The organism is Meishania litoralis (assembly GCF_042611095.1).
Lineage (GTDB): Bacteria > Bacteroidota > Bacteroidia > Flavobacteriales > Flavobacteriaceae > Meishania > Meishania litoralis.
The window spans coordinates 173015-403700 of sequence record NZ_JBHFPV010000001.1; the positions used below are offsets into that span (position 1 = coordinate 173015).

Genomic DNA, 230686 nt, shown 5'->3' on the forward strand with positions numbered 1-230686 from the left:
TCCAATTGCCCATCATTGTTCAAATCGGCCACTGCGCTGCCTTCAGAAATAAAATCCCTTGTAATGGTGGTTTTCTTGAAATGTTTAGAGGTACCCTGCTGTCCATTGGCCGACCACAGACCGATTAGCAAGACGAACAATGAGATAGGTACCGACGAAAACCGCAAATAGAATGTATCTTTCATTTCACACGATGTTTTTGAGCATCTTTCTTAATGGTTAGTATTCGAAAGTACACTATCTATTTGTACTCGATAGTATATGTTCTCGTTCGAATCTTCACCGTTCAATTTTCTTTTTAAATCTTCCAATAGACTTTTTGATTTTGAGGTATTCATTGATCCGATTTTTCGAATGGAATAATCCAATATTTTAGGTATTTCGGAAGTTTCGGCCAATTTCAGGGCACGCTCCATATCCAAATCGATCAAGGGTTCAAAAGCATACCATAACATCAAAGGCAGGTTATGATCGCCCGCATCTTCACTTCTATGCAAAAGCCCCTGAACGGTGTTCCATCGTTCTTTCGGCGGTAATCTCAACAAGCCGGAGACAAGATAAAGTCTTACCAAAGGCGAAGAATCTTTTTCAGCTATTTGGCCAAAACGCGCCATTGTTTGTTCGGAAACCATTTTATCTTCACTCATCAATTGTATGGCCCAACTTCTAAGGTACTCGTTCTTGTTTTCCAATAAATCGTTCAAATCGCTTTCAGAAAGGCCATTGGTTACATGAAGTGTCCATAAAGCGCGTAGCTTTCGGGTCACATCCGGGTTTTCATTCAATATTTTTTTCAGGGCCGAATGTACCTCCGGATTTCCACCTCTTTCCTGCAAGATCGTCCTGGCCTGCCTCACATACCATTCATTGGGATGGAGCTGATACTCTACCAGATCAAGGTCGGATGCCTTCGTCAGATCGACCTGCACCCACTTATCATCCTTATGTGTAATCTTAAAGATACGGCCCAACGTTTTATCGTGTACATCGGGGTTTGGACTATGACATTGGTTTTGGTCGTACCAATCGATAGCAAACACAGAACCGCTGGGGTCGTATTTGAAATTCAGCCATTGCGACCACGAATCGTTCATTACCAAAAAATCTTTGTTGTGGGAGGCCACATAGCCCGAGCCCGAACGCGTAAGTTGATCATTGTTCAATCGTGCGCCATTGATATTGTTCATAAAAATGGTATTGCGGTAGTGATCGGGCCAAGTATCGCCACCGAGATAGATCATCGCCCCGGCATGGGCATGCCCCCCGCCGGCGGCGGCAGACCTAAAGTTGCCGGCATGGGGGCCGCGATCGCCCAAATAATGGACGTGATCACCAATGGTCTTGATATCGTCATAGGTATAGGCATTAAAATGTTCGCCCCCTTGACGTTGATATCGAGCACCCTGAACGATATGGTACATGTGCGGAATCACGCAGACCGTTATGAACGCATGCCCATAATCATTGAAGTCGATACCCCAAGGGTTGCTGGTACCTTCTGAAAAAATCTCGAACTCATGTTTGGTCGGATGGTAACGCCAAACCGCCGCGTTTAATTTCGTACGTTCTTTATCAGAAGCTCCGGGCTTGCCCACATTGGAATGGGTAAAGACCCCATGTACGCCGTATAGCCAACCATCGGGTCCCCATCTTAGATTATTAAGTACCTCGTGGGTATCTTCAAGCCCCCAGCCATCGAGCAGAATTTGAGGTGGACCGGAAGGTTTATCATTGGCATCATCGACCGGAATAAACAGCAAATAGGGCGCGGCACCTACCCAGACACCACCCATGCCTACTTCGATTCCGCTGGCCAGATTCAGACCTTCGATAAAAACCTTTCGCTTGTCCAAGGTTCCGTCGCCATTGGTATCTTCAAAAATCAAGATTCGATCTCTTCCTTTTCCCTCGGCTGCCGGTACGGGGTAAGTATGCCCCTCGACTACCCAAAGCCTTCCACGGGCATCGATCGTAAAACTAATCGGCCTTACAACATCAGGTTCTGATGCCGCAAGGGTTATTTTGAAATCCTCGGGCAATGTCATGGCTTTCGCCGCCTCTTTTCCCGAAAGTCCAGAATTGATGATCGGATCCAACGGGGGAAGCACAATAATATCTTCTTGGTTCAATTCATTCGTAAAAGTCGGACGGCTAGGGTAAAAGCGGAAATCGTCAAAACTGATATGTGCCCATTTATCATCGCCGATATATGGAATGGGCGAAGTACCCGTTTCGTTATCGACAATTCGAATGAATATCTCTTTATTCAAATAATCGCCCAAATCGACCACCACAGGTTGCAAGGTAGCCCTGCCCTGCCCGGTCGATGTAAAAACCACTTCATCGGTACCTGCCAAGACCAACTCGACACGGGTATCTGCCAGTGCCCCACCTGAAACCTTGAATGCTGCAAAGGGATGCGTAATTTCAAAAGGAACGGAAGTCAGCGTTCCTTTTAGTTTATAGTTCATTGTGCCACCACTGCTCAAAAAATAATCCCCGTCAAGACCAATCTTTACATCCTTTTCATGTACTGTGGATGGATTATTGAACAACGGGGCTTCAAAGGCTTCCCCCTCGGATTTCCAATCGCTCAGATTGCCCCGTTCAAAACCTACGTTCAAGGGTTTGTCATTTTTTACGGGAACAATGCCGACAACGGTGGGTGCGACTATTTCGCCTTCGGTAATTTCAAATTTTCCGACCATCCCTGCAGCCCGATGACCGGGAACGGTGCAGTAATACGTATCGTCTGAGGTCGCAATAAAAACAATGCTTGTGCTCGACCCCTTCTCTAACAAGGTTTCGCTTTTTATACCTAGTTTTTCCATGGCCACATCATGGGTCATGACTTCACCATTGGTAATGGTAATACGAACCCGGTCGCCCTTGTTCGCCCTCAGAGTAGGGTTTCTCGTGCCGTCTTGTGCAAAATAACCCAACATGGTCGCCTCAAGGGCATAATCGCGATCGATTCGATCGTCATTTTCGACTTCCTGCGCCTCGGAAGTCTCTTTTTCCTTAGGTCGGCATGAGACAATTATACCTATAAGGACTATTGCGAGCATTGTTCGAAATGCCAATCGATTGCTATTCTTCATAATCTATAAAAGCCGTTATTTATCAACGACTATGATGCCATAATTACTCTTTCAGTTCTGTTATAAAAATATCCTTAATGGCCACCAACGCTTTCCCGCCCCCGTGTATTTGGATACCGATTACACCTTCTTGGGGAATATCGGCATCATCTTCATGATAATCCACCGTTTTATGTCCGTTGATGTAAAGGCGTATGTGTCGATCTTCGGCCCGAATCTCATAATCGTTCCAATCGTTTTTCTTGATCCATTGCAATATTTGTGCAGCATCGGGAGCCATCAAGGTCTTGTTCCTTCTCGATTCGTCATAGAGACTGGCCCAGTACCCTTCACCCCAATCCGCCTGATAGCCTTTCATTTCATGCGCAGGTTCTTTCATTCGCTCGCTCCGAAATTGAATTCCCGAATTTATGAACCCTTCGTCTCCGGTCAGTTTGATCTTCAAGGTCAAAACAAAGTCGGAATAGGATTTCTCCGTACACAGAAAATCGTTATGGGGCACTTCATGTTCCAACGAACCTCCTAGCAGTGTTCCGTTCTCAATACGCCACATGTTGGTCGTATCCCCCTCCCACCCTTTGAACGTCTTCCCGTCAAAGAGCGCCTTCTCACTTCCTTCAGCCTGACCATGCACCAAAAACATATTGATCGCCAAGGTCATGATCGCGACAACGGTTATTTTAACTTTCCTAGACACGTTATATACGCTTATCGATTATATTTTAAGATCCTTGACCTTTACCAAGTACGAGTATATTGCTGGGACATCTCTAAAAATAGCGATTTATTTCCGAAAAAGGACTGGTTTTTAAAAGGTTGCGGGGGCTGCGGTCCAGCTCACATTTTGAGTGCAAAAGCCCATGGGTTCAATTTCCTATTCGGAATATTTCGAAAACAGTTCCAGTGCCTTGTTGTAGGCCGCTTCGAAATCGAGCCAATTGACTCCCGAATCGATTTTTTCGGCCGTAAAATAGGAAAGCATTTTTTCGGTGGGCATATTTCCGGTCAATTCGTCCTTGGCCATGGGGCAACCGCCAAAACCTTGAATGGCCCCATCGAATCTTCTGCAACCCGATCTATATGCGGCATCAACTTTTTCTTTCCATTTGGAAGGAGTGGTATGCAAATGGGCCCCAAACTCTACCTGTGGATATTTGGGAATCAAGTTTGAGAAAAGGTAGTCGATGATATCGGGCGTAGAAGAACCGATTGTGTCGGACAAGGATAGGATTCGGGCACCCATGGCAGTAAGTTTCTCTGTCCACTCCCCTACGATTTCGACATTCCAAGGGTCACCGTACGGATTTCCGAATCCCATGGAAATATAAGTGACGACTTCCTTATTGGCCGCGTCGGCAATGTTGAATATTTCTTGCAAGGTAGCTACCGATTGCGCAATGGTCTTATGGGTATTGCGCATTTGAAAATTTTCCGAAATCGAAAATGGAAATCCCAAATAATCGATCTGTTCATGCTCGACAGCATCTTGGGCACCTCTTACATTGGCAACAATTACGGAAAACTTGCTGCTTGTTTCCGTGAAATCAAGTTGGTTCAAAACCTTTGCCGTATCGGCCATTTGCGGTATGGCTCTGGGTGACACGAAACTGCCAATATCAATCGTATCAAAACCGCACCCCAATAACGATTGCAGGTATTTGGCCTTGGCCTCGGTCGGGATGAAGGTCTTGATTCCTTGCATCGCATCACGGGGGCATTCGATTATTTTAACTTTTTCGGACATAGACCACCAATGGATTAATCAAAATTAGCACTATTTATCCGATATCAATATGTAGACAGCAATACCAACGAATACCAAAATTTGCAGCCATTTCAGATAGAACCCTACATTTGAGTTTTCTTTGATAAAATCGGAAATATAACCTGCCAGGATCGCGATTAGGGCAAAAACAATAAAGGACACCAACATGAACAAAAATCCGAGAACGAAGAATTGAACAACCGTATTTATCGTATCACTGAATAAAAATCCGGGGAAAAAGGCCAAGAAGAAAATAGCGACTTTAGGATTCAGGACGTTCATAATGAAACCTTGCCTGAACAACTGTAGAAGGCTTTTTTGGGGCACCCCATTATTCTGTAATCGAATATCGCCATTACTTTTGAAAACCCGATACGCCAAATAAATGAGATATATCGCCCCAAATAGTTTAATCGTAAAAAAAAGCGTATCGCTCCGTTTGATTACGGCCGAAACACCGAAGGCCAAGAACGAAGTATGTACCAGACAACCCGAAATAAGCCCCGCAACCGTGGCCAAACCATATTTTTTGCCATTGACCATGCTCTGCATGAGCACATAAATATTGTCCGGTCCGGGCGAAAATGCCAAAGCCGCCGTGGCCAACATAAAGCCTACTAAAACTTCAAAATCCATACTCAGATATTGAACCCATTAATTGACCGTAAAATACAAATTCAATGACATCTATTTTTTATATCTTTCGACTTAAATCAATATGAAATGAAAAATTACGGTTTTACCCTGCTATTGTTTCTAGGTATCTTGGCATGTGGATTTACATCAAAAAAGGAAGTAAAAGAAAACAAAAAGATAGCTATGGAAAAAACTCTGGTAGGCGATAGTGTTTTGAGGCACGTGGTTCTGTTCAAATTCAAGGATGGAACGTCTAAGGATGATATCAAAAAAGTCGAAGAGGCATTTTCTGCCCTACCCTCGAAAATACCCGAAATTGCCGGATACGAATGGGGGACGAACAATAGTCCCGAAGGCTTGAACAAAGGCCTTACCCATTGCTTCTTTTTAACTTTTAAATCAGAGGAAGATCGTGCCGTTTATCTACCCCACCCGGCGCATAAGGCTTTTGGCGAAGTATTGGGACCGCACCTTGACGATGTTACGGTTGTCGATTATTGGACGAAATAGTTGATGGTTGATGGTTGATGGTAAATATTTAATGTCCGAACAACCCACTACATATTTAAGATAGCTTTATTGATTCTTTTGACGAGGCTCGGCCCTTCGTAAATAAATCCGGTATAGAGCTGAACGAGATCGGCACCGGCATTTAGTTTGTCCAAAGCATCTTGGGGTGAATGTATGCCTCCTACCCCGATAATCGGAAAGGCCTTATTGCTATTTTCAGCTAAAAACCGAATAACTTCGGTACTTCGCTCCGTCAATGGTTTTCCGCTGAGCCCACCTTTTTCTTCGGCATCTACAAGGTCAGATTTCAAATCTTTGCGTTCGATCGTCGTATTTGTCGCGATAACGCCGTCTATTCCGGTCGTCTTTACGATCTCGATAATATCGATCAACTGGGCTTCGGTCAGGTCAGGTGCAATTTTTAACAGGATAGGCTTTTCTAGACCGTTCGAAGCTTTAGCCGCGTATTTTTCATTTTCCTTTTTGAGCTCTTTCAATAAGGCCGTCAAAGGCTCTTTATCTTGCAGTTCCCTAAGACCGGGGGTATTTGGCGAGCTCACATTGACAACGAAGTAATCCACATATTTGAAAAGTGCATCAAAACAGATTAGATAATCTTTAATGGCATTGTCGTTCGGGGTAACCTTGTTCTTTCCGATATTACCCCCTATCATCACATTTTTGTTCGTCTTTAGACGTTCAACCGCATCGAAAACCCCTTGATTGTTGAAACCCATACGGTTTATTATGGCCTTGTCTACCTTTAATCGAAATAGTCTTTTTTTTGGATTGCCTGCCTGGGCTTTGGGCGTCAAGGTACCGATTTCGATAAATCCGAACCCAAAATTTGAAAGCTCTTGGTACAATTTGGCATCCTTATCGAAGCCAGCCGCAAGACCAACGGGATTTTTGAACTTCAGACCAAAAACCTCACGCTCCAACCTTTTGTCCTCGATTACAAAAATCGACCTGAAAATTCGAGAAAATCCGATATTCGAAAACAATCGAATGAGTGAAAATGTAAGATGATGAACCCTTTCCGGATCAAGTAGAAAAAGTAAGGGCCGAACGATAATTTTGTACATAAAACGCGGGAGGATTTTGGTAAAAATACAAACAAAAGCCTTGTATTTTCCCTATACCAACCGTTTTTATCAACACCCGAAGGTTAACATCATTTTGGGTCCACGGCATCTCCCATTTGAACCGGATCCACGCGAATGGGGTCTAACAAAGCCTCGACACAAAGACTTAGATAGCGTTCATATTGCCTTTCGTTGAACATCACGAGCAACTTCTTATCGCTTTCATATGAGGCGTCGATCAATTTTTGTTGGAGCATTTTGTATTTTTCGGCCAAAGTGGTCAACTGCTCGGGTGAACTCTGTGGGTGCTGATCAAAAAGTTTTTGAATATCATCTTTTATGGCCTTGGACGTCACTTCAAGTTCAGCCCTTATTTCCTCCATTGCAGTTACTTGTTTTTCATTTAACTGAAAAACCTTTACAATAAGGTCGATGTTCTTTCCGCCGATGTCCAAAGTACAACTTTGGGCACTGGCCGAAAAAAACAAGAAGAAAGTTACCACTAATGTAAGAATGGCTTTGGAATACATACGGTTACAACTTGTATTTGCTCTAGTATAAACAGTATTTTTACTCAAAAATTATATAAATGCAGCACATAATCGACCGATTTATCGGGTACGCAACCATTGATACGCAAAGTGACCCAACCTCTGACAGCACCCCCAGTACTGAAAAGCAATGGGTCTTGGCACAAAAACTTGCCGAAGAACTGCAAGAAATAGGCATGAAAAATGTCTCTATCGACGACAATGCCTACATTATGGCAACTTTACCGGGCAATGTCGACAAAAAAATACCGACCATCGGATTTATCTCTCACTTCGATACATCGCCCGACTTTTCTGGAACTAACGTTAACCCGAGGATCATAGAAAATTACGATGGAGGTGATATCGTTCTGAATGCCGCAGATAATATCGTTCTCTCACCCGATTATTTCGAAGATTTGCTTTTCTACAAAGGGCAGACCCTGATAACCACAGACGGCACAACCCTTTTGGGCGCAGATGATAAAGCGGGTATCGCCGAAATCGTTACGGCGATGGAATATTTGATCCAACATCCCGAAATCGAACATGGCGAGATAAAAGTAGGTTTTACCCCTGACGAGGAAATCGGTCGTGGCGCACATCGTTTCGATGTTGAAAAATTTGGTGCCGATTGGGCCTATACCGTTGACGGCAGTCAAATCGGAGAGCTTGAATACGAGAATTTCAATGCCGCAAGTGCGAAAATCGTCATTAAGGGAAAAAGCGTACACCCCGGATATGCCAAAAACAAAATGATCAATGCCATAAGTCTTGCGCACGAGTTTATGAAAGCCTTACCCCATGAGGAAACACCTCAAAATACTAGCAAAAGAGAAGGTTTTTTTCATGTGCACCATATTCAAGGTGAAATTGAACATGCCGAGCTCGAACTTATAATTCGAGATCATGACAGGAACCAGTTCGAAAGAAGAAAGCGATTATTGCAAAAAACGGCGGAATCATTGAACGAAAAACATGGAAAACAAATTACCCTCGAACTAAAAGACCAGTACTACAATATGCGCGAAAAGGTCGAACCCGTTTTTCATATCGTTGAGATCGCCAAAGCTGCCATGGAAGCGGTTGGTGTCACACCGATAATAAAGCCGATACGTGGAGGAACTGACGGCTCGCAGTTGAGCTTTATGGGATTGCCTTGCCCGAATATTTTTGCAGGCGGACATAATTTTCATGGAAAGTATGAATATATACCGGTCGAAAGTATGCTTAAGGCCGTTGAGGTTATCGTCAAAATTTGCGAACTTACGGCAAGCAAAGAATAGCCGGTATGGATATTTTAGAAAAAGTGGAGGCGTATTATGAGACTGCCCATCATTTTAAGGAAGGGATAAATGTTTTGCGCGATTTGGCATTAAAGGCCAATGCAGAGGAAACTTTCAAATGGCAAGCCCCGGTATATGCAATCGATGGAAAAAATGTATTCTGGATAGCTAGGTTCAAAAATCATTTCGGAATCGGTTTTTTCAATGGAATGTTTTTAAAAGATCCGAAAAACGTACTCGTAAACGTGCAAAAAGGTAAGACCTTGACCATGAGACATTGGCATTTTACATCTTTGGATGAAATCGACGAAAAAGGGGTACTGTACTATATTCGGGAAGCCTTGGAAAATCAAAAGAAAGGTCTGGTTTTGGCCCCTGCCCAAAAGAAAAAAAGAAAAGCTGTCATCGTTCCACAACTATTGATGGATGCCTTGAAAAAAAATTCGGCCGAAGATATTTTCAAAAAGCTATCACCTTATAAACAGACCGAATATGCCGAGTACATCGCAGACGCCAAACAAGAAAAAACCAAAATAAAAAGGTTGGATAAGATTATTCCCATCATAAAAAAAGGCAAGGGCCTTAATGACAAGTATCGATAACCGTTCAAAGCATCGGTAGCTTCCAACCGTTGTGATAGGTCGCCTTTGTAAACTCGTTGGCGGCTTCTTCCTTGAATTTGTTGGCGGCCGCATCCCAATAGATGCGATTGCCCGTTTTGAAGGCTACATTGCCCATATGCGAGACCAAAGCGGCATCATAGCCCACTTTTATAGGTGCCGTAAGCTTTGAAGCGTCTCGATTTTTTACAGCTTCAATAAAATTTTTCGTATGAAGGTCCAATCCACTGACACCGCCGGTATCATGCGCTTGTGCTTCTATTTTCGGAATGCCCTCCTTTCCCCAACCTTGAAATTCTTTTTCGGGAATGATCTCCCATCCACTACGGTCCAGCACCAAGGTACCGAGATTTCCGATGAAGGCTATTCCGTGGTTTCGTCCATAGTTTCCGCCGTCTATTCCCGTTGCGTGTTCCCATAAAATGGAAAAATCGTCGTACTCAAAAACGGTCTGAAGGGTATCGGGCGTTTCGGAAGCATCATCCGGATAGGCGAATTTCCCACCAAGTGCCATCACCGATTTCGGTCTTCCGGCCTTCATGCCATATAGCGCATAATCAATTAAATGAACGCCCCAATCGGTCATTAATCCTCCGGCGTAATCCCAGAACCATCTAAAATTAAAGTGAAAGCGATTCTGGTTAAAGGGCCGCAGTGCTGCCGGTCCTAACCACATATTATAATCAACACCTTCCGGTACGGCCGAGTCTTCGATTATGGGCACAGGTTTCATCCAGCCTTGATAGGCCCAAGCCTTTGCCAACCTGATATTGCCAAGTTTACCGGAATGTACAAAGTCGATGGCATCGACAAAATGGGGCTGGCTTCGCTGCCATTGTCCAATTTGCACCATTCTATCACTGGCTCCGACATAATTGAGCATAATGTCGGCCTCTTGTATCGAATTGGCGATCGGCTTTTCACAATATACATCCTTACCAGCCTGCAAGGCGTCGGTCAACATTAAGCAGTGCCAATGGTCAGGGGTGCCGATTATCACGACATCGATATCTTTATTTTCGAGCAGTTTTCGATAGTCTTTGTACCATGTCGGCTTTTTTATTCCAGCCTTTTCGAGGTCTGCCGTACGTTTCTTCAATACGCTTTCATCGACATCGCAAAGGCCAATTATATCGACCTCGCTAATTTTGAGCATCGAACTTAAATCGGAAAAACCCATGCCATTGCAACCTATCAAACCTACGTTGATCCGATCGTTCGGCCCGACCTTTTTACGAATCTTGCCTAAAAGTTCTATCGGAAATAGAAAAGAAGCCGTTACTCCCGTCGCGGCAAGTGAGCTTTTTTTGATGAAATTTCGTCTATCGGTATACATGGTCGCAAATTTTAAGAACCGTTCAATATACTGATTTTGGAGCAAAAAAAAGCGGCGACCTTAAGATGGTCGCCGCTTTTTTTATTCATTATGACCTATTTATTTTTTTGCCGGAGCATTTAATTTTTTGCTCAGCTCCATAGAAATGGCCGTACGATCAAATTTCAACTTACCGGCCATTGTTTCGATGACGCATGAAAAATCGCTGTCATTCAATTCAAGAATCTTGCCATGAAGGCCGCTTTTGGTAATAATGCGATCTCCACGCTTCAACTCTGAGGCGAATTTTTTTTCATCTTTTTGCCGTTTCATTTGCGGGCGTATCATGAATAGATAGGCCACCACAAAAATCAATATCATCGGCAGAAACTGCCCCAATCCTTCCATACTGTGTTCTCGTTTGTTCTATTTTATTGTGCTACCGGACCTGTAGGTGTCGCACCCTTAGGGTTTACGAATGCCTTGATCCTCAATAGTTCTTGTCCCTTTTCGGTATTGGCCGTTACGGTAATAGTTTTGGTAACCTGATTTTGGCCCGAACCATTAAAACGCACCAAAAGCTCGCCTTTTTCACCTGGGGCGATAGGGGCCTCCGGTTTTTTAGGTACGGTACAACCACAGGTACTTTTGGCATCGGTAATGATCAAAGGTGCATTGCCCGTATTCGTAAAAGTGAATATGGTCTCTTGCGGAGTGCCTTGTTCTATGGTACCGAAATCATGTTCCGATTTTTCGAATTCCATTACAGGAAGTTGTTTCGCTGCCTCGTCACGCTCAGCGGCCACTGCCACGTTGCCCGTCTTGATCTTGCTGCTTGCGTTTTCTTTACAAGAAGTAAACGCCAAAAGGGATAAAACACCCAATGATAAAATTGCTCTTTTCATTTTAGAAATTTTTATTTGTTGCAAAACTAAAGAATTATTGGTTACTAACGTAAAAATTGAGCTTGTAGTCTATTTACAACCAATTTTCTGCCCATGTAGTTCATCGATCGCCCCTGATTCTGCTTATCTTTCAGGTCATTGCAAAGCCGTAGATCCATCAATTTGGTCACAAAAGACCCCTACCCATTTTTTTCAACTTTCCTTCTTTTCGATATTCCTTGACCAATTTATCGAGCACTCCGTTTATGAATATGCTGCTCTTCGGAGTGGAATATTCTTTGGCAATCTCAAGAAACTCATTAATAGTGACCTTTTCGGGTATCGAAGAAAAATTAAGAAGCTCGCATATTGCCATTTTCAGTAAAATGGAATCAATATCGGCAATTCGGTCCTTATCCCAGTTTGGTGTTTTTCCCTCTATTTCCTTTTCCAACATGGCATCGTGCAATAAGGTCTTGGTGAGCAGTTTTTTTGCAAAATCCATATCATCATCGTCCTTCAACAATCTTGGTAAAAAGAAGGCCTCATTTTGACTTTGCCTTACCTTTTTTAAAAGTTTGATGATATAGGTGTTCACAATGGGAATATCGTCTACCCAAGTCAGCTGGGTGTCTTCGAAATAATCGTATATTTTTTCGTTGGGCGCAATGACCTCCCTGTATAGATCAATGATAAGCATTCGATCTTCGTCATAAGAACTGCCGATTCGATGCATATAATCGAGATATAGATCGCTCTCGACTACCTCCTTGTAGATAAGTCGAACATACTCATCGTTGAGATACCAGTCTTTCAACTTTCTTCGTTCTAGCTCGGAATTCAATTTAATGTTGGTCGCCAACTGCTGTAGCAACGCATTGTTGACGAACTTTTCCTTATCGGGATAATCGTCCGAGGTGTTCTTTAGATATTTGTTCGACGAAAGTTGTATCTGTTCCTTGGCCAGTCTTTGCACTTCGATCAAAAGGCTCAAGAGCAATAAATATAGGGTATACATATTCTCGATGCTCGATCTCAAGAACCTTTCCTGGGTCTCCAAAGAACCTTCCTTTGACTGGGCCAAGGCGTATATGCATTGCATAACCTTTACACGAATATGCCTTCTGGTAAGCATGTTAAAGAACTTTTAGGTATGGCCATGTTTTTCAAGGCAAAAATAACAATCTATTTTCTAAACAGAACCAGAACCTATCATTTATGTTATATATTTTATAACATTTGCTTTTGCCCCAAACCATTATCTTTGGCATTTGCGAAAACGCTTCGAACCACATTGGCCAAATATAGGGTATGAAAGAACTAAAACACGTCAATAAGTATTTCAAAAAATATTGGTTCAAATTGTTGATGGGCATAGTAATAACCATCATCGCACGCGTTTTTACCCTTGTTATGCCCTCATACGTGAATAAATCGATAAGTGTTGTCGAAAATTTTATGGGCGGAAAAATCGCTGAATCCTTGGCGAGGGAACAACTACTTCAGTATATTTTGATAATAGTGGGGGCGGCTTTGCTGTCTGGTTTCTTCACCTTTCTTATGCGCCAGACCATAATCAATGTTTCGAGATATATCGAGTACGACCTCAAGAACGAGGTTTTCGATCATTATCAATTCTTGAGCCTTGATTTTTACAAGAAGAACAGAACGGGCGATTTGATGAACCGTATCAGCGAAGATGTCGGCCAAGTGCGCATGTATGCCGGCCCAGCATTAATGTACGGTATCAATACGATCACCCTATTTGCCTGTATCATCCCCATCATGTTCTTTACCGCGCCTAAGTTGGCCGCCTACGCCTTGATTCCATTGCCGATTCTTTCGGTACTAATCTATCAAATAAGCCGGATCATTCACCGGCGCAGTACAAAAGTGCAAGAATTTTTATCGACCCTTTCGACATTTACACAAGAGACCTTTTCAGGGGTTTCGGTAATCAAGGCCTATGCCTTGGAACCACGGATCAATTCTGAGGTCGGTGTGCTTGCCCTAGAAGGAAAGAACAGGAGTATGGATCTTGCCAAGGTAAACGCCTGGTTCTTTCCGCTGATGGTACTGATGATAGGGATCAGCAATATTTTTGTTATCTATATCGGGGGAAGACAGTATCTAAATGGCGAAATAGCCTCTGTCGGTGTCATTGCTGAATTTATACTCTATGTAAACATGTTGACATGGCCAGTGGCCATTGTCGGATGGCTCACATCGATAGTACAGCGGGCGGAAGCATCACAGAAAAGGATCAACGAATTTCTAAAGGAAAAACCTTCGATTACCAATAATGTTGCCGAAACGACTCCGATCAAGGGCAAGATCGAGTTCAAAAACGTGTCGTTCACATATAATGATACCAATATCACTGCACTGAAAAACATTTCCTTTGTCGTCAACGAGGGTGAAACCGTGGCCATTTTAGGTAAGACCGGAGCAGGAAAATCCACGATACTTGACTTGACGGCAAGGCTTTATGACGTCGATTCAGGAGAAATTCTAGTAGACGATGTGCCCATTAAAGAATTAAACCTTGAAAGTCTTCGGGGCAATATAGGTGCCGTACCGCAAGATGCCTTTCTGTTTTCCGATTCGATCAAGAACAACATTAAGTTCGGCAAAGAAAACGCCAGTGAATCTGAAGTAATTGAAGCCGCCAAAAACGCCGTGGTCCATGAAAATATTATGGGCTTTTCGAAACAGTACGATACGGTTTTGGGCGAAAGGGGAATCACCTTGAGCGGCGGACAAAAACAGCGGGTCTCGATCGCAAGGGCCTTGATAAAAGAGCCCCAGGTCTACCTATTCGATGATTGCCTTTCTGCGGTGGATACCGAGACCGAGGAAGAAATTTTGAACAATCTTAAAAAGGCCTCAAAAAATCGTACGACGCTTATCGTCAGCCATAGGGTCTCTTCGGCCAAAAATGCCGATAAGATCCTGATACTTGATGACGGAAAATTGCTTCAAGAGGGCACACATGAAGAACTGAACGATGTAGATGGTTATTACAGTGAACTTTATCGCAATCAGCTTTCGGAGAAAGAAAACTGAAAAATTGTTGCTCCATAAGCATTTTTTTTTCATTTTTGATAGAATAATTCCTCACCGTTAGGAACCATATACAACACAAAATGGGCGATAGAGATTTAATGGATCAAGAAGAGATTTATTCGAAAGTTTTAAGGGCGGGAAGAAGAACATATTTCTTCGACGTAAGAAGCACAAAGGCCGGTGATTATTATCTTACCATTACCGAAAGCAAAAAATTTACCCACGATGATGGTTCCTTTCACTATAAAAAGCATAAAATCTATCTCTATAAAGAGGATTTTAGTGCTTTTAGAGAGCATGTCGAAGAAATGATGGATTATATAATCGATGAAAAAGGAAGCGAAGTAATCTCCGAAATACATCAAAAAAATTTTAAAAAAGAAGATAGTATAGAGGCCCCTTTGGAAAATGGGGAAATGAAATCAACAGAAAACTTTACCGATGTCGACTTTGACGACATATAGGTAATGAACTTATCGATAAATAACTTACGGCCCTTTTGACAGGGTCGTTTTTTTTAGATTTAAAGACTTATGAAAAATTTTATCCTCCTTTTTGCCATTGGCTTCCTACAATCTAGCTTGGCCCAAGAAACTTTGGACCTCAATTATTATTTACCGCAGAACATAGCATATGACGAGTCGATTCCCACCCCTAAGGAAATTATCGGTCATGAAGTGGGCGAATGGCACGTAACACACGATAAGCTTATGTTCTATATGCAGACCTTGGCAAAAGCGAGCGATCGTATTTCCATTGAAAATCGCGGATCGACTTTCGAGGGAAGACCAATTCTTCTGTTGACCGTAACTTCCCCAAAAAACCATCAGAACATTGATAAAATAAGACAAGAACATATCGCCCTTACCGAAAGCGGAGCTGGCTCGCTTTCGGTCGAAGATATGCCCATAGTGGTCTATCAGGGTTTTTCGATCCACGGCAACGAGCCGAGCGGAGCCAATGCCGGACTCGCCTATGCCTATTATCTTGCGGCGGCACAAGGGCCCGAGATCGAATCGATGTTGAACGATCTGGTCATTTTGATGGATCCATCATTTAACCCCGACGGACTGCAGCGATTCGCCTATTGGGCAAATACCAACAAAAGTATCAATCTAAATTCTGACACGAACGAAAGAGAGTATCACGAGGTATGGCCCGGAGGGCGCACCAACCACTATTGGTTCGATATGAACCGAGATTGGTTGCCAGTGCAGCTTCCTGAAAGTCGTGCGCGTATTGAAACGTTTCACAAGTGGTTGCCCAACATTCTTACCGACCATCATGAAATGGGAACGAACTCCACCTTCTTTTTTCAACCGGGCGAACCCACACGGGTGCACCCATTGACCCCGAAAATAAACCAGGAGCTGACCGCCGAAATCGGCACCTACCACGCAAAGGCATTGGACAAAATAGGGTCGCTATATTATTCAGAAGAAAACTACGACGATTATTATTATGGAAAAGGTTCCACTTTTCCCGATGTCAACGGAAGCATAGGTATTCTATTCGAACAAGGAAGCTCACGAGGGCATATTCAAGAAAGTGAAAATGGCACCCTTACCTTTCCCTTTACGATAAGAAATCAGTTCACCACGGCCCTGTCGACCATCGAGGCCGCCCAAAATATGCGGGCAAAAATCCTATCGTACCAACGCGATTTTTATTCAGCAATGCGTTCCGAATCCACAAAAGCCAAAACCAAGGCCATCGTTTTTGGCGACAGTAAAGATGCCGCCAAGGCATGGCACCTCGCCGAGATTCTCAAACGCCATAAAATAAAGGTACATGAACTTTCCAATGATGCTTCGATTGGTGGCAAATCATATAAAAAAGGAAATGCCTATGTGGTGCCCATGGCCCAAAAGAACCCGAGGTTGATCAAGGCCATGTTCGAAAAGCGAACCACTTTTACCGACAGCCTTTTTTACGATATTTCGGCATGGACTTTTCCTTTGGCCTTCAATATGGATTATACCGAATTGGGCTCGTCATCGAATATGGGCTCAGAGATTCAAGAGCTGTCAGCCCTATCTGGCGATGTTGACAGACAAAGTAATTATGCTTATCTATTCGAGTGGAACGAGTATTATACGCCCAAGGCATTGAATAAAATCGTGAACAAAGGTATTCGCGCCAAGGTCGCCAAGTCTCCTTTTTCTTTAGAAGGCAATGATTATGGTTACGGCACCATAATGATTCCCGTTCAAAATCAGTTATTGGATGCTTCGCAACTTCATTCCTTTTTATCCGAAGTGGCAAAAGAGAGTCATCTAAAGATAACCGCCGTAGGCACAGGTTTGACCAAGGGCATCGATTTGGGCAGTAATGACTTCGACCCAATTAAAAAGCAAAAGGTCGCGATTTTGGTCGGTGGCGGGGTCCGTTCTTATGATGCGGGAGAAATCTGGCATTTGTTCGATACTCGATACGCTATGAAACTGACCAAATTGGATACCGAGTATTTCAGCGGTGTAGATCTAAGTTCGTACACCGATATTATACTACCTCGAACTTGGGGTTCGGCCCTGAGCAAGAAGAATGCCGACAAATTAAAGGAATGGGTCGAAGAAGGTGGCACTTTGATCGGATACACCAACGTGGCCGAATGGCTTGACAAGAACGAATTCTTAAGCCTCAAGTTCAAAAAAGATACGACTAGGGTAGCCAAAAATATTTCTTTCGACCAAAAGGGCGCATATAGTGGTGCACAGGTAACCGGCGGGGCTATTTTTGAGGCCAAATTGGATCTTTCCCACCCCATTAACTATGGGTATAAAAACGATAGGCTTGCCCTGTTCCGTAATTCCAACGTTTATATTGCCCCTGATAAGCAGAGTTACAACAACCCGATCCAATACACCTCTGATCCGTTAATGAGTGGTTATATCTCTGAAGAAAATGCCCAGCTCATCAAAAATTCGGTCCCATTCGTCGCCAAAAGGCTTGGTAAGGGCCGGGTAATCGTGTTTACCGACAATACCAATTTTCGTGCTTTTTGGTATGGCACGAACAAATTATTGATGAACGCGATTTTCTTTGGAGAAATGATGTAGGTAACATTTTTTAGCCTCTGGTCTATGGAGCGTTATCCGATTCTGGTATAAATCCAGTTGAAAAAAAACAGACTTGTTACTACAGCAAGGGCCAATACAGCATTTGATATGGCGGTCAGAAGAATGAACATGCCGATATAGTATATCGGATAGATGACCAAAGCAAATGCAAATCGTAAAGTACCCATAAACTCGGGTTCCCAAACTTTTGGCTTGACCAGAAGGCGCCAAGACAAAACCACGGGAAAATTGAAAAGTACAAAAACTCCCTTTAAAATATTGCGGACATACGTAGGTTTTGAACCATTTTTTGACCGTAAATCATTGCCGCCATACGTCGAGATAGTGCTATTGACTTCTTGGGGGTTCAAATAGTCGACCCCCTGGGCATCAAGCCAAGATATAATGTTTTCGTAGTCCGAATCATCTTCAATATGGGTCGTCAAACCTTTTAGGGCCGTGGTGACCGTATCCTTGATTTTTTGTGTCGACCCGGGAATATCGTTCTCAAGGAGTATATCTTGAAGTGCGATATTCTCCCCAAAATAAATTGCGACCCGATCGGAAAAAATCTCGGCGTTCCGGTAATTCAACCCGACCGGAACCAATCGAATATCCAAGTCGGGATGCTTCTCCAAAGCTGCGAATAAAATGCGGGTAAAGCCTTTGCTCAAAGGTCGCACCCTACGTCTTAGATTGTGGTTCGCTTCGGGAAACATAAGAATCGCCTCGCCCTGACCCAAAAGTTCTGCACACCTTTCAAAAATGACATTATTGTTCTTTAGCGAGTCGCGGCCATCGCGAATACGATATATCGGAATCATCTGAAAGAAATCGAAGACCGCGATCAAGACCTTGCTTTTGAATATATCGGAACGCGTCAAAAAATAGGGTTTTCTATTACAATCGACCGCTATCAAAAGTACATCCAGAAGGGCACTTTGATGATTGGGAAGAAAAAGTACGGGTCTGTCTTTCGGCACATGCCCCAACCCTGAAACTTTTATCTTTCCAAAGAAAAGATGAAGGCTAGTTCTTATCCATATCTTGACCAGATTGTATCCTAATTTCTTCAAACCAGTTTTTCTTTGGTTATCGGTCTATATCCCCAAAAGCCCGCCAAAATCAAGCCTGATACCAAATGCCAAATACCCCAAAAGGCAGCCAACAAGGCCATGCCACCCAAGCCATCAAAAAATGTAAAGATGAGCAAAAGTCCCAATCCCGAATTTTGAATACCTGTCTCTATGGTAATGGATCGAACATCAGTTTTCGGCAATTTCAAAAACGTTGCCAACGAGAAACCCGTAGTGAACGCTACAAGGTTGTGGGTCAAAACGATCCAAAAAACATAAAATACATACTCTGAAAAAATTTCACGATTGTTATATAGGGCCAAAAACACTAGAGAAATAAAGAACAGTATGGAAACCACCTTCAACACCCTTGCCATTTTTGAAGCCAGAATCGGCATAACATGATTTACCAGCATTCCTGATATTAGAGGTAGTCCCAACAATAAGAAAACCAATTTGATCATTTCGAAAGGCGAAATGTCGACCTCTTTTAATAGTAGGGCCGTCGGTTCGTACAATGACCCCCATAATTGTAGATTCAAGGGCGTCATAACCACAGCCAACAAGGTCGCTATCGCAGTAAGGCTGACCGAAAGCGCTGAATTGCCTCTGGCCGCATGGGCGATAAAGTTCGATACATTGCCTCCCGGACATGCGGCCACCATAAACATGCCCAATGCAATACTTGGCAAGGGATCAATAAGCCAGACCATAACAAAGGTGATCATTGGCAATAGAACGAATTGACTGCCCACACCCACAAAAATAGACTTAGGGTTTTCGAACAATCTTTTAAAGTCGGCTTTTGAAATTTCCAAGGCAACACCGAACATGACCAAGGCCAAGGCCGTGTTCATCAACCACAAAGATCCGGTGTCAAAATTAATACGAACGTTATCGAGAATGGTATCGGTCAAAAAGCAAAATGATTTCATGGTCGTTCATAGTGCGCATAAGTGAGATTTCATGGCGCCCCTATGAAGAACATCTGCAATATATAACAATCGAATATAAATAATTCGAAGCTTTTTGGTAAATCATGGCATTAGAAATTGGCGGCCTCACAAATTAATTTGACAAATACCTTAACTTTAAAGTCTTTTAAATCGATTTAAATGGCAAGAACGCCCAGTAACATGCTTCTCTTAGGAACGATCGCGCCCGATTTTAATCTATTGGATACAGTAACCGACGAGTTTAGTTCGCTTCAATCATTAAAGGGAAATAAGGGGACGGTTATCATGTTTATCTGCAATCATTGCCCCTTTGTAAAGCATGTGAACCCCGAGATTTCTCAAATGGCCCGCGAATACCGGTCCACAGGTATCAACTTTATTGCAATTTCGAGCAACGATATCATAAATTATCCTCAAGACGCACCTGATCTAATGAGACAAGTTGCCGAAAAGGAAAGTTATGGATTTCCCTATCTCTTCGATGCCGACCAAGAAATTGCAAAAAAATATGATGCGGCCTGTACGCCCGATTTTTATTTGTTCGATTCGCGGTTAAAACTTGTGTATCGAGGACAATTGGATGATTCAAGACCCGGAAACGGAATTCCTGTAACAGGAACCGATCTTCGAAATGCCATGGATGCACTACTTGCGGGAGATGAAATAGACCCGAATCAAAAACCAAGTATCGGTTGTAATATCAAATGGGCATAAAGAATCAGTAATGAAAATAGATAAAAAAGAGGCCTTGAAAAAGCTTGCTGGAGAAAGTTCACCATTTCTATCGGTTTTCGAACATGGAACACTTTCGGTAGAAGTATACAAACCAGAAAAAATCGACTTGCAGCAACCCCATACGCGCGATGAGGCCTATGTTATTATTTCAGGAAGCGGTGAGTTTTTAAACGGTGATGTCAGAACCCATTTTTCTCCTGGTGATTTTCTTTTTGTACCTGCGGGAGTTGAACATCGCTTTGAGAACTTTACCGATGACTTTTCAACTTGGGTGATTTTCTATGGCCCCGAAGGCGGCGAAAAGCCATAGTCCCATATCACGCCCAGCCCTTTGTTTTGAGAAGTGCCTCGATATGGGCACAATGATGTCGACTGTGCCAGGCATATTTTCCAATATTCTCCTCGACCGTCACCCTCGAACGGTCTTCAGGGTGTCTATACGATTTTTGCAGGTCATTGTTCGAGAGGCCCCTCAACAGAAAAACCATCTTGGCATGAAGTGCTTTTAGATAATCAAGCGAAAGTTCGATAGGCGCTGTTTTGGTATCGAACAAGTCGGCCCAATCTTTTTCTTGATATGCCTTTATCAACGGATTATCTTCGGTCAGTGACCATTTAAAACGCGTATAACTATGGTGATGGCTGTCTGCCATGTGATGCACGACTTGCCGAACCGTCCAACCGCCCGGACGATAAGGGGTATTCAATTGTTCTTCGGAAAGATTTTTCACCAAATTGTGCAACTTATTGGGTAAATCTTCCAAAACCTGTATCCATTCTTGGACCATTTCCCCCGTTATTGATCGAGGCGGCTCAAACCTTCCTATAGGATAGCGAAGCTTATCAAGTGCTATATTTTCCATGCCTTAAAAATAGAAAAGAAAAACAAGTCGAGACGTAAAATCAGGAATACTTCGAATACAGGCTCCCATTTTATATTGGCTATAATCAAAGGTAAAATTTAATACATTTTTAACGGTAAAAAAAAGACAGTCAATAATAATCTACTAAATTTGTAGGATATTAATTATTCATCACAAAAACTTTTAAAATGGCAACAATACGATTGGGTGACAAAGCCCCTGATTTTACGGCGAACAGTTCAATGGGGCCCATAAATTTTTATGACTATCTGGGCGATGGTTGGGGTATCTTATTTTCGCATCCTGCGGATTTCACCCCTGTCTGCACGACCGAATTGGGTACCGCGGCGAAATTCAAAGGCGAGTTTGACAAACGAAACGTTAAAATGCTTGCATTGAGCGTAGACGGTGCCGATTCGCATAACGAATGGATCAAAGATATTAATGAGGTGCAACAGACGACCGTGAACTTTCCTATTATTGCTGATGAGGACAAAAAGGTCTCCGACCTTTATGATATGATACACCCTAATGCGGACAATAACCTTACCGTACGTTCGGTGTTCATAATCGCACCCGATAAGACCGTCAAGCTAATACTTACCTACCCGGCGTCAACAGGGCGCAATTTCTATGAATTATTAAGGGTCATAGATTCGTTACAGCTAACAGCATATCATAAGGTCGCAACACCTGCAAATTGGGAAAACGGGGAAGATGTGGTCGTGAGCCCGGCCATTCCTACAGCCGAAGCCAAAAAGATATTTAAAAAAGGAGTTGAGGAAATAAAGCCTTATCTGCGCATGACACCGGATCCAACAGTTTAGGCCCGTGCAAAGATAAATTTATAAATGTCCTTTGGTTAAATTAAATAACTGTACCTTTGCGCTTTAATTAATTTTAATTTTTATTATTATGAGTAAAGGAACAGTTAAGTTCTTCAATGATTCCAAAGGATATGGGTTTATCACTGAAGACGGTTCAAACGAAGATCATTTTGTACACATTTCTGGCTTGATCGATGAAGTTCGAGAAGGTGATGTAGTGGAATTTGAACTACAACAAGGTAAAAAAGGATTGAACGCCGTTAATGTGAAGGTAGTTGACTAGGTAGGTATAAGCTTTTTTTATAAGATAGCCCTGACAAAATTGTCAGGGTTTTTTTATGGATTTTTGATCTAAACTTAGTTTTTACGATACCTTTTTGTAATTTTGAACCGTTTTAACGCAACCTTTTTCACTCCCCACTATCTTAAGTACAACGCTAAAAATGTTTTCCCCAGAAAACCATTATACTTTATGCTGACCTTTTTTGGAATTCTTTTCTCACTTCTCGTTATCAATATCATTCTTCTGGTGATAAGTCTGCAAGGCACTAAAAATTCGCGGTAAGAAAATTAAGGTATTTGATGTTTTCAGTAGGGTTTTGGACCTTAAGTTTGTTATTCGGTCGTAAATACCATGTTTTTAATCGGCAAATATTATGACCTCCTTTTTTACTATTTTGATTTTTCTAATCTTGCTTAACCTCATATTAATTTTATTAAGCGTTGATTTTCGAGACGATTATTAATTACATCCTTTCAAGAGATTCATGCGTCACGTCAAATTGCCGTATATGAAAGGCCGCGCCAGACGTTAATCGCAAAAAGTGATATAAAGCGTGCCATCGATTTCAAGCACCTTTTCGTTCTAGAATATTTATTTTGTAATTTTTTTCTTACACCAAATTACAATAATACATAATAATATGCGTTAAACACTATGTTAACACCTACTTGTAGACCCCAAAATCTTAGACATGATAACCTTTCTTATAATTTTTGCAATTCTGATAGCGCTCAATATTGCACTGATAAAGTACAGTTCTGTGGAATTTGATAATTTGGCAAGTTAATTCATTGGCATTAGGTCTGGCCTAGGCCTTAGAGAAATAAAAGATAAAGGGCCCGTGTGAAATTTTCGCACGGACCCTTTATCTTTTTTACGTGAGGTTTTATTGCGCTTTAAGCAACTCTACATCGAACAGCAAGGTTGCATTTGAAGGTATCACCCCTCCTGCACCAGCCTCCCCATAGCCCAAATCGGAGGGAATCACGAAACGAGCCTTGTCGCCCACATTTAGAAGAGCTATACCTTCATCCCAGCCCTGAATAACTTGGCCTACACCAAGTTGAAATTCGATAGGTTGCTTCCTTTTATACGATGAATCGAAAACCTGTCCGCTCAAAAGGGCTCCCTCATAATGCACGGATACCATTTGACCCTTTTGGGCTTTTGGACCACTTCCCTTTTGAACAATTTTGTACCTAAGCCCACTATTCGTCTTGTCAAAACCAGCGGCTACTTTTTCCAATTCGGCTTCCTGTTTGGCCTTTGCTTCGGCCACACGCTTTTCTTTTGAACTTTTGAAATCTTCAAAGGCTTTTTTGGCCTCCCAATTTCGAGCCTCGTCGCCTATTCTTACGATCTCAAGACTTTCTATACTATCACCTTGCTCTATGGCATCGACAACTTCTTGACCCCCTTCGACATGGCCGAATACGGTATGTTTGTTATCCAACCAGGGCGTGGCCACATGCGTAATGAAAAACTGGCTTCCATTGGTTCCGGGACCAGCGTTCGCCATCGACAAGACGCCTGGGCCTTCATGTCTAAGATCACCATGAAATTCATCGTCGAATTTATACCCTGGGTCACCCATACCCGTTCCTTGAGGACACCCCCCTTGAATCATAAAATCAGGTATGACCCTATGGAATTTCAACCCGTTATAATAGGGCTCACCTTTTGATTTGGCACTATTCTCCAGATTTCCTTCGGCGAGGGCAACAAAGTTTCCGACCGTTCCGGGCGTTTTGTCATAGGTAAGTTTGATAAGTATCTCTCCTTTTGTAGTATTGAATTTTGCGTAGATTCCGTCTTGCATTTTGCTTTTTTTAATGAAGCGGCAAAGATAGGGAATAAAGTTACATTTACCTTTTGGAAATAGGAGAAGCAGGCATCTAGCAGAATGGTTGAAAGGTATTGAAGTTCCAATGGAAAATGGATAATACGCACTTTTACCTATAGGAACACTATTCTATGACGATACCATACTTGTCAAAAAGATAAACAAGGCTTGCCATCGCCGCGGTGCCCAATTGCAATTCCCGTTTATTGACATGTTCGAAAGTATCGTTCTCGGCATGATGATGATCGAAATACCGTTGCGAATCGGGTCTCAAGCCCGCCAAAACGATCTCATCATTCTTCAGCGGACCGATATCGGCCCCGCTACCTCCTTTCTTGAATGAATGTACGCCGTACGGTTCAAAGAGCTTTGACCAACCCAAAATACGGTCAAAATTCGAGGAAGAACAGTCAAAAGAAAAACCACGGGGCGAAAAACCGCCAGCATCGCTTTCCAAGGCAAATACATGCCGCTCTTTGATACTCTTGGCTATGGCCGCATATTTGTTACCTCCCCGCATTCCGTTCTCTTCGTTCATGAACAAGACCACGCGTAAGGTTCTTTGAGGTCGATAGCCTGTAATTCTTAAGAGGTTCAGAACATCCATACTCTGAACGCAACCTGCACCATCGTCATGGGCACCATCGCCAAGGTCCCATGAATCGAGATGGCCACCGACGACCATGATTTCATCTGGAAAGCGACTTCCTTTGATCTCGCCAACAACATTATAAGATTCTACATCTTCCAACTGTTTGCAATTTTGTTTGAAATAGAACTTCATCCCCGGGTTCAACTTCAAGGTGGCACTCAGAAGATCGGCACCATTGGTGCTTATGGCAGCTGCGGGAATTCTTTCTGGCACGGGCAATTCCCCATAAGACATTGAACCCGTATGTGGGTAATCGTCGAGCCGAAGGTTCATCGAACGAACAATAACACCAATCGCTCCATATTTAGCTGCTTCAGCGGCCCCTGAATACCTTTGATCGACACAACCCGAATAGGCCTGAAAAGTATTGATCAAAGTGGGATCCATCTCGCGGTTATAAAACACTATTTTTCCTTCGATATTGGACCGACCTAATTCGGCTAACTGCCCAATTTTTTTGACTTCGACAACATTCGCCTTGATTCCCGCCGGTGGTGTGGCGACCGAGCCACCAAGGGCACAAATAGGCACGGTATTCGTCAGACCGGGAGAAGTCTCTATAAATGCATATTCTGGCGTGCCCCTAACCCATTTGGGCACTAGCACAGGTTGTAACCAAACCCGGTCCAAGCCAAGGGAATCCAATTGTACCTTTGTAAAGTCTACCGCTTGCTGGGCTTGCACCGAACCTGACAATCTCCCCCCGATCTGATTCGATAAGTGATTCAACCAATCATAAGCCTTTCCTTTGGTCAGGGCAGCATCGTAAATGGCTTTGATCTGAGATTCATCTTCAGATTGGCCGAAAGTCGATAGCGCGGCCAGAAGCAATAGTGTCAGTATTTTTTTCATTTTACCTCTTTTTCCAGCTGATTTCGATACATTTCGAGATTCTCTTTGACCTTATCATCGAGCTCAGGTTCTTGTATATCGGTATATTTTTTTAACTCTTCGAGCAATATGGAAGCAACGATGGCCCTGGCCGCCTTCTTGTTATCGGCAGGAACCACATACCAAGGCGCGTGCGGTCTAGAAGTTCTATTGATGGCATCTTCGTAACACTCTTGATACTTGTCCCAAAGTTCTCGTTCTTTTAAGTCGCCCGGCGAGAATTTCCAGTTTTTTCTTCGCAACGCCAATCTTCGCAGTAACCGTAGCCGCTGTTCTTCTTTTGAAAGGTGCAGAAAAAACTTGAAAACGATCGTACCATTTGCGGCAATATGCCTTTCAAAATTATTAATCTGTTCGAACCGTGCATCCCAAAACTGTTGGTCTATATCGGACACTTGCCGAATATTTGGGATATTTTCTCCCAATATATATTCCGGATGTACCCGCGTTACCAAAACATTTTCATAATGAGTACGGTTAAACACACCGAATTTGCCCCTTGCGGGCAGCGCAATGTAATGTCTCCAGATATAATCGTGCTTCAATTCTAGCTCTGTGGGCACCTTAAAACTATGAACAACAACGCCCCGCGCATTAAAATCTTTGAAAACTTCTCGAATCAAACTGTCTTTACCCGCCGTATCGGTACCTTGTAGGCACACCAAGACACTATATTTGCCATGCGCATACAAAGTGTCTTGAAATTTCCCCAGCATTTCGCGAGTCGTTTCCAAATACTTCTTTAGTTCTTTTTTTGTAGCCCCAAGGTCATCGCTCGTAGGGCAATCTGACAATTTTATGTCATTATGGACTTTGTACCCATTGATATTTGGCATTTTCATGCTCCGAATATAAAATAAATGATCGTTGAAATGCAGATAATGTTAAAAAAAAAGACCGTTCAACCGTGTTAAAAACCGCTTTATCCAATTTATAGGCATTGGTCTTCGTTCCATCGAAAAAATAGGGTCTAGATGTGTTTCTAGGCGTAATTTTACCGTGTAAGATTCCCAAATTTTACTTATGAAAACCTATGATCTTATGAAGAAATTATATTCGTGGGCCAGCCTTTTGGCACTTTGCCTTTTTTCTTCTTTCGCTCCGTACAGCGCCTGTGAATATGCCAGTTCGAACTTGGGATTTGCCAAGGCACAGACCGAAAAGGCCATTGCCGAGAACAACCTTAACAAGGTTCGTTTCTTTACTTACAAAGCCCTCAATGCCATTGAAAAAACAAAAAATGATCTTGACAAATGTGGATGCGTAGATGCCGATACCTTAATTTCTTATGGAAAAGAAGACCTCAAAAAGGCCGTTAGAACGTCAAGTCTTAGCAAAGCCAAAGAACATTTGCAAATTGCCCTAAAAAACACCTTCGGAAGTATTGAAGCGTTGGAGAACCATGGTCTTCACAAAAACAAATACCCAGACAATGTTCTTGCTATGAATACAGCTGACTCACCAAATTTGGCGGTACCCTCTAAAATAAGCGAAGAAGAGCTATTACACCACAAAATTGACGTTTCTTTGATGTACTATGAAATTTCATTGAATGAAATAGTAACAACGGTAAATTGCGAGGATGCCAGAGCCTATGCGACCCGGGTAATCGGTATCTGTGAAACCGAACTTTTGAAGCCAAATTTATCGGATGGCAAAAAATACTACAATCTTCGAACCAAGGAAATCACGGTCGCTGCGCTGCAAAAGTTAAAACGTTGCAATTAATGGGCCCATTATTTGCTTGCGAACAACTTAACATCTTCTTCTGAAACCTCTTTTCCTCCCAAAATGATCAGTCGTTCCACAACGTTTCGAAGTTCCCTGACATTTCCGGTCCAATCATTACTCTTTAACAAATCAATGGCCTTATCGGAAAACACTTTTGGGGCAATACCTTGTTCTGAAGCTATTTTTTGTGCAAAATGGTCGATCAACATCGGAATATCATCCCTTCGGTCGTTCAAGGCCGGAACCTTGATCAATATCACCGCCAAACGGTGATAAAGGTCTTCCCGAAACTTACCATCTTTTATTTCTTGCTGCAAGTTCTTGTTCGTCGCGGCAACCACCCTGACATCCACTTTAATATCCTTGTCGGTACCTACCCTTGAAATCTTGTTCTCTTGTAGCGCCCTTAGAACTTTGGCTTGGGCAGATAGGCTCATGTCTCCTATCTCATCCAAAAAGATCGTACCCTTGTTGGCCGCCTCGAACTTGCCCGCCCTATCACGCACCGCTGAGGTAAAAGCACCTTTTACATGGCCAAAAAGCTCACTCTCTATTAGTTCGGAAGGAATGGCGGCACAGTTCACTTCAATGAAGGGGGCTTTGTTGCGTTGGCTCTTCTGGTGGATCCAATGTGCGACCAGTTCTTTACCGGTTCCATTAGAACCTGTAATCAAAACACGGGCATCTGTCGGGGCCACTTTTTCGATCATTTCCTTAATATTGGCGATCGCTTTGCTGTCACCTACCATTTCGTAGTTCTTGCCAACTTTTTTCTTTAGAATCTTGTTCTCGACAATCAATTCTTTACGGTCGAGGGCATTGCGCACGGTAGTCAACAAACGATTAAGATCGGGGGGTTTCGATATATAATCAAAAGCACCCAAACGCATGGTATTGACCGCCGTATCAAGATCGCCATGGCCCGAAATCATTATAAATGGAACCTCTGGTTTTATTTTTCTACAGGCCTCCAATACTTCGACACCATCCATTTTTGGCATCTTGATATCGCACAATACAAGGTCGTAATCATTGTTTTTGACGGCCTCGAGACCTTTCAGGCCATCTTCGGCCTCTTCTACTTCGTAGGTATCGCTTTCTTCGGAAAGTATTTTCAGCAGCACCCTTCGTATTGCCGATTCATCTTCAATGACCAAAATTTTAGGCATAATCTTTCTATTTATAATCCAATTCTAAACCCGGTTCTGAAATAGAAGCTGGGTTTGTCGTTCAATGTAAAAATATCATTTCTATCGCTATCCCTCAAAACCCCACTTTGAAATAACGTATGGCCCAAAAAACCATAGAAAGACATGGTCTTGTTCAGATTGCGCGAATACCCCAATGTAACCAATGCCGCCGATGAGGAAATCGATGAGGCAAAACCGGCATCGGGCAAAACCGTACTGTTCTGTAAATTCACAAAATAACCGTCTAAAATAAACTCGGTCTGAATGATATTTTTCTCTTTAAAATGGAACTTTAATCCTGTTTTTGGAACCCCGACCACATAGGTCCAATTCGGGCGAAACCTTTTTTCATAGTAGACTATCGGCAAAGGAATCCTCAAGGCGACCGTAGAATTATAGGCAATACCCAATACCAATCGTTCAGGCTTGGGTATTTTTTGTCTATCTCTAAACGCACCTATGGTCGCGTTAATCGAAAAGTCTCCATTTTCCAAGGGATTTATCAAAGTCGATGCCAAACGTGGTGTCAATACCCCAACAAATCGCCAATCTTCATTGTATTTCATCACATAGGCCATATTAAGGTCTACTACGTGCAAGTAGCTCAAACCCTCTTCTCCCAACACAATATCATCTCTTTGCAAGTCGTACGCCAAACGATTATACTCCGCTCCGACAACGATATTATTGCTATCTCTCACTTTGATGGGTACGTTTGCGACCAACTTGATCCGTGATAATTTGGCGCCTGCATCATTGCGAGGCATGAGCATATACTCAAAACGGAAGACATCGGGAGTCTGAGAAAACCCATAACCCGCCATAAGACAATATGCCAATAAGCTTATGACGATCAATCGACTCCTAACCCCCATTCCTTGTCTGTATTTGCCACTGCACTATGTTGAAACGGATTTTTTTGGTAAATGTGTATATCTCGCTGAGGAAAAGGTATCGTGATATTGTTCTTTCTGAATTCTTCATCGATCCTGTAGCGAATATTACTTTTTATGCGCGGGTCGCCAAAACTGTCGTTGGTATAGAAATTAATCGAGAATATCAACGCGGAGTCACCAAAATCATCGAACAGCACAAAAGGTTTGGGATTTTTCAAAACTCCTTTTTGATTGTTCACTATTTCTTCCAATATCCTGGTCACTAATTTTACATCACTTCCATAGGCAACACCGACAACAACATTTTCTCGGGTCGTTTTATGGTTTTGGGTGTAATTGTATACGATATCGCTGATAAACTTGTGGTTGGGCACTATGACTACCTTATCATCTCTGGTAATTGCCCTGGTCGTTCGCAACTTAATATCGAAAACCTTACCTACTTTGCCGTCGACCTCGACGATGTCGCCAACATGGACCGATTTATCCAAGATTATAAAAATACCGCCGATAAGATCTTGAAAAAGTTCTTGTAACGCAAGGCCAAGACCGACAAATAAGGCGGCCGAAGCCGTGATCAACAACGTAATATCGATACCCGCCGCACTCATGGTAAAAAGTATCACTACCAAATAGACGACGTACTTAATGAACTTGAAGATGCTAATGAACTTTAGCTTGTCATCGGCCACCATCTTTCGCGTGAACAGTTGTCGTAGCCATTTTAGAAAAAAACTGGTGACAATAAAAGCTAGAGTAAGAAGTAGTAACAGGCCAATGGTTATGTCAATACGGTTGTCGCCCTCACCAATATGCAGGCCGATGTCCAAGAACTCCTTCACGGCACCCCAAATGTCTTCTTCTATGATCTCCCTTACCTTATTCGGTTCTTCTTGATTCATATTAATACTTCAGCCATTTGAACAATTCTTTGTAGCTCGCTTTTTTACCGTACATCAAAATACCAACCCTATATATTTTTGCGGCCAACCAAACGATACCAATAAAGGTAGCGATTAACAACAAAATTGACGTTATCAATTGCCAAACGGGAACACCTCCTTCACCGATCCCTCCGGGCAACCTCATGAGCATGACGATGGGTGAGGTAAGCGGAAACAGTGAAAAACCGACCGCAATAGGACCATGTGGATTATTGAAAACCGAGAAAAAACCGACATAAATTGCCAATATCAATGGTAAAATGATAGGAAATATGAATTGTTGCGTATCGGTCTCGTTATCAACAGCTGCACCGATCGCCGCATAGATAGAACTATATATCAAATACCCCAAAACAAAATAAACCACAAAAAAACAGATAAGCATTAGCCAAGGAATGTTGAAAATCTCTTGCGCATATAGATTCATCGTTTGACTGGCCGAGGGCAACGGCGCGGCCATTCCCATACCATTGGCCATATCGCCACCGGTTTTTAACGCAGCTGGATCAATATCAAAAATTACAAACGCTATGGATAACAGAAGACCAGCTGAAAGTATCCAAATGGCAAACTGTGTCAAACCAGCCAAAGAAGTACCGATAATCTTGCCCAACATGAGTTGAAAAGGCTTTACCGAAGATATAATCACCTCTATAATGCGGCTTGTCTTTTCTTCAATAACGCTTCGCATAACAAAACCACCATAGATAATTATGAACATCATGATCAAGTATCCAAATCCGCCACCTATCGCTGCTTTTATCTCGTTAATCCCCTTAAGGTTCTGTACCCCTTCAAATGTCGATGTCTTGATCTCGAAACTTTTGTCCATTCGCGCAAACTCCTCTGCGGAGACACCTAGTTGCTGTAATCGATGCTCTCTCAACCTCGCCCTAAAAGTGTTCTCAAGCCCGTCGATTAGCGAAGAGTTGGGCGTTGTACCCGTATAAAAAAAAGCATTACTGGCCACGCGCTCCAAATCTTCATCATGCGGTATGTACAATAGCCCCACATAGCCAGCTCGGGCCGTTGAATCTATGGCAGTCTCCAATGAAATATCATTGAATCTTACATACGCCGTGTGCTGGGTAGAATTGAAATCGTTTGAAAAATAATCACTCTCGTTCAATATCGAGATGACCTTCGTACCGTCATCATTGACTTTTGTCAGATAAGCGATCAGCACGATCATACCCACCATCAAAATAGGACTCAAGAATGTCATGATGACAAATGATTTATTGCGCACCTTGGCCAAATACTCCCTTTGGATGATCAATGATAGTTTATTCATATGCCCCTTTACTTTCTACCGTTCTTATGAAAATTTCGTTTGCCGATGGAATCGTCTCTACAAAATGGTTGACATTGCCATTTTCAGAAAGAAACCTCAGCATTGATTTACTGCTATCTGAAGGTAATTGCACCGTAAAATCGAGTTGTCTGTCTTCTGCAACGTAATTCGATGACTTTATTTCAAATTTGGTTTCCAGTTCTTTCAGAAACATATCGCCGTTCTCAACTTCAACCCCAACTTTAAAGATGTTTTTTTTATACGCCTTTTTTATATCCGATAATTTGCCGTCCAATATCTTCTCAGACCGATGCAACAATGCGATATATTCGCAAAGCTCTTCAACGGACTCCATTCGGTGTGTTGAAAAAATAATCGAGGTGCCATTTGCCTTGAGCTTTAGTATCTCATCTTTTATAATATTGGCGTTAATAGGGTCGAAACCACTGAAGGGCTCGTCAAAAATGAGCAGTTTAGGTTCATGCAGCACCGTAACGATAAACTGTATTTTCTGGGCCATACCCTTTGAGAGTTCGAGAATTTTTTTGTTCCACCAATCCCCTATTTCAAAACGGTCAAACCAAAACTTCAGTCGTTTTTTGGCCTCAGCTTTACCCAAACCTTTCAACTGGGCCAAATACAATGCCTGTTCGCCCACTTTCATGCTTTTATAAAGTCCGCGTTCTTCGGGAAGGTAACCGATCATGGTAATGTCATGGGGCTTTAACGGGGCGCCATCAAAGAGTACTTCACCACTATCGGGATAAGTAATCTGGTTGATAATACGTATGAGTGTGGTCTTTCCGGCCCCATTGGGACCTAAAAGGCCATAAATACTATTTTTAGGGATTTCTAGGGATACTTTATTGAGGGCAGTATATTTTCCAAACTGTTTGGTAACCTCATTAGTGACCAAAATTTTATCCATGAAAGCAATTTGTCCAAAGATAGCCAAATGGTTCAAAAAAAGCTGTAAAAAACAAAACCCACCCTCAATCAAGTCAAGGATGGGAAAAAAATTGCTATGAAAAAGAAAATTAATATCGGTTTCCCAATATTAAAATCAAATATACGGTTTTTATTTAAATACAAAGTGGTGAACCGTAAAATCTCGCCAAACTAACCGGGAAGCACGATTCAAAACCAAAAACTGCGTCTTATACCCATCGCAACAGACCCTGAAAACGAGTTTATTAAGAGAACATATCCTTTACTTTTTCAAAAAAAGATTTATCCGATTTTTCCGGTTTAGGTTCGAAATTGCCATCTCCGTTCATCCGTTCAAAAAATTCCCTTTGCTCTTTGTTCAACTCTTTGGGTGTCCAAACATTGACATGTACCAGTAAGTCACCGCTACCATAGCCGTTCAGACTAGTGATTCCCTTGCCCCGCAACCGTAAGATTTTACCGGATTGGATGCCCGGCTCCAATTTGATCCTTACTTTTCCTCCGACGGCGTCGATTTCTTTTGAAGTGCCTAAAACCGCTTCCGAAATACTGATGTAGAGGTCATAGTGCAGGTTATCACCTTCCCGCTTTAGGGTAGAATGATCCTTGGTCTCAATGGCGACCAGCAAATCACCCGCAATACCATTGCCGGGCGCCTCGTTCCCTTTTCCAGGAACTTTCAGTTGCATACCGCTCTCGACACCTGCCGGAATCTTAATGGATACGGTCTCTTCTGCCACGCGAAGACCCTGGGCATCGGCGTCGCTGGGCCTTTTGTCCAAGATCTGCCCACTACCGCTACAAGTACTGCATGTCGCCGCGGTCTGCATTCTTCCTAATATAGTATTGGTCACCTTGGTAACTTGGCCTTGGCCATTGCAGGTAGAACAGGTTTTATAGGTCACCCCATCGGCCTGGATCTTTCTTCTCACCTTGACCTTCTTTTCAACCCCGTTGGCCACTTCATCCAAGGTCAGATTGACCCTAATTCGCAGGTTACTGCCCTTGACCCTGCGCTGGCCGCCACCAAAACCGCCGAAGCCGCCAAAACCACCACCACCAAAGGCCCCTCCGAAAATATCACCGAACTGGCTAAAGATATCTTCCATGTTCATGCCTCCTCCACCGAATCCGCCACCGCCTTCGAAAGCGGCATGACCAAATTGATCATAGCGCGATTTCTTGTTGGGATCGCTGAGCACTTCATAGGCCTCGGCAGCTTTTTTGAACATTTCCTCGGCCTTGGCATCACCAGGGTTTTTGTCAGGGTGATACTCCAATGCCTTTTTGCGATAAGCCTTTTTTATTTCGGTAGCGGATGCATTCTTTCCAACACCCAGTATTTCATAATAATCTTCTTTCATACCCAGAGTTTAGTTGCCCACGACCACTTTTGGATGACGTATGATCTTATCACCCAGTTTATATCCTTTTTCGATTACATCGATAATCTTGCCCTTGAGCTTCTTTTTGGGCGCAGGTATCTGGGTAATGGCTTCATGTATTTCAGCATCAAAGGCATCACCCTGTTCTACACTTACCTCTTGAAGACCTTTCGTGTTCAGGGTTTCCCTGAATTTGCCCCGAATCAATTTAACTCCCTTTAAAAGTTCATCGTCATCAGACTTGTCCAATTCCTTCAAGGCGCGGTCAAAATCATCGAGAACCGGCAACAATGAAATCATGATCTCTTGTCCCGCGGTCTTGAACAGCTCCATTCTTTCTTTGGACGTTCTACGCTTGTAATTTTCAAACTCGGCGAACAATCGCAAAAATTTATCCTTTTCCTTGGCCAGTTCTTCACCAAGCGCTTCCTCGGCCGTTAAGGTTTCTGAAGCCTCCTCTTTTTCTTCGGATTGCTCCTGGCCTTCACTATTTTCAATTGGTTCCGAGATCAATTCATCCAATTCTTCGGCTTTATCTTTCTTGCTCATTGACTTCTTGTATTAGATTCAGTTTTTCAAGTGGCAAAAGTACTGCCATTTCTTTAAAAATGTCAAAATGTCACCAATGAAATCACAAATTACCCTACCACCCATCAAGCAGGGAAGCATCTGAATTATCGATAGTCTTTTTGAAAAGAGATTCTGGGGTAGAGCGTGCCTATGAAGATCTAGGTTCTCCATCACTTTTACAAGTGCTATGTAGGGCCATATCGATATTCGGAAAGTGAAAGACAAACCCTTCGTCCTCAATTTTTTTACTGCTCACCCTTTGACTCGCCAAAAGCAGGTATGACATTTCGCCAAGAATTGTCTTCAATACAAATTCAGGAACATTTGGCAATATCAATGGTCGATCCAACACTTTGGCGATTTCCCGTATCAATTTTTTGTTCGTAACGGCATTGGGGCCAACGCCATTATAAACTCCCTTCAACTCATGCTCTACAACAAAAAGAAAAATACGGGCCAAATCTTCGATATGTACCCACGATTGCCATTGTTCTCCACTGCCCAAAGCCGCACCGACACAGTTCTTTATCGGCCTTACCATCTGTGGCAACGCACCTCCCTCAGCTGATAATACCAGGCCTATACGTATTTTTAAAACATTGAGGTCAAATGTTTCGAAGCTATCCGCCTCCTTTTCCCAAGCGTTTACGACTTCACCCAAAAAACTATCATCGACCCGTTTTTCATCTTCGGTGTAATAAGAGCCTAAAGAATTTGGATAAATACCGATCGCGGAAGCCGATACGAACGAAGTAATCTTTTTTGAATCTACCTGTTCCAGTCCTTTATAGAGGGTCTTGAGGGAATTTATCCTACTGGCAAGGATTTCCTTTTTATAATGATCTGTCCATCGCTTCGAGATCGAGGCACCTGCCAAATTGATTATGGCCGAAACTTCAGAAAAGCATGCAAGATCTATTTCCCCTGAATCGGGATCCCAATAAAACCCTTGATATCTTCCTCTTGAAACTATTTTTTCTTTGGAAGTGGTCAGATAATTGACAGCAATATTTCGCTTATGGCACAATGCCACAATCTCCTTACCTATCAAACCCGTTGCCCCCGTTATCAAAAACCTCATAGCACAAAGGTAGGGTATACGCACCTCGAACGATCTAGTTTTAATCTCGATTTAACAAACGCGTTTGACCGCCCGAAGCATCTCACGTTTTCCTGGTGGGCCGGGCAGTCGCTCAACGTTAAACCCTACCTGTTGCATGGCACGGCGCACGCTGCCTTTGGCGGCATAGGTAACAAGAACACCATTATTTTTCAGCGCTTTGAACATTCGGGCAAATATGGTTTCCGTCCACAGTTCGGGCTGCACCCGTGCGCCGAAGGCATCGAAATAGATCAGGTCGAAGGTATCATCAAAATCGAGGTCACTAAAATCCTTCTGTATTTTGTGCAATTGAAAAGTATCGCATATCGAAACGTCTTTTTCCCAAGCACTGTCATGCATGCTTTGAAACCGTTCTTTGAATCTGCCCGCCTTAAGTTCATCAAGATAGTTGAGCACCTTTACCTCATCAGGTGTTACGGGATATTTCTCCACCCCGGTATAACGCACCTTTAATTCAATTTTTGGTGCTTCTAAACAAGTAATGAAGGCGTTCAAGCCGGTACCAAAACCGATTTCGAGAATCGAAATCTCACGGTTCTTGAAAAGTGAAAGTCCGTTTTTAATAAAAACGTGATAGGCTTCTTGAATCGCCCCGTGTTTCGAATGATAGTGTTCATCCCATTCAGAGAGATGAATGGTATGGGAACCATCGGCCGTTGTTATGATCTTACGCTCCAAATCACTCTTTGAGCAAGACCCCGTCAGCTTCAAAGCTATAGGTCTTCTTAGGTTCGGTGATCTTTGCGATCTGTGCCGCCGACTGGCCGCCATCCTTGGCGTAATGTTTTTGGTCTTCGATGCCCATCGCTTCGACAAAGGCCTTGCCGTTGACCACCACTTCCTTTCCTGAAATATCCATAGGAACGAAAAAACCATAATCTTTGAACCTGACCATGACCTCTTTATCGTTGAGTGCCAGTTTCATCCAACAACCTTTGGACTGACAGACATCGGTCACCGTTGCGGTAAATTTGGTGTTCAACGTATCATTTGCGCCGAGCATATCAAATTTTAGTGCCATTTCTTGGTCCGAAAGGCTTTCTGAAGCTGCTATTTTTTGTCCGAACGAACGATAGTGCGATGGCAAATCTGCCGTGTTTTCGCCTATCTCGGGCTTTTCTTGTGCATTACAGACGATAAAAAACAATAAAAACCCAACCAAAATGTTAATATTTTTCATATCCGTTAAAAATCTTGTTTGTACCACAAAGCTGGTCATTTTTGGACAAAAAAAGAAGTCTTGATAGCAATAATTTGGTTAATTTTAATCTTTAAACCTTTAACTAAATGAACAATACTGCGTTGAAAATTCAAGTTGAAAAAATAAAAGTTTCCAAAATCGACCAAGTTGATTTTGACAACCTTTCGTTCGGAAGCGTTTTCTCGGATCATATGTTGGTATGCGACTATAAAAATGGAAGTTGGGAAGCCCCCAAAATTGTACCATATCAACCTATCAGCTTGGATCCCTCGGCAAAGATTTTTCACTATGGGCAATCTATTTTTGAGGGAATGAAGGCCTATAAGGATGAAAACGACGAAATCTTTCTGTTTCGCCCTTTGGACAATTGCAGGCGATTGAACATCTCGGCAAAACGAATGGCCATGCCCGAATTGCCTGAAGAATTTTTTATGGAGGGCCTTACGGCTTTGTTGGAGTTGGACAAAGACTGGATACCCCGAAATGCGGGCAGTTCGTTATATATTCGTCCGTTTATGTTCGCCTCGGGCACCGGATTCCACGCCTCGCCTGCCAACCAATACAAATTTATTATTGCAACGGCTCCTTCAGGATCTTATTTCGCCGGAAAGGTCAAGGTCTTGATCGAGGAAAAATATTCACGCTCCGCGAATGGCGGGGTCGGGTATGCCAAGGCCGGCGGCAATTATGCGGGCCAGTTCTACCCTACGCAATTGGCCGTAGAAAAAGGGTACAACCAAGTCATTTGGACGGATGACAATACCCATGAAAATATTGAGGAGGCCGGGGCCATGAACATATTCGTACGTATCGGCGATACCTTGATCACCGGGCCGACCAGTGATCGTATCTTGGACGGTATCACGCGAAAAAGTATACTCGAAATCGCAAAAGACGAAGGCATTGCCACCGAGGTTCGAAAGATTACCGTCAGTGAACTGGTCGAGGCCGCCAAAAAGGGCACGTTAAAAGAAATGTTCGGGGCGGGTACCGCCGCGGTCGTTTCACCGATAGCCACTTTTGGGTATCGCGATACCGATTATGATTTACCTGAACTCGAAAACAGTTACGCGTCTCGCTTGAAAAAACGCATCACCGATATTCAATACAACCGTGCCGAAGATCCTTTTGGGTGGCGGTTTAAGGTTTAGGCAACATAACGTTATTTTTAGAAATACATCGTTTTACCATATTTTACGGTAGAACGATGTGTTTTTCTTTTATATAAGCAAGTTGTAAAACATTTAGAAAATTTGAAACGATTACTGTATTTAATTTTACCACTTCTAGTTTCCTGCTCGAGCTCATCTCAATTGCTAAGACCTGAAATACATTCAGAAATTTTATCTTCCAAATTAAATGCAAAAGGAATTGCAGCTATTAATCCCAACTATAAAAAATCATATTTTAGAATCTTACCTTACTTATTCTTTAATAAAAGCGGCACTTTTAATGAAATTCAAGGTGATTTTTATAACGTAAAGTTCAATGTCAATTCTAACTTGAATATAATGTCAGGATTTTGGAGTGATTATGGGAATTACCAAAATTCTTTAATAGTTCTAATAGCAATGAGTGAGACATCAACGTTACCAATTAAAGATATACCCATTTCTGTTGAATCAAGTAAACATGGAGTTTTTGAAAAGAAGAAATTGATTGGAAATAGTCAGATTAATAAATCACAACAAAGGGTTTTATTTGTGAAAAAGCTTGAATTGGAAAATAGATTTGATGTTTTAAATAAAATTAATGATGACGTAATAACTGTTAAAATTGGCGGGCAGGTTTATACATTCTTAAACCCTGAGATTGAACTGGATTAAAACGTTTTACAACACAACCTATAAACAATACGGGCTTAGGGTTTAAACGCCAAGGTTTGTGTACTTTTATGAGGTTGCGAAATCTCTGGGATTTCGCTTTTGAGAGAAAATAGAAAAAGTAAAACCACTAGATTTTGCTATGTGCATGGCGGAAAGCAAACGCCTATTTGTTCACGCACTGTTCATAGCTAAACCGTTACAAGCAATTCCCTACATAAAGAAACTCTATTAATTTCTTAAGCTAACGAGTCAAATTTTTTGTAGGAAAATTATACTAAATTTAACCGTTAGTCAGAATTTGAATAAAACATTGGATTCACCGGAAAAGCAAAGAAAAAGAAAGAAACTAGCTGATAGATTTGATAATGATTGGGAATTTGATTTTAAGAATGTACAAATCAAAAGGAAACACAAATCTTTTGTAGAAAAGTTAAAAGGAATTTTCAAATCTAAAAAGCATTCTGTTTTTGCAATGTATTGGTGGTTAAAATACCAATATATGAAAGATGATACGGCTAAAAAGTTCTACTTTCCTCTGAAACATGATAATATACCTGTTAAAGGTCTTCCCTTCAAATATGAAATGAAAGGGAAATGGACCATCCCATCAGCTGACCTGAAATATCTTTATGGCGGACCATTAATTAGCCAGGAATTGGAATTACTTGTGCCTCCAGAAGATACTTGGAAAAAAGTGATTCGGATTTCAAAAAATTTGGCAAAGGTGCTGACACCGATATTCGGATTTATTTTTTTTCTTTTTAGATATAAAGAGGAGATAAGGGAAATTTTTAATTGGATAAAAAACAGCTTGTAAACGGTGTATACTAAATTGCGGTCGGAATTTCCAGTTGGAAAAGTCCTCAACTAATCACACAGGCGCTTCTATACATAACGAATGAACCTAATTGACACATCTCACAAACCTCTTTTCTTTAAATCGAAGTTTGGAACACCATTAAGGATTTATACGACAACATTTTCCAAAGATTTATTCACGGTTTTCATATTTTCAATTATTGCACTCGTATTAGGGGTACTTTTTATTTACAACTCAACATTCGATAAAACCAGTGAAACTTGGATTCCACCATTGTTAATCACGTTTGGATTGTTAATTCCGATATATATTTATGTAGGAAACCGATTTCGATATATCGCACTATTTGAAAAAGGAGTTGTTATTAAAAAGAGGTTCCGAGTATATGAAATATTTTATAGGGATATTAAAAAAATTAAACTTGTAAATGCAGTTCCATATAAGAATCTGTTTAAATCTAATATTAATAAAGATTATGCATTTGATGTATTTCTCAGTAACAGTGATATAATAAGTTATGGAATAAGTGAAAGGTTATATAAATCAATTTCTTGGCCAAGGATTTATTATGGAGTAAGAGTTATCGAGATTCAAAATCTGGTAGATACTATTAATATAAAAATTAATAATACTTCAAATGATAATGCCCCCTATGAAAAGCCTTAGTCCTACCTTCTCCTATTTATCCAACACCCCCTGAATATCGGGCTTAAAATAGTTGGGGCCTTTTAACACTTTACCATCTTCACGGTAAATGGGTTTGCCATCACTGCCCAACTTACTCATATTACTGCGTTGAATTTCTTCAAAAACCTCTTCGATCTTGTATTGCATGCCGTGTTCGAGAATCGTACCGCAAAGAATATAGAGCATATCGCCAAGGGCATCGGCCACCTCGACCAGGTCATTGTTATTGGCCGCCTCAAGGTATTCTTTGTTCTCTTCGTCCATTAGATTAAAACGCAGGCGATTTTTTGACTCGCCAAGATCGGCCTTCATGGTCTTCGAGACCCCCAGTCCGAACGAATTGTGAAATTGTGCCACGGCACTTATTTTCTTTTGCATTGATTTTCGCTTAGATTTGCCCAAAAATAATCAAAACCGCATGTTCAGCACGGGACAAATCATTTTTGCCGCTTTTTTCGTGGTCGCATTTGCCTTTTTCATCGTGTTATCCTATAAAAAGGATAAAAAATTGCATTCCAAGAATTACCAAGGAGTCAAGTGGGTAGGAATAATCTTTATTATTTTCTTACTTATTCTCTTCGCGATTAAGTATTTCCTTAAAAATTAACTCAAAGATTGCATTGTTGACAAAAATGCAATTTCAAGCATCTTATCGATCTTTTTTGACCGTATAACATAACAAACGACATAATTTTGCGTTTGGTTAACAAAGGGGGCAAAACCATGATGACTTTTTTCAGTGTTTTTTTCATATTAATAGGTATCAACGCCATAATGATGTTCTTTAGTCTGACAGGTATCGACCAAAAGACAAAAAAGAGCGATTCAACAGCTTCAAAAGCATCAGAATCTCAGATCTACCCTATGGATTTGGCGTCGTCGGAGTATAAAAAAGCGGTATAGTTTTATACCTTTAGGGTATGAAGCAGCTAGTGCTCGTATTCTTGGGAGGTGGTATCGGAAGCATACTCCGTTATATCATATCAAAGTTTTTCAATCCGTATTTTCAACATTTTTTTCTTGGCACTTTTTTGGTCAATATAATCGGCTGCCTACTCATTGGCATTATCATTGGGCTTTCTTTCAAGAATAATTTTCTTACCGAAAACCAGACCCTTCTGTTGGCTACAGGCTTCTGCGGAGGGTTCACAACATTCTCGACCTTCGCCCTGGAAAAACACAGCTTACTTCGCGACGGTGAATTCCTGTATTTTTCCTTCTATACGTTATCAAGTATCACGATCGGCATTCTGGCCGTGGTCTTGGGACTTTGGTTGGCCCGAATACTCTAAGCCAAGTCTTTCAATTCGTTGAAAGGATCTATCATTATTTAGTGCCCCGCCCCATTAAGATTGCAAACCCTAGAAGCAATAATATGGACTATCGTTAAACGATATTTTCTTCACATGGTCCTTACAATTCTTTTAATCAAGCATTATTAATTCGTAATTTTTAATACTTTTTTAAATCATACCCTAAATTTTATAGGGTACAATTTACAATTAGAATAAAAATATTGTTTATACCCCTAAAAAATTAGGGGTTATTTTTTATTTAAGATAGATTTGACCTTTTAACAATTGAGCCAATGAAATTGATTATTTCCAAATTCCCAGAAAACCACAGGCCGATATTCACGGCTCGAACGCCAAGGGCCCAAAGAATGGAGGCCAATAATCTTTGTAAAGAAACAATTACAACTGACCAGTATGGACAATTAAATTTTAACAAATGAAACAGATCGAAGCAATTATCAGAAAATCCAAATTTGACGATGTCAAAGAGGCATTGCATGCAATCGAGGTAAACTTCTTCAGCTATTGGGACGTTACCGGTGTCGGAAATGAAAAACAAGGCCACGTTTACCGCGGTATATCGTATAGCACCACCGACATTCAAAGAAGATACCTGTCCATCGTCGTCTCCGATGAGTTTTTGGACAAAACGGTCAACGCGATCATAGAGGCCGCCCAAACAGGAAACGTAGGCGATGGCAAAATATTCGTTTCAGAAGTTTTACAGGCCTATCGCATACGTACGAGAGAAGACGGACACGCCGGAATCAACTAAATATAACTAACCCACAAAAAATTTAAATATATGGAAGCAGGATTATTTACAGCAAACAACGTATGGATGATGGTATGTACCGCACTGGTATTCTTCATGCACACGGGGTTCGGCTTTTTGGAAATAGGACTAACAAGACAAAAAAATACGATCAACATTTTATTCAAGAATATATTCATAATCACCGGAGGCCTTTTATTGTACTACGCCTTCGGCTTCAATTTAATGTACCCCGGTTTTGAAGAAGGTTCTTCGGGAATCTTGAAATTTGCCGGTTTTGGCATCGGCGCTCCCGAAAACGGTATGACCCCTGACTACGCCACCGGCGGGTACACCTGGTGGACCGACTTTTTATTTCAGGGCATGTTCGCCGCTACCGCGGCAACAATCGTTTCAGGTGCCGTGGCCGAGCGTATAAAGATAGGTTCCTTCATGATATTCGTAATCTTTTATGTAGGCCTTGTTTACCCGATTGTTGGAGCCTGGAAATGGGGCGGAGGATTTTTGGATTCATGGGGATTCTACGATTTCGCCGGCTCTACCTTGGTACACTCCGTTGGCGGTTGGGCCGCTCTGGTCGCCATTGCACTTTTAGGATCGAGAATCGGTAAGTTCGGATCCGATGGTAAACCTAAGGCCATTCCCGGACACAGCATACCCATGGCCACTGCCGGGGTGCTTATACTCTGGTTGGGGTGGTTCGGCTTTAACGGAGGCTCTGTATTGTCCGCAGATCCCGCATTGACCTCATTGGTATTGGTGACCACAAGTTTGGCCGCGGCGGCAGGTGGTTTTGGTGCATTCTTACTCTCTACGGTCTTATACAAAAATATGGACCTCACCATGTTCTTGAACGGCATCTTGGGCGGTCTGGTAGGTATCACCGCCGGCGCCGATTTAATGTCACCGAACGAAGCAGTTGTTATCGGCTTTATCGCCGGGCTGATCATAGTATTGGGGGTATCTTTTATAGATAAACTAAAACTTGACGATCCTGTCGGTGCCGTAACCGTTCACTTGATCTGTGGTATTTGGGGCACATTGGCTGTTGGGATCCTCGGTGACAAGGCAGGTTTTGACCAATTCTTGACCCAACTTTTTGGAGTATTGATCATTGGTGCCTTCTGTGTTATCAGTTCAGGAATTATACTAGGGGTACTCAAGGCCGTAATGGGGCTCAGGGTCTCAAAAAAAGAAGAATTGGAAGGTCTCGATATTCACGAACATGGCATGGATGCATATCCTGATTTTAGAACGAACGAGCACTAGCTAAACAAATAATAAGGAAACGGAGCGTTTGGCAGAACGCTCCGTTAAATAACCTTTTCAAAATTCAGATCTATCTATTATCAACATCCCATTAAAGGGACATCTAATCTTAAATTTATGAAAGCGATTACAAACACAAATTTCGTAAAAATTATAGTTTTTCCTGTAATCTTGTTTCTGGGCAGTTTCGCCTTTGCACAAGATGAAGAGGAAACCAAGCCCAAATTTTCTTTTAGTGGAACTGTAGATGCCTATTATAGGGCCAATCTGAATTCTGCAAACTCAGGTGAAAATTATTCGGCCCCCGGAAGCTCTTTTGCAAACCTTCCCGGTTTTGCCCTGGGCATGGCCAATGTCATTGGATCATACGAAGGCGAAAAAGTCGGATTTGTGGCCGATCTGGTCTTCGGGCCTCGGGGTACCGACGCGATTTTTGCTTCCCCGATGTATTCCCTCACCGGAAATATCGTGAACCAACTCTATGTTTATTGGAACGTGAGCGAGTCGGTGACCCTGACATTCGGTAATTTCAATACGTTTTTGGGGTACGAGGTAATTTCACCATCGGCGAACTTCAACTATAGCACGTCGTATCTGTTCTCTTATGGACCCTTTTCACATACCGGATTAAAGGCCGATTTCGATTTGGGCAATGATTGGTCGGCCATGTTATCGGTGATGAACCCGACCGACCTTACCGAATTCAATCCTTCCGGAACTTACGCTTTTGGGGCCCAATTGGGCTATAGTGGTCAATATCTCAATGCGCTTATCGATCATGGGGCATTCGAAATCGATTATACCGGAGGGTTCGATTTGTCCGATTCATTTTTCTTAGGAATCAACGCCGCCTATTTTGACAATGACGGTGAAGGTTTTTATGGGACGGCCCTTTATCCTCAACTGAAAACCTCTGATAATTTTACCATCGGATTGAGAGGGGAATATTTTGCGGAAACCGGTGAAGATGCCGAAGCTATAGTATTTGGTGACGAGACCAATGTTTTTGCGGTAACGCTCACAGGTAGCGCAACGATCGGAGATTTGATCATAAAACCTGAGTTAAGACTCGATAGTGTCTCCGAAGATGTGTTTCTAAACTCCGACGGAGAACCGATCGGAAGTCTTTCGTCATTTGTACTGGCAGCAATTTACCAGTTCTAAATGAATCAGTTAAGTTTAGGTTTGTAAGTTGGTCAGTTCAAAACCCGGTCAATTGGCCGGGTTTTTTAATCTGAAATAGGTTTGAAATCCTTCACTCCGGCCAGAATTGCAACATTCAGTGCGTTTACGCTTGGAACGATGGGACAGGAATATTTTTTATTATATGCGCAATATGGATTATACGCCTTGTTAAAGTTAAGTATGAGCGTATCTCCGCTAGGTATTGAAAGGTCTAAATATCTTCCGCCAGCGTAGGTTTCCTCACCATTGGTCTTATCGGTAAAGGGCAAAAAAAGATAATCACGATATTCTTCTTGTTGCATCAATTCCTCATTCTGGTACACTTCTAACCGATGCTCGACACCATTCAAGCTAAAATGGGCCATACCGTAAACAACCTCCCTTGATTTTCTATCGGTGGTGGTGGGCATCAGAAAGGGAATGGCATCGGGGGTACGCACAAATTTGGCCACAACTATGAATGATGTGTCGGGGTCAAAGAAATCCAACCCTTCGAAATTTTTTCTATGTCTATCGGGCAGCGGCGATGTTTCGGGATCTTTGAACTCTTTATTAAGTTCATTTTGAAACTCCAAGATATCCTTGACGGCATCAAGTTCTTGGGCGGCAATCTGTTCTTGAGCGACATCGTGGTATCTCTTATCCTGCTTGCACGACAGCATTATCACCAAAAAAACAAAGGGAACAAATCTCATTTTAGCTGCTTTAAGACAAAAATACAATTTATACTACTTCGATACAGATCCAAATTTCTGTACTTTGCCGCAAAACATATCAAATGCAAAAATCTATCCTTATCGCTTGCTTGGCCCTTACTGTCATATCCTGTGGGGAAACAAATAATAAACCCATTGACCATGGGAAGAACACAAGGGTATTGCCTGAGTTGGATACCACAAGGTACAATGTCGCTTTCTTGATCATGGATGGTACGTACAATACCGAATTCACGGCACCTTTCGATATTTTTCAACATACGAAATATAGAAAGGGAATCAAGGCCATGAATACCTTTACCGTCGCAAATACACTGAGCCCAATAACCACTTTCGAGGGCGTTCGGGTTCTACCTGATTATGATTATACTGTGGATGATCTACCCAAAATCGATATTCTTGTCGTGCCTAGCGCAGAACATCATCTTGACACTGACTTGAAAGACAACATTATGATAGATTTTGTAAAGAAAGTAGATTCCAGTGCGCTCTATATGACCAGCCATTGTGACGGAGCTTTTGTTCTTGCCCAGGCCGGGGTTTTAGACAACGTAGTTTCCACGACCTTTCCTAGTGATATCGAAAAATACAGGGCCATGTTCCCCCATTTGAGTATAAAGGACAGTGTACTCTTCGTGCATGACGCAAAATATATCACCTCGGCAGGTGGTGCCAAAAGTTTCGAAGCGGCACTTTATCTTTGTGAATTGTTATATGGCAAAGAAATTGCCGAAAGTATCGCCAAAGGCCTCGTTATCGATTGGCGGCTTGACCAAGTACCGCACCTTATCGTTCAATAATATCATAACGCGCCTCTTTGAGATATTTCTCGACCACTTTGTTATACTCGGGGGTAATACGTAATAGTGCCGTATTTTCAATTTCGTACAATGCGCTGCGATTGTCGTAGCCCGTTTTTAGCAATTCTTCCAAGTAGAAAAGAGCCGTGCCGTAATCTTCAATTTGCGCACTGATAGAAATTACCTTTAGATACCCCTCGGCATTTTTGGGGTCAATAATGGTCTTCAGCATGTACAGAAAATTAAGCGCATCTAGATCTAAGTTCGGTTCTACCTTTAAAAGGTCGATATTGTCGGCGACCAAAGCATTGATATAGCCCCTTAGGCGCACACCCATCTGGCGTTCAAAGACATTTTGACTTTTATCATATTTTTCAAGTTCCTCCATTTGGTATTTCCACCAGCCGAGGTTATTGAAATTATAGTGCATGATGTCTTCCTCCAAATAATAGTCATAGTCATCCTTTATCAGGCTTTCTTTAAAAAAGATGGAATTCTGACTGCGCGTGTGCGATCGGTAGAATTTGTTCTTCTTCAAGGTTTTCCTATTTTCTTTTAATGAATCGACGCTTATAAATGGACGATAGACGTCGATCATGTCCAAAATGGCCCTGTCGGCAAGAAGCGGCTTGTTTTTGGTTACGAACTGACCCGCCTCACCCAAATTCTTTTTGTAAGACCGGTGTATGAAAGTAGTGTCCCTGGCTACGATATTGTCTGCCATTGCGCCCAAGGTAAATAGTTCAAGGGCCTTGGAAAGTTGTTCTTTGGGCGGCCATTCATGACCTCCTTCGAAGACCAAAAGTTGATTTGGAAACTTCAATCTATCCAATGTCTCTTCCAACGAAATCAGGTCAGGATAACTATAATCAAGATTACCAACTATACCAATAAAATGAAAAGGATTCTTATCGCTCAAGACCTCGGTGGTAGAAATCGCGGACCCACAAGAAATTACGCCCTTGACGGTCTTAATAAAAGTAGGGATCAATGAAGAAAATCTACCCCCGCCCGAAAATCCGGCCACATAGGTTCTGTTCATTTGTGCCGGAAGCATATTATAAACGGAATTGAACATGCGGCTACTAACCAGCATATTATCGGTCAAGGACAACGAATCGGAAACATTGTTCGAACTCGCCAGAATATATCCCTGTTCTTCGGCCGCTTCCTTGAAAACGCCAAGTGCCTGCCTACCCCGACCTTTCATGTCAAAAACAAAAACGACCGGCCACTTTTTTGAAGTATCGAAATTGGTGGGCAGGTAAAGGGCAAAGCTTTCGGCAACGGTATCCAGAACAGAAACCGCATCGGTAATAACTCCTTTTTTAAGGGCGATCTGCTGTGCCGAGGCACAAATAAAAGACCCCAAGGCAAGTACGAATAAAATTCTTTTCATAGCAAAAGGTTAATCAAAAACCCGGCCAAAATTACCACTCAAAACAATATGGTAAATATGTGGCTCAAATATGCCTATTCCCCTATCTGACCTATTTCTATTCCCTCTGAATAGGCAACCTTTATGTCGTTCTCGCTGAAAGCCTTCTTGATGGCCCTGTTGGCCGCAAAGGTGACTTCCCAGTAATCATCGGGCAACACATAAGGCCGTACGATGAGCTGAACATTATGCGAATCAAAATTATGGATACCGATTTCAGGTAATGGCTCTTTTAGAATTTTTGGCACGCCCTGAAGTGATTCCGCGATAATTTTGTTTACCCTTGGAAAACTCTCAGAATAGGGCATGGTTACCTCCAATTCTAAACGGATCATTCCTTTTTCGGAGTAATTGGTCACGACGGAATCGGTAATCTTCGAATTGGGAATTATCAGAATCTTGTTCCCCGGCGTGAGCACATCTGTACTAAAAATTCCTATTTGCTCAACACTTCCAAATTTTTCCTCTACTTGAATCCAATCTCCGACCTTGTACGGTTTTAAGGTAAGGATAAGGATTCCGGATGCAAAATTTCCCAAACTCCCCTGAAGGGCCATTCCAACAGCAAATCCCGCTGCCGCAAGAATGGCTACCAATCCGGTCAAGTCGGCCCCCAAGACTGAAGCTATGACAAAAAGCACAGCGCCTTTGAGCAATATGCCGACCGTGGAAGATAGAAACGGTCTCAATGTTTCTGAAAAACCGGTTCTTTTGAGGGCAGCGTTAACGACCTGTACAATTTTCTTCGCAATCTTAAAGCCGATCCACAGAATGACCCCAGCCGCAATGATCCTTGGCAGATAGAAGATTGCCTTGTCGATGGCAATCTGCATGTATTCGTTCAATTTGTCCCATTCCATGTAATAAAATAAACGATTAAATCGCGTATGGACAAATATTAAATAATTTATATTCCCTACCCGATCGCTTTCATATATTTCACCAATTCTTCCTTGACCTTTGGCAAGAGTATGAACAAACCGATCATATTGGGCACCAACATAGCGAATATCATCGCATCTGAAAAATCCGTTACGGAATCAAGTCCGGCAGCGGCACCCACGACGACAAAAAGACAAAAAATAGATTTGTACAAATATTCCATTGACTTGCCCCTTCCAAACAGAAACGACCATGCCTGGTACCCGTAATAAGACCATGAGATCATTGAGGAAAAAGCAAACAATATGACCGCCAACGCCAATAAATAAGGAAACCACCAAACACCACTGGCCAGAGCATTAGCGGTCAGCACCACGCCTTGGGCATCTGATATTTCGGTCCCGACCTGAATCTGACCGGTAACGATCAGTACCAATGCGGTCATGGTGCACACGACCACGGTATCTATAAAAGGCTCCAATAATGCCACCAAACCCTCACTGGCCGCAAATTTTGTCTTGACAGCCGAATGGGCGATCGATGCGGAACCGATGCCCGCCTCGTTCGAGAAAGCCGCCCTTTTAAAACCTTGGATCATTACACCTATGACCCCTCCGGCAATGCCCTTTGGATCAAAAGCACCTTCAAGAATCGAACGAAAGGCTGCAGGAACAATTTCAAAATTGATGATCAAGATACCGACTACGGCCAAAACATACATTACGACCATAGCCGGGACAATCTTGTCGGTAACCTTGGCTATTTTCTTGATACCTCCGATAATAACGATAGCTACCAATACCGACATAAACAGGCCGAACAACCATCCCTTTCCATGTATAAAACTGGTGTCTCCCCCCGTTACGTGCTCGAACAACTGAAAAGCTTGGTTGATCTGGAACATATTTCCGCCACCAAAGGATCCGCCAATGCACATTATGGCGAAAACCATGGCCAAGATCTTTCCCAATTTGGCCAAACCCTTTTTTTTCAGGCCTGTTGAGAGATAATACATTGGGCCACCGTAAACCGTACCGTTTTCATCAATTTCACGATACACGACCCCAAGGGTACATTCGACAAACTTGGAGGCCATACCCAAGAAACCCACCAATACCATCCAAAAGGTCGCCCCCGGGCCACCAAGTGAAAGTGCAATGGCCACACCTGCAATATTTCCAAGTCCTACGGTTGCCGACAAAGCGGCCGTCAAGGCTTGAAAATGAGTCACTTCACCTTGATGGCCTTCGACACGTATGGTATCGGGCTGGTCTCCTTCGTCCGTAAAAACGGATTCAGAAACCTCAATTGGAAGTTTGTCCTCCAAATCATCGTAATCACCTTTGACAATTCTAAGGGCCGTTGCAAAACTACCAAAGTTGATCCCTTTAAAATAAACCGTGAAATAGCCCGCACCAAATAGAAGCACCATAAGCACCCAAGGAATTCCGACCGAATCGGTTATCGGAATTTCGGCAAAAATCGCATTGACGAACCAACCCGTCGCATCTTCGAATTTTCGGTTGATCAGTTCATCGGCACCTTGTAGAACAGTAGGGCTTAAAAGCAAAATGAGAGGTGAAAATAATTTAATGGGCATACCTTAAAAATTTTTAAGGTCAATATGGCCGAAACCTTTTGCATGCAAAAGGTTACGCAATGCTTAAAAAAGGCCCATCAATATTTAACCAGTCATCAAGTACGTTCGGAACTTTAATAAAGAATTTCTTGAAACCAACTTTTCTCAAGGCAGAGCCGTAGAGCTACCTACCGACAGAAAGGTTTTGCCGGTTCCATTTTGATCTGAAGGTTAAAAGTCGCAATGCCGTTATTTAGCTTCCCATTTTTACGGGAATAGCAGTTTATCGGAAACCCCGACGCGGAATATCTGGGAATTCTTTGCGATTAAAAACCGCCCTTTTTCAGTGTGGCATATTTCATTAGGTCATTCTCCTTGGCATATGAAATCAAGAGATTTTTGCCGTCTGCGCCGCTGATATTGAGCAACTTTTTAATTTGATGTATGTGTGCCTGAAAACCGTCGACACTGATATGCATGGCCTCTGCGATCTCGGTATACGATTTTTGGTCGCCCCAACATTCCAGGTTTGCCAGAACTTCTTTCTGTCGTACCGAAAGTTCGATCTTGGTGGTTTCCTTTAGCGTTTCCAGCTCTTTTTTTAGCCGGCCAATAGTATTCAAGTGGCTTTCATTGGCAACCTTCAATTGTAAATTAGTTTTTAGCAACTCTTCTTTTTCAAGCAGGAGCGATTCTAAACGAAATTGCTTTTCTTCCTTTTCGGAAAGGAATTTCCAACTGTAAAGTAAAATCGAAAATAATACGATAAACAGAAATTTAAAAGAAATGGCCGTGACCGTGCCCAATAGGGCCCAAGTATCTTCACGCATTGGTTTCACGAAACCACTAGGTACGATCCGGTGCGTTACGGCGATAACAATGAGAATGAAAAGCGCAAAGCTGGGCAAGTTCATGAACCGCATACTCCGTGTTTCAAAAGCCCGGTTCAACGCATGCAGAAGCGCAAAGGCAACGACCACTGAAATCGGAATGTCGATCAACCAAATGAGCGAATTGTCGATACCATTCCCTACAAACGACACCATTATGAATACAAAAGCCAACATACACATAACCCCAACATAAATCATAATAAATTCCCGTTCGGAAAATCGATCGACCATGCGGACGACTATATTTTGCCTTCCACTATATTTAATCGATGGCAAGGAAAGTAAAATAAACATCGAATTCAATAGCGATAAGAACACTCCGAGATAAATAACAGGTTTACTGGTAGGCAGCAGGCCCAGTACGGTCACCCCTATAAGATTGGCCAGGGCGCCCAAGCCCCAAATCAAGATGGCGAGCCCGAACCACATGATGCCATTTATTCCATCAGTTCCGACATCGGTTCGCCGCTCTTTTTTGTAGATACGCTGAATGACGACCGCGGTAATCAGACACACAATTGCCGTAACCGCATATTCCAAGATAATTAGCATACATATCGGTTGAATACCCTAAAATAATCAAAATCAATTTCTTGGCACTGGTTAAGCACTGTTTAACCAAACTAACCATCTGCCCTGCCGATAGGTGCATTGGTGATTACGTTCGATAATATAATATGGGTTCTTGTCTCACCGTACTGAATCAATTGATCGATAAATTTCTCCAAATGAAACTGATCTTTGAAAACCACTTCCATAACGATGTTCTCATTGCCCGTGATGCGATAACAGTTAATCACCTCATCGAAAGTACCCACTTTATCCAGAAACGGCCTTAGTTTACCCATGAACGCGCGCAGCGTGATGATCGCCTTTAATTGATGGCCGGCCTTCGCGTGCGAGACCATCGCCCTATATCCTAAAAGTATTCCGAGGTCCTCCATTTTTTTTACCCGCTCGGCCACCGCAGGGGGAGTGAGCCCCACTTTTCTACCAATATTGGCGAAAGTTTCGCGGGCATTGTTTTGAAGACATTCCAATATCTTCCAATTTAGGTCGTCTATCTTTGGATTCGAAGACATTTTTCTCTAATAATTAACTTTCAAAAGTAAATATACAACAATACTATTTTTTACAAAGACAGATATCTCGTTTCCTTCCTAACTTTATATTATAATTGCTTGAAAGGAAAAATGGCCCACAACCGTCTAAGTTCGATTCCGGTTTACCGGAAATCACTGGAACTCTGCTCGATGAGCAGGGCGATTGCTTCGTACGTTTCGTTCAATAAAGATTTGCTCAAACTCTACAAGTCACAAAGTCTTCGCGATATTATGGCCGACGCCATTTTGACCGATGCTATTTTGATTCCGCAACAAATTGCGAAGGCCGAATATTCAAGATCACGTTCAGAACGATTGAAAAGTGCGACTTTCATTAACATCATGATCCGCAATATCAATTCATATTGTCGTGGACTCGAACATGACGGAGTGCGCGAAAAAGAGTATTTGAATCTACTTCGCAACGAAGTCAAAAGTTTTCGAAAGTCATTTAAGGAATGGCGAAAATCGATTATCAACAGTCCTTTATAGGTAGCCCCGAACCTTTTATTTTGTCAATCCTTTTAATGTAGGTTTCAGGTGGCTCACATATTTCTACGATATTGGCCGCCTACCTCGAACAAAGCCCTTGTAATTTGACCAAGGGAACAGTTTTTGGTCACTTCCATAAGTTTTTCATAAACATTTCCGTTCTCAATGGCGGTTTTACGAAGCTCTTCCAACAGTTCTTCAGATTTCTTCTTGTTCGCCGTATGTAAATTTTCCAAGGTCGTGATCTGCGCCTTCTTTTCTTCCTCGGTGGCGCGAATAATCTCTTTGGGCAAAGTTGTCGGGGATCCCTTCGAACTTAAAAAAACGTTTACCCCGACTATCGGATATTCGCCCGTGTGCTTTAGGGTTTCATAGTGTAAGCTTTCTTCTTGAATTTTAGAACGTTGGTACATGGTCTCCATGGCACCGAGCACCCCTCCCCTCTCGGTTATTCTATCAAACTCGAGGAGTACGGCTTCCTCTACCAGATCGGTAAGTTCTTCGATAATAAACGAACCCTGCAATGGGTTTTCATTTTTAGCAAGGCCCAGTTCCCTATTTATTATCAATTGTATCGCCATTGCCCTTCGCACCGATTCTTCAGTAGGCGTCGTTATTGCCTCATCATAAGCGTTGGTATGCAATGAATTGCAATTATCGTAAATGGCATATAGGGCCTGCAAGGTCGTACGTATATCGTTAAAATCGATTTCTTGGGCATGCAGGCTGCGCCCTGAAGTCTGTATATGGTACTTTAACATCTGGGCCCTTGAATCGGCACCGTACCTATACTTCATCGCCTTGGCCCATATTTTTCTTGCGACCCTACCGATAACGGCATATTCAGGATCAATACCGTTCGAAAAGAAAAATGAAAGGTTCGGACCGAACTTATTGATATCCATACCCCGACTCAGGTAATACTCGACATAAGTGAATCCGTTGGAAAGTGTAAAAGCCAGTTGTGTTATCGGATTGGCCCCTGCTTCGGCTATATGATAGCCCGATATGGATACGGAATAAAAATTCCGGATCGCATTCTGAATAAAATATTCCTGCACATCGCCCATCAAACGTAAGGCGAACTCGGTCGAAAATATACAGGTATTCTGTGCCTGATCTTCTTTAAGGATATCGGCCTGGACCGTACCGCGCACTTGACCAAGGGTTTTCTTCTTGATCTCTTGATAAACTTCCTTGGGCAATACTGCATCGCCGGTCACGCCCAAAAGCATCAATCCCAAGCCGTTGTTGCCTTCGGGTAGTTGACCATTATAGTTTGGACGGATAGTTCCCTTTTTTTTATAGATCGATATTATTTTTCTTTCCACCTCATCTTCAAGTCCGTTCTCAACGATGTACTTTTCGCAACTTTGGTCGATCGCGGCATTCATAAAGAAACCAAGTAAAATAGGAGCCGGCCCGTTAATGGTCATGCTCACGGAGGTCATCGGGTCGCAAAGGTCGAAACCTGAATAGAGTTTTTTTGCATCGTCAAGACAACAAATTGATACTCCCGCATTTCCTATTTTGCCATAAATATCAGGTCGATGGTCGGGATCGCCACCGTAGAGTGTTACCGAATCAAAGGCTGTTGACAAGCGCTTTGAGTCCATGCCAAAACTCAAGTAATGAAACCTGCGATTCGTTCGTTCTGGTCCACCCTCACCCGCGAACATCCGTGTCGGATCCTCACTCTTTCTTTTAAAAGGATAAAGTCCAGCCGTATACGGAAATTCACCGGGCACATTCTCTTGTAGAGACCAATAAAGCAAATCGCCCCAGGCTTTGTACCTGGGCAGAACCACTTTGGGCAGTTGAATGTGCGCAAGCGATTCTACATGGGTTTCAATTCTAACATCCTTGCCCCTAACCTTAAACTTATATTCGCCATTGGCGTATAATTTTACTTTTTCCTTCCAATTTAGGATGATATCCCAATTACTGGGTTCCAGATCCAATTTTTGACGATCGAATTCCTTGATCAACAGTTCCTGCAATTCTCGTCTATTATCGGAATCAAGAGCATCGGAAGGCGGCGTATCAAGTCCGTTCTTGGTCAATTTCGGCCGCGCATTACTGAGGCTTTCCACAGTCTTATAGATACCGTATAAGCGTTGCGCAATCTCTGCCTGGGCTCTCGCTTTCTCATCATAAGCCCGATTACTCTCCACTATTTCAGCGAGGTAGCGTGTTCTTGCGGGCGGAATAATGAACGGCTTTTCCGTTTGGCCGGTATCCGCCTTTATGGTCGACTTAAGTCCGATTTTGGTCTTCTCGTTCAACTTGTCGATTAAGGCCATGTACAACCGATCCATACCTGGATCATTGAACTGAGAAGCTATGGTGCCAAAAATGGGCAAATCGTCTTGGCCCGTATTCCAAAGGCCATGGTTTCGGGCAAATTGTTTTCTAACGTCGCGCAATGCATCTTGCGCCCCCCTTTTATCAAACTTATTGATGGCCACCAAATCGGCAAAGTCGAGCATATCGATTTTTTCCAATTGCGTCGCCGCCCCAAATTCAGGGGTCATAACATATAGCGATACATCGCTATGTTCAATGATCTCGGTATCTGATTGTCCAATACCCGAAGTTTCCAAAATGATCAAATCAAATTCAGCGGCCTTTAGGATTTCAAGCGCCTGATCTACATGTTTTGATAACGCAAGATTCGCCTGCCTTGTGGCCAAAGACCGCATATAGACGCGATCATTGTTTATTGCATTCATGCGTATTCTATCCCCCAACAACGCCCCGCCCGTTTTTCTTTTGGATGGGTCAACGGAAACCAGACCGATCGTCTTGTCGGGAAAATCCTTTAGAAAACGGCGAACGAGCTCATCTATAAGACTTGACTTGCCGGCACCCCCTGTGCCCGTTATACCAATTACGGGAGCATTTTGCGTGGGCTTCTTTACAGAGGAAAAATACTTCTCAAAAGTTTCAGGGTTATTCTCGGCCAAGGTTATCATACGGGCAATGGTGCCTACTTCTTTCTGTTTGATTGATACCTCTAGATTTTTGTCTTTTGTAAGTTTTAAACTTGGCATGGCAAAATCGCTTTGAGCCACCAAATCATTGATCATACCCTGAAGTCCCATTTTACGACCATCATCAGGAGAATAAATCCTCGCAATGCCGTATGACATCAACGCGTCGATCTCTTTCGGAAGTATTACGCCACCTCCACCACCGAATATTTTGATATGTCCCGCTCCTCTTTCCTGTAAGAGATCGTGCATATATTTGAAATACTCCATATGTCCGCCTTGGTACGAGGTCATTGCAATGGCATTGACATCTTCCTGAATCGCACAATCGACCACTTCGACCACACTTCGGTCATGGCCAAGATGAATCACCTCGACGCCGGTGGCCTGTATTATACGACGCATGATATTGATTGCGGCATCATGGCCGTCAAAAAGCGAAGCGGCCGTCACGATTCTTACCTTGTGTTTCGGCACATAGGGCTTATTTTGTTTCATCTCTAAAAAAAGACCTTTAAAACCATGGCAATTTAAGGAAATCGCAAATAAAATCGTATTACGATTCAGATTTAACAAAAAATAACATCAGCAAAAGCTTCGCACTACTAATTGTCTAATTTTGATTTCAAAAACAGGCTCAGTTGAAAACGACCATTTTAATATACTGTCAGGATCAAGCCGGTATTATCAGCAACGTTACCGGGTTCATTCATTCAAAAGGCGGAAACATCATTTATCTCGACCAACATGTGGATAAAGAAGCCAATGTTTTCTTTATGCGCCTGCAAAGTGATTTCGAAAAAAATATTCTTGACATACCACAATTTAAAAAGGAGTTCGAAGATACGTTGGGCAATAAGTACAATATGGAATGGAGCCTGCATTTAGATACTACCATGCCTAAAATGTCCATCTTTGTTTCAAAATACAACCACTGTCTATACGATTTGTTAAGTCGGTACAAATCGGGCGAGCTTGAAGTTGATATTCCTTTCATAGTAAGCAATCATGATGATTTGAGCGATATTGCCGAACAGTTCGATGTGCCGTTCTACCATATTCCCGTAAGCACTGATAATAAGGCCGAGGCCGAAAACGAACATCTAAGACTCTTGAAGGAATACAATGTCGACTTTATCGTATTGGCCCGCTATATGCAAATCGTAAGCAAACGGTTAATAGATGTCTACCCGAACAAAATCATTAATATACACCATTCTTTTTTGCCTGCTTTCGCCGGGGCCAAACCCTATCATGCCGCTTTCGAAAGAGGTGTCAAGATTATTGGGGCCACCAGCCATTATGTCACCGAAGCCCTTGATGCCGGGCCTATCATAGAACAAGATGTGACCACCGTTTCGCATGCCCATACCATTAAAGATTTTATTGCAAAAGGCCGGGATCTAGAAAAAATCGTGCTTTCAAGGGCCGTTAAATTGCATGTGCAACGAAAAACAATGGTCTACAACAATAAAACGGTCATTTTCTCGTAAGTAAGTTACATGCAATAAGCATGTTAAACGAAATAGAAAATATGGTCAAAAAAATCATTCTCATTTCACTTGCCCTGCAATTGACATCGTGTGGCGAATTGCAACAAGTAGTGAATCAGTTGCCTCAAGGAACCCAGGGCCTTAGTAATTTTGAAATCGGAAACGGACTTCGGGAAGCACTTGACAAAGGTATCGATAGGCAAGTGAGCAAGCTCACCCAGACCGATGGCTTCTTCAAAAATGAGTTGGTCAAAATACTTTTGCCGGAAGAACTTCAAAAAGTCGACAAAACCCTGAGGGATATTGGACTAGGAAATCTTGCCGATGAAGGTCTCAGGGTACTGAACCGCGCCGCCGAAGATGCGGTGGGCGAAGCGACCCCTATTTTTGTCGATGCCGTCAAGGGCATAACTTTTGAAGATGCGCGCAACATATTATTGGGTAATGACGATGCCGCCACGCAATACCTGAGCAACGTTACAAGTAAGGCCTTATATCAGAAATTCCATCCCCAGATAGAAAAATCGTTCGATAAAGTCGGTGCGGCCGAAATTTGGAACAACCTAATCACGCGCTACAACAACATACCTTTAACAAAAAAAGTGAATCCAGATCTAACCGACTACGTGACACAGGAAGCACTTCGCGGTGTTTACACGATGATTGCGGTCGAGGAAAAGGAAATTCGCACCAATGTTTCGGCACGAACAACGGATTTGTTACGTAGGGTTTTTGGCCAACAGGATTGAAAATCAAAATATTCCATCACCCTTAGATACTAAATCAATACATCTTCCGTTAAAAAAATAGGTGGCGTCGTAAACCTTGACAAACACCTTTTTTAAGCGCATATCAAAGACCTTTTACTATATTTTTGAGTTAGTATTTTTTGAGTTAGTTAGTTAAAAAACCGGTGGGAGCACCGGTTTTTTTATTTATGATCCAAAATATATGGCTGATTTAAACTCCGATATGAATGCGGTCCTATGGACTCCTTAGCCAGTGTACGTACTGATTTTCAGTTGTTTTTAAAGGTAAATTATTATCGGGACTTACCTGTTTTGACATTTTTTTAAGATTTCATATGATTTAATTCTTTAATTTAAGCCTAGCTAATTCAGGCTTCATCAATCATCAATCAATCAATCTCAATGAGACAGCTAGTATTCTTTGTTTTACTGTCTATACCCCTAGTTCAGTTTGTCAATGGCCTTGAGCCACAGCGCGGTTCAATAGATATTTCTACAACAACCGATAGCCCTTCGAAGGAATTGCTAACAAAGGCCAACGAATCCTTTCAAAAGGAAGAATTTGAGCAAGCCATTGTCGATTATGAAAAAGTGCTTGCGCACAACGGCATTGAAAAGGCACCTATTTTAAAAAAGCTGGCCATTAGCCACGCCTCGTTGAACCACCCTGCCAAGACCGTGGATCTCATAGAAGATTATCTTTCCATAGAGTTTGATACCGGAATATTCACACAAGACGGTTTCTCTCAAGTCAAGAATTCGAGCGAATTCAAGTCCCTTCTCCAAAAATATACCCCAAAATTCACCATTTGGTCATTTCTGTATTTGTATGTAGCCCTGATAGGTTTTTATATCGCCTTGATCATAAACTTCAATAGAAAAATCGACCGTGTAGCTCGAATTTTGATCAGTGCCTTTATTTTTATACATTCGATTTTCATCTTCAATATCTGCATCAACATATCCAATTATCAGTACCAGTACCCCCATTCGTATTTAATGTCGACTTCGTTTTCATTCTTATACGGTCCCTTGCTCTATTTCTATTTTAAGAGAATAACGCAGCAGTACACTTTTAAAAAGACAGACCTATTGCATCTGTTGCCAACACTACTTTTTCTTATCTACATAATTCCCATATATGGGCTTTCAGGTCAGGAAAAGTTGCACATTATGTTAGAAAGTGCCGAATTGGGTCAAAATGCGGGAGATTCAAAGGATATGTTGGCCATCGTCGTATTAAAACTTGTGTCATTGGCCACCTATGGCTTTTTTATCAGAAAACTGTACCTGAAATCGAAACATATAAAAGAGGTTTCAAGCAACAATAAGACTTGGCAAAAGAATATTTATGGGCTCCATGTGTTATATATCGTCACCTATGCCCTTTACGGTATACTCATTGTAAACCATATTTTTTCAGGCATCATTTATCATACGCCCATCGTATTCATGGCCTTAATGGTAATGTATCTTGGGTATTCAGCCAATGTGCAACCCAGTGTTTTCGGCGGCCTATATTCAAGCGACAACCGATTGTTCTTCAAATACGAAAAGTCTGGGCTTACCCAAAGTCTCTCAAATGAATTGAGAGAACAGTTGCTACATCTTTTTGATGAAGTGAAAATATATAAGGAAAGCGACCTTAACCTTGGCATGTTGGCCGAGCGGCTGAATACAACACGTCACAATGCATCACAGGTCATAAATGAACATTTTGAAATCAGTTTTCACGAATTGGTCAACAAATATCGGATCGAAGAGGCAAAAACAATCTTGGACCACAACTATCAAAAGAACATGAATATTATTGATGTTGCCTACGAAGTAGGTTACAACAACAAGGTAACCTTTAACAAAGCTTTCAAAAAAGAAACCGACTTAACGCCCAGCGAGTATCAGAGGAAGGTTCTGGAAGCAGTATAAAGCATCATATCGAAGTAAATCTTCATCGGGAATTCAGTTCTTATCCTTTCCTAGCGCGATCAAGAATAATGCCAAATCTCAATGACGACCGTTTTTTGTCAAAATACCCTATTGTGACATTTGATAATGATTTTACCCGTCTATAGCCCCTAAATTTTCCCTTGAAAAAAACGTCGTAATCCACCTACAAAAACTTCTTCGCCATTCGATGCCATCGATTTGAAAATGTTGGTCGCCACCCTTGTTCTATATAGGTAATCTACTCGATCACCAGAGCTTCTGACGTCAATAACGGTAACCGATTATCAAATCATCATGGTATTCTAAAAATAACAAAAATCGATGATTTTGTTTTTGAGGGTAAAGTTCCGGTAAATCTTCATCGGCACGGTAAACGTTTATAGGTCTTTCCTTCTTTAATGTTAAGAGCCTGTTAATTTGATTCCTGAACTAAAGGTGTAAACAAGGTTTGAGACAAGGTTCGTATGTGAAAACGGCTCAAAGCAAGCGGCTTGGATAGCCCTTATAGCTTTTATAATGTACACATACAAGATGTTCTTGAACCGAAGGGCACAAAACTCAAATTAATTTAAAACATGAAGTATGCGAAAAAAGAGTAATTGGATGCTTTTGATATTCTCGCTATGTATATCATTGGCGTTTGCACAAGAAAAAACTGTTTCCGGGGCAATTTCGGATCAGGACGGTGTTCCATTACCGGGAGTTAATATTTTAATCAAGGGTACGACCACGGGAACACAGTCGGATTTTGATGGAAATTATGTGATCAACGCCAATGAAGGTGACGTTCTCACTTTTTCATATTTGGGTCTTAAAACACAAGAACAGACCGTAGGTGCTTCCGATACCATTAATATTTCGATGGAAGAAGACGCACAAGCTCTCGAAGAAGTCGTGGTTACCGCTCAAGGTATTAAAAGAGAATCAAGATCTTTAGGATACGCGGTTAGCAAGGTTGATGGCGACGATCTTGAACAAAATGCCCAAGCCGACCTAGGTCGGGTACTATCGGGCAAAGCGGCCGGGGTCAACATAACTGCCACCAATGGGGTCACAGGGTCGGGTACCAACATTGTAATTCGCGGTTACACCTCGATAAGTGGTAGCAACCAACCATTGTTTATCGTTGACGGTGTGCCCTTTGATGGCGGCACCAACAATCAGACCGATTATCTGGACAACGTTACCGAATCGAGCCGATTCTTAGATTTGGATCCCAACTCAATAGAAAGTGTCAACGTGCTTAAGGGGCTTAGTGCCACCGTATTATATGGTGAAGCTGGCCGTAACGGGGTAATCCTTATTAATACGAAAGGTGGTTCCGCTAGGGCTACGAACAAAAAATTCGAGGTATCGCTGACGCAATCAGCGTTTTTTTCATCGGCGATCATCCCGAAATATCAAGATAACTACGGCGGAGGGTTTCATCAAGATTACGGATTCTTTTTCAGTAACTGGGGACCTTCGTTTAAAGGTGATTTAAGTGCCAATCCTAATTTTCGTGGAATTGACGGAGACGGCACGACTTTGGTCAACGGGCCTTTGCTAGGAATCGCCGATCAGACATTGGTAGCAGGTTTTGAAGAACTCGCCAATGAACCTTACAGATACCAACCTTATGATAGCGTTGAAGATTTTTTCAGAACCGGTACGACGACCACAACATCTGTCGGTGTCAACGGTAGTTCTGAAAACGTGAATTACAGCTTGAACTATTCACATCTCGTTGACAACGGGGTCACCCCGGGAAATAAACTGATTCGAAACAACTTCGGTATTGGTGGTAATGCCCAGCTAAGCAATAAGCTGAAATTTACAAGTACTTTGAACTACGCGGTAACGGGTTACACGTCTCCTCCTGTAGCACCAAGTTTTGGTTCCGGGTCAGGTTTTGATGGTGGTTCCGCTTTCGGTGACTTGATGTATACACCAAGAAGTGTGAATTTGTTCGGCCTTCCTTTTGAAGCTGCAGATGGTCGAAGTGTATATTATCGCGCGGGTAATGACATTCAGAATCCGAGATGGACGGTAGCCAACTCCAAGGTAAAACAAGATATTAAAAGGGTCTTTGGCAGTGTCAGTGGTATCTATGAAATCAACAATTGGCTCACGGCAACTTATAGATTGGGTATTGACCAATACACCGAAACCAACTTTTATGGACAAAATCGAGGAGGTGTCGATGGGAATACCACAGGTATACTTAGAACATCAAATGTAGACAACACCATTTGGGACCATACCTTGCTGCTTACGGCAAATAAGGATGTTGGCGAAAATTGGAACTTTGGTGGTAACCTTGGAGCGACTTCGAGAAGGGAGCTTTTTAAAAGGGATGGCGTTGAAAGCACCCAGCAGTTGGCATTTGGCATTCTTGAACACTACAACTTTGTGAACCACTCTACGGTCAACAGTTTTTCAAATACCGACATTGCTTTTCAAAGTGAAAGGAATACGGTAGGTATCTATGCGGAAGCTGTCGCAGGTTACAAAGACTTTCTATATCTGAACGTGGCCGCACGTAATGACTGGACCTCTACACTAGAGACCGATAACTTTTCACTTTTCTATCCCGGGGCCAGTATTTCGTTTGTACCGACAACGGCTTTCGAAGGTTTAAGTTCAGATAAGGGTCTGAACTATCTAAAGGTTCGTTTTGGTTATGGGTCATCTGCTGGTTTCCCACCTACATATAGTACTCGAAATACATTGGCACTTACATCAAGGGCCTATGACCTTGGCGAAGGTGGGGTAATTTCAGGAAATTCCGTTTCCGGGCGACTTGGTAATCCTAATTTAAAGCCTGAACGCGTCGGAGAACTGGAGTTGGGTATGGATTCGCGATTGTTCGATAGAGTGAACTTAAACGTCAGTGTTTTCAAGAAAACCACCACCGACCTGATTACCGATCAGGGACTTGATGATGCCACAGGATTTACCGTGACACGTATCAATGCAGGTGAACTCGAAGTCAAGGGTCTTGAGGTGGACTATGACTTTGACATTATCAGAAAAGGAGGTAATTTCTCATGGAACATCGGTGGTAATTTCTACGCCGACGAATCAACGGTGACGGAGTTACCCGAAGGTGTTGACCAGATTCTTCTTACCCAGGCGGTGACCGGATATGCGGCCAATTATGCCGTTGAAGGTTCGCCTTATGGCATTTTATTGGGAAGTACCGTACAACTTGATGCCAGTGGCAATAGAGTCGTAGCCGGAGACGGCACCTATTTGACCGATGAAACACTTCGACCCATTGGTGACCCGAACCCAGATTGGACGACCGCTTTGAACAGTGGAATAAACTATAAAGGATGGTCTTTCAACATGGACTGGCAATACCGACATGGTGGAGATATATTCTCGACCTCGGTTGCCGCCTTCACTGGGCGTGGAGTTGTAGACTTGGACAACCCTGTTAATCGCGAGGCGACTTATTTGCTTCCTGGAGTCAAACAAGATGGCACACCCAACGATATTCAGATTACCGCAACTAACTTAGGGTTCGATGTCTATGGTATCGGGGGAGCGAACGAATTCTGGATATTCGATGGCTCAACAATTAGACTCAACGAAGTTTCCTTAGGCTACAGTCTGCCATCCAAATTTTTGGACAGAACGCCCTTTGGCAGTATATCATTCACCGTTTCAGGTTTCAATGTTTGGTATAAGGCCGTGAACTTTCCTGATGATATCCGATTTGACACCAACTCCTTAAGTACCGGGGTTGGAAATGGTCTAGGAATAGATTTCATTACAGGCCCTAGTGTGCGTCGGTACGGGTTTAGTTTAAAAGCCACATTCTAAAAATTAAAAAAAATAAAGATGAAAAGAATATTCGAACATATAATCAAGCATATCAAAAACGGTAAAGCTTTGTTAGGGGCCCTTTTCGTACTTGGTGCCTGCGAAAGTACCGAGCTTAAAATATTGGATAACCCCAACGCTTTAACACCAAATCAGGCCGATATTGATCTGTTTTTGAACAACATTCAATTGGGCACCGTATTTTTCTATGAATCGGACAACACCGATAATGAAAATGGTGCCAATGAACTTGGTGCAAAAGTAAGTCGTTTGCTTGCCATGACCGCCGGTAATCAATATTCCAATGCCTATACGGGCCAAAGTACAGACGAGATGTGGGAAGATGCCTATTCCGATGTTTTGATCGATGTGCGCACGATGATACCGCTTGCTGAAGAGTTGGAATTGTACACCCACGTAGGAATGGCACAGGTACTTGAATCATACATCGTGATGACCTTGGTGGATTATTTTGGCGACATACCTTATTTTTCGGCATTGCAAGGTTCCGAAAACCTTAATCCAGCGGTCGATTCAGGAGCCGATATTTATGCGGCAATTGACGAGTTGCTCACAACTGCAATCGACAATTTCAATAAAGAAGAGTTTGCAGCACCGGCCAGTGATGTTTTCTTTGGGGGCGATGAATCTAAATGGATCAAACTCGCCAATTCGCTCAAATTAAAACTTTACCTGCAAACACGTTTGGTAGATTCTGGGGCAGGTGGAAAAATCAACACGCTGATCGCCGATGGAAATCTGATGGATACCGGGGCCGATAGTTTTTACTTTCAATATTCGGCGGTCGACGCCAATCCTGATAGTAGGCACCCTATTTACTCAGATGCATTTGACGCCGGAAAAACCGATTATCAAAGCAATTGGTACATGAGCTTAATGGCTTTGGACAGGTCCATTCCCGACCCTAGGATTCGTTATTATTTTTATCGTCAAGAACTTGATTATTCTGCGGCGAACAACCAGACCAAAGAGTGTGTTATCGAGACCGCTCCCGCCCATTACGCTGCCGACGAGGTTTTCTGTACGGTAGACGGCGGGTATTGGGGCCGAGATCATGGCGATGACGATGGTATTCCACCCGATGATGCGTTGGTGGCCCTGCATGGCGTATATCCGGTCGGCGGACCATTTGACGACGATACCGCCGCACCTCAACTTAATCGAAACGTTGGTTTGAAAGGTGCCGGAATATCACCGATCATGATGTCTTCTTTTGTAGATTTTATGCTGGCCGAATCGGCGCTTACCTTGGGCACCACGGGTGATGCCAAGGTCTATCTTGAAAATGGTATGAGGGAGTCGATCGCCTTTGTAATGGACTTTGGTTCAGGGTTGGCTTCTGAAGCTGCCTCTTTCATTCCTACCGAAGGAGATATAGATACCTATGTGAATGAAGTATTGGCAGATTACGATGCCGCAGATGCTGACGGAAAATTGGAAATCGTAATCGAACAATATTTCATAGCCCTTTTTGGAAATGGAGTAGAGGCCTATAATACGTATAGACGGACAGGGTTGCCGAACATGCAGCCTACGATTCAGCCAAATCCTGGAGTATTCATGAGAACATTTCCATACCCTGATAACTTGGTGAACCAAAATTCAAGTGTAAGCCAAAAACCGATTTCTGTACAGGTTTTTTGGGATACGAATCCAGCTGATTTCATCGACTAATTCAAATAAATTCAATAAGATCATGAAAAAAAGATTAATAATAATTTCAAGCTTGTTCGTTTTAATGGGTACATTTTCCTGTCAAGACGATGAAAAAGACCCATGGATAATCCATGAAGATCGGGCAAATGATGGCGTTTTTCCGACTCTTACGGTGAACAATGGTGTAGTCGATACCAGCAATCCAGATTCGGCATATTCGATTACTATCGACTCTCCTAGGGGCAATATCGCGAGTTATGACCTTTCGGCGACAAGAGTATCGCAAGGTGTTACAACGGGCCCTGTGCCAATCGTGACCTTAACATCGTTCCCTTCCGATATTAACCTGAAACTAGCCGATTTAGCTGCCGCATTTGGAATCGAAACAAGTGAAATTCTTGCAGCGGACACCTTTAATTTTACGGCGACCGCTGTCGGCACCAATGGCAAAACCGCATCTTTTGCCAATCTTAATGGTGATTCGAGAGGCCCTGGCATGTTCAATGCCTTTAACTTTTCGCTTACGATAAAATGCGCCCCTATATCTGATGCCACCGTTGCCGGTACTTGGATAGTGGATATGGTGGATCTGTACGGAGATGGCTGGGACGGCGCTTTCCTAACTTTCGAAGTCGATGGTGTTTCAACAGTTTATACGGCTACGGGTGACGGCACGGTGCACACTATTGAAGTTCCTGCCGGAACCTCAAACCTAGTGATCACCTATACGAGCGGTGCCTTTGAAGAGGAGCATGTGTTTTCGATTACATCGCCGGATGGGGCTTATGGTGAATATGGACCAAATCCTGATCCATGTGTAAATTAAATCACTAACTGGTGTGATCGTGCCCAATAGCTTCAGGGCTATACGGGCAGCGTGTAGAGTAAAAAACTATGGCCGTTCCTTGCAAGGAACGGCCATAGTTTTTATATATTATTTTTTAAAATAAGCGGTTGGCCAAATCTAATCAGCGTGTGACGAGGAGAATCGTGAGAGGCCTATTTAAGCAGGAAGTTTATAAACGGTTTCTGTTCTTGTTCGATCATCAATAATGATGATCAGTCGTTCGGCGCAATCACTTTTTTAGGGTGTTTGCATAATAAAATAATGCCATCAAATCATTTTCGGCGTTAAGATTCAGTTTGTTCTTTCTAATGAACGCTTTTAGTTCGGCTCTATCACCGGCATCGAAAAGACCAAGAACCTGTCGTCTGCCAGCTACTATTTTTTGAAGCATCTCGGTTTCATTTTCTTTGCCAAAATAATAACCGGTTTCATCGATAAACTTGGAATCGACCGAGGCGGCCAGGGAATTCACGGAAGTTCTTCCTTCTTGAAACCTTTTTACCCTTCTAACGAACAAAAAATATTTTCCGCTGTTTACAAGATTTTTTAGATACCCCTTCTCTATCCCATCCGAACCATTAAAACTTCGGTATACGATCCGTTTGCTATCCATAATGCAATAGAGTTCATTGCTCTTCAGTAATGCCCCGTATTCTTCTTCAGAAAGCGACGTTTTTTTTATCTGTATTTCATCATTGTAAGCGTCGTACCTTAAATAGGGCGTTCCGATAAAATTGGCATTATAATAAACAGCCCCTTTTTTGAAGTCTTTGTCAAAGTAAGGAGAACCCTTGGCAATTTCGGAATAGGGATTGTTTTTTTCCTTTTCGGCATTTTTCTTCGATATGGTCCTATAGAGATCATCAAGCCATGGCACTCGGCCACTTTGCTTGCCCGCCGCCTGAGAAAGTGCTTGTGCATTACCTTGCGTTTGCCCTAAAACAAAAAGAAGGGTCAGAACCATAAAAAATCTATTTAATGTAATCATAATCAATCCAATTATTTACCGTTAATATGCCTAAAAACAAGCTTTTTATACAAAAATCAAGGTAGGAAAGAAATGGTTCAAAAGGGTAAAACAGGCGTAAATAATTGTCGGATGTGGAAAGGTTTATAAGTATTTCCTTGAATTATAGGATTAGTTGGTTTCTTTGGTTTATCAATTAAAAACAAAACTGTAAAGCAGCCCTGAGGATCTACTACTAAAAATATACTTCTGTCTCATTTTTAGGGTGATTATTTGAATTAGCTATCATTATAATCAGGGCTGCATTTTACATCAAGCTTTAAATTCATCAATCAAATCGTAATAATCAAGAAAAACGACCAGCAAAAAGCTGGTCGTTTTTCAATGTGTTCACCAACCTATTGTTAATTATTCCATTTTAGAATATAGGCCGTCAAAAGCAACGTTTACTACTTTATCATTTTCGAGCAACTCCCAAAGCTGGCGTACCGTTCCGTCATCGTTCAATGTCCAAGTTATTCTATTCACATATTCAGTACCATCGGAACGGGTAAATGTATCGGATGAAAGTATCATCTGGTTACCCGAACGATTGCCCTTTAGCTTAATAAGACTACCTGTATTATCTACCCAAAGCTGCTCCCACTGCTTTGTGCTCAAATTATAATAATTCATGCTGGTTCCCGTATTTCCGCTTGTGCCGACCCAATTCTCCAGCAAGAGGCAATTATCTTGTATCTTCTCGATAGTGTTTGAACCGGCCATGGACCCATTTGGGTTGACGACCCTCCATTTTCCAATCCAAAAATCAAAAGCTTTATGTGATTCTGAACAACAATTGCATACTTCCGATTGCGAATTCACCAAAATCGGAGCCAATAAAAACAAAGAAAAAAACAAAATATTCTTCATCCCAGCAGTACTTTGAAATAGTAAGGCTCTTAGTTTTCTTGGGAAAGGTAACCTATTACCATATCATTGAAGAGCTTTGGTTGCTCAACATTGACCACATGGCCGCAGTGCTCTACCAACAACAAACTGGATGTCTTACTTTTTTGAACCATTTTCTTTACCGAAGGCAGAAAAAGATAATCTTCACCACCCATCACGTATAAAGTAGGAATCTTTAGGTCAACAGATCTGAAGAAACGGAGCAAAGGGTTTATTTGCGAACCTAATCTATACCATCGATCAAACTCTTTTTGATACAATTTCTTGGCCTCTCGAACAAAAAGCAATCTTGATTCCTTATGATTGCTGTCGGGCATAATGGCAAACGTAAATAAACGATAAAGCCAAATATAGGGCACCAGCGACCTAAACAAACTACCGAAAGCCATTAGCATTCTAAATCGAAGGTCTAAACGCATGATCGCTCCGCCCATGACCATACTCGCCACACGATCTGGAAACTTTTCCGCCAAATTTCTGATCAGTACCGTACCCAAAGAAATACCTACAAAATGTGATTTTTCGATTTCAAGAAAATCAATGACCTCAACAATATCGTGGGTAATCTTATCGAAATCATATTTTTCGTCGAGCGCATCGCCCAAGGAAAGTTTAGATTTACCATGCCCCCTTAAATCCAAAAGAAGTACATTGAAGTGTTTTTTAAACTCCCGTACTTGCTTGTACCATATTGAAGAACTTCCTCCCGCACCATGTACGAAGGTCACCCAAGTCTGGGATCCTGAATGAAGATGTGTAATATAATTTAGCAAAGTGTTCTCGGTACTTATCTAAATTCTTAAGCTGTGCAATGTATTAAAACTTTTTATATGCCCGTAGCGGGCAAACATAATTTTTTAACAATTTAACCAGCATATTTAAAAAGACACCATGATGTAATTGTTAATAAATCATCAAAAGAACCGATTTTTAATGAAATATGTCGATTACCTACATCCAAAAGCTCTTTTCGCCCGTATATTTGAAAGAACAATGTATAATACTATGGAAAAGCAATATTGCAAAGTAGGTACCGTGACCCCGATCGCCGCTAACAGAAATTCGATACATCTTTTGGAGTATCAGTATCAGAGCTTTTTGGAGAAAGCCAGTAACATGGAGTACACCGACACCAAGTTGGTTGAATTTTTTGAGCAGAAGGCACAAAAAATAAAGAAAGTATTGGAAAAAATGATGGGCTAGGCCAAACCTATCAAAATCGCCTCCATTTCTTTCTGTATACGTTCGGCCTCATGGGCCGCCCCACTTGCAAAATCAGTATCGTTCGAAGCGTAGATTATACCACGGGATGAATTGACCAACAGTCCAACCTGTTTGTTCATTCCGTACCGGCAGACTTCTTTTAAACTCCCGCCCTGTGCACCAACACCGGGAACCAGCAAAAAACTATCAGGTACAATTTCCCTAATCTCTTTCAAATAGCTTGCCTTTGTGGCGCCAACAACGTACATAAGGTTTTCAGCGTTCTTGTAGCCCTTGGAAACCTGTAACACCTTTTTGTAAAGCTCTTGTCCGTCTATTTTTTCGGTCTGAAAATCATAGGCTCCCTCGTTCGAGGTCAAGGCCAGAAGAATCGTATGTTTATTATCAAAAGTCAAGAAAGGTTCTACCGAATCTCTGCCCATGTACGGCGCAATGGTCAACGAATCAAAATTAAGGTCTTCGAAAAAAGCCTTTGCATAACGGGTCGAAGTATTACCGATATCACCTCTTTTGGCATCGGCGATGGTAAATTGCTCGGGGTAATTGGCATTCAAATAACCAATGGTCTTTTCCAGTGCCTTCCAACCTTTAATTCCGTATGCCTCGTAAAATGCAATATTAGGCTTATAGGCCACACATAGGTGGTTTGTGGCATCTATTATCGCCTTGTTGAATGAAAATATCGGATCTTCTTCTTTTAATAAGTGGGGCGGTATTTTATCTAGATCCGTATCAAGGCCGATACAGAGAAAGGAGTTTTTTTTGCGTATTTGCCCCACAAGCTGCTTTGTTGTCATAAACTGAGGTCGTATTGAGGTCGCACGATACTTTGGGTCGCCATAAATTTATAATTAAACGCGATAGGGGAAATTTTCAAAGCCCTAGAATATTTCTGAAGCATCCCTCAATTTTTCTGTATTCTCAACGAGACTCAATTCGTCGATTATTTTTTGAATGTCTCCATCAATTATATTCTGCAGATCATATAGGGTCAAGCCGATTCTATGATCGGTCACCCTACCCTGCGGATAATTATATGTTCTGATCTTTGCCGAGCGATCGCCACTGCTGACCTGCGAGTTTCTTTTGGCGGCATCTTCTTCCTGCCTTTTGGCCAGTTCAAGGTCATAAAGCCTCGATCGCAATACCTTGAAAGCCTTTTCTTTGTTCTTATGCTGCGACTTCTGATCTTGGCATTGGGCCACCAAACCGGTCGGTAAGTGGGTCAAACGTACCGCAGAATATGTCGTGTTGACCGATTGCCCTCCTGGGCCCGAAGAACAGAAAAAATCAATTCTCACGTCCTTTGGGTCTATTTGTACATCAAAATCCTCCGCTTCGGGCAGCACCATCACCGTGGCCGCACTCGTATGAACCCTGCCCTGGGTCTCGGTCTGCGGCACGCGCTGAACACGATGCACGCCGGCCTCGAATTTCAGGGTTCCGTAAACATCCTCACCGGCAACCTCGAACTGAATCTCTTTGTAACCGCCACTGGTACCCTCGCTTAAATCGATGACATTGGTCTTCCAACCTTTTGATTCGCAATATTTTGTATACATTCGAAAAAGGTCTCCGGCAAAAATACTCGCCTCGTCACCACCGGTACCGGCCCTGATTTCGACGACAACGTCTTTTGCGTCTTCAGGATCTTTGGGTATGAGCATCAACTTGATCTCATCCTCCAATGCCGGCAGCTTCTGTTGGGCCTCTTCAAGCTGCATCCGAGCCATTTCGAGCATTTCAGGTTCGCTTCCATCAGCAATAATTTCCTCGGCTTCATGTATATTATTTATCAGGTCGATATACCTCGAACGCCGATCCATTAAATCCTTAAGGTCTTTATACTCTTTTGTCAATTGCACGTAGCGCTTTTGATCCGATATGATATCGGGTTGTATGATAAGATCCGATACCTCATCAAAACGCTGCTTTACAATATTCAATTTATCTACCATTGGCTTACTTCGCTTGAGGTGCGAATTTACGATAAATTTGTACATTTATAGATATCCGTACAATCTCCATGAGGATCTTTCTGAGTTGTAAAACGTACACACTGGCTTTCCATTTTTATAAAAAATTTATACTTTTTTCAACCTTGTTGACGCTCTTTATCAGGTTTCTCGAACCTCCATCGTTTTTCATAGTTATTGCACTCAAATTTTTATTCTTTGTCGCATTATATGTCTTTTATGTTGAGACAAAGTTGGGCCAGTCTTTAGTTTTTTATAGGAATTTTGGAATAGGAAAACCCCACCTTTTTCTAATTTCCTATTTAATGGACATATTGATTACGATACTAATTTTTCAGATTTTCGATATATTTTGATTCTCGAGGCCGATAACATAGAATTAAATTTTGAAGGCAGAAGAATTCTTAATGGAATCTACTTAAAGGCCGAGATAGGGAAAGTGACCGGTATTTTGGGCAGAAATGGTTCTGGCAAAACCTGTTTACTCCGTATTATTTTTGGGGACCTAATGGCAAAATACAAGAATATCAGGATAGATGGTCAATATCAAAGCGGTCATCTTTTTCGAACCCATACTACTTCATATCTGCCACAACATCAGCTTTTACCCGGCGACCTGCAAATTGAAAAGGCTTTTTCATGGTTCAACGTGAGTTGGCAAACATTTACCGCCTTATTTGAGACGTTCAAAACATATTCTAATACAAGGGTAAATGAACTTTCCAGCGGTGAAATTCGAATTATCGAAACTTATCTAATTCTTATGACGGATAAGAAAATAATTCTTTTGGACGAACCCTTTTCATTCATTGCACCCATTTATATTGAAAAGTTCAAGCAACTTATCAGTGCAATAAAAAAAAACGCGCTGATTATAATTACCGATCATTTCTATAGGGATATTCTAGAAGTCAGTGATAATGTCTACTTTTTAAAAAATGGAAATTCCAAACCAATAAGGTCGAAGAAGGATTTGGAAAGCGAGGGCTATTTGAATTCAAGTTCAGAGGAGCGATAAAATTTTGAAATAAAGTAGTCGGTCAATCTACTTAATCCTCCAACAATATCCCATTGCTCCTGTGCATTCTATTTTCGCTATCGACCACGATTACCTCGGTAAGGGCGAGCTGATTAATAAGTGACAACCCTTGATCTTTACCCATAATAAAGATAGCGGTCGCCAAAGCATCGCACAGTTCGGCACTTTTGGCGAACACATGTACGCTGTTGATACCTGTTGCGGGGTACCCTGTTCTCGGATCTATGATATGCGAATACTTTTTTCCTTTAAATTCAACATATCGGTCAAGGCTCTGCGAAGTGGCCACCGAGGACTCTAAAACAGGTAACCAGGTAAAAATCTTGCTCTTGTTCATGGGGTTTGCAATACCGATCAGCCATTTCTCGCCACTTGCTTTGGTTCCCCAGGTGGTCAGATCACCGGAAGCATTGATAACGCCCGCAACCACCCGTTTTGAGACCAACAACTCTTTGGCCTTATCAGCGGCATAGCCTTTACCTATGCCACCAAAAGAAATTTTCATGCCCGCCACTTTCAAAAAAACCGTGCGCTTCTCTTCATTCAAAACGATATTCTTATAACCAACTTTCGCGATCGACTTTTCAATTTCTGCCGGCGTCGGTTCATATTTCATACTTCCATCGAACTTCCATACTTGATCCGACGAAGCAAATGAGATATCAAAGGCACCATCGGTCATTTCAGAAATTTGAATGGACCGTTCTATAAGCTTGAACAATTCATGGCTGACCTTGACCGGTTTTATACCCGCATTTCTATTGATCATCGAAGTTTCCGATAACGGATCCCATGAAGATATCATTTTTTCGATTCGACTGATCTCGGCGGTGGCCTCATCGATATTGATAAAACCTATTTCTTCATTGGCGGCCACAACGGTAATACCAAAATCGGTACCCATCAATTTTACCGTTCTTTTGACCGTCACGTATTTACGTTCTTGCGCCAAAGTGGTGATCATACAAAAACCAAAAAAAAGGGGGATTAACGCTTTCACACTTTCAACTTGTTAAAAGTGATATTTGTAGGAAGATTAGATCTTTTTATATAACAGTCTCCATAGGCCTTAAATGAATTCGATGCCATAGCCGACCCTATTTTTCGTGAGAAAAGCATCAACCAGGTGTAGGCCAGACCCATGTAGGTTACATTTTAGTATTAAGGGTTCGAAGGTCAATTTACTCAAAAACCCGCAAGATATCTCCCGAAAGTTCTGTTTTAAAAGTTTTCAACTGGCGAGGCGTCTTACTATCAACTTGGTTCAAAGGTGTTCCGTCAAGTCCAAATTTAGAACCATGGGTGTCGCAGTAAAAAAAACCTTCATCATTATCGACATAAGTAACCGTGTCATATTGTTCATGGCTGCAAACTTGGCTCGCCGCAACAAAATTACCCTGAAGATCCCTGACCACCACGACCAGATTCTTTCGTATGAAGCCCCCATTGTTCGCCAATGGTTCGGCCTCTTCAGATTTCAAATCAATCGTAAAATCTATACCGGTAGGTTCAGGTACAATCTGTCCGTTAGCTTCATCTTTTGAACAGCCCTGCAAACAGGGAAACGTCAAAGCAAAAGCTGCACCGGCGCCCAAACTTCTTAAAAAATCCTTTCTTTCCATAGCAAGCCCGTTTACAATAGAAAACGCAGTAATAAGGCTTATCGTATAACTTTAGTAAATGAAGGTGCCATAGGTACTTTGAATGGTCAGTTTTTTGGTCGTATTCTCTTCGACCCTACCGATGATCTGGGCAGTAACTCCAAAGCTCTCCGAAGTTTTTATCAATTCATCGGCAATGGCTTCATTCGCATAAATCTCCAATCGATGGCCACAATTGAAAACCTGGTACATTTCCTTCCAGTCGGTGCCCGATTGCTCTTGTATCAGCCTGAACAAGGGCGGTACCGGAAAAAGATTATCCTTAACGACATGCAGGTTTTCAATAAAATGAAGGATTTTGGTTTGGGCGCCACCACTGCAATGAACCATTCCATGGATATCTTTGGAATCATACTTTTCCAATATTTTCTTTACGACCGGGGCATAAGTACGTGTAGGCGAAAGTACCAATTTACCTGCATCAAGAGGAGACCCCGAGACTTGGTCGGTCAATTTCGAACTACCCGAATAAACCAATTCCGAGGGAACGGAAGGATCATAACTTTCGGGGTATTTTTCGGCAAGATATTTGGAAAACACATCATGCCGGGCAGATGTGAGACCATTACTGCCCATACCGCCATTATATTCATTCTCATAGTTAGCCTGTCCGAACGAGGCCAACCCGACGATCACGTCTCCAGCCCTAATATTGGCATTGTCGATTACATCACTTCTTTTTAAGCGTGCTGTGACCGTGGAATCTACGATAATGGTACGTACCAAATCACCTACGTCAGCTGTTTCGCCGCCCGTTGAGCGAATCGTTATTCCATGTTCGGCCAAATTGGAAATCAATTCTTCGGTACCATTGATAATGGCAGAGATTACCTCACCTGGTATCAAGTTCTTGTTTCTTCCGATCGTTGAAGACAACATTATGTTATCGATGGCCCCTACACAGATCAGGTCATCGATATTCATGACCAAGGCGTCTTGGGCGATACCTTTCCATACTGAAATATCACCGGTCTCCTTCCAATACATATAAGCCAATGACGACTTGGTTCCGGCACCATCGGCGTGCATTACCAAACAATACTCATCATCATTGGTCAAATAATCAGGTACAATTTTACAGAAGGCCTTTGGAAATAGTCCTTTATCAATATTTTTGATGGCATTGTGCACGTCTTCCTTTGATGCCGAAACGCCCCGTTGATTATACCTTTCACTTGTAGAAGAACCCATGTAAACTTATTTATGGCAAAAATAACCGAATCATAAAAAATTCGGCATTAATTTCATTATTAATGGAAAAGCAAGCCCTACCTAATGAACAACAGCTCTCGATATTTGGCCAAAGGCCAAACATGATTATCGACCAAACGCTCGATCCTATCGGAATGAAATCGAATTTCATCAAAAAAAGGTTTGACCTTATCACAATAGGCAACTGCCTTTTTATCGATATCGGTAATGGCGTTTGCCGTTTTTCGGGCGGTGACCATAGCATCGGTTTTCTGCTTAAGCGCATTAAGGTGGTTCGATAATTCTTCCAAGAGACTCATTTGCCCTGTTGTCATTTCCTTATGTGCATTGCCATAAATTTCCTTTAGCCCTTTAACATTCTGAATGATGCTGTTTTGATATGCAATCGCCGCCGGAACGATATAGTTGTAAACCAGTTCAAAGAAAACCCTGCCTTCTATCTGAATGTTCATTATATAGGTCTCAAGTTCGACCTTTTTGCGGGCAGTGACCTCGACCTGATTCATCACGTTCAACGCTTTGAACAGTGCCAAGCTCTCTTTTGTGTCAAGTACTTGTAACGCTTCGGGAGTACTTCTATTATTGCTCAGTTTGCGCTTTTTAGCTTCTTTTTCCCAATCGGCGCTATAACCATCGCCATCAAAGCGTATTCGTTTCGAAGTCTTGATATACTCTCGCAATACATTGAAGACCGCTTCGTCTTTTTTGAGGTTTTTCTTCTCGATCAAAACATCGACCTCTTTTTTGAAATCGATAAGTTGTTTGGCCACGATCGTATTCAGGACAGTCATCGGTTTGGCACAGTTGGTCTTTGATCCAACACCCCTCATTTCAAACTTATTGCCGGTAAAGGCAAACGGAGACGTTCTATTTCTATCCGTATTGTCCAATAATATTTCGGGTATCTTTCCGACAACGTTCAACTTCAGTTCGGTTTTTTCCTCAGGGGACAATTTACCATGGGAGACCCCTTCCAACTCATCGAGAACACTGCTCAATTGATCGCCTATAAATATCGACATGATCGCCGGAGGCGCCTCATTGGCCCCCAGCCTATGGTCATTACTGGCAGACGCGATGGAAGAACGCAATAATTCTTCATAAGTGTCCACAGCTTTGATCGTATTGACGAAAAAAGTCAGGAATTGAAGGTTTTTCATCGGCGTAGTGCCCGGACTTAGGAGATTTACGCCCGTATCGGTGGCCAACGACCAATTATTATGTTTACCTGAACCGTTGATGCCTTCGAACGGCTTTTCATGAAATAGCACCTTTAAACTATGTCGTTCGGCCACCTTATCCATAACATCCATCAATAAGAGATTATGGTCGACCGCAAGATTGGCCTCCTCAAAAACCGGTGCCAATTCAAACTGGTTCGGCGCTACCTCGTTATGGCGCGTCTTTACCGGAATGCCCAACTTTGTACATTCCTTTTCAAGATCGCTCATATAACTCAACACCCTTGCAGGTATAACACCGAAATAGTGGTCGTCAAGTTGTTGGCCCTTTGCTGCCGGATGTCCCACCAGGGTCCTGCCTGTCAACATAATATCCGGCCTTGAATCGGCCAAGGCCTTATCGATAAGAAAATATTCCTGCTCCCAACCCAACGTGGCATGAACTTTTGATACATTTTTGTCAAAATACCTGGCAACAGAGGTGGCCGCTTCATCAATAACGTTAAGTGCCCTAAGAAGTGGTGCCTTGTTGTCAAGCGCCTCACCGGTATAGGATACAAATATGGTCGGGATGCACAAGGTCGTGCCATAGACGAAAGCGGGGGAAGTCGGATCCCATGCGGTATACCCGCGGGCCTCAAAAGTATTTCGCAGACCGCCGCTCGGAAAACTCGATGCATCAGGTTCTTGTTGTACCAACTGTCCCCCACCGAATTTTTCCAGTGCCCTGCCGTCTGGCAACAGGTCGAAAAAAGCATCGTGCTTTTCGGCAGTGGATCCCGTCAATGGCTGAAACCAATGCGTATAATGGGTCGCCCCCATTGAAATGGCCCAACCCTTCATTGCCTCGGCCACCTGATCCGCAATTTTGCGGTCTATCTTAGTACCGGCAAATACGGCATTTTCGACACTTTCAAGGGCATCTTTGGTCAAGTATTGCAACATTTTATTCTTATTGAATACGTTGACCCCGAAAAGTTCGGAACGCCTACCCTTTTCCTCTATTTGAATCCGAGGCTTTCCTTGGCTTTCCCTAATCGCCCCGAATCGTAACTGCGACATAACTCAATTCATTTAGTTAAAGGCAAAAATACTGATTATCGATTTATTAAATTAATGTGAAAAAAAAATATTTTTTTATAAAAATACCCCCTTATCAACAGGGGTGTTGATAATTTTATACGTAATTATGATTTTTACCCCCCTAAAAATTAGCATTGATCCACAAAACATATATTTTTGTTCATCTGAAAATTCATTAAAAACCAAGTGCTAATATTATGAGCAAAACAAAACTGGAATATATTTGGTTGGACGGGTATTATCCAACACAAAACATGAGAAGTAAGACCAAGGTCGTCAACGATTTTGGCGGTAAACTAGAAGATTGCCCAATGTGGTCCTTTGACGGAAGCTCAACAAGACAGGCCAAAGGAGGCTCTTCAGATTGTCTGCTAAAACCAGTGGCCCTTTTTCCGGATCCGGAAAGAATGAACGGGTACTTGGTAATGACAGAAGTTCTTAACGCCGATGGTACGCCCCATGCTTCAAATGGTAGGGCGACCATTGATGATGATGACAATGATTTCTGGTTCGGTTTCGAACAAGAATATTTTATTATGGATACCCACACCCAACTACCTTTGGGCTTTCCTGTTGGCGGCTACCCTGCTCCACAAGGCCTCTACTATTGTTCGGTCGGCGGGAAAAACACCCATGGAAGGGAATTGGTCGAAGAACACGCCGATATTTGTATAGCCGCCGGAATCAATTTCGAAGGCATCAACCAAGAGGTAGCTTGTGGCCAGTGGGAGTTTCAATTGTTCGCAAAAGGGGCCAAATTGGCCGGTGATGAACTTTGGGTCGCACGATATTTGTTGGACAGGCTAACCGAGAAGTACGGTTATTACATCGAATATCACCCCAAACCTCTTGGAAAGGATATGGACTGGAACGGCTCTGGTATGCACGCCAACTTCTCGAACACGACGTTAAGGACGGCCGGCTCAAAAGAAATATATGAGAAGATCTGTGAAGCCTTTAGACCAGTTGTCAAAGAACATATCGAGGTTTATGGTGAATTCAACGACCAACGTTTGACGGGCCTTCACGAAACTGCCGCAATTACCGACTTCAGCTACGGTATTTCAGATAGGGGAGCTTCGATACGTATTCCGATCGCCACTGTGGAGAGTGGATGGAAAGGTTGGCTGGAAGATCGACGACCTGCCTCGAACGGTGATCCCTATAAGATTGCCGGAAGAATCGTCAAGACCGTAAAATCCGCCAAGATTTAGAAAAACGTTCTGAATATTTATTTAAAGTCCGGCTTATTCTAATCCGGACTTTTTTTATTCAAAAGATTGAAGCGGGGTGTTCATCCAGTAATCCTTAAAATTGATAGGGCGTGCAATTGGCTGGGCTTTATATATCGGGCGATCTTTTTTCATATAAAGGTAATCGGAAGGCCCTCTGTTTTGTGGTTTGACCTGTTGCACGAAAAACTCCCTGAACTGTGTTGCACGCCAGTGTCTGTCCTCGTCAAGACGATTGCCATCATTATCATTTAAGCTTCTTATTCTGAGTTTAAAATCGCTGGCCACATCGATTCCCATCTACCGATTTGCTTTATTCACAGCAAGCCATACTCCGTCTAACTCTGTAAATAACCGCACCACTTTGTTATTTACTTCAACCTTACTAATGTCAACTTTTTTTCCTTTAAATCGAAGATTGTATTTCCTTTTATTAATAGCCTCCGACACTTCAGGTTGAGCGGTAAAATGCACTTCATAACAAAGGTCGTCCCAATTCATGAGCATCTTTTCGACCTTGAATATAGGGTCTCGCTTGACTTGAAAATCATTACTAACAGAGATATAGTTCAAATACATATGACCATAGAATGGTTTGTATTCTATTTGTATATCAAAAAACTTGTCCCTGGCAACCTTCGAGTAACCGTATAGTTCGTTCACATCATAATTTTTACCTCCTCGGTAATGGGCATATTGCAGCTTGCGAATTGCAAAATCATCTTGCGAGATGAACAATTTTCCCAAAGCCCTATTTTGTGCGGTAACCTTTTTGACGGAAACGACAAAAAGTTTCTGATTATCCAAAATTATATCGGCCTCTCTTTTGAACGTATGGTTTTTCTCAAAATCGATATCCAGAATATTTATGTAGTCAAATGAATTGATACTGTGATTTCTAATGGGGTCATGTATTCTTAATATCATGAATTCGTTACCCCCAAAGCTATTGATTATTGCTCCGTCGATTGTTTTTCTTTCATCTTCATAATCATAAGGCCTAGCCGTGGCCGTATCGATTTGAAAATCATTGTTTCGTCTGTAGTTATAAATCCTGGTCTTCGTGGTATTGTAATCGTTCGTGCCAAAACCGCTATCAAATACTTCAAAAAGGGCCTCATTGAGGTTTATGTATATCGAATCTTTCAATTGATAATCACGATAATAACCAATGTATGAATAGGGCAACCTGCTATAGTTAGAAAAAATACCTTTTATCGCCCTTTGAACAATCTCATCAGCCGAGAGGCCAAGAACGTCTTCCGTTTTATTCTTTGGTTTTCTGGTACCGCTAACAACAACCTCATCTAGAACTTCCAGAGCAGGCTCAAGTCGTATTAGATTAATTTCATCGGACTTTAGGTCTTCTATTTGAACCTCTTTAGAAACATATCCCATCGAAGAAATCAGAATACTATTGGCCTGCGTTTTGAATTCAAGTGGTATTTGAAAACTTCCATCCATGTTCGATATGACCGCCAATATTTGGTTCTTTACGATAATCGTTGCAAAAACTACAGGCTCATTGGTTTTTGCATCAATAATTTGTCCGCGGATGAAGTCCTCTTGCTGAGAAAGAGCAGTATGCTGCGCCAAAAGCAGAAAGAAGATAAAGAAGAACTTGAACAGTTCTTTTACCATGATATTGGCCGGTTTTTAAGTAATGGTAAAATAAACAAATACAATGTAAGTACCCACAAGAACTATACCATCTCGCCAACCGAGACGTAATCCTTTTGGAATAAAAACCAAGGGAAGAATCAAGAAAGAAATGCCCATCATCCAAAAGATATCATTGGTCAACAGTCCTTGATCAATAACCTTGATCGGAGTTATGATAGCCGTAATGCCCAATACGGCCAAAAGATTAAAAATATTGGACCCAATTAGGTTTCCCAGAGAAATTGCCTTCTCCTTTTTTATCACGGCAATAACCGATGCGGCCAATTCAGGAATGCTCGTACCTATCGAAACCACCGTAATACCGATTACCCGTTCACTGACCCCGAATGTCGTGGCCAGGCTGACCGCCCCTTTGATCAATAATTCAGAACCGCCCCACAATGCCGTACCACCTATCCCCAAAAAAAGAACGGTCTTGTACATTGGCAAGAGCACATCATCTTCTGGGAGTTCATCGACCACGGCGGTTTTTTGAAAACGCAGCAAGTATACCAAGAACAAAAACAGTACGACTACCATTATGATTCCCTCGTATTGCCGAAGTTCACCATCAAAATAAATAAATGCGAAAAACAATATCGAGGCCAACATCATTACGGGCCAATCGGTCGTGTAAAAGCTTTTACGAACATCTATACTGCCCAAAAGAATGGTAACGGCCAGCACCAATCCCAGGTTAGCGATATTCGACCCCACAACATTGCCAAGGGCAAGGTCGGGAAACCCATCCAATGCCGATTTGATACTAACGATCAATTCAGGTGCCGAGGTCGCAAATGACACTACGGTCATTCCTATTACGATTTTAGGAATGTTCAGGCGCATTGATAGCGCCACGGCCGCCTTTAACAACCAATTTCCACCGGCGATCAACAAACCCAGGCCCAGAACTATGTAAAGCGCGTTCAACATGTCTTGATTTTCGACAAATATAACCCAAGATAGTAGTTATTGGTTTGAAAGTTGTTTTTAGCGCAAGCATCATCAAACTATTTTTATAGTTAAATAACTATTAAAATAGTTGTTTAGCTACGCCAATCGTATTATGTTTGGAGGAAATTAGTCAGGATGCTAAAATTGACGAACAAAGAAGAAGAGGTTATGATCATACTCTGGCGACTCAAAAAAGCCTTTGTTAAAGAAATCATGGCCGAAATCGAAGGCGACAAGCCCCATTATAATACGCTTTCGACCATCGTTCGGAACCTTGAGGAAAAAAAGTACGTATCACATGAGGCTTTCGGAAATACGCATCGCTACTTTCCATTGGTAACTTTGGAAGCCTATCGCAAACGCTTTGTCAATTCTAAATTGGCCGAGTACTTTGATAACTCTTATAAAAGCATGGTCTCTTTTTTTGCCAAGGAAGAGAAAATCTCTGTAGAAGAACTAAAGGAAATTATAGATCTGATCGAAAAAAAGAAATGATGGAAGCATTTTTGATTTATATAGCCAAGGCATCGAGCGTGCTTACGATATTTTTCCTCGCCTATTTTACGTTAAAAAGTGAGACCTTTTTTAGGTTCAATCGTTACTTTTTGATCTTTGGTCTTTTAAGCGCGCTGATTTTGCCATTGATCGAGTTGACCCGGTATGTGACCGTCGCCCCGATTACTAAAAATGTCGTTTATACTGACAATTTGTTAAATTCAACAGTCTTAAACCATTCATCGAATCTTATCGATTGGACCCTTATATTTTTCATGGCCTATTTATTGGGGGTGGCATTTTTTTGCGCAAAGTTTGTTCTTCAGCTGTTGTCACTAAAAAAAATGGTCAGAACGAATACACCTTATTCTTTTGGTGGCTATACGTATGTTAGAACTTCGTCGCGGATCGCCCCATTTTCATTTTTCAAGTACATTTTTTACAATCCTTCATTGTATACCGAAAAAGAACTGCAAGCGATCCTAAAACATGAAATCGTACATAGTAGTCAATGGCATTCGGCCGATGTGCTTTTGGCCCATATGGTCGCCATTGTGACGTGGCCCAACCCTTTTAGCTGGCTGTACCAGTCTATTGTCAAGCAAAATCTTGAATTTATTGCCGACAATGGGGTAATTCAAAACACAAATTCCGTCAAGGGCTATCAATATACCTTATTAAAAGTTTCAGGAAACCAGCCTTTCACCCCCTTGGTAAATACATTTTATAATCCATCAATCAAAAAACGAATAGTCATGTTGAACAAATCAAAGTCGAACAAAATGAACATTTTAAAAGCCGCAGTTGTAATCCCTATACTTTCCATTTTCTTGGTCAGTTTTAACACCAAAGAAGTTATTATCCCAACCGGTTACGATTTGGATTCTTCTTGGGCCTTTGAAAACCCGAACGAAACGATAGAAATTATAATCAATAAAAACACCACGGACGAGGCTTTGGAAAAAGTAAAAAAAGATCTTGCCGAAAAAGACGTTGATTTTTCATATACGGTGGTACACAATGATCAAAACGAGATCATCAACATATCCATTCAAGTAAGCGGGTATGGTAATTCAGGTAGCTATAATTCAGATTCGGGCAATCCAATATCTCCGATAAAAATTGTAATCGACAAAGAAAAAGGCCTATCAATAGGGAATTCAGATGTTGATTTTGGCAGTGACAGTTTCAACTTTACAATACATGAGGACGAAGATGCCGATGACGATGGCTTACATGAGATTACAATTAAAAAAATTAGCAGTAAGAAAGGTGACGGTACCGTTTGGGTACAAGCTACGGAAAAAGATCATAAGACCGTAATAATCGAAGAAACCAATGGCAAAGAAATCATAAAAGTCAATGGTAAAGAAGTAAGTCGGGAGACGTATGAAAAAATGAAAGATGATGATGAAATGCTTAACGTGCATGTAAGGAAGGGCAAAAAGGGAAAAAATGTTTTCATCATCAAGGATTCAGATGATGAACACGACATCGAAGTAATCGACAACGATGACAACAGTTTTTTCTTTATTGATACCGATGGCGATGAAGAACCTCTTTACATAATTGACGGCAAAGAAGTAAGTGAAAAGAAATTCAAAAAACTATCTCCATCGGAAATTGAAAAAATTGAAGTATTAAAAGGAGATGGGGCCACCAAAAAATATGGAAAAAAGGCCAAAAATGGAGTCGTCGAAATTACGACCAAAAAGAAAACCGACTGATCAACCGCGCTTTTTAGACCATTGAAACCGACCATTAAAAGTGTCGGTTTTTTTCTGTCGTACTAACGAAAAGGCTAAAAAACACCATTTTTTTAATGAAATGCCCCTTCATTTCAAAAAATGCTCCAAAAAATGCCCTACAAAAGTTCTAATTTATAATATACTTATACAATATAAGTAACATTATATAACTTCATTCAAGAGATATTCGATAATATCATAATAATTACCATCTTTTTAATTACAATAGTGTATTCACTTGTATCGATTTAACTAAAAATTCTTTGAAATGAGCATAAAGTTTATTTATCTTATTTAGATAATCGATTATCAAAATTAATATTAACCCTTAAAAACCCCGAACTATGATTACACTAGCTAAATTGTTGCTGTATCTGTTACTATCACTGATCATGATGTTGTAATATGTAATCATATAGGCGTCTATATAATTTGAAGTCCTAGCCGGTACCGAGCTAGGACTTTTTCATTTGATTAACTTCCTATATTTGTCGAAACGAAACAAGATGAAAAAGGCAGTTTTCAAATTCTTGGCCAAGGCGAACAAACTGATTCTTCCCTCCTACACCAAACAAAGATTGGATTTGGCCAAAGCATCAAAACTACAGTTGGCCATTATCGGCTGGCGTTACTTTGTTACCACCAATGCTTTGGGCTAATAATGCAATAACGATTTGACCGAATAGTTTTTGAGTTTTTCACTTCCCTTGAGAAAATCCAGTTCAATCAAGAAATTACATTGAACGATTTCGCCACCCAACCGTTCTACTAATTTACAGACCGCTGCGGCAGTTCCCCCTGTGGCAAGAACGTCATCATGCACCAAAACTTTTTCTCCTTCCTTGATACCATCAATATGTATTTCCAAGGTATCGGTTCCATATTCCAGTGAAAACGCCTCACTCATGGTTTTATAGGGTAGTTTGCCCGATTTACGAACGGGCACGAATCCGGCTTTCAATTCTGAAGCTAACATCGAAGCAAAGAAGAAACCTCGACTTTCCATTCCTACCACCTTGTCTATCTTTTGATTTTCAACAAGAGCCAGCAAGGCCTCTGCTGCAAATTTAAGGGCAATCGGATTTCCTAATAGCGGTGTAACATCCTTAAATACAATGCCATCACTCGGAAAATCCTTAATATCTCGCACATAGTCCTTAAGATCCATTCATTTAGAGTTCGGTTAGTTTGTGGTTAAATTTAAAAAGAAATATATTTGCACCCCAATAATCGGCCTCGTGGCGCAACTGAATAGCGCATCTGATTACGGCTCAGAAGGTTGCAGGTTTGAATCCTGCCGAGGTCACTTAAAGCGTAAACCCTGCATGAAAATGCGGGGTTTGTTGTTTCATGGAGCGTCAAAAGCCGAAGGTTTTTGTAAGCGTAAAGAAACGACCGAACCGAAGCGCGGAAGCGATGCGAGATTGCATTTTCAGGCGGGAGCATAAAGGACGTTCGAAGAAAATCATGCCGAGGTCACGAACAATTCAACAATAGGTGAAGACGAAGCAAGCTAAAAACATATTATGTTTTTATTTCTTAGGTATTCGGGTTCTTTTGTGGTTTTCAAAACGGAGCGCTGTGTAGCGGTGATCTGGTTTGTCAGAAGGTGAGATACGAATCATGCCAAGGTCACGAATGAATTGTTCAATAAGAAAAAATGCCAAGATACCTTGAGCGCTTTTTTGTTCGGTGCTAAAAAAGTTTTTCCAACCGACGGCAAATACTCGAGCTCTCTCTTTAAGTCTAACACCGTTTATTCAATCAACTATGATCTCATCGGCAAAGACCCATGACGGTAGACCTGCGGCATGATGCCAGTATGGGGTCTGCGTGTTCTTCGCCTCGACCTTTAGGTACCTGATTTTTCGGGGTGTGAATTTCAAGTCGAAATACTGAATATCATTTACCTTACTTTCTTTGTTCAGTGGAGTGCGGTTCGTCACCAATCCCAGATCGAAATAACGATCTCCATCCAACGAACCCAAATAGGTAACCGATGTCGGAAAAAATACAATATGATTGGTCACCTGTAAAAAGGCCATAGAAACCGTACTGATATCATGCGTTTCCCCTAAATCAACGACCACCTCTAGATCATTGCCCTCATAGCCCAACCAATTCGCATAGAAACTACTGCCTCCCAGAGCTCCGTCGGTCAAGACCATGGGATCCTCATCAGCATATTTTTTTGGCTTTGTCAAAGTAGTCACTTTTTTGCCCAACGCTTTGTTCGGTTTCTTGGCTATGTTCAAAGCGTCCAAGTAATTTGAATAATACTCGTCGATCGTAAAACCCATTTCATTCATCAAAGTGATTTTCTGCGCCGTACAGACCGTTCTAAAATCTTCTATAATTTTTTTGATGCCGGGGTTTTCGACAAGTTGGCCATTTTCTGTACGGACCATCAAGCTGAAATCTTCAGTCAAGTTTTTTCTACAGGCCTCCAATATGGCATAATCAATACCCAATCGAGCGGCCTTTACCCTTGCTGCTACCTCCGGCTTTGATTTGACGGCAGCTTCTGCCCTATCGAATATTTCAGCGTATTCTTTCAATAATTCAGGGGCTAGATACGAATCAAATGCTTCTGAGGGGTCCCCATATAAAAACAAGAAAAAGTCTTCGTTTTGGGCCAATCTGTCATGAATTAAGTCAATATATTGCTTGATTAACGGTCCGGCCTCCTCGTAATACCCATTCGTGAAAGTGGTGACCAAACCTTCAAAATCTAAATTTGGATCCCATAATAATTTAGATGTGACATAGGAACGTAATTCAAATAGCTCGCTCGGATTAGTGCTGTGCTGCTCAAAAACCCAATTTGCATTGTTGTCCTTAAATAACTGGATATTAGGGCGTAAAGTTCGTAGATTAGGGAACGGGGCCAAAAAATTGGTAAACTGTGTGGTATAGTCCCAAATTCTGATATTGGTCGTCAGCTTTCCCCAACCGCGAAGATCATCGGCAAAATCCTTACACTTTTCAGCAATAGGAGCACTTCGGTCACATTCTATGCTACAAAGTGTGATCAAGACATTTTTGGCCGGTCGGGTCTTACATGGTTTTCGGGTATATTGATAGGCCAAGGTAGATATGGTCTTGTCGGGAAAGGCTTCGGCCACCTTGTTAACAAAACGGATCATCGTGCCTGCCGGACTACCTTCTTGAGCATCTATCTTACTGCAATTATCACACTGACAATATTGTTGGTTGTCATCTTGACTGACCGATACGACCGTGGCTTCTGGGTATCTTTCGAAAAGGGCCGCCACGGAATCCTTTACAATCTCCAAGACATGGTCGTTTGTCAAACATAACTGTGTCGGTAGTCTTTGAGTGCCCCTCAGAGCATAATATTCAGGGTTTGACCGGTAAAATTTCTCTTCGGGCAGAAACTTATGAAAAGTATGCACCCTTGCCTCTGGCACATAGTATGGAAACGATTCATGTGTTACTTTCTGTTTGTCGGCAAAGTCGGGGTTGTCGTAAAATAGTCTCGAGTGAACTGTGCGCGTAACAATTTCAGGTGTATAAGCATAGTTTATAGAGTCTAAGGTCATTTTATTTTGAGTTGGCACTTCTTCAACTCCCGGTGCGTACCACTTACAATCAAAATAGGCTTCGAGAAAAACATATACGGCATTCCTTATGGCATTGTCAGAACCTCCGGTCAAATAAACATTACCGTTTTCTGTGCGAATCGAAATTTGTTCCCTTTCAAGTTTTCTCTTGGCACTTCTGCCAATATATATCTTTCCTTTACCATCAGTTTGCGAGCTCTCTTCCGTCACATTTAATTCCGCTCCACTTATCAATTTTATGTACTTGCCCAATTCTTGGGCCGATTCATATTGAGATTCCGAAGCTTCGCCCAAAAGGACAATTTCGTAATTGGTTTTTCCATTTTCCGCAATGATAATATTGCTATCGGTGAAACCTGAACATGACATTAGCAAAATGATGAACATTAAAAAAACGTTTATGCCAGTGGCCCTACTCATCATAACTAATAAATTTACCGTCTTCGCGAACTGTCAATCTCTTATTGGAAAAAGGACTCATAACCGATAAGTTCCACCCAGTGGTGTGTTCTTCAAATAAAGGAAAAACCTCTATATCGGATATATTGAAGGATTTCTGCAAATCCGCCTTTTTTGGTTTTGTAGACCGATTTTTTTCCGCTGACCATAAGCGGTGTGCCAAAGTGTACAGGTGCCATTTGATTTTTTCATCACTGGAAATGGTAAAATTCACATGGGTAGCGGACTCGTTCGAAAAATATACATAGCCCCAATGTTCGGGCTCGTGCATATTGATAACCCCTTGGGGAGACCAAACCCAATTATATTCCGGCAAATACTTCCCTGATTCGTCTTTTTTTCTTGAATATCTGCCGTTTTCGAGTTCGTACTCCCAGTTGACCCTTGAAAAATTCAAACGCCAAAATTCATTGACAGGTATTCTATTGTCCTTGGCCGCTTCCAAAATTGCTTTCCATGGCATTGCTATTTCAACGCTCCACCCCGCATCCTTATCGTTCGGATCGTTCAAAGTGCCATCGATGTGCACCGCAGTTTTTAACCCATGAATATCCCATCCATCAATTACTTTAGCACCATTTCGATAGGGCTTTGTAAGCCATAGATCCCAGATAGTATTCAATACATTCATCTCAAATTCCATATAGTCGTGGGTATCGCCATCGGGATCTATGAAAATTTCAAAATCGTTGTTGTAGAAAATGACCGTATCCCTTTGTTTGAGTGTACCCCAAACATGTGGTTCTTCAATTTTCGCAAAAAAATACAGATAGTCCTCGTTCCACAGCATCTTCATTCGGGTTCTGTATAAAGGCGTCTTAACTCCTTCGATATCTATAAAATCCTCGGACCAACCCGCATCTTTCCATGACGCTTCGAGTGCACGCCCGTCAATTTTCAATAACTCATTTGCCTTTAGAACCGTATAAGTTCTGGGCGACTGTTGGGCAGTTGCCAAAAAGCAGTTTATTGAAATAACACTTATCAATAGTCCAACGATACCTTTTTTACAGCCGAAAGACTCCAAGCCTTCATACATAAGAGCCATTTTTAAAATATCGGTTTTTTTAAGTATAACATACTTCCAAAGGAAACCTAGCTTTGCCTTCATCTGCAAAAAACTTTTATGAAAAATATTTACCTTACGCGCCATACGTGTCAAACACCTTTAGCCAGAACCTTAAATTTACGAATTGATTTTAAAAAAGATCAAAGTCTTGCCAAATCAAATATCGAAATTCGCCCAACAGGAATACTATGTGCGCGGTAATATCAAAAATGTGTAAATAGGTATATTTTAAACGGTCTGAAATGGGTATCAACAACCAACTTGATGATATTTTAAAAGTTGACTCCACGGGTAAATACAAGGTAACCTACTGGCACCATATAATATTCTGGGTTCTTTATTTTGCGTTCAATACGTTACGTTGGCAAAGTATTCACGGTGATTTCATGTACTCGCTCAAGACCAATTTGATCGGTTTTCCTATTCACATGACCCTTTGTTATTTAAATGTGTATGTTTTAATGCCAAAATTCATCTATACCAGAAAATATTTTCACTATACAGCGCTGATTTTGATAGCACTACTTTCAATGTTACTGCTCAAGTTTAACCTTACCTATTATTTAGTCGGGCCGAACGTAATGCCCGAAGCAGAAGAAGAAGTTACTAGTATTACATTAAATTATGCCATTGTCACCATGATCGGCGAAGTTTACGTAATCTCATTTTTTACGGCCATCAAGATTACCGTGGATTGGCTTCGGGAACATAGCAAGTTGCACGATTTGGAAAAAAGGCAACTCACCACCGAACTTCGATTTCTTAGGTCGCAGGTTTCCCCACACTTTTTTTTCAATACGCTCAACAATATTTATTCGTTGACCCTTTCGAAATCGAAAAAAGCACCTGAAGTGGTTCTTAAACTTTCAGAACTGATGCGCTATCTACTTTATGCGACCGCACAAAGCAAACAAGATCTTAAAAGCGAAATCGACTGTATTCAAAATTATATCGATTTGGAAAGAATCCGTTTTGACGATTCACTTGATGTTCAAATGAATGTTTCAGGAAAGCTTGATGACAAAAAAATAGCCCCGATGTTACTTATTCCCCTTGTCGAAAATTGTTTTAAACATGGCGCCAATCAAAGCATCGAACACATAACCATCCTCATCGACGTCAAGGTCAAAGGTGATTTTCTCTATTTCAACGTGTCGAATACCGTTCCCAAGACCAGAAAGTCGAAAAAAAATTCTTATGTCGGCGGAATCGGATTATCCAATGTTAAAAAACGTTTGGAATTAGGATATGATGTCAACGATTATGAACTTTCAATCAATGAAAGGGAAGACATGTTTTACGTGAACTTAAAATTGAGAGTGTAATGGAATTGAAAGCCATCGTTGTCGATGATGAGCCATTGGCCGTAGACGTACTCAAAAACTACATTGACCAGATCAAGGAGCTTCATTTGGCAAAAACCTTTTCGAACGCTATAGATGCATATACCTATGTTCAGGCCAATCACCTCGACATTATTTTTTTGGATATAAATATGCCCGTCCTCGGCGGACTCGATTTTCTCGAAAACCTAAAAGTAAAACCAATGGTCGTGATTACATCGGCACATGAAGAATATGCCCTGAAAAGTTTTGAGCTTGAAGTAATCGATTATTTGGTGAAACCCATACCCTTTCCGAGGTTTTTAAAAGCAGTTAATCGCATTATTGAACTAAAGAATCCAAAAGGGGATCCAAGTCAGGCTAGTTCTGAAAAAGCCCATATTTTCATAAAGGTCGATAAGAAAAAACTTCAAAAAATTCATTTGAACGATATTTTGGTCGTCGAGAGCCTTAAAGACTATATTCGTATCAAGACCAAGACCGACAAATTCATTATTCACAAAACTTTGGGCAGTTTTACCGACGAGCTTCCTGCAGATAGGTTTTTAAGAATACACAGATCTTTTACCATTGCACTCGACAAAGTCGATGCCGTTGAGGGAAACAGCCTTGAAGTCGACGGAATACGCTATACCATAGGTCGAAGTTATATCGATGCCGTCAAAAGTCGAATTCTGGAAGATTTGTTGTAATCGCCCTAACTAAATTACGACCATAAGTATTGATTTTTCAAAACGACAAATTTAGAACTAATCTATATGGAACCTATTTTACAGCCCTGGCCATGGTATATTTCGGGCCCCTTGATAGCTTTTGTAATGTTCGTTCTCATCTATCTTGGAAAAACCTTCGGTATGTCATCAAATTTGCGAACACTCTGCAGTATGGGAGGGGCCGGAAAATATTCCGATTTTTTCAGGTTTGATTGGAGAGCACAAAAGTGGAATCTGACCGTGGTCTTAGGGGCCGTTATCGGAGGTTTTTTTGCCACCACCTTTATGTCAGACGGTTCGACCATAGCACTTAGCAATGAAACCTTGGCCGATCTTCAAGATTTGGGTTTTTCGAATATCGGCGAGACACTTTTGCCACCCGAAATTTACGCTTGGGACAATGTGTTGTCATTAAAAGGATTGTCTATTTTGATTATTGCAGGTTTTTTGGTCGGATTCGGAACCCGATATGCCGGCGGATGTACTTCTGGCCATGCCATCACCGGCCTTAGCAACCTACAACTACCTTCGTTGATCGCCGTCATCGGGTTCTTTATCGGTGGCCTCATTATGACCCATTTTATACTACCGCTGATTTTTTGATATGAAGTATTTGAAATTTCTTTTGATCGGGATTTTTTTCGGAATAGTACTAGTGAAATCGGAGGCTGTTTCTTGGTATCGCATTTTTGAGATGTTCAAATTCCAATCTTTTCACATGTACGGAATTATTGGATCCGCAGTAGGCCTAGGAATCATATTTATTCAGGGTATAAGAAAATTTAAGATAAAAAGTATAGATGGCAAAGAAATATACCTTCCGCCAAAAGAAAAAAGTTTTATCCGCTATATTCTGGGCGGCGCCATTTTCGGTTTTGGTTGGGCCTTGGCCGGTGCCTGCCCAGGGCCAATGTATATCTTACTAGGCACGGGGATTTTTAGCATGCTGGTCGTTATTGCAGCAGCCGTTGTAGGCACTTTTGTCTATGGACTTTTAAAGGATAAATTGCCGCATTAAGCTTAACTACTTCAATGTAATGTATTCGCATCCAGGGAGACAATAATTTTATCTATTTCTCCTGTTCTCCCAAAAATTTTGGCACTTGTTTTTATATCAAGCCCAAGAGTCTCAAATTGACCAACTTCATTGTTGGCGTAGAACACTTCAAGACTAGAGCTCTCGGCAATTTTGTAGACAACTGGAACTTGGCAATAGGTAAAACAAAGTGAATTTTTTTCAAGCTTTACCTCTTCTTGTTCTTTCTTCAGGTTCGTGTAACTAAAGCTTCGCTCCTTGCTTAAAAACTCTTCTTTTCTCAAGAGACCGGGGCCAAATCCAAGCTTACCATCTTTTATTGAAACCCCTATTTCGCCCAACCTACTAAGAATATCCTCTTTTACCTGACCGGTCATCCCCGGTTGCTGTGCTCCTTTGTTCGATGGCGTATGTGAATAAGGGTCCGTAGTAAATGCACCATAAAGTTCTGGGGATTTATGAACTCCGATTCCCTCATTAATTTCGTAATAATGATCCAACAACCTTCCGATCACTACATCATTTTCCTTGTTGGCAATGGCCTTTAAACAACATTCTTGCACCGCCAACAAGAGCTTAGAAACCATGTGCCAATAAATAGAGCCCAAGCCCTCATAACCAAAAAAGGTTCCTGATCTTCCTGTGAAGGATTTGTGGTCGAACATATCTTCAAAGACATCAAGCACTAGTTGTTGATCCTCTTTCACCAGTTCGCCGTATTTATCTTTCGATAATTCTGACAAAGCACTAACAAGACTAGTAGCATTATTAAAATTACCATTAAAATGATAGCCACCCTCAACATCTTTTTCAATGATCTGGGTATTTCCATCCTTTACTAATTGCCGTAGTAAAGCTGATTTTTCAACTGCGGCAAGCGGAATGTTATTCTTGTTGATGAATCGCTTGAGCTCCTTGTCAGGGTATAGCAAATAACTATATTGATCGCTACGGAACAGGGCACTGTTCTTAAGACCATCCAGCAATTTTAAACTCGCTTCCGAAGAAAGATAGCCGGAACTTAAAACCGCCACCTGACCCTCTAGCATTTCGTTTAAATATGTTATCGAAATCTTATTTTTATTTGAAACGGTCATTAAGTTGTACGAATGGTACAAATTGTCTTCCCTTTTGTTAGTTTTTATGGAATGCTCAAAATAGGCCAGTACTATTTGTAAAAAATGTTGGAGTTTCTCAGTTGGCACCTCCTTTCTCCGACCGGAAAACCCATTTTCGTAAATGATGGTCCTATATGTACTGCCTGCATTGCCCAACCCATCTAAAATCAGTTTGCGATCACTATCGGAAAATTTACCGGAAAGCATCTGTCGGTTTTGCTCCAAAGTGCTTATTACCTCATCAAAAAAATGAGCCAATTCTTCGGATATTTCAATTTCCTTGACCGACGTATTGCGCACTATTCGCTCAAAGAATTTTAGAAACCTTCTGAGGTAGCAGAGCGTAACCATTGAAACTCCGTTTCCTACCAAGGCATTGTTCGCATCATTCCATTCAGGTCGTTGTGTATTCAGCCATATACCGCCTTCCGGAATAAAATTGGAGCATTTGGCCAAAACGGTTGCCAGTAGTTTTTCCAACAGATTGACGTTATAAATAGCATCGTTTTCGGCACCAAGTAGCGCACCATCCGCCCCTAGTTTTTTTTTGTTTAAGAATATCTTCCCTTCTGAGCCATGATCAAAGGTTATGGTGTCTTTAGGATTCGAAAGTATATCGTCGTAGGTTTTGATTTTGTAGGGAACATTGGCGTAGACAAAAAGATTTTGATCAAGACATGCAGTCAAACGACCTGGGTAGTAATCTTCGATAAATTCAAGAAACTTGAGTAGGTAAATTATCTGGTGGTCTCCCCAATACCCAATATAGGACCATGGGTCATTTGGTTCAATCACTTCCCAGTCAAAACCGCCCTTGGTAACCCTATATGGATTATAGCCGTCGAAGGTGGTTGCATTCAAGAACTTATGGATCATGCTTTCGATAAACTGGGGATAAGAATGGGCCAACGCTTCCCAGTTTTGAAAAATATCCCTCCAGTTACCCTCGTAATCGAGTACCTTAGACCCATCAATTTCACTCTTTGTATTGATGGAAAACTTATTCCATAGTCGGCTTGGATCACCGTGTCTCCTACTAAACTTTAGCGGCATATACTCAATACAGAGTCTTTTGAAGTTTGCATCTTCGTGTTTATCAACAATTGTCCTTAAATGTTCGAGTGAAAATGTTTCTGGTAATTTTTTCAGTAGGGTCTCATACTTCTTATAAACTCTTTTATTGGCCATGGCCATATACTTTATAAAATCACTTTTTAGAATTTCATATCCGTCATCAAAAATACCACCCCGCATAATGTTGAAAAGAACGTTCGAAAAATGCCTGGAATTTTGAAGTTCATCGGCGGTTAGCTGTAAACCATCCGCCGCCCCGACCAATTCTATGAGATTGCGCGTACCCAAAGCGACGTCATTTGAGACCTCTTTGACCAACAAGTCCTTTGTGCTTCTCAGTGTAGTTGAAATTGCCTTTACATCTGATGGCCCTTGATTTACGTTAGCGACAATCATCCAACTTTTTGTTTGACCGGCATCGATTTCAAGATCGGCACAAACGAAGTAAGCGCACTTCTCAGCCCTAATGTCTCTTTCTTCTATTACATCTTGACCTTTTCTAAAGGTGTCGAGTTGTGTAGCAGATATCAAATATTTTGGCCTCTCCAGGCCAACGGACCAGGCGACGGTTGCCTTCAATGCCTCACTAGGCTCGGCCTTATCGACAATAATGGCACTTAAGGCGTAGATTCCCAATCCTAATTCCGATTCAAGCTCACTTTTCTTATAGGCGTCTGCCAGATTGCTTCTGTTGTTCTGCAAGTCGGCATTTATACCGTAGGGCATGATATTTTGAATGCCATCCATGGCGGTTATCTTGATTTTACTTCCGGTATGGTTTATCAAGGTGGTCTTTTTAACAAATCCGAAACGATTGCTCATACTCCATTGATACCTGCAAGTGAGGCCAAAGTCGTGGTTCACTTCTTCAAAAATAATCTTGTTCCCATATTTGTTTTTATACAAATTGTGTTCGGTGGAGTATAGTCCTTTGTAGTTGTTTGAAAAAGGTTCCCACAGATAGGTCTTGCTGACACGATGTATTTGGAGAATGGTCTTACTTCCCGTTATTTCAACAGATTCCGTTATCTTATCATCAGTATAATAGGGAAAAAGGGCAGTATCACAGTCTTTCCTTCCTGCACTTAGTCCGCCATTACTTGAGATGAACATCCAATGATTTGAATCACTTACAATGCTCATTAAAAACGGTCGCATACCGTCAACATTGGAAATTTTATAAAAACTTTCCCTCTCAATGGTGACCAAGCTTCCTGATACCTCTTGCCTTTGAACATTCAATTCAACGTCACCTAAATAAATTGCATTGCCCATCTCTTCTTTCATTAAATATGAAGACCTCTAAAAATTTATTTAAAGAGGTCTTTGTACTAGTTGTTTGTTAAAAAACCCTTTCCATTAATTTACCAAAAAAGGTATGTTGGCCGCTGCCGCATGATCGTGTCCATCAGAAGCATAAACAAACAGGCGATAGGCACCCTTGCCGGGTGACTTGAATGTTACCTTACCCTCTTGTTGTGATATGATCAGGCCACCAATAGCTTCAGGCCTTTCCTCTGCATCACCACCTTCTTTTAAATCCGTGCTTTCAGGCATAATCTCCCATCGGTAGCTAATTTCATCTCGCTCGTAATCTTTTACCATTATTTGGGCGGAGTATTGTTCGTCCGCCTCCAACTCCACATTTTCATACGCTGTTTTTCCGTTCAACTTGTAATCTTCGATAATAGGAGTACGATTTTCGGGCCAAGAGCCGTTCCAAACGTAATGCATCACATCAACAGATTCCGTTTCTTTGCCATCTTCCAAAAAAATACCATACCATGTTGGAGTCCGTTCTTGTTTATTGCCCCATAGAAAAACATAAGACCCAATACACTGTAATGAATCTGCAGCTATGCCGCCATTAAATCGCTTGAGATAGTTGGCTGCTTTTACCGAACTGTGTTCTTCAATCGGTGCGCCCCATTTTGTCGTGGGAACCTCCCAGTGACCAGTAGCCCCCCATTCGGTAACCATATAAGGGCCCTCCCAGCCGAACTTCTTGATCAAGTTGGGCAAATCTGGAAGATCCCCGTACATCTGTACGGATAAGATGTCAAGATCTGCACAACGTTCTTTTATATAATCCACTTCTTTTTGAGCCAGACCTGCCAGACTAGTAGTAGTAGGGTGATTTGGGTCTATTTCATGAATCATTTTTGAAATATCGTTTACCGCATCCCAAACTTTCGGATTGGTATAATGTAGATTAAGCTCGTTGCCTATTCCCCATATCAATAAGGCGGGATGATCTTTCAAGGGCAAAACTTGCTCCTTGATTTCTTCCAATTGTTTTTTCACCATTTCGGGATCGTCATAATTGAACCCATGGCGCTCCCTGCCCACCTCAATGCCCATGGTAACCATTAGCCCATTCTCATGGGCTTCATCAAGCACCTCCTTCGCCGATCTCTCCCCATTGTCGGTACGCCAAGTCCGAAAGGAATTAGCATTGTGTTTTGCCAATGCCGGTATGCTTCCGAATTCAAGCCCAGCGCCCTTTATATAAAAATCTTGGCCGTTGACCAGCAATTGATATTTTCCATTTTCTTCCTTTAATTCTACCTTAGCAGCGGTTGTTTTTTGTTCAGTAGCGGATTCAGGGGTACTATTTCCGGTATTTTGCTTACATGATACAAGAATACCGATACTAAGGATAAAAAATAATCTTCGCATTGCAGGTGTCATTTTCTGATTAGTAATTCTTCGACTTCTTCCAGGGTTCTACCTTTGGTCTCGATTACAAATTTATAGACGAAGAGCATCGCACAGAAAGAGAGTAAAGCGTATATAGCGAAAGTTATCGTCGGCCCAAGGTTTGATAGCTCCCAAGGAAATATCTGGGTCACGGAAAAACTAACCAACGAGTTGAAAAAGCCAACAACTGAAATCGCTATTCCCTTTATCTTACTTGGAAATATCTCAGAAAGTAAAGTCCACATTACTGGGCCTAAAGATATCGCAAACGAAGCCACATATAGCAGTATCGCAATAAGCACCAAGGTGGCATTGATTTGAATAAAATTGGTAATCTGGTTGCGCTTAAAATCCAAAAACTGAGAACCTTCCAATTTAGGTTCGACGGCTTCGAACAGGGCTGCCTGACTCTCAAAAGATTTACCCTGAAAATCGTTCAAAACCATATTGAGTTCTTTATTATCGATTTTGGATAGTGTTTTCTCACTAAAGTCATAGGTCGCGTTATTGAAGGCGTATGCCGCCATTAATAGTGCAATGGTCATAAAAGTGGTGCCGATCAACAACAAAGGTTTTCTTCCCAACCGATCGATCAACCACATCGCGACCAAAGTGAATACAAGATTGGTAAGCCCGACTACAATTGCCTGTAAAAAGGAGGAATCGGTACTGCCTCCCGCCTGTTCGAAAATGGTAGGTGCATAATAAAAAACCGCATTTATACCGGTAATCTGCTGAAAAAATGCAATGCCGAATGCAATGATCATAATGGTGGCGTACCTACTCTTAAAGAAATCAGATAGCTTTCCCTTGGTTTCTTTTTTTGCAAGGCCTCTTTGAATTTCCGAGACCGTTGACTTGGCATATTCTTCCCCTCCTATTTTGGCCAAAGTTTTTTGTGCAATCTCTTCATTACCCGTTTTTTGAATCAACCATCTAGGGCTTTTGGGCACTGCGAAAAGAGAGAGAAAATAGATTGCTGCTGGAATTGCTTCAACGCCCAACATCCAACGCCAGCTCTCCCCTTCAATGTTCACAAGAAAGTAATTTGAAAAATAGGCCACCGAAATACCGATCACAATATTCAGTTGATTAAACGATACTAGGCTACCTCTTAACTTCGGTGGGGCGATTTCGGCTATATAAATGGGTGCTATTAATATAGCGCCTCCGATTCCTATACCACCAATAATTCGCGCAATAATAAATTCCGTGTAGCCGGTCGCAAACGCGGACCAAGTTGCCGATATCGTAAAGAGCGCAGCAACGATAATCAGCACCTTCTTCCTGCCGAAACGATCCGCAAGGGGTCCTGCCATTAGATTCCCGGCCATCGCACCGAATACCACACAACCCACTGAAAAACCAAGCATCCATTCTGTCATTTCGAAATACACGGTAATTCCTTTGACAGCTCCTGAAATCACGGCACTGTCAAAACCCAGTAAAAACCCACCTAAAGCAACAATTAGACTTATAAGAATGGTATACGACCTATTTAATTTAACAACGTCATCCGGTGTGTTCATCTGATCGGTTTTATTGTTATTGTAAGTTAATGAATTTCAGGGTACGAATTTCTTTGCCTTCTATTGCGTACTGAAATCAAAGAAGAAGGCTAGCGAATTTTGGCTAGCCTTCCATCCTACTATAACCTATTCAAATTATTGATATACCCTTATATAATCGACTTCCATTGTATCTTCTGTAAAGGCAGGATCAATAGCTCCACCTAGTGTTCCGCCAACCGCGATATTCATTATGAAAAAGAAATCACTGTTGAACGGAGTATCTGTAGAATTCACAAAACTTAGGTGTATAAGTTCATCGTCCACCACAAATTTGATGCTTTCCGGAGTCCACTCAACTGTGTAGTTATGAAACTCTGAAGTTGCTGTAGGTACTGATGTTGATGCCGTAACGGCCGTACCACCGAAATTACCTGGATAGTGCAATGCACTAGAGGTTACATTTGGGTTATTGCCCACATGTTCCATGATATCAATTTCACCGCACGTAGGCCATCCTACGTCAGCGAAATTTGCCCCTAGCGCCCAAAGAGCCGGCCATGTACCTCCGGCTGTAGGAAGTTTGGCTCTGACCTCTACCCTTCCATAGGTAAATTCATAAAGGTTTTCCGATTTAATCCTTGCTGAAGTGTACGCCGCATCACCCAAAGGGCTCACGCCGAAATCAAAGAACAGAACTACTCTGTCATAAGTAAATGCCGGTGCTGCGCTAAGATCAAAAGTCAGTGTTTCCCAAGCCTCAGCTACCGCTGTGGTCGCATCTACTTCCACGAATTCGTCTGCATTCGCCTTGTTCTCAAGCTTCAACCGCACCACGGCACCAACCTCCGGGGACCATGTTTTCACACTCATACTCGTATACGTATTCAAATCGAGAGGAGTGGGTAAATCAAAGAAAGAGCCGGCCCAAACTTCCGCACCAACGGGCTTTGTTGATTCAGCAACGGATAAAGATGTATTCTCACCCGACGCGTCCGGGTTGTCAACCACCGTGGTCGATGCACCGCCAAATCCAGTAAAAGCCGGAGGCGTTCCCTCAAAATCCTCTACGGTTGATGTTGCCCCTCCTGAAGCGACCAAAGTTACGTCATCATAATAATGCGTGGCACCACTAGCATCGCCCGAAGCCTTCGCCGTAATCTTCAGTACTCCATCCTCAACCCTTACGTTTTCAGGATTATCGGTATACGACTGTGACTCTCCGTTACCCCAGCCACCTGCGCCAAGATCATAGGTCCAATTTGCAGGATTAGGTGCGCCATCTATATCAAATTCATCTGACCAAACCAAGTTGTCATATATGGTCTCCAGATTTTCATCACCTCCTCCTGTAGCAGGAGCCGAGGTAAACCTAAGGTACCAAGCCAAATCAGCATTCATGGTATCATAGGTTCTCACGTATAACAAGTCCTCAGTAATTGTGAGAATCTCATAAGTTGAAGAACCTACATAATAACTCATAAACCCGCCATCGGAAAAGTCCATTTGAATGCCCGTAGTTTCTCCTTCCGGAACATTACCACTGACAGATGATATCGTCACCGTTTTTGAGCCTGAGGTATCAAAATCATAACAAGCATCCTCAGTTTCCGCACCACCGGCTACCTCTTTATGCGCCACATTAAAGAAAGTCTGACCTTTGTTGTCAAGAACGTAAGACAACTCTCCGGTCGAATCTACAGAAAAGGTCAACTCGTCATCACAAAAGCAATCGGAGATATCGGCACCACATTTTTCAAATGCCTGGGCCGAGTACCATTTAGGATACCACCAATCGCCATCAATACCTTCTCTCGCTGGGCCTAAACCTAAATGGCCCGGCTGTGAAGCCGCCAAAAACCATGTTTTAGAACTACCATTCGTCAAAAGACCGACCTCCTCCGGAATCTCTACGGTAACAGTTACAGTCACCTGTATTGTTTCAGTAAGACTAGATCCATCGTTACCATTGGCAGTCACGGTCACGGTATAATTATTTTCGCCCGCCATCTCATAGGTCTTTACTATAAATCCAGTAAGGGACTCTCCAGTGGTACCATCACCAAAATCAAAACTGAATGATTTTGCGCCAGAGGCTGTAGCCCTTATTGTTACGGTACCAGATCCATCGTCCTGAACTTCAGGGGTCACTGATAAATTAGCAAGAGGGCCGTTGACCGGACCGTCATCCTCTTCACAACTAAATGCGATTATGAGTAACGCGATAAAAACATACTTAAATTTTTTCATATTGTTCAATTTAATTCGGTTCGTTATACTTCAACATAAACATGATTGGCTATCATTGTGGAACACTATACACAGAATAACATTTGCAATGTATTGTATTGTTCTATCAATTCAATAAAAAGAACCACTACAAAAAACATACAATTGAAAAATTATCCCAAAAATCAACCAAATACGTAACTTTTAGAGGTCTCTTGACTGTTTTATATAAGGAAGTAAATGGCTGAATTCTTGAGTTAATTCAACATCTTGTATAGGTAATGTTGTGGTAGATGGAGAGAAAGGAAAAAATTTAAATATCCAAAATATAGTCAGTTAGACCATCTTCGTGAATTAATTTCATCTTTTTGCGCAAACGATATCTCTTTACTTCAACACTGCGAACCGAAATATTCAATAATGGGGCAATCTCTTTTGAAGAAAGGTTTAATCTAAGGTAAGTACATAATCTGAGATCGTTTGCGGTTAATTCAGGATGCAAAGATTTTACTTTTTTCAAAAAATCCTTGTCGGCATGGTTAAAAGCATCTTCGAAGAATTTCCAGTCATCTGAGTTATTGATATTTCGATCGATGGTACGGATAACGGATTTTACCTGAGGAATATTGGTACTATCCTTTAACTGATCTTTGATAGCATTTAAAAATTCGTTCTTTTTTATAATACTCATCGTCGATATCGCAAGTTCTCTATTCTTACTCTCAACCTCTTCCTGCAACTTTTCATTTTTTATTTGGACGATTCTCTTTTGTGCCTTCAACTTCTTTCTCTTTATCTTTTTCTTATTGGCCCGTAATAGAAGTTCCTGCTGTTTTACATAATAGCGCTTGTATAATTTGTGAACCGAAAGCGCTAGAAGAATAAAAGTCAATACATAAATAAAAATGGCAAGATTGGACAAGAACCATGGCCGTTCAATTCGAAAATCATAACCTGCCACATTTGATGAAATCAGATTACCAATTTTGGCCCTAACTTTAAAAGAATAGTTTCCATAAGGTAAGTTCTCAAAAGAAGCCTCAGATACAGTAGACCATTCGCTCCATGACTCATATATTCCTTTAAGCAAATATTGGTAGTTTACCTCTGTATATTTATCAAACTCCGGAACATGGTACGAAAAGAATAAATTGTTTTGACTGGATTTAAAGGAAATCGTTGAATCGGTATAAATTCTCTCTACCGGAGTGTCACTTGATTTTCTAGCGACTGAACTAATTCGAACGGTATATTCCTTCGATTTTAATTTAGTTAAATCGACGGTCAAGTAACCATTGGAAATACCTACCAAATATTTTTCATTGCCAATTGGGATCAAACTTTCAAAACCTAAAACCCCAAGGTTCTTTCTAACATGAGCAGGAATAGGTATTTTACTTATTTGCGAACGAGCATCCAATTTTCCTGGGGAGGTATAGACGATATTTCGTTCTGTAAAGCACCACAGGCGCTTAGCACGTTGGTCGGGAATAAAAATACCTATAGGGTCATCCTTTTCACCATAAAACTGGTACGTTAAAACGGTATCGGGTAAAAATACTGCGTCCGTAACGTCATATTTAAAAATTCCATTGTTACAAGTGTAAAGTACATCTTCGGCATATCTCACAAGACTTGCCCCGATTCCTTTAGGTGGCTCATTTTCTTTACCAACAATTTTGGTATAGTCACTATCTACATAAAGCTTGTAGAGACCCTTGAATTCTCGATTCACTACTATGCGATTCTTGCCGATAAATTCGAAAAAACGGCTTGATATATCAAACCCTTCAATCGAATTTCTAAACTGCCATTCCGTTCCATTTTTTTTTAGAACACTCAACCCATTGAAATTACCTTGAAGCAATAGATCCTTTCGATTTGGAATCGGCTTGATATCCCATGTGCCCGGGAATTTTGAAATCAGCTTGGCCTTGGTTCCATTTACTACATACGTCCCTGAATTATGACCACAAAACAGAACATTATCAACAATTTTCAAAAGCCATACTTGCCCTTCGGTGCCCTTAACTTTCGTAAAATTCCCTTCGCTTTCGGCCTGTTTATAAAATAAGCCTTGATTCGTTCCAAGATATAGATAGTCTCGATATAATGTCGAGGCATAAACCACTCCTATCTCCCCATTTTTATCTATGTATTCGTTAAATGGTGAATCCATATTAAGAATACTGATACCGTTATCAAGTGCCAACCATAGATTATGCTCCCTATCTTCAAAAATCGCTAAAACTGTATTGTTATTAAGCCCTTTTTTCTGGTTGATACTATGAATGACCTTGCCTGAACTGTCAATATGATATATACCGTTAGAAATGGTTCCGAGAACGATGGTACCATCTATAAGCTGAAGACTGCTGTAGACCTTGATAGATTCATTGTTTTCGCTAAAAGGATCATGCCATCGAACCAAGTTTCCACCATTCAAAAAGTAAAATTCCCCTTTCTCGGTAACCAGTAACGGTCTATTATCGATGGAAAAAATCCCTAAAATCACGTCTTCTTTGACAATGGGGTCGTCCGCTATTAAAATGGAAATTCCATTCTCGATCTTAAAAAGTCCAATACCAATACGGTGGTAGTAAACCGTTCCATTAAAATTAAACATATGCGCTTTGATAGAACTCGCGTCTATGCTCTTAATGGATTTATCAGATGCGTTATAGATATAAATACGTTCGAGGCTTTGAAAAAGCACCCAATCATCCAACTGTACAATATTCCAAAATTCCTCATCCTCCAATAGTTCCACGCCCAGGTCACCACTAATCGAATAATAAATAAGCTCCCCCCATGAATTCTTTTTCCAAAACCCGAACTCCATATAGCAGCCAGAATATATGATATCATTCACAGCCTTTACGGACCTGATTATTGAACCATTGGGTGAGCCATATAGCTTCCAAACCGAGCCATTATATTCGAGTAGACCTGCGTTATTGGCTACGTAGATATTCTCTTCTACTGACTGCGACACCCCCCAATTCTGGTTCTCCGCCCCATAATCGATCGGTATGAAATTTTGGATTGGCGGATGCTCTTGACCCAAAGTCAAGACAACAAAAAATAACAAAAAAGATAGATTGAGTAACTTCTGTGGTGCCCTAATCTTCAAGGTCCTAAAAAATGGAAAAAAGGGAAAATCAAACAATTTCAGCACTCAGACCTGCTTGAAGTAAACCGCTACAACGTGGCTCAAGGTCACTATATTCGCCTGTCTTAACGGTGCATTTGCCCTTGTGATGAACAATTAACGCGCATTGTTCCGCCTGTATTGGTGAATGTTCACAAACCGCGACCAAAGTTTCGATTACATGGTCAAAAGTGTTTACCTCATCATTGAACAGCACGATTTCATTTTGTTTGACCGCTTCGTTTTCTAAAAGTAATTCTTCTGATATCTGTTCTTTGGTACCCATAAAATCTTTTTTAATTGTCAAATACCTTTTCTAAAATACATATTTTACGGCAACCCAATTATTTTTTTTCAACTTTTTTTTGAACGCAAGACCGTGTTCGACACAACATTCATCGATGATCCGATGGTCATCTTCATAGAACCCGCTTAAAAAAAGTAGGCCATTTTTGGTCAAACTTTCGACATACGAAGACATATCGTTCAGCAAAATATTACGATTGATATTCGCAATGATTATGTCATATCGTCTTTGTTTCAATAATTCGGCACCTCCCTCAAGAACCGTTATGTTCGTACATTTGTTGCGATCGACATTCTCCAAGGCGTTGAGATAGCACCAGTTGTCGATATCGATGGCATCAACGGCTTGTGCTCCCCGCATCTCGGCAAGAATGGCCAATACCCCGGTTCCACTTCCCATGTCGAGTACGGTCTTTTCCTTAAAATCGGTATCCAAGATAAATTGCAGCATCATGTGCGTGGTCTCATGGTGACCGGTACCGAAACTCATTTTGGGTTCAATGACGATATCATATTTCACATCGGGCTTTTCATGGAAAGGCGCCCGTACCATACATTGGCTTCCTACCTTTATGGGGTTAAAATTTGTTTCCCAGGTCGCATTCCAATTTTCCTGTTCAATTTCCTTGATTTCGAAATCGATTTTGAAGTTGGGATTTTTTAATACTTTTATCCCATCCAAGACATCTGCCTCGTATTCCTCCTTTTGGATATAGGCCAAAACCCCTTCCTTATTTTCAACGAAGCTTTCAAAACCTGCTTCGCCCAATTCGGCAATCAAAATATCTGAAGCCGGTTGAAGTGGGGCTACTTTGAAACTGTACTCTATGTAAACCATTTGTCAGGTGTCTTGGTCGATTTGACACGGTTAGGAAGCATCAGCTACGCGAACGTTAGATCGCCTTGATGATGGCCGTAAAATCATCGGCATTCAAAGAAGCTCCGCCGATAAGTCCGCCATCGACATCGGGTTTGGAGAAAATCTCCTCGGCATTGTTGGGTTTCACACTGCCGCCATATAAGATGGACACCGATTCTGATATCGAGGCATCGTTTGCTTCAGAAATCGTTTTTCGAATAAAGGCGTGCATTTCCTGGGCTTGCTCAGGTGAGGCGGTCTCTCCGGTTCCGATCGCCCATACGGGCTCATAGGCCAACACGATATGTTGCCAAGCGGAATCCTTCAAAGAAAAAAGTGCATTTTTCAATTGACTTTCAACAATATTGAAATGATTTCCCGCTTTTCTATCGGCCAATTCTTCCCCGAAACAAAACATAACTCGCAAACCTTTGTTCAAGGCCATGGCCACTTTTTTGGCCAAAATCTCATCGGTTTCGCCAAAATAGGCGCGACGTTCAGAATGACCGATAATCACAGTCTCGATACCGATTTCCAATAACATGTCAGCCGATATTTCCCCTGTATAGGCACCGTTTTCGGCAAAGTGCATATTCTGGGCAATCACCTCAATGGCAGAGCCCTCGAGCTGGCGCACGGCGCCGGTCAAATTTACATAGGTAGGCGCCACCATAACTTCGGCATCGGTGTCTGGCAACATAGCGGAAAGCCGTGTTACCAAAGCTTCCGTTTCAGATAAGGTTTTGTTCATTTTCCAGTTTCCGGCTACTATTTTGTTTCTCATTTATAGAATGTTTAATTTCTCATTGCTTCTGTTGATCTATCTCTGACTGGGCTTTTGCCTCTTCGATGGTCAGGGGTTTGTATTCAAAACCCTCGCCAAATATGCGCTTGGCGTCTTCTTCAACGGTATTTGAAAAGCCTGCTTCTTTTCTCCTCTTATTTACTTCTTCGTGGTTTTCAATTGGCCAGATAAAGGCCACTTCGTCAGGCGTTCCGATAAAATTGGCTCTTCCTTGGGTACCATATAACTGTGGTTTCCCCTGCTGCATCAATTGCCTGTCGAGCATCATAGCGTAAAGTCGAAAGGGCAGCTCATCTTTTTCGGCGGCTTCTTTTATCAGGTCGATATACTGGTCGATTTTATTGGAATGCTGAATGACGTACCATGCGGCGGTGCTCGTCTCATCACCCACCAAGCTTTTTCCCGGATAACCATACATTGCAATCACCTTTTCCACAAATTCGATATTGGCACTATCGATAAGTGCCTGTTTCTGCCAGTCTTCGGGAGTATGGTTTTCACGATATTTTTGATCCAGGACCATTACGCTGTCCAGGCGTTTCTTCAAATTCAAATCAAGAGCGTTGGGGCGGTCATTGGTGAACACAAGCTCATCCAAATCATTATAATGCACTTTTTGCTCGATAGTACCCCTATGCAATACCAATACCCCGGGGTTTGAACGCACGATTGTTTTTAGGGCCGTCTCATCGGTAAAATAAAACTTGAAATTCAGATTATGATCAGAAACGATCTTGTCGCTTAACTCAGGCCCTGATGCCGACATACCGATAACCTTGTAATGATTTTGGAGCGCGAGGTCGGTAGTCTTTTTGATCTCGTCAAAGACCGGATCGCTTTTATAAAGGTCGTAGGCCACGACCATAACCAACTTAGGTTCTTGCAAGAGCGATGGTGCGAAATCCTCCCCGTTCTGTTCTATGGTAAAATCGTGTATGGGCGGCTCATAACCCGCCTGTACCTCCGTGGTCTCAACATCGATAAATTCGCCATCCACTGTTGGATAATCCCCTTGGGTGATCACTATTTTTTCGCCTTCGCTTGTCTTAAATCGCCATGCGTAGTCGTAAACGGCTTGTGGCGCACCTTCGGGCACGATCATTCCTTCTTCTATGTTGGCACCTATCTTATAAGGCCTGAAATCGATTTCCGGTAAATGATTTAATACGTGATACGCATATATACCACTTAGCAACAAAGCTATGGCAACAACAATGGTTTTCATAACGGGGCCTAAAAACGAGGTAATATGTTTTCGACCAACAAATAAGACAATGATGAGTACGAGTAGAATTATGTCTTTGGTAAATGATTCCCATGGGGTGAGTTTAATGGCATCCCCAAAACAACCACAATCGGTTACCTTGTTGAAATAAGCCGAATAGAAGGTCAGAAATGTAAAAAATACGATCATCAACAATAAGCTCCATACTGTGAATTTTACTCGAAAACCAATAAGGAGCATGACCCCCAAAAGCACCTCGAATATGACAACGAATACGGAAATAGCCAAAGCGTGCGGCTCAAAAAACGGCAAATCTAAAACGCCGGCACTAAAATATTCTTCCAATTTAAAGGAAAAACCCATCGGGTCGTTCAATTTAATGAGACCACTTATAATAAAAAGTATTCCGACGAGCACTCTACTGATATGTACCAAATATTTCATTCCGTTTCGGAGTTAATGTGAATTAGTGCAAAAACGGCATAATTGACCATGTCTTGATAATTGGCATCGATACCTTCGCTAACAAGTGTTTTTCCCTTATTGTTCTCAATGGTCTTGACACGCAAAAGCTTTTGAAGGATTAGATCGGTCAACGAACTCACGCGCATTTCGCGCCAAGCCTCGCCATAATCATGATTCTTGTTCTCCATCAACGACTTGGTGATCGCACTGTGTTTATCGTACAACTTCAAAGACTGCTTGACGCTCATATCGGGTTGATCGACCACGCCGAGTTCCAATTGGATCAGGGCCATAATGGCATAGTTGATAATTCCGATAAATTCGGAACGTTCATCTTCATCAACTTTCTGCACTTCATTTTCTTGAATACCTCTAATACGCTGGGCCTTGATGAAAATTTGATCCGTCAACGATGGAAGCCTGAGAATACGCCAAGCACTGCCATAATCTTTCATTTTCTTTTCGAACAGGTCGCGACATGTTCGTATTACCTCATCGTACTGTTCTGAAGTTTTGCCCATTAATACTATCTTATTTGCGTAAATTTCGTCGAAATTTCAAAACGCCCAAAGTTCGTACATTATACCCGACCGACAAAATACAATCCTGGTAAACATACAACGTCATGACAATCAACTGCAAAGGTAATTTGGTCGATTTGAGCGCCCCGAAGGTCATGGGCATTCTGAATGTGACCCCGGACTCCTTCTACGACGGAGGAAGGTATTCGGACATTCAAAAAATGTTATCACATGTTGAAAAGATGTTGAACGATGGTGCGACTTTCGTTGACATTGGTGCTTATAGCTCTCGACCCGGAGCAGACCCGGTCTCTGAAGTAGATGAATTGAGCAGACTGCTTCCCATTGTCGAAGCATTGCTCAAAGAATTTCCTGAAATACTTCTTTCCATAGATACTTTTCGCAGCAATGTCGCCGAACAATGCCTACATAGGGGGGCGGCTTTGGTAAATGATATTTCGGCCGGTAAGCTCGATGAGAAAATGTTATCGGTAATCGCCCGATTCAAGGTTCCGTGCATCATGATGCACATGCGAGGAAATCCTCGGACCATGTCAGACCAAACGCAATATGACGATTTGATCGAAGACATACACTTCTATTTTTCGGAACGTCTGGCCATGGCAAGAAAAATGGGCCTAAACGATATGATTATTGATCCGGGGTTCGGTTTTGCCAAGACTTTGAGGCAAAATTATGAGCTTTTGCAAGACCTAGACCTATTTCAATCGTTGGATGTACCCGTATTGGTCGGACTAAGTAGAAAATCGATGATCTATAAGACCCTAAAATCAGATCCAGAAAATGCATTGAACGGTACAACGGCCTTGAACATGTTGGCACTGAGCAAAGGAGCCAAAATTCTAAGGGTGCACGATGTAAAAGAAGCGATGGAATGTGTTCAACTATACAATCAAATGTCTTAATTCAGCGTTCAGTGTTAAGTACTCTTATTTTTTCTAATTTTACAAAAACGGCGCAGATTGGATTTTCTGAATTTCATCGACTTTAAGATCACCGATATCATCGATATTATCTTGGTCGCCGTTCTTCTGTATTATATCTATAAGTTGGTCCGGGGTTCGGTAGCCATCAATATTTTTATCGGAATCGTCATTGTCTGGGCTTTTTGGAAATTGACCGAACTGCTCGACATGAAAATGATCAGCAGTATGGTCGGTGGCTTTATGCAGGTCGGGTTGATCGCGTTGATCATCGTCTTTCAACAAGAGATCCGTAAGTTTCTATTGATGATCGGGTCTACCAATTTTGCCAACAAGCGCAATTTTATCAAGCACTTTAAATTTTTGAGGCAAGAAGGTCTCTCGACCGATGCGAATATCGATGCAATCGTCAGGGCGTGTGAAAAAATGGCCTCGACCCGCACGGGAGCCATCATCGTTCTCGAACGGAACAATTCGCTGGATTTTGTAAAATCCTCAGGAGACACCATGAACGCCGAGGTCAATCTTCCCATTCTTGAAAGCATTTTTTACAAGAACAGCCCCCTACATGACGGGGCTACGGTAATCAAAGACAATCATATCGTGGCCACGCGGGTCATTTTACCGATTACCAATGAACGTAAGATACCTTTACGGTTCGGGCTGCGCCATCGCGCGGCCGTAGGCATTACCGAAAAGACCGATGCGCTGGCCTTGGTCGTCAGCGAGGAAACCGGCGATATCTCATACATTAAAAACGGGGAATTCGTTATCTACAATGATTTGACCGAACTGGCCGAGACCATCAAGCAAGACCTGATCTGATCAAACCACCTCTTCTGCCAAAAACTGGGCCTCATAGAGCTTGCTATAGTATCCATTTTTTTTCAAAAGTTCCTTGTGCGTACCGGTCTCCACAATTTTACCGGCATCCATTACCAATATCTTATCGGCCTTTTTCACCGTGTGCAACCGATGTGCTATGACTATCGAAGTGCGCCCCTCGGTTATCTTGTCGGTAGCGCGTTGTATCAATTGTTCGGAATACGTATCGACGGAAGAAGTCGCCTCATCCAAAACAAGAATACTAGGATTGCTAACGTAGGCCCTCAAGAAAGCTATCAACTGACGTTGGCCGCTCGAGAGCATTGTACCCCGTTCCTTTACGTTATACCCGTACCCTCCCGGAAGACTCGAAATAAATTCATGTACCCCGATCTGCTTTGCCGCATGTTCGATACTTTCCAAAGTTATCGCAGGGTCTTTCAATGATATGTTATTGGCGATGGTGTCGGCAAATAAAAAGACATCCTGGAGCACAACCGCAATTTGTGCGCGCAACGACGCCAGTTTAAAATCCTTTATATCGACCCCATCAACCAAAATAACTCCCGAATCGATCTCATAAAAACGGTTCAACAAATTGATAATGGTCGATTTTCCGGCTCCGGTAGCGCCGACAATGGCAATGGTCTCCCCGGCCTTCACATCGAAAGAAATACCATGAAGTACCTCTTCGCCATCAACATATGAAAAACGGACATCGGAAAATTCGATATTGCCATTTACATTGTCTTTTTCTATGGTGCCCACATCTTGTATATTGCTGTCGGTATCCAAAATCTTGAAGACGCGATTGGCGGCGACCATTCCCATTTGCAATGTATTGAACTTATCGGCAATCTGGCGGAGCGGTCTAAAAAGAATTTCAATATATAGGATAAAGGCGAATATCGTCCCCGATATATCTACCGTAATATTCGCGACATTTTGAAGTCCGCCGTACCAGACCACCAGGCCGACCGCGACAGAAGTCACAATTTCAGCGATCGGAAAGAAAATCGAGTTGTACCATACCGTTGTCAACCAGGCATTTTGATGTTTCTCGTTGATCTCTCTAAAATTATCGCTCTCGATTTTCTCTCGGGTGAACAGTTGTACGATCTTCATTCCGGTAACACGTTCCTGCACGAAGGAATTCAAGTTGGCCACTTGGGCCCGTACCTCGATAAACGCGACTTTCATCGCTTTTTGAAACAAACGCGTAGCGTAAATAATAATGGGAAGCAGCGCAAATACAATCAATGACAACTTCCAGTTCAAATAGACCATCATGATGGCCGCGGCCAACATTTTTAACAGGTCGGCCACGATCATGAAGAAACCCTGGCTGAAAATTTCCCCAATGCGCTGCATATCTGAAACGCTACGGGTAACCAAGACCCCCAATGAAGAATTATCAAAGTACTTCATACGAAAGCCCAACATGTGCTTGAACAGGTTGACGCGAACATCTTGGATCACCGATTCGCCCAACCAATTGGCATAGTAGTCGAACAGAAGCTGACATACGACCTGCGCCAACAATGCGCCGAGCATGAGCAAAGACAACTGCAGCAATTTTTCGCCGTTTGGCGTTATTATCGCATCATCTACGATTTTTTGCAATATATAAGGGCCAAGTACGGCAAAACCGGACAATAGAATAGCCGCCAAGGCGACTCCGTAAAAAGTTAGCCGATATGGTTTGGTATGGGCAAGCAGCCTTTTAAAAAGACGCGTATCAAATGCCTTTCCCGTTTCTTTAGTCATTTATCGCTAAAATACTTGAAGGGTAAATTATCTCGGTCAAATATAATCCTTTTGCCGGCACTGAAGGTCCTGCCTGTGCCCTATCCTTACTTTTTAGGATAGTCTTAACATAGGCCACCTCTATTTTGCCCTGGCCGACCTCAAGCAAGGTACCGACTATGGCCCTGACCATATTCCTAAGAAAACGATCCGCTGAAATAGTAAAGACCAGCATGTCGTTCTTATTTTCCCAAAACGCTTTGTTGATATCGCAAAGAAAAGTCTTCACATCGGTGTTCGATTTCGAAAAGCATTCGAAATCTCTATGATTCAAGAGCAATACCGCGGCTTCGTTCATCTTTTCAACATTCAAAGGTTGCTTCACGTAATGCGCCTTTTCCATCAAAAAAGGATTCTTCTGCTGCACTAACCAATACTCATAGGTACGCTGAAGCGCATCGAACCGGGCATGTGCATTTTCGGCCACCTCGAATATTCTTTTTACAGAAACATCATCTTCTAAAAATGCATTCAATCGGTACACAAGATCACCAAGATGATCGATTTCATCGACATCGAAATGTGCGAACATTTGCCTCGCATGTACACCGGCATCGGTACGCCCGGCCCCAACAAGCGAAATATCGGCCCGAAGTAGTTTCGAAATAGTTTCTTCGAGCGCCTCCTGTACCGTAATCGCATTGGGCTGTCTCTGCCAGCCATGGTACGCCTTCCCGAAATATGAAAACTCGATAAAATATCTCAATGTTTGCCTACTTTTGAATTTCAAAGATACTTCATCCATAAGGTAAAAATAAAAGTCGCGAGTACATATCAAATAATTGACTTGTGAATTGCGAAATAATCTGTAAAATGACCAAAATACTTCTGCTATCAGACACACATTCATACTTAGACGATACGGTATTAAAGTACGTTCGTCAGGCAGACGAGGTTTGGCATGCAGGTGATATAGGTGGTCTGGAGGTCACGGATACGTTGCGTGCGATAAAACCCGTTCGGGCCGTTTACGGCAATATTGACAACAATATCATTCAGAAGGAATTTCCTTTGGACAATCGGTTCATGTGCGAAAAAGTAGATGTATATATGACCCATATCGGAGGCTACCCCCCAAAATACAACCCAAGAACTAGAAATGAAATCAAAAAAAAACCACCCAAACTATTTATATGTGGACATTCGCATATTTTAAAGGTGATGTGGGACAAGAACATGAACCTGCTGCATATGAACCCAGGTGCATGTGGCAAACATGGTTTTCATCAAGTACGTACCATGTTGCGTTTCACAATTGATGGCGATAATATCAAAGATCTTGAAGTTATTGAACTTGGCAAGCGGTAATAGAAAAACCCCGACGATTCCATCGGGGTTTTTTACGCACTAATACAACTAAGATGTTGGTCTTATCGCAGACGATCCACAGATTTTACAAGATCTTCATCCTTCTTTATGGCCCTATTCGCAAGGACCAAAAAAACGATAGAAAATACAGGAATCAGCATCCCAATACCCTTCTCAGAGATCGCAATCCCTCCGGATAGATTTAGGGATCGATAAACGAAAAATCCCAGTAAAAAAAGGTTCAGTATCATATTCAATCTGTTCACAACAAATTGATTCTGTCTATTTTTGAACAGCACTATGGCCACAAAAGCCAAAACCGCCGAAATATAAAATGCTCCGGAAACCAACAAATCATTCTTGGCAAAAACTTCGACCCCATCGGCATCGTACCATAGATTTAGCCAAAATGGAAGCAAACCTCCCATAAGGGCCACGACCAATAGATATATTGTTTGAATGCGCTGAATCATCTCATTTATTGACTTCGCAAGCGCAAAAATACGTGTCTTTTTAAAAAATATCGATCTTATCTTGAAAATAATTCGTAATATTGTGACGTTATCAGTTGTGACACTTACCGAAAGGGAAAACTTTCCCAAGTAATATCCATATAATAGTACACACTTCTTATTATTTTTCTAAAGACATATAATTTATACCATACTTAATGTTTGAGATTTCAGATTTAAAGTCAAAAAAGCTACCTGAGCTTCAGGAAATTGCCAAAGAACTTAATGTGCCCAAGTACAAAACCCAAAAAAAATTAGACCTTGTCTATCAAATATTGGACTTACAGGCAGCCAACCCAAAGGCCGTTGCAGAGGCGACGACCGACAAGGTAAATGACCTACCGAAGGCAAAACCTGAGCGCAAGAGAATACATCAAAGGCCTGACGCCAAGGATGCCGTTAAAAGCGAAGATCCCAACAATCAAACTCAAGAGGGCAAGGATCAGAAAAGAGCATCACGACCGAACCCAAGACCAAAAAAGGATCATCAAAAAAATACCACGCACCGCAGCGACCAAAACAATAACAAAAAATCGCAGCATCAGAAAAACAATCAGGACAGGAATTTTGACAAGAGCAACTTCGACAAAGACCTGAAAAACCGCTATAAAGAACCAGAGTTTGAATTCGATAGCATTATAGAGAGCGAAGGTGTTCTGGACATTATGCAGGATGGATACGGATTTTTGAGATCTTCCGATTACAATTACCTGTCATCACCTGACGACATTTACGTCTCGCAATCTCAAATCCGTCTTTTCGGATTGAAGACCGGCGATACCGTTTTGGGCAATGTACGCCCTCCAAAAGAAGGTGAAAAATATTTCCCGCTGATCAAAGTGAACAAAATCAATGGGATCGATCCCCAGATCGTTCGTGACCGGGTATCTTTCGAACATTTGACACCGCTTTTTCCCAAAGAAAAGTTCAATCTTGCAGAACGTCAGGCGACCATCTCGACTCGTATCATAGATTTGTTCTCGCCAATAGGAAAAGGACAACGCGGAATGATAGTGGCGCAGCCCAAAACCGGTAAGACTATGTTGCTTAAGGATATAGCGAATGGTATTGCAGCGAATCACCCAGAGGTTTATCAAATCATTTTATTGATCGATGAACGCCCCGAAGAGGTAACCGATATGCAACGCAATGTTCGCGGCGAAGTCGTAGCATCGACTTTTGACAAAGAAGCCACCGAACATGTACGGGTGGCCAATATCGTTCTCGAAAAGGCAAAGCGCTTGGTCGAATGCGGGCATGACGTAGTCATTCTTTTAGACTCGATCACCCGTTTGGCCAGAGCCTATAATACAGTGCAACCCGCTTCAGGAAAAGTATTGAGCGGAGGTGTGGACGCGAACGCCTTGCACAAACCCAAACGTTTTTTCGGCGCGGCCCGAAAAATCGAGAACGGAGGGTCTTTATCGATCATCGCGACGGCGTTGACCGAGACCGGCTCTAAAATGGACGAGGTTATCTTCGAGGAATTTAAGGGAACCGGTAATATGGAACTTCAACTAGATCGCAAAATCAGTAATAGAAGAATATTCCCTGCTATCGACCTTACCTCTTCAAGTACACGTAGGGATGATCTTTTATTGGACGAAAACACGATCCAGCGCATGTGGATCATGCGCAAATACTTGGCAGACATGAATCCTGTGGAAGCGATGGAGTTCATTGAACAGCGATTCAAGCAGACCAAGAACAATGAAGAGTTCTTGATGACGATGAACCAATAATATTATTGGGGGGAAAAGATTATTCGATCATAAAAAAATTCCAAATTCCCAAAGCTACTTGCTTTTGGGAATTTGGAATTTTTATTTAAGCCGATTCTACCGTCTACAGAGATGCGACGTGTTTGGTGAGCTTACTCTTTAAATTGGAGGCCTTATTGTTATGAATGATATTTCGCTTGGCCAACCTATCGATCATGCTGATAACTTCCGGCAATAGTTTTTCGGCATCTTTCTTGTTCTCCTCGCCACGCAATTTCTTGATCGCGTTACGGGTAGTCTTGTGCTGATAACGGTTGCGCAAACGAACTGCTTCGTTTCTTCTGATTCTTTTTAATGCCGACTTGTGATTTGCCATTTTTACTTCAATTATATTTTTTTAAATCTTCCTTCACCGATCCTCTTCGAACTTTGTAGCCCGTAGGGGAATCGAACCCCTGTTACCAGGATGAAAACCTGGCGTCCTAACCCCTAGACGAACGGGCCGCTTTTAAGTTCGAAGTACAAAATTCGAAGTGCGAAATCGTTTTAATAAATCTTCACTTCCAGCCCTGTACTTCCAACTTGGTATTTTAGTAGCCCGTAGGGGAATCGAACCCCTGTTACCAGGATGAAAACCTGGCGTCCTAACCCCTAGACGAACGGGCCATTGCTTTGTACAATTGCGGATGCAAAAATACAATTATTTTTAACTATAGCAACCCCTACCCATAAATTTTAAAGGCATTTAGTATGCCTTGGCGAATAATACCCTAAAGGGAGAAGGTTTCCCGGTTACCATGCAGCTTCCCGGCTCCTTTGCAACGTTGATCGGAATGCACCGGATCGTTGCCTTGGTTTCTTCCTTAATTCGATTTTCGGTTTCGTTAGTACCATCCCAATGCGCGGAAATAAAACCTCCTTTTGATTCGATCAGCCTCTTGAATTCGTCATAGTTGTCGACTTCGGTAATGTGGTCTTCTCTATATTTATGGGCCCGGTCAAATATATTCCTTTGAATGTCTTCCATCAGAAATTCGATTTTCGACACGACCTCCTCCATAGGCACGGTCTCCTTTTCGAACGTATCTCTTCTAGCCACCTCAAAAGTACCATTGTCCATATCACGTTGGCCTATCGCCAGGCGCACCGGCACACCTTTCAGTTCATATTCGTTGAACTTGAACCCCGGTTTATGGGTATCCCTATCATCATATTTGACCGAAATACCCTTTGAGCGAAGCTCTTGCACCAACGGTTTTACCCTTTCCGAAATGGCGTCCAATTGCTCAAGCCCCTTATATATAGGAACTATGACCACCTGAATCGGTGCTAATTTAGGAGGAATCACCAAACCACTATCATCGCTATGGGTCATGACCAACGCCCCCATCAATCGCGTTGAAACACCCCATGAAGTGGCCCAAACATGCTCTTGTTGGCCTTCCTTGTTCGCGAATTTGACATCAAAGGCCTTGGCGAAATTCTGACCTAAGAAGTGTGAAGTTCCAGCTTGTAACGCCTTGCCATCCTGCATCAATGCCTCTATACAATAGGTTTCGACCGCACCGGCAAAACGCTCGCTTTCAGTCTTGACCCCTTTGATTACGGGTACGGCCATATGCTCTTCTGCAAACTCCGCATAAAGGTTCATGATAAGTTCTGCCTCTTCGATCGCCTCTTTTTCCGTCGCATGGGCCGTATGTCCCTCTTGCCATAAAAACTCGGCAGTGCGCAAAAAAAGACGGGTACGCATCTCCCAACGGACCACATTGGCCCATTGATTGATCAGCAAAGGGAGATCTCTATAGGATTGTATCCACCTACGGTAGGTATCCCAAATAATCGTTTCGGAGGTAGGTCTTACGATAAGCTCTTCTTCCAACTTAGCTTCGGGATCTACGATGATACCGTTTCCATCCTCATCATTCTTAAGCCTATAATGTGTGACCACGGCACACTCTTTCGCAAACCCTTCTACATGGCTTGCTTCCTTACTTAAAAACGATTTCGGAATAAAAAGCGGAAAATAGGCATTTTCATGCCCTGTCTCCTTGAACATTTTGTCCAACCCGGCCTGCATCTTTTCCCAGATCGCGAATCCGTAGGGCTTGATGACCATACATCCTCTCACCCCCGAGTTTTCGGCCAAATCTGCCTTTACAACAAGTTCGTTGTACCATTTGGAATAATCGTCACTGCGCTTCGTCAAATTTTTACCCATCATATATAGTTTGGCATAGAACTTGTGTCTATGATGTCGAAATAATTCGGTAAAACTAATTATTTTTAGTATGTTCAACAATATAAAATCAGACCGATGAATAATTCACTACCCCACCCAAACTTCAATATCGCTGCCATCTCCGCACTAGTGGGACTTATGTTCATTTCATGTGGTTCTTACCAACAAGCCTCATACTACGACAATGACGGCATCTATGCAGACCCGAAAGATCGTATCGCGGAAAGACCTGCCGAGAACAGGACGGCGCGCCAAGCGGAGCAAAATTCGTATGCTGAATACTTCGGAAACAAGGCCGACCAGTACAATGAGATTTTGGAAAACGAGATTTTTACCGATATCGAATCGTATTCAAGCGGGGTGGAAAATGACAGCTTAAATTCGACCCAATTGACCGATTACTACAGTCCTGATAATGATTACCAAGGTTATGCGGGCTGGGGTGATAATGCAACTAGTGTGAACATCAATATATACGATAGCGGATGGAACAATTGGGGCTGGGGCGGCTTCGGTTGGGGTTGGAACAGTCCATGGGGCTGGAACAACTGGGGCTGGGGAGGATACTATGGAGGTTATTACGGATGGGGCTGGAACAACCCTTGGAGATGGAATCGATGGGGCTGGGGTGGATATTATGGCGGTTGGGGTTACGCCGGTTACTATGGCTGGGGCGGATATTACAACAATTGGTATTATCCCGGTTATGGTTATTATGGCCGAAACCCCTATTATTACGGTTATAATAGAAGTTATGCCTATAATCGAGGCCGTAGAGGATACTACAATACAAATACCGTTGCGGGAATCAACTCACGAACCGCTTTAAGGGGGAGGTCAAACGTCAATACGAGAAGTACTTCTCCAAGATACAGGTCTACAAGTTCAAGATCTCTAAATAACCGTTCGACCAGTGTAAGAAGCTCAAGAAGTACGGGCATTTCCTCCAGAAGAACTGTAGGTGTCGATCAGAACAGAAGTTATAGAACAAGTCGCAGCACACGGGCCGTACCTAGATATAATAGTTCTTCGAGAGGTCAAACCTATGGAAGTACACCGAGAACAGGAACCTATCGGAGCGGTCGTTCTTCCTCGGGAATTAGAACGGCTCCAAGAACTTCGACTTATAGCCGTAGCAGTGGAGCACGAACAGGCTCATATAGAAGTTCGGGGCAAAGTACCCGTACCAATCAGTCGTATAGAAGTTCTACCCCTAGAAGTAGTAGCTATGGGTCGGGCAGCAGAAGTTCAAGTACACGAAGCAGCGGCAGCTACCGAAGTTCAGGCAGCAGTTCAAGAAGCTCTGGCGGAAGCTATAGAAGTTCTGGTGGTTCATCGTCGCGTTCTTCAGGTAGCCGATCATCAGGTTCAAGAAGCGGAGGAAGAAGACAATAAGCTTCTTAATTTTCACGAACGATATTAAAAACCATAACAATGAAAAGGTATATCACTTTCATAATGCTATCGGCATGCGCTTTGGTGAGTGCTCAGAACATTAACGATGTCATGCGGTACGGCAGCGAAAATTTACAGGGTACGGCCCGATTTCAAGGACTTAGCGGTGCTTTTGGAGCCCTGGGAGGCGATTTATCAGCCTTGAACGTCAACCCGGCGGGATCAGCAGTCTTCAACAACAGTTTGTTCACAGTTTCAGGAACCAGTTATACTCGTGACAATGCAGTACGGTATTTTAATGGCAACGAGGGAACCATAAGTAGCAATGTCGACCTCAACCAAATTGGGGGCGTAATGGTATTTAAGACTACCGATCCAGATGCGGATTGGAAGAAAGTGTCCTTAGCCATCAATTACGATGTTGTACAAGATCTTGACGATAGCTTTTTTGTCTCCGGCAATAGTGATCAAGGAATCGACAACTATTTTTTAAACTTTGCCAATGGAAAAATACCTTTACAAATTTTGCAAAGGCCAGAAGATGAACTTACCGAAAATTACTACTTAGACCTAGGGGCAAATTCAGGATTTGGGGCACAACAAGCTTATCTTGGTTTTCAAGGTTTTCTCTTTGAACCTGTTGATGATCAAAATCCAGATAATGTGGAATACATATCCAGTGCACTATATGACAATGTATTTCAAGAATTTTCCCGAACCACAGCCGGATACAATGGCAAGTTTACCCTCAACGCGGCCACCCAGTTCAAAAACCGGTTACATCTAGGGGCTTCATTGAATTTTCACAACATTCAATATACACAGTTGGATAATTTTTACGAAGATGGTTATAATACCGATTCTGAAATTCAGTTTACGACCTTCGATAATTATCTTCAGACCCAAGGATCGGCGTTCTCTTTTAGCTTAGGTACCATAATGAAGCTTAACGAGTTTTTTAGGATCGGTGGAAGTTATCAATCCCCCACTTGGTATAGGCTAACCGATGACTTCTCGCAACGTCTAAATTCGAACATTGCTCAAGAAGAGAGAAGTAACGGAAATTCAGATATCCACTTTATCAATTTTGAAGTCGTAAACCTTTTTGAAGCTTATACGATCAAGATTCCTGAAAAATTAACAGGTAGTTTAGCTATTATATTTGGCAAAAACGGACTCTTGAGTCTTGACTACAGCTATCAAGACATGGCCCGGGCGGAATTAAGGCCCGAAACCGATAGCAGCTTTAACGTTATCAACAATCAAATTGCCAACGAGTTAGGTGCAGTTTCCTCAGTACGCGTTGGAGGTGAATACCGTATTGCCCAGATAAGTCTGCGTGGAGGGTTCAGATATGAACAGAGCCCTTACATCAACGAAACCACAATCGGCGACCTTTCAGGATTTTCGGCAGGTATCGGATATAATTTTGGTGGAAGCCGATTGGATTTGGCATTCAACCGTTCTGAGCAGGATATCAACAAGCAATTGTTCGATACCGGCCTGACAACTCGGGCATTGATAAACAACATCAACACCAATGTCACTTTGGGGTATACCCTGAATTTTTAGACAGAATACGATCGAATGTAAAAAAGACCGGTTCGAACATCGGTCTTTTGATTTTTAAAGATCAACGCTTTAATGTAAAATGGGATTGTCGTGTCTTGGCCACCACAATGTTATCTTCTTGTTCGGCATAGACCAATTTGAACCAATAATCGGTAGACGGCATTGGCCGTCCATTGTAAACACCGTCCCATCCAATAGCGTTGGAATCCAATTGAACCAAAAACTTACCATAGCGATCAAATATGGCAACTACCGGATTGGTCAGTGTTTCAACACCTAAAATGTGCCAGGTATCGTTGAATCCATCGTTGTTGGGCGTGAAGAATTTCGGATATCCCACAACCAGAAATTCAATGGGTTCCGTGGTTCCGCAACCATTTTTATCATTGATGATTACCGTATTGAGACCGGGAGGCACATCGTTAAAGACCGGATCATCTTGAAATTCACCCCCATTAATGGCAAATTCGTAATCGCTATTGCCCACCACAAAAAACTCGATATTGTTCTGGTCTGGATCTTTGGTGAGGTTGGTATCCAGAATCTCGACACGGTCCAAAACAGGTACTCCGTGGAAGGTGATCAAAATGCCCCCATAGTCCCCCACAGCAGGTGGTGTACCTGATATCGTGGTTATTTCGGCAAAATAGCGCCCGGAATTCGGACTTGTAACTACATATTCGGCCCCGAAGGGTCCTGTTCCTGTCAGCGTGGCATCGATCGTTCCATCATCTTCATAGTCGACCGTCCATTCAACATTGGCAATATCAGGTCCTGCCGGTGAATTCAAGGCACTCAATGTAATATCTGGATCGCCCTCACATGCAACGATATCCAATCCTAAAAATTCATCCCTCAAAGTACAATCGAGAGCCGTGTTTTGGTCGGCTTGAACGGAACTTCCTGTAAAGGTCAACATGAAGGGTTCGGCGTCACCGTCAAAGTTGGTGTTGAAGTTGTTTATTAGAATGTAATATATCTCTCCCGGCTGAACATCGAGCCATTCGTCATAGGTGTTTTGGCTTCCTTTCAAAAAGGGTGCACCTTCTTGGCCGTTTTCGGGGTTTACCCCTACCCCGGTAAAATTCGTATCGTTCACCTCGTAGTTACATCGAATGGGGTCTGCGGTACCATTACTAATATCGGCGCAATCAACATCGGGGCCATAAACTGCAAAATCCCATTCCGCGGTGGGCGCTCCAGAACCGCTGACCGGCAATGCCTCGATATCGAATCCGACTTGACCTCCCGTGCCTGCCCTAAATACGAACCAAGAGGTATTATGTTCAATATTCGCAGAGCTTATACTTCCCTTTTCCAAACAACCCGAAGTACGCATGGTATCGGGATCAAAATCATCTATATCACCACTACCATCTGCGAGCCCCATGACGGGTGCATCGGCACAGACCGGAATGGCACTTCTACAATCAGGAGAATTTTGTGCGGTCACAACTATGCAAAATAGTAGTAAACAGCAAACAAAACAAAAGCGCGTTCGCATAAAATTGTGGGGCTATTTGTAAACAATTGATCAATAGTATAACTCCACTACCTTATTTTTAGTATGTTTCAACGGGATTTTAAGTACTTAATCGATGAAATACGATTTGACACCAAAAATCATCTTTTGAGCGCAAAATGGTTGTTTACGTACTTTGCGGTAATTCGCTGTCCATCAACATCGTCATAGGTCAATTTGAACCAATAGTCGGACGAAGGCATGTCGATACCGTTGAAAGTACCGTCCCAGCCAGCGTTTTCGTCGGTAAGTTGTTTTAATAATTTACCATATCGGTCATAAATAGAGACCGTCGGGTTGTCTAAATTGGATAGTCCTTGAATTTGCCAATCGGCATTCGAAACATCACCGTTCGGTGTAAAGTATTTTGGAAAACCGACGACCACAATATTTTCAGTAACCTCACCACAACCCATGGGATCGTTGACCGTTATTGTATGAGCACCCGGTAGCACATTGTACCAAGTATTGCCTTCTTGATAAGGTTCATCATCCATTCTATACTCAAGATTTACATCACTGTTTTCGACAAGAACCTTTACCGTATTGTTATTCTGTAAATCATCGATGATAACATCCTTGATCTGTGGTGGTTTTGATTCGACCACATTTATTAAGGCCTCATTGGAACAGTATAGACCGCCCTGTGAGTTGCTTATCGTTAGGGTATAATTTCCTGCCTGTGAAACAACGATACTCGACGTGGTCTCGCCCGAATCCCACGAATAATTATAATTGGCGTTTGGTTGTATCTCCCCAATTGTTACGTTTCCATTATCCATGCAGAGGTATGCCTCCAAAGGAAAGTCCACCGATGGTGTTTCCAGTGCCGTTAACTGAAAACTTACCGAGGCATCGAAACATTTTGGGTTCATCATGGAGGTTACCCGTACATAAATCGTTTTGGACCCAAAGCCCGTTTCGTATTGCTGCGCCAAGGAATTGACGCCATTGTTCGCATCAATTTGCGATTCGTGATATGAAACCAAATATTCGTCCATCGATTGACCGCCCAATGCCTCAACATCTTTTTGCGAAAGGTCATAGGCAATGCTTTCGGAGCATGATGCATCGTCGGATACGGGATAGGTCATCGGCACTTCCGAAAAAGAGACTTGAACATCACTGTATATATTTCCGGTCGGGGTTACGACCTCCACCCTGTACAAGGCCGAAGCACTTACATTTAATATGGCGTTATTTTCTCCAGGAATAGGCACAAAACCATTTCCCGTATCTGAAAACCAATTATAGATGCTTGCATTGGTCGTTGTGGCATCCAATGCGATTGCATCACCTTCACAGGCTGAAATCGGTGGCCCGAGCAAATTATTGATTATGGAGCAATCAAGGGCAGTATAAGGAAAGGCCGCGAAAATACTTCCTGAAAACTGTATTGAAAAACCTGAATTATTATTGCTGAAATTATTGATGAGCAAGTAATATTCCTCTCCCGGGGCAACATTGAGCCATGCCTCGTACTGCACATTTGCCGTATCACCGGTAGGATCTTGGCCGACGCCGATAAACGTATTTTCATCTTGGTTATCAAAGAAATTGCACCTTATGGGCTCGCCCAAATCGTTGCAATCGTCCGATTTGTAAAGGGCAAAATCCCAATCTTCAGAAGAATCTATTGCAATATTGAATCCCAGTTGCCCGCTTTCACCGGTTTTAAAACGGTACCACGCAGAATTAGACTCGATTGCCCCAGAGAGGGTCTCTTCAAGACAGCCGGTCATTGTGCTTCCGTTAAAATCATCAACTCCGAACCCGTTGGTGCCTCCGTTCACAGGGGTATTGTTGCAAATAGGAATCGCATTGCCACAATCTGGCGAAACTTGGGCCAAGGCTTGGGCCACACCCAAAAAGAAGTGTACTAGAAGTACAGCGACAATGCGTTTCATAAGTAGGTTGCGCTTAATCAAAGCTAAAATTAACTCCTCTTTTATCTTAACACCAATTTATGTTGTGTATGGCCTCTAATGTGGTATAAAGTGTCATTTTATGTATATCTTTGCGGTTCTTTAAGCCGTGGAAAGCATGAAAATCGATAGAAGTTTAGGAGAACATTTCGAGGAAGTGGGCAATGAACATATCTCATCATCGGAAGACACCCCTATGCGCGACGATGCATTTGTACTGAACGACGATGAAAAAATCGAACGCATTCGTGAGAGTATCAGGGAAGTAATGCTCACACTCGGCCTGGACTTGGACGACGACAGCTTAAAAGGAACCCCGGACAGGGTGGCCAAAATGTTCGTAAAGGAAATCTTTGGAGGACTACATCCTGCACGAAGACCCAAGGCATCCACTTTCGAAAATAAATACAAGTATGGTGAAATGTTGGTCGAAAAGAACATTACGGTCTATTCAACCTGTGAGCACCATTTATTGCCCATTGTCGGAAAAGCCCATGTAGCTTATATTTCAAATGGTAAAGTAGTCGGTCTTTCAAAAATGAACCGTATCGTTGATTATTACGCAAAACGACCGCAGGTTCAAGAACGTCTCAATATTCAAATTGTTAGGGAACTACAAAAAGTATTGGATACCGATGATGTTGCCTGCGTTATCGATGCCAAACATTTATGTGTAAACTCCAGAGGTATACGCGATATAGAAAGCAGCACGGTCACTGCCGAGTATGGAGGCAAGTTTAAAGATGAAGCCGTTCGACGCGAATTTTTGGACTATATTAACCTCGATACCAATTTTTAACACTTTCCGTTTCAAATGCAGCTTTACAAAAGCCAGAATTTAAGAGTTTCCAATTCGCTTACCGGTAAAAAAGAGCCTTTCAAGCCTTTGAACGAAGGCCACGTCGGTATGTACGTCTGCGGGCCCACGGTATATAGTAACGTACACTTGGGAAATTGCCGAACCTTCATGTCTTTCGATATGATCTTTCGCTATCTCAGATATTTGGGCTATAAGGTTCGCTATGTACGTAACATTACCGATGCCGGACATTTAGAGGATGATGCCGATGATGGAGAGGACAAGATTGCAAAAAAAGCGCGTCTCGAACAACTGGAACCCATGGAAGTCGTTCAGCGCTACACGGTCGATTTTCACAATATACTTGAGAAATTTAATTTTTTGCCCCCTAGTATCGAACCAACGGCAACGGGCCATATCATCGAACAGATAGAAATCATCAAAGATATTCTTGAAAAGGGCTATGCCTATGAAATCAACGGTTCGGTCTACTTTGATGTCAAAAAGTTCAATGAAACCTATGAGTATGGGAAGCTTAGCGGAAGAAAGCTCGAGGACATGATCGCAAACACGCGCGAATTGACCGCGCAAGACGAAAAAAGAAACCCTCAAGATTTTGCACTTTGGAAAAAAGCCGAACCGCAACATATTATGCGATGGCCCTCTCCGTGGGGGGATGGTTTCCCGGGATGGCACTTGGAATGTACCGCAATGAGCACCAAATACCTCGGCGAGACTTTCGACATACATGGCGGTGGAATGGACCTGAAATTTCCGCATCACGAATGCGAAATCGCCCAGGCCGAGGCCAGTAATGGCCATTCGCCCGTCAATTATTGGCTGCATGCCAATATGCTGACCATGAACGGCAAGAAAATGGCCAAATCGACAGGGAACAATATTTTGCCCGGTGAAATTTTTTCTGGCGACAACAAAATATTGAGCAAGGCCTTTGAGCCCTCCGTAGTCCGTTTTTTTATGATGCAGGCACATTATACCAGTATACTTGACCTGAGCAATGATGCACTATTGGCCTCTGAAAAAGGATACAATCGATTGATGGAAGCAGTGGACACACTATCTATCTTGGAAACAGGAAAATCGTCTGATTTCAATATCGAAAGCTGGAAACAAAGATGCCACGATGCCATGAACGACGATTTTAATACGCCGATATTAATTGCGCATTTATTTGATGCCGTCAAGCACATCAATCTTATCAAAGAAGGAAAGGAAAGTATCTCGGAGACTGATAAAGAGCTGTTACAACAGACCATGAACGCTTTTATCTTTGATGTGTTGGGTCTTGAACGTAAGAGTGAATCAGGAGCAGACACCCAAAAACTGTCAGGAGTGGTCGAATTGTTGATCGATCTAAGAAAAGAGGCCCGGGCCAACAAAGATTTTGCAACTTCCGACAAGATCCGTGATCAGCTGGCCGAATTGGGCATACAGTTAAAAGATGGGAAAGAAGGAACTACTTTTAGTATGAATTAAAATTTGTACGCACAAAAGCTTCCCCTCCATCTTGAACCGTTCAGCCGGCCGTAAAACTCAAATCAAGCACAAATGAAAAAAATAATGATCGCTCCCTTTGTGCTGTTGGTGAAGTTCTATCAATATGCCATATCGCCCTACACGCCGGCAACCTGTAGGTACTCGCCCACCTGTTCACAATATACCCTCGAGGCATTGCAGAAACATGGATTGTTCAAGGGCGGATGGTTGGCTGTCAAAAGGATTTTTAGCTGTAATCCATGGGGAGGTTCGGGTTACGATCCCGTGCCCTAGCGAACGAAAAAGCATAGGCGCAAGTTCAAGTTCAACTACAAATAAAAACAAAAATAACAGTTAAAGCTTTGACCGGGGCCGTAGAGCCTCCACACCTGGATAAATAACCCTAAAACCGCGGGCGTTCAAACTAATAAACCCATAAACTTTATGAACCCTACCCGAAATTCTTATCTTAGCCCTTCAAAATATTCTTTATGCACTTTTTAGGAATTATCTGGAATCCGGACGAAACGATTTTCAGCCTTGGACCGCTACAAATCAAATATTATAACCTACTATGGGTTGTGTCTTTTGCCCTGGGTTGGTACTTGATGAAAAAGATTTTCTTCAATGAGAAAAAAACGGTTGAGCAGCTTGATTCCCTTTTTATCTATACCCTTGTTGCGACAATGCTCGGTGCACGCCTAGGGCATGTGTTTTTTTATGACTGGGCCTATTATTCCGAACACTTGCTCGAGATTCTGCTTCCTATAAGGGATACCGGAGACGGCTATGAATTTACCGGCTTTACCGGGCTTGCCAGCCATGGTGCGGCGATCGGGGTCATTATCGGCATGTATCTTTTTACACGAAAGTTCAAGGAGTTCAAAATGCTCTGGATATTGGATCGCATCGTCGTTCCCTTTGCCATTGGTGCTTTTTGTGTGCGCTTGGGCAACTTTTTCAATTCTGAGATCAACGGTAAAGTGACCGACGAGAATTTTATTTTCGCTACCAAGTTCGTTCGTGATTCTGACGATATGCACCCATCCAAGGCATTGGGTATAACTAAGGAAAAAACAATAAATGCGGCCTATGACGCCCTGGCGACCAAAGCCGAGTTTTCTGAATATCTGGCGCAGATCCCGTACAGGCACCCGGCCCAATTGTATGAGGGAATCGCTTATATTTTTGTGTTCCTTATCCTCTATTTTTTATATTGGAAAACAAACAAAAAGGACAAACCCGGCTACCTGTTCGGACTGTTCTTGGTGCTTTTGTGGACCATTAGGTTCTTCGTCGAATACGTAAAGAAAAGCCAAGGCGGTTTTGAGGAATCTTTAGGCCTACTTTCAACTGGTCAATGGCTCAGTATACCGTTCGTGATCATCGGTCTCTATTTTATGTTCAGGCCCGTTAATGGCGTACGTGCCTAGAAATATACACGGTCAATGAAAACAACGTTTTGTTTTAGTGCCATTGTAAGCCTGCTTTTACTGTTCGGCTCTTGTAAAGATGAACACAAAAATGTGGTCAAGACCGAACCCGTTGTTTTTGCCAAAGAAGGAGAGCTTACGGTATTTAGACAGGAGACAGATTCTATACTTGCAAAACTCGATATCGAATTTGCCCAAAGTGAATATGAGACGCAGACCGGTCTGATGTATCGTCAATCGATGTTGGACGATCAAGGGATGCTTTTTGTTTTTCCTGATGAGGCCATGCATTCGTTCTATATGAAGAACACCGAATTCCCTCTTGATATCATTTTCATCGATTCGAACCTCAAAATAGCCAGTTTTCAGGAAAATGCGCAACCCCTGAGTGAAAAGGGACTTTCTTCAAAAGTACCTGTTCAATACGTACTCGAAGTCAATGCCGGACTTGTAGAAAAATGGTCATTATCGGAAGGAGATATCATCGAATTTACCAAACTCTGAAACGATGGATTTACTGCTCGTAAATCAAGTTACGGAACGGTTGAAGTTTCGAAAAATTACCACCTCTGATTTCGAAGCCTGGCTGCCTTTTTTTCAAAACCCTATTAGCACCCAATATTGGGAAGGATTGCCCAAAGACCCAAAAGAAGCCTGTGAAGAACAGTTTCAAAGGATTTTCGAGCGGTATGAAAACAATCTTGGAGGAATGAATGCCCTTATTCTTAGAACGTCGGGAAGATTGGTGGGCATATGCGGATTATTGGTTCAAGAGGTGGATGCGATTCGAGAACTTGAAATCGGGTATTCTATACTGCCCGAATTTTGGCGCAATGGCTATGCCACCGAAGCGGCCAAGAAATGCAAAGAATTTGCCTTCACCAATAAACTTGCCGATTCGTTGATCTCCATTATCCATATCGACAATATTCCCTCCCAAAAAGTAGCGCTGGCCAATGGTATGAGTTTAGATAAAACGACTATCTATAAAAATAACCCCGTCCATATTTATAGAATCGTGACATGAACAATAAACATTGGGCCATATTTACGAACAATGCCTCAAAGAAGAACAATTTCATAGCTTCTTTATTGAACGGTAAAGTCAGTTCGGGTTTCAATGAACTTCGAAACAAAAAAGGAAGCTTGTTTTCAAAATCGGTTTTGGAGGATTACATGCGAAAAGAAGAACAGCACGGTCGGAAAATAATTACCAATACGGCCCAAAACCTAAAAACAATGTCAAGCGGTGAACGTCAAAAGGCACTGTTGGCCCATGTTCTCGAGAATAAACCCGATTACCTGATCCTTGATAATCCATTCGACAACCTGGATATCGATACCCAGATCGAACTGAAACGGAAACTACAAAACATGCGCCACGAAATTTCTCTGGTGCAACTAATCAGCAGAAAAAGTGATCTGCTTCCTTTTGTCAATACCTTCTTCAAACTTGAAATTAACGATCTGGTTACCGTTGAAAAAGTTTCGATTACAAAACGGCTCCAAGAGAAGAAAATGTTCCGCAATAAAATACCACCACCTTTAAAACCGTTTGACTTTGGCGAAAAGGTACTTATCGAGTTGAAGAATATCAATGTCAGTTATTCGGAACGCCCGATTTTAAAAAATATCAACTGGAAAATCCAAAAAGGTGATTTTTGGGAGCTTCGCGGCAAAAATGGAAGTGGAAAAACGACCATCCTTTCCATGATTACCGGAGAGAATCCCAAAGGATATGGCCAGGAGCTTTACATTTTCGGTCAGAAAAAAGGGAGCGGTGAAAGTGTTTGGGATATCAAAAGACGCATCGGGTATTTCACACCTGCGATGACCGATAAGTTTACAGGATATCATTCGGTCCAAAATATGGTCATATCAGGATTGACCGACTCTTTAGGCCTATATATTAGACCCACCGAGTCCCAATTACGTGTAGCGAAGGATTGGTTGCTATTGTTGGGCCTTTGGCACTTAAAGGATAAACTGTACCACGACCTCACCATAGGGCAGCGCAGGTTGATCATGTGTGCCCGCGCCATGATAAAGCATCCGGTATTACTGATCTTGGATGAACCGACCGCAGGATTGGATGATGAAAGTGCCGAATTATTCGTGGCTTTGGTAAACAAATTCGCTTCGGAGAGCGAAACAGCGATTGTATTTGTCTCGCATCGCCAAGAACCCAATTTGAATCCCGATTTCATTTATGAACTGAAAATGGGCAACGAAGGTTCGACAGGAAGCGTTCATTAATAGTTCATCTGAACTGAGACCTTCTTCAAAAGTCAAGGTAATTGCTCAACACGGAATAATAAAAAAGCCGCTTAAAAGCGGCTTTTTTATTTAACTGGTTCAACTATTATTTTTCACTGCCCCCTTTTATCTTTTTGGTAAGCATATCGAACATTACGGGCGTGGCAATGAACAACGAGGAATATGTACCTACTATAATACCGACTATCATGGCAAACATAAAGCCTCTTAGCGATTCTCCGCCAAAAACAAAAATTGCCAATAATACTACCAATGTTGTCATCGAGGTATTCAATGTTCTACTCAATGTGCTGTTCAACGCAAGATTGACATTCATTCCACTACGCCATCCTTTTTCGTTTATAATCTCACGAATACGGTCGAAAACGACCACGGTGTCGTTCAAAGAGTATCCAATTACCGTTAAGATCGCGGCAATGAAAGCCTGATCGATTTCCATATTGAAAGGCATTATCTTTCCAAAAAGAGAGAATACACCCAATACGATCAAAACGTCGTGAAAAACCGCCACAACAGCTCCCAAGGAGAATTGCCATTTTCTAAATCGTATCAAAATATACAAGAAAACCACGGCCAACGAACCGATTATGGCCAAGAAAGCATTTTTCTTGATATCATCGGCGATGGTGGGCCCGACCTTTACCGATTGCATTATACCAATAGATTTTTCGTCACTACCCGTAATAAAATCCGATTTCGTCATTCCGTCAGGTAAATACTTTTGCAACGCGGTAAAAAGTTTGTCCTGAATTTCATTGTCGACCTCGACACCTTCAACATCGACTTTATAAGGTGTGGTCAATTTGATTTGATTGGCATCGCCGAACTCCTTGACATTTGTTCCGCTACCAAAGACAGTATTCAATTCTGAAGCGATTTCCGATGGGTTTACTTCATTTTGAAAACGGATTTGATATGAACGCCCACCTACAAAATCAACCCCTTGCTGCAGGCCATTTGTTGCCAACGAAAATATTCCGATACCTAGAAGGATCGCCGATAATATATAGGCTATTTTTCGTTTCCCCAAGAAATCGATATTCATGTTCTTGAAAAGATTCTTGGTCAAAGAAGTCGAAAAATCCAATGTTCTACCCTTACCACCAATATACCAATCGATCAACAATCTTGTTATGAAAATAGCCGTGAACAATGAGGTGACAATACCGATCAAAAGGGTCGTTGCGAAACCTTTAATGGGCCCCGAACCGAATACAAAAAGAATCAAGGCCGTAAGGCCGGTAGTAATGTTGGCATCCAAAATCGAGGACAATGCATTGCCAAAACCATCGGCAACGGCCTGTGCCTTACCTTTGCCTTTGGCAAGCTCTTCTTTGATTCTTTCAAAAATGAGTACGTTGGCATCGACCGACATACCAATGGTCAAAACGATACCGGCAATACCCGGCAGGGTCAAGACCGCGTTCAAGCTCGTCAAAACCCCGAAAATCAATAAAATGTTCAACAGCAAGGCAACATCGGCGAACGCACCCGCCTTGCCGTAGTAAAAAATCATCCAGATCAAAACGATGGCCATTGCAAGCATAAATGACATAAAGCCACTATCAATAGCTTCTTGGCCCAAAGACGGCCCCACAATTTCCGATTGAATGATTTCTGCGGATGCGGGCAGCTTACCGGCCCGCAAAACGTTTGCAATATCTTTTGTCTCGTTGACGGTAAAGGTTCCGGTTATCTCAGACCGACCACCGGAGATAGGGCCTGAAGACACGCCCGGTGCGGTATATACTTTATTGTCCAAAACTATGGCGATGCCCGTTTGATTATTGTAGGCGTCACCCGTTAGATTTTCCCATTCTTTGGCACCCTTGGTATTCATGGTCATGGAAACGGCCGGTCTTCCTCCCATATCGAAATCGTCGCGGGCATCGCTCACCACATCACCGCTGATCCGCGGAATACCGTCCCTATTCGATTTTAAGGCATATAGGTCGACTACTTCGGTCTCTGGAGTCGGTGGCCTCTCCCATACGAATTTCGCAAATTGAATATCGGCCGGAAGCAGACGTCTGATCTCGGGCATTCGAAGATATTCGCCCACTTTCGCCGTATCATTGATGGCGGCCCTGAACATAGCGTGTGTGCCCGGGTTGGCCGGAATCAACAAATCAAATAACGGATTGACCTGATTGCCCAAATCCAATGAATCGGTGGCAACATCGGAAAGCAACGAATCGATTTCGGACTCTTCTTTTACCGGTTCTTCGATTTCGGTCGTATCGACCATTGTCTTAAGTTTCTCGTTTGCCGCAACAATAAACTGACTGAAGCTCGGGTTGCTCTGGCTATGGGTCTCCCAAAACTCAAGCTGGGCGGTACTGGATAGCAAGTCCTGTGCACGGGCAATATCCCTTGCTCCGGGCAGTTCTACCAAAATACGTCCCGAATTACCTTCACGCTGAATATTCGGTTGGGTCACACCAAAACCATCGATACGTTCACGGAGTACTTCGAACGCCGAAACGATAGATTCGTCAATTTTTCTTCGGATAATCGGTTTGACCTCGTCATCGCTCATCTGAAAATTAATTTCTTCGCTCAAACCTTTGTTCGCAAAGATGTCAGGTGAAGCCAATTTCGTATCACCTTTTATATTGTCAAAAGCATCGAAGAACAGATCAATATAAGTATCATCACTGTTTTTAGAAGCTGTATCGGCGTCGGCCAAGGCTTTGTTGAAGACCGGATTTTTGGTGTTATTGGCCAAACCTTTCAAAATATCCTTGATAGAAATCTGAAGCGTTACGTTGATTCCGCCTTTCAAGTCAAGACCTTTGTTCAGTTCTTTCTTTTTGGCCTCATTATAATCGGTAAACCCTAAAATAGGATTACTTCCTATAGAATCAAGATAACTGGCCTCAAGTGCTTCGCGCTTTGAAACATAGTCTTCCTCACTTTCCGAAATTCTACTATTGGCAAAGACCTCGGCTTCCTTTTCAATTTTACCGGTTATAAAAGTGTACGATAACTGGTAGATACTTACTAATCCGAATAGGAGGGCAAAAAGCTTTATAAGTCCTTTATTCTGCATGGGTTGCGTTTATGTTTGAGCTATTTTGATTAACAGCGTGCAAATATATGATTTCGGCTACATATTGACAATGAACTCGTTCATAATATTTGGCGAGGTTCCATAAATCAAAACGTCTTGCGCAATATTGCATGGCAAGACGTTTCATATTATTGGCTAATAGATTACAATTCCAAAAGGCCATTTGTTTTGGTAACACCGGCCGCGCTTTCTTGCATTTTTGCCTTTTCGGCATCGCTCAAGGGGATATCGACGATTTTCTCGATTCCATCCTTGCCCAATATTACGGGAACACCTATACATATATCTTCAAGGTCGTATTCCCCATTCAAAAAAGTAGAACATGGGAATATTTTCTTCTGGTCACAGGCAATCGACTGTACCAATGCCGAAACTGCCGCCCCGGGGGCATACCAAGCACTGGTACCCAATAATTTGGTCAAGGTCGCCCCACCAACCTTAGTGTCTTCTGCTACCTGGGCCAATCGCTCGGCAGACAGAAATTCGGAAACCTTGATACTATTACGCGTGGCATGCGATGTTAGGGGAACCATTCCGGTATCACTATGACCCCCGATTACCATTCCGTCAACATCTGAAATAGGGGCTTCCAAAGCCTCAGCCAATCGGTATTTAAAACGGGCGCTATCAAGGGCACCTCCCATACCTATGATTTTGTTCTTTGGCAGTCCGGTGGTTTTGTGTACCAAATAGGTCATGGTGTCCATCGGATTGCTTACAACAATCAAGGTAACATTCGGAGAATGCTCGATCAAACTAGAGGATACGGCTTTTACGATTCCTGCATTGATTCCGATGAGCTCTTCACGGGTCATTCCCGGTTTTCTAGGAATGCCCGATGTAATAACGGCAATATCGCTTCCCGCTGTTTTCGAATAATCATTGGTTACCCCGGTAATCTTGGTGTCGAAACCATTTAAAGAGGCCGTTTGCATCAAATCCATGGCCTTTCCCTCGGCATATCCTTCCTTAATATCCAACAAAACTACTTCCGACGCAAAATTCTTGATTGCAATATACTCGGCACAACTGGCGCCAACGGCTCCCGCCCCAACAACTGTTACTTTCATTTAATTATGATTTATTATTAATACTATTCGATTATACCACCTTATGGACATTAAGCCCAGCGACCAAAATCTGAACGCCTCAAAAATACTGAAATTAAGAGTTAAAAGAAGATGTGAGATGGCATAATTATGTTCAAAATGTGGTATTTCACCGATCGATGAAATGCATTGATGTTAAAAAAAGGCGCTTTTCAACGAAGAAAATTAGAATATCGTGCCGTACATCGAATTCTGGCAATACCCACTCTCAAAGTGCCGTTGTTATGATATCGAACCCCGAATCGAATTATAGCCTACAAACCAAATGAAAAAGATTTTTTCATTCTTAGCAATACTAGGAATCATATTCGTAAGCAATTGTACGCGAATTCCGGAAAACGACGACCCCATCATTGGTATCTGGGATCTCGAAGAAGTGGCTACCAGCTTGAGCGGTAAGCAGACTATTCGTACGGAATGGATTTTCAATGACGCCTATTTAGGCAGGTATCACCGTATCGAAAATGGCAGCATCATCGTAAAGTCGGACTTTAAATGGAAACAAGAGGATGGCGTTTACGTTATTTCCTACCCCGGTCTTGAGAGGAGCGACGACCATGTAATTCTAAAGCAATCGGTGAATGGCTCATTGCTTGAAAGAAATGATGGAGTCATGTTAGCGAGGAGAGATTAATACTACCCTTTAACAAATAAGAATATTCCAGTAGTACGTTTAGTTACAACCCTTTTTAAAAAAGCGCCTCACCCCCGAGAGGCGCTTTTTTTTGTTTTACCTTCAGCCTACGATTTCAAAGAGTTTAACGAGACCCTAAAAAAACCTGTGCAAAATTGAAAGCTCGCCGTACAGATCGTTACTTACCTAAAACCAAAATTAAGACCCACCGAAAGGCTATTGAAATCTGCTAAAGTATAGTCGGCGTGCAGCCTAAAAAAGCCCAACTTCAATTTTGCGCCTATGTTTGCTCGAACACCTTTGGCATCCTTATTCAACGAAAATGGGTCGGTGTATGTTTCTTGGAAAGGACCGGACTGCACCGTATAGGTACCAAGAATATCTGTTGTTGATTTTCCGCTTAGATAGCCCAGACCTCCATAAAAGTTGATTATTGGAAGTTTTGTAGACACAACTGCCTGAAAAATCCAGGTATTCATCTTCATATCTATTCGTTGATCTTCGCCTGCAATGATATTGGTACTTGTGAAATCATAGGTGCCATCAAGGTGGGTATACCCTATTACTCCTGAAATGGCCACCGGAAACAGTTTCTCGGCAGGCAAATGCTGTGTAAACTCGTGTTGAACACCCACACCATAAAGTCCTATCGCCGCTTCTTCAGTATTTATCTTGGGCAAAAACCTGGCTTTAAGCTCGGTTCCCTTAAAAAGTCCGATACTGGCCTGTATAAATGCAGAAGGAATAAAATTGACATCCTCCGAAGCCAGACCTGCAGGAAGTTCAAAGTCTTCCCGTGAATTGACGCCCGGTGCAATTTCGCCTACAACGTAGACCATTACTCCTTCTATATCGCCCAGAGCCGTGGACACCATTTTGGAAGTACTACCATCGTCGAACTGTAGGTTCTCATAATCAACAGTGTTCAACTCGAAGGTTTTTTTATCGGTCTTGTCCTTGAAATTGGCCATATTACCAATAATCGAAATTTCAAAACCGCCCAGTGGTTTTGCTTCACCATGGTTGTACCAACCGTTCGAGATACTATGCATGGCTCCCTCGGAAACTGGTGCGAGATAATCATTGGTAAACCGCTCTGCATCATCTAGCCCTGCCGCTAAAATCTCATTGATATTGGATTGGCCATAGACGTTTAGGCCAGCAATCGTAAAAAGTAGGAAAATTACCTTTTTCATATTGTAAGTTTTCCCTAAAATAAAATGTCCGCCGGGTGGCGGACAAGTTTTTGTTGTGTAAGTGCCTATTTCTATGCATCAATGTTGGCATAAACGGCATTTTTCTCTATAAATTCCCTTCTTGGAGGAACTTCATCACCCATCAGCATCGAGAAAATACGGTCGGCCTCTGTTGCATTGTCAATAGTAACCTGTCTTAAAGTCCTAAAATCAGGATTCATTGTGGTATCCCACAATTGTTCGGCATTCATCTCACCAAGACCTTTATAGCGCTGTATACTTACCCCGCTACTATAACTATTGGCAATCTCATCGCGCTCCTTATCGTCCCACGCATATTGTTTTTTACTGCCTTTTTTGACAAGGTACAAGGGGGGGGTCGCAATATAGACGTGCCCTCCTTCGATCAACTCGCGCATGTACCTGAAGAAAAAAGTCAAGATCAAGGTCTCGATATGGCTTCCATCGACATCGGCATCGCACATGATAACTACCTTATGATAGCGAAGCTTGTCCAAGTTCAAGGCCTTACTGTCATCTTCAGTACCGATGGTAACCCCTAGCGCCGTATAGATGTTCTTTATTTCCTCGTTCTCGAACACTCGATGGGTCATGGCCTTTTCAACATTCAGAATTTTACCCCGTAATGGCAAAATTGCCTGAAAGTTTCGGTCTCGGCCTTGCTTGGCGGTACCGCCCGCCGAGTCGCCCTCGACCAGAAATACTTCACACAATGCCGGGTCTTGTTCTGAACAATCGGATAACTTTCCGGGCAAACCGCCAATGCTCATGACCGTTTTTCGTTGAACCATCTCGCGGGCTTTCGTTGCCGCATGTCGCGCCTGTGCGGCCAGTTTTACCTTCTCAACGATCATTTTGGCATCATCTGGGTGCTCCTCCAGATAATTGGTCAACATTTCGGATACTGCCTGGCTGACCGCCGAAGATACTTCTCGATTACCCAACTTCGTTTTGGTCTGCCCCTCGAACTGCGGTTCGGCCACCTTGACTGAAACAATGGCGGTAAGTCCTTCTCTAAAGTCATCGCCTTGAATCTCGAATTTTAATTTATCGAGCATGCCCGATGCATCGGCATATTTTTTCAGTGTGGTGGTCAACCCTCTTCTAAACCCTGACAAATGGGTACCACCTTCGTGTGTATTTATATTGTTTACATAAGAGTGTAGATTTTCGGTATAACTGTTATTGTAGATCATGGCCACCTCAACAGGTATATCGTTCTTCTCACCCTCCATTGAGATGACATTTTGGATCAATGCCTCCCGATTACCGTCTAAAAACTTGACAAATTCCTTTAATCCTTCATCAGAGTAGTAAGTTTCAGATACATATTCACCCTTATCGTCTTTCTGCCGCCTGTCGGTCAACGAAATTGTGACCCCTTTGTTCAAAAAAGAAAGTTCCCGCATGCGATTCGACAACGTGTCATAATTGTATTCGATCGTCTGAGTGAAGATTTGGTCGTCAGGATGAAAAGTTACCATTGTACCCCTCTCCGTAGTCTCCCCTACACTTTTAACAGGATAAAGGGTCTTTCCTCTTTCATACTCTTGTTCCCAGATTTTACCATCGCGGTATACGGTAGCCTTCAAGTTGTCGGAAAGGGCATTTACCACGGAAACACCGACACCATGCAATCCGCCCGACACTTTATAGGAGTCTTTATCGAATTTGCCGCCAGCACCGATTTTTGTCATGACGACCTCAAGGGCCGAAATACCTTCTTTTTTATGTAGATCTACAGGAATTCCCCTACCGTTATCACGAACGGTAATCGAATTATCCTCATTTATAATGACACTTATCGTATCACAATGCCCACCCATGGCCTCGTCGATCGAATTATCGACTACCTCATAAACCAAATGGTGCAACCCCCTAACACCCACATCACCAATGTACATCGAAGGACGCATGCGCACATGCTCCATACCCTCCAAGGCCTGAATGCTATCGGCGGAATATTTTTTCTTGTTTTCGTCTTTTTTACCTGCTTCTTCGCTCATAGGATTTACGTTGTTTCAACTTCAAATTCAGCAATCTTACAAATATATGCAATACCCTATGGAATATAGGGTTTTGGCATTTTTTTAACCTCTAAGTTATTAACAAAATTTGTGGAAAATTTGAAAGCAAAAACCCTTGAAATCTCATTCAAAAATCTAATGTTATTACATATTCAATAAAGTTGGAGGAATAACCAAAAGACCCTAACATTATCGCTAGGGCCAATTGACTAATCAAATAAAAACAGAGGACCCTTCAGGGCCAAAACAGAATTATATTTTTGCCATTATTTTATATAGGCATCGTCATGCACGTTCGCAACCGCTCTGCCGGAAGGGTCGTTCATGTTCTTGAACGCCTCGTCCCACTCCAAGGCAATTTTCGTACTGCACGCCACTGATGGTTCTTGGGGCACGCATAGGGCGGCCGCATCGCTTGGAAAATGTGATTCGAATATCGAGCGGTAGTAAAACTCTTCCTTGGTCGTCGGCGTCTGTACCGGAAACCTGAACTTTGCATTGGCCAATTGCTCATCGGTAACCTCATCGCGCACCAGTTCCTTTAGCGTATCGATCCAACTATAACCGACCCCGTCTGAAAACTGTTCTTTCTGTCGCCATGCCACGCTTTCGGGCAGCATATCTTCAAAGGCTTTTCTGACCACCCATTTTTCCATTCGCTCGCCGTTGATCATCTTGTCCTGCGGATTGATTCGCATGGCCACATCCATAAACTCCTTGTCCAAAAACGGAACGCGCCCCTCGATTCCCCATGCAGCCAGTGATTTGTTGGCCCGCAAACAGTCGTACATATGTAATTTGCTCAACTTTCGAACGGTTTCTTCATGAAATTCCTGCGCGTTCGGAGCTTTGTGGAAATATAGATAACCGCCGAACAGTTCATCGGCCCCCTCGCCCGAAAGCACCATTTTAATACCCATGGACTTGATCACCCTTGCCATCAAATACATTGGTGTCGAAGCTCTAATGGTCGTAATATCATAGGTCTCAAGATTATAAATAACATCCTTTATGGCATCGAGGCCCTCTTGAATGGTAAACTTGATCTCATGGTGTACGGTGCCGATATGATCGGCCACTTTTTGTGCCGCAGCCAAATCAGGGGATCCTTCCAGGCCCACTGAAAAAGAATGTAATTGTGGCCACCACGCATCGGTAGTGTCATCTGACTCGATGCGCTTCTGGGCATATTTCTTTGCGATGGCCGATGTAACGGAAGAATCCAACCCCCCTGAAAGTAAAACACCATAGGGCACATCTGACATCAACTGTCGGTGCACCGCGGCTTCAAGGGCCTCTTTGATGGCCTGAATACTGGTCTCATTATCCTTTACGGCATCGTATTCCATCCAATCGCGAGAATACCATTGTTTCAGTTCGCCATCGGCACTGTGCAAATAATGACCCGGGGGGAAAAGCTCGATCTTTGTACAGGTTCCTTCCAAGGCCTTCAATTCAGAGGCCACGTAGAAAGTACCATGCTTGTCCCATCCAATATAAAGGGGAATGATACCCATATGGTCGCGGGCCACAAAATACTCGTCTTTCTCAACATCATATATGGCAAATCCAAAGATACCGTTCATTTCATCGATAAAATCGACCCCTTTTTCTTGATACAGGGCCAGTATGACCTCACAGTCAGATTTAGTCTGAAAATTATACCTACCCTCAAATTGCTTTCTAAGTTCACGATGGTTATAGATTTCGCCGTTGGCGGCCAAAACCAGTTTTTTATCCTCGCTGAACAAAGGTTGCTTGCCAGAGGCCGGGTCTACTATGGCCAGACGTTCGTGGGCCAAAATAGCTTTATCATCTGAATAGATCCCGCTCCAATCAGGACCTCTATGTCTTACTTTTTTCGACATTTCAAGTATCTGAGGTCTCAAAAGCTCAGTTGATTGCTTAACATCAAAAGCACATACAATACCGCACATAATCACGTATTTTAATAATTATAAAGCAAAGATGTTCTTTCTATTTATAATATAAAACAATTATATCTCAATTAATATTATTTTAATATCAAAAAGAACTATTTGGTATAATTATGTAATATCAATATGGAGATTATCAAAAAAAATCGATCTTTTGTAAGCTGTTAAAATTTTAACGACTTTTTAGCAGAGATACATTTGAATACTACTTAGTTTTAACCCACTTGCCCTTTAAAATGAAATTCGGGGCCTAAAACAAATACACTTATGAAAAAAATTCTCACACTTACGATCTTGGTAATCTCCCTGGTCTTCACCACCGACGCAAACGCACAAAATTTTTCGGGTCTGGATAAAAGTCCCGCAGATATCGCTTCTTATCCTCCGGGAGGAAGGGACTCCAATAAATCGGTAAGAGTCATATATAGCAGGCCCCAACTAAAAGGGCGGTCTTTGGCCGAACTGGCCCCAGCAGGAAAGGTATGGAGAACAGGGGCCAATGAGGCCACGGAAATCACTTTTTACAAAGATATCAATTTTGGAGGGAAGGATGTCAATGCAGGAACGTATTCCTTATTTACGATTCCTGGGGAAAAAGAATGGACCGTTGTTTTGAACAAGAACCTGAACCAGTGGGGGGCTTATAGTTATGACGAATCCGCAGACGTAGTTCGTGTAAGTGCCACCAAAACCATGGATGGTTCTTCCTTGGAGGAATTCTCCATAGCCTACAAGGAAATCGACGGCGGCGTCGACTTGGTCATGGGATGGGACAAAACCCGGGTTTCTGTACCGATAAAAATGTAATCAAACAATATCAAAATGTTTTAAAGACCCAGGGCAAAAAAGTCTTGGGTTTTTTATTCGGCCACTACTCCCGAAATAAAAGTTTGTTGTGCCTGTATCGTTGGAATCTGCTCAACAGGAACCTGCATCAGATCATCACTATAAATCACAAAATCGGCAAATTTACCCACTTCAATACTCCCTTTTTCGTTTTCCTCAAAATTGGAATATGCTGGCCAAATAGTCATTCCCTTTAAGGCTTCCTCACGTGTCAAAGCTTGGTCTGACTGGAACCCTCCTTCGGGATACCCGTCAATATCCTGACGTGTAACGGCAGCATAAAATGTCAAAAACGGACTTACCTGTTCCACAGGAAAATCCGTACCCAGAGCTACCATTCCGGCCGCGTCCAATAACTTTTTAAAGGCATAGGCGCCTTTAATGCGTTCTTCGCCCAAACGTTCCTCGGCCCAATACATATCGCTCGTGGCATGTGTAGGTTGAACCGAAGGAATAATGCCCTCTTCAAAATATCCGAAATCCTCGGGAGCGATTATCTGAGCATGTTCAACCTTCCATCGCCTATCTTGCTGTCCGCTCAAGGCGTTTTTATAGGCCCGCAATACCACAACATTGGCCGAATCACCAATTGCATGGGTATTCATTTGATACTCCGAGATTGCCAGACGACGGGCAAGGTCCTCAATCTCTGAGATGGGCGTGACCATTGCCCCATAATGACCAATTTGATCTGAATAGGGTTCTTTTAAGGCAGCTCCTCTAGAACCCAGTGCTCCATCGCCGTAAACCTTTACGGAACGCACATTCAACCGGTCGGTCTTGTATGGACCTTGATAAATATAATGTTCCAGATTTTCAGGGGTATTGCTGAGCATGGCATAAACCCGTATCGATAATTCACCGATCTGTTGTAAGCTGTCGATCAATTCAATGGTCGAACGATCGATACCTGCATCATTGACCGTCGTCAAACCATGGTTCAAACAGATGCGTTCGGCATCCTTTAGGGCCTGAATCTTTGTTTGAAGATCTGGAGGAGGAATTAGTGAGGTAACCAGACCCATAGGGTTATCGATCAAAACCCCAGTAATTCCTGAATACCCATCAGTCCATTTTTTCACGATTTCCCCGCCTTCAACTTTAGTATCCCAACTGATTCCGGCCATATCCAACGCCTTTTGGTTCACCAAGAGGGCATGACCATCGATCCTTCGCAAGGCTACGGGCGTGTCGGGGAACAGCTCATCGAGTTCTTTTTTGGTAGGAAGTTCCTTGACCTCCCAGTCGTTTTGATCCCAACCATTACCCAATATGAAATCTTTAGGGTTTTGATCCTGGAATGCCTGCACCCTATCCAATACTTCAGCAAAACTTTTGGTACCTCTCAAGTCGGCGGTCTGTTGACCCATACCCAATCCGAAAAAATGGCAATGGGCGTCGATCAATCCCGGCGTTATGGTCCGTGCGTCGGCGTCAATAATTTGATCTGACGTGTATGTACTTCTTATTTCGTCGGATGTGCCTACGGCAATGAACCTGCCTTTGTCTACAGCAAAGGCCTCCGCTTTCGAAAAAGAATCATCGACCGTATAGACATTGGCGTTTAAGATTATCAGATCTACCTTTTTCTTGAACAGATCGCAACTACATAAGATAAGTAAAACAAGAGGAAGAATTTTTCGCATTGCCCCAATATTGAATTCCCTAAAATAACCAAATATTCGATAACCCATTGTACAAATAAAAAACCCGCCGTTAGCGCGGGGGTTTTTTTGATTATATTTTACCTATGTACCAAAACTATTTCGGGTCGGGAATCCTTTTGCCAGAAAGGGTAAAAGGACCCGAGGAAGAAGATCCATCACCGGAGAACGAATCTCCGTCAAAATTTAAGGTAATCGAAACCCTATCGCCTTCCACATAGACCACAAATTTAACTTCACTTCCATCAACTGTAAGTTCTTCGGTCGGAATCATACTTCCCTCAGCGCCTTGAATATTAAGAACATATTTTCCCTTTTCCTTCTCAATATGTAAAATTCCCTTGGCATATTGTGGATCCACATTCTGCACATCATAGGCCCACGAACCCACGATATCCGCCATGGATCGATCCATAATATCGGGAATAGGGGCATTATTGGCCGTCAGCGGCTGAAAACACAACGTTGATACGCATACGAACAGAAGTACTTTTAATTTTTCCATGATTTTGATTTTGTGTAATACCAACTTTAAAGTTCAACCTTAAAAATACACAATAAAAATTGTTTAACGTTATTTTTCGATAAAGTGATCGCACAAATAATAGCGTGAAGGTATCAATGGGTGTCTATCGAATGCGCAACAACTTTATCAAGTTGCCCGTCATTTTCTTGAACGTGACCCTTTTTTCTCTTTGATCTTTACATAAATGAGTTTTTTACGGCCCCTAGAATCTTCCCTTCTCTCGATTTCGAATTGCGAGATCGAGCTGATCAAGGGAGTCAACTTCTGAAAACCATAATTACGGGAATCAAAATTGGGTTGTTTTTTTTGCAACAAACTGCCCACATCTCCTAAAAAAGCCCACCCGTCATCATCGGCCAAATCTTCGATCGTAGTGGCCATAAGCCTTAAGTCTTTCGGTGTGATTTTGTCAACACTGTCTTCAGAAGTCTTTTTCGCCGCCGAAGCCTCATTTATATCGCTATCGGATTGCTTTTTAAGTATCTCAAGATATATAAACTTATCGCAGGCAACGATAAACGGATTCGGGGTTTTCTTTTCACCTATTCCGATAACCTGAATGCCGGCTTCACGCAATCGGGTCGCCAAACGCGTAAAATCACTATCACTGCTAACGATACAAAAGCCGTTTACTTTGCCTGAATAGAGAATATCCATAGCGTCGATGATCATGGCCGAGTCGGTCGCATTTTTACCTTGGGTATACCCATACTGCTGTACCGGGGTAATTGCATTTTCAAGCAAAACATGTTTCCATTTTCCGAGTCGGGGGTTTGTCCAGTCTCCATAAATTCTTTTAATGGTCGGGTTGCCGTATTTGGCAATTTCTTCCATCATTTCCTTTACATAGGCCGAGGGTATGTTATCCCCGTCAATGAGTACCGCGATATTGAGGTCCATAAATTGGTTTTGATTTAGCGCAAGTTACGGGCTTTAACTTAAAATGACGGTATTTAACGACCTATTCTTTGGCAATAATAAATTCTACGCGACGATTTCTTTGCCTACCCTTGACAGAGGAATTTTCACTGACCGGATTTTCTCCCCCGAAACCGTTCCACTTGATCTTTTTGCCCGATAAGCCCAATTGCACCAGATAATCGGCAACGGCCTTGGCCCTTTTGTTGGATAAAACCTGATTATAACCCTCAGAACCAATATTGTCGGTATGGCCATTTATTTCAATGGTGAGTGTCGAATCTTTTTTTAAATAATCGAAGACACGGGCCACTTCTTTTTTCGCCGAATCGAGCAGTATAAACTCATCAAAATCAAATAGAACATTGGTAAAAACATGTGTCTTATCCAATTCAAAATCATGCTTGCCCGACGCACCGGATACCAAATCGGAACCCATATCTTTTCGTTCCGTACGTTCAACCGAAACCATATCGATATAATAATAGGCTCCCTGTTTCGCATATTTTTCGGTCTTGAACATACGCGTGCGCGCATTCGTCTTGAAATTACCCAAGATCATGAAGCGTTCGGATCCTTTGGCGATGAATTCGGAATGCACCAAAACCCAGTCATTGGTGTCACGATAAAAATTGGTGTAACCTATTTCGATGGCATGGTACGAAGTATTCTTTTGTTGATAAAGAAGCCTCTTGGAAAGTTCTTTTTTGGTCGCTACTTGCAAAGGTACGGTTGAGAACAATACACCGAAATCCTTAACGGCAAAATCGGATCTTTCGGCCAAACTCACATAAAAGGAAATCGTGTAATTTTCATCCTCGACCAAAGGTTCGAATAGTTCTACCTGTAAATATTCGCGATAATCATCGGGTGCATAAAGGTACAGTCCCGCGTAGCCCTGTCCAAAATCGGCAGGTTGGGTTCCGTTAAAATTTTTAGGCGTACCCATAGCCTTGCTACAACTGTTAAAATAGTCGGTAGAACCTTCAGTGGGGGTGGACCAATCGATTACATCGGCATTAAGATTTCCGAGTTTTTCGGGGCAATCGACATATTGTTCAAAACTAGGATTTTTTACGAGGTTTTGTGCCATAACCGGAACTACCGCTAAAAGGCACAAAATCGCAACGATATGCTCCGTAACCTTGAAAAGTCTCATTTAGGGTATTTAACTACCTCTAAAATAGCAAATTACGGAAAAGCAACGGTAGCGACGACGACTTTCTTCGGCCAACGGTTCAAATTATGGGTCGACCCAATTGCCCTAAAAGTCGAATTTATAGGTAGCCCCGCCCAAAACCTGAAAACCCTGAACCGGATAATTTGCCCATCGCAGGTAATTATTATTAGCGATATTGGCCGCTTTGACAAAAATTGATAGTTGATCACTGAGGCGATGCCCGATATGGGCGTTCGCATCGAAATACCCATCAAGTGCTATCAAGGTAGCAGGAAATTCAGAAGGTTGAACGTTCTGGACCACTTGAGAAGAAAAATCTTCCCGTTCGCCTACGTAGAACAGGTTGGCGCCCATATACCACCGCTCGCCTATTTGATAATCCATAAAAAGGGAGCCGGTCAAATTTGGCAAGTTCCAAGCCGGATTTCCCGTCTCGGTACTATAGTCGTAGAATTCGGCATTGATTCCCAAGGTAAAATTTCGATTCACATCGACGTTCAATTCGCCAAAAATTCCCAAGGTTTTGACATCATCTCCCAGTGTGACCCCATCAATGGTGAAAACTTCAAAAGAATTACCGTGGTAATATCCTTTTTCATCATTCCTGAAACTGTTTTGAGGATTCAACTTAAAGAGTGCCTTTCCGTTTTCAGCCGTGTAAGAACCTTTAATGTTATAACTCAAATTCGGTAAAAGTTGTCCTCTCAAACCGGCATAGGCGTCATATTGTCTATCGGTCGGTGCAATTGTAAGTGTTGGAGAAACATAAGGATTCTCCTCAACGAAATCATAATATGAATTCTGTTGCAACTCACCCTCGATACCGCCATATACTATGGCAAATTCATCCAAAAGGCGATATGAGGCCGTAACCACCGGATAGATAAAGAACCTACTATCACTATTTTCACTATCGAGGCCGTAAACGAAATTGACACCAAGGTTCAGCGACAAATCATCGCGTAACAAGGTCAAACTCGGATTGACACCTACCTGTAAATGACTGTATTTTATACCCGCGGTATTCTCTGGATCGTTCAAGCTTGCATTCTCGAAAGCACCATTTACATAATCGACCTTGGCCTTGATGCCAAAAACTTCTTCCCCTACCGGAAATTCGAATCCCGTTTTGAAAATAGCGCGGTTCTCGCCCGACTTAACCGCATCCCAAAACCTTCGATACTTTAAAGAAGCATCGGTAAAATAAGCATCCTCGACATCAATATGCGCACCTGCCTCGCCCATATAGTAATTCTGACGTTCCTCGATACCGGCTACGGTAACAGGGTCGGTTCCCTCAGGAAGTCCGTACCAGTTATACAATTGATGTTTCAAACCTATATCGGCACCCCAACGAAAATCGCGGTCACGTTTGGCATACGAGGCATCGAGCTTACTTTTCGAATAGATATTATCGAGCACGATTCCACTGATATCGGCGCGGGACGAATTATGGTCAAGCCCCAATGTAAAGCTTGATTCACGGTCAATGGTACGACTTGTATGGAATTTGGCCATAATATTCGCCGGATTGCCCCCTCCTGCCGAGGCATAGGAATTATACAATATAGGTGGCGGCGTCTTTTTGACAGCTGAGGCCTTCCCTTTTGCCGGCGTAAAAGTGGAAGCTACCGGAACCGAAAAGATACTATAGTCTATCTTTTTCTTCTGAAGCACGATGGAGTCGTTCAGATTCGGTATCGACTTGATCTTAAAGGCATCCGAGATCGTCGGGGTATAGGCTTTCGTAACGGTAACCGTTTCGGTTCCGATCTCATTTTCATCTTCATCATCTTGAGCTAGGGCCAACTGAAAGACTCCTAGAACTGCGAATAGCGTTATTTTGATGTATTTGTGCATAGGTGTTCTTTTTTCTCGCGTATTTTAATTTCCTCCCGGGTCAACTGAAGAATTGCGCTGCGCCTCTTTCGCCTTGATAATTGAAAGTTCGCCCCGTGCCTCGGCCACAATGTCGGCATATTGGCTAAAATTGGTGATTACATTATCCAAGATATAGGTTGCCTGATAGGCATCGTCAAGGGCATAAAAGTTTTTCGCCATAATGATCAAGCCCTTGCCCCCCCATTCTTTGTAGGCCGAATAATCTTTTGCCAATTTTTGTACCGAGCTGTTCGAGGCTTCGTACTGTGACCCCTTATTTTTAAAATAAGCATCGTAATAAAGTGCTTCGGCGGCGGTCTCGCCCGAAGCAATCTGCAATACCTCGGCATACGCAGATTCGGCTTTCGATTCATTCCCGGTGGCGATCGCAGATCGGGCAATCATGATCTTGGCATCACTTTTTATACGATTGTCGATACTCGGGGTTGCCAAAACTTTTTCGGCATACTCAAGTGTTCGGTCGTAATTCTTTTGTTGGTAATAGCCCTTCATAAGATTTGATTCGGCAAAGGTTCGGTTTTGTTGTATATCGGCGGTTGCCTCCAATCGCTCTAAATACGGCAAAGCTGAAGTGTAATCTTTATTGCCTATGTATATTTCACACGTGCGGGTCAATGCCTGTTCGGTATATTCGTTCGCGCCCTTATCGGCAACGAACTTGTAATAAATCAGGGCTTTTTCCTTATCGCCCTTGGCAAAGTACAATTGTGCCAAATTGAAGTTCGCCTTGACCGCATGTAACCCGTTGGGGAATTGCTTGATATAACTCTCAAAACCGCGAATGGCGGCCTCTTTTTGACCTTCCATATTTTTCTTCTCGGCCGATTCATACGTTGCATTGTCAAGCTCGGTATCCGTCACCTCGACGAAATCCAAATCACGTACCCAGGCACCATATTCATCGACGCGGCCCATATCGACAGAGACCAGTTTGGCCGTGGCCACTGCCTGTACGGCTTCTTGTGTGTTCGGAAAATCGCGGACCACCGTCTTGAACTTTGCCAAGGCCTGTTCGTTTCTGCTTGCGTTATAATGCACCAACCCTTGTCGCATAATGGCCTGGGCGACCAAAGGACTCGCCCTATATTCAGCTATCAAGCGATCATAGGCCTGAAGCCCCCGATTTTCCTGACCTGAAGTTATGTATGAGTTGCCGAGCTCAAAAAGAGCGTCATCCTTTAAGGTAGAATTCGGATACTTTGATGTAAAGCTTTCCAATTCCTCGATTTTCGTATTGGCCCTATCGACAAAACCATAACTTAAAGCCTTATGGTAGGCGGCATAGTCCTTTTCAGGTCCGCTCAGGGCCAACGCCTTGTTATACGTTTCTATGGCCGGCCAATATTTGCTGGTCACGAAATAGCTGTCGCCCAACCGCAAATAGGCGTCGTATAATTTTTGGGTGTCAGACGGTGAAGTACTTGCAAAGTTTCCGAAATGCGAAATGGCCTGTCCGTAATTCTTCAACTTAAAATTGGTGTAGGCCAAATTGTACTCTAGATCCTTATATTCTTCCGTCGAACGCGCACTCGAACTTTGCTGAAACCTTTTGAAGCCGGCCAACGCCTCATCGAACCTGTTCAACATATATTCCGATTCTGCCTTCCAATATGCAGCCCTTGCCTCGAACAAAGCATCGGCCGCACTGTTCAAAGACTTGGCAAAAGCATCTGCCGATCCTGAATAATCGGTATCGATAAAAAGTTCGACACCCCTGTAAAAAGCCACTTTCTGATAAGTGGCCTTACTGGCGAAGTTTCTATTTTTTTCAAGCAATTCCATAGCGCCGGCGAAGTTCTTGGAAGTGATATACGAATCGACCAAAAGTTCTTGCATGGCCTGCGCGTTCGAATCGTTCGGATACTTATCGAGATAGTCTGAGATTACCTGAGGCACCGGTTCGTAAGGGTTACCGATCTCGTAGCTGAGCCGGGCATAGTTCAAGCTTGCATCTTTTTGGATCTCGGCCGAGAAATCCATTTGAGAGGCATTTCGAAAAGCGTTCAAGGCTTCCTGTTTTTTGTCGAGTTTCAAATAGCATTCCGCCAAATGGTAATAGGCGTTTTGCGAAACACTGTTGGTTCCTCCAATAATCTTATTGAACTGTTGAGCGGCGTTTGCAAAATCACCTTGTTTATAATAACTATATCCCAAGAGATAATAGTCCGTATTGCTCCACCTGCCTTTTTTGCCCCTATATTGTTCCAAATAAGATATGGCGTTGTCGTATTGCTTCAAGTTGAAATAGCTCTCGCCAATGATCTTGTTGAGTTCTGACACCTCATTGCGATCCGACTTGGGCAGTTGCTTTTTGGCCAGGGCGATGGCCTCTTCGAACCGGCCCAGCTTAAAGTTCATATCGGCTTGGTAATAGCTCAGTTTTTCATCAAGAATCTCGGGGTCGGTTATCTGGTCAAAACGTTGGTTCGCCGCCTCATAATCATCTTGTTGGTACGAAATATAGCCCAAATAATATTTTGCCTGTGACCCGTAGATGGGCGAATCGACAACCTTGTTCAGATAACGCTCGGCCTCTTTCGAATTTCTTGAGGAAAAAAGTGAATACCCATAATTGAAATTGAACTTGTCCATTTCTTTTCGCGAAAGTGCCCCTTGATCCACTTTGTTGTACCATTTTAGGGCATATGGATATTTTCCGGTCTCAAAATAGTATTCGGCCACATCGGCGAAGGCGGAATTTCGTTTTGTCGATGTCGGGTATTTTTCGACAAAATCTTCCATAAGATCATCGGCTCCCAATTGGTTCAGACGAACTGCGGCATTGGCCTCATAATAGGCGCTATTTGCTTTCGTTTCAAGGTTATCGGTGGTATTCTTTACCCTGCCGAAAATGGTCTGTGCCGCCTGGTACTGCTCATTATTGTACAGTGCCAGTGCATCTTGATAGTCTTTATCTTCGTGTGTGTAGATTTTGGTCTCTTGCGAAATGCCAAAAAAAACCATTCCCAGAAGCGGGAAAAGGCAAGCGGATATTTTTCTAAACATAGCGTTCTAACTATTTTCTAGTCTGTATAACGTTAAAAACCGAATCAAAGTATGTGCCATTACCTTACAAACGTAAAAGATTTGGCAAGGTGAATAATCGATATCCGAGTTAACTTATTACTTTTATATCAACATTCATTCTATGGGAGAAACGATTTTACAGTTACAGGATGTGTCCATTTTTCAGAAGGAAAGCCTCGTTCTGAACAAAGTAGACCTTGAGATAAAGAAAGGGGAATTCGTCTACCTTATCGGCAAGACCGGAAGCGGCAAAAGTAGCTTTATGAAGACGCTCTATGGCGATCTGCCGTTGCGCAAGGGCGCGGGAAGCATTGTTGGTTTCGATTTGAAAACGCTAAGGGAAAAAGACATACCGTACCTACGACGTAAATTGGGAATCGTTTTTCAAGATTTCAAGTTATTGCCGGATCGCAACATCAAGAATAATTTGCAGTTCGTACTGAAAGCGACGGGTTGGAAAGACCAAGCCAAAATGGACAAACAAATCGAAAACGTGTTGGACAAAGTGGGTATGAAGACCAAAGGCTTTAAATTTCCGCATGAGCTGTCAGGTGGCGAACAGCAACGGATCGCCATTGCGCGTGCCCTGCTCAATGACCCCGAACTGATCCTGGCCGACGAGCCGACCGGAAACCTGGATCCCCAGACCAGTGTGGAGGTCATGAAAGTCATGCAGGATATCAATAAATCGGGGCGTACCATTCTTATGGCCACACACGATTACGCGCTGATTTTAAAATACCCTTCGAAAACCTTGAAATGTGATGGCAATAAAGTATTTGAGGTCGTTCAAAGGGCGGTTTAGATGAACACCTAGATTTTTATTTTATAATTAATTGCAACCTTTCGCTTAGGGAGAATCAGTCCGTCTCCAACGAATATATTTGTGCCCAAAGCAGTAAACCCGATCAACACTTTGGCTTTGACAATGCCAATAACAGTAGTTCTAACCACTCGACTAATCACAAACTTCTAGCATTTTCTTCCCACAAATCGAACTATCGACCCTTTTCCGTTATGGTACAGGCCTTCGTTCAAATCGATTTCTTTTTCGACCAGTTCGATAACCTCGTAATTCTCAAAATCGGATCTTAATTCTTCAACCGAAGCCAAGGTCGCCAAATCTTTGGGGCCGCCCACCTTTTCGTTTTTCGACCTGTATTTCAAGTGGTTTTTTCCAAAAGCTTCAAAAATGATGGTCCCTCCCTTGCGCAGATATTTATCGAGTGTCTTGTGGTATTGCGATTTAATATCGGCAGGAAAATGTGCATAAATAAGGGCGATCGCGTCAAACGGCCCGTCTTTGTACTCTAATAATGGTAGTTCGCCCACTTTATAATCAATGGCCACTTTGTTTTTTTCGGCAAGGTACATTGCCTTTTTCTTGCCTTCGACACTAATATCAAAGGCCGACACCGACCATCCCAGCATGGCCGCAAAAACGGCGTTGCGCCCCTCTCCTTCGGCAGGAAAAAGAATTGATCCCGGATTTAGCTTTTCCAATTGTTCTTTTAAATAGTTGTTCGGCGCTTCCCCAAAGGCAAATTCAGGATCCCTATATCGTGCATTCCACTTTTCAAGCCATTTGTCTTTCATATCTTTTTTCTCTTTTACGAACATTAATTTCCGTTTTCACAATGCTTTTGTTTCCTGTCTATTAATATGATTCATCCAAAAGTATCATCTATTTTGAGCATTAATTGGGTTGCTTTGATCAAATCTTCCAATAGAACCAGGGTACGTTCGTTCATTTTCAGGCAAATATCCATCAACGGATTGGTATACCAGATCTTTTTACAAGCGTTCCCGCCACAGTCATCACAATAGCAGGGCTCGTGCGATTTTTGTACAATGCCCAACAAGTTTTGCAAGTCTTCCTCACACATAAAAATACCCATGGCATCAACCACCAATTGAACGCGACAATGAGGGTGTGGCGGGTTATCCAATAAGTAAGTCGATCCGTAGCCGTTTCTATATATCAAAGTCATATTATCGTATGCTTTATGTTTCGGCCAAGATTTTTTGTTTTTCGTTCTTGTTCAACATAACGACGACCCAAAAGCCAACGAGGGACAAAACGATCCAAAAAACATCGATAAAGAAAATTTGCGAAAAACCGTTGGAATAGCTTTTCCAGAACCAATTGTTGGTGACGAATCCATTTACGATTGGAATCAATAATCCTAAAATACTGCCCGACAGCAAAGTGTACATATTGGTAAAACCGTTATTGTTCTTGAGGATAAAAAAAATGGACAAAAGCAACCATCCTACAAAATAGGTACTGTAAATAAATGACTTGCCCGCTTCGGGCTGAAATACCTTGACCAAAATAAATTCCAGCGCTGTTATCGGATACATGCCCAGACAAATGGCCAAATAACAACGGACTACATTTCTGTTAAAACGTCTGCGTTTTTCAGGAAGGTGCTTTTTGTCGCGAGCCACCAACCAGATCATGATCCCGGATATAATCACAAAGCATGAAATCAGACCTAGAACGAACGAGACCACCCTTAGCGCCAAACCTGCGTAATCGCCCAAATGCAACCGATAGAGCGTATTCTTTACCCCATTGAGATAACTAGCAGACTTTAATGGATTTTTTTGCTGTACTATGCTATCATTGGCAACATTATAGATTGTATACCCTGTGCCGTTGAACTTAGATCGATAATCCATATTTCCGCTGATGGAAACATGCATATTGACATCGCCATAATTAAAAATATGGGCTTCAGTCACTTTAAAACCGGGCCAATCTTTCTTGGTCTTTTGTATATAGGTGTTTACATCGATAGCCCCTTGTAAGGGTTCGTTTTCAAACTCAAAAATGGGGTGGTTGTACTCCAGATCCTCATAAAGTTTGCTTTCATCACCATCGTACAAAGTGAAAACACTGGGTGCGACCAATAAGATCTTCAACAAAAAAAATGCCCCGGTAACGGCATAAACGAATTGAAAGGGAAAACCGATGACACCCAAAGCCGTGTGGGCATCCGTCCAAAGGGTTTTTAGTTTCGCCCAAGGTCTAAAAAGGTAAAAGTTGGGTATTATCTTTTTCCAATGCACTACAATACCCGTAAAAATGGCGAACAAAAAAAAGAACGCTACAAAACCCGATAGATAACGCCCATACGGATAGGGTATCTGATCCAAAAAGTGCAATCGGTACAGAAACTCGCCAAGATTATACGATTCCTGATATGTAGAATGCGTACCATCGGCGGTATCATAATAAAAAAATGAACCTTTTTTGTCATTTTCCGTGGCCAGAGTGTCTTTTGAGCCTCCGAGGTTTACGTTTATTTTCCGCTCATTGAAGTAATGCGAAATTTCTACATCCCTACCGTGCAATTTGTATTCCTTGCCAATATTATCGAGCACCGAATCGATATCTTCCGGAATCTCATCCTGCACCGTTACGGTATGCCCTCTTTCCCAATTCGCGATCTCGTCCCTAAAAAAGGAAAACGAACCCGCAAAAAAAATGACGTATAACGCCACGCTGATTACAATACCACTGACAGTGTGCGTATGAAAGATAATATTGTACGTTCGCTGTCCCATAGATTATTGCAATGCCAAATCGGTATTATTACCGAAATAGACGATTATTCCCAAAAGCAAAGTGGCCAAGAGGTAAATACCCCATATTCTCCATCCGTTTTTGGCCAAAAAGGCCAGAACCATAAGAACGGCCCAAAGTATGAACGAAGAATAGGTGCTAGTAATGACTACATTGATCCGGTCGAACCAACTTGCCAAGGCCAGATGTAATGCAACAGAGACCATATAGCCGCCCAATATGGCCGCCGATATCTTGGCAAAACGTTGCCAAGGAGATTTTGTAAGGTATTTAGGGTTAGCGGGCATTTGTCTCTCTTTTAATGAATATGGGAAATACAAGTATTACCAAACTGGCTATGGTCATCAAGAGTACAAGTGCCGTAAAAATACCGGCTCCCATACCGTAGATCATTGCAGAAAATATTAGGGCCAGAAGGAGCAATACGATGCCCGTCACCTTTGAAAACTTGGGATGTTCATGTAACCACAAATTTATCTGGGAACGACTTAATTCCACCCTTTTGGAAGTCCCGTACAGGCTATAAAATCCGAAAAAGACAAGCAACGTAATAGCAAAAATCATATTCCCTCGGTTTAACACAACATATTAATCGATGCAGGTGGTTACACAATGCCATATAAATTCATAGTCCTTTCCCCTATAGGTTCCCGGCACTTCTTCTTTAATAGTGGTCTCAACGATATATTTTGTCTTCCACGGGAGTTTGAAAGAGACAAAGCCGTCTTCATCGGTTTCCAGGGTCTTCGACCATAAATCGGCAACATACACCTTGACTTCGTTTTTAGGTAACGGCTTATTCTGATACAAAATCTGAAGCTTTACCTCGCCTTCTGAAATTGGAACATGTTTTAGCGTTATCCCTTTTTCATTTTGCGCAATGGTTCCGTTACCGACTTCCCCAACCTGAAATTTGGCAACCGAATGGTAATGGGTCTTAAAAATGCCAAAGTCATATTGGGTGTAATCAAGTACGTCGATATTATCATTATCCAATAACACCGTATATGTTCCGTGCGATTTTGGCGTGAAATGGGCCACGTAATAATTTTCCTTGGGGACGACCTTTAATTCGGTTCTTTTTCCGTCGACATCAAGCACCCAAAGCGTAAAATCGTTTACCAGTGGAAACGCGTCACCTATGACTTCCTCGATGACCCCATAGGTATATTCCCCATAATAGACCCGTATTTCCTGTACTTGGTCCAATTTTCCGTAGGGGGATGTCTCTATCCAGAGATAATGGGCAAAACCTTGAGCGGTAATTGCCAGCATAAACAAAAGGGTAAATACTGTTTTTTTCATTTCTATACTTTTTTGATTACAACAGTCCCCGGACCATAATGTCCAAGGACTGTTCTGAAACTAACTCAAACTTAACTACTCAAACAAATCGCTAAAAATTATAGGTTACGGTCACTCTCCCGTTGATGCCCGGTTCTGATTGCCAGTACAGGTATGTGCCATAGTTGGCCCCGGCATAGAGGTACTCGTTCAATAAATTGTTCACGTTCAACTGTACGCGAAACTTGTTGTTTTTCCATAAAAGTGCGCCATCCAATCTAAAATAATCGGGTAGATCGGATTGATTATCGGCCGCCCATGCCCATGTGGAGCGATCTATCTGGTACTGATAGCCCAAAGACGCCCCGAATCCCTTTAATACGGAAGTTTTGGCAAAGTTGTAATTGAGCCAACCGTTGGTAACATGTTTGGCATGGCCCGCCACTCTTTCGCCTATTACACTTTCATCGGTATCTTCGGTAATCTCGACGTTGGTGTTGGCATAGTTAAGTATCACGTTGAGCTCAGGGGTAATCTCGCCCTGTACGTCAAACTCGATTCCTTTTGATCGTACTTCCCCCAATTGAATCGAGAAATCGGGATGCTCAGGGTCGGTAACAAGTACATTTTGTTTCGTAATTTGATACGCTCCCAACGAGGTTTTTAACTTGTCATTAAAAAATGATTTTTTAATACCGCCTTCAATATCGTTTGCCTCGATGGGATCGAACGTATCCCCATTGAAATCGACACCGTTGGCCGGCAGAAATGATTGGTCGTACAGCGCGTATGCGGATAACGTCGGTAATATATCGACGCTAAGCCCTGCCCTGGGCGAGAATTTTTTGTCCTGATCCTCTTTCCCCAGGGTCAAAAGTTCCGTATACCTGCCGGCAAGGGTAAGCCTGATCTTATCGTTCAAAAATCCTATTTCATCCTGCAAATAGTATGCCCTCACCGTATTGCCGCTGTATGGGTCTCCGCCATTTCGGTGCTGCACGGCAACGGACCTATCGAAATCCAACGGTGTGGAATTGCCATATACCGGATTGTAAATATTAAATGGAACAACATCTATGGCCACCGTATTATAAAAATCGGCCCAATATTTTTTTTCAGTAAAGTCAAAACCGCCCAACAGTTTATGGGTTATCCCTCCTGTATTGAAATTACCATAGAAATAGGTCTGAAAATATTTTCCGACGGAAAGGGCATCCCACTGGGTAACACGCCTATCGGCATCACCGTTATCGGCAATGGACCATGCCCAGAACGATTGGCCCTCCTGATCGTACCGCAGGTAAGCAAATCGGGTTTCGAATCCCCAATTATCGGAAAAATCATGCGAGAAGTTGGTAAAGAATGTCAATTCATCGATTTCGGACGCGGGATAATTGGTGTCGGTAAACTTGAAATTCCGATCTAGACTGCCGTATCCATCAACCACTGGCGCGAAAACATAGGCGGCACCGATATAACTTTCCGCCCGTTGTAGGTTAAGTTCGGTCGTAATCCGGGTCTTGTAGGAAAACTTATAGGTCAAGGCCGGTGCCACGCCCCAACGTTCGGCATCTTCATTGCCGCGGTGGCTGTCACCCGTTTGATACATGGCGTTGAAACGGTATAACAATTTTCCATTTTCGGTCAATTTTCCGCCGAAATCAAAAGTGCCCCTGTAAAAATCGAAACTTCCGCAACTTAGCGATACATTGCCAACGAACGCTTCGGTAGGTTTTTTTGTCACTACGTTGTAGAACCCACCAGGTTCACCTGCGGACATCATAAAACCGGCGGGGCCTTTTACAAATTCGATGCGATCGACGAACCCCATGTCTTCGGATAACGGCCCCCATGAGTCTTGGACGTTTACCCCATTTCTAAAGGCGGGCAGGCGAAAACCGCGCATGTTGACCCGGGCAAAGTGTCCCCAATGTTCCAGCATGGTTACACCGCTGACATTTCTTATAACACCGTCCATAATACTGGTCGCCTGCTGGTCCTGCAATAGTTCACTGCTAATAACCTGAATATTTTGTGGCAATTTGGCAATCTCGGTTTTTAACCTTAAGGTCGAAGAAGGTTCCCTGACCACATATTGGTTTTGCCGCCCTTCTACAATGACCTCGTCAAGTTGTTCCTGTTTTTCCTGCATTACCAAATCGGGTACAAGGGTCACGGTATTGGCTGTTACGCGCACCTTGATCGATCGAGAAGCAAACCCGACATAAGAGGCTTTGACCGTATGAGTACCCTTTTCTAGATCATTGATTTGATATTCGCCGTTGACATCCGTCATGGTACCGATCGAAGTATTTTCAATGGTAATATTTGCATTGGCTATGGGTGTTTGCTGTTCGGTAACGACTTTCCCTTTAACTCCTCCCGATTGGCCATAAGAGAGTATCCCGATAATCAAACCCAAGGCTAGCGTAGTAATTTTTTTCATTATACAATTTGTTATTTTTAATTAGTCTAAATAAGTTTGAACAAAAATAGTAAGGACAGTCTCGATAAAGATGACGAATTATGACAAAAAAAAGACGTGATTTTACCAATGTGCAGATCATCGATTTGAACGAAACGAAAGGTTCTCTTACCGAAAAAATTGGATTGCTCTCAAATACATTGACCAACAATGGCGTTCGTACCGAACACTTTCATCTAAAGCCCATCTACGGAAAAGGATCGATCACCCGTTTTCAAGCACAGGAAATCATTATTATCATGAGCGAATATCAACTATTCGATGACCTTTGCTATCGTTTATTGCCGGAGACGGATATACTTCAAATAAGTTTTTTGTTAAAAGGGGAAAAAATAATTTCCAAAGCGGGTGAAAGCGAAATTTTCTACGAAAACAGGGAATCCTATTTTGCAAACATTAAGGACCTAAATGGGTACGTAAGGATTTTAGGCGGAAAATTTTTTAAGGAAATCAAGATTCGGTTGCCCATCTCATTCTTTTTAGACCATGGTTTTGTCAACGACCAGATACTAAAAAAGCTGGGGGACAGCAAGCTGATTCTTCCCATCACCGATGAACTATACTCCATTCTGATGCACCTTGAAAGAAAGGATATTTCCGGAACGGCCAATAAAATATACTTGAAGGCAAAAGTGCTGGAATTGATGGCCATTCAAATGGAGAATTATAAACATGTAGAAAGGAATCCGATAAGGACAAATGATGATAAAGTCTTGAAAAAACTCTATTCGGTCAAGCAAACGATCAAGTCAAACCTACACGAGAACTTTTCCCTAAAGCAATTGTCCAATAAAGTCGGTCTGAACGGTAATAGCCTAAATAAAGAATTCATAAGGGTCTTTGGGTATACGATCAATGAATTTGCTACGATCGAAAAAATGAACAAAGCAAAGTACCTTTTGGAAAATACCCAAAAAATGGTTTACCAAATAGCCGAGGAGGTAGGCTACAAAAACGCCACCCATTTTACGGCGGCCTTTAAAAGAAAGTTCAAGATGACACCTAACACCTATCGAAAAGAATTATAAAAGGCTACAGAGCATATTAGCAAATAGCCTTAAGAATTGCGTATTTCACCTACTTATCATTCGGCCTTGATCGTGAATTTCTTTTAGATCGTTCTTTGCAATTCAGGGCTTCTTCAGAATAGGGTATAAGACAAATTTCACCGCTTACCAAAAAAGTCCTCCCTTGATCCCTCCTGAGGAGGGAAACCTCTCCCCGCCACGGATATCAGAGACGGGACAACAAGGAAAGAAGAAATCAAAATAAACCATTGTTGGTTGTCAAAAGTGAAATTTGTCGTGCACCCTCCTAATATTATGCAGTTCTATCAAAATCCATATTTAGTAACTTTAGGCTTGAATTCTTTCTATGATCCTCAAGAAACAAGTCTATCGACCCGATAAAAAGGCGAATCCGATAATCGGATTGTTCTTGTTTTTGATATCCATTGCCCTAATACTCATCACCGGGCCACTGGGGTTCATCTATGGAATTTTACATTCTTTGCTTACCAAAGGATTTCGGGGCGTAAGCGAATATTTGTTGAAAATAGCCATCTCGATCGACCAATTGGGCAATGTTCAGATGCAGCATCTGCTCAATGCTCTTTGGATAAAAGAAGGAGGCTACAAATTCGGAAACCGAGACGAAACAATCTCGAGTGCCTTGGGCCGCAACAACAAACTCGGAACATTGACCGGGTTCGGAAGAATGATAGATAAATTTTTAGACCTTATCGACCCCGACCACTCCTTGAATTCCATCGATTACTATATAGAACCTACTGAACAGATTATCGATAAATTGGCATGGATCCATATTGTCGATGGCAAAATTCTAAGTACTAGAACCAAAGGAAAAGCAAAATTCTATATTCCTGGCGGAAAACGCGAATTTGGCGAAAGCGATGCCAAGGCCCTGTCGCGTGAAATCAAGGAGGAATTGAGTGTAGATCTTAACCTCAGCACCCTCGATTTCGTGGGAATATTCGAAGCGCAGGCCGACGGACAAGAACCCGAAATCTTGGTGCGCATGACCTGTTATTCGGCAAGCTACTCTGGCACACTGAAGCCAGATTCCGAAATCGAGAAAATTGTTTGGTTGACATATGAAGATCGCGAAAAAGTATCTGAGGTCGATAAATTGATTTTCGATTATTTAAGAAATCAATCTTTGCCGGCATGATCGATCTATCAAAAATATCCGCGCATTCTAATAAGACAGAAATTATTACTTCTTTGGCCGTGTTCATGCTCGTACTCAGCGGTTGCCGAGAACCAGAAAAGAAATCGGTACGCCCCAATATTCTTTTCATCGCCGTTGACGATCTACGTGCCGAAATCGGTGCATACGGTAAGGATTATGTGGTTTCCCCGAATATGGACGCCATCGCTTCCGAGGGTTCACTTTTTTTGAACCATTATGTGCAAGTGCCAACCTGCGGGGCTTCGCGGCATGCACTTTTAACGGGTTATCGCCCTTGGAAACCGATTCACTTATCGAATCAGGCCTTGGAAAAAGAACTGTCCGATAAACCCGAAGATTCCATTCCCGAGACATTCATCCATCGTTTTAAACAAGAGGGGTACCAAACCATAGGAATCGGAAAAATCAGCCATTCTGCAGATGGGTATGTCTATGGTTATGAAGAAAGTCCATCCCAAAAAAGGGAATTGCCGCATAGTTGGAGCGAGCTTCTGTTCGATGCAGGAAAATGGAAAACAGGTTGGAACGCATTCTTTGCCTATGCCGACGGTGAGAATCGCCAAAGCCTCAAAAAACAGGTTAAACCCTATGAGGCGGGTGAGGTCGATGACGAAGGGTATCCTGATGGATTAACGGCCGATCTTGCCGTTTCGAAACTCCGCGAACTCAAAGATCCGGATCAACCTTTTTTTATGGGGGTCGGCTTTTTCAAGCCCCATCTACCCTTCAACGCCCCAAAAAAGTATTGGGACCTTTATGACAGAAATAAGATTCCGTTAAGCGAAAACCCAAATATTCCCGAAAATATAAATCTGAAAAGCCTGCACGAAAGCGGCGAGTTCAACCAATATACCTTGGGGGAAGAAAAGGCAAGCCTTTCGAAGTCGGTGTCCGATTCATACGCCCGAAAATTGAGACATGCCTACCTTGCCTCGATTAGCTATACCGATGCCCAAATCGGTAAATTGATGCGTGAATTGAAATCAACCGGACTGGATAAAAACACCATTATCGTTATCTGGGGGGATCATGGCTGGCATTTGGGAGATCAACGGGTTTGGGGCAAACATTCCCTTTTCGAGAATGCCCTAAGAAGCACTCTTATCATAAAGTCACCTTTCTTGGAGCATCGGAACAAGACCGTTGAAACCATTATTGAATCGGTAGACATCTACCCTACTCTGTTAGAATTGGCCAATATTACTTCAATGCAAAAAACGGATGGTAAAAGTTTTTTAAATAGCATGGAGGGAAAAGAATCAGAAGAAAACGAAGTCGCCTATAGTTATTTTAAAGATGGCATTTCAATGCGCACCAAAAACTATCGATTGACCAAGTATAATAGACAAGATGAGCCCACGCTTGAACTCTATGATTATGAGATTGACCCTTGGGAGACGAAAAATATCGCCGCCGATAGCATAAAACTGGTTGAAAAATTACTGCCATTGCTCGAAAAAGGAGACACGGGAATTAATCAAAATACACCACGGAAATAGATTGGTTCAGAACATTAATTTCATTGTTGGTCAAAGTTTTTATTACTTTGCGGCCGATAATTTAAATTCTTTTTTAATGGAAATTTTGGGCATTGATATTGGCGGTTCGGGTATAAAGGGTGCGTTGGTCGACCTTGAGAAAGGCGAGCTGACCACAGAAAGATTTCGCATACCGACACCCAAATCAAGAAAGCCTGAAAAAATGGCCAATGTGGTCAAACAAATTGTCGAGCATTTTGATTATAAAGGTGCCGTAGGATGTGGCTTCCCTACGGTAATCAAAAATGGAATCTGTCGATCTTCGGGCAACTTGCATAAATCTTGGGACCATCTCAACGCCGAAGAACTTTTTGAAAAGGTCACGGGTCGTGAATTTACGGTAATCAACGATGCAGATGCCGCCGGTTATGCCACTATGAACTATGGCAGCGGTAAGAACAAAGATGGTTTCGTAGTTATGATCACCATAGGAACGGGGCTTGGTAGTGGCGCTTTTTTCAACGGTGAACTGATACCTAACTTTGAACTGGGCCAAATTCCTTATAAAAAATACAAAAAGATTGAGTCTTGGGCCGCTGCTTCGGCCAAGGAACGCGAAGAACTCTCTTACGAACAATGGGGCAAGCGTTTCAATAAATTCTTGAAATATGTTGAGTTGATCGTTTCGCCCGACCTTGTAATCTTAGGAGGCGGCACTTCAAAAGATTGGGACGAGTACAAAGCGTATATAAACGTAGAAATGCCCGTAATGCCCGCAGAACTCCAAAACCATGCCGGAATTATCGGTGCGGCCTGTGCCGCCCAAGTGAGAAAAAAAATATTGGGTTAGCCCATCGTTGTGACGACTCAACAATTTGAAGAAGGCAAATTTTTCACAGTATTTCCCGATATTCCGAAAAGTGCTAACCGACCTTGTTCCGCTTTCTATCGACTTCTTTCAAAAAGATCTTTCGAAGGCGTAAATGCTTTGGTGTGACCTCAACATATTCATCTTTCTGGATATATTCCAAAGCTTCCTCCAACGAAAACTTGATGGCCGGTACGATTTTGGCCTTATCATCGGCCCCGGCCGAACGAACGTTCGATAGTTTTTTAGTCTTGGTGATATTGATCGTCATGTCATCGCCTCGCGAATTTTCACCGATTACCTGTCCCTCATAAATATCCTCTCCAGGGTCAACGAAGAACTTGCCTCGATCTTGAAGCTTATCTATGGAATAGGGAATTGCCTTGCCGTTTTCCATAGAGACCAACGAACCGTTCTGGCGTTGTGGAATATCGCCTTTCATGGGTTGGTACTCTAAAAATCGGTGTGCCATGATAGCCTCTCCCGCGGTCGCGGTCAGCAATTGGTTACGCAGGCCGATAATTCCCCTTGAAGGAATCAAAAACTCGCAGACCATACGATCGCCCTTGGCTTCCATACTGGTCATTTCACCTTTTCTAATGGAGACCATCTCAACGGCCTTACCAGAAACTTCTTCGGGCAAATCAATGGTCAAAAATTCTATCGGTTCACATTTGACCCCGTCTATTTCTTTGATGATCACCTGCGGCTGGCCAATTTGGAGTTCATAGCCCTCACGACGCATCGTTTCGATCAAAACGGAGAGGTGCAGGACCCCGCGCCCGAATACCAAAAATTTATCGGCACTGTCAGTTTCATTTACCCGAAGCGCCAGGTTCTTTTCCAATTCGCGCTCCAAACGCTCTTTGATGTGGCGTGAAGTCACGAACTTACCATCTTGCCCAAAAAACGGACTATCATTGATCGTGAACAACATGCTCATTGTCGGTTCATCTATGGCTATGGTCTTCAAGCCTTCAGGGTTTTCGACGTCGGCGATGGTATCGCCTATTTCAAAACCTTCGAGACCGATTATTGCACAAATGTCACCTGTGGCGACTTCTTTTACCTTGAGGCGACCAAGGCCTTCGAAAGTAAAAAGTTCTTTGATCTTGGATTTTACAATGGTACCATTCCTTTTTACCAAAGAAACCTGCTGCCCTTCCCTAAGGGTTCCTCGCTGTAACCTTCCGATGGCAATTCGCCCCGTAAAAGATGAATAATCCAATGAAGTGATCAACATTTGCGTATTGCCTTCCTTCGGTTCAAAAGTCGGAATGTGCTCTACGACCATATCCAACAAAGGCTCGATGGTAGCTGTGGGCTTTTGCCAATCGTCGCTCATCCAATTGTGCTTTGCCGATCCATAAACAGTGGGGAAATCGAGCTGCCACTCTTCGGCACCAAGCTCGAACATAAGATCAAAAACCTTCTCATGTACTTCTTCTGGTGTACAATTTTCCTTGTCTACCTTATTGATGACAACACAAGGTTTCAGGCCCAGGTCAATGGCCTTTTGCAATACAAAACGCGTCTGCGGCATTGGGCCTTCAAAAGCATCGACCAACAATAGTACCCCGTCGGCCATATTCAACACACGCTCGACCTCACCACCGAAATCGGCGTGGCCCGGGGTGTCGATAATGTTGATCTTCGTTTCTTTGTAAACGACCGATACATTCTTTGAGGTAATGGTAATTCCCCTTTCGCGTTCCAGATCATTGTTATCAAGGATCAGTTCGCCCGTGTTCTGGTTGTCCCTGAACAACTGGCAATGGTGCATGATCTTATCGACCAATGTGGTCTTACCATGGTCAACGTGGGCAATAATGGCAATATTCTTAGTAACCGACATAGTTTTTCTTTGAGCGCGCAAAGATACTGCTATTTTTTTCGTGCGCACCCTAACTATGATTATTTTTATCGCATTGGTTTTTAGCAAGTTGACCCATAAATGATGCTCGGTCAGTCAAAAACCGGTTTCCTCGATTTCCTTTTCGTGGCTACCCAACCAAAGGTAAAGTTTACCAAGGGGCCATAACCATTCGGAACGCCATCTCCTTGGTAATAGCCCGCCCCTAATTCGGCATTAAAATTAAATCCGTTTTTATAGGTACGCTGAATACCGTAAGTAGCACCATAAAAACCAAGGTTAAAATCATCTGGCCCCTCTATATCGGTACCAAGGCGCAATTGCGAAAAAAAGATACTTCTTGCCGCCGCAATATAGTTGCCCGAATTACCTGAAACATTTTTGCTACGGGCGATTCTTCGTGAAAAATTATGATAATACCTAACCCTGGTATGTAGGGTAAGTCCAACCGCGTAACCTTCTTCATAAGTGGCATAACCAAGTCCGAGACCACCGGAAGCACTAACATTTTTGAACAATCCCAGTTCATAACTAAACCCCGGGCTCAACAAATCAAATCTAAACTGATGCCGTTCAAGATTGATAAGGCCGAAGGTGTTTCCTTTCTCCTTTGTCTGCGCATTCAATAAAACCGAGAAACAACAGAATAGCAGAAAAAGAGCGATGCAGCGATTTAGTACCATAAAGCCAAAATGATTTTGATATCGATAAATCTAAAAAGTAAACCATAGTTAAGTACTATCTTTGGGGAAATTTTATGAAATGGACCTCTCCCTTATTCCCCAACTGAAACATATCGACAGCAATAACTTTTTTCTTCTTTCCGGCCCATGTGCCATCGAAGGGGAGGATATGGCCCTACATATTGCCGAAAAAATAGTTTCGGTAACCGACAGATTAAAGATTCCCTATGTTTTTAAAGGAAGTTTTAAAAAGGCAAACCGCAGTCGGGTAGATTCTTTTACGGGAATCGGCGATGAAAAGGCCCTTATAATACTCCGAAAAGTTTCGGAGACTTTTGAAATTCCCACAATAACCGACATTCATCAAGAATCGGATGCCAATATGGCGGCCGAATACGTCGATGTACTTCAAATACCCGCTTTTTTGGTCCGCCAGACCGATTTGGTCGTGGCCGCTGCCAAAACGGGGAAAGTCGTCAACTTGAAAAAAGGCCAGTTCATGTCTCCTGAGAGTATGAAACATGCCGTTACCAAAGTCACCGATTCAGGTAACGACCAAGTATGGATTACCGATCGGGGTACCATGTTCGGTTATCAAGATATGGTAGTCGATTTCAGGGGCATTCCGACGATGAAGCATTATGCACCTGTAGTGTTGGATGTTACCCATTCGTTACAACAGCCCAATCAGACTTCCGGAGTAACGGGCGGACGACCAGAACTTATCAATACCATTGCCCGAGCGGGAATTGCAACCGGTGTCGATGGCATCTTTATCGAAACGCATTTCGATCCTTCGAACGCCAAGAGCGATGGGGCCAATATGTTGCCTTTAGATCAACTTGAAAAGCTTTTGACCAATTTGACCTTGTTGCGCAAAACTGTGAACGAATTAAAATAGACGGACTATGACGAAAAGTTTTCGCCGCTATCTAATAACTATTATTGCGCCGTTTCTTTTTTTTGTCTCTTGCGGAAGGGAAAAACTTCAAAAAAAAGAACCCAAAAGGCCGAACATTGTCTTCATAATGTCAGACGACCATGCCTATCAGGCCATAAGTGCTTATAACGATAAACTGATCCAGACCCCGAATATCGACCGTATCGCCAAAGAAGGTATGCTTTTTACCAACGCCACGGTCACCAATTCGATCTGCGCACCTTCTCGTGCCGTGATCTTGACCGGGAAGCATTCGCATATCAATGGAAAAATAGACAATCTCTCGCCTTTCGATACGACCAATGTGACCTTTCCACAGCTCTTGAAAGCATCGGGCTATCAAACGGCCATGTTCGGCAAACTTCATTTCGGAAACAACCCGAAAGGGTTCGACGAGTTTAAGATTCTTCCCGGTCAAGGCGATTACTACAATCCGCGATTTATTACCTCTAAAGGAGATACGACGGTTACCGGTTATGTGACCGATATCATTACCGACCTTACCTTGGACTGGATGGAAAGACGTAGAGATACAACAAAACCTTTTTTGTTGATGTATCTGCACAAGGCACCTCACCGTACATGGATGCCGGCCCCTCGACATTTTAAAGCGTTTACCAAAAAGACCTTCCCCCTACCCGACAATCTCTTTGATGACTATTCCGATCGGGGCACAGCGGCCGAAACGGCCGAAATGAGGTTGTTAAAGCACATGCAACTTTCATACGACCTTAAGATTCCCGATAGCATTGCTGACCGGCTCGATATAAAAAACTGGAACCAACTAGGCAATCGTATTGACCGGCTTAGCCCTGAGCAGCGTGCGGTCTGGGACTCTGTCTATAACCCCATCGCGGAAAGCTTTGCGAAAGAATTCCCGACCATGAACGATTCGATCTTGACGGTCTGGAAATATCAGCGTTACATGCAAGATTACTTGGGATCTATTGCGGCAGTCGATGAAAATGTTGGCCGCCTGTTGGATTATTTGGACAATAAGGGGCTTAGCGACAACACGGTAGTCGTCTATACCTCTGATCAAGGTTTTTATCTCGGTGAACACGGGTGGTTCGATAAACGGTTTATGTACAATGAATCTTTTAAAACCCCCTTGTTGATAAAGTGGCCTAACGTAATAAAACCGGGTATTACCGAAGATGAAATGGTGCAGAACCTTGATTTTGCACAGACTTTTTTAGAGATGGCCGAAACCACGGCTCCGGCCGATATGCAAGGAGAGAGCCTTCTGCCTCTTTTAAAAGGCGATAAAAAGGGTTGGACGCGCGATGCAGTGTACTACCACTATTACGAATACCCTGCGGAACATGCCGTAAAACGGCATTATGGCATTGCCAATAAAGCGTATAAGATTATTCATTTTTACCACGATACGGATGAATGGGAACTCTACGACCTGAAGCAGGACCCAAATGAAATGCGCAACGTGGCCAACGACCCCTCTTATGCCAATGTATTTTCAAAGATGAAGGCCGATCTGGCAGAAATCCGCATCAAGTACAAAGATTCCGAAGAACTGGATAAAAAGTTTATTCAGCGCTACCGTGACGCAGGACGGATTGAGTAGGCAATCGGTTGTTCGTCGATGGTAACTGATCGATGATATATGTCATTCCAAGTACGACGAATTGAAGTAAAGAATTGAACACACGGTCATCATGCCGAGCGACCCGATGATTCCTCTGAAAAGTGATGCCTCGTCGCGCCAAAAGGGCTTCCGCGGTATGCCAATAAAAACTATTCTCGCTTATAAAACCCCTTATGCCGCAAAGAATAAGCCTCTTTCAAGACTTCGATCAAAACGGTATCATCGATTTCTTCCAAAGTTGCATAACGTAGTGACCTCACAACCTTACGCTTCTCCGAGACCATCTTATCTAAGTGCAAGGTAAGATGGGCCGAATTCCAAAAGGCAATATCAACAAACTTGCCCTTGTACGAGGCGTTCAAATAGCAAATTGGCTGCTTGCCCACATAAAAACAGGGAATATTCCACTTGTATTTCATATCGACCTCGGAAAACACCGATTCGATGACCGCCTTTAGGTGCAGCAAAATACTGCGGTAGGGATCGTGGCGTGACAGTATGTACTCTTCAGCAGGATTCATACCCTAAAGATAAAAAAGACGATCATTTTACTTGGGCCAATGTATTTTATCGATTTTTTATTTGATGCGCCAAAAATAAAATTAACTTTGCATTTCAAAGTACTTTAAAAATGGATTCAAAAAAATATCTAGAAGATCTAACCCACATCAAGGATATGATGCGACGGTCTTCCCGTTTTTTATCTTTAAGTGGCCTTTCAGGTATTCTGGCCGGTCTTTACGCCATGGCCGGAGCTACCATTGCTTATATCTTTCTTTTTCCCCCGAAAGGTGAATACCTAACCCTGCACAGTTGGAATTTTAAGCTAAGTGTTGCATTATTATTGGTAATCGCATTACTCAGCATGCTTACGGCGTACTTGTTGACCACAAAAAAAGCAAGAAAGAACAACGAGAAAATATGGGATGAAACCACCAAACGGTTGCTCTTCCATTTCTTGGTGCCATTGATTACAGGTGGCCTCTATATTCTTATTAAACTGAACAGCCAGCATTACGGATTAACGGCTTCATTAATGCTTATTTTCTATGGATTGGCCTTGTTGAACGCCTCTAAATACACCTTGGGAAATGTGCAGTATTTGGGTGTGGCGGAAATCATATTAGGATTGGTCTGCGCCGTTTTTCCAGGTTATGGTTTTTGGTTTTGGGTCGTAGGTTTCGGAGTTTTGCACATCGTTTATGGAAGCCTGATCTACTGTAGGGAGGAAGCCACTTGATATGGGACTGATAGACAACATCAACAAAACATTCGACCATCGAATACGATTGGGCATAATGTCGGCCCTAATGGTAAACGACGATGTAGACTTTAATCGCTTAAAAGAATTGCTCGATGTAACCGATGGCAATCTTTCAAGCCATACCAAAACCCTGGAAAATGCCGAATATATAGCAATAGAAAAGTCATTTATCGGCCGTAAGCCAAATACCCGGTACCGGATGACCCGTAAAGGCCGTGAAGCCTTTAAAAAACATATTGAAGCGTTGGAAAACCTTTTGAAAAAACACTAATTTTTTTATCAATTTACTTTGTATTTCAAAGTACTTTAAATATTTTATTATGGAAAATAACATACAAAAAATCGGAAACTGGTTTAAAAATTCAATCTCGGTACGTATGGTCGTAGTAGGGTTCATACTATTGGTGTTGCTCATTCCGCTAAGCGCGGTCGAGAACCTTATCTTTGAACGGGGATTGCGACAGAACGAGGTCATACAGGAAATCAACCAAAAATGGGGCAACCACGTAATTCTATATGGTCCCATCATCAAAGTACCGTACAAGGCCTATAAAAAAGAACGCATCTTCGATGAACGGACAAAAACCTACATCACAAGTCTCGAAGAAGAGTTTCACCAGGCCTATTTTTTTCCTGAAAAACTCAATGCCGATGTGAACATAGACACAGAATCATTGGAAAGGGGTATCTATGAATCGGTGGTATACACTTCTGATGTAAACCTTGAGGGTGGCTATTCGGGGTTTGATTTTTCGCAACAGGAAATTTCCGAGAACGATATTTTATGGAACAAAGCGACCGTACTTTTTAAGACATCGAACCTGAAAGGGATCCGCAATGCGATTCAGATCGATCTTGGCCGGGAGCAACTTGCCCTAAAGCCACAATTCGATAATGGGCAGTTGAGCACCTTGGCCAGTGGCTTTATCAAAAATCCTTCAGTGCTACAACAAGGTCAAGTCGACTTTAGCCTTCAAATGAAAGTGAACGGAAGCGAGCGGTTGCAGTTTGTGCCGATAGGTCGCGAAACCCTCGTGCATATGGTATCCGATTGGCATTCGCCGAGTTTCAATGGCAATTTTTTGCCCGATGACAAATCAAAAAAAATAACGGCGAACGGCTTCGAGGCCCATTGGAAGGTTTTGGAAACCAATCGACAGTTCGGTCAACAATTTTTTGACCAATTGCCCGATCTGACCTCTTATGCTTTCGGCACCGACCTCATCATTCCCATAGACGATTATCAAAAAACGGAGCGCACCAGTAAATACGGACTAATGATCATTGGTCTTACCCTACTGGTCTTTTTAATGATCCAGATTATCAGTAAGATCAATATCCATCCTTTTCAATATTTGATGATCGGGCTGGCCTTGGTTTTGTTCTACACCTTGCTCCTGTCAATTTCAGAACATCTGAACTACCTGATCGCCTATATGATCTCGGGGGTATCGACTGTAGGATTGATTACCCTTTATTCCCGATCTATCCTTAAAAGCAAGAAATTCACTCTTTTCATCCTAATATCGATGTCCGCACTTTACGGCTTCATCTATGTGATCATTCAACTCGAAAATTATGCGCTTTTGGTAGGCAGTATCGGTCTTTTTATCATTCTGGCCATCATAATGTTCGCGTCCAAAAAAATCGATTGGTCCGGACAGCAAAGGTTGCACATGGCGAAATGACGATAACGTTCCGGTCAATCATCTTGACCGGGGCATTTTTGACCTTTGGCGCATGAAAACATATTTTTTGAATATTAATGATGTTGACGCGCCCAGCGAAGACCCTATTCAAATGAAGGAATGATCAAATGGTCTTGACCAAATAAGTTGAAATAGCGCTTCAAAATACCTATCTTTCAAAAATAGGAGAATCCAAAAAATTCATTCGCTATGAAAAATAGAGTGTTCCTATTCCTATTCGCTTTTCTGTTTGTCGCCTGTAACGCGTCGGATGATGGACCTTTTATCAAGGTTGATCCTGGTGTTGAAATTGGTACTGATCCAAAGGAACATAACCCAGATTCCCAGAATGGCAATGACAATACCGAAACTTCAAGTGAACTTCTCGAGGACATTACTGCGGGGTTTCAACAGTTAATGACAATCTACGGATTTCAAGGCGCCCAGGTCGCCATAACCAGAAATAATAGATTGGTCTATCTAAAGTCTTTCGGCAAAGCCGACATCGATGCCAACGTAGATGTCGATCAAAACTCCCTTTTTAGAATCGCGGGAGTTTCGAAACCGATTACATTGACCGCTATATCGAAACTTGTCGGTGAAGGTACGATAGAGCTAGACGACCTTGTTTTCGGTGAGGGTTCTTTATTGGGAACCAAATATGGCTCCCTTCCCTATGAAAGCGATGAACTAGCGATCACGTTAGCCCACTTGATCGAGCACAAAGGTGGTTTTAGCGATATTCCGTACGATGTCATGTTCGACGATGTTAGCTTGACCCACGCCGATCTAATATCGAAAGTACTCAACGAACGGTCTTTGTCGCGCAGACCGGGTACGGAATATGAATATTCGAATTTTGGATACTCGCTCTTGGGCCGAATCATAGAAGAAGTCACAGGAAAAAGCTACGCAGCTTATGTAAAAGAGGCTATTCTTACACCAATGGGCATCACATCAATGCAAATTGGCAACAATGTAAAAGAAGAGGCCCTTGAACATGAAGTGACTTATTATGCCGATTATGATTCGCCTTATACCATGAACGTCAACAGAATGGATTCGCACGGCGGATGGATCGCCTCTGCGAAAGATCTGGCCCTATTTGCGATGAAATCGGATACCGAAAATTCCGTTCCCGACATACTGGAACCCGGTGAGCGTTTGGACTATTTGGAAACCGGCAATTGGAACCATAACGGTGCCCTACCTGGAACTTTGAGCGTATTACAGGTCAGTTACCCAACATCATATGTCGTTTTGCTAAACAATAGTGCCCCCGACTTTCAACAAATCATACAGGCCATTCGTGACTTTATGAGAGAAAAAACGCAAAACAGGGCAGAATGGCCGAATATCGATATATTGGATAATCAATAGTCAAACTTTCTTGGGCACTATGCCCTTAACTAAAGTAACGGCGGATCAATTTGGTTTATGGAGGGAGAACTGCTGGCCAAGCATTGTTCTTTGCCAGACCAATTATCTAAAAGTTACCATTTCATAACGAAATCATATTGTTTTTGCTTAATTTGACAATGCATATTTGCGATAATTTTAAACAAACCGACCGACATGAAAAAATTGACCTTAATTTGTTTTGCCCTATTGGGACCTTACATTATCGATGCCCAAACACATTCGCACGCGGGGACAAGCGCATTGGTATATCCTGACATTCCTGGGTATAAGACATTGAAAACAGACTTTCATATACATTCGGTTTTTTCCGATGGTAATGTTTGGCCCACCATCAGGGTGCAAGAAGCGCTTCGCGAAAACCTCGATGCCATTTCGCTGACCGAACACTTGGAATACCAGCCCCACAAAGAAGATATTCCGCATCCTGATCGCAACCGCGCCTATCACTTGGCCATGGCGGAAGCAAAGGAACATGACCTGCTCATAGTACCCGGTTCTGAGATTACCCGATCGGAACCCGTGGGCCATAGCAATGCCGTTTTTATTTCGGATGCGAACAAGCTATTGCACGATAAACCTGAAAACGCTTTTGAAGCGGCCAATGAGCAAAAAGCCTTTGTCTTTTGGAACCATCCTGCCTGGCATCGCCAAAGTCCCACTGGTAACCCTATATTAAGTGATTTTCAAAAAGAACGCATCAAAAATGGAGAACTTCATGGTATCGAGGTCATCAACTCGGTCGATTATGCCGAGGAATCGCTTGCCCTTGCCCTAGAGCAAAACCTGACCATCATGGGTACAAGCGATGTACACGGACTCATTGATTGGGACTATACCGAGCATGGCAAACACCGGCCCATTACGCTGGTCTTTGGCAAAGAGAAAAGTTTGGCAAGTATACGCGAAGCCCTTTTCGCAGGACGCACCGTGGCAGTTTACAATTCACTGATGGTCGGCAGACCTGAATACCTGAAACCGCTATTGAAATCGTGCATGAAGATCAATTCGGCAGCATATTTGAAGGACACACAAGTTCTTTCCGTGGAAATCGAAAATGTTTCCAGTAGCGACCTTATTTTTGAAAATGCCATGTCATTCAATTTTTATAGCAATGCGCCGATATTTACCATTGGTGCCGGCCAAAAAAAGGTGCTGCAAATCAAAACTTTGGAATTGCTGAACAATGCAACCTTAAAACTCAAAGCATTGGGAGCCTATACGGCCCCCAAGGAACATCCCGTAATCGAATGGTCGGTCGCGATTGAAAAAGATTAGCGCTTTAGGGTAAAATGGCCGTTGAATCGAATGACCTCATTTGTGGATACATCGGTATAACCAGCTTTGAACCAATAATCGCTTTCGGGCATGGCGTTTCCATTGAAAATCCCGTCCCAACCAAGTTCTTGAGGATTCAATTGTCTTAACAATTTGCCATAACGATCGAATATATTGATATACGCATTGGTGATATTCGTTTGGTCATTCAACCCTTCAATGATCCAAAAATCATTGAATCCATCCGAGTTGGGCGTAAAGAACTTCATTGCATTTATGACCAAGAACGGCTCACTGGTCAATGTTGTGCCGCATCCGGTAGTACTCCTAATATAGGCGGTATGTAAACCTCCGGTTACATCCCGAAAAGTATTGGAGGTCTGATAGGGACCATTGGGGTCGTCCAAACTATATTCGAACAGACTGGTATCACCCGTAGAACTATCGGCGATAATTTTCACCATATTGGTAGTACTGCCATTGGCCCCGGCCATGGAAACCTCAACTTCGACGGTCGTCGGTAGAGCCGCATCGATTATCGTAAGGGTCACTGGCAGACGTACCGAACTTGTACAGCCCGAAACCATTTGAAGGGCCTCGGCATAATAGGTGTGTACCCCTGCATTGGTTTCCGCTGGCGTAAAACCGGTTCCTATGGCCAATAAATTACCATCTACGGCACTGTCGAACCAATTGACATCATCGCCCAATCCTCCTGCGGGCAATTCTACGGTCAACATTGGGTTGGGATCTCCGGGACAGGTTTGACCATCGGTCGGGTTGATCGGTGCATCGACCACCGGACAATTACATTCTGGAGAAGTCACGATAAAACTTTCGGTACAGGGGCCGTTCGTCACGGTAATCGTTACATCCGTTCCCGTCGGAATATCCGTAACGGTATTCCCGGTCAAATTACCCGCCGAAGCTGTTGCAATTCCCGTATTCACGGAAAAATCAACACTATAGGTCATTAAATCGGGGGCACAGGCCGTATTGTCGACCACCAGCACCGGTATTTCGAATATATCGACCCGAAACACGCTCTCATCGGTACAGCTGCCATTTGTCGATGATGTGGCAAAAATGTAAACATCCTGTGAAGTGGTCAATTGGTCGCCCGCGTTGAGCAAGGTACCGCTGCCGGCCGGACCTCCCGTATTCGAGTAATAGGCGTTACCCGGCGGCAAAGGGGGCAATTCATAGAAGCCACAGGCCTCAATAGGGGTGGCCATAACATGGGCCACGGGCAAGGCCGTTATTTCAAGGGTGACCGCCAAACGGTTCGTGCTAGTGCATCCAGAAACTTGCTGTCTCGCCTCTGCATAATACGTATAGGAACCGCTTGCCGTATCGGTCGGTGTGTACGAAAGGCCCGAGGCAATAGTCGTACCTCCGGTGGGTACCGTATACCAATCAATTTCATCACCCAAACCAGTGGTGGGCAGTTCGACCTGCAAGGCAGGATTGGGATCACCTTCGCATATCGCACCGTTTAGCGCATTGACCGGGTCTTCGACCGTTGGACAAGAGCAAACGGGCGAGGTTACGTTGAAGGTTCGAATGCAACCATTATTATCGACAGTCACCGTGATATCGGTTCCTGTCGGGATGCCCAAAATGGTGGTGCCCGAAATCGTTCCGGCGGTCGTATTGGTAACCGTTCCAGTGTTTATGGTGAAATCGACATCATAACTCAAAAGGTCAGGTGCGCAGGTCGTGAAATTTTCCGTAAAAGTGGGTAGCGCATTGACCGTAACCGTGTCGGTATAGGTGAACGGGGCAGTATAGGTAATGGTACATCCGGTAATGGCATCCTCCACGCTTACAACATCAAGGATTATATCGGTGGTTGCCGCAAGCACTGTTACACTGGCAGCTCCCGTGGCATCCAAAGTCAAGGGAATACCAGCGGCGGAATTCAAGCTGTACGTCACGATATCATTCGGATTTCCCACAAGGTCAAAGACAGCGTCCTCACCAGGACATATGGCATTCGAGACGGCCGTAACAGCGGTAAAAGTCGGATTCGGAATCAGTGTCAGAACACCCTGCGACTCTTCCTTGCAGAGATAATTGTCGGCCCAGTATTCCACCCGATAAACATTATTGTCATCGGCGAGGACCGGTATAAAGTTCAACGTATTGGATGTTTCGGCCAATGGGGCCCCAAAAGTAGTTCCGCCGTCGGTACTGACCGTCCACTCATACTGCATGACACCACCTCCACCGGCAGTGACGTCAACCATGAACTGGGCCGCATCGCCCAAACATATATTCACATCGGCGACCGCGGTGTTCAAGACCGGGGCAGTGCCTACAGATCTGATCAGATGGCCCACGGGTAAGGGTGTATAGCCATCGGTACCACTCGTCACCAATCCATTGGCATCGACCGTGGGCACTCCCGTACCTAGAACGCCATCTTTGTCATCGTCAGTGAATCCGGCCTCGGTGACATCACCACAACCATCATTGTCGGAATCCCAATCATAGCAATCGGCCAAGCCGTCACCATCATAGTCAAAATCGATGCGTATGTTGTCGTAATTACCGGCACCCTGATTTTTAGAAAGATCTTCAACATGCGAAATTCGTACGAGCAATAAATTACCTAGGGCAGGTGATGCCGGAGGTATGTTCGCCGTTAACTCAAAATCGGTCCAAAGTCCGTTAGGGGTCTCATGACCTTCTATCACGCGTGTTGCCAAGGGTGTGAACGTGCCACCGTTATCATACCCCAATTCCAAGGTCGTTTGCCCATCGTTGCGAAAAACATTGAGATAATCAAGTCCGTCCCCTACGGCGATGGTCAAAATATAATTTCCTTCTTCGATAGTCGGGTTTCTCACTGGGTCTGGTTGTTGAGTTATCGTACCTGTACCGTTGATATAGGCGAATTTTCCATTATCAGCGGGTAACGGTCCGTTGTTCACCCCGTCTGCATCGCTCAGGTAATTCGGTGCATAAAAGGTATTCGGTACAATGGTCTCCACAGAATTGGTAACGTTTGCGTAGTGCACGCCAATGGCATTGCCTCCCACACCCGAGGTCTGCAAATCCCAGAAATCGATGACACCGTCGGTATATTGCTCGATCGTATTCACTGTGGCAGGATTGTCGGCGATTGCAGTGGCCTCAAAGTCATATCCATTGCCTTGGCCCAAATTACAACCTTCGTCCACATCGAGAATGCCGTCGTTGTCACTGTCTTGATCAAGGGGTGTGACAGGATTTCCCGAAACCCCATCTATCACATAGGCATTGCCATCAAGTACCCCATCATTGTCAATATCATTGTTGCACCCAATTTCAGAGGCATCCAAAGTAGCCCAGCCTGCTTCTTGGCCATCATCACAACCATCACCGTCTGCATCCGTATCACTACAATTGTCAATGCCATCACTATCGGTATCAAGCATCAAATGAAAGTCATCATAATTACCTGCATAGCCATTTATGAAAGGCCCTGGATTAAAGACGTCTATCCCAGAGGTGTGCGATATTTGAATCAAGATTCCCTCTCCTAACGCAGGACTGGTAGCATCAATGGTGAACTGTATAGTGAATTGTGTCCAAATACCATCCGTCAAGGAAGTTGTTTGTGGTGTATCATTGGGGTTAATGGTCAATTCCGCATTTGGATCAGGTATGGGGGTGAAACTGGCTGCATCACTACCATATCCCATTTGAACAAATGTAGTTCCATCATTTCTATAGACATTGTAATTGGCGCCCTCTCCTGCCCAAAAGGTAAAAATATAACCACTTTCACTGTAAACGGCGTTTTGTGCATTCAATGTTAGGGTTTTAGTAACAGGTGTATAGGTATTGGTAGGTATGTCATGCAAAGCCTGCGTGTTTACATACAAAAATTGATTTCCGTCGGGAATTGCCGTGTAGTTCGCAGGTGAGGAAGGAAAATCATGCGTACCCCAACCATATCCACCATTATGCCCACTGGTAACCCACCCTTGTGGAATATTATTGTAAGGAACGGCATCTTCAAAGCTTTGACTGGGTATATAGATCTCACACTCATCAATATCCAAAATACCATCACCATCGGCATCTTGACAATGAACCGAAAGCGAGACCGATAACAAACAACCGAATAAGACGATTTGGTATTTTGGCAAAAAAACCAGCGCCTTTTTCAAAAAGTACGGTTTGGGGACCATAGACTTAAGTTTTATACAAACAAAAATAAGTACGTCGAATTACCTTACATTAAAAATTCGTTGTTCTTACCTATTTTTAGCCGAGATTGATTTTTCTATCGTTAAAACGACAGCTTGGCAAAAAAAGTATGTAATCTAAGAAGGTATTTCATCGACAAAAGCCTGCAGATAAGCGTATCGCGGGGTAAGCTTTCGGTTCTTGGTCATGCGCGCCCGTTGTAAGATCCCATCGGCATCACCGTCGAAAAATGCGGGAATCACATATTTTAGAAAAGCCTCACCGAAACCGATGCTCGCATCGCGCGGAAGCTCACAGGGCAAATTATCAACGGCCATAACGGCAATCGCGGACTTATTCTTGAAATTTACCTCTTTTTCGGTCTTCGGATCGTACCCATAAATAGGATCGGCAATGGTCGACGCGCGGATCGTACTCGCGACGGGCCCATCGATATCACAGCTGATATCGGCCACCACTTTGATCTTGAAATCAGGGTGCTTGGCATCCTCCCGTGTGTACAGATAGGGCGCCCCTTGTCCGTAAAAATGTCCGGCAATATAGAAATCGGTCACTTCGGCAAACCGAAAAAAATCGGACTTATATTCCTCGGGATGGGCAAAAAAGTTGGTCTTGTTACCCCGTACCCCGTCTTTTCGTTTGTTGTATTCCCCGGCATCTATTTGACAATAGACGGGTTCATTAAAATTCTCCTCCAAATATTCGGCCACGTTGACCCTGCGAAGGCCCATACCATCCAACATTTCGCGGGAGCCGTTCCCTACCCTGCCCCTACCGGTCAGCAAGATTTTAATATTCGGCAACTGTTTTTTTATTTTTTTGAGTTCACGTATCAATGCTTTTTGGTCTGGCAGGGCATTCGCCTTGGGTAGTTTGAATACATCGAATTTTAGTCCGTATGCCCGAAATCCGTTATAGGCGCCAACGATACCGGCATAGCGGCCAAAGGCGACCAAGCGCACTTCTTTTGAATTGGTAATGACCTCATGATCGTACAATTCGATATTTTTTTTCAAAATGGCCCGCAGCAAATCTCTGTTATAGGGCTGCTTTTTTATGGTATGCGAAAAGAAAAAATACTTTTTATCGGGTATGAGGGCGTCGATGGGCACTTCCTTTACCCCCAAAAGCACATCGCAGGTTTCCATAGCATCTTCAACAGGTATACCCAAATGTCGGTACGACGCGTCATCAAACGCCCTTATGGGCGAAGGCTCGACGATTATTTGTGCTTTCGAATGGTTCGAAAGGACTTTTTGGCAGGCTTCTGGTGACAATACTACCCTGCGATCAGGGGGATTCTTGCGTTCTCTAATGATTCCGAACTTCATATGGGCTTTGGTATAAATATTGCATAAATGTAAAGGGATTTGTAGCGGTGCGCAAACTTTTATTAGCTTTGCCAACCGCGTTAGGGATAGAGGCAGGTACCGCGTACCGCCGATAGCCCGACCCTTTGAAGTTTTACGAAAAAGGGGAACGCCAAGATCTTTGAAAAAAATCATGGGAGAATTGCACATTTGAGTTAGTCCCTTCGGCGCAGTTTATGCTGAGCATGGACGAAGTACTCAGGGTTCAATTCGTTTACGATTAGTATTGCTAATCTAACTCATTGAAGGGGCCGACTGGTTTTGACAGCGAGACCAATGGCAATGTAAGCATGTCGAGCGCTGGGGTACAGCTCGTTAATATCATACTTCACACTTTTAATTGGCGATAATAATTACGCTCTTGCCGCTTAATCTGAATTATAGTAAGATTTAGCCTCGTCTCCGCTAGGCGGAGAAGCGAGATGTTCCTGAATAGCCCTTGTTGACGGCGATTCATTTAGGAGCACCATAAAAGTCAACACAAGGGTATCAGTTCGCTTTGGCGGTACCTCTAAAACCTTAAGAAGCTAAGTGCACATTAGGCGGTTTCTGGTCAGGTGTGCATCGAAAACCAAGCAGATACTAAGCATGTAGAAAGCACTGACGTTGCTTGTTTGGACGAGGGTTCGAATCCCTCCGGCTCCACGACACTCAAGAAACCACGCCAAGGCGTGGTTTTGTTTTTATGAAATGTCAAAACGGAGTTTTGTAAGTGAATAAAATACAAAACTAGAAGCTTCTGCTTCGTGGTTTCTTATTTGCAACATTGGTTCGGAGGGAGGAACGAAGTTAATCCCTACGGCTCCACCTACGCCCTCCGAAGCCTCGTGCGAAGGGGAGCTTTTCAATTACCATTGGCTTACTCTCATCCAGACCATTTGAGTCTTGATCCGGGGAGCTACGGTGGACACCGGTCCACAATCTTCATTCCCCGAAGCTTTGAGCGAAGCGAAAAGCGAAGGAGAACCACTATCTTCCCTACAAACCAATCAATCATGACCCTTCCATACGCCGTCTACATTCTAAAATGTGCCAATGGTCAATATTATACCGGGTTTTCCGCGAATCTTTCGCAACGCCTTGAAGCCCATCAAAATGGCCAAGTACATTTTACCAAAGACAAATTACCTGTTGAACTGGTACATCTTTCATATTTTCGAAAAAAACAAAAAGCCCTTGTTTTCGGGCCGTATTTGAAGTCCGGTTCTGGAATTGCGTTCGGCAACCAAAGGTCAGTCGAATGAATCATCGAATACCCTTATCTTAGTAACCCATACACCCCTTCTATGTCAAACCAAAAATCTTGGCTGCGCACCCTAATAGAGCTTATCGAAGTCTTTTTCAACAGCGCACAACGCAACAAACGGGGCCGCACCTGGCACCAACATGTAGTGCCTTATGAAGACGGTTGGGCCGTGCGGCGCGAGGGCAACCAACGGATCACCAGCAAGCACCGTAAACAAATTACGACCATTGACAAGGCTAAACGCTTGGCCCGAAAATACAAGGCCGATGTTATCATTCACCGTGAAAACGGGGAGATTCGTGAGCGACTATCGTATGGCGATGACCGATAAAAACCCGAGCTGACCGATTATTTATAACGTCAGTTTTTTCTTCTATCAAGAATGTTTATTTTGGCTTGAACGTTGACTTTTCCCCGTTATTAATTCACATTGATCAATGAATTTTGAACAAACTTTTAAAAACATAGATGACCTGCTCTACAAAGATTCAGGAGCAGACAGCGAATTAGATTACATAGGACAAACCTCTTGGGTGATGTTCTTACGCTACTTGGACGAATTAGAACAAGACAAAGCAGACGAAGCAGAACTGCGTGGAGAAGATTACAACTTCATTTTGGATTCGGCATACCGTTGGCCAAATTGGGCAATGCCAAAAGGACCAGACGGAAAACTCGACCACCACAAAGCTATGACAGGACCCGATTTAGTTCAGTTTGTAGACAACAAGTTGTTTCCGTACTTGGCGGAATTCAAACAAAAAGCCGACAACCCAAAAACCATAGAATACAAGATTGGTGAAATCTTCTCTGAACTAAAAAACAAAATCCAAAGTGGTTACAACCTACGTGAGATTTTGGAATACGCTGACGAACTGCCTTTCCGTGCTTCAACTGACAAACATGAGTTGAGTCACTTGTACGAAAGCAAGATTAAAAACATGGGAAATGCAGGTCGAAATGGTGGACAATATTACACACCAAGACCGCTCATTCGTGCCATGATTAATGTTGTTGACCCACAAATTGGAGAAAAAATCTATGATGGTGCAGCAGGTTCTTGTGGTTTCTTATGCGAAGCATACGAGTATTTGTATGAGCGTATGGAGAAAACCACCGACAATCTGAAAACGCTGCAAGAAGAAACACTTTACGGAAAAGAGAAAAAAAACCTGGCGTATGTGATTGGAATCATGAACATGATACTTCATGGCATAGAAGCACCAAACTTGATTCACATGAATACGCTTGGCGAGAATATACGAGATATTCAAGAGAAAAATCGTTACCATGTGATTCTTGCCAACCCACCCTTTGGAGGGAAAGAACGAAAAGAAGTACAACAAAACTTTGACATAAAAACAGGAGAAACCGCTTCGCTGTTTTTACAGCACTTTATCAAAAGTTTAAAGACAGGCGGACGAGCCGCTATCGTTATCAAAAACACCTTTTTAAGTAATGCCGATAACGCTTCTATTTCATTGCGTAAGCACTTATTGGAAAGTTGTAACCTGCATACCATTTTAGACAGCCAGCAGGTACATTTACAGGTGCAGGTGTAAAAACAGTAGTCTTGTTCTTCCAAAAAGGCGAACCCACCAAAAACATTTGGTATTACCAATTAGATGCAGGTAGAAACATGGGAAAAACCAATCCTTTGAATGATACCGATATGGAAGAGTTTGTGGCAATGAGCAAAACACAAACGGAGACTGAAAAATCGTGGCTCTTTAATGTGAACGATTTAGACGAAAACACGCTCGACCTTTCGCCTAAAAACCCAAACACACCAGAAGAAGCACCATTGAGAAGTCCTAGAGAGATTTTGGAGGAAATGGAGAATCTTGACAAGGAAACGATTAAAATTATAAATCAGATTAAGGAGCTAATATGAGTAATTTAATTTTGATAGAAAATAGAATTTTTACGTTCCGAGGCGAACAAGTAATGCTTGATAGTGATTTGGCTGAAATGTACGAAGTGGAAGTAAAGAGATTAAATGAGCAGGTAAAAAGAAACATAGAGCGTTTTCCTAAAGAATTTAGATTTCAACTTTCTAACAATGAGAAAAATGAACTGGTCGCAAATTGCGACCGGTTTAAAAAATTAAAACATTCTAGCAACAACCCTTATGCATTTACCGAGCAGGGTGTAAGTATGCTTTCGGCTGTTTTGCGTAGTAAAGTGGCCATACAAGTAAGCATACAAATAATGAATGCTTTTGTACAAATGCGAAAAACCATTGGCAACCACCAGCAATTATTACAACTATCATCAGATTTTACACAACATAAACTAGAAACCAACCAAAAATTTGAGCAAGTTTTTAAAGCATTAGAAGCACCAAGCATAAAAGACAAACAAGGCATTTTCTTTAACGGACAAACCTACGATGCTTACGATTTTGTAAATGGGTTGATTAAAAAAGCAAAAAGCAGTATTGTGCTTATAGATAACTATATAGACGATACCGTAATTACCCAGCTCACCAAAAAACACAAAAACGTGGCGGTAACTTTATTAAGTAAAACCATTAGCAAAAAATTGCAGTTAGATATAGATAAGGCTAATACACAATACCCAACTTTTAAAACCATACCGTTTGCTAAAGCACATGACCGCTTTATAATAATTGATGAAACCGAAGTCTATCACATAGGTGCAAGCCTTAAAGACTTGGGTAAAAAATGGTTTGCGTTTTCTAAGTTGGAAACGGCTTCTGTTAGTATTATTAACCAAATTAAAGAGTTGATATGAGGGAAGGTTGGGAAATGAAAAAGTTGGGGGATATTTCCAAGATAATGTATGGTCATACAGCAAAAACAAAAAATGTTTAAAATGGAATTAGATATTTAAGAATAACTGATATTCAAGATGGAAATGTCGATTGGAGTACAGTTCCTACTTGTCCAAAATTAGATGATTTTCAAAAATATGAATTGAAGTATGGAGACATAGTTTTTGCTCGAACTGGAGCTACAACGGGTAAAAGTTATTTAATTAAATCTCCTCCTAAAGCAGTTTTTGCCTCCTATTTGATTAGAGTTCAAACAGAAATAGAAAAAATATTACCTGAATTTTTATATCTATTTTTTCAATCTGATTCATATTGGAAAGTTGTAGAAGCTGGAATATCTGGCAGTGCTCAAGGCGGTTTTAATGCTAAGAAGTTAGGCAATCTGCAAATCCCAATCCCAACTCTTCCCGAACAAAAACAAATCGTAGCCCTACTCGATAAAGCCTTTGCAGCCATAGACCAAGCCCAAGCCAATATTGAGAAAAACATTGAAAATGCGAAGGAGTTGTTTCAGTCTAAACTCAATGAAATTTTTAGCCACCCTTCGACAAGCTCAGGGCAAGATGGTGATGGTTGGGAGGAGAAGAGTTTGGGAGAGGTTTGTGAATTAAATCAAGGTTTGGCTATAAATGCAAAAACAAAACATTTACTTGTAGAGAAAAGTGATTTACCTTTATTAAGAATTAAAGATTTAAAAAACAATACAGAAGAGCAGTATGTTTCTGAAACAGGGTATCCTGAAAAATCAAAGGTAAATATTGGAGATTTAATTTATACAAGAACAGGCTCTTTAGGATTAGTTTTCAGAAACAGGCAAGGCATATTACATAACAACTCATTTAAAGTAGAACCAATTCCAGAACTTTCAAAAAATTACCTTTTTTGGTGGTTACAACATGAAGCTTTTACAAATATTATCATTGGTTTAGCTTCAAAAGCAGCACAGCCCGATATTACACATAAATTATTTAAAAAGCAGATAATAAATTATCCTTCCTTTGAGGAACAAGAAAGATTCTATGATATTATAGAAAATTTAAATTTAGAATTGAAAAACCTTGAAGAACACTACAACCAAAAACACGCAAACCTCGAAGAACTCAAAAAATCCATTTTACAGAAAGCATTTTCGGGTGAGTTGACAAAACAATTGATAATGGATAATGAAGAATTGATAATGAAATAAAGCAACTCCTGTAAAAATGGCACAAGTTGAATAAGTAAAAATATGAGCGAAATAGTTATATATAAATCCGATACCAATCAAATTGAAGTTTCAGTTCAGTTAGAAAAGGATACTGTTTGGCTCAATCTTAACCAAATAGCTACGTTATTTGATAGGGATAAATCCATTATTTCCAGACATTTAAACAACATTTTCAAAACCAAAGAATTACAAAGAAATTCAGTTGTTGCAAAAAACGCAACAACTGCTTCTGATGGTAAAACCTATCAAGTAGATTTTTTTAATCTCGATGCTATTTTATCTGTTGGCTACAGGGTAAATTCTAAGCAAGGTACTGCTTTTAGAATATGGGCAAATAGTGTTTTAAAACAATATTTAGTAGATGGTTATGCCATCAATGAAAAACGACTAGCACAAAAAGAGCAAGAAATACGAATGCCACAGCGTGGCAAAATACTAATAGCAGAAAATTACAACGTATCAAATTTAAGCTCCGGAGGAGCGAAATATTAAAATGGCAAATACCTATACACAATTATATTTTCATATTGTTTTTGCCGTAAAAGGTAGAGGTAATCTTATTGCCACAAAATGGAAATCGGAATTATACAAATACATTTCGGGAATAATCTCCAATAAAAATCAAAAACTAATGATTATCAATGGCATGCCAAATCATGTTCATTTATTGATTGGAACAAAACCAACATGTAATCTATCCGATTTAGTTAGAGATGTAAAAGCAAATTCATCAAAATGGATTAATGAGAAACAGCTTGTAAAAGGAAGATTTGAATGGCAAACCGGTTTTGGAGCATTTACGGTAAGCCAATCTGGAGTCAATGATGTTATAAACTATATTAAGAATCAAGAAAAACATCATAGCGTAAAAACATTTAAAGAAGAATATATTGATTTCCTAAAGGCTTATGAAATTGATTATAAATTGGATTATATTTTTACGGATAATTAATACCGCTCCTATGGAGCTTATAAAATAACATTATAATAGCTATTAATATCAAGCTCCTCTGGAGCTACAATGCAAACAAATGAACGAAGCACAAACCAAACACGATTTAATAGAACCTGCTTTGCGTGAGGCAGGTTGGGGTATTGTAGAAGGCAGTCGTTTGCGTTTGGAGTTTCCTATTACTAAAGGTCGTCTCATTGGTCAAAATAGACGCGCCACACCTTTGTTTGCAGATTATGTGTTGGAGTACAAAAACAGACGTATTGGAATTGTTGAAGCCAAAAAACGAGGTGACTATTACACACAAGGTTTAGAGCAAGCCAAAGATTATGCTGAACGTTTAAATATTAGGTTTACCTATTGTACCAATGGTTTGCAGGTTTACGGTGTGGACATGCAAGAAGGTACAGAAGGTGATGTATCAAAATATCCAACACCTGATGAACTTTGGGAAATGACCTACCCAACACCAAAAGAAGATTACAAAATTGAAATTGCCAATTGGAAAGAACGTTTGTTTGCCATTCCATTTGAAGACAGAGGCGGAACTTGGCAACCGAGATACTACCAACAAAATGCGATTGCCAAAGTTTTAGAAGCTATTTCAGAGAAAAAGGATAGAATCTTACTCACATTAGCCACAGGAACAGAAAAAACAGCCATAGCCTTTCAAATTGCTTGGAAGTTATTTCATGCCAAATGGAATTTAAGACGTGATGCAAGCAGAGCACCAAGAATTTTGTTTTTGGCAGACCGTAATATTTTAGCAGACCAAGCATTTAACTCGTTCAATGCGTTTGATGAAGATGCATTAGTTCGGATACGGCCTTCTGAAATAAAAAAGAAAGGTCGCATACCTAAAAACGGAAGTATCTTTTTTACCATTTTCCAAACCTTTATGAGCGGTCCTAATGATTCGCCATACTTTGGAGAATATCCAGCAGATTTTTTCGATTTTATAATCATTGACGAGTGCCATAGAGGTGGAGCCAATGACGAAAGTTCTTGGAGAGCCATTATGGACTACTTCTCGCCTGCTGTTCAATTGGGATTAACAGCTACACCAAAAAGAGATGTAAACGGAGATACTTACGACTATTTTGGTGACCCAGTTTACAGCTACAAACTGAAAGATGGAATCAATGACGGTTTTTTAACGCCTTTCAAAGTCAAAGAAATTGACACGACCATTGACGATTACACCTATACTTCTGATGATGAAGTGGAAGGCGAAATTGAAGAAGGACGAAAATATACAGAAGCCGATTTCAATAGAATTATTGAGATAAAAGCAAGAGAAGAATATCGAGTAAAACTCTTTATGGATTTGATCAATCAAAATCAGAAAACATTGGTTTTCTGTGCTACTCAAATTCATGCAGCAGCAGTTAGAGATTTAATAAATCAGTATGCAACAAGCAGGAATACGAACTACTGCCACAGAGTTACCGCAGATGACGGAAAAATTGGAGAGCAACATTTAAGAGACTTTCAAGACAACGAAAAGAGTATTCCAACCATTTTAACGACTTCTCAAAAATTGAGTACAGGAGTTGATGCACCTGAAATTAGAAACATTGTTTTGATGCGTCCTGTAAATTCAATGGTAGAGTTTAAACAAATAGTTGGTAGAGGAACTCGCCTTTTTGATGGCAAAGACTATTTCACAATTTTTGATTTTGTAAATGCTCACAATCATTTTCAAGACCCAGAATGGGATGGTGAGCCATTAGAACCTGAGCCACCAACACGCGGAGGAACACCAAGACCTTGTAATATTTGTGGTGAAAGACCATGCGTTTGTGAACGACCTGAACCAGAACCTTGTCCTGAATGTGATAATATTCCTTGTGTTTGTGAAACACCACCAAGGCAAATGATTAAGGTTAAGTTGTCGCACAATAAAGTGCGGGAAATTGATTCAATGATAAAAACGTCTTTTTGGAGTCCAACAGGAAAACCAATTTCGTCAGCGGAATTTATAGAACAACTGTTTGGCGACTTACCTGAATTCTTCAAAAGCGAAAGCGAATTACGCAAGATTTGGAGTTTGCCAAGTACAAGAAAAAAACTGTTGACTGAATTAAGCGAAAAAGGATATACAAATTCGAAATTGGAAGATTTGAGAAACTTGATACACGGAGAAGATAGCGACCTTTTTGATGTATTGAGTTATGTAGCTTATCACAAAGACCTTGTACCGAGATTAGAACGTGCAACAAGAGCAAAAATTCAGTTGAACGACTACAATCAGAAACAACAAGAGTTCTTGAATTTTGTATTGGAGCAGTATGTAAAAGAAGGCGTTAACGAATTGGATGATTCTAAACTTCCTGACTTATTGGAACTAAAATACAAAGCGATTGCAGATGCTAAGAGGGAATTAGGAGATATAAAGTCGATTAGAGAAACCTTTATCGGATTTCAAGAACATTTATATCAAGAAAGAGCAATCTAAGTGTCAAAAAAAAATAAAACCGACCTAAAATAGGTTCTCATTCCAAGCTCTAGAAGTGCTACTTGTTTCCAAATACAAGCTTTACCGAATGGAATCCTGTTCTAGATCTATCGAATTTACCGGTTACACTTCCCGAAATTGGCAGAACATCCCATGACAGACCACCTGTTTTGGAATCAGTTATGTAAAACCCTAACTCTATAGTGGTAGATTTTGGTTTCAAAATATTGCCGTCGTCATTGATGGTTTTTAAGGCTTCCGCAGCTTGAACGATAGCATCGCTCAATGCTTTGGAGAGTGAATCGGTAAAGCCTAATTCTTTAGCTTCTGCTTTTGGCTCAAAAACAAAAGTCATCTTTTTTGTTGCCTTCTTTTCCCTCTTTTTCCCGAAGGTGAATACCAATATTTTAATTGACCCATCATTAATTTTTTTATGCGTCGTTTCCAAAACAATTTCAACGGTCTTCAAATCAGGCAAATTAGATTCTTGAATGATTGCTTTGCTCTCATTAATAGATTTGTTTACTTCAGAAATTACTTCACCTGCGGTGATTACTTTCGATTGTGCCTGACCCATCTCTAAACTAAAAAGTGTTACCAAAAAACAAATGGATAAATTAATCTGCTGTACAATTTTCATGTCAATAATATTTTACTAAAAATAAATAGAGATTTTTTATCAAACCATCCCCACAAATAGGTATTTTTAACTAAATACTTGAAAATAAAAGGTTTGCAAACTAAAAATGGAGCCTAGCTCCATTGTGTATTTTAAAAATTGAAGTGTTTACTAAAACTCATACTTTTTCTCCAACGCATACCGAAGCAACTCCCCCGCCCCACTCAACCCCAGTTTACGGATCATGTTCTTGCGGTGTGTATCGACGGTGCTTTTACCGATAAAGAGTTCATCAGCGATTTCATGCGAGGTCTTGCCGCGCGCGATCAACAACAGTATTTCGCGCTCACGCGAAGAGAGCACACTTTTGGATCGGTTCTTTTCGCCCGTGGGCAAATGGATCTTTTTGTCGAAATAGGTCTTGCCCCCGGCCACCGTTCTGATGGCTTCTAACACCACCTGCAACGATGAGTTTTTGAGAATATAGCCTACCGCACCGGCATCAAGCATTTGGCGTACAGCCTCTTCTTGGTCGAACATGGTAAAGGCAATAACCTTAGTATTCGGGTATTCTTTTTGAATGATCTTGGTAGCCTCAATGCCATCGACCTTGGGCATTCGTATGTCACAGAGTACGATGTTCGGAGGCCGCTTGGCGATCATGGCCAACAACTGTTGCCCGTCATTGGCATGCCCCACGATCGTGATATCGTCTTCGTACTCAAGATACGATTGGATCCCATCGATCAGGGCTTGGTGGTCTTCGGCGATGGTTACGGTGATCATACGGGTATATCGATTAAGATTGAGGTGCCCTTGCCCGGTACGCTATCGACCGTAAAGCTACCTTCTAAATGTTCGATGCGTTTTTCGATGGTACCAAGGCCCATGCCATGATCGTTGCGACGCACGGCCGACATATCGAAGCCCTTGCCGTTGTCTTCGACAATGATGTTCAAACTATCTTCGTGTTGGGTGAATTGGATATTGGCCCGAGTGGCCTTGGCATGTTTGATGATGTTTGCCACCAGTTCTTGCAGGATCCGAAAAAGGGTCAGCTCGAGGGAGTTTTCCATACGGTCTGAAAGTCCGAAATCTTCTACGGTAACTTGCAGCGCATTGGTTTCATTGATGGTCTTGGCCATTTTCTGTACGGCGGGCAGCAGCCCCTGGTTGGCCATCACCCCTGAGTTCTTGGCATGGGCCATACCGCGGATCTTTTGGTAGGCTTTCTCGAGCAGGTCTTGCGCCTTTTTCATGGCGGGGTCTTTTTCATCGACCTTCACGTTGTCAAAATGCAGTTTTACGGTGGCCATCAAACTGCCCAGGTCGTCGTGCAGTTCGTTCGCGACCTTTTGGCGTTCCTTTTCCTGCCCCGCTATCATGGCGTCGATACTCACAAGTTCTTGTTCTTTGAGCAGGGTCGCTACTTTTTGCTGTTCGAGCAGGGCCGTTTGCTCGGCCAATTGGCGTTTTCTGGTGGCGTTTTTTTGAAGAAAGACCGCAGTAGTTGTTCCGATTGCTAAAAGGGCCAATGCCATTATCAAATAGTTTTGGTTGGTTTTTCGACGGTTGTCCAATTGCAGTTTATCGAGTTTCAATTTTTCGGTCTCGTTTTCTACCGATAAAAGGGCCGTTTCCAAGGTATTGTTCTTTGCGCCCATTTTATATTCCAGTTCCACCGAGCTGTTCAAATAATAATAGGCCGAATCGAACTCTTTTTTTGCATCCAGGATCCATGCCTTAAGTCGATGGTCATAGAATTGGCCCCTTAGGCCCGTGGACCATTCTTCGGAGAGTCTTAAATAAAATTCAGCGTTTTGCAGATTTCCACCTAATAGATAATTATGCGAAAGCTGCCAATATAACGTACTCTTTAAATTATTCAAATGCGGTTTATCGCAATAGTCCAAAGCATTCTTGAACCAAGTCGTCGCCTCACCGTACGCATCGCCCAATTTAAACTGGGCCCCTTTCTCATATGCGTAATATGGAAAATAGGGGTGCGTTCTCGGCAAGTGCTCGAAATACATGTCCAGCTTTTCCATTTTTTTTGCATATCCTTCGTCAACGGTCAAATCTTCATTTTCCTTTGAGGAAAAGACCACATCAAAATAGGCCAAAATGATTTCATCATCCCTACTGTCTATCAAATCTCTAAATTGATTGAGATATATTTCAAATTGACGACTTCCGATAAAAATTTCTTTGCGAAGCAGTTGAAGGATACTAATAATACAAAATTTGGTAAGTTCTTTGTTACCAATGGTATTCGAAATGTTCAGGGCACGTGAAAAGGCTTCATATGATTTTATGGAGGAATAATTTTCTTTTAATAGCTCATTATGCCCAATGATCAAATGTGTAATCGTGCTGTCAATTGAAGAAGTTTTCGGTAAACCTTGATCAAAGTGTTGAGACTCTTGAAACTGCACTATTTTCAAAAGTACCTCAATAGGGTTCGAAAGTTCTTCGTCTCGTTGAATTTCGATTTTATGGGAAGCGCATTCGTAATCCATCACTTTAAGGCAACGAAAAAAAAGCTCCAGATCTGAATTTGAAAAACACAGACCTGGCACGCACAAAACTAGAAATATGTAAGCTTTTCTAAGATTTACTTTAGAAAGTAAACCAATGAATTTTTGCATTTGCCCACAGTGTTAGGTTTAAATTGATTGTCAAGCCTATCTCTTTTCCTAATCGCTATTCCATCACGTTCATAGAATTCTGAATCGAACATAGGGTGATGTAGGTGTTCTTCAAAGTCAGAAGGTATATTATCATAGATAGGGTATAGCTCACGGCTGACCATCATATCCTTCAGATTTTTAATATCAGTGTCGCACTTCACCTTTATATTTTGATTTGTTCTGTGACCATGTAGCCCCCCATTTGCCTTGATATGAAGGCATAATTGGCCATTAACGCCATTTTGGCAATTCCACGAATCCTCAGTTTTTTGAAGCAAACCCAAATTATAGGCACCCTTGTAGTTTACAAGTGATATGTCAATCTCCTTCAATTTATCATTTTCTACCTTGAATTTTCCGGCTACGCCAAAAAAAGTGCTGTATAATTGACTTGCATAAATTAATTGATATCTATCTGGGTCGGTCAGTACAACATTTAGGGAGATTTTCTTAAAATTTTTAAGTTCTTTGGTTTCCATTTTTTATTTTTTTTCTTGGTTCGGTCAAATTTGATGGAATAATAATTTTCAAGAAATCCCCATTGATAGGTATTTTAGATGCTCAACTCGTCTTTCCTCTAAATCTAAAAACTTTTAACAGTTTTCTTCCCATCGGCCGTAAAGATTTTTATTCCAAAAAATACGGCTTGCTGCAATGTGTACATTTTTTCTTACAAAAAACTATTCGAAATACCCATCAATAGGTATTGTGCCCAAAATGACCCCGCACTAGTTTTATGGCAATAAACCATTACATGAATCAGAATAGCGATGTGTTGAGGCAATCTTGGGGCGAAGGCTTTAGCCAAAAGCAACTGGAGTATGTTCGTAACCATTTTGGCCTCACCAAGATCGAACTGGATCATTTACTGATGCTCAACCTTAAATATCATAAGAATAGCGCCCTTTTATTGAAGAAAATCATGCCCAACAAAAAATAAACCATTAGCTAAAACCCTTTATGGAGCATGGTCGTGAGTCCGGGGGGAAATTGCGAGCTTGCGAAGTAAGGGGTTTGTAACCTCAAGATCGATGGGCCAAATTTTGAACCTGCAGGTGCTAGATTTTGAAACCTTTTCTTTATTTGGGAAATGATTTTGGAAATTAAGTTCCTTTTCCCTATTTTCATTTTTTCTTTATTAATTACCCCACACGAATTATTGTTATATAATGGCTTTGGCCAAGATCCGAAAGAATCTTGTGGCCAGGTTTCAATATTTAATGGATTTCTAATATGGGGATAGAGAACTTCACGAACGATCAAGGTATATTACTATTATTTCTTTTTGCACTTCTAATGCTAGTTGGTCGGATTTTTATGTCTGTTATTCAAACGGATAACGATCAGCGCAATAGCCAAGAAAATGTAGGCAACAAAACGCCTAAATAGGCGGGTATTTTTAACATTTATGGTATTGCCGACCAAAAAAAATCCTAGTCTTCTGCAATTGATCGACCAATACATAGTATTATTCGTTAAGTAAAACCCTATATACTTTTAAACCAAGTTTACTAGCCTTTACCGATTTCTTATTCAAAAAACTTAATCCGTATCGAACTTTGTAGGAAAAATTTTTTCTATGAAGACTCTATATTTTAAACTAAAAAATCGTCTTGAAAGGGAAGATACCATCGCCGCCCTTAGCTGCTTGGTGATAGCCATGACAATATTCTTTATCATGAAGGTCTTGTACCGCGAGATACCGCTCTAATGGAGGAGTTTTACTATAAATCGATATTAAAACGTAAAGTGTCGAGTTCACTTGCCTTCCATGGTGTGATCTGACCCTGGGTTCGAAAACGTATACCGCCCACGGTCCTGCTTTCCAATGGACTTGCAGAATTGCCCCATGAATTTCTTATGTATGTGGCAATGGCCGCAATATCTTCATTTTGCAAGGTGGAGAACGAGGGCATGCTCGGTAAAATATCGGGAATATCATAAAGTTTTCCTTTGACCGTTACCGGACCTTCCATACCGTGCAATAGAATCATGGCCAATTTGTATTGTTCCCCCAAAACCCATTCAGAACCTTTCAAGGGTGGTGCAAAACGTTTCATACCCTCCCCTTGGGTGCCGTGACAATTTGCACAAAGGTTCAGGTATTTTTGTCTGCCCGTGGCATATATGTCACTGTCGACTTCAAAACCCGTAGCTTCGACAACTTCTTCCTTTGGCTTTCCGGGCCATGCCAACTTTTTGTAAAGGGCCTCTGAAACACCTTTTCGCCTTAATACTGCGGCCTCTGAATCAAGCAAGATCTTACCCGAATCATTGTGCCCCCGAGCGTTCAAGATACCATTTACCACGGCCGGTGCCAACCATTCAGGTTCCTCATGTTCATTGCCTTCGGCAATCTTCAACAACACAGTGAAATCGGACTTTTTTTCACTGTTGGCAATTGCCGTTGCCAACATTTCCACAAAAATCTCATTCTTTTGGTCGTATTTTTCCCATGCCCCGTTTTGCAAAATACTTGTAAGCATCTCAAGTTCACGATCTTGCAGAGAACTCATCACCACATCTCGTGCGACCGGTAAATGACCGAAACGTGCTAAAAACTTTTTTGAGGTCTCGAGGGCCGTTTTTGAATCGACTCTGTGGCTCGCAAGTACCATCTGCATTTGCAAATAAGGATGGGCTTTTTCATAACGGTCTACCGAGAATTTTTCCAACTCCCTTTTCACATCGACGTGGTTCGACTCCATGTTCTCCATTAATCTCAATGCGGTCGCCGTCACTCTTGGGTCGCCGGTATCCAAAACAGGCAGTAATACTTCGGGCGTTATGAGCCCCAAGCCCTCCAAAGTCCATAGGGCGTGTAATTGCGCCAGGGGATTTCCATTTTCCAGAACTTCCTCCAAGTCATCGGCTATCAAATCGCCTTTTTGCACCAATATTCGTTGGGCGGTATCACGGATCCAACCATTACGATTTCCCAATAATGCTACCAATTCCTTGGAATCCGCCTCGGACAAATCAGGAATTTTATTATCGGTATTTCCCTTTTTGGTTATCCGCCAGATCCTGCCCATATGGATGGGTTTGTCAAGCTTTCGTTCCAAAGTCACTTGTCTGAGGTAATCGCTCATATAGGGGCCGTGCTGAATGATGCCTTTGTACATATCGACAACATACAGGGCGCCGTCAGGGCCGGAAGCCATGGAAATGGGCCTAAAGCGTTCATCGGTCGATGCCAAAAACTCCCGATCATCATAAATCCCTTTGGCACTCAACATAAAACCTTCTTCGATAATCGTGTTCCGCTTGATCAAATTTGCCGTAGGCTCACATACAAAGGCATTTCCGTTATAATTATCCGGTAGGCCATTGCCCCTGTACACCAAAGGGCCACAGGCCGATGCAAATTCCAATAAACGTCCTTGTGCATCCAGAGTGCCCGGCACATAACCGCGATTGACCGCCGTATTGCTTCGAATGGGGAATATTTCCCGTTCCAAGGTCAACCCATGGTCAATACCGCTGGAGGGTGTGTGGTTCTTGTTGCGCAGCAGTGCGTTGGGTGGCACCAGGTCACCATGAAGCTGTGACCAGTTGTAATTGTAGAACAAACGACCGGCATCGTCATGTACGATACCCCATTGGCCCCGAAACTCGGTCTCGTCCTTGATCCATTTATCGCCAACCCGCTTATAGCGATATTTTGATTTGGCATTATAGAGCCAATTATCCAACCCGCGCCAGAGTCCGTTCGCGGAATGTTCGGGCATACCCGAACCCCCATAGGTCGAATCGATAAGAACTTTTGAATCGGCCTTAAAATCACCGTCGGTATCCTGTGCATACCATAGGGGAATATTTTCCGAAACCAGAATGCCACCCTTGACCAGGGCAATTGCGCGAGGTAGCACCAGACTGTCCAAAAAAATACTGCCCCTGTCCATCTTACCATCGCCATCGTCATCGAATAATACGGATACCCTACCTGTTCGGGCTTGCTCATCGGTACCGTCGATATCGGTCATAAAACCAAGCATTTCGACCACCCATAACCTACCGGCTTCATCAAACGTCATTGCCACCGGGTCTTGGACCAAGGGCTCTGAAGCCACCAATTCAATTTGAAGGTTGTCATCGGCTAGCACGAAAGATGCCAATGCTTCTTCGGGCGTTAAGGGAGGGGAAGGCTCTATTTCATCTGCACAACCCAGCGTCAGCACCACGAGTCCGAACAATATGAATACTGACAATCTCGGTTTCGGTACTATTCGATGGTTCATGCCATTTAAAATCTAAAGGATGAAGGAAGCAATATATATCATCAATGCCGCAAAAATACCGACCACCAAAGTGCCCAAGGTGTAAACGCGATAGCCCGTCTTGACATCAATACCCGAGAATTGGGTCAAAATCCAAAAGCCGCTATCGTTGGCATGCGAAACCACCATTGCCCCCGCCCCGATCGCGGCAACTACAAGTGCCTTATCGATTTCGGTACTAAAACCCATGGTCATTAATAACGGTGCCACAATGGAGGCCGTCGTTATCAAGGCTACCGTGGATGATCCCTGAGCGGTTTTGATCGCGGCACAGAGCAGGAACGGAAGCCAAATACCGAGGTTGGCCCCCGAAAGTGCCTCGGCCAGAACATCGGCAATTCCGCTGTTCTGAAGTATGGTGCCAAAAATACCACCGGCACCGGTAATCAATATGATGTTCGATGCATCGGTAAGGGCCTTACCGACCCACCCGGAGGTGGAAAGCATTTCTTGATCAAACTTTTTTGGCAATAGAAAGGATAAAAACATACCGATAATCAAAGCCATGACGGGAGACCCTATAAAAGAAACAAACTTCATGAGACCGGATACCTCGGCTCCCTCGACCAAACTAAATTCCATGATCGATTTTCCCACGATAAGCAAAATGGGTATCAATATCGGCAAAAACGATTTGAAGGCACTCGGGGCCTGTTTCATTTTATCGGCAATGACCTCATCGGTGATTTCAGGATTGGGATCGATATACGTTTTCTGTCCCACTTTTTTACAGTAGACAACGGCAACGATCAATGACAACAGACCGACCACCAGCCCTACCAGCATGACCAACCCCACATCGGCCCCGATAATTCCGGCGGCGGCTATGGGTCCAGGGGTCGGCGGCACCAACACATGGGTTATCATCAAACCTAAAATCAGGGCCGTTGCGGTACCCACGATCGAAAGGCCTGCCCTTTTTGTCAAGCTTTTGTTCAACGGGTTCAAAATGATGAAACCACTGTCGGCAAATACAGGAATCGAAACAATGAAACCTACGATACCCATGGCTTCATGGACCCTTTTCTTACCAATGATCCTTAAGACCACTTCAGCCAGTTTATAGGCACCGCCAGAATGCTCTAAAAAGGCACCGATGATGACACCCAAGATGATAACGATGCCGATTTTTCCCAATGTAATCCCGAATCCGTCATTGACCAATTGAACAATGGTATCCAATCCCATTCCCGAAAAAAGTGCAAAGAACAGTGCTGCTCCGAGAAGTGCCAAAAACGGATGTACCTTCCACTTGACGGTCAAAAGAATAATAAAGAGTACACTTAATACTAGTAATAAAATGGCTAACATAGGTTGGTTTTTAATGTGCGTCGCGCGTCACCTTAGAACTTGATTTGCCGACAAGGAAATCGAGATCGGCACCCAGATGCGACTGTTGAACGGTTCTTGTATATAGACTTGTATAGCCCCTATCCACCGGGGGTTTCGGCGGAACCCATTCCGCCTTTCGTTTTTTTAGCTCGGTTTCATCGACATCTAAATGGAGTTTACGATTGGGGACGTCCAATATGATGGTGTCTCCAGATTTCACCAATGCCAATACCCCACCCACCGACGATTCTGGTGAAACATGTAGAACGACGGTACCAAAAGCGGTACCGCTCATGCGGCCATCCGAAATGCGCACGATATCCTTGATTCCTTTTTTTAATAATTTTTCGGGAAGATCCATGTTACCGACCTCAGCCATACCGGGGTACCCTACGGGTCCGACCCCTTTGAGTACCATTACACTGTTCTCGTCAATCTCAAGATCAGGATCATCAACGGTCTGTAAAAATTCCTCGATGGTCTCAAAAACAACCGCCTTACCCTTATGGGTCATAAGTTCTGGAGTTGCCGCGGATGGTTTGATTACAGCGCCATTTTCACAAAGATTTCCATAAAGAACGGCAATCCCGGCTTCTTCCATAAAAGGTTTCTCAAGGGTCGCGATGACTTCATCGTTATAGCATTCCGCGCCGTCGTTATTGTCGACCAATGATTTGCCGTTTACCGTGATGACATTGTGATGCAGGTGTTCCTTCATCTCGTTGATGACCACGGGTAATCCACCGGCATCGAAAAAATCTTCCATCAGGTAAGACCCCGAAGGCATCAGGTTGACCAAAAGCGGAATCTTGCTTCCCAGGGTATCGAATTCCTTAAGATTCAACTTGACCCCCACCCTGCCCGCAATGGCAAGTAAGTGAATGATGAAGTTTGTGGAGCCCCCCACTGCGGCGTTCACCTTAATGGAGTTTTCAAAAGCCTCTTTGGTCAATATTTTTGATATCTTAAGATCTTCTTTGACCATTTCGACGATTCGCCTGCCCGAGAGTTGCGCCATCACCTTTTTACGCGAATCGACCGCCGGAATCGCCGCGGCTCCCGGAAGTGTGAGTCCTAAAGACTCGACCATACAGGCCATCGTAGATGCGGTACCCATGGTCATGCAATGTCCGGCACTTCGAGCCGAACAAATTTCGGCCTCGATCTGGTCTTCGGGCGTAAAGCCCTCATTTTTGATCTTATCTTTCAACTGCCAGACAAAAGTACCCGAACCGATACGCTCTCCCTTATATTTTCCGTTCAACATTGGCCCACCGGGCACCACGATAGTGGGCAAGTCTACGCTACAGGCCCCCATTACGGTAGAGGGCGTAGTCTTGTCGCAGCCGGTCAAAAGTACAATACCATCCAACGGATTGGCGCGTATACTCTCTTCGGTATCCATACTTGCCAAATTTCGAAAGAGCATGGCCGTTGGCCGCATCAATATCTCCCCACAACTGGTCACCGGAAATTCATAAGGAACTCCGCCCGCTTCAAGCACGCCTTTCTTGACAAACTCGGCAAAATCCCGTAAATGGGCATTGCAAGGGGTAAGTTCGGACCACGTATTACATATTCCGATTACCGGGCGACCCTCAAAATAGTCGGTAGGCAATCCTTGATTGCGCATCCAGGAACGATGGATAAAGGCAGATTTTGGGTCTTCAGGACTAAACCAATCGGCGCTTCTCAGTTTTTTGTCTTTTTTTTCTTCCATAAAATAAATCATCGACTTCCACAAATCGACTTATGGAAATTCGGAAATCAAGGTATCATCTTTAAAGGAGTTTACAAAATCGAAATCTTGCTAATTTTTTACATATCCGATGATTTATGTGAATTGTCCGTAGATCTGATAATCTTTTGCTACATTTAATAGCGTTTATTTGAAAAACCGTTGAAATATCGAAAATGAGACGAAGGACGTTTATTAAGAATTCCTCTGCAACGGCTTTGCTTGCCACCATGCCGGCCCTTCCCCATCTTTCACCAACATTTGCAGAAATGAGGTTCGGTGTGGCCGATGCCTCCTATATGATGAGACGGTACAGAAATATCGAAAGTAAACTTTACCCTCCTTTCGCCAATGCGATGGAAATAATAGATCACTGTGCCTCACTGGGGTTTGGTGGTGTTCAGACCGGCGTCGGGGGATGGAACGCCACGTTCGCGAAGAAGGTGAGAAAGCGCAAGGAAGAACTTGATATTTTTTTAGAGGCACAGATTCGTTTGCCCAAATCAGATGATGATGTCGCACGTTTTGAGGAAGAAGTAAGAAATGCAAAGGAAACGGGAATCGAGATTTTCAGAACGGCGTGCCTTTCGGGCAGACGGTACGAAACCTTTGATTCAATGGAAGATTTTTTGAAATTCAAGGCAGCATCTATTCTAGAAATGCAAAGGGCAGAACCCATCATGCGAAAACATCGGGTGAAATTGGCCGTCGAGAACCACAAGGACTGGCGGGCCAATGAATTTGTCAAAATATTGAACGGCTTGGGCAGTGAATGGATCGGGGTTACCTTGGATACCGGAAACAATATCTCACTTTTGGAAGACCCTATGCACGTGGTCGAAGTATTGGCCCCATATTCCATTTCCGTGCACCTAAAAGATATGGCCGTAGAAGAATATGAAGACGGCTTCTTATTATCGGAGGTCAATTTGGGGGATGGCTATCTCGATATCGAGGGTATGATAAAGAACATCAAAAAACATAACCCCGATATTCGGTTCAACCTTGAAATGATTACCCGAGATCCGCTGAAAATTCCCTGTCTTACCGAAAAGTATTGGGCGACTTTCGACCAAATCTCTGCACGGGACCTGGGAAAATACCTTCGCGGTATAAGAAGTATCAAGACCAAAGAACCCTTGCCCACCGTGTCTAACAAGCCCAGCGATGAGCAATTACGATTGGAAGTCGAGAACAATCGCACTTCATTGGAATACGCGAAACGACACTTAGGGTTCAAATAGTCAAATTTTTGAAGTTTAATGTACTTTTTCCATATACAAGACGAATTAAAATAGGCTTCGTACCATTTTTGAATTAATTACAAAACACATAAAATGAAGAAAGAATTACTCCCCGGAATAAAGCAGTTTGAAATAAAGGGAAGGTGCGCCCTTGTTACGGGCGGCTCGAAGGGCCTCGGTTACGCAATGGCCGCCGGAATGGCGTCGGCCGGTGCCGATATCGCCCTATTGAACAGAAACCTTGACGAAGGTGAGGAAGCCGCCCGACAATTGTCCGAAGACTATGGCATCAAGGCAAAAGCCTATGCTGCGAATGTTACCGATTTACCCGAAGTAGAAAGAGTAGTTTCAAATATTATAGCTGAGTTTGGGCGGTTGGACATACTGATCAATAGTGCCGGAATCAACATACGTGGAGCCATCGATGAATTGAAACCTGACGAATTCAACCAAGTAATGAAGGTCAATGTCGATGGCACTTGGAACGTTTCCCGAGCCGTGGTCCCACAAATGAAAAAACAGGGAAGCGGTAAAATCATCAATATGGCAAGTACTTTGGGCCTCGTTGGGTTGGCCAATCGAACCCCCTACGCAACAAGCAAGGGTGCCGTGGTACAATTGACCCGATCTTTAGGGTTGGAACTGGCACCTTTCAATATTAACGTAAATGCCATATGCCCAGGTCCATTTTTGACAGAGATGAACATTCCGATAGCGGATACCCCCGAGGCCAAAAACTTTATCGTCGGTGCAACGGCTTTGGCGCGTTGGGGCGAACTGCGCGAAATTCAAGGAGCGGCCCTTTTCTTGGCCAGTGATGCCGGTAGCTATATGGTCGGGTCGATGTTGACCGTTGACGGAGGGTGGACGGCCAAATAATCATTCCATCTAGTGGAAGATACACTATCGGTAGCGCAATTCGTAATCTGAGATTTCTGCGGAATACTCAGAGCCATATACAGGTTTGGGCATACCCATGTCATAAGGTGACGGGGCCATCCATTGACTTTTGACTCCTTCTATCCGCATCGTGCCCTGTGGGTCTATTTCGGCAAAAGCATACAGAGGGTCCATGTACGGTGCCAAATTCGGCAACCATTTATACTCTTTGTACAATGCCTCGGGAAAACGATCGGTATTTCGATACTTATCTTCCATCCATTGGTACGACATACTGTTGATTTCAATATAATCTATGCCATTCTGACGATGATGAAAGTCGATATGATTGTGACCGTTCATACAACAGACAACCTTTTCGCTGTTGGCTTCCAATATTTTTTGTAGTGAAAGGCGGTTCTTCACACCCCATTGATAATGCCATAGGCTCTGATGAGAAAAAACGATCGTTGGCAGTTCGGTACCCTCCAAATCACTTTTGAACCATGCTATCTGCTCATTATTTATATATGTGCGATACTTATCTTCGACATAAAAGTTTGAATTATCATAATCTACAAACTTCCCATCTTGGTATAAAAAGTTTGCATCAAGTACGATAAAATGAAAGTTTTGAAAATCAAAAGAATAATATGGATCTTGCATTTCCCAAAATTCCATTGCCTGAAATTTCGAATGCCTATCCATATCATGATTACCTAAAACATGGTATTTTGGCCCCTTGAAGGCTCTCCAAATTTCAAGAAACGGAACGTTCTTGGGATCGGCCATACAAAAATCACCGAGTTGAACAATAAAATCAACTTCTTTACGCCCCGCTTCGCCAATAAACTTCTGCAGCCGTTGATCGGCATCGGGCATCAAGTCTTTGTGTACGTCGGCCACAATTCCGAAACGCAGTACTTCAGCAGAATTACCTAGACTTGCGCCAGGTCTAAAAGACAATACGGTCGATGGAAGTATTGTGGTCATGGATCCCATCCCGAGCTGCGCGACAAAATTTCTACGTTTCATTCAACACATTGATTTAAAACCGATAGGTGTAAGCCTAAGCTATCAAACCTTACTCCATCACTGTAATTATGCCAATCTCGGCAAATGATGCCCTTAAATCATCACCATCTACCGTAACCCCTCTTAACTTCACATATCGCGCCTTGGTAACGTCAAAATGAACGGTCTGCTCGATCCGGTTGTTCACTACATTGCCAAACTCGCCTTTGGCGGCAGGTTTCCAATTCTTGTTATCGGTGCTTACCAAAAATTCATAATTTGTAATTATACCAAAGGGATAACGCTCTTGGATCGGCCAATACGAAAATCCTTTAAGGCCGTAGACCTTTCCTAGGTCAATTATTACTTCCTGCGGTACATTGACACCTTCATCAGTGGCCCAAAACGTATAGGGATCTTCATCGATCATTTTATGTGCATCTTCCAGATTACCGGAAGAGGTCCAAAATACCTTCCAATCCTTTTTCGGAATATCAAAATAATACTCAGCAGGTGCCGTTTGTTGACCATTATCGGGATCTACACTGATCGCCTTTACCGAAGTTGGCCCACTGATCAATAAAGGCGCTTCATACTTATTCGATTCCTTGGTCGGGTCTGAACCATCAAGGGTATAATGTATATCAACATTTTTATCGGGAACCGATAAGTATATGGTACCTTCTCGGTTTCTTTTGGCAACCGGTTCGGTCAGCAAGTTCGGTGCCCTGTACAATTCAATACTCGATATGGCCAAAGGCCCTTTGGCATCTAAAAAGTTCACCCTAATTTTTGTGGCCTCAACAGTATCAAAACGCAAAATACGCTTGTAACCGACCGTGGTCTGTCCGTCGATTTCGACCCATTCACCATCGACCTCGGCGTCTAAAATAAAACGTTTGACGCGCTGCCCCAATGGAATATATTCTTGGATAATGATTCGATTCACCTCGGTGGGCCCACCTAAATCTATCGTTATCATGGCGCGCGAAATACTATCATTGGTCGCCCAATAGGTCTCCGAATTGCCATCGTTTACATTTTGTGCCCCAAAATGCCCCCCTTTGCCCCTTTCATCAGAGGCACTAACGGTTTTGCCTTGTGCTAGTTCATTGGCAAAATCCTTGCCCAATTGTTCTTTTAGGGCCATTAATTGTTTGACATCTTCCTCGTGTACCAAACCGCGGGTATCTACAGGAAGGTTAAGTAGAAGGTTGGCATTTCTACCAATTGATCGGTAGTATATGTCGAGTAAAATCGGTAAAGATTTGACCTGATGGTCCTCTCGCGGATGATAGTACCAACCCGGTCGAATGGAAACGTCAGCCTCGGCGGGCAACCAATGGGTGCCATCTTCATGCCCTGAACGCAGTTCTACATAGCGTGGCCAACCAGGATATATCTCATCGCGCCGCATGATGTTCCAATTGGTCTCATTCGCCCATCCTTCTTCGTTGCCAACCCATCGAATATCGGGGCCGCCATCACTAAAAATAACGGCATTGGGCTGCAGCTCGCGCACTATGGCCTCGGCCGTATCCCATTCGTAATAGGTCTTGTTATCGATTTTACGTGTTTCGTTGGCACCGCCATAATAGCCGGAACCTCCGTTGGCACCATCGAACCAAACCTCGAAGACCTCACCATAATTCGTCAAAAGCTCCCGCAGCTGTTCATGGAATTTTTTAACGTATTCGGGGTTACCATAATCCTTGTCATGACGATCCCAAGGTGATAAATAGATTCCGAATTTCAATCCGTATTCCGCACAGGCTTCAGACAAATCTTTTATTACATCTCCATTACCATCTTTCCATGGTGAATTTTTAACGGAATGCTCCGTAGTATTGGTCGGCCACAGACAAAATCCATCATGGTGTTTTGCCGTGATGATTATACCTTTCATGCCGGCCTCCTTGGCCACTTTAGCCCATTGCCTTGTATCCAATTCCGTTGGGTCGAACTGCTGCGGAGATTCACCTCCGGTGCCCCATTCCATATTGGTAAAGGTATTCATGTTGAAGTGCACAAAAGCATAATATTGTAGATCATGCCAAGCCAATTGCCTTTCCGCTGGCAAAGGGCCGACGGGTTTCGGGGGTTCCACTTTGGTACAAGAAACGAATGAAAACACTACCAAGGCTGCGATAAACAAAGTCTTATTCTTCATGATTTTTTATTCTATAATGTACCAGGAATAACCCTTTGCGGGTATTCGAACATTCAATGTTATTTCAAAATTTCGATCCAATTCAAGTACTTCAGCCTTGCCCTGCCGATCGGATACAGATGCTCGGTCTACCAACCCCGTATAATATAAGGGAATTTTTATGTTCTCTCGGATCTCATTTTTAGTGGGGTTGAAAAGTAGTACGAACCCCTTTTCCCTTAAATCAGGATTTACATGCATAAAACCATCCCAAGATCGCCCGTTCGGCCTTCTTAAATGAAGGATGTCGGAATTCAAAATATCACGGTACTTTTTATAATGGGCAATCTGTTCGATGACCAAGGCCTTGGTTATTTCCGAATCAAATAATCTAGGCCCTCGATAGCATGCCTGCACACCTGAACCATAGTTCTGAACCATATGGGCCTCATAAGAGTCTAAATGTTCCCGCAAGGGTTCAAGGGTCGCCGCATCACCTCCGCCATGGTATTCGGTCAACGGCACGAAGGTCCAAGCCATTGATGGTGTCTTTTCCCACGTGCCATCATAAATGTTCTGCCTCCCCAAAATAATCTGTTGATCTCTCGGAAGCGACCAATTTACCTCGCGATAGCCTATACCGCATTTGTTCGACCCCTGTAAAAAATAGAAATCGGGGGCATTGAGATAAATATCCTTCTCCCTTAACCAGTTGTAGAATTGTTTGGTCATGTTCCATTGCACCCATTGTGAATCTTCATAGCCCTTATGGTGGGTATGCGTTGTCGAAGCGCAATAATCGCCAGGGTACGGACCATCATGCTCCAATAGATCAAACCCTGTCTTGTCTAAAAAATATCGTAGTTTTTCAAAGTAATCCTTGCCCCATTGCGAAGCCAAACAAGGGGCGTTCAAGAATTTGGCACCCCCGGGCCTACCGGTATCCTTATCGATGACGTCTACCGAATCGTGGATCTTTCGGCTCGAAAACAATGAATACCCGCCCAATTCAATCCCCTTGCCATGGGCGTAGTCGGCCAATTCTTTAAATTTTGAAATATTCGTTGCCGTAGTATCTTCCATATCAAGGCCACTGCCGAAACTTAGAATCACCATTTCATATCCGGTCGCAACGCATTGGTCCACTGCCGATTTCACGGCATCGCTATCGGTCGTGGTCAAGTGCATGAAAATCGGATTTTCGGTCGCCCATGGGGCCAAGGTTCGATACATTTTTCTGATCGACAGGGCGTTTCTCGCCCTATCGGTGCCATTCAACAACAATTCGTAGGTATGGAAGCTTTCGAATACCTCGCCGGATTTCAAAGCCGCATCGGGACCAATTTTCAACTTACTTTCCAAAAGGCACGGTGTTTCCATTTTCCAGTTCACCTGGGAAGTATACTCGGGATCGACTTCCCAAAAAGTGGTCACATTCGATTCGCCCGAGGTAAACCCACCGAAGGCATAATCGCTTTCGACATGAATATTGGGCCGTTTCCATTCACGTGGTGTTTCCACTGGGTTTTCGACTTCTGGAAATGCCAATAATTCACTTTTAAAACTATCTATGGTGATGTTCTTGCCTGATTTATTTTCGACGGTAATCCATTTTGCGATCAAAGGGATCCCATCATAAATCTCATAGTGCAACTTGACCAAAACTCCCCTTGTTTCACCGGTGTCACGTTCAAAACTAAGGATCAACTCTTTGCCAGTGGGTATTGTTTTTTCCGCGGTATGATATCGTTTGGTTCCCTTCCATTTAATTTTGGGAAGCATGCCCCTAACGGTATGGCTTTTATATTGGAACGCATCCTCGATTGAAGTCAAGCCATCCAACCATTCTTCCAGAAGATACCCGTGTTCCGGAAGTCCTGTCAGCCCGCCAATCGCATAGGTCTCCCCATTGATGGTAACCTCGGCCTCAGGTTTTATACTCCTCAGCATTACCTCTCCCGTAACCAAATTTCTAAAATCGACGGTTGCCGCATTCGGTGCGATCTTGATCCGTCGTTCGACCAGACCGTTACCCAAAACAATATCACCATCCATCATATCGATGGCAGCTTTGTAATGGTCATTATCTAGAAGCCAATCAATAGGGTCGTCAGATTCTTGCGCCCTACAAAATCCACCAAGCACCAATAAAGTGCATAGAAATAGCTTTTTTATCATTCTTGTAGTTTCAGGTTTTCAAAACAATTCAATCGGATAAACCACGTGTTCGCCCGTAACCTTGTCGATAGGCATTTGTGCGTTCATATCTTTCAAACGATTCGTCAATAGTTGGGCCAGTTCTCTTGCTTTTTCAGGATTATCGGCTACAAGGTTTTTTGATTCGCCAATGTCTTCTACGATATTATATAGTTCAATACGCCTGTCGGCATGAAAATATATAAGTTTCCACTCGCCATTTCTCACCGTACTTGCGGCGCCGATTCCCGGGCCCGTAACGCCCCACTCGTTCGGATAATGCCATATCAATGGTCTTGTACCGGCATACTCATGCTCTCCTTTTAGGACAGCGGTAAAACTTTCACCATCAATTTTTTGAACCGTCTGTAAACTGTCAATACCGGCCATTTCGATAATCGTTGGATAGAAATCTTCGATTATTACCTGATAATCGGTTACCGATTCAGGTTTTGTCTTCCCAGGCCATTTGACCAACATCGGCTCACGAATACCGCCTTCATACATCGAGCCCTTGCCACTGGCCAAAGGTTTATTATGGGTATGTGGCTCCCCACCGCGGGCATGAGCGCTTAATCCTCCATTATCGGACATAAAGAGAATGATCGTATTCTCACCGATGTTCTTTTTCTCAAGAAAATCCATGATGTCGCCCAAACTTTTGTCCATACCTTCAACCATCGATGCGTATTTGGCCTCGATCGAATCCAGTCCTTTTTCTAGATATTTTTGAAAGAACCTATCGTCGCCCATAATCGGGGTATGAACGGCATAATGGGCCATATAAAGGAAGAAGGGTTGCTGCACGGTTACGGCCGAATCTAAAGCCTTTAACGCTTCTTGCGTAATGGCTTCGGTCAAATAAATATCCTTACCGTGATATTTTTCCAGGCCGGGGACGGCCCATATTTCCTTTCCTTCTTTTCCGTTGCCAAAATTTTCGGTTCCCAAATAGCTTTCAGGGGCACCTGCGGCGTGGCCCGCAATATTGATATCGAAACCAAGGTTCAACGGATTCTCGCCAGGGGTACCGATTGCCCCCAAGTGCGCTTTTCCGGCATGGACCGTAAAGTAACCAACGTCATGCAAAGCCTGGGGCAATGGCATGGCGTAAACAGCCAGGGAATCGCCTGCTACAGGACTCATTCCATTGACATTCCACCTTGGGAATTCAAGTTGCGGATGATTCACTTCCATCGGCTGGATAACGTCTTTCTTTAAAGTCCAATTGGTCACCCGATGCCGTGCAGCGTTCATTCCCGTCATCAGACTTACCCGCGTCGGGGAACAGACCGGGGTGGCATAGGCTTGGGTAAATTTCATGCCCTCTTTGGCCAAACGTTCCATATTCGGGGTATGGTACCGATCATTAAATGCCGTTTTTTCAGTCCAAAAAGGAACAGAGGTATCTTGCCATCCCATGTCATCGACCAAGAACAGAACGATATTCGGGGCCGGTTCTTCAATGGCCTCATTTTCACAGGAAACCAAAGCAACCAAGCAAAGCCCTACTAATATTATCGTTTCAAAAAATCTATTCATCATATTAACTTATCATATTATTCCTCAAAGACCAATAACTGTTTCCAATTTTTTGAACCAAAAGCTTCAAGATCATTTTTTTGGTTTTTACCATCCGTACTTCGGCCGTTCTCGATATACGAGACCATCAACTGCTTTAATGCCTTCACTTTTTCGGGATGATCAGCGTACAGATTATTTTTTTCTTCCGGGTCCACATCCAAATCGAACAATTGAAACTTTGGTAGGTCTCGAATGCCTTCTGAATCAGGTTTCGGGTCACTCCAGCCTCCAGAACCGGGACAAAAAACCAGTTTCCAATTAGCCTTTCGAATAGCAAAGCTTCCATTGATGGAATGATGTACCGTAGCTTCCCTTTTGTACTCTACAGAATCAGTACCCATCAAAAGGGGCATCAATGAAAAACTATCCTCGCCCTCATTGTCTTTCAAGGGGACCCCTATTAGATCGGCACAAGTAGCCATAAGATCGGTCGTACAAATCGTTTTGTTGGATACGCTGCCCGGTCGAATCTTATCGGGCCATCTCACAATAAAGGGAACGCGGTGCCCACCTTCATATATATCGGCCTTATGGCCTCGATATATAGCACTGGGGTCATGGTTCTTGGCACCCAAGATTTCAAAATCGGCCTGGGGCGAGCATCCGTTGTCACTGGTGAAGATCACGATCGTATTTTCGGCAATTCCTTTTTCATCCAAAACTTGGGCCAACCGCCCCATATAATCGTCGATCTGCATCACGAAATCGGCATAGGGGTTCAAACCGCTTTTTCCGAGCCATTGCTCCGTAGGAAGTATGGGGGTATGCGGCGATGGCAACGCCAAATACAAAAAAAACGGGTCCGCAGAATTTGCCTGTTCCTCAATATACTCAAAAGATTTCCTGAAAAAATTCGGGGTTACGTCATCATGTTTAAAATCGTTCCCGGTAGGGCCTTCACGCCACCAAGTGTATTTTCCGGTGTCAACTGTAACAGTGTCAGGTATGGTTGTAGGCATACCGTTTTCAACGTAAACATAAGGCGCCATATCAAGGGAACCCGAATGCCCATACGAATAATCAAAACCCAATGTTTCAGGGCCATTCGATATGGGTCTTGAAAAATCGATGTTCGCATAGTCGGCAGGGCTCCAACCCTCACCCCCGACACTATCACCTGCCTTCAACGCCCAATCCCAACCAAGATGCCACTTTCCGATAAAAGCGGTTTTATAACCCGCCCCCTTTAAAAGCGAGGCGACCGTTGTTCTCGAATTCGGAATCAAGGCTTTGGAAACACCGGTCAAGACCCCTGATTTCAACGGGCTTCTCCAATTATACCTACCCGTCATTATACCATACCTCGTCGGCGTGCATACTGCCGCAGAAGTATGGGCGTCGGTAAATTTTATGCCCGCTGCCGCCAGCTTATCGATAGATGGCGTAAGAATCTTTCCATCGGAATTAAAAGCATGAATATCCCCGTATCCCAAATCATCGGCCAACACATAGATAATGTTGGGATATTTAACTGTTTCCAAACTTTGTTCCTTCTTTTCAGTACATGAAACAACGAATAGCGGTAAAGCATATAAAAACCACAAAAAAAACAACCGCGACTCTTTTGGCATACTAATTAGATTGAAGCTCGGACTAAATTAATCATTCGAAGACAAACTCTTCAACGAAACCCTAAAAGTATGTGCATGACAGATGGCCAAAATGAGTAAGTCTTCATCAGGCGACTGATTTCAGCCCATATTTTTCCTTTCCTTTTGTCTTTGACAAAAAAATATCAGTTTTTGACCATTGACTATTAGCTTATCATCATTCTTAATCGTATATTTAAACAACGTTCTTATTTTAATTGCCCAAATAAGATCATTTGAGTTAGTTTTAGTTTATAAATGGTTGTCTATTCGAAAATAGGCAGCCATTTTTTCATTCTATGAAATTGTATAAGGGCATTTCCAATTTTGCCCTAACTTTAAGGTTCTAAAAAAAACAGGACATTAATTACAGTATCGTTGACATAGAGACCACGGGCAACGGCATCAAAGGCAATAAGATTACCGAGATCTGCATTTTTAAGTTTGATGGAACCGACATTGTTGATGAATTCACTTCTTTGGTGAATCCTGAATGCGCCATACCTTATTTTATAACAGGACTGACCGGAATCGATGGCACTATGGTTCGAGATGCACCTAAATTTCATGAAATCTCTGAGAAAATCATTGATTTTATGAAAGACACTATTTTCGTCGCACATAGTGTAAACTTCGACTACAATGTCATCAAAAACGAATTTAAGGCCATCGGTATCGATTTTACCCTGAAGAAACTATGTACGGTTCGCCTTTCGAGAAAATTGATTCCGGGTTACCATTCGTATAGCCTTGGTAAACTATGTTCGGCATTGGGTATACCGTTGACCGAACGTCACAGGGCGCGGGGCGATGCACAGGCGACCGTTCTGCTGTTCAAAAAGCTATTGAACACCGAAGGCGCATCAGCAGTATTCAAATCTTTTTTAAATGCCCGATCGCAAGAGGCCACCCTTCCCCCTTCTCTACCAAAGGCAGCATTTGAAAAACTGCCCTCACAACCCGGAATTTATTATTTCAAAGACTCAAAGGGCAAGATTATTTATGTTGGAAAGGCCATTGACATAAAAAAACGTGTTCTAGGACATTTTTACGATAAGTCGACCAAAGAGGTACATATGTGCCGTATAACCGCTGACATCGATTTTGAACTCTCGGGCAGTGAACTGCTCGCCCTTTTGATGGAGTCAAATGCGATCAAAAAGCATTACCCAGAATACAATAGGGCCCAAAAAAGAACTTTGCAGCAGTATGCCATTTTTAGCTATGAGGACCGAAATGGTGTTCAACACCTGGCCTTCAACAAAGCAAAACTGGCACCAAATGCCTTGATCACCTTTACCAACATGACCGATTGCCGACTTTATCTTGAGGAAATCTGCAAGAATTTTGGATTATGTGCCAAATACTGCCATTTACAAGAAAATATAACTTCCTGTTCCCATTATAGAATACCACAATGCAATGGCATCTGTCGCGGAATAGAGTCTTCTTCCCAATATAACCAAAGTGTTGACGCAGCTATTGCCCACATGCAGTTGCGCAAAGAACATTTTGTTATAAAGGAAAGGGGTCGAAACCATGGCGAAACCGCCTTCGTACTGGTTCAAAATGACACCTATATGGGATATGGATTTATCGAAAATTCCCAACAGATATCTACTTTTGAAGATCTAGATCCTTTTCTAAAACCACAGAAAGACACCGTAGAGGCGAACGGTATCATACGTGCGTATGTGAACAGGCACCCCGATAAAGTTCTTTCAATTTCCGATACTACGGCAAATCTTATCTAAAGTCAAAGAAGGTCTAAAAAAATATTACTCCTCTTTGCCACTTCTCATAAACAGAACCAGTGCCGTGACCAAGCCAATGCATACCAGCGCAAAGACAACGATCATAATGATTCCATTACTCCAATTGACCAAGGGTAAAGTTTGAAACATGCTCATAGGATTCTTTTAAAGGTCTAAAAGTAAGGTGGAAAGTGACGTAATAATATGACAAAAATCAGAAAACCCGGCCAAGTGTCCATTATTGAAAGAAAAGAATCTAGTTCTGGCCGAAAAGACTATCTATTCATTTTTTTGTACATACGGATAATGAAAACCAGCCAAACCGCGACCATGACCACGGCCAAAATTCCATATGTCCAAAGAAAGTCCATTTTCATTTGATATAATGAATCCCTAATGATTCAAAAAACATCTTTTTTCTAGAGAATCTGTCTTAAGCCAAATAAATCTATATCGGCCTATATTCATATAGACGCAATAAAAACGAAAATGTTACAGAAAAGTTAATTTTTTAGGAATTTTTTTTAACTCTTTCGGAAATAACCTACAAGATAGTCATCCTACGCATATAACCCTATTAGGGGTAGGCCATAAAAATTCTATGAAACGTCAGTCTTTCCGAATTTTATTCTGGTACGCAACTTTACTGCCCACGACGGATACGCTGTTCGGATCATCAAAATAAGCAACCGCCTCTTTGGTTTGGGCAAACAGAAATTCCCTGTCCAACGCATTGATAATACCGCTGCTAAAAATAATATCGCGGGTAGGGCCAATTGCACCGGCGATGTAAAACTGTATGCCCCGACGATGGACTTCATGTATAACTTTGATCAACATTTGTGCAGCAGTCGAATCAATATAATTAATGGCTTCGGCATTCAAGATTATACCTTTTAAAGAAGTCTCCTGAGTTTGGACATACTTAAAAAGTTGCTTTTTGAAGTAGGCCGCGTTCCCAAAATATAATTGCGCGTCAAAACGTACGATCAGCAGATCATCTCGTGTCAATATCTCATCTTCAAAGCGATCGATATTTCTATAATGGTCCGAGCCCTTGACGTTGCCCAAGACCGCAAAATGTGGTTTTGATGTGCGGTACACCATCAACAAAAGCGAAAAGAGTACGCCTAGCAAAATACCCTGTGTTATACCTACGAACAGGGTAGCCAAAAAAGTCACCAACAAAACAAAAAATTCATCCTTACGATACTTCCAAAGGCTCTTTGCGTAACCGACATCGATAAGGCTGAAAACAGAAACCATTATTATACTGGCCAATATCGCGTTGGGAAGGTAGTAGAACAAGGGCGTTAAAAAAACGAGGGCCAGTACAACCATCATAACGCTGATTACGGCCGCCAAATTCGTTCTCGCCCCTGATTCGAAGTTGATGGCCGAACGTGAAAAACTTGCCGTCACGGGGAAGGCCTGAAAAAAAGAACCTACCATGTTCGAGCCCCCCAAGGCAATCAGCTCTTGATCATTGTCAATGGTTTCGACTCCGGTTTTGTCTTGAACGGACTTACCGATGGATACGGCCTCAAGGTAACCTACCAACGCCAATGTCAAGGCCATGGGCCACAAACTCGTTATGTTCTTCACACTAAAATCGGGTACTTCGAACGAGGGTAGCCCCTTCGGTATGTTTCCTACAATATGAACCCCGTATGATTCAAGCTTCAAAAGAAATACCGCTAAAATGCCTAACACCACGGCAATCAAGATTCCAGGTATTTTTCGGTTCCATTTTTTTGTCGCCACAATAATCAGAATTCCGACAAGCCCGATAGCTAGATCAAAAGGGTTGGTGTCCTGTATTTTTTCGAATGCATTGATCACCAGGTGATGAAATTGACCACTTCTTTCGATATCGGTGCCCAAAAGATGCTTTAACTGACTAAAGATGATGATCAAGACCGCCCCGGAAGTGAATCCGCTAATGACCGGCCTTGACAAAAAATTGACCAAAAATCCCATTCGAAAAAGTCCCAATACCAATTGAATAGCACCGACGAAAAATGCCAAGAACAAAGCTGTGGAAATATAATTCTCGATGCCCGATATCGCCAAGGTGCCCAGACCGGCCGCTACCAGAAGTGAATCCATTGCCACAGGGCCGACCGCCAATTGTCTTGAAGACCCCAAAAATGAGTAGACCAAAACGGGTATCAGTGAAGCGTACAGGCCATGGACAGGCGGAAGGCCAGCTATCATGGCATAGGCCATTCCTTGAGGGATAAGTATGATACCCACTGTAAGGCCGGCGACCAAGTCTTTTGAAAACCACACTTTATTATAATGCGGCAACCATTGTAAAAATGGGAAAAACCTCTGCATTGACCAAAGGTAAGGCAAAAACCAAAACATAAGCTCTAACGCTCTTGATCCTGTTCCGCATTGCTACTCTTTCGAAACATATTGTATCTTCAGCGCATAAACACGCGAATATGAAAGTGATACATGCGCTTTTGAAACTAAGCCTCTTTGCATCCATTATTTTAATGACCATTCAGTGCAAAACCAGCAAAAAGCCCATAAATACCATGGATGAAGAATGGATTACCATCTTCAACGGAAAGGATATCAATGACTGGACCACCAAAATCCACCACTATGAAGTGGGCAATAATTATGGCGAGACCTTTCGTGTCGAAGATGGACTGATCAAAGTGCGCTATGACCAATATGAGGGTGATTTCAATGATCGCTTCGGACATTTATACTTTAATACCCCTTACTCATATTATCATGTTTCCCTTGAATACCGGTTTGTGGGCGAATTACACCCCGGCGCACCAAGTTATACCTTGCTAAATAGTGGTATAATGTTCCATTCACAGGATCCTAGAAGCATGCTGAAGGAACAAGATTGGCCCATTTCTGTGGAAATGCAATTTTTGGCAGGTATCAACGAACGAGAAGAACGCCCCACCGGCAATATGTGCTCCCCGGGCACCGATGTCGTTTATGAGGGAAAAATAGATCCAAGGCATTGTATCAATTCAACTTCAGAGACCCTTTACGGCGATCAATGGGTAAAAGCCGAAGCCATTATTTTAGGTGATTCGCTCATCACCCATGTCATCAATGGCAAACCTGTACTGCAATACACCAGACCACAGATCGGTGGCGGGGTTGCCAACGGTTATGACCCAGCGATCAAAGTCGACGGAAAACGGTTGAAAGAGGGTTTTGTCGCATTACAAAGCGAGGGGCAGCCCATTGATTTTCGCAACATCAAAATCAAAAACCTAAAAGGTTGTACGGATCCAAAGGCGAAAAACTACAAGACTTACTACATTAAATCAGACCCTTCGGCCTGTTCATATTAAAGAAATCAATGAATATTTCCTCCAACAGGAAGACCGCTGGGAACGAAACCGGGAATCTCTTGGTCAAAATTTTCATCGTTCAACGTATTTAAGAAAGAAATGATCAAAGACATATCCTTGACCGTAAGTTTGAGTTCACGTACCAAAGGGTCGAAATTTGCCGGGGGTATGTTGATATTACGACTTTTTCCGTTTGAGATATCCTCATAAAATTCCAATACCCTTTTGAGATTCTGAAAGCTCCCATTGTGCATGTAAGGTGCAGTAAAACGAAGGTTTCGCAAGGTAGGGGTCCGAAAAGCAAAGGTATCCATAACCCCTCCATCGACATAACCCAATTTACTGTTTTCGGGCACGCCCAGTACATGCATTTTGTAATCTGAAAACATAGGCCCGTTATGACAATTTACACATCCGACCTTTTTAAAAAGCTCAAAACCTTCCTTTTCAGACAATAAGATTGCGTCATCATCTCCACGCATATATTTATCAAAACGCGAGTTGTTCGTAACCAGTGTACGCTCAAAGGCAGCAATGGCCTTGGCCATATTATCAATGGTTATTGGCCCACTACCAAAGGCCTCTTTAAATAATTTTCGATACTCCGGAATTTCTTCCAGTCGATTTACCACCTCTTCCAAAATATCATCCTCATTAAATCCATGTCCGCGCATTTCCTCGAAGGCCTTAATGGGTTCAAGGGCTTGTTTTTCGAGACTTTTTGCTCGGCCATCCCAGAACATCGTGGCATCTTCAGGGTTATATCTATACGACGCATCGATACCATTAAAGGCAGAATTGACAACTGTCTGTGCATTTCTCTTGACAAACGGAATGTCATTCGGAACTTTGAAACCGCGTTTACTGCCGAGGCCTTGCGAATTGGGCCCTATGGATAGATCGAGAAATTCGGCGTACCCGGTGCTTGGATGATGACAGCTGGCACAGGCGACATCTTTATTACCGGAAAGTACCGGGTCAAAAAAAAGTAATTTTCCCAATGTCTCTTTCTCGAATGTCGCAGGATTGTTTTCTGGAGATTTGACCGTTCTGGGCAAGGCAGTTATGCGGGTATCTACCGTTACTCTTTTTGAAGAGTTCTTTTTTTGCGATGTCTCCGCCTTGCAACAAACCAAGAAAATCAATCCAAAAAGCAAAAAATGGGTTCCGCTAAAACGACGTCTAAAGTTTAACATAAATACTTCCATTGACAAGGCATTTAATCATTTAGCCTACCCAAGAAAACATTGACTTTGGGGTCCATGGGGTTGCCTGCCGAACGGCGCAAAACGGCCAATTGGCCAGCGTGCCAGACGGCATCTTCAATCGGACCGTTGATTTGGTTCCAAAAAGGAAATTCGGCCGAACCCTCTTTACTCTTAAAAACAATGGAATGCTCCGATAAATCGGTTGCTTGCTTAAAAACAGTACTGGCGGTTTTCAGGTTTTGCAAGGTCAATTTTCGAAGATCCTGAACGGGCGGAACTTCAATGCTGACGGTGCGGTCGTTCGGTATTTTTTTCGCGCTGTTCGCTATCATATTCGATAAAGCATATATGTGTTCCATCGTTTCCCTAATACTTCGCCCTTCATTACTTGGCCGGTAATCAAAATCGTTCTCGGTGATTCCCTCCGTCGCCCAATAATAGCGAAATCCGAGTCCATCTATCATACGTGAAACAACGGTGCCCGCGGTATAGTCTTTGGGCACTTCGGGAATCGTGGCATAAGGTAATACATCCATAACCTCCTGAGCATTTAGAGTTAGACCAATGGTTAGTAACAATGGTAAAAGTATCTTTTTCATGTGTTTATTTTTATCGCTTTCATTTGGTCACATGTAACCTTTGACGACTAAAATGTTCATTACCCCCGTGTCTAAAGATTATTTTAGCCATATCGGTTTCATACTATGCGTTTTAATAAAAGGTATTCAACGCCCCATAAAAATACAACAATACGTATTGGCCGGTTTCGAAACGGATTTATTCCGGGGAAATCGTCACCTTGAACGACGCCGAACTACTTTCCAAAGTTTGGAAACCCTGGTGCAAATTCCGCTGTTCGACGGCATAGGGATAAAAAGTGATGGGTTCGATGCATACCATATTGGGGACTTCCGTCCATAACATGAAACTTTTGAACCCTTCGGTTTTGATACGCAACCGTTTTGCATCGCTCAATACAATTTCATTGCAATCAGGTACGTGCAATGCCCGACTGCCTACAGCTAAAACTTCCGCTAACGAAATGCTCCTACCATTGGCTTTTACGTTGGGATTTTTAACCGACAATCGAAAAGCAGGGTGGTACCCCAACATAAAGGGCATTCCATTTTCGGCATTAATTTTAAAACTCACGGAAAGTCCACTTTCCAAAATCCGTATCCGTTTTTCAAACTCGAAGTCGTAGGGCCAAAAAAGTTCTTTTTCATCTGATTTCTCAGGGTATTTTGAATTCACTACTCTGCTACCAGCTTTATACTTTTTAAGATATGTCGCTTGGGTTTCCGATTGCGATATCAATTCATAGGGCATCTCACGAAGCAATCCGTGTTGATCCTGAACGGCTGTCCCTTTTGGTGTTTGTACTTGGAAACCGGCTTCGGCCGTCGGCCCTATGATCGGAAACATTTCGGTATCGGTATTACGCCAACCTGGACTTCCCTTTTGATGCATAAATTCATGGCCATCGACAGAATAACCTATCAACTCGCCATTATCTACTCTTGCCCACCGATCTTTAATTTTTAATGAAATCATTTTCCCTAAAGCGCCTCGATAGTTCCGTCAAGCCAAGTCAATCGATCATTTATCCAGCCTTTCAAATAATCAACTTCTTCGTCATGGCTGCTTCCAACAAAATTGTTGGGCCAAATATAAGTGCCCAGAATTCTCCATGTATTAAAATTGTTGCCTATCGCACCGGCTTTGGTCAACATGGCGATATCGGCATCGATTTTGGCGTGTATCGAAGTTTGCGAAAAAGGTCCAGATCTCAAAGTGTTCCAGCGTTCTTTCAGTTGATTTACGAACGCAGGGTCTTGCAAAAGTCTATCCCACCAAAACGGTATCTGCCAAAAATCTCCAGGGCATCGTTCATTGAACTTATATGCCCATACATTCGTCTCCCCACCGCTGCAATAATCGGCATTTCCAAAGGCAAGGTTAAAATCCCAAATAGGCCCCATTTGTAATTTTCCATTTTTATCCTTTTGCAGAAAGGTACTCAAACGGTAGCCGTCAACATTGTTCGCAAGTTCGTTGAGCAAGAAGAAATCGATAAAACTATCAGCATCTATGAATGCCGCATACCCTACCAAAGGGTCTGCAAAATCATCAGAAGCGAGGGCATCTTCAAATTGTTGCATATAGCCTGATATATAGGCCTTTTGTTCTACGGTAATATCTTCTTCTTTGGGGTGTTCGTACAAAAAACGTACCGACTGGCCCGCATTGGAATTGTTCGGTGTATATGACGAAGGGAATGAATTGAAGTCGGTATAGTCAGTTCCGAAACTAGGGCCGTCGGCTTTATCGATTTTTAGAATATAGCCCCCGGTAAGGTCTTCGCCCGATATTTCGTCTTCATTTAATTTGTTGACATCGATCCGCTCCGAATCCCGCTTCAACTTCTCCATGAAAACATAAACGCCTTGATAGAAATCATTAATGGTCACTTCTACAAATTGACTTCGACTTGCATAACGCCCTATCTCGTTCGAAAGGTCATAGATGAGTTTGTTTCTGATCAAAGATTTATCGCTGTAAGGTGCATAAAAAATCCAATCTGATTCTTCTGGAAGCCCCAATAACGATAAGTCCAGATCTTCGTCATCGGCATCCCTTGTCTCGAACCCGAACGATTTCTTCGGGAACATTTGAGACGACTTACCCCTGATCTCTATTCCTATTTTACCCTCGAAATCAACTCCGTTCGGGGTATTAATGGTCATTTGCGCATTTATTTTGGGCTCGTCAACGATAAGGGCGCCATTTGTATTGATCGAAACCTGTGGCAAACGATCTTCGGGATTTACTTGTACAACATTATCTTCTTCTTGTTCGGCCGGCGGCACTATGCCATCGTCATTGATACATGACGAATTCGAACTGACCAAAACCACCAACAAGGCGACCAAGCAATAACGTGCTCCGATATAATGGATAAGTTTCATAACAAACATTTTCTACAAGATATGGAATTCACGGCAGAAAACCCTTTTCGCGCATCCATTGATCGTTGAACATCTTGCCGACATAGCGGCTGCCGTGATCGTGAAATAGTACGACCACCACATCGTCTTTGGTAAAATGTTGCTGCAACTGCAACACCCCTTTAATGGCTGCTCCTGCAGAATTACCCAAGAACATGGCCTCTTCCTTGGCCAATCTCTGGGTATAAATAGCCGCATCTTTGTCGGTTACCTTGGTAAAACCGTCGATGATATCAAAATTTACATTTTCTGGAAGGATGTCCTCTCCGATGCCCTCGGTGACATAGGGATAGATTTCGTTCTTGTCGAAAATACCGGTTTCATGATATTTTTTAAACACAGAACCATAGGTATCGACGCCCCATACCTTGATATCAGGATTTTGTTCCTTTAAATAAGAACCAACCCCGGAAATGGTACCTCCCGTACCCACACCGACCACAAAATGCGTGACCTTACCATCGGTCTGTTTCCAAATTTCGGGTCCCGTACTTAAATAATGTGCTTTGGTATTCGATTTGTTGTCATATTGGTTGACGTACCATGCATTGGGTATTTCATCGGCCAAACGCCGTGCGGTGGAATAATAACTCCTCGGATCGTCAGGTTCAACGTCGGTGGGGCAAACATAGACCTTACTGCCCATTGCCTTGAGCACATCTATTTTCTCCTTAGATTGTTTGTCGCTGATGACACAGATCAATTTATAACCTTTTATCGTGGCGGCCAGGGCAAGGCCCATTCCCGTATTGCCCGAAGTACCCTCGATAATGGTACCACCCGGCTTTAACAACCCTTTTTCTTCGGCATCTTCAATCATTTGCAGGGCCATACGGTCTTTCACCGAATTACCTGGATTAAAAGTTTCATATTTTGCCAGCACCAGACACGGTAATTCAGCAGTCAACCTGTTCAGTTTGACCAAGGGTGTGTTACCAATGGTCTCGAGTATGTTCTTCGCGTATTTCATATACTTTTCAAAACTAGTAGTTTAAGGTCATTCGAATTTCATGGCTTTTACCGGCGTGATCTTCGTAACGATATAGGATGGAACCAATAACATCAGTAAGCAAAGTATCAAAACCCCGATATTCAAAAGAACTACGGTGGGCATGGTAATATGTACCGGAATATAATCGATGTAATATTCCTCGGGGTTCGGAAACTTGAAAATCTTGAACTTGTTCTGTAACCAGATAAAGCCGAGACCTATCACATTGCCCCATAAAAGGCCGATAGCGATCAAATACGCGGCATTGTACAAGAAAACCTTACGAATACTCCAATTTGGGGTTCCCAAGGCCTTTAATATGCCTATCATTTGGGTACGTTCCAAGATAAGTACCAAAAGTGCGGTGATCATATTGATGCCCCCTACAATGATCATGATACCTATGATTATCGCCACGTTGAAATCAAAAAGACCGATCCACTCGAAAATCTTATAATATTTTTGCCTTATGGTCTGCGTATCCAAAGTCGCGACTATTTTTCCGCGAATCTCATTCTCTTTTTGTTGCATAGCATCAAAATCGGTCAAAAAGACCTCGAATTTACCAATTTGATCATCATCCCATTTGTTCATGCGCTGAATATGGCGGACATCGATGAAAATATAAAGCGCATCGATTTCCTCGAAACCACTATCATAAATACCCACTATCTCGAACCTTCGCTGATTGGGCATCTGCGACGCATCTCCATCTTTCAGGAAAAAAGTATTGAAGAAATCTCCTATCTTTAAGTTCAGGCGATTGGCCGTTAACCCTGAAATAAGTACCTCATTGTTAAGTTCGCCCGAGTATTCCGGAAGCCGCCCTTCAACAATGTATTCTTCAAATACCTTCCAATTATAATCGGGTCCAATTCCTTTTGCGATTATTCCCTCGAATGTCTCCTCGGTTCGTATAATCCCAGCTTTTGTCGCTACGGCCTGTATATGCTCGATGCCTTCGACCGAAGTAAAATTGGGGTAAAAGTCCTGTTTCGAAGAAACCGGGGCTACCGACACATCTGAAAAATTATTATCGTAATTGGTAATCTGAATATGGCCGTTAAAAGCCGAAACCTTTTCGCGGATCTTCAATTTTAGGCCCTCGCTAGAAGCTATGGCGACCAACATCATGATCAACCCTAAGGCAATGGCGGCAATCGCTATTTTTATTATTGGGGCGGAAATACTAATTTTATGTTCCTTACCCTTAATAAGCCGCTTGGCTATAAAATATTCTAAATTCAAATTATGGCGATTTTATCCGGAATCAAAAATACAGTTTTATTGTGGGTTTTATTGGTCGCGGCCTGTGGAAACCAACCGAAGAAGCCTGAGATCGAAATAGCGGGCAAGGAACCCGAAATGCAACAGCATGCCAATAAGCCTATTGTGGTTGCGGCAAACCGAACCGATCAATATATACCATTATTGAACGGCAAAAAAATCGGGGTAGTGGCCAACCAGACTACGGTCGTCTTCAAGAGCGGCGACAGTTACACCCATTTGGTCGACTCGTTGCTTTCGTTGCAAATGGATGTCAAAAAAGTCTTTGCCCCTGAACATGGTTTTAGGGGGCAGGCCGATGCGGGCGAAAAAGTTACCGACGGAACGGACCCAAAAACAGGATTGCCGCTGATTTCATTATATGGCAAAAATAGAAAGCCGTCCGCCGAACAATTGGCGGATATAGACGTCGTTCTTTTCGATATTCAAGACGTCGGCGTACGGTTCTATACCTATATCGCCACATTACAATTGGTCATGGAAGCCTGTGCCGCGCACGGTGTTCCGATAATCGTTTTGGATCGGCCGAATCCGAACGCGCATTATGTTGACGGCCCGACTATGGAAATCGAACATTCGGGATTTCTGGGCATGACGCCGATACCCCTCGTCTATGGCATGACCATAGGTGAATATGCCCAAATGATCAATGGTGAAGGCTGGTTGCGGAGTGAGACCAAGGCAGACTTGACCGTCATACCTCTTGAAAACTGGACGCATGAAAGCGAGTACCATCTACCGATCCGACCGTCGCCGAACCTACCCAACGATACCGCCATATACCTATACCCAAGTCTAGGCCTCTTTGAAGGCACCAATATCAATGCCGGACGGGGAACCGAATTTCAATTTCAAAGATACGGCGCGCCCTTTCTAGATGCTACGCAATATAATTTTACGTACACCCCCCAACCCAATTTCGGGGCCAAAAACCCAAAGCAAAAAGGTGAACTTTGCTATGGAAAAGACCTATCGCAAATACCCAGAATGACCGAAGTCTCCTTGATGTGGCTCATCGATGCCTATCAAAATGCCGATGACAAGAAAAAGGTTTTCAACACCAGTGGATTCACGAGACACGCCGGTACCGAAAAATTACAACAACTGATCGAGGCCGGTAAAACGGAGGCTGAAATCAAGGCGACCTGGGCAGATGACCTGAACCGGTTCAAAACCATTAGACAAAAATATCTGAGGTATTAAACATCTTTTTGAAATCCACCGGTAGGCTTCCTATATTTATGAAAAGGCTGTTTCAATAGTTCGAGTAGATTACCGTTCTTTACCTCATCAGGAAAAGTATCGACTCCATAGACAATAACCTTCGTGTCCAACTTCATGAAGGTGCCCAACATCCTGTCCCAAATGGAAAAAATATTACCATAGTTCGAGTCGGTATAGGGCAACATATAATGATGGTGCACTTTATGCATATCGGGCGAAACGATGATCCAACTTAAGATATCATCCACCTTTTTGGGCAGTTTTATATTGGCATGCCCGAACTGAGTGGCAACCAATGACAGTGACTGGTACAACATGACAACGCCCATCGGTGCCCCGACAATAAAAACCCCGAAGAGGGTAAAGGCATACCTGATAAAGCTTTCAAAAGGATGGTGCCTGTTGGCCGTCGTGGTATCGACCTTATGATCGGTGTGGTGGACCAAATGGATCATCCAAAGGGGCTTTATATTATGTTCGACAAAATGGGGAAGATAGGCCCCAAAAAAATCAAGCAGCATAACCCCAAGAACGACATAGGCCCATAAGGGCATGTCAGAAAACCAATTGATGATCCCAAAATCTTCGGCCATTACCCAATCGCTTGTTTTCAGCAACAGAAAAGCCAATACAAAATTGATCAATACCGTGGTGAACGTAAAGAAAAGATTCGGCCAGGCATGTTTCCATTTTTTGTAGTCGAATTTATAAAGCGGTACGAGGCCTTCCAAAATCCAAAAAAAAGTGAGTCCGCCGACAAGTATCAAACTTCGGTGGGCCGATGGAATGTTTTCAAAATAGTGCAAGATGCTTTCCATGTCTTAAAAATAAGAAATTGATTGTTCAATAGAATTGAACACCTAGAGGTTTTTATTCTTTGGAGACCGTATTGCCGCACCACCCGTTAACCTATTCTTTTCTTCATTTGTTCAACGATATTGAAAGCCGGTGGACAGATAGATACATTTTTAATCGTCAAATCACCGATCTGATGAAACTTTTTTCGATCCGTGTGCGGAAATTCGCGACAGGCCTTCGGCCTTACATCATAGATGGAACAAAAATTGTCGTTTCCCAAAAAAGTACACGGCACTTCTTGCAAAACGTAGTCATTGTCCTCATCGATTCTCAGGTAAGTATCTATGAACTGTTGCTGTTTTAAGCGAAGGTGCTTCGAAATGCGGTCGATATCGGCATTGGTGAAAAGTGGCCCCGTAGTTTTACAGCAATTGGCACATTGCAAACAATCGATATCTTGAAATTCGGCATCATGGAGTTCCTGCATTAGATAATCCAAGTCTTTCGGGACTTTCTTTTTGAGCCTGTTAAAAAACTTCCGGTTCTCGGCATATTTTTCCTTGGCCCGAGTCGGTAATTGTTTTAAAATTTCATCCATTTGAAATCATTAATGTATCAAAACTAGGCAACAAATTGATAAAAGAGGCATTTTTGTACTTTGAAACGCAATGTACCCGATATGGATATTATGGGAATGGCCCTATTGGATTACCAGAATGGAAAATATACCGAAGATATCATAACGTACTCTTCGCTCGATGAGCAAGATATAATTCCGTTACCTCACTTTTTTAGGAGATTTCATGAAATGCCGGCCATAGAACAAAAAGCATTGAAATTATGTCGGGGAACCATTTTGGATATTGGTTGTGGTGCAGGAAGCCATAGCCTTTACCTACAAGAAGAAAATTTTGAAGTCACTGCTTTGGACAATTCCAAAGGTGCCATTGAAACGTGTAGGCAGCGCGGAATACGAAATGTACATTTAGAAAATTTTTATGATTTTAAAGGGGAGCGTTTCGACACGGTACTTTTATTGATGAACGGGCTTGGCCTTGCCGAAAAGCTCGATCGCTTAGATCGTTTCCTATCCCATATAAAAACCTTGATAAATCAAAACGGGCAAGTAATCGTCGATTCGAGCGACATAATTTATATGTTCGATGAAGATGAAGATGGTGGAAGATGGTTACCCGATACCAAAGGTTATTATGGCGAGGTAGAATTTGTCATGGAATATAAAGGCGAAAAAAGCGATCCGTTTTGGTGGTTATATTGTGATTTTAATACCTTAGAGCGCGCCGCGACCGCCAACGCCCTGAACTGTGAATTGATAATACAGGGCGAACATTATGATTATTTGGCGCGATTGACGCCTAAATAATACTAGTAGGCATGCTTTTTGCGTTATCTTTTTAAAATTGCCTCCAAATGAAAAACTATGTTATAGCATCGCTGATCATGTGCTTTGGGCTATTGGCCGGCTGTTCAAAAAATAGTACCGATACCGAAAAAGAGATTCCTGTTGATAAGTCTGCCAATTTGTTGGGCACGGGTGATTCGGCAGCAGATATACTTTCAAACGATCGTTTCGACAAACTGCTCATCGAAGTCGGCCATGTAGCTGGTTTCAAACCTACCCCATCGACGATGGATGCTTTTGTCAATTTCATTAAGAGATATACGTTCAAGCAAAATATAGAAATCGTTTATAATGAATTGGAATCGCCCGGCGAAGAGACCCTTACCCTACAAGAGATTGCCGACCTTGAAAGCGACAATAGAACCGTTTACAATTCGGGCAATACTTTGGCCATGTACATTTATTTTGCCGATGCCCCCTCTGACGATGATGACGAGAATGAAGAACTTGTGACCTTGGGTGCCGTCTATCGAAATACTTCTATGGTGATTCATGAAGTCACCGTTAGAGAGCTTGCCGGTCAAAGCCCTATTATTTCAAATGCCGATGTCGAGATCGCCACGCTGAACCATGAATTCGGTCACTTGTTCGGTCTTGTAAATTTAGGTTCGCCATCGGTTAATGATCACGAAGGCACTACTCTAGATAACAATGGCAATGAAATTGGCAATAATCATTGTACCGTTGAAGGATGCCTCATGCGAGCTGAACTGCAACTCGGCACTTCGGGCAAAACAGCCCCTTCCGCTAAGAACATAGATCCTGTCGGACCCCATTCTTCATGCTCGCTCTCAGGTAGCAGTGTACTTCAAATGTTGCAAAACAAGGCATCAAAGGGAGCTGTGGCGGCGCCGGGTCTCGACAACGAGTGTATTTTAGATTTGCAGGCTAATGGCGGAAGATAGGTTTTCGCCATTTTTCAAAAACTACGGAATATTGAGGTATTTATGGGTCTGCAACGAAACTTTCCATTTCGGGTTTTGCATCACGTAATCAACGATCAAAGGGATGACCTTTTCGCGCATGCTCCATTCGGGCTGTAGGTACAAAATGCAGTCCTCGCCGACTTTTGCGGCCTCTTCTTCGGCGAAAATCAAATCATGTCTGTTGTAAACGATGATTTTAAGCTCGTGCGCTTTTTTATATATTTCAGTTTTGGGCAGTTTGTTCTTTTTCGGGGAAAGACAGATCCAGTCCCATTTGCCGGTGAGTGGATAAGCACCGGAAGTTTCGATATGGGTATGTAATTGCTTCGCCTTGAGCGCATCGGTCAAGGGATCCATATTCCACATCAAGGGCTCTCCACCCGTAACAACAATGGTATTCGAGTATTTTGAGGCGTTTTCGACAATTTGCACTATTTCTGTAGGAGGGTGTGTCTCCGCGTTCCAACTTTCCTTCACATCGCACCAGTGACACCCTACGTCGCATCCGCCCACACGAATAAAGTAGGCGGCCGTACCTTTATGGAACCCTTCTCCCTGGATCGTGTAGAATTCTTCCATCAAGGGCAACATTTCCCCTTTATCCACCAAAATCAGTACCTCATCTTTGACCATTGGGCAAAGATAGGTGCTGAAGGGCACAAAATTCAAAATGGCAACATCAATTTCACCATATGGGGGCACCTCGTGGCATTTATACGAAACAAACCGTGGTCTGGAACGATATACTCGTAAAAATCCCTATTTTTAATCCAAATTTGTTTCAATGAGTGCCCAAGAAGAGTTTTTTGCCCATATCGAAAAGGGGTATACCACCAAAGGAGATTTTATCACATTAGGCGCTGCCATGCTTAACCAAGAGGCCGTCACCAATGCTTTTGTAAAGATTCCATTGAAGACCTTGAACCGTCATGGCCTTATTGCAGGGGCCACAGGAACAGGAAAAACGAAGTCTTTACAGGTACTTGCGGAAAATTTGTCGGAAAAGGGAATACCTGTATTATTGATGGATTTAAAAGGAGACTTGAGCGGAATAGCCGAACCAAGTCCGGGACACCCAAAAATCGATGAGCGGCACGCGAAGATCGGGCTTCCGTTCGAACCCAAAAGTTTTCCTGTCGAAATTCTTTCCCTGTCTGAACAGGATGGCGTAAAACTTCGGGCCACGGTATCAGAATTCGGGCCGGTACTGTTATCGCGAATTCTTGATCTGACCGAAACCCAAGAGGGCATTGTGGCCGTGGTTTTCAAATATTGCGACGATAATAAGCTACCCCTGTTGGATCTGAAGGATTTTAAAAAAGTGCTGCAATATGCAACGGGTACTGGCAAAAAAGAATTCCAAAAGGATTATGGCCGAATTTCAACCAGCTCGACCGGAACCATTCTTCGTAAAATCATAGAGCTAGAACAGCAGGGAGCCGATCTATTCTTTGGCGAAAAGTCTTTTGAGGTTGACGACTTGACACAAATCGACGAAAATGGCAGGGGATATATAAACATACTACGCCTGACCGATATTCAAGATAGGCCCAAACTATTTTCAACATTCATGCTTAGTTTATTGGCTGAAATCTACGCCACTTTTCCGGAGCAAGGAGACAGCGACAAACCAGAATTGATTCTTTTTATAGATGAGGCTCACCTTATTTTCAACGAGGCCTCAAAAGCCTTGTTGGACCAGATCGAGAGCATCGTCAAATTGATTCGTTCAAAAGGTATCGGCCTATATTTTGTAACGCAGAACCCTACCGATGTGCCGAATGCCGTTCTCGCCCAATTGGGGTTGAAAGTGCAGCATGCCCTACGGGCCTTTACCGCACGTGACCGCAAGGCCATTAAATTGACCGCCGAGAATTATCCGTTATCGGATTATTATGATACCAAAGAGATACTGACTTCGTTGGGAATCGGTGAGGCTCTTGTGTCGGCCTTGGACGAAAAAGGAAGGCCCACACCTTTGGCAGCCACACTGATGCGCGCACCGATGAGCCGAATGGATGTTTTGACCGAAAGTGAGTTGAAATCGGTCATCAAAAATTCGAAACTGGTCAAAAAGTACGGTGAGGTCATCGATCGCGAAAGTGCATACGAAATTTTAAACGAAAAGATAGAAAAGGCAGAAAAACAGGCCGAAAGAGAAAGTAACCGAACAACCACAAGAAGCACCTCGAGTCGAAGAAGCACGAGACAAAATCCTGTTATAAAAGTATTGACCAGTGCCACTTTCATAAGGGGGGTACTTGGCGTACTAAAAAAAGTGATTCGTTAGGAAATATGAAGAAAACGTATTTTTTTATAACCATACTTCTATTATTCGCAGGTTGCAAGAAAGAAGTGGATACTACCTTCTTAATAACCAACAATAGTATCGGAAAATTGGACAAAATAAGTCTGGCCCGTGACATCGAGGTAATCTATGCCCAAGATTCGGTCGTCAAAGACACCACCGTGGTCAACCTGTCCAACAACACCAAAAAAATCAAGATTTACGAAAAGGGGGGCAAACACCTCCTGACCTTAACGCCAAGTGCCGATAGTATACCAAGTATTGAAAATGTCAAAATCGAAGACCCGCGGTTTATAACGGAAAAGGGTATAGGTCTGAACAGCACCTTTAAAGAAGTTAAGGAAAACTATGCCATTCGCAAGATAATTACCTCTATGAACAATGTGGTCATCTTATTAAAAGATAGCGATATGTATTTTACCATCGACAAAAAAGAACTACCTTCTAGCCTGCAATATGGTTCGAGCAGTAATATTGAGGCCGTTCAGATTCCCGATAAGGCCAAAATCAAGTACCTTATGATCGGTTGGGAATAAAAGGTCAAACCTTTCTTGATTTTTATCACGGGCCGAACAAAAATCTAGAAAAGTAATCAATATATGAATCCCATACTACAATACTTGCTTGTTCGGCGTGCCAAGGACAAACTAAAGACCCAAAAAGGAGATGGGAAAATTTCCAAAAAACAACTTGTCAAAGAAGTACGTTCGGCCCAAGTTGAATTCACCCATTTCATCAAAGAACTACTTTTCATTACCATTGGGATTTTCGCTGCGGGCTTTGGCCTAAAAGGCTTTTTATTGCCCAACGAATTCATCGATGGCGGTGCCACTGGTGTTTCCCTCTTGATTCGCGTCAAATCGAATATACCATTGGGCGTGCTTTTAATACTGGTGAACATGCCTTTTCTTTTGCTTGGCGTCAAGACCATCGGAAAAAAATTTGCCCTCAAGAGCATTATAGCTATTCTGGTGTTGGCTTTGGTCGTCCATTTCATCAATTATCCTACGATTACCAGTGACAAACTTCTGATCGCTGTTTTTGGAGGCTTTTTTCTTGGTCTGGGCATTGGTATGGCCATGCGCGGAGGAGGGGTCATAGACGGAACGGAAGTGCTTGCCATTTATCTAAGTAGAAAATGGCATTTGACCGTCGGTGATGTATTGCTGATCATCAATATTCTCATCTTCTCGGCCGGTGCCTACTTACTATCGATAGAGATTGCGCTCTATGCCATTCTCACCTATTTAGTGGCCGCAAAGACCGTCGACTATGTGGTCGATGGTGTCGAAGAATATATGGGTATTACCATAGTCTCACAAGAAAGTGAGGAAATCAGGATCATGCTGACCGAGAAATTAGGCAGGGCATGCACCATTTACCAAGGTAAAGGTGGTTATAGGACGATAGATGGAAAACAGCTTTCGAACGAGATCGTATATACCGTGATTACCCGGCTTGAACTTGCCAAACTTAGCACCGAAATCGACAAAATAGATAAAAAAGCCTTCATCGTCATGAACGTGGTCAAGGACATCAAGGGCGGAATGATCAAGAAAAAACCCTTAAAGGACTAATCTATCAAAGACGCGCCCTTGTTAATTTGTTCCTAATACTGGCGACGATTTGCGAACCTTTCTTTACTTTAAGGCAAACTATCCGGCCATGAAACCAGTATTCGCCCTAATAGCATTTCTCTGTGCGACCTCCAGTTTTTGTCAATATAAATATGAACCCTCTGCGGAATATCCCTTCGGATTGCCCAATCCGGATGCGCCCCAAGAATTATTTGATTTTGCTCCCCTGATCGGTGAGTGCGACTGCAAGTCGATGACAAGAAAAGCAGATCAAACCTGGGCCGACCCTATAGATATGATATGGAGATTCAAATACATCATGAACGGAATGGCCGTGCAAGACGAAACATTAAAGGCTGACGGAAAACATTCGGGAAGTATTCGACAATTCATTGCGGATAGCACGAAATGGTATGTACATTATTATAATTCGGGAGCGCCTTCCACTGTTCTGCCCGTTTGGGAAGGTAGTAAAAAAAGTAATGGGAATATTGTTCTTTACAGGGAGCAAAAAGCCCCGAACGGTAGCGAAGGTTTCTTTCGATTGACCTTTTCGAATCTTGATGGCAACGGATTCAATTGGGAAGGTGCCTGGGTCTCACGAGATGAATCAATAGTCCATTCTACATGGAAAATCGATTGCACAAAAAGAGGTTCCCATATCAACGAGGGCGAAAAAGAGAAAATATTGACTGCCGCCAAAAACTTTTCCAAAGCATATATGCACGGAGACCTCGATGCTATAGTAAATACGTACACCACGGATGGAAAGATTTTCCCGAACAACTCATCCATAATCGAAGGTCAAGAGGCCCTGCGCAAGTATTGGGAACAACCTAAGGGCGTAACCACGGTGTACCATGAACTCAGACCGACGGAAATCAATATTTTAGGAAACTATGCCTATGATTATGGTTACTATCAGGGCAAGACCAAACAAGCGGATGGTGCCACCAACACATGGAAGGGTAAATATGTTGTCGTTTGGAAGAAAGTCATGGGCGCGTGGAAAATGTATCTCGATATCTGGAACCGGGTAAAAGAATGAAATCAAAATGATTGATTTCTTATGCTATTTCCGCTGCGAATTTGCACGATTCGACAGCACACATTCCTTATATTTTTGCGCCCATTCGGTCAGTTCTATCAATCTTTGAAGGTACGAGTGGCCAAAGTCGGTCAGTTCGTACTCAACACGTATAGGTACCTCGGGGTACATCGTTCTTTTGAGATAGCCATCGCCCTCGAGTTGTTTCAGCCGTTCGCTCAGTACCTTATTGGAAATACCATAAACCTTCTTTTTAAGTTCATTAAATCGTAAAACAGGGTAATATCCAAGATACATGATGATCAAAGTACTCCATTTATCGGAAACCGTCGCCATGACATCGCGAATAGGGCAAATCAAATCGGCATCGCGTAGATCAAGATGCCCGAACATTTTTTTTAATTTTTTTGCCGATATAACTTTCTGATTTACAGTAATAGTTTCCAAATCCATACCATGTTATCTTTTTGTAACGTGATTCGAGACACGATTAATTTAATATTTTTGGTATTTATTAAAAACTAAGTTACAAAAAGAAACTTAATGAAAAAGCTCATCGAGAAATATATCCCATTGGTATATGGGCATTATTACAACTTGCTATCGTTGGTCGTACCCCAGAAAACGGCTGAAAAGGCCTTTCATCTTTTTTGTACGGTTCGAAAGGGCAAAGTTCTTCCCCATCAAAAAGATTATTTGAACAATTGCAAACACGAGTTGCTGGACGTTGAAGGATACCAAATCCAAACCTATAACTGGCCTGGAAACAAGGGCACTGTTCTTTTGATCCATGGTTGGGAAAGTAATTCTTTTCGATGGCGTAATCTTATTGCCGAGCTAGAAAAAGATAACTTCAACATTCTTGCATTCGATGCCCCCGGCCATGGGTATTCTTCGGGCAAACATCTTCACGTTCCGCTTTATTCCGAAATATTGCAAAACCTTATAGAAAGGTATAGGCCCGGCTATCTTGTAGCCCATTCGGTCGGTGGAATGACCGTACTGTACAACGAGCATATAAACAAAAGCAAAGATGTATCCAAAATTGTTACGGTAGCTTCACCTTCGGAGTTCTTTGAAATCATGGAGCATTTTCAAAATATTCTAAGGTTCAACGACAGAACAATGCGCGCCTTGGATCAATATGTTTTCAATAGGTTCGGTTTTTATATCCGTGAATTTTCAACTTCTGAATTCGTCAAAGGAAATACTAAAAAAGGACTTCTTCTTCACGATAAACTGGATAAAGTTACCCCCTATCATGCCTCGGTAAAAGTACAGGCCAACTGGAAGAAAAGTAAGCTAATATCTACGGAAGGACTTGGACACTCATTGCACCAAGATGAAATCAATTATCAGATTATAGATTTTTTGAAGTCTTAATAATGAATTAATTTTATGACAAATCTTTGATATGGACAACTTGACTCCTTTTCACATTGCAATACCTGTTCATAATTTGGCCGAATGCCGTACTTTTTATCGCGAGGTGTTGAATTGTGAAGAAGGTAGAAGCAGCGAACATTGGGTAGATTTCAATCTTTTTGGCCATCAGTTGGTCATTCATTATAAACCAAAGGCCGAAAGTGAGGTTCTGCACCATAACCCCGTAGATGGGCATAATGTACCGGTACCGCACTATGGGGTGGTCTTGCCT

At 42.6% G+C, this 230686-nt stretch carries 203 protein-coding genes, 3 tRNA genes and 1 other RNA gene (2 of these 207 cut by a window edge); 91 read left to right on the plus strand and 116 right to left on the minus strand.

Annotation, left to right across the window (positions count from 1 at the left end):
- The 5 genes from ACEZ3G_RS00805 to ACEZ3G_RS00825 all read right to left on the minus strand — a co-directional run.
- Positions 1-185: the 5' end (the start) of an FG-GAP repeat domain-containing protein gene (locus ACEZ3G_RS00805; protein ID WP_432423579.1), read on the minus strand. The gene continues 1000 nt to the left of window position 1, outside the view; the window shows 185 of its 1185 coding nt (coding positions 1-185); its start codon is at positions 183-185; its stop codon lies off the left edge, out of view.
- A gap of 27 nt (positions 186-212) precedes the next feature.
- On the minus strand, positions 213-3101 hold the full coding sequence (locus tag ACEZ3G_RS00810; protein ID WP_432423580.1) for a PVC-type heme-binding CxxCH protein: 2889 nt from the start codon (positions 3099-3101) through the stop codon (positions 213-215).
- A gap of 43 nt (positions 3102-3144) precedes the next feature.
- Positions 3145-3798 carry a 3-keto-disaccharide hydrolase gene (locus ACEZ3G_RS00815; RefSeq protein ID WP_432423581.1) on the minus strand — a complete coding sequence of 218 codons (654 nt, stop codon included), beginning with the start codon at positions 3796-3798 and terminating at the stop codon, positions 3145-3147.
- 177 nt (positions 3799-3975) lie between these two features.
- Positions 3976-4845, minus strand: coding sequence for a hydroxymethylglutaryl-CoA lyase (locus ACEZ3G_RS00820; protein WP_432423582.1), 870 nt, complete (start codon positions 4843-4845; stop codon positions 3976-3978).
- 30 nt (positions 4846-4875) lie between these two features.
- Positions 4876-5502 carry a LysE family translocator gene (locus ACEZ3G_RS00825; RefSeq protein WP_432423583.1) on the minus strand — a complete coding sequence of 209 codons (627 nt, stop codon included), beginning with the start codon at positions 5500-5502 and terminating at the stop codon, positions 4876-4878.
- Positions 5503-5589: 87 nt separating this feature from the next.
- On the opposite strand from ACEZ3G_RS00825, the gene ACEZ3G_RS00830 reads away from it, so the two are divergent.
- Positions 5590-6012, plus strand: a complete 423-nt coding sequence (locus tag ACEZ3G_RS00830; RefSeq protein WP_432423584.1) for a Dabb family protein — start codon at positions 5590-5592, stop codon at positions 6010-6012.
- Between the two features lie 47 nt (positions 6013-6059).
- Here the strand turns inward: ACEZ3G_RS00830 and ACEZ3G_RS00835 are convergent, their stop codons facing one another.
- Positions 6060-7097 carry a quinone-dependent dihydroorotate dehydrogenase gene (locus ACEZ3G_RS00835; RefSeq protein WP_432423585.1) on the minus strand — a complete coding sequence of 346 codons (1038 nt, stop codon included), beginning with the start codon at positions 7095-7097 and terminating at the stop codon, positions 6060-6062.
- Between the two features lie 89 nt (positions 7098-7186).
- The gene (locus ACEZ3G_RS00840) at positions 7187-7627 is read right to left on the minus strand and encodes a hypothetical protein (RefSeq protein ID WP_432423586.1); all 441 of its coding nucleotides are present in this window, start codon (positions 7625-7627) and stop codon (positions 7187-7189) included.
- 59 nt (positions 7628-7686) lie between these two features.
- Between ACEZ3G_RS00840 and pepT the strand changes: the two genes are divergently transcribed.
- On the plus strand, positions 7687-8913 hold the full coding sequence (gene pepT, locus ACEZ3G_RS00845; RefSeq protein WP_432423587.1) for a peptidase T: 1227 nt from the start codon (positions 7687-7689) through the stop codon (positions 8911-8913).
- Between the two features lie 5 nt (positions 8914-8918).
- On the plus strand, positions 8919-9515 hold the full coding sequence (locus ACEZ3G_RS00850) for a YdeI/OmpD-associated family protein (RefSeq protein WP_432423588.1): 597 nt from the start codon (positions 8919-8921) through the stop codon (positions 9513-9515).
- 4 nt (positions 9516-9519) lie between these two features.
- On the opposite strand, the gene ACEZ3G_RS00855 is transcribed toward ACEZ3G_RS00850, so the two are convergent.
- The 4 genes from ACEZ3G_RS00855 to nusB all read right to left on the minus strand — a co-directional run bounded on the left by ACEZ3G_RS00855 (position 9520) and on the right by nusB (position 12867).
- The gene (locus ACEZ3G_RS00855; RefSeq protein ID WP_432423589.1) at positions 9520-10869 is read right to left on the minus strand and encodes a Gfo/Idh/MocA family protein; all 1350 of its coding nucleotides are present in this window, start codon (positions 10867-10869) and stop codon (positions 9520-9522) included.
- Positions 10870-10968: 99 nt separating this feature from the next.
- Positions 10969-11256, minus strand: a complete 288-nt coding sequence (gene yajC / locus ACEZ3G_RS00860; protein WP_432423590.1) for a preprotein translocase subunit YajC — start codon at positions 11254-11256, stop codon at positions 10969-10971.
- 23 nt (positions 11257-11279) lie between these two features.
- Positions 11280-11753 carry a DUF1573 domain-containing protein gene (locus tag ACEZ3G_RS00865; RefSeq protein ID WP_432423591.1) on the minus strand — a complete coding sequence of 158 codons (474 nt, stop codon included), beginning with the start codon at positions 11751-11753 and terminating at the stop codon, positions 11280-11282.
- 166 nt (positions 11754-11919) lie between these two features.
- Complete coding sequence (nusB, locus tag ACEZ3G_RS00870) at positions 11920-12867, minus strand: transcription antitermination factor NusB (RefSeq protein ID WP_432423592.1); 948 nt, start codon at positions 12865-12867, stop codon at positions 11920-11922.
- A gap of 176 nt (positions 12868-13043) precedes the next feature.
- On the opposite strand from nusB, the gene ACEZ3G_RS00875 reads away from it, so the two are divergent.
- From ACEZ3G_RS00875 to ACEZ3G_RS00885, 3 genes are all read left to right on the plus strand, one after another.
- The gene (locus ACEZ3G_RS00875; RefSeq protein ID WP_432423593.1) at positions 13044-14798 is read left to right on the plus strand and encodes an ABC transporter ATP-binding protein; all 1755 of its coding nucleotides are present in this window, start codon (positions 13044-13046) and stop codon (positions 14796-14798) included.
- 80 nt (positions 14799-14878) lie between these two features.
- The gene (locus tag ACEZ3G_RS00880) at positions 14879-15262 is read left to right on the plus strand and encodes a PUR family DNA/RNA-binding protein (protein ID WP_432423594.1); all 384 of its coding nucleotides are present in this window, start codon (positions 14879-14881) and stop codon (positions 15260-15262) included.
- Positions 15263-15331: 69 nt separating this feature from the next.
- Positions 15332-17857, plus strand: a complete 2526-nt coding sequence (locus ACEZ3G_RS00885) for a M14 family metallopeptidase (protein WP_432423595.1) — start codon at positions 15332-15334, stop codon at positions 17855-17857.
- A 32-nt stretch (positions 17858-17889) separates the two neighbouring features.
- Here ACEZ3G_RS00885 and ACEZ3G_RS00890 read toward each other — a convergent pair whose 3' ends face one another.
- Both ACEZ3G_RS00890 and ACEZ3G_RS00895 read right to left on the minus strand, forming a co-directional pair.
- Positions 17890-18933, minus strand: coding sequence for a lysophospholipid acyltransferase family protein (locus ACEZ3G_RS00890; RefSeq protein WP_432423596.1), 1044 nt, complete (start codon positions 18931-18933; stop codon positions 17890-17892).
- Positions 18930-19868 (minus strand): bile acid:sodium symporter family protein, encoded by a 939-nt coding sequence (locus ACEZ3G_RS00895; protein WP_432423597.1) that lies wholly within the window; start codon positions 19866-19868, stop codon positions 18930-18932. The genes ACEZ3G_RS00890 and ACEZ3G_RS00895 overlap by 4 nt, the downstream gene beginning before the upstream one ends.
- Positions 19869-20048: 180 nt before the next feature.
- Here ACEZ3G_RS00895 and ACEZ3G_RS00900 point away from each other — a divergent pair, with 180 nt between their 5' ends.
- Positions 20049-20603, plus strand: coding sequence for a thioredoxin family protein (locus tag ACEZ3G_RS00900; RefSeq protein WP_432423598.1), 555 nt, complete (start codon positions 20049-20051; stop codon positions 20601-20603).
- 10 nt (positions 20604-20613) lie between these two features.
- Positions 20614-20934 (plus strand): cupin domain-containing protein, encoded by a 321-nt coding sequence (locus ACEZ3G_RS00905; protein WP_432423599.1) that lies wholly within the window; start codon positions 20614-20616, stop codon positions 20932-20934.
- A gap of 7 nt (positions 20935-20941) precedes the next feature.
- On the opposite strand, the gene ACEZ3G_RS00910 is transcribed toward ACEZ3G_RS00905, so the two are convergent.
- Positions 20942-21487 carry a YfiT family bacillithiol transferase gene (locus tag ACEZ3G_RS00910; protein WP_432423600.1) on the minus strand — a complete coding sequence of 182 codons (546 nt, stop codon included), beginning with the start codon at positions 21485-21487 and terminating at the stop codon, positions 20942-20944.
- Between the two features lie 188 nt (positions 21488-21675).
- Between ACEZ3G_RS00910 and ACEZ3G_RS00915 the strand changes: the two genes are divergently transcribed.
- Positions 21676-22314 carry a peroxiredoxin gene (locus ACEZ3G_RS00915; protein WP_432423601.1) on the plus strand — a complete coding sequence of 213 codons (639 nt, stop codon included), beginning with the start codon at positions 21676-21678 and terminating at the stop codon, positions 22312-22314.
- Positions 22315-22402: 88 nt separating this feature from the next.
- Entirely contained in the window at positions 22403-22597 is a 195-nt protein-coding gene (locus ACEZ3G_RS00920) for a cold-shock protein (RefSeq protein ID WP_013304911.1), read from the plus strand.
- A gap of 886 nt (positions 22598-23483) precedes the next feature.
- Here ACEZ3G_RS00920 and ACEZ3G_RS00925 read toward each other — a convergent pair.
- The 3 genes from ACEZ3G_RS00925 to ACEZ3G_RS00935 form a co-directional block, all read right to left on the minus strand.
- Positions 23484-24416 (minus strand): peptidylprolyl isomerase, encoded by a 933-nt coding sequence (locus tag ACEZ3G_RS00925; RefSeq protein WP_432423602.1) that lies wholly within the window; start codon positions 24414-24416, stop codon positions 23484-23486.
- A 148-nt stretch (positions 24417-24564) separates the two neighbouring features.
- A complete protein-coding gene (locus ACEZ3G_RS00930) occupies positions 24565-25944 on the minus strand; it encodes a M28 family peptidase (RefSeq protein WP_432423603.1) in 1380 nt (459 codons plus the stop codon).
- Positions 25941-26825 carry a PPK2 family polyphosphate kinase gene (locus tag ACEZ3G_RS00935; RefSeq protein WP_432423604.1) on the minus strand — a complete coding sequence of 295 codons (885 nt, stop codon included), beginning with the start codon at positions 26823-26825 and terminating at the stop codon, positions 25941-25943. The genes ACEZ3G_RS00930 and ACEZ3G_RS00935 overlap by 4 nt, the downstream gene beginning before the upstream one ends.
- Positions 26826-27024: 199 nt before the next feature.
- Between ACEZ3G_RS00935 and ACEZ3G_RS00940 the strand changes: the two genes are divergently transcribed.
- A complete protein-coding gene (locus ACEZ3G_RS00940; protein WP_432423605.1) occupies positions 27025-27711 on the plus strand; it encodes a hypothetical protein in 687 nt (228 codons plus the stop codon).
- Between the two features lie 8 nt (positions 27712-27719).
- Here ACEZ3G_RS00940 and ACEZ3G_RS00945 read toward each other — a convergent pair whose 3' ends face one another.
- From ACEZ3G_RS00945 to ACEZ3G_RS00990, 10 genes are all read right to left on the minus strand, one after another.
- On the minus strand, positions 27720-28883 hold the full coding sequence (locus ACEZ3G_RS00945) for a sigma-54-dependent transcriptional regulator (RefSeq protein WP_432423606.1): 1164 nt from the start codon (positions 28881-28883) through the stop codon (positions 27720-27722).
- A gap of 11 nt (positions 28884-28894) precedes the next feature.
- On the minus strand, positions 28895-29779 hold the full coding sequence (locus ACEZ3G_RS00950) for a DUF6268 family outer membrane beta-barrel protein (protein WP_432423607.1): 885 nt from the start codon (positions 29777-29779) through the stop codon (positions 28895-28897).
- A complete protein-coding gene (locus ACEZ3G_RS00955) occupies positions 29758-30702 on the minus strand; it encodes a mechanosensitive ion channel family protein (RefSeq protein WP_432423608.1) in 945 nt (314 codons plus the stop codon). Before ACEZ3G_RS00955 ends, ACEZ3G_RS00950 begins: the two co-directional genes overlap by 22 nt.
- A 1-nt stretch (position 30703) precedes the next feature.
- Positions 30704-32038: an ABC transporter permease gene (locus ACEZ3G_RS00960; protein ID WP_432423609.1), complete on the minus strand. Its 1335-nt coding sequence runs from the start codon at positions 32036-32038 to the stop codon at positions 30704-30706.
- Complete coding sequence (locus ACEZ3G_RS00965) at positions 32031-32966, minus strand: ABC transporter ATP-binding protein (RefSeq protein WP_432423610.1); 936 nt, start codon at positions 32964-32966, stop codon at positions 32031-32033. The genes ACEZ3G_RS00960 and ACEZ3G_RS00965 overlap by 8 nt, the downstream gene beginning before the upstream one ends.
- 265 nt (positions 32967-33231) lie before the next feature.
- Positions 33232-34350 carry a molecular chaperone DnaJ gene (gene dnaJ / locus ACEZ3G_RS00970; RefSeq protein ID WP_432423611.1) on the minus strand — a complete coding sequence of 373 codons (1119 nt, stop codon included), beginning with the start codon at positions 34348-34350 and terminating at the stop codon, positions 33232-33234.
- A 9-nt stretch (positions 34351-34359) separates the two neighbouring features.
- Positions 34360-34920: a nucleotide exchange factor GrpE gene (locus ACEZ3G_RS00975; RefSeq protein WP_432423612.1), complete on the minus strand. Its 561-nt coding sequence runs from the start codon at positions 34918-34920 to the stop codon at positions 34360-34362.
- Positions 34921-35089: 169 nt separating this feature from the next.
- Positions 35090-36022 (minus strand): TIGR01777 family oxidoreductase, encoded by a 933-nt coding sequence (locus ACEZ3G_RS00980; protein ID WP_432423613.1) that lies wholly within the window; start codon positions 36020-36022, stop codon positions 35090-35092.
- Positions 36023-36073: 51 nt separating this feature from the next.
- Entirely contained in the window at positions 36074-36742 is a 669-nt protein-coding gene (mnmD, locus tag ACEZ3G_RS00985; protein ID WP_432425128.1) for a tRNA (5-methylaminomethyl-2-thiouridine)(34)-methyltransferase MnmD, read from the minus strand.
- Between the two features lies 1 nt (position 36743).
- On the minus strand, positions 36744-37244 hold the full coding sequence (locus tag ACEZ3G_RS00990; RefSeq protein WP_432423614.1) for a DUF4920 domain-containing protein: 501 nt from the start codon (positions 37242-37244) through the stop codon (positions 36744-36746).
- A 107-nt stretch (positions 37245-37351) separates the two neighbouring features.
- Between ACEZ3G_RS00990 and ACEZ3G_RS00995 the strand changes: the two genes are divergently transcribed.
- The 4 genes from ACEZ3G_RS00995 (at position 37352) to ACEZ3G_RS01010 (ending at position 40577) form a co-directional block, all read left to right on the plus strand.
- Positions 37352-38416 (plus strand): branched-chain amino acid aminotransferase, encoded by a 1065-nt coding sequence (locus tag ACEZ3G_RS00995; RefSeq protein ID WP_432423615.1) that lies wholly within the window; start codon positions 37352-37354, stop codon positions 38414-38416.
- Between the two features lie 102 nt (positions 38417-38518).
- Positions 38519-39091 (plus strand): hypothetical protein, encoded by a 573-nt coding sequence (locus ACEZ3G_RS01000; protein WP_432423616.1) that lies wholly within the window; start codon positions 38519-38521, stop codon positions 39089-39091.
- A 310-nt stretch (positions 39092-39401) separates the two neighbouring features.
- Positions 39402-39908, plus strand: coding sequence for a hypothetical protein (locus tag ACEZ3G_RS01005; protein WP_432423617.1), 507 nt, complete (start codon positions 39402-39404; stop codon positions 39906-39908).
- An 81-nt stretch (positions 39909-39989) separates the two neighbouring features.
- A complete protein-coding gene (locus ACEZ3G_RS01010) occupies positions 39990-40577 on the plus strand; it encodes a hypothetical protein (RefSeq protein ID WP_432423618.1) in 588 nt (195 codons plus the stop codon).
- 12 nt (positions 40578-40589) lie between these two features.
- Here ACEZ3G_RS01010 and ACEZ3G_RS01015 read toward each other — a convergent pair whose 3' ends face one another.
- Positions 40590-40976 (minus strand): pyrophosphohydrolase domain-containing protein, encoded by a 387-nt coding sequence (locus tag ACEZ3G_RS01015; protein WP_432423619.1) that lies wholly within the window; start codon positions 40974-40976, stop codon positions 40590-40592.
- Between the two features lie 345 nt (positions 40977-41321).
- Here ACEZ3G_RS01015 and ACEZ3G_RS01020 point away from each other — a divergent pair, with 345 nt between their 5' ends.
- The 5 genes from ACEZ3G_RS01020 to ACEZ3G_RS01040 all read left to right on the plus strand — a co-directional run bounded on the left by ACEZ3G_RS01020 (position 41322) and on the right by ACEZ3G_RS01040 (position 45101).
- Positions 41322-41501 (plus strand): hypothetical protein, encoded by a 180-nt coding sequence (locus tag ACEZ3G_RS01020; protein WP_432423620.1) that lies wholly within the window; start codon positions 41322-41324, stop codon positions 41499-41501.
- 17 nt (positions 41502-41518) lie between these two features.
- Entirely contained in the window at positions 41519-41890 is a 372-nt protein-coding gene (gene crcB / locus ACEZ3G_RS01025; protein ID WP_432423621.1) for a fluoride efflux transporter CrcB, read from the plus strand.
- Between the two features lie 439 nt (positions 41891-42329).
- Positions 42330-42668 (plus strand): P-II family nitrogen regulator, encoded by a 339-nt coding sequence (locus tag ACEZ3G_RS01030; protein WP_432423622.1) that lies wholly within the window; start codon positions 42330-42332, stop codon positions 42666-42668.
- 30 nt (positions 42669-42698) lie between these two features.
- The gene (locus tag ACEZ3G_RS01035) at positions 42699-43937 is read left to right on the plus strand and encodes an ammonium transporter (protein ID WP_432423623.1); all 1239 of its coding nucleotides are present in this window, start codon (positions 42699-42701) and stop codon (positions 43935-43937) included.
- A 117-nt stretch (positions 43938-44054) separates the two neighbouring features.
- On the plus strand, positions 44055-45101 hold the full coding sequence (locus ACEZ3G_RS01040) for an outer membrane beta-barrel protein (protein WP_432423624.1): 1047 nt from the start codon (positions 44055-44057) through the stop codon (positions 45099-45101).
- A 65-nt stretch (positions 45102-45166) separates the two neighbouring features.
- Here the strand turns inward: ACEZ3G_RS01040 and ACEZ3G_RS01045 are convergent, their stop codons facing one another.
- On the minus strand, positions 45167-45817 hold the full coding sequence (locus tag ACEZ3G_RS01045; protein ID WP_432423625.1) for a DUF1684 domain-containing protein: 651 nt from the start codon (positions 45815-45817) through the stop codon (positions 45167-45169).
- 83 nt (positions 45818-45900) lie between these two features.
- Between ACEZ3G_RS01045 and ACEZ3G_RS01050 the strand changes: the two genes are divergently transcribed.
- Positions 45901-46638, plus strand: a complete 738-nt coding sequence (locus ACEZ3G_RS01050; RefSeq protein ID WP_432423626.1) for a DJ-1/PfpI family protein — start codon at positions 45901-45903, stop codon at positions 46636-46638.
- Here the strand turns inward: ACEZ3G_RS01050 and ACEZ3G_RS01055 are convergent.
- The 5 genes from ACEZ3G_RS01055 to ACEZ3G_RS01075 form a co-directional block, all read right to left on the minus strand.
- Positions 46625-48037 (minus strand): alpha/beta hydrolase, encoded by a 1413-nt coding sequence (locus ACEZ3G_RS01055; protein WP_432423627.1) that lies wholly within the window; start codon positions 48035-48037, stop codon positions 46625-46627. The genes ACEZ3G_RS01050 and ACEZ3G_RS01055 overlap by 14 nt on opposite strands.
- Positions 48038-48111: 74 nt before the next feature.
- Entirely contained in the window at positions 48112-48936 is an 825-nt protein-coding gene (locus tag ACEZ3G_RS01060; RefSeq protein ID WP_432423628.1) for a mechanosensitive ion channel family protein, read from the minus strand.
- 56 nt (positions 48937-48992) lie between these two features.
- A complete protein-coding gene (locus ACEZ3G_RS01065) occupies positions 48993-50558 on the minus strand; it encodes an alanine/glycine:cation symporter family protein (protein WP_432423629.1) in 1566 nt (521 codons plus the stop codon).
- 305 nt (positions 50559-50863) lie between these two features.
- Positions 50864-51982, minus strand: a complete 1119-nt coding sequence (locus tag ACEZ3G_RS01070) for a hypothetical protein (RefSeq protein WP_432423630.1) — start codon at positions 51980-51982, stop codon at positions 50864-50866.
- Positions 51983-52053: 71 nt separating this feature from the next.
- On the minus strand, positions 52054-52512 hold the full coding sequence (locus ACEZ3G_RS01075) for an Lrp/AsnC family transcriptional regulator (protein WP_432423631.1): 459 nt from the start codon (positions 52510-52512) through the stop codon (positions 52054-52056).
- Positions 52513-52611: 99 nt separating this feature from the next.
- Here ACEZ3G_RS01075 and ACEZ3G_RS01080 point away from each other — a divergent pair, with 99 nt between their 5' ends.
- Positions 52612-53025 (plus strand): hypothetical protein, encoded by a 414-nt coding sequence (locus ACEZ3G_RS01080; protein WP_432423632.1) that lies wholly within the window; start codon positions 52612-52614, stop codon positions 53023-53025.
- 53 nt (positions 53026-53078) lie between these two features.
- On the opposite strand, the gene ACEZ3G_RS01085 is transcribed toward ACEZ3G_RS01080, so the two are convergent.
- The gene (locus tag ACEZ3G_RS01085) at positions 53079-56516 is read right to left on the minus strand and encodes a methylmalonyl-CoA mutase family protein (RefSeq protein WP_432423633.1); all 3438 of its coding nucleotides are present in this window, start codon (positions 56514-56516) and stop codon (positions 53079-53081) included.
- A 143-nt stretch (positions 56517-56659) separates the two neighbouring features.
- Here ACEZ3G_RS01085 and purU point away from each other — a divergent pair, with 143 nt between their 5' ends.
- The 6 genes from purU to ACEZ3G_RS01115 all read left to right on the plus strand — a co-directional run bounded on the left by purU (position 56660) and on the right by ACEZ3G_RS01115 (position 66520).
- Positions 56660-57511 carry a formyltetrahydrofolate deformylase gene (gene purU, locus ACEZ3G_RS01090; RefSeq protein WP_432423634.1) on the plus strand — a complete coding sequence of 284 codons (852 nt, stop codon included), beginning with the start codon at positions 56660-56662 and terminating at the stop codon, positions 57509-57511.
- Positions 57512-57552: 41 nt separating this feature from the next.
- The gene (locus tag ACEZ3G_RS01095) at positions 57553-58260 is read left to right on the plus strand and encodes a DUF4197 domain-containing protein (RefSeq protein WP_432423635.1); all 708 of its coding nucleotides are present in this window, start codon (positions 57553-57555) and stop codon (positions 58258-58260) included.
- Positions 58261-58662: 402 nt separating this feature from the next.
- Positions 58663-60186 carry a helix-turn-helix domain-containing protein gene (locus ACEZ3G_RS01100; RefSeq protein WP_432423636.1) on the plus strand — a complete coding sequence of 508 codons (1524 nt, stop codon included), beginning with the start codon at positions 58663-58665 and terminating at the stop codon, positions 60184-60186.
- A gap of 603 nt (positions 60187-60789) precedes the next feature.
- Positions 60790-64017 (plus strand): SusC/RagA family TonB-linked outer membrane protein, encoded by a 3228-nt coding sequence (locus tag ACEZ3G_RS01105; RefSeq protein WP_432423637.1) that lies wholly within the window; start codon positions 60790-60792, stop codon positions 64015-64017.
- An 18-nt stretch (positions 64018-64035) separates the two neighbouring features.
- A complete protein-coding gene (locus tag ACEZ3G_RS01110) occupies positions 64036-65712 on the plus strand; it encodes a SusD/RagB family nutrient-binding outer membrane lipoprotein (RefSeq protein WP_432423638.1) in 1677 nt (558 codons plus the stop codon).
- A gap of 22 nt (positions 65713-65734) precedes the next feature.
- Positions 65735-66520 (plus strand): hypothetical protein, encoded by a 786-nt coding sequence (locus tag ACEZ3G_RS01115; protein ID WP_432423639.1) that lies wholly within the window; start codon positions 65735-65737, stop codon positions 66518-66520.
- Between the two features lie 250 nt (positions 66521-66770).
- On the opposite strand, the gene ACEZ3G_RS01120 is transcribed toward ACEZ3G_RS01115, so the two are convergent.
- From ACEZ3G_RS01120 to ACEZ3G_RS01130, 3 genes are all read right to left on the minus strand, one after another.
- Positions 66771-67505, minus strand: coding sequence for a hypothetical protein (locus ACEZ3G_RS01120; RefSeq protein WP_432423640.1), 735 nt, complete (start codon positions 67503-67505; stop codon positions 66771-66773).
- Between the two features lie 411 nt (positions 67506-67916).
- Positions 67917-68420: a hypothetical protein gene (locus ACEZ3G_RS01125; protein ID WP_432423641.1), complete on the minus strand. Its 504-nt coding sequence runs from the start codon at positions 68418-68420 to the stop codon at positions 67917-67919.
- A 29-nt stretch (positions 68421-68449) separates the two neighbouring features.
- Positions 68450-69232, minus strand: coding sequence for an alpha/beta fold hydrolase (locus tag ACEZ3G_RS01130; RefSeq protein WP_432423642.1), 783 nt, complete (start codon positions 69230-69232; stop codon positions 68450-68452).
- 232 nt (positions 69233-69464) lie between these two features.
- Between ACEZ3G_RS01130 and ACEZ3G_RS01135 the strand changes: the two genes are divergently transcribed.
- Positions 69465-69662, plus strand: a complete 198-nt coding sequence (locus tag ACEZ3G_RS01135; protein ID WP_432423643.1) for a hypothetical protein — start codon at positions 69465-69467, stop codon at positions 69660-69662.
- Here the strand turns inward: ACEZ3G_RS01135 and pyrF are convergent.
- Entirely contained in the window at positions 69659-70480 is an 822-nt protein-coding gene (gene pyrF / locus ACEZ3G_RS01140; RefSeq protein WP_432423644.1) for an orotidine-5'-phosphate decarboxylase, read from the minus strand. The genes ACEZ3G_RS01135 and pyrF overlap by 4 nt on opposite strands.
- Positions 70481-70564: 84 nt before the next feature.
- Positions 70565-71641 (minus strand): peptide chain release factor 1, encoded by a 1077-nt coding sequence (gene prfA / locus ACEZ3G_RS01145; RefSeq protein ID WP_432425129.1) that lies wholly within the window; start codon positions 71639-71641, stop codon positions 70565-70567.
- A 370-nt stretch (positions 71642-72011) separates the two neighbouring features.
- Here prfA and ACEZ3G_RS01150 point away from each other — a divergent pair, with 370 nt between their 5' ends.
- The gene (locus tag ACEZ3G_RS01150; protein WP_432423645.1) at positions 72012-72677 is read left to right on the plus strand and encodes an ATP-binding cassette domain-containing protein; all 666 of its coding nucleotides are present in this window, start codon (positions 72012-72014) and stop codon (positions 72675-72677) included.
- Positions 72678-72708: 31 nt separating this feature from the next.
- Here the strand turns inward: ACEZ3G_RS01150 and ACEZ3G_RS01155 are convergent, their stop codons facing one another.
- From ACEZ3G_RS01155 to ACEZ3G_RS01170, 4 genes are all read right to left on the minus strand, one after another.
- Positions 72709-73662, minus strand: coding sequence for an FAD:protein FMN transferase (locus tag ACEZ3G_RS01155; RefSeq protein WP_432423646.1), 954 nt, complete (start codon positions 73660-73662; stop codon positions 72709-72711).
- Positions 73663-73879: 217 nt separating this feature from the next.
- The gene (locus ACEZ3G_RS01160) at positions 73880-74320 is read right to left on the minus strand and encodes a QcrA and Rieske domain-containing protein (RefSeq protein ID WP_432423647.1); all 441 of its coding nucleotides are present in this window, start codon (positions 74318-74320) and stop codon (positions 73880-73882) included.
- Between the two features lie 51 nt (positions 74321-74371).
- Positions 74372-75550: an AIR synthase related protein gene (locus ACEZ3G_RS01165; RefSeq protein ID WP_432423648.1), complete on the minus strand. Its 1179-nt coding sequence runs from the start codon at positions 75548-75550 to the stop codon at positions 74372-74374.
- A 77-nt stretch (positions 75551-75627) separates the two neighbouring features.
- A complete protein-coding gene (locus ACEZ3G_RS01170) occupies positions 75628-77814 on the minus strand; it encodes a glutamine synthetase III family protein (protein ID WP_432423649.1) in 2187 nt (728 codons plus the stop codon).
- 218 nt (positions 77815-78032) lie between these two features.
- Between ACEZ3G_RS01170 and ACEZ3G_RS01175 the strand changes: the two genes are divergently transcribed.
- Complete coding sequence (locus ACEZ3G_RS01175; RefSeq protein WP_432423650.1) at positions 78033-79049, plus strand: glutamine synthetase beta-grasp domain-containing protein; 1017 nt, start codon at positions 78033-78035, stop codon at positions 79047-79049.
- A gap of 54 nt (positions 79050-79103) precedes the next feature.
- On the opposite strand, the gene ACEZ3G_RS01180 is transcribed toward ACEZ3G_RS01175, so the two are convergent.
- Genes ACEZ3G_RS01180 through ACEZ3G_RS01190 form a run of 3 tightly spaced genes read right to left on the minus strand, consistent with a single transcriptional unit; the run spans position 79104 to position 81662 of the window.
- Positions 79104-79367 carry a hypothetical protein gene (locus ACEZ3G_RS01180; RefSeq protein ID WP_432423651.1) on the minus strand — a complete coding sequence of 88 codons (264 nt, stop codon included), beginning with the start codon at positions 79365-79367 and terminating at the stop codon, positions 79104-79106.
- Positions 79368-80708 (minus strand): carboxypeptidase-like regulatory domain-containing protein, encoded by a 1341-nt coding sequence (locus ACEZ3G_RS01185; protein ID WP_432423652.1) that lies wholly within the window; start codon positions 80706-80708, stop codon positions 79368-79370.
- Between the two features lie 15 nt (positions 80709-80723).
- Complete coding sequence (locus ACEZ3G_RS01190) at positions 80724-81662, minus strand: calcium/sodium antiporter (protein WP_432423653.1); 939 nt, start codon at positions 81660-81662, stop codon at positions 80724-80726.
- Between the two features lie 156 nt (positions 81663-81818).
- Here ACEZ3G_RS01190 and ACEZ3G_RS01195 point away from each other — a divergent pair, with 156 nt between their 5' ends.
- From ACEZ3G_RS01195 to ACEZ3G_RS01205, 3 genes are all read left to right on the plus strand, one after another.
- On the plus strand, positions 81819-82178 hold the full coding sequence (locus ACEZ3G_RS01195) for a BlaI/MecI/CopY family transcriptional regulator (protein ID WP_432423654.1): 360 nt from the start codon (positions 81819-81821) through the stop codon (positions 82176-82178).
- Positions 82175-83905, plus strand: a complete 1731-nt coding sequence (locus ACEZ3G_RS01200; RefSeq protein ID WP_432423655.1) for a M56 family metallopeptidase — start codon at positions 82175-82177, stop codon at positions 83903-83905. The genes ACEZ3G_RS01195 and ACEZ3G_RS01200 overlap by 4 nt, the downstream gene beginning before the upstream one ends.
- 527 nt (positions 83906-84432) lie before the next feature.
- Positions 84433-84585 (plus strand): SsrA-binding protein, encoded by a 153-nt coding sequence (locus tag ACEZ3G_RS01205; protein ID WP_432423656.1) that lies wholly within the window; start codon positions 84433-84435, stop codon positions 84583-84585.
- On the opposite strand, the gene ACEZ3G_RS01210 is transcribed toward ACEZ3G_RS01205, so the two are convergent.
- A complete protein-coding gene (locus ACEZ3G_RS01210) occupies positions 84582-85094 on the minus strand; it encodes an adenine phosphoribosyltransferase (RefSeq protein WP_432423657.1) in 513 nt (170 codons plus the stop codon). The two genes, ACEZ3G_RS01205 and ACEZ3G_RS01210, sit on opposite strands and share 4 nt — an antisense overlap.
- Positions 85095-85158: 64 nt before the next feature.
- Here ACEZ3G_RS01210 and ACEZ3G_RS01215 point away from each other — a divergent pair.
- Positions 85159-85232, plus strand: a tRNA-Arg gene (locus tag ACEZ3G_RS01215).
- 454 nt (positions 85233-85686) lie between these two features.
- Here ACEZ3G_RS01215 and ACEZ3G_RS01220 read toward each other — a convergent pair.
- Both ACEZ3G_RS01220 and ACEZ3G_RS01225 read right to left on the minus strand, forming a co-directional pair.
- Entirely contained in the window at positions 85687-87897 is a 2211-nt protein-coding gene (locus ACEZ3G_RS01220; RefSeq protein WP_432423658.1) for a DUF4838 domain-containing protein, read from the minus strand.
- A 25-nt stretch (positions 87898-87922) separates the two neighbouring features.
- Positions 87923-89080 (minus strand): carbohydrate-binding family 9-like protein, encoded by a 1158-nt coding sequence (locus ACEZ3G_RS01225; protein WP_432423659.1) that lies wholly within the window; start codon positions 89078-89080, stop codon positions 87923-87925.
- 200 nt (positions 89081-89280) lie between these two features.
- On the opposite strand from ACEZ3G_RS01225, the gene ACEZ3G_RS01230 reads away from it, so the two are divergent.
- The 4 genes from ACEZ3G_RS01230 (at position 89281) to ACEZ3G_RS01245 (ending at position 92112) form a co-directional block, all read left to right on the plus strand.
- A complete protein-coding gene (locus tag ACEZ3G_RS01230) occupies positions 89281-90363 on the plus strand; it encodes a sensor histidine kinase (protein WP_432423660.1) in 1083 nt (360 codons plus the stop codon).
- A complete protein-coding gene (locus ACEZ3G_RS01235; protein WP_432423661.1) occupies positions 90363-91073 on the plus strand; it encodes a LytR/AlgR family response regulator transcription factor in 711 nt (236 codons plus the stop codon). The genes ACEZ3G_RS01230 and ACEZ3G_RS01235 overlap by 1 nt, the downstream gene beginning before the upstream one ends.
- Before the next feature lie 66 nt (positions 91074-91139).
- The gene (locus ACEZ3G_RS01240; protein ID WP_432423662.1) at positions 91140-91697 is read left to right on the plus strand and encodes a YeeE/YedE family protein; all 558 of its coding nucleotides are present in this window, start codon (positions 91140-91142) and stop codon (positions 91695-91697) included.
- Between the two features lies 1 nt (position 91698).
- On the plus strand, positions 91699-92112 hold the full coding sequence (locus tag ACEZ3G_RS01245) for a DUF6691 family protein (RefSeq protein WP_432423663.1): 414 nt from the start codon (positions 91699-91701) through the stop codon (positions 92110-92112).
- A gap of 11 nt (positions 92113-92123) precedes the next feature.
- On the opposite strand, the gene ACEZ3G_RS01250 is transcribed toward ACEZ3G_RS01245, so the two are convergent.
- The 10 genes from ACEZ3G_RS01250 to ACEZ3G_RS01295 all read right to left on the minus strand — a co-directional run bounded on the left by ACEZ3G_RS01250 (position 92124) and on the right by ACEZ3G_RS01295 (position 108091).
- On the minus strand, positions 92124-95609 hold the full coding sequence (locus tag ACEZ3G_RS01250) for a hypothetical protein (RefSeq protein ID WP_432423664.1): 3486 nt from the start codon (positions 95607-95609) through the stop codon (positions 92124-92126).
- A 72-nt stretch (positions 95610-95681) separates the two neighbouring features.
- Positions 95682-97001, minus strand: coding sequence for a glycoside hydrolase family 2 TIM barrel-domain containing protein (locus ACEZ3G_RS01255; protein ID WP_432423665.1), 1320 nt, complete (start codon positions 96999-97001; stop codon positions 95682-95684).
- 8 nt (positions 97002-97009) lie between these two features.
- Positions 97010-98551, minus strand: a complete 1542-nt coding sequence (locus tag ACEZ3G_RS01260; RefSeq protein WP_432423666.1) for a sugar porter family MFS transporter — start codon at positions 98549-98551, stop codon at positions 97010-97012.
- 135 nt (positions 98552-98686) lie between these two features.
- The gene (locus tag ACEZ3G_RS01265) at positions 98687-100780 is read right to left on the minus strand and encodes a family 16 glycosylhydrolase (protein WP_432423667.1); all 2094 of its coding nucleotides are present in this window, start codon (positions 100778-100780) and stop codon (positions 98687-98689) included.
- A 292-nt stretch (positions 100781-101072) separates the two neighbouring features.
- Entirely contained in the window at positions 101073-103850 is a 2778-nt protein-coding gene (locus ACEZ3G_RS01270; protein ID WP_432423668.1) for a helix-turn-helix and ligand-binding sensor domain-containing protein, read from the minus strand.
- Positions 103851-103920: 70 nt separating this feature from the next.
- Positions 103921-104196: an ATP-dependent Clp protease adaptor ClpS gene (locus ACEZ3G_RS01275; RefSeq protein ID WP_432423669.1), complete on the minus strand. Its 276-nt coding sequence runs from the start codon at positions 104194-104196 to the stop codon at positions 103921-103923.
- Between the two features lie 30 nt (positions 104197-104226).
- A complete protein-coding gene (gene prmA, locus ACEZ3G_RS01280; protein WP_432423670.1) occupies positions 104227-105054 on the minus strand; it encodes a 50S ribosomal protein L11 methyltransferase in 828 nt (275 codons plus the stop codon).
- Positions 105055-105109: 55 nt separating this feature from the next.
- Positions 105110-105859 (minus strand): triose-phosphate isomerase, encoded by a 750-nt coding sequence (gene tpiA / locus ACEZ3G_RS01285; protein WP_432423671.1) that lies wholly within the window; start codon positions 105857-105859, stop codon positions 105110-105112.
- 19 nt (positions 105860-105878) lie between these two features.
- Positions 105879-107549: a BT_3928 family protein gene (locus ACEZ3G_RS01290; RefSeq protein WP_432423672.1), complete on the minus strand. Its 1671-nt coding sequence runs from the start codon at positions 107547-107549 to the stop codon at positions 105879-105881.
- Positions 107546-108091 (minus strand): DUF1599 domain-containing protein, encoded by a 546-nt coding sequence (locus ACEZ3G_RS01295; protein ID WP_432423673.1) that lies wholly within the window; start codon positions 108089-108091, stop codon positions 107546-107548. The genes ACEZ3G_RS01290 and ACEZ3G_RS01295 overlap by 4 nt, the downstream gene beginning before the upstream one ends.
- A gap of 104 nt (positions 108092-108195) precedes the next feature.
- Between ACEZ3G_RS01295 and folP the strand changes: the two genes are divergently transcribed.
- Together folP and cdaA are read left to right on the plus strand one after the other, a co-directional pair.
- On the plus strand, positions 108196-109017 hold the full coding sequence (folP, locus tag ACEZ3G_RS01300) for a dihydropteroate synthase (protein ID WP_432423674.1): 822 nt from the start codon (positions 108196-108198) through the stop codon (positions 109015-109017).
- Positions 109018-109074: 57 nt separating this feature from the next.
- Positions 109075-109860 (plus strand): diadenylate cyclase CdaA, encoded by a 786-nt coding sequence (gene cdaA, locus ACEZ3G_RS01305; RefSeq protein WP_432423675.1) that lies wholly within the window; start codon positions 109075-109077, stop codon positions 109858-109860.
- Here cdaA and ACEZ3G_RS01310 read toward each other — a convergent pair whose 3' ends face one another.
- Together ACEZ3G_RS01310 and truA are read right to left on the minus strand one after the other, a co-directional pair.
- Positions 109861-111627: an ABC transporter ATP-binding protein gene (locus ACEZ3G_RS01310; RefSeq protein WP_432423676.1), complete on the minus strand. Its 1767-nt coding sequence runs from the start codon at positions 111625-111627 to the stop codon at positions 109861-109863. It lies immediately after the preceding gene.
- Positions 111620-112411, minus strand: coding sequence for a tRNA pseudouridine(38-40) synthase TruA (gene truA, locus ACEZ3G_RS01315; protein ID WP_432423677.1), 792 nt, complete (start codon positions 112409-112411; stop codon positions 111620-111622). The genes ACEZ3G_RS01310 and truA overlap by 8 nt, the downstream gene beginning before the upstream one ends.
- 68 nt (positions 112412-112479) lie before the next feature.
- Here truA and ACEZ3G_RS01320 point away from each other — a divergent pair, with 68 nt between their 5' ends.
- Positions 112480-112974: a metallophosphoesterase family protein gene (locus ACEZ3G_RS01320; protein ID WP_432423678.1), complete on the plus strand. Its 495-nt coding sequence runs from the start codon at positions 112480-112482 to the stop codon at positions 112972-112974.
- A gap of 62 nt (positions 112975-113036) precedes the next feature.
- Here the strand turns inward: ACEZ3G_RS01320 and ACEZ3G_RS01325 are convergent, their stop codons facing one another.
- Positions 113037-113447, minus strand: a complete 411-nt coding sequence (locus ACEZ3G_RS01325; protein WP_432423679.1) for a DUF4293 domain-containing protein — start codon at positions 113445-113447, stop codon at positions 113037-113039.
- 197 nt (positions 113448-113644) lie between these two features.
- Here ACEZ3G_RS01325 and rho point away from each other — a divergent pair, with 197 nt between their 5' ends.
- Positions 113645-115228: a transcription termination factor Rho gene (rho, locus tag ACEZ3G_RS01330; RefSeq protein ID WP_432423680.1), complete on the plus strand. Its 1584-nt coding sequence runs from the start codon at positions 113645-113647 to the stop codon at positions 115226-115228.
- A gap of 103 nt (positions 115229-115331) precedes the next feature.
- Here the strand turns inward: rho and rpsT are convergent, their stop codons facing one another.
- The 4 genes from rpsT to proS form a co-directional block, all read right to left on the minus strand.
- Complete coding sequence (gene rpsT / locus ACEZ3G_RS01335) at positions 115332-115583, minus strand: 30S ribosomal protein S20 (protein WP_432423681.1); 252 nt, start codon at positions 115581-115583, stop codon at positions 115332-115334.
- A gap of 56 nt (positions 115584-115639) precedes the next feature.
- Positions 115640-115711: transfer RNA gene (locus ACEZ3G_RS01340), tRNA-Glu, on the minus strand.
- 90 nt (positions 115712-115801) lie between these two features.
- A tRNA-Glu gene (locus tag ACEZ3G_RS01345) sits at positions 115802-115873 on the minus strand.
- Positions 115874-115952: 79 nt separating this feature from the next.
- Positions 115953-117428, minus strand: coding sequence for a proline--tRNA ligase (gene proS / locus ACEZ3G_RS01350; protein ID WP_432423682.1), 1476 nt, complete (start codon positions 117426-117428; stop codon positions 115953-115955).
- 96 nt (positions 117429-117524) lie between these two features.
- Here proS and ACEZ3G_RS01355 point away from each other — a divergent pair, with 96 nt between their 5' ends.
- On the plus strand, positions 117525-118844 hold the full coding sequence (locus ACEZ3G_RS01355) for a hypothetical protein (protein WP_432423683.1): 1320 nt from the start codon (positions 117525-117527) through the stop codon (positions 118842-118844).
- A gap of 39 nt (positions 118845-118883) precedes the next feature.
- Positions 118884-120416 carry an OmpP1/FadL family transporter gene (locus ACEZ3G_RS01360; RefSeq protein ID WP_432423684.1) on the plus strand — a complete coding sequence of 511 codons (1533 nt, stop codon included), beginning with the start codon at positions 118884-118886 and terminating at the stop codon, positions 120414-120416.
- Between the two features lie 61 nt (positions 120417-120477).
- Here ACEZ3G_RS01360 and ACEZ3G_RS01365 read toward each other — a convergent pair whose 3' ends face one another.
- Together ACEZ3G_RS01365 and ACEZ3G_RS01370 are read right to left on the minus strand one after the other, a co-directional pair.
- A complete protein-coding gene (locus ACEZ3G_RS01365) occupies positions 120478-121869 on the minus strand; it encodes a T9SS type B sorting domain-containing protein (protein WP_432423685.1) in 1392 nt (463 codons plus the stop codon).
- Between the two features lie 170 nt (positions 121870-122039).
- A complete protein-coding gene (locus tag ACEZ3G_RS01370; protein WP_432423686.1) occupies positions 122040-123845 on the minus strand; it encodes a T9SS type B sorting domain-containing protein in 1806 nt (601 codons plus the stop codon).
- A 136-nt stretch (positions 123846-123981) separates the two neighbouring features.
- Between ACEZ3G_RS01370 and folE the strand changes: the two genes are divergently transcribed.
- The 7 genes from folE (at position 123982) to ACEZ3G_RS01405 (ending at position 129848) form a co-directional block, all read left to right on the plus strand.
- Complete coding sequence (gene folE, locus ACEZ3G_RS01375) at positions 123982-124662, plus strand: GTP cyclohydrolase I FolE (RefSeq protein WP_432423687.1); 681 nt, start codon at positions 123982-123984, stop codon at positions 124660-124662.
- Between the two features lie 15 nt (positions 124663-124677).
- Positions 124678-126159, plus strand: coding sequence for a cysteine--tRNA ligase (gene cysS / locus ACEZ3G_RS01380; protein WP_432423688.1), 1482 nt, complete (start codon positions 124678-124680; stop codon positions 126157-126159).
- Positions 126160-126231: 72 nt separating this feature from the next.
- Positions 126232-126453 (plus strand): membrane protein insertion efficiency factor YidD, encoded by a 222-nt coding sequence (yidD, locus tag ACEZ3G_RS01385; RefSeq protein WP_432423689.1) that lies wholly within the window; start codon positions 126232-126234, stop codon positions 126451-126453.
- A 197-nt stretch (positions 126454-126650) separates the two neighbouring features.
- Complete coding sequence (gene lgt, locus ACEZ3G_RS01390) at positions 126651-127592, plus strand: prolipoprotein diacylglyceryl transferase (protein WP_432423690.1); 942 nt, start codon at positions 126651-126653, stop codon at positions 127590-127592.
- A 15-nt stretch (positions 127593-127607) separates the two neighbouring features.
- Positions 127608-128096, plus strand: coding sequence for a DUF192 domain-containing protein (locus ACEZ3G_RS01395; protein ID WP_432423691.1), 489 nt, complete (start codon positions 127608-127610; stop codon positions 128094-128096).
- Between the two features lie 4 nt (positions 128097-128100).
- Positions 128101-128619: a GNAT family N-acetyltransferase gene (locus tag ACEZ3G_RS01400; protein ID WP_432423692.1), complete on the plus strand. Its 519-nt coding sequence runs from the start codon at positions 128101-128103 to the stop codon at positions 128617-128619.
- Positions 128616-129848, plus strand: coding sequence for an ABC transporter ATP-binding protein (locus ACEZ3G_RS01405; protein ID WP_432423693.1), 1233 nt, complete (start codon positions 128616-128618; stop codon positions 129846-129848). The genes ACEZ3G_RS01400 and ACEZ3G_RS01405 overlap by 4 nt, the downstream gene beginning before the upstream one ends.
- 106 nt (positions 129849-129954) lie before the next feature.
- On the opposite strand, the gene secDF is transcribed toward ACEZ3G_RS01405, so the two are convergent.
- Positions 129955-132921, minus strand: a complete 2967-nt coding sequence (secDF, locus tag ACEZ3G_RS01410) for a protein translocase subunit SecDF (RefSeq protein ID WP_432423694.1) — start codon at positions 132919-132921, stop codon at positions 129955-129957.
- Between the two features lie 164 nt (positions 132922-133085).
- Positions 133086-134012: a malate dehydrogenase gene (locus ACEZ3G_RS01415; RefSeq protein ID WP_432423695.1), complete on the minus strand. Its 927-nt coding sequence runs from the start codon at positions 134010-134012 to the stop codon at positions 133086-133088.
- 304 nt (positions 134013-134316) lie between these two features.
- Here ACEZ3G_RS01415 and ACEZ3G_RS01420 point away from each other — a divergent pair, with 304 nt between their 5' ends.
- Positions 134317-134685: a hypothetical protein gene (locus tag ACEZ3G_RS01420; RefSeq protein ID WP_432423696.1), complete on the plus strand. Its 369-nt coding sequence runs from the start codon at positions 134317-134319 to the stop codon at positions 134683-134685.
- A 182-nt stretch (positions 134686-134867) separates the two neighbouring features.
- On the opposite strand, the gene ACEZ3G_RS01425 is transcribed toward ACEZ3G_RS01420, so the two are convergent.
- The 3 genes from ACEZ3G_RS01425 to asnB all read right to left on the minus strand — a co-directional run bounded on the left by ACEZ3G_RS01425 (position 134868) and on the right by asnB (position 139866).
- Positions 134868-135881 (minus strand): DUF6588 family protein, encoded by a 1014-nt coding sequence (locus ACEZ3G_RS01425; RefSeq protein ID WP_432423697.1) that lies wholly within the window; start codon positions 135879-135881, stop codon positions 134868-134870.
- A 71-nt stretch (positions 135882-135952) separates the two neighbouring features.
- Positions 135953-137908, minus strand: a complete 1956-nt coding sequence (gene gyrB, locus ACEZ3G_RS01430; RefSeq protein ID WP_432423698.1) for a DNA topoisomerase (ATP-hydrolyzing) subunit B — start codon at positions 137906-137908, stop codon at positions 135953-135955.
- 287 nt (positions 137909-138195) lie between these two features.
- Positions 138196-139866 (minus strand): asparagine synthase B, encoded by a 1671-nt coding sequence (gene asnB / locus ACEZ3G_RS01435; protein ID WP_432423699.1) that lies wholly within the window; start codon positions 139864-139866, stop codon positions 138196-138198.
- Positions 139867-140133: 267 nt separating this feature from the next.
- Here asnB and ACEZ3G_RS01440 point away from each other — a divergent pair, with 267 nt between their 5' ends.
- Positions 140134-140673: a DUF2911 domain-containing protein gene (locus ACEZ3G_RS01440; RefSeq protein ID WP_432423700.1), complete on the plus strand. Its 540-nt coding sequence runs from the start codon at positions 140134-140136 to the stop codon at positions 140671-140673.
- 53 nt (positions 140674-140726) lie between these two features.
- On the opposite strand, the gene ACEZ3G_RS01445 is transcribed toward ACEZ3G_RS01440, so the two are convergent.
- The 6 genes from ACEZ3G_RS01445 to ACEZ3G_RS01470 all read right to left on the minus strand — a co-directional run bounded on the left by ACEZ3G_RS01445 (position 140727) and on the right by ACEZ3G_RS01470 (position 149908).
- Entirely contained in the window at positions 140727-142358 is a 1632-nt protein-coding gene (locus ACEZ3G_RS01445; protein ID WP_432423701.1) for an amidohydrolase, read from the minus strand.
- Positions 142359-142473: 115 nt separating this feature from the next.
- A complete protein-coding gene (locus ACEZ3G_RS01450) occupies positions 142474-142881 on the minus strand; it encodes a hypothetical protein (RefSeq protein WP_432423702.1) in 408 nt (135 codons plus the stop codon).
- 159 nt (positions 142882-143040) lie between these two features.
- Positions 143041-143802 (minus strand): NYN domain-containing protein, encoded by a 762-nt coding sequence (locus ACEZ3G_RS01455; protein ID WP_432423703.1) that lies wholly within the window; start codon positions 143800-143802, stop codon positions 143041-143043.
- Positions 143803-143863: 61 nt separating this feature from the next.
- On the minus strand, positions 143864-144979 hold the full coding sequence (locus ACEZ3G_RS01460) for an OmpA family protein (RefSeq protein WP_432423704.1): 1116 nt from the start codon (positions 144977-144979) through the stop codon (positions 143864-143866).
- 105 nt (positions 144980-145084) lie between these two features.
- Entirely contained in the window at positions 145085-146860 is a 1776-nt protein-coding gene (locus tag ACEZ3G_RS01465; protein ID WP_432423705.1) for a TonB-dependent receptor, read from the minus strand.
- 24 nt (positions 146861-146884) lie between these two features.
- Positions 146885-149908 (minus strand): tetratricopeptide repeat protein, encoded by a 3024-nt coding sequence (locus tag ACEZ3G_RS01470; protein WP_432423706.1) that lies wholly within the window; start codon positions 149906-149908, stop codon positions 146885-146887.
- Between the two features lie 142 nt (positions 149909-150050).
- Here ACEZ3G_RS01470 and ACEZ3G_RS01475 point away from each other — a divergent pair, with 142 nt between their 5' ends.
- Entirely contained in the window at positions 150051-150734 is a 684-nt protein-coding gene (locus ACEZ3G_RS01475; protein ID WP_432423707.1) for a cell division ATP-binding protein FtsE, read from the plus strand.
- 167 nt (positions 150735-150901) lie between these two features.
- Here ACEZ3G_RS01475 and ACEZ3G_RS01480 read toward each other — a convergent pair whose 3' ends face one another.
- The 7 genes from ACEZ3G_RS01480 to ACEZ3G_RS01510 form a co-directional block, all read right to left on the minus strand.
- The gene (locus ACEZ3G_RS01480) at positions 150902-151525 is read right to left on the minus strand and encodes a class I SAM-dependent methyltransferase (protein WP_432425130.1); all 624 of its coding nucleotides are present in this window, start codon (positions 151523-151525) and stop codon (positions 150902-150904) included.
- 71 nt (positions 151526-151596) lie between these two features.
- On the minus strand, positions 151597-151920 hold the full coding sequence (locus ACEZ3G_RS01485; RefSeq protein WP_432423708.1) for a hypothetical protein: 324 nt from the start codon (positions 151918-151920) through the stop codon (positions 151597-151599).
- Positions 151921-151933: 13 nt separating this feature from the next.
- Complete coding sequence (locus ACEZ3G_RS01490; protein WP_432423709.1) at positions 151934-153502, minus strand: PepSY-associated TM helix domain-containing protein; 1569 nt, start codon at positions 153500-153502, stop codon at positions 151934-151936.
- A 3-nt stretch (positions 153503-153505) separates the two neighbouring features.
- Positions 153506-153808 (minus strand): hypothetical protein, encoded by a 303-nt coding sequence (locus ACEZ3G_RS01495; protein WP_432423710.1) that lies wholly within the window; start codon positions 153806-153808, stop codon positions 153506-153508.
- Complete coding sequence (locus tag ACEZ3G_RS01500) at positions 153798-154085, minus strand: hypothetical protein (protein WP_432423711.1); 288 nt, start codon at positions 154083-154085, stop codon at positions 153798-153800. Before ACEZ3G_RS01500 ends, ACEZ3G_RS01495 begins: the two co-directional genes overlap by 11 nt.
- A 24-nt stretch (positions 154086-154109) precedes the next feature.
- On the minus strand, positions 154110-154826 hold the full coding sequence (locus ACEZ3G_RS01505; protein WP_432423712.1) for a DUF4198 domain-containing protein: 717 nt from the start codon (positions 154824-154826) through the stop codon (positions 154110-154112).
- A 91-nt stretch (positions 154827-154917) separates the two neighbouring features.
- On the minus strand, positions 154918-157251 hold the full coding sequence (locus ACEZ3G_RS01510) for a TonB-dependent siderophore receptor (RefSeq protein WP_432423713.1): 2334 nt from the start codon (positions 157249-157251) through the stop codon (positions 154918-154920).
- Positions 157252-157331: 80 nt separating this feature from the next.
- On the opposite strand from ACEZ3G_RS01510, the gene ACEZ3G_RS01515 reads away from it, so the two are divergent.
- The 4 genes from ACEZ3G_RS01515 to ppgK all read left to right on the plus strand — a co-directional run bounded on the left by ACEZ3G_RS01515 (position 157332) and on the right by ppgK (position 161829).
- Positions 157332-158318 (plus strand): helix-turn-helix domain-containing protein, encoded by a 987-nt coding sequence (locus ACEZ3G_RS01515; protein WP_432423714.1) that lies wholly within the window; start codon positions 157332-157334, stop codon positions 158316-158318.
- A gap of 346 nt (positions 158319-158664) precedes the next feature.
- Positions 158665-159480 (plus strand): NUDIX hydrolase, encoded by an 816-nt coding sequence (locus ACEZ3G_RS01520; RefSeq protein ID WP_432423715.1) that lies wholly within the window; start codon positions 158665-158667, stop codon positions 159478-159480.
- A complete protein-coding gene (locus tag ACEZ3G_RS01525; RefSeq protein ID WP_432423716.1) occupies positions 159477-161000 on the plus strand; it encodes a sulfatase in 1524 nt (507 codons plus the stop codon). Before ACEZ3G_RS01520 ends, ACEZ3G_RS01525 begins: the two co-directional genes overlap by 4 nt.
- Positions 161001-161076: 76 nt before the next feature.
- The gene (gene ppgK, locus ACEZ3G_RS01530; RefSeq protein WP_432423717.1) at positions 161077-161829 is read left to right on the plus strand and encodes a polyphosphate--glucose phosphotransferase; all 753 of its coding nucleotides are present in this window, start codon (positions 161077-161079) and stop codon (positions 161827-161829) included.
- A gap of 73 nt (positions 161830-161902) precedes the next feature.
- Here the strand turns inward: ppgK and typA are convergent, their stop codons facing one another.
- Both typA and ACEZ3G_RS01540 read right to left on the minus strand, forming a co-directional pair.
- Positions 161903-163702 (minus strand): translational GTPase TypA, encoded by a 1800-nt coding sequence (gene typA, locus ACEZ3G_RS01535; protein ID WP_432423718.1) that lies wholly within the window; start codon positions 163700-163702, stop codon positions 161903-161905.
- Positions 163703-163812: 110 nt separating this feature from the next.
- Positions 163813-164403, minus strand: a complete 591-nt coding sequence (locus ACEZ3G_RS01540) for a hypothetical protein (RefSeq protein ID WP_432423719.1) — start codon at positions 164401-164403, stop codon at positions 163813-163815.
- Positions 164404-164482: 79 nt separating this feature from the next.
- On the opposite strand from ACEZ3G_RS01540, the gene kdsA reads away from it, so the two are divergent.
- Together kdsA and ACEZ3G_RS01550 are read left to right on the plus strand one after the other, a co-directional pair.
- Positions 164483-165304: a 3-deoxy-8-phosphooctulonate synthase gene (gene kdsA / locus ACEZ3G_RS01545; protein WP_432423720.1), complete on the plus strand. Its 822-nt coding sequence runs from the start codon at positions 164483-164485 to the stop codon at positions 165302-165304.
- Positions 165305-165311: 7 nt separating this feature from the next.
- A complete protein-coding gene (locus ACEZ3G_RS01550) occupies positions 165312-166928 on the plus strand; it encodes a sulfatase family protein (protein ID WP_432423721.1) in 1617 nt (538 codons plus the stop codon).
- 170 nt (positions 166929-167098) lie between these two features.
- Here the strand turns inward: ACEZ3G_RS01550 and ACEZ3G_RS01555 are convergent, their stop codons facing one another.
- On the minus strand, positions 167099-167470 hold the full coding sequence (locus ACEZ3G_RS01555; RefSeq protein ID WP_432423722.1) for a DUF1801 domain-containing protein: 372 nt from the start codon (positions 167468-167470) through the stop codon (positions 167099-167101).
- 110 nt (positions 167471-167580) lie between these two features.
- On the opposite strand from ACEZ3G_RS01555, the gene ACEZ3G_RS01560 reads away from it, so the two are divergent.
- The 5 genes from ACEZ3G_RS01560 (at position 167581) to ACEZ3G_RS01580 (ending at position 172598) form a co-directional block, all read left to right on the plus strand.
- On the plus strand, positions 167581-168189 hold the full coding sequence (locus ACEZ3G_RS01560) for a hypothetical protein (protein ID WP_432423723.1): 609 nt from the start codon (positions 167581-167583) through the stop codon (positions 168187-168189).
- A gap of 1 nt (position 168190) precedes the next feature.
- Positions 168191-168484, plus strand: coding sequence for a winged helix-turn-helix domain-containing protein (locus ACEZ3G_RS01565; protein WP_432423724.1), 294 nt, complete (start codon positions 168191-168193; stop codon positions 168482-168484).
- Between the two features lie 49 nt (positions 168485-168533).
- The gene (gene creD / locus ACEZ3G_RS01570) at positions 168534-169901 is read left to right on the plus strand and encodes a cell envelope integrity protein CreD (protein ID WP_432423725.1); all 1368 of its coding nucleotides are present in this window, start codon (positions 168534-168536) and stop codon (positions 169899-169901) included.
- A gap of 210 nt (positions 169902-170111) precedes the next feature.
- Positions 170112-171281 (plus strand): serine hydrolase domain-containing protein, encoded by a 1170-nt coding sequence (locus ACEZ3G_RS01575; protein ID WP_432423726.1) that lies wholly within the window; start codon positions 170112-170114, stop codon positions 171279-171281.
- A gap of 195 nt (positions 171282-171476) precedes the next feature.
- Positions 171477-172598, plus strand: a complete 1122-nt coding sequence (locus tag ACEZ3G_RS01580) for an Sb-PDE family phosphodiesterase (RefSeq protein WP_432423727.1) — start codon at positions 171477-171479, stop codon at positions 172596-172598.
- Here the strand turns inward: ACEZ3G_RS01580 and ACEZ3G_RS01585 are convergent.
- Together ACEZ3G_RS01585 and ACEZ3G_RS01590 are read right to left on the minus strand one after the other, a co-directional pair.
- Positions 172595-176758: a T9SS type B sorting domain-containing protein gene (locus ACEZ3G_RS01585; RefSeq protein WP_432423728.1), complete on the minus strand. Its 4164-nt coding sequence runs from the start codon at positions 176756-176758 to the stop codon at positions 172595-172597. The two genes, ACEZ3G_RS01580 and ACEZ3G_RS01585, sit on opposite strands and share 4 nt — an antisense overlap.
- A gap of 156 nt (positions 176759-176914) precedes the next feature.
- A complete protein-coding gene (locus ACEZ3G_RS01590) occupies positions 176915-178129 on the minus strand; it encodes an NAD(P)-dependent oxidoreductase (RefSeq protein WP_432423729.1) in 1215 nt (404 codons plus the stop codon).
- A gap of 286 nt (positions 178130-178415) precedes the next feature.
- On the opposite strand from ACEZ3G_RS01590, the gene ssrA reads away from it, so the two are divergent.
- The 10 genes from ssrA to hsdR all read left to right on the plus strand — a co-directional run bounded on the left by ssrA (position 178416) and on the right by hsdR (position 186828).
- Positions 178416-178816: a transfer-messenger RNA gene (gene ssrA, locus ACEZ3G_RS01595) on the plus strand.
- 347 nt (positions 178817-179163) lie between these two features.
- Positions 179164-179412: a GIY-YIG nuclease family protein gene (locus ACEZ3G_RS01600; protein ID WP_432423730.1), complete on the plus strand. Its 249-nt coding sequence runs from the start codon at positions 179164-179166 to the stop codon at positions 179410-179412.
- 42 nt (positions 179413-179454) lie between these two features.
- Positions 179455-179745 carry a DUF2188 domain-containing protein gene (locus ACEZ3G_RS01605; protein ID WP_432423731.1) on the plus strand — a complete coding sequence of 97 codons (291 nt, stop codon included), beginning with the start codon at positions 179455-179457 and terminating at the stop codon, positions 179743-179745.
- Positions 179746-179851: 106 nt separating this feature from the next.
- Complete coding sequence (locus ACEZ3G_RS01610; RefSeq protein WP_432423732.1) at positions 179852-180976, plus strand: class I SAM-dependent DNA methyltransferase; 1125 nt, start codon at positions 179852-179854, stop codon at positions 180974-180976.
- Positions 180977-180987: 11 nt separating this feature from the next.
- Positions 180988-181308: a hypothetical protein gene (locus ACEZ3G_RS01615; protein WP_432423733.1), complete on the plus strand. Its 321-nt coding sequence runs from the start codon at positions 180988-180990 to the stop codon at positions 181306-181308.
- Positions 181305-182171 (plus strand): ORF6N domain-containing protein, encoded by an 867-nt coding sequence (locus ACEZ3G_RS01620; protein WP_432423734.1) that lies wholly within the window; start codon positions 181305-181307, stop codon positions 182169-182171. The genes ACEZ3G_RS01615 and ACEZ3G_RS01620 overlap by 4 nt, the downstream gene beginning before the upstream one ends.
- 110 nt (positions 182172-182281) lie before the next feature.
- Entirely contained in the window at positions 182282-183397 is a 1116-nt protein-coding gene (locus ACEZ3G_RS01625) for a restriction endonuclease subunit S (protein ID WP_432425131.1), read from the plus strand.
- Positions 183398-183439: 42 nt separating this feature from the next.
- Positions 183440-183910, plus strand: coding sequence for a virulence RhuM family protein (locus tag ACEZ3G_RS01630; protein WP_432423735.1), 471 nt, complete (start codon positions 183440-183442; stop codon positions 183908-183910).
- 1 nt (position 183911) lies between these two features.
- Entirely contained in the window at positions 183912-184370 is a 459-nt protein-coding gene (gene tnpA, locus ACEZ3G_RS01635; RefSeq protein WP_432423736.1) for an IS200/IS605 family transposase, read from the plus strand.
- Positions 184371-184449: 79 nt separating this feature from the next.
- Positions 184450-186828 (plus strand): EcoAI/FtnUII family type I restriction enzme subunit R, encoded by a 2379-nt coding sequence (hsdR, locus tag ACEZ3G_RS01640; protein ID WP_432423737.1) that lies wholly within the window; start codon positions 184450-184452, stop codon positions 186826-186828.
- A 58-nt stretch (positions 186829-186886) separates the two neighbouring features.
- Here hsdR and ACEZ3G_RS01645 read toward each other — a convergent pair whose 3' ends face one another.
- The 4 genes from ACEZ3G_RS01645 to ACEZ3G_RS01660 all read right to left on the minus strand — a co-directional run bounded on the left by ACEZ3G_RS01645 (position 186887) and on the right by ACEZ3G_RS01660 (position 190616).
- A complete protein-coding gene (locus tag ACEZ3G_RS01645) occupies positions 186887-187468 on the minus strand; it encodes a hypothetical protein (protein WP_432423738.1) in 582 nt (193 codons plus the stop codon).
- 150 nt (positions 187469-187618) lie between these two features.
- A complete protein-coding gene (locus ACEZ3G_RS01650; RefSeq protein WP_432423739.1) occupies positions 187619-188233 on the minus strand; it encodes a response regulator in 615 nt (204 codons plus the stop codon).
- Complete coding sequence (locus ACEZ3G_RS01655; RefSeq protein WP_432423740.1) at positions 188230-189966, minus strand: sensor histidine kinase; 1737 nt, start codon at positions 189964-189966, stop codon at positions 188230-188232. The genes ACEZ3G_RS01650 and ACEZ3G_RS01655 overlap by 4 nt, the downstream gene beginning before the upstream one ends.
- Before the next feature lie 95 nt (positions 189967-190061).
- Positions 190062-190616 carry a hypothetical protein gene (locus tag ACEZ3G_RS01660; protein WP_432423741.1) on the minus strand — a complete coding sequence of 185 codons (555 nt, stop codon included), beginning with the start codon at positions 190614-190616 and terminating at the stop codon, positions 190062-190064.
- 275 nt (positions 190617-190891) lie between these two features.
- Here ACEZ3G_RS01660 and ACEZ3G_RS01665 point away from each other — a divergent pair, with 275 nt between their 5' ends.
- Both ACEZ3G_RS01665 and ACEZ3G_RS01670 read left to right on the plus strand, forming a co-directional pair.
- Positions 190892-191077, plus strand: coding sequence for a hypothetical protein (locus tag ACEZ3G_RS01665; protein ID WP_432423742.1), 186 nt, complete (start codon positions 190892-190894; stop codon positions 191075-191077).
- Between the two features lie 639 nt (positions 191078-191716).
- A complete protein-coding gene (locus ACEZ3G_RS01670; protein WP_432423743.1) occupies positions 191717-191848 on the plus strand; it encodes a hypothetical protein in 132 nt (43 codons plus the stop codon).
- A 13-nt stretch (positions 191849-191861) separates the two neighbouring features.
- Here ACEZ3G_RS01670 and ACEZ3G_RS01675 read toward each other — a convergent pair whose 3' ends face one another.
- From ACEZ3G_RS01675 to ACEZ3G_RS01685, 3 genes are read right to left on the minus strand one after another with little or no spacing between them, the layout of a single operon-like run.
- Positions 191862-194378: a DUF7133 domain-containing protein gene (locus ACEZ3G_RS01675; RefSeq protein WP_432423744.1), complete on the minus strand. Its 2517-nt coding sequence runs from the start codon at positions 194376-194378 to the stop codon at positions 191862-191864.
- Positions 194379-194390: 12 nt separating this feature from the next.
- A complete protein-coding gene (locus ACEZ3G_RS01680; RefSeq protein WP_432423745.1) occupies positions 194391-195728 on the minus strand; it encodes a GntP family permease in 1338 nt (445 codons plus the stop codon).
- Between the two features lie 10 nt (positions 195729-195738).
- The gene (locus tag ACEZ3G_RS01685; RefSeq protein ID WP_432423746.1) at positions 195739-197469 is read right to left on the minus strand and encodes an IlvD/Edd family dehydratase; all 1731 of its coding nucleotides are present in this window, start codon (positions 197467-197469) and stop codon (positions 195739-195741) included.
- 194 nt (positions 197470-197663) lie between these two features.
- Between ACEZ3G_RS01685 and ACEZ3G_RS01690 the strand changes: the two genes are divergently transcribed.
- The gene (locus ACEZ3G_RS01690; protein ID WP_432423747.1) at positions 197664-198731 is read left to right on the plus strand and encodes a sugar phosphate isomerase/epimerase family protein; all 1068 of its coding nucleotides are present in this window, start codon (positions 197664-197666) and stop codon (positions 198729-198731) included.
- A gap of 93 nt (positions 198732-198824) precedes the next feature.
- Entirely contained in the window at positions 198825-199610 is a 786-nt protein-coding gene (locus ACEZ3G_RS01695; RefSeq protein ID WP_432423748.1) for an SDR family NAD(P)-dependent oxidoreductase, read from the plus strand.
- Positions 199611-199634: 24 nt separating this feature from the next.
- On the opposite strand, the gene ACEZ3G_RS01700 is transcribed toward ACEZ3G_RS01695, so the two are convergent.
- Genes ACEZ3G_RS01700 through ACEZ3G_RS01720 form a run of 5 tightly spaced genes read right to left on the minus strand, consistent with a single transcriptional unit; the run spans position 199635 to position 208034 of the window.
- Positions 199635-200645: a metallophosphoesterase family protein gene (locus tag ACEZ3G_RS01700; protein WP_432423749.1), complete on the minus strand. Its 1011-nt coding sequence runs from the start codon at positions 200643-200645 to the stop codon at positions 199635-199637.
- Between the two features lie 49 nt (positions 200646-200694).
- Positions 200695-202794, minus strand: coding sequence for an alpha-L-fucosidase (locus ACEZ3G_RS01705; RefSeq protein WP_432423750.1), 2100 nt, complete (start codon positions 202792-202794; stop codon positions 200695-200697).
- 6 nt (positions 202795-202800) lie between these two features.
- Entirely contained in the window at positions 202801-204951 is a 2151-nt protein-coding gene (locus tag ACEZ3G_RS01710) for an alpha-galactosidase (RefSeq protein WP_432423751.1), read from the minus strand.
- A gap of 18 nt (positions 204952-204969) precedes the next feature.
- Positions 204970-206514, minus strand: coding sequence for a sulfatase (locus ACEZ3G_RS01715; protein WP_432423752.1), 1545 nt, complete (start codon positions 206512-206514; stop codon positions 204970-204972).
- A gap of 14 nt (positions 206515-206528) precedes the next feature.
- On the minus strand, positions 206529-208034 hold the full coding sequence (locus ACEZ3G_RS01720; RefSeq protein ID WP_432423753.1) for a sulfatase family protein: 1506 nt from the start codon (positions 208032-208034) through the stop codon (positions 206529-206531).
- A gap of 470 nt (positions 208035-208504) precedes the next feature.
- Here ACEZ3G_RS01720 and ACEZ3G_RS01725 point away from each other — a divergent pair, with 470 nt between their 5' ends.
- A complete protein-coding gene (locus tag ACEZ3G_RS01725) occupies positions 208505-209896 on the plus strand; it encodes an exonuclease domain-containing protein (RefSeq protein WP_432425132.1) in 1392 nt (463 codons plus the stop codon).
- A gap of 24 nt (positions 209897-209920) precedes the next feature.
- On the opposite strand, the gene ACEZ3G_RS01730 is transcribed toward ACEZ3G_RS01725, so the two are convergent.
- Together ACEZ3G_RS01730 and ACEZ3G_RS01735 are read right to left on the minus strand one after the other, a co-directional pair.
- Positions 209921-210052, minus strand: coding sequence for a hypothetical protein (locus ACEZ3G_RS01730; RefSeq protein WP_432423754.1), 132 nt, complete (start codon positions 210050-210052; stop codon positions 209921-209923).
- Positions 210053-210505: 453 nt separating this feature from the next.
- Positions 210506-212236 (minus strand): SulP family inorganic anion transporter, encoded by a 1731-nt coding sequence (locus ACEZ3G_RS01735; RefSeq protein ID WP_432423755.1) that lies wholly within the window; start codon positions 212234-212236, stop codon positions 210506-210508.
- Positions 212237-212346: 110 nt separating this feature from the next.
- Between ACEZ3G_RS01735 and ACEZ3G_RS01740 the strand changes: the two genes are divergently transcribed.
- Positions 212347-213231 (plus strand): 3-keto-disaccharide hydrolase, encoded by an 885-nt coding sequence (locus ACEZ3G_RS01740; RefSeq protein ID WP_432423756.1) that lies wholly within the window; start codon positions 212347-212349, stop codon positions 213229-213231.
- Between the two features lie 5 nt (positions 213232-213236).
- Here ACEZ3G_RS01740 and ACEZ3G_RS01745 read toward each other — a convergent pair whose 3' ends face one another.
- The 6 genes from ACEZ3G_RS01745 to ACEZ3G_RS01770 all read right to left on the minus strand — a co-directional run bounded on the left by ACEZ3G_RS01745 (position 213237) and on the right by ACEZ3G_RS01770 (position 219686).
- Positions 213237-214439 (minus strand): cytochrome-c peroxidase, encoded by a 1203-nt coding sequence (locus ACEZ3G_RS01745; protein ID WP_432423757.1) that lies wholly within the window; start codon positions 214437-214439, stop codon positions 213237-213239.
- A gap of 11 nt (positions 214440-214450) precedes the next feature.
- The gene (locus tag ACEZ3G_RS01750) at positions 214451-215038 is read right to left on the minus strand and encodes a DinB family protein (RefSeq protein ID WP_432423758.1); all 588 of its coding nucleotides are present in this window, start codon (positions 215036-215038) and stop codon (positions 214451-214453) included.
- Between the two features lie 178 nt (positions 215039-215216).
- Entirely contained in the window at positions 215217-215993 is a 777-nt protein-coding gene (locus tag ACEZ3G_RS01755) for an aldose 1-epimerase (RefSeq protein ID WP_432423759.1), read from the minus strand.
- 5 nt (positions 215994-215998) lie between these two features.
- Entirely contained in the window at positions 215999-217408 is a 1410-nt protein-coding gene (locus ACEZ3G_RS01760; RefSeq protein ID WP_432423760.1) for a CotH kinase family protein, read from the minus strand.
- A 28-nt stretch (positions 217409-217436) separates the two neighbouring features.
- Positions 217437-218417: a PLP-dependent cysteine synthase family protein gene (locus tag ACEZ3G_RS01765; protein ID WP_432423761.1), complete on the minus strand. Its 981-nt coding sequence runs from the start codon at positions 218415-218417 to the stop codon at positions 217437-217439.
- Positions 218418-218444: 27 nt separating this feature from the next.
- The gene (locus ACEZ3G_RS01770) at positions 218445-219686 is read right to left on the minus strand and encodes an ABC transporter permease (RefSeq protein WP_432423762.1); all 1242 of its coding nucleotides are present in this window, start codon (positions 219684-219686) and stop codon (positions 218445-218447) included.
- A 3-nt stretch (positions 219687-219689) separates the two neighbouring features.
- Here ACEZ3G_RS01770 and ACEZ3G_RS01775 point away from each other — a divergent pair, with 3 nt between their 5' ends.
- A complete protein-coding gene (locus tag ACEZ3G_RS01775; RefSeq protein ID WP_432423763.1) occupies positions 219690-220928 on the plus strand; it encodes an exo-beta-N-acetylmuramidase NamZ family protein in 1239 nt (412 codons plus the stop codon).
- On the opposite strand, the gene ACEZ3G_RS01780 is transcribed toward ACEZ3G_RS01775, so the two are convergent.
- Positions 220925-221767, minus strand: coding sequence for a sterol desaturase family protein (locus ACEZ3G_RS01780; RefSeq protein ID WP_432423764.1), 843 nt, complete (start codon positions 221765-221767; stop codon positions 220925-220927). The genes ACEZ3G_RS01775 and ACEZ3G_RS01780 overlap by 4 nt on opposite strands.
- Positions 221768-221853: 86 nt before the next feature.
- On the minus strand, positions 221854-222345 hold the full coding sequence (locus ACEZ3G_RS01785) for a YkgJ family cysteine cluster protein (RefSeq protein ID WP_432423765.1): 492 nt from the start codon (positions 222343-222345) through the stop codon (positions 221854-221856).
- A gap of 81 nt (positions 222346-222426) precedes the next feature.
- Between ACEZ3G_RS01785 and ACEZ3G_RS01790 the strand changes: the two genes are divergently transcribed.
- Positions 222427-223131: a class I SAM-dependent methyltransferase gene (locus tag ACEZ3G_RS01790; RefSeq protein ID WP_432425133.1), complete on the plus strand. Its 705-nt coding sequence runs from the start codon at positions 222427-222429 to the stop codon at positions 223129-223131.
- A 47-nt stretch (positions 223132-223178) separates the two neighbouring features.
- A complete protein-coding gene (locus ACEZ3G_RS01795; protein WP_432423766.1) occupies positions 223179-224075 on the plus strand; it encodes a hypothetical protein in 897 nt (298 codons plus the stop codon).
- A 21-nt stretch (positions 224076-224096) separates the two neighbouring features.
- Here ACEZ3G_RS01795 and ACEZ3G_RS01800 read toward each other — a convergent pair whose 3' ends face one another.
- On the minus strand, positions 224097-224729 hold the full coding sequence (locus ACEZ3G_RS01800; RefSeq protein WP_432425134.1) for a 7-carboxy-7-deazaguanine synthase QueE: 633 nt from the start codon (positions 224727-224729) through the stop codon (positions 224097-224099).
- A gap of 151 nt (positions 224730-224880) precedes the next feature.
- On the opposite strand from ACEZ3G_RS01800, the gene ACEZ3G_RS01805 reads away from it, so the two are divergent.
- The 4 genes from ACEZ3G_RS01805 (at position 224881) to ACEZ3G_RS01820 (ending at position 229029) form a co-directional block, all read left to right on the plus strand.
- The gene (locus tag ACEZ3G_RS01805) at positions 224881-226386 is read left to right on the plus strand and encodes a helicase HerA-like domain-containing protein (protein ID WP_432423767.1); all 1506 of its coding nucleotides are present in this window, start codon (positions 224881-224883) and stop codon (positions 226384-226386) included.
- A 5-nt stretch (positions 226387-226391) separates the two neighbouring features.
- On the plus strand, positions 226392-226940 hold the full coding sequence (locus ACEZ3G_RS01810; RefSeq protein ID WP_432423768.1) for a hypothetical protein: 549 nt from the start codon (positions 226392-226394) through the stop codon (positions 226938-226940).
- A 63-nt stretch (positions 226941-227003) separates the two neighbouring features.
- Positions 227004-227981 carry a YitT family protein gene (locus ACEZ3G_RS01815; RefSeq protein WP_432423769.1) on the plus strand — a complete coding sequence of 326 codons (978 nt, stop codon included), beginning with the start codon at positions 227004-227006 and terminating at the stop codon, positions 227979-227981.
- Between the two features lie 88 nt (positions 227982-228069).
- Positions 228070-229029 carry a YybH family protein gene (locus ACEZ3G_RS01820; protein ID WP_432423770.1) on the plus strand — a complete coding sequence of 320 codons (960 nt, stop codon included), beginning with the start codon at positions 228070-228072 and terminating at the stop codon, positions 229027-229029.
- A gap of 24 nt (positions 229030-229053) precedes the next feature.
- On the opposite strand, the gene ACEZ3G_RS01825 is transcribed toward ACEZ3G_RS01820, so the two are convergent.
- Positions 229054-229482, minus strand: a complete 429-nt coding sequence (locus ACEZ3G_RS01825) for a winged helix-turn-helix transcriptional regulator (RefSeq protein ID WP_432423771.1) — start codon at positions 229480-229482, stop codon at positions 229054-229056.
- A gap of 90 nt (positions 229483-229572) precedes the next feature.
- On the opposite strand from ACEZ3G_RS01825, the gene ACEZ3G_RS01830 reads away from it, so the two are divergent.
- Positions 229573-230412, plus strand: a complete 840-nt coding sequence (locus ACEZ3G_RS01830) for an alpha/beta fold hydrolase (RefSeq protein ID WP_432423772.1) — start codon at positions 229573-229575, stop codon at positions 230410-230412.
- Between the two features lie 31 nt (positions 230413-230443).
- Positions 230444-230686, plus strand: partial view of a VOC family protein gene (locus ACEZ3G_RS01835; protein WP_432423773.1) — the 5' portion only. It continues 183 nt past the right edge of the window; only the first 243 of its 426 coding nucleotides appear in the window; its start codon is at positions 230444-230446; the stop codon falls past the right edge of the window.

What these genes read in the sequence shown, in the direction of transcription:
- ppgK (WP_432423717.1), top strand. Translation starts at nt 161,077, where the DNA reads ATGGAAATTTTGGGCATTGATATTGGCGGTTCGGGTATAAAGGGTGCG.
- ACEZ3G_RS01830 (WP_432423772.1), top strand. Translation starts at nt 229,573, where the DNA reads ATGAAAAAGCTCATCGAGAAATATATCCCATTGGTATATGGGCATTAT.
- ACEZ3G_RS00820 (WP_432423582.1), bottom strand. Translation starts at nt 4,845, where the DNA reads ATGTCCGAAAAAGTTAAAATAATCGAATGCCCCCGTGATGCGATGCAA.
- ACEZ3G_RS01065 (WP_432423629.1), bottom strand. Translation starts at nt 50,558, where the DNA reads ATGCCCATTAAATTATTTTCACCTCTCATTTTGCTTTTAAGCCCTACT.
- ACEZ3G_RS01035 (WP_432423623.1), top strand. Translation starts at nt 42,699, where the DNA reads ATGGAAGCAGGATTATTTACAGCAAACAACGTATGGATGATGGTATGT.
- ACEZ3G_RS01715 (WP_432423752.1), bottom strand. Translation starts at nt 206,514, where the DNA reads ATGATGAATAGATTTTTTGAAACGATAATATTAGTAGGGCTTTGCTTG.
- ACEZ3G_RS01110 (WP_432423638.1), top strand. Translation starts at nt 64,036, where the DNA reads ATGAAAAGAATATTCGAACATATAATCAAGCATATCAAAAACGGTAAA.
- rho (WP_432423680.1), top strand. Translation starts at nt 113,645, where the DNA reads ATGTTTGAGATTTCAGATTTAAAGTCAAAAAAGCTACCTGAGCTTCAG.
- ACEZ3G_RS01020 (WP_432423620.1), top strand. Translation starts at nt 41,322, where the DNA reads ATGATGACTTTTTTCAGTGTTTTTTTCATATTAATAGGTATCAACGCC.
- ACEZ3G_RS00830 (WP_432423584.1), top strand. Translation starts at nt 5,590, where the DNA reads ATGAAAAATTACGGTTTTACCCTGCTATTGTTTCTAGGTATCTTGGCA.
- ACEZ3G_RS01785 (WP_432423765.1), bottom strand. Translation starts at nt 222,345, where the DNA reads ATGGATGAAATTTTAAAACAATTACCGACTCGGGCCAAGGAAAAATAT.
- ACEZ3G_RS00885 (WP_432423595.1), top strand. Translation starts at nt 15,332, where the DNA reads ATGAAAAATTTTATCCTCCTTTTTGCCATTGGCTTCCTACAATCTAGC.
- prfA (WP_432425129.1), bottom strand. Translation starts at nt 71,641, where the DNA reads ATGGTAGATAAATTGAATATTGTAAAGCAGCGTTTTGATGAGGTATCG.
- ACEZ3G_RS01700 (WP_432423749.1), bottom strand. Translation starts at nt 200,645, where the DNA reads ATGAAACGTAGAAATTTTGTCGCGCAGCTCGGGATGGGATCCATGACC.
- ACEZ3G_RS01425 (WP_432423697.1), bottom strand. Translation starts at nt 135,881, where the DNA reads ATGAAAAAGGTAATTTTCCTACTTTTTACGATTGCTGGCCTAAACGTC.
- ACEZ3G_RS00895 (WP_432423597.1), bottom strand. Translation starts at nt 19,868, where the DNA reads ATGAAATCATTTTGCTTTTTGACCGATACCATTCTCGATAACGTTCGT.
- ACEZ3G_RS01105 (WP_432423637.1), top strand. Translation starts at nt 60,790, where the DNA reads ATGCGAAAAAAGAGTAATTGGATGCTTTTGATATTCTCGCTATGTATA.
- ACEZ3G_RS00915 (WP_432423601.1), top strand. Translation starts at nt 21,676, where the DNA reads ATGGCAACAATACGATTGGGTGACAAAGCCCCTGATTTTACGGCGAAC.
- ACEZ3G_RS01155 (WP_432423646.1), bottom strand. Translation starts at nt 73,662, where the DNA reads ATGATCACCACTTTGGCGCAAGAACGTAAATACGTGACGGTCAAAAGA.
- secDF (WP_432423694.1), bottom strand. Translation starts at nt 132,921, where the DNA reads ATGCAGAATAAAGGACTTATAAAGCTTTTTGCCCTCCTATTCGGATTA.
- ACEZ3G_RS01250 (WP_432423664.1), bottom strand. Translation starts at nt 95,609, where the DNA reads ATGAAAGAAGAGATGGGCAATGCAATTTATTTAGGTGACGTTGAATTG.
- ACEZ3G_RS01205 (WP_432423656.1), top strand. Translation starts at nt 84,433, where the DNA reads ATGAAAAAGGCAGTTTTCAAATTCTTGGCCAAGGCGAACAAACTGATT.
- ACEZ3G_RS01805 (WP_432423767.1), top strand. Translation starts at nt 224,881, where the DNA reads ATGAGTGCCCAAGAAGAGTTTTTTGCCCATATCGAAAAGGGGTATACC.
- ACEZ3G_RS00840 (WP_432423586.1), bottom strand. Translation starts at nt 7,627, where the DNA reads ATGTATTCCAAAGCCATTCTTACATTAGTGGTAACTTTCTTCTTGTTT.
- ACEZ3G_RS01780 (WP_432423764.1), bottom strand. Translation starts at nt 221,767, where the DNA reads ATGGAAAGCATCTTGCACTATTTTGAAAACATTCCATCGGCCCACCGA.
- folE (WP_432423687.1), top strand. Translation starts at nt 123,982, where the DNA reads ATGAAAATCGATAGAAGTTTAGGAGAACATTTCGAGGAAGTGGGCAAT.
- ACEZ3G_RS01730 (WP_432423754.1), bottom strand. Translation starts at nt 210,052, where the DNA reads ATGAGCATGTTTCAAACTTTACCCTTGGTCAATTGGAGTAATGGAATC.
- ACEZ3G_RS01225 (WP_432423659.1), bottom strand. Translation starts at nt 89,080, where the DNA reads ATGAAGGCAAAGCTAGGTTTCCTTTGGAAGTATGTTATACTTAAAAAA.
- ACEZ3G_RS01610 (WP_432423732.1), top strand. Translation starts at nt 179,852, where the DNA reads ATGAATTTTGAACAAACTTTTAAAAACATAGATGACCTGCTCTACAAA.
- ACEZ3G_RS00900 (WP_432423598.1), top strand. Translation starts at nt 20,049, where the DNA reads ATGGCAAGAACGCCCAGTAACATGCTTCTCTTAGGAACGATCGCGCCC.
- kdsA (WP_432423720.1), top strand. Translation starts at nt 164,483, where the DNA reads ATGGACCTCTCCCTTATTCCCCAACTGAAACATATCGACAGCAATAAC.
- ACEZ3G_RS01115 (WP_432423639.1), top strand. Translation starts at nt 65,735, where the DNA reads ATGAAAAAAAGATTAATAATAATTTCAAGCTTGTTCGTTTTAATGGGT.
- pyrF (WP_432423644.1), bottom strand. Translation starts at nt 70,480, where the DNA reads ATGACAACAAAGCAGCTTGTGGGGCAAATACGCAAAAAAAACTCCTTT.
- ACEZ3G_RS01520 (WP_432423715.1), top strand. Translation starts at nt 158,665, where the DNA reads ATGATCCTCAAGAAACAAGTCTATCGACCCGATAAAAAGGCGAATCCG.
- ACEZ3G_RS00935 (WP_432423604.1), bottom strand. Translation starts at nt 26,825, where the DNA reads ATGAAAATGCCAAATATCAATGGGTACAAAGTCCATAATGACATAAAA.
- ACEZ3G_RS01060 (WP_432423628.1), bottom strand. Translation starts at nt 48,936, where the DNA reads ATGGAATGGGACAAATTGAACGAATACATGCAGATTGCCATCGACAAG.
- ACEZ3G_RS01370 (WP_432423686.1), bottom strand. Translation starts at nt 123,845, where the DNA reads ATGAAACGCATTGTCGCTGTACTTCTAGTACACTTCTTTTTGGGTGTG.
- ACEZ3G_RS01450 (WP_432423702.1), bottom strand. Translation starts at nt 142,881, where the DNA reads ATGGAAAAATTAAAAGTACTTCTGTTCGTATGCGTATCAACGTTGTGT.
- ACEZ3G_RS01755 (WP_432423759.1), bottom strand. Translation starts at nt 215,993, where the DNA reads ATGATTTCATTAAAAATTAAAGATCGGTGGGCAAGAGTAGATAATGGC.
- ACEZ3G_RS01550 (WP_432423721.1), top strand. Translation starts at nt 165,312, where the DNA reads ATGACGAAAAGTTTTCGCCGCTATCTAATAACTATTATTGCGCCGTTT.
- ACEZ3G_RS01590 (WP_432423729.1), bottom strand. Translation starts at nt 178,129, where the DNA reads ATGAAGTTCGGAATCATTAGAGAACGCAAGAATCCCCCTGATCGCAGG.
- ACEZ3G_RS01820 (WP_432423770.1), top strand. Translation starts at nt 228,070, where the DNA reads ATGAAACCAGTATTCGCCCTAATAGCATTTCTCTGTGCGACCTCCAGT.
- ACEZ3G_RS01440 (WP_432423700.1), top strand. Translation starts at nt 140,134, where the DNA reads ATGAAAAAAATTCTCACACTTACGATCTTGGTAATCTCCCTGGTCTTC.
- ACEZ3G_RS01195 (WP_432423654.1), top strand. Translation starts at nt 81,819, where the DNA reads ATGCTAAAATTGACGAACAAAGAAGAAGAGGTTATGATCATACTCTGG.
- ACEZ3G_RS01400 (WP_432423692.1), top strand. Translation starts at nt 128,101, where the DNA reads ATGGATTTACTGCTCGTAAATCAAGTTACGGAACGGTTGAAGTTTCGA.
- ACEZ3G_RS01665 (WP_432423742.1), top strand. Translation starts at nt 190,892, where the DNA reads ATGAATCAGAATAGCGATGTGTTGAGGCAATCTTGGGGCGAAGGCTTT.
- ACEZ3G_RS00990 (WP_432423614.1), bottom strand. Translation starts at nt 37,244, where the DNA reads ATGAAAAATATTAACATTTTGGTTGGGTTTTTATTGTTTTTTATCGTC.
- prmA (WP_432423670.1), bottom strand. Translation starts at nt 105,054, where the DNA reads ATGGTTTACATAGAGTACAGTTTCAAAGTAGCCCCACTTCAACCGGCT.
- ACEZ3G_RS01290 (WP_432423672.1), bottom strand. Translation starts at nt 107,549, where the DNA reads ATGAAATATTTGGTACATATCAGTAGAGTGCTCGTCGGAATACTTTTT.
- ACEZ3G_RS00875 (WP_432423593.1), top strand. Translation starts at nt 13,044, where the DNA reads ATGAAAGAACTAAAACACGTCAATAAGTATTTCAAAAAATATTGGTTC.
- ACEZ3G_RS01475 (WP_432423707.1), top strand. Translation starts at nt 150,051, where the DNA reads ATGGGAGAAACGATTTTACAGTTACAGGATGTGTCCATTTTTCAGAAG.
- ACEZ3G_RS00945 (WP_432423606.1), bottom strand. Translation starts at nt 28,883, where the DNA reads ATGCCTAAAATTTTGGTCATTGAAGATGAATCGGCAATACGAAGGGTG.
- ACEZ3G_RS00920 (WP_013304911.1), top strand. Translation starts at nt 22,403, where the DNA reads ATGAGTAAAGGAACAGTTAAGTTCTTCAATGATTCCAAAGGATATGGG.
- ACEZ3G_RS01650 (WP_432423739.1), bottom strand. Translation starts at nt 188,233, where the DNA reads ATGATCACCGTAACCATCGCCGAAGACCACCAAGCCCTGATCGATGGG.
- ACEZ3G_RS01670 (WP_432423743.1), top strand. Translation starts at nt 191,717, where the DNA reads ATGAAGACTCTATATTTTAAACTAAAAAATCGTCTTGAAAGGGAAGAT.
- ACEZ3G_RS01100 (WP_432423636.1), top strand. Translation starts at nt 58,663, where the DNA reads ATGAGACAGCTAGTATTCTTTGTTTTACTGTCTATACCCCTAGTTCAG.
- ACEZ3G_RS00925 (WP_432423602.1), bottom strand. Translation starts at nt 24,416, where the DNA reads ATGCAAGACGGAATCTACGCAAAATTCAATACTACAAAAGGAGAGATA.
- ACEZ3G_RS01740 (WP_432423756.1), top strand. Translation starts at nt 212,347, where the DNA reads ATGAAAGTGATACATGCGCTTTTGAAACTAAGCCTCTTTGCATCCATT.
- ACEZ3G_RS00905 (WP_432423599.1), top strand. Translation starts at nt 20,614, where the DNA reads ATGAAAATAGATAAAAAAGAGGCCTTGAAAAAGCTTGCTGGAGAAAGT.
- ACEZ3G_RS01695 (WP_432423748.1), top strand. Translation starts at nt 198,825, where the DNA reads ATGAAGAAAGAATTACTCCCCGGAATAAAGCAGTTTGAAATAAAGGGA.
- ACEZ3G_RS01075 (WP_432423631.1), bottom strand. Translation starts at nt 52,512, where the DNA reads ATGTCTTCGAATCCAAAGATAGACGACCTAAATTGGAAGATATTGGAA.
- ACEZ3G_RS01660 (WP_432423741.1), bottom strand. Translation starts at nt 190,616, where the DNA reads ATGGAAACCAAAGAACTTAAAAATTTTAAGAAAATCTCCCTAAATGTT.
- asnB (WP_432423699.1), bottom strand. Translation starts at nt 139,866, where the DNA reads ATGTGCGGTATTGTATGTGCTTTTGATGTTAAGCAATCAACTGAGCTT.
- ACEZ3G_RS00810 (WP_432423580.1), bottom strand. Translation starts at nt 3,101, where the DNA reads ATGAAGAATAGCAATCGATTGGCATTTCGAACAATGCTCGCAATAGTC.
- ACEZ3G_RS01120 (WP_432423640.1), bottom strand. Translation starts at nt 67,505, where the DNA reads ATGGTTCTGACCCTTCTTTTTGTTTTAGGGCAAACGCAAGGTAATGCA.
- ACEZ3G_RS01325 (WP_432423679.1), bottom strand. Translation starts at nt 113,447, where the DNA reads ATGATTCAGCGCATTCAAACAATATATCTATTGGTCGTGGCCCTTATG.
- ACEZ3G_RS01515 (WP_432423714.1), top strand. Translation starts at nt 157,332, where the DNA reads ATGACAAAAAAAAGACGTGATTTTACCAATGTGCAGATCATCGATTTG.
- ACEZ3G_RS01580 (WP_432423727.1), top strand. Translation starts at nt 171,477, where the DNA reads ATGAAAAAATTGACCTTAATTTGTTTTGCCCTATTGGGACCTTACATT.
- ACEZ3G_RS01085 (WP_432423633.1), bottom strand. Translation starts at nt 56,516, where the DNA reads ATGAAACAAAATAAGCCCTATGTGCCGAAACACAAGGTAAGAATCGTG.
- ACEZ3G_RS01760 (WP_432423760.1), bottom strand. Translation starts at nt 217,408, where the DNA reads ATGAAACTTATCCATTATATCGGAGCACGTTATTGCTTGGTCGCCTTG.
- ACEZ3G_RS01015 (WP_432423619.1), bottom strand. Translation starts at nt 40,976, where the DNA reads ATGCAAAAGAAAATAAGTGCCGTGGCACAATTTCACAATTCGTTCGGA.
- ACEZ3G_RS01675 (WP_432423744.1), bottom strand. Translation starts at nt 194,378, where the DNA reads ATGAACCATCGAATAGTACCGAAACCGAGATTGTCAGTATTCATATTG.
- ACEZ3G_RS01125 (WP_432423641.1), bottom strand. Translation starts at nt 68,420, where the DNA reads ATGAAGAATATTTTGTTTTTTTCTTTGTTTTTATTGGCTCCGATTTTG.
- ACEZ3G_RS01470 (WP_432423706.1), bottom strand. Translation starts at nt 149,908, where the DNA reads ATGTTTAGAAAAATATCCGCTTGCCTTTTCCCGCTTCTGGGAATGGTT.
- ACEZ3G_RS01825 (WP_432423771.1), bottom strand. Translation starts at nt 229,482, where the DNA reads ATGGATTTGGAAACTATTACTGTAAATCAGAAAGTTATATCGGCAAAA.
- ACEZ3G_RS01160 (WP_432423647.1), bottom strand. Translation starts at nt 74,320, where the DNA reads ATGGAAAGAAAGGATTTTTTAAGAAGTTTGGGCGCCGGTGCAGCTTTT.
- ACEZ3G_RS01055 (WP_432423627.1), bottom strand. Translation starts at nt 48,037, where the DNA reads ATGAAAAGAATTTTATTCGTACTTGCCTTGGGGTCTTTTATTTGTGCC.
- ACEZ3G_RS01645 (WP_432423738.1), bottom strand. Translation starts at nt 187,468, where the DNA reads ATGAAAATTGTACAGCAGATTAATTTATCCATTTGTTTTTTGGTAACA.
- ACEZ3G_RS01680 (WP_432423745.1), bottom strand. Translation starts at nt 195,728, where the DNA reads ATGTTAGCCATTTTATTACTAGTATTAAGTGTACTCTTTATTATTCTT.
- ACEZ3G_RS01555 (WP_432423722.1), bottom strand. Translation starts at nt 167,470, where the DNA reads ATGAATCCTGCTGAAGAGTACATACTGTCACGCCACGATCCCTACCGC.
- ACEZ3G_RS01810 (WP_432423768.1), top strand. Translation starts at nt 226,392, where the DNA reads ATGAAGAAAACGTATTTTTTTATAACCATACTTCTATTATTCGCAGGT.
- ACEZ3G_RS01310 (WP_432423676.1), bottom strand. Translation starts at nt 111,627, where the DNA reads ATGACTAAAGAAACGGGAAAGGCATTTGATACGCGTCTTTTTAAAAGG.
- ACEZ3G_RS01180 (WP_432423651.1), bottom strand. Translation starts at nt 79,367, where the DNA reads ATGGGAATCGATGTGGCCAGCGATTTTAAACTCAGAATAAGAAGCTTA.
- gyrB (WP_432423698.1), bottom strand. Translation starts at nt 137,908, where the DNA reads ATGAGCGAAGAAGCAGGTAAAAAAGACGAAAACAAGAAAAAATATTCC.
- cysS (WP_432423688.1), top strand. Translation starts at nt 124,678, where the DNA reads ATGCAGCTTTACAAAAGCCAGAATTTAAGAGTTTCCAATTCGCTTACC.
- ACEZ3G_RS01255 (WP_432423665.1), bottom strand. Translation starts at nt 97,001, where the DNA reads ATGCGAAGATTATTTTTTATCCTTAGTATCGGTATTCTTGTATCATGT.
- ACEZ3G_RS01710 (WP_432423751.1), bottom strand. Translation starts at nt 204,951, where the DNA reads ATGATAAAAAAGCTATTTCTATGCACTTTATTGGTGCTTGGTGGATTT.
- creD (WP_432423725.1), top strand. Translation starts at nt 168,534, where the DNA reads ATGGAAAATAACATACAAAAAATCGGAAACTGGTTTAAAAATTCAATC.
- tpiA (WP_432423671.1), bottom strand. Translation starts at nt 105,859, where the DNA reads ATGAGAAACAAAATAGTAGCCGGAAACTGGAAAATGAACAAAACCTTA.
- ACEZ3G_RS01510 (WP_432423713.1), bottom strand. Translation starts at nt 157,251, where the DNA reads ATGAAAAAAATTACTACGCTAGCCTTGGGTTTGATTATCGGGATACTC.
- ACEZ3G_RS00865 (WP_432423591.1), bottom strand. Translation starts at nt 11,753, where the DNA reads ATGAAAAGAGCAATTTTATCATTGGGTGTTTTATCCCTTTTGGCGTTT.
- ACEZ3G_RS01800 (WP_432425134.1), bottom strand. Translation starts at nt 224,729, where the DNA reads ATGGTCAAAGATGAGGTACTGATTTTGGTGGATAAAGGGGAAATGTTG.
- ACEZ3G_RS01245 (WP_432423663.1), top strand. Translation starts at nt 91,699, where the DNA reads ATGAAGTATTTGAAATTTCTTTTGATCGGGATTTTTTTCGGAATAGTA.
- ACEZ3G_RS00995 (WP_432423615.1), top strand. Translation starts at nt 37,352, where the DNA reads ATGAACAATACTGCGTTGAAAATTCAAGTTGAAAAAATAAAAGTTTCC.
- ACEZ3G_RS01460 (WP_432423704.1), bottom strand. Translation starts at nt 144,979, where the DNA reads ATGAGACTTTTCAAGGTTACGGAGCATATCGTTGCGATTTTGTGCCTT.
- ACEZ3G_RS01790 (WP_432425133.1), top strand. Translation starts at nt 222,427, where the DNA reads ATGGATATTATGGGAATGGCCCTATTGGATTACCAGAATGGAAAATAT.
- ACEZ3G_RS01275 (WP_432423669.1), bottom strand. Translation starts at nt 104,196, where the DNA reads ATGGGTACCAAAGAACAGATATCAGAAGAATTACTTTTAGAAAACGAA.
- tnpA (WP_432423736.1), top strand. Translation starts at nt 183,912, where the DNA reads ATGGCAAATACCTATACACAATTATATTTTCATATTGTTTTTGCCGTA.
- ACEZ3G_RS01420 (WP_432423696.1), top strand. Translation starts at nt 134,317, where the DNA reads ATGAAAAAGATTTTTTCATTCTTAGCAATACTAGGAATCATATTCGTA.
- hsdR (WP_432423737.1), top strand. Translation starts at nt 184,450, where the DNA reads ATGAACGAAGCACAAACCAAACACGATTTAATAGAACCTGCTTTGCGT.
- ACEZ3G_RS01655 (WP_432423740.1), bottom strand. Translation starts at nt 189,966, where the DNA reads ATGGATTACGAATGCGCTTCCCATAAAATCGAAATTCAACGAGACGAA.
- ACEZ3G_RS01320 (WP_432423678.1), top strand. Translation starts at nt 112,480, where the DNA reads ATGACCAAAATACTTCTGCTATCAGACACACATTCATACTTAGACGAT.
- typA (WP_432423718.1), bottom strand. Translation starts at nt 163,702, where the DNA reads ATGTCGGTTACTAAGAATATTGCCATTATTGCCCACGTTGACCATGGT.
- ACEZ3G_RS01210 (WP_432423657.1), bottom strand. Translation starts at nt 85,094, where the DNA reads ATGGATCTTAAGGACTATGTGCGAGATATTAAGGATTTTCCGAGTGAT.
- ACEZ3G_RS01600 (WP_432423730.1), top strand. Translation starts at nt 179,164, where the DNA reads ATGACCCTTCCATACGCCGTCTACATTCTAAAATGTGCCAATGGTCAA.
- ACEZ3G_RS01010 (WP_432423618.1), top strand. Translation starts at nt 39,990, where the DNA reads ATGAACCTAATTGACACATCTCACAAACCTCTTTTCTTTAAATCGAAG.
- ACEZ3G_RS01265 (WP_432423667.1), bottom strand. Translation starts at nt 100,780, where the DNA reads ATGAAAAAATTTAAGTATGTTTTTATCGCGTTACTCATAATCGCATTT.
- ACEZ3G_RS01355 (WP_432423683.1), top strand. Translation starts at nt 117,525, where the DNA reads ATGAATAATTCACTACCCCACCCAAACTTCAATATCGCTGCCATCTCC.
- ACEZ3G_RS01445 (WP_432423701.1), bottom strand. Translation starts at nt 142,358, where the DNA reads ATGCGAAAAATTCTTCCTCTTGTTTTACTTATCTTATGTAGTTGCGAT.
- ACEZ3G_RS01045 (WP_432423625.1), bottom strand. Translation starts at nt 45,817, where the DNA reads ATGAGATTTGTTCCCTTTGTTTTTTTGGTGATAATGCTGTCGTGCAAG.
- ACEZ3G_RS00930 (WP_432423603.1), bottom strand. Translation starts at nt 25,944, where the DNA reads ATGAAAAAAATACTGACACTATTGCTTCTGGCCGCGCTATCGACTTTC.
- ACEZ3G_RS00940 (WP_432423605.1), top strand. Translation starts at nt 27,025, where the DNA reads ATGAAGAAATTATATTCGTGGGCCAGCCTTTTGGCACTTTGCCTTTTT.
- ACEZ3G_RS01030 (WP_432423622.1), top strand. Translation starts at nt 42,330, where the DNA reads ATGAAACAGATCGAAGCAATTATCAGAAAATCCAAATTTGACGATGTC.
- ACEZ3G_RS01745 (WP_432423757.1), bottom strand. Translation starts at nt 214,439, where the DNA reads ATGGAAGTATTTATGTTAAACTTTAGACGTCGTTTTAGCGGAACCCAT.
- ACEZ3G_RS01190 (WP_432423653.1), bottom strand. Translation starts at nt 81,662, where the DNA reads ATGTTGAACGCGCTTTACATAGTTCTGGGCCTGGGTTTGTTGATCGCC.
- ACEZ3G_RS00910 (WP_432423600.1), bottom strand. Translation starts at nt 21,487, where the DNA reads ATGGAAAATATAGCACTTGATAAGCTTCGCTATCCTATAGGAAGGTTT.
- ACEZ3G_RS01175 (WP_432423650.1), top strand. Translation starts at nt 78,033, where the DNA reads ATGAGCAAAACAAAACTGGAATATATTTGGTTGGACGGGTATTATCCA.
- ACEZ3G_RS01685 (WP_432423746.1), bottom strand. Translation starts at nt 197,469, where the DNA reads ATGGAAGAAAAAAAAGACAAAAAACTGAGAAGCGCCGATTGGTTTAGT.
- lgt (WP_432423690.1), top strand. Translation starts at nt 126,651, where the DNA reads ATGCACTTTTTAGGAATTATCTGGAATCCGGACGAAACGATTTTCAGC.
- ACEZ3G_RS01485 (WP_432423708.1), bottom strand. Translation starts at nt 151,920, where the DNA reads ATGACTTTGATATATAGAAACGGCTACGGATCGACTTACTTATTGGAT.
- yajC (WP_432423590.1), bottom strand. Translation starts at nt 11,256, where the DNA reads ATGGAAGGATTGGGGCAGTTTCTGCCGATGATATTGATTTTTGTGGTG.
- ACEZ3G_RS01230 (WP_432423660.1), top strand. Translation starts at nt 89,281, where the DNA reads ATGGGTATCAACAACCAACTTGATGATATTTTAAAAGTTGACTCCACG.
- ACEZ3G_RS00965 (WP_432423610.1), bottom strand. Translation starts at nt 32,966, where the DNA reads ATGGATAAAATTTTGGTCACTAATGAGGTTACCAAACAGTTTGGAAAA.
- ACEZ3G_RS00825 (WP_432423583.1), bottom strand. Translation starts at nt 5,502, where the DNA reads ATGGATTTTGAAGTTTTAGTAGGCTTTATGTTGGCCACGGCGGCTTTG.
- ACEZ3G_RS01050 (WP_432423626.1), top strand. Translation starts at nt 45,901, where the DNA reads ATGCAAAAATCTATCCTTATCGCTTGCTTGGCCCTTACTGTCATATCC.
- ACEZ3G_RS01575 (WP_432423726.1), top strand. Translation starts at nt 170,112, where the DNA reads ATGAAAAATAGAGTGTTCCTATTCCTATTCGCTTTTCTGTTTGTCGCC.
- nusB (WP_432423592.1), bottom strand. Translation starts at nt 12,867, where the DNA reads ATGCTTACCAGAAGGCATATTCGTGTAAAGGTTATGCAATGCATATAC.
- ACEZ3G_RS01260 (WP_432423666.1), bottom strand. Translation starts at nt 98,551, where the DNA reads ATGAACACACCGGATGACGTTGTTAAATTAAATAGGTCGTATACCATT.
- ACEZ3G_RS01525 (WP_432423716.1), top strand. Translation starts at nt 159,477, where the DNA reads ATGATCGATCTATCAAAAATATCCGCGCATTCTAATAAGACAGAAATT.
- ACEZ3G_RS01750 (WP_432423758.1), bottom strand. Translation starts at nt 215,038, where the DNA reads ATGAAAAAGATACTTTTACCATTGTTACTAACCATTGGTCTAACTCTA.
- ACEZ3G_RS00855 (WP_432423589.1), bottom strand. Translation starts at nt 10,869, where the DNA reads ATGTATACCGATAGACGAAATTTCATCAAAAAAAGCTCACTTGCCGCG.
- ACEZ3G_RS00975 (WP_432423612.1), bottom strand. Translation starts at nt 34,920, where the DNA reads ATGAGCAAGAAAGATAAAGCCGAAGAATTGGATGAATTGATCTCGGAA.
- ACEZ3G_RS01040 (WP_432423624.1), top strand. Translation starts at nt 44,055, where the DNA reads ATGAAAGCGATTACAAACACAAATTTCGTAAAAATTATAGTTTTTCCT.
- ACEZ3G_RS01560 (WP_432423723.1), top strand. Translation starts at nt 167,581, where the DNA reads ATGGATTCAAAAAAATATCTAGAAGATCTAACCCACATCAAGGATATG.
- crcB (WP_432423621.1), top strand. Translation starts at nt 41,519, where the DNA reads ATGAAGCAGCTAGTGCTCGTATTCTTGGGAGGTGGTATCGGAAGCATA.
- folP (WP_432423674.1), top strand. Translation starts at nt 108,196, where the DNA reads ATGACAATCAACTGCAAAGGTAATTTGGTCGATTTGAGCGCCCCGAAG.
- ACEZ3G_RS01505 (WP_432423712.1), bottom strand. Translation starts at nt 154,826, where the DNA reads ATGAAAAAAACAGTATTTACCCTTTTGTTTATGCTGGCAATTACCGCT.
- ACEZ3G_RS01765 (WP_432423761.1), bottom strand. Translation starts at nt 218,417, where the DNA reads ATGAAATACGCGAAGAACATACTCGAGACCATTGGTAACACACCCTTG.
- ACEZ3G_RS01220 (WP_432423658.1), bottom strand. Translation starts at nt 87,897, where the DNA reads ATGTTCATCATTTTGCTAATGTCATGTTCAGGTTTCACCGATAGCAAT.
- ACEZ3G_RS01095 (WP_432423635.1), top strand. Translation starts at nt 57,553, where the DNA reads ATGGTCAAAAAAATCATTCTCATTTCACTTGCCCTGCAATTGACATCG.
- ACEZ3G_RS01620 (WP_432423734.1), top strand. Translation starts at nt 181,305, where the DNA reads ATGAGTAATTTAATTTTGATAGAAAATAGAATTTTTACGTTCCGAGGC.
- ACEZ3G_RS01235 (WP_432423661.1), top strand. Translation starts at nt 90,363, where the DNA reads ATGGAATTGAAAGCCATCGTTGTCGATGATGAGCCATTGGCCGTAGAC.
- ACEZ3G_RS01565 (WP_432423724.1), top strand. Translation starts at nt 168,191, where the DNA reads ATGGGACTGATAGACAACATCAACAAAACATTCGACCATCGAATACGA.
- ACEZ3G_RS01465 (WP_432423705.1), bottom strand. Translation starts at nt 146,860, where the DNA reads ATGCACAAATACATCAAAATAACGCTATTCGCAGTTCTAGGAGTCTTT.
- ACEZ3G_RS01795 (WP_432423766.1), top strand. Translation starts at nt 223,179, where the DNA reads ATGAAAAACTATGTTATAGCATCGCTGATCATGTGCTTTGGGCTATTG.
- ACEZ3G_RS01815 (WP_432423769.1), top strand. Translation starts at nt 227,004, where the DNA reads ATGAATCCCATACTACAATACTTGCTTGTTCGGCGTGCCAAGGACAAA.
- ACEZ3G_RS01630 (WP_432423735.1), top strand. Translation starts at nt 183,440, where the DNA reads ATGAGCGAAATAGTTATATATAAATCCGATACCAATCAAATTGAAGTT.
- ACEZ3G_RS01165 (WP_432423648.1), bottom strand. Translation starts at nt 75,550, where the DNA reads ATGGGTTCTTCTACAAGTGAAAGGTATAATCAACGGGGCGTTTCGGCA.
- ACEZ3G_RS01455 (WP_432423703.1), bottom strand. Translation starts at nt 143,802, where the DNA reads ATGGACCTCAATATCGCGGTACTCATTGACGGGGATAACATACCCTCG.
- pepT (WP_432423587.1), top strand. Translation starts at nt 7,687, where the DNA reads ATGCAGCACATAATCGACCGATTTATCGGGTACGCAACCATTGATACG.
- ACEZ3G_RS01705 (WP_432423750.1), bottom strand. Translation starts at nt 202,794, where the DNA reads ATGAAGAATAAGACTTTGTTTATCGCAGCCTTGGTAGTGTTTTCATTC.
- ACEZ3G_RS00880 (WP_432423594.1), top strand. Translation starts at nt 14,879, where the DNA reads ATGGGCGATAGAGATTTAATGGATCAAGAAGAGATTTATTCGAAAGTT.
- ACEZ3G_RS01690 (WP_432423747.1), top strand. Translation starts at nt 197,664, where the DNA reads ATGAGACGAAGGACGTTTATTAAGAATTCCTCTGCAACGGCTTTGCTT.
- ACEZ3G_RS01360 (WP_432423684.1), top strand. Translation starts at nt 118,884, where the DNA reads ATGAAAAGGTATATCACTTTCATAATGCTATCGGCATGCGCTTTGGTG.
- ACEZ3G_RS01185 (WP_432423652.1), bottom strand. Translation starts at nt 80,708, where the DNA reads ATGGTAAAAGAACTGTTCAAGTTCTTCTTTATCTTCTTTCTGCTTTTG.
- ACEZ3G_RS00955 (WP_432423608.1), bottom strand. Translation starts at nt 30,702, where the DNA reads ATGAATCAAGAAGAACCGAATAAGGTAAGGGAGATCATAGAAGAAGAC.
- ACEZ3G_RS01495 (WP_432423710.1), bottom strand. Translation starts at nt 153,808, where the DNA reads ATGCCCGCTAACCCTAAATACCTTACAAAATCTCCTTGGCAACGTTTT.
- ACEZ3G_RS00960 (WP_432423609.1), bottom strand. Translation starts at nt 32,038, where the DNA reads ATGAATAAACTATCATTGATCATCCAAAGGGAGTATTTGGCCAAGGTG.
- ACEZ3G_RS00980 (WP_432423613.1), bottom strand. Translation starts at nt 36,022, where the DNA reads ATGAGGTTTTTGATAACGGGGGCAACGGGTTTGATAGGTAAGGAGATT.
- ACEZ3G_RS01395 (WP_432423691.1), top strand. Translation starts at nt 127,608, where the DNA reads ATGAAAACAACGTTTTGTTTTAGTGCCATTGTAAGCCTGCTTTTACTG.
- ACEZ3G_RS01490 (WP_432423709.1), bottom strand. Translation starts at nt 153,502, where the DNA reads ATGGGACAGCGAACGTACAATATTATCTTTCATACGCACACTGTCAGT.
- ACEZ3G_RS01135 (WP_432423643.1), top strand. Translation starts at nt 69,465, where the DNA reads ATGGAAAAGCAATATTGCAAAGTAGGTACCGTGACCCCGATCGCCGCT.
- ACEZ3G_RS01605 (WP_432423731.1), top strand. Translation starts at nt 179,455, where the DNA reads ATGTCAAACCAAAAATCTTGGCTGCGCACCCTAATAGAGCTTATCGAA.
- ACEZ3G_RS01500 (WP_432423711.1), bottom strand. Translation starts at nt 154,085, where the DNA reads ATGATTTTTGCTATTACGTTGCTTGTCTTTTTCGGATTTTATAGCCTG.
- ACEZ3G_RS01735 (WP_432423755.1), bottom strand. Translation starts at nt 212,236, where the DNA reads ATGCAGAGGTTTTTCCCATTTTTACAATGGTTGCCGCATTATAATAAA.
- rpsT (WP_432423681.1), bottom strand. Translation starts at nt 115,583, where the DNA reads ATGGCAAATCACAAGTCGGCATTAAAAAGAATCAGAAGAAACGAAGCA.
- ACEZ3G_RS01480 (WP_432425130.1), bottom strand. Translation starts at nt 151,525, where the DNA reads ATGAAAGACAAATGGCTTGAAAAGTGGAATGCACGATATAGGGATCCT.
- proS (WP_432423682.1), bottom strand. Translation starts at nt 117,428, where the DNA reads ATGGGTAAAAATTTGACGAAGCGCAGTGACGATTATTCCAAATGGTAC.
- ACEZ3G_RS01295 (WP_432423673.1), bottom strand. Translation starts at nt 108,091, where the DNA reads ATGGGCAAAACTTCAGAACAGTACGATGAGGTAATACGAACATGTCGC.
- ACEZ3G_RS00950 (WP_432423607.1), bottom strand. Translation starts at nt 29,779, where the DNA reads ATGGGGGTTAGGAGTCGATTGATCGTCATAAGCTTATTGGCATATTGT.
- ACEZ3G_RS01540 (WP_432423719.1), bottom strand. Translation starts at nt 164,403, where the DNA reads ATGGTACTAAATCGCTGCATCGCTCTTTTTCTGCTATTCTGTTGTTTC.
- ACEZ3G_RS01170 (WP_432423649.1), bottom strand. Translation starts at nt 77,814, where the DNA reads ATGTCGCAGTTACGATTCGGGGCGATTAGGGAAAGCCAAGGAAAGCCT.
- ACEZ3G_RS01415 (WP_432423695.1), bottom strand. Translation starts at nt 134,012, where the DNA reads ATGAAAGTAACAGTTGTTGGGGCGGGAGCCGTTGGCGCCAGTTGTGCC.
- ACEZ3G_RS01200 (WP_432423655.1), top strand. Translation starts at nt 82,175, where the DNA reads ATGATGGAAGCATTTTTGATTTATATAGCCAAGGCATCGAGCGTGCTT.
- yidD (WP_432423689.1), top strand. Translation starts at nt 126,232, where the DNA reads ATGAAAAAAATAATGATCGCTCCCTTTGTGCTGTTGGTGAAGTTCTAT.
- ACEZ3G_RS01405 (WP_432423693.1), top strand. Translation starts at nt 128,616, where the DNA reads ATGAACAATAAACATTGGGCCATATTTACGAACAATGCCTCAAAGAAG.
- ACEZ3G_RS01240 (WP_432423662.1), top strand. Translation starts at nt 91,140, where the DNA reads ATGGAACCTATTTTACAGCCCTGGCCATGGTATATTTCGGGCCCCTTG.
- ACEZ3G_RS01775 (WP_432423763.1), top strand. Translation starts at nt 219,690, where the DNA reads ATGGCGATTTTATCCGGAATCAAAAATACAGTTTTATTGTGGGTTTTA.
- dnaJ (WP_432423611.1), bottom strand. Translation starts at nt 34,350, where the DNA reads ATGAAAGAAGATTATTATGAAATACTGGGTGTTGGAAAGAATGCATCC.
- ACEZ3G_RS00835 (WP_432423585.1), bottom strand. Translation starts at nt 7,097, where the DNA reads ATGTACAAAATTATCGTTCGGCCCTTACTTTTTCTACTTGATCCGGAA.
- ACEZ3G_RS01070 (WP_432423630.1), bottom strand. Translation starts at nt 51,982, where the DNA reads ATGCTAATTATCTTGGAATATGCGGTTACGGCAATTGTGTGTCTGATT.
- truA (WP_432423677.1), bottom strand. Translation starts at nt 112,411, where the DNA reads ATGGATGAAGTATCTTTGAAATTCAAAAGTAGGCAAACATTGAGATAT.
- ACEZ3G_RS00850 (WP_432423588.1), top strand. Translation starts at nt 8,919, where the DNA reads ATGGATATTTTAGAAAAAGTGGAGGCGTATTATGAGACTGCCCATCAT.